At 55.4% G+C, this 230686-nt stretch carries 198 protein-coding genes, 2 tRNA genes and 1 riboswitch (2 of these 201 cut by a window edge); of the genes, 96 read left to right on the top strand and 104 right to left on the bottom strand.

Annotated elements, in window-relative coordinates:
- A protein-coding gene (locus D8M23_RS03785) for a hypothetical protein (protein ID WP_202976118.1) crosses the window boundary here: on the top strand, positions 1 to 183 show its 3' portion. The gene continues 63 nt to the left of window position 1, outside the view; 183 of the gene's 246 nt are visible here — the last part of the coding sequence; its start codon lies off the left edge, out of view; its stop codon occupies positions 181 to 183.
- Between the two features lie 3 nt (positions 184 to 186).
- Positions 187 to 513, top strand: a complete 327-nt coding sequence (locus D8M23_RS03780) for a hypothetical protein (protein ID WP_202976117.1) — start codon at positions 187 to 189, stop codon at positions 511 to 513.
- Positions 514 to 777: 264 nt separating this feature from the next.
- On the opposite strand, the gene D8M23_RS11940 is transcribed toward D8M23_RS03780, so the two are convergent.
- Positions 778 to 1017: a hypothetical protein gene (locus D8M23_RS11940; protein WP_202976116.1), complete on the bottom strand. Its 240-nt coding sequence runs from the start codon at positions 1015 to 1017 to the stop codon at positions 778 to 780.
- A 9-nt stretch (positions 1018 to 1026) separates the two neighbouring features.
- The gene (locus tag D8M23_RS12075) at positions 1027 to 1170 is read right to left on the bottom strand and encodes a hypothetical protein (RefSeq protein ID WP_238693748.1); all 144 of its coding nucleotides are present in this window, start codon (positions 1168 to 1170) and stop codon (positions 1027 to 1029) included.
- Positions 1171 to 1359: 189 nt separating this feature from the next.
- Here D8M23_RS12075 and D8M23_RS11930 point away from each other — a divergent pair, with 189 nt between their 5' ends.
- From D8M23_RS11930 to D8M23_RS03730, 11 genes are all read left to right on the top strand, one after another.
- Positions 1360 to 1884 (top strand): RHS repeat domain-containing protein, encoded by a 525-nt coding sequence (locus D8M23_RS11930; protein WP_280926100.1) that lies wholly within the window; start codon positions 1360 to 1362, stop codon positions 1882 to 1884.
- A 34-nt stretch (positions 1885 to 1918) separates the two neighbouring features.
- Positions 1919 to 2098, top strand: coding sequence for an HNH endonuclease (locus tag D8M23_RS12355; protein ID WP_126853942.1), 180 nt, complete (start codon positions 1919 to 1921; stop codon positions 2096 to 2098).
- Positions 2099 to 2149: 51 nt separating this feature from the next.
- Positions 2150 to 2581: a DUF4265 domain-containing protein gene (locus tag D8M23_RS03765; protein ID WP_126853755.1), complete on the top strand. Its 432-nt coding sequence runs from the start codon at positions 2150 to 2152 to the stop codon at positions 2579 to 2581.
- Positions 2582 to 2836: 255 nt separating this feature from the next.
- Positions 2837 to 2983: a hypothetical protein gene (locus tag D8M23_RS11925; RefSeq protein WP_238693747.1), complete on the top strand. Its 147-nt coding sequence runs from the start codon at positions 2837 to 2839 to the stop codon at positions 2981 to 2983.
- 63 nt (positions 2984 to 3046) lie between these two features.
- A complete protein-coding gene (locus tag D8M23_RS11920; protein ID WP_202976114.1) occupies positions 3047 to 3445 on the top strand; it encodes a hypothetical protein in 399 nt (132 codons plus the stop codon).
- A gap of 62 nt (positions 3446 to 3507) precedes the next feature.
- Complete coding sequence (locus D8M23_RS03755) at positions 3508 to 4035, top strand: Imm21 family immunity protein (RefSeq protein WP_126853754.1); 528 nt, start codon at positions 3508 to 3510, stop codon at positions 4033 to 4035.
- A gap of 481 nt (positions 4036 to 4516) precedes the next feature.
- Positions 4517 to 4804, top strand: a complete 288-nt coding sequence (locus D8M23_RS11915; RefSeq protein WP_202976113.1) for an RHS repeat-associated core domain-containing protein — start codon at positions 4517 to 4519, stop codon at positions 4802 to 4804.
- A 21-nt stretch (positions 4805 to 4825) separates the two neighbouring features.
- Positions 4826 to 5086, top strand: a complete 261-nt coding sequence (locus D8M23_RS03745) for a hypothetical protein (protein ID WP_126853753.1) — start codon at positions 4826 to 4828, stop codon at positions 5084 to 5086.
- A gap of 53 nt (positions 5087 to 5139) precedes the next feature.
- Positions 5140 to 5586: a WapI family immunity protein gene (locus tag D8M23_RS03740; RefSeq protein ID WP_126853752.1), complete on the top strand. Its 447-nt coding sequence runs from the start codon at positions 5140 to 5142 to the stop codon at positions 5584 to 5586.
- A 258-nt stretch (positions 5587 to 5844) separates the two neighbouring features.
- The gene (locus D8M23_RS03735; protein ID WP_238693746.1) at positions 5845 to 6027 is read left to right on the top strand and encodes a hypothetical protein; all 183 of its coding nucleotides are present in this window, start codon (positions 5845 to 5847) and stop codon (positions 6025 to 6027) included.
- 413 nt (positions 6028 to 6440) lie between these two features.
- Entirely contained in the window at positions 6441 to 6890 is a 450-nt protein-coding gene (locus tag D8M23_RS03730; RefSeq protein ID WP_126853751.1) for a hypothetical protein, read from the top strand.
- Positions 6891 to 7088: 198 nt separating this feature from the next.
- Here the strand turns inward: D8M23_RS03730 and D8M23_RS11690 are convergent, their stop codons facing one another.
- Positions 7089 to 7250 carry a hypothetical protein gene (locus tag D8M23_RS11690; RefSeq protein ID WP_153274070.1) on the bottom strand — a complete coding sequence of 54 codons (162 nt, stop codon included), beginning with the start codon at positions 7248 to 7250 and terminating at the stop codon, positions 7089 to 7091.
- A 63-nt stretch (positions 7251 to 7313) separates the two neighbouring features.
- Between D8M23_RS11690 and D8M23_RS11910 the strand changes: the two genes are divergently transcribed.
- The 8 genes from D8M23_RS11910 to D8M23_RS03685 all read left to right on the top strand — a co-directional run bounded on the left by D8M23_RS11910 (position 7314) and on the right by D8M23_RS03685 (position 12101).
- Positions 7314 to 8198 carry a DUF6531 domain-containing protein gene (locus D8M23_RS11910; protein WP_425342757.1) on the top strand — a complete coding sequence of 295 codons (885 nt, stop codon included), beginning with the start codon at positions 7314 to 7316 and terminating at the stop codon, positions 8196 to 8198.
- 19 nt (positions 8199 to 8217) lie between these two features.
- Complete coding sequence (locus D8M23_RS03715) at positions 8218 to 8451, top strand: hypothetical protein (protein ID WP_126853750.1); 234 nt, start codon at positions 8218 to 8220, stop codon at positions 8449 to 8451.
- A gap of 12 nt (positions 8452 to 8463) precedes the next feature.
- A complete protein-coding gene (locus tag D8M23_RS03710) occupies positions 8464 to 8844 on the top strand; it encodes a hypothetical protein (protein ID WP_126853749.1) in 381 nt (126 codons plus the stop codon).
- Between the two features lie 156 nt (positions 8845 to 9000).
- A complete protein-coding gene (locus tag D8M23_RS03705) occupies positions 9001 to 9615 on the top strand; it encodes a hypothetical protein (protein WP_148110467.1) in 615 nt (204 codons plus the stop codon).
- Between the two features lie 460 nt (positions 9616 to 10075).
- A complete protein-coding gene (locus D8M23_RS03700; protein ID WP_126853747.1) occupies positions 10076 to 10402 on the top strand; it encodes a hypothetical protein in 327 nt (108 codons plus the stop codon).
- Positions 10403 to 10698: 296 nt separating this feature from the next.
- Entirely contained in the window at positions 10699 to 10992 is a 294-nt protein-coding gene (locus D8M23_RS03695) for a hypothetical protein (protein ID WP_126853746.1), read from the top strand.
- A gap of 407 nt (positions 10993 to 11399) precedes the next feature.
- Positions 11400 to 11699 carry a hypothetical protein gene (locus tag D8M23_RS03690; protein WP_126853745.1) on the top strand — a complete coding sequence of 100 codons (300 nt, stop codon included), beginning with the start codon at positions 11400 to 11402 and terminating at the stop codon, positions 11697 to 11699.
- Positions 11700 to 11840: 141 nt separating this feature from the next.
- Positions 11841 to 12101 carry a hypothetical protein gene (locus tag D8M23_RS03685; RefSeq protein WP_126853744.1) on the top strand — a complete coding sequence of 87 codons (261 nt, stop codon included), beginning with the start codon at positions 11841 to 11843 and terminating at the stop codon, positions 12099 to 12101.
- Between the two features lie 7 nt (positions 12102 to 12108).
- Here D8M23_RS03685 and D8M23_RS03680 read toward each other — a convergent pair whose 3' ends face one another.
- A complete protein-coding gene (locus D8M23_RS03680) occupies positions 12109 to 12468 on the bottom strand; it encodes a hypothetical protein (RefSeq protein WP_126853743.1) in 360 nt (119 codons plus the stop codon).
- 177 nt (positions 12469 to 12645) lie between these two features.
- Between D8M23_RS03680 and adhP the strand changes: the two genes are divergently transcribed.
- Positions 12646 to 13674 (top strand): alcohol dehydrogenase AdhP, encoded by a 1029-nt coding sequence (gene adhP, locus D8M23_RS03675; protein ID WP_126853742.1) that lies wholly within the window; start codon positions 12646 to 12648, stop codon positions 13672 to 13674.
- A gap of 84 nt (positions 13675 to 13758) precedes the next feature.
- Here adhP and D8M23_RS03670 read toward each other — a convergent pair whose 3' ends face one another.
- Together D8M23_RS03670 and D8M23_RS03665 are read right to left on the bottom strand one after the other, a co-directional pair.
- Positions 13759 to 15273 (bottom strand): GH25 family lysozyme, encoded by a 1515-nt coding sequence (locus D8M23_RS03670; RefSeq protein WP_126853741.1) that lies wholly within the window; start codon positions 15271 to 15273, stop codon positions 13759 to 13761.
- 1332 nt (positions 15274 to 16605) lie between these two features.
- Positions 16606 to 17181: a flavodoxin domain-containing protein gene (locus D8M23_RS03665; RefSeq protein ID WP_037289029.1), complete on the bottom strand. Its 576-nt coding sequence runs from the start codon at positions 17179 to 17181 to the stop codon at positions 16606 to 16608.
- Between the two features lie 343 nt (positions 17182 to 17524).
- Between D8M23_RS03665 and pyk the strand changes: the two genes are divergently transcribed.
- Positions 17525 to 19006: a pyruvate kinase gene (gene pyk, locus D8M23_RS03660; RefSeq protein WP_006888005.1), complete on the top strand. Its 1482-nt coding sequence runs from the start codon at positions 17525 to 17527 to the stop codon at positions 19004 to 19006.
- A 167-nt stretch (positions 19007 to 19173) separates the two neighbouring features.
- Here the strand turns inward: pyk and D8M23_RS03655 are convergent.
- Positions 19174 to 19253: transfer RNA gene (locus tag D8M23_RS03655), tRNA-Leu, on the bottom strand.
- A 183-nt stretch (positions 19254 to 19436) separates the two neighbouring features.
- Between D8M23_RS03655 and D8M23_RS03650 the strand changes: the two genes are divergently transcribed.
- Entirely contained in the window at positions 19437 to 20051 is a 615-nt protein-coding gene (locus D8M23_RS03650) for an ANTAR domain-containing response regulator (protein ID WP_006888011.1), read from the top strand.
- A gap of 74 nt (positions 20052 to 20125) precedes the next feature.
- Here D8M23_RS03650 and D8M23_RS03645 read toward each other — a convergent pair whose 3' ends face one another.
- Both D8M23_RS03645 and D8M23_RS03640 read right to left on the bottom strand, forming a co-directional pair.
- Entirely contained in the window at positions 20126 to 20353 is a 228-nt protein-coding gene (locus tag D8M23_RS03645; protein ID WP_126853740.1) for a hypothetical protein, read from the bottom strand.
- Positions 20354 to 20378: 25 nt separating this feature from the next.
- Positions 20379 to 20849, bottom strand: a complete 471-nt coding sequence (locus D8M23_RS03640; protein ID WP_126853739.1) for a hotdog fold thioesterase — start codon at positions 20847 to 20849, stop codon at positions 20379 to 20381.
- A gap of 134 nt (positions 20850 to 20983) precedes the next feature.
- Here D8M23_RS03640 and D8M23_RS03635 point away from each other — a divergent pair, with 134 nt between their 5' ends.
- Positions 20984 to 21415, top strand: coding sequence for a nuclear transport factor 2 family protein (locus D8M23_RS03635; protein WP_023133350.1), 432 nt, complete (start codon positions 20984 to 20986; stop codon positions 21413 to 21415).
- Positions 21416 to 21505: 90 nt separating this feature from the next.
- Here the strand turns inward: D8M23_RS03635 and D8M23_RS03630 are convergent, their stop codons facing one another.
- The gene (locus D8M23_RS03630; RefSeq protein WP_238693745.1) at positions 21506 to 22828 is read right to left on the bottom strand and encodes a dicarboxylate/amino acid:cation symporter; all 1323 of its coding nucleotides are present in this window, start codon (positions 22826 to 22828) and stop codon (positions 21506 to 21508) included.
- Between the two features lie 300 nt (positions 22829 to 23128).
- Here D8M23_RS03630 and D8M23_RS03625 point away from each other — a divergent pair, with 300 nt between their 5' ends.
- The 3 genes from D8M23_RS03625 (at position 23129) to rpsA (ending at position 29289) form a co-directional block, all read left to right on the top strand.
- Positions 23129 to 24340 carry a YncE family protein gene (locus tag D8M23_RS03625; RefSeq protein WP_126853738.1) on the top strand — a complete coding sequence of 404 codons (1212 nt, stop codon included), beginning with the start codon at positions 23129 to 23131 and terminating at the stop codon, positions 24338 to 24340.
- Between the two features lie 162 nt (positions 24341 to 24502).
- Complete coding sequence (gene polA / locus D8M23_RS03620) at positions 24503 to 27481, top strand: DNA polymerase I (RefSeq protein WP_126853737.1); 2979 nt, start codon at positions 24503 to 24505, stop codon at positions 27479 to 27481.
- Positions 27482 to 27834: 353 nt separating this feature from the next.
- Positions 27835 to 29289, top strand: coding sequence for a 30S ribosomal protein S1 (gene rpsA, locus D8M23_RS03615; RefSeq protein WP_006887293.1), 1455 nt, complete (start codon positions 27835 to 27837; stop codon positions 29287 to 29289).
- Positions 29290 to 29395: 106 nt separating this feature from the next.
- Here the strand turns inward: rpsA and coaE are convergent, their stop codons facing one another.
- Positions 29396 to 30013 (bottom strand): dephospho-CoA kinase, encoded by a 618-nt coding sequence (gene coaE, locus D8M23_RS03610; protein WP_126853736.1) that lies wholly within the window; start codon positions 30011 to 30013, stop codon positions 29396 to 29398.
- 40 nt (positions 30014 to 30053) lie between these two features.
- Between coaE and D8M23_RS03605 the strand changes: the two genes are divergently transcribed.
- From D8M23_RS03605 to D8M23_RS03585, 5 genes are all read left to right on the top strand, one after another.
- Positions 30054 to 30743 carry an IMPACT family protein gene (locus tag D8M23_RS03605; RefSeq protein WP_126853940.1) on the top strand — a complete coding sequence of 230 codons (690 nt, stop codon included), beginning with the start codon at positions 30054 to 30056 and terminating at the stop codon, positions 30741 to 30743.
- Positions 30744 to 30881: 138 nt separating this feature from the next.
- Complete coding sequence (locus D8M23_RS03600; RefSeq protein WP_126853735.1) at positions 30882 to 32099, top strand: hypothetical protein; 1218 nt, start codon at positions 30882 to 30884, stop codon at positions 32097 to 32099.
- Between the two features lie 272 nt (positions 32100 to 32371).
- Positions 32372 to 34543, top strand: coding sequence for an excinuclease ABC subunit UvrB (gene uvrB, locus D8M23_RS03595; protein ID WP_126853734.1), 2172 nt, complete (start codon positions 32372 to 32374; stop codon positions 34541 to 34543).
- Positions 34544 to 34751: 208 nt separating this feature from the next.
- Positions 34752 to 35495, top strand: a complete 744-nt coding sequence (locus tag D8M23_RS03590) for a hypothetical protein (protein WP_126853733.1) — start codon at positions 34752 to 34754, stop codon at positions 35493 to 35495.
- A 76-nt stretch (positions 35496 to 35571) separates the two neighbouring features.
- Positions 35572 to 36249 carry a hypothetical protein gene (locus tag D8M23_RS03585; protein WP_126853732.1) on the top strand — a complete coding sequence of 226 codons (678 nt, stop codon included), beginning with the start codon at positions 35572 to 35574 and terminating at the stop codon, positions 36247 to 36249.
- Between the two features lie 26 nt (positions 36250 to 36275).
- Here the strand turns inward: D8M23_RS03585 and D8M23_RS03580 are convergent, their stop codons facing one another.
- On the bottom strand, positions 36276 to 36674 hold the full coding sequence (locus D8M23_RS03580; protein WP_126853731.1) for a winged helix-turn-helix transcriptional regulator: 399 nt from the start codon (positions 36672 to 36674) through the stop codon (positions 36276 to 36278).
- 205 nt (positions 36675 to 36879) lie between these two features.
- Here D8M23_RS03580 and D8M23_RS03575 point away from each other — a divergent pair, with 205 nt between their 5' ends.
- Positions 36880 to 37482 carry an NAD(P)-dependent oxidoreductase gene (locus D8M23_RS03575; RefSeq protein ID WP_126853730.1) on the top strand — a complete coding sequence of 201 codons (603 nt, stop codon included), beginning with the start codon at positions 36880 to 36882 and terminating at the stop codon, positions 37480 to 37482.
- A 142-nt stretch (positions 37483 to 37624) separates the two neighbouring features.
- Here D8M23_RS03575 and D8M23_RS03570 read toward each other — a convergent pair whose 3' ends face one another.
- The 3 genes from D8M23_RS03570 to D8M23_RS03560 form a co-directional block, all read right to left on the bottom strand.
- Entirely contained in the window at positions 37625 to 39058 is a 1434-nt protein-coding gene (locus D8M23_RS03570; protein ID WP_238693465.1) for an alpha/beta fold hydrolase, read from the bottom strand.
- Between the two features lie 160 nt (positions 39059 to 39218).
- Positions 39219 to 39731, bottom strand: coding sequence for a hypothetical protein (locus D8M23_RS03565; RefSeq protein WP_126853728.1), 513 nt, complete (start codon positions 39729 to 39731; stop codon positions 39219 to 39221).
- A gap of 923 nt (positions 39732 to 40654) precedes the next feature.
- The gene (locus tag D8M23_RS03560) at positions 40655 to 43261 is read right to left on the bottom strand and encodes a DEAD/DEAH box helicase (protein WP_023133308.1); all 2607 of its coding nucleotides are present in this window, start codon (positions 43259 to 43261) and stop codon (positions 40655 to 40657) included.
- A gap of 362 nt (positions 43262 to 43623) precedes the next feature.
- Between D8M23_RS03560 and D8M23_RS03555 the strand changes: the two genes are divergently transcribed.
- A complete protein-coding gene (locus tag D8M23_RS03555; RefSeq protein ID WP_238693743.1) occupies positions 43624 to 44208 on the top strand; it encodes a hypothetical protein in 585 nt (194 codons plus the stop codon).
- A gap of 26 nt (positions 44209 to 44234) precedes the next feature.
- Here the strand turns inward: D8M23_RS03555 and D8M23_RS03550 are convergent, their stop codons facing one another.
- Positions 44235 to 45515 carry a metallophosphoesterase gene (locus tag D8M23_RS03550; protein WP_126853726.1) on the bottom strand — a complete coding sequence of 427 codons (1281 nt, stop codon included), beginning with the start codon at positions 45513 to 45515 and terminating at the stop codon, positions 44235 to 44237.
- 158 nt (positions 45516 to 45673) lie between these two features.
- Between D8M23_RS03550 and D8M23_RS03545 the strand changes: the two genes are divergently transcribed.
- The 3 genes from D8M23_RS03545 (at position 45674) to D8M23_RS03535 (ending at position 51270) form a co-directional block, all read left to right on the top strand.
- Positions 45674 to 47530 carry an ABC transporter ATP-binding protein gene (locus D8M23_RS03545; RefSeq protein WP_126853725.1) on the top strand — a complete coding sequence of 619 codons (1857 nt, stop codon included), beginning with the start codon at positions 45674 to 45676 and terminating at the stop codon, positions 47528 to 47530.
- The gene (locus D8M23_RS03540; protein ID WP_174234602.1) at positions 47523 to 49313 is read left to right on the top strand and encodes an ABC transporter ATP-binding protein; all 1791 of its coding nucleotides are present in this window, start codon (positions 47523 to 47525) and stop codon (positions 49311 to 49313) included. The genes D8M23_RS03545 and D8M23_RS03540 overlap by 8 nt, the downstream gene beginning before the upstream one ends.
- Before the next feature lie 92 nt (positions 49314 to 49405).
- Positions 49406 to 49529, top strand: a riboswitch (TPP riboswitch).
- Between the two features lie 97 nt (positions 49530 to 49626).
- Positions 49627 to 51270 carry a bifunctional hydroxymethylpyrimidine kinase/phosphomethylpyrimidine kinase gene (locus D8M23_RS03535; RefSeq protein WP_126853724.1) on the top strand — a complete coding sequence of 548 codons (1644 nt, stop codon included), beginning with the start codon at positions 49627 to 49629 and terminating at the stop codon, positions 51268 to 51270.
- 195 nt (positions 51271 to 51465) lie between these two features.
- Here D8M23_RS03535 and D8M23_RS03530 read toward each other — a convergent pair whose 3' ends face one another.
- From D8M23_RS03530 to D8M23_RS03515, 4 genes are all read right to left on the bottom strand, one after another.
- A complete protein-coding gene (locus tag D8M23_RS03530) occupies positions 51466 to 52017 on the bottom strand; it encodes an NAD(P)H-dependent oxidoreductase (RefSeq protein ID WP_126853723.1) in 552 nt (183 codons plus the stop codon).
- A gap of 197 nt (positions 52018 to 52214) precedes the next feature.
- Positions 52215 to 53009, bottom strand: coding sequence for a slipin family protein (locus D8M23_RS03525; RefSeq protein ID WP_006887346.1), 795 nt, complete (start codon positions 53007 to 53009; stop codon positions 52215 to 52217).
- Positions 53010 to 53277: 268 nt separating this feature from the next.
- The gene (locus D8M23_RS03520) at positions 53278 to 54090 is read right to left on the bottom strand and encodes a transposase (protein ID WP_037234512.1); all 813 of its coding nucleotides are present in this window, start codon (positions 54088 to 54090) and stop codon (positions 53278 to 53280) included.
- A gap of 2 nt (positions 54091 to 54092) precedes the next feature.
- Complete coding sequence (locus D8M23_RS03515) at positions 54093 to 56504, bottom strand: nitric-oxide reductase large subunit (protein ID WP_126853722.1); 2412 nt, start codon at positions 56502 to 56504, stop codon at positions 54093 to 54095.
- Positions 56505 to 56951: 447 nt separating this feature from the next.
- On the opposite strand from D8M23_RS03515, the gene D8M23_RS03510 reads away from it, so the two are divergent.
- From D8M23_RS03510 to D8M23_RS03410, 21 genes are all read left to right on the top strand, one after another.
- Positions 56952 to 57632 (top strand): lysophospholipid acyltransferase family protein, encoded by a 681-nt coding sequence (locus D8M23_RS03510; protein WP_006887206.1) that lies wholly within the window; start codon positions 56952 to 56954, stop codon positions 57630 to 57632.
- Between the two features lie 90 nt (positions 57633 to 57722).
- Positions 57723 to 59702, top strand: coding sequence for an excinuclease ABC subunit UvrC (uvrC, locus tag D8M23_RS03505; protein ID WP_126853721.1), 1980 nt, complete (start codon positions 57723 to 57725; stop codon positions 59700 to 59702).
- A 71-nt stretch (positions 59703 to 59773) separates the two neighbouring features.
- A complete protein-coding gene (rapZ, locus tag D8M23_RS03500; protein WP_006887328.1) occupies positions 59774 to 60658 on the top strand; it encodes an RNase adapter RapZ in 885 nt (294 codons plus the stop codon).
- Positions 60658 to 61722, top strand: coding sequence for a gluconeogenesis factor YvcK family protein (locus tag D8M23_RS03495; RefSeq protein ID WP_006887264.1), 1065 nt, complete (start codon positions 60658 to 60660; stop codon positions 61720 to 61722). The genes rapZ and D8M23_RS03495 overlap by 1 nt, the downstream gene beginning before the upstream one ends.
- A 124-nt stretch (positions 61723 to 61846) precedes the next feature.
- Positions 61847 to 62863, top strand: coding sequence for a DNA-binding protein WhiA (gene whiA, locus D8M23_RS03490; RefSeq protein ID WP_126853720.1), 1017 nt, complete (start codon positions 61847 to 61849; stop codon positions 62861 to 62863).
- A gap of 398 nt (positions 62864 to 63261) precedes the next feature.
- Positions 63262 to 64266: a type I glyceraldehyde-3-phosphate dehydrogenase gene (gene gap / locus D8M23_RS03485; RefSeq protein ID WP_006887191.1), complete on the top strand. Its 1005-nt coding sequence runs from the start codon at positions 63262 to 63264 to the stop codon at positions 64264 to 64266.
- Positions 64267 to 64395: 129 nt separating this feature from the next.
- Complete coding sequence (locus D8M23_RS03480) at positions 64396 to 65619, top strand: phosphoglycerate kinase (protein WP_126853719.1); 1224 nt, start codon at positions 64396 to 64398, stop codon at positions 65617 to 65619.
- Positions 65620 to 65894: 275 nt separating this feature from the next.
- Positions 65895 to 66671, top strand: a complete 777-nt coding sequence (gene tpiA, locus D8M23_RS03475; protein WP_126853718.1) for a triose-phosphate isomerase — start codon at positions 65895 to 65897, stop codon at positions 66669 to 66671.
- 343 nt (positions 66672 to 67014) lie between these two features.
- On the top strand, positions 67015 to 68670 hold the full coding sequence (locus tag D8M23_RS03470) for a BCCT family transporter (RefSeq protein WP_126853717.1): 1656 nt from the start codon (positions 67015 to 67017) through the stop codon (positions 68668 to 68670).
- Positions 68671 to 68994: 324 nt separating this feature from the next.
- A complete protein-coding gene (locus D8M23_RS03465) occupies positions 68995 to 69420 on the top strand; it encodes a hypothetical protein (RefSeq protein ID WP_126853716.1) in 426 nt (141 codons plus the stop codon).
- A gap of 153 nt (positions 69421 to 69573) precedes the next feature.
- Entirely contained in the window at positions 69574 to 69819 is a 246-nt protein-coding gene (gene secG / locus D8M23_RS03460) for a preprotein translocase subunit SecG (protein ID WP_280926272.1), read from the top strand.
- A gap of 198 nt (positions 69820 to 70017) precedes the next feature.
- A complete protein-coding gene (locus D8M23_RS03455) occupies positions 70018 to 71397 on the top strand; it encodes an SWIM zinc finger family protein (protein WP_126853715.1) in 1380 nt (459 codons plus the stop codon).
- 65 nt (positions 71398 to 71462) lie between these two features.
- A complete protein-coding gene (locus D8M23_RS03450) occupies positions 71463 to 73979 on the top strand; it encodes a DUF6493 family protein (protein ID WP_126853714.1) in 2517 nt (838 codons plus the stop codon).
- A 44-nt stretch (positions 73980 to 74023) separates the two neighbouring features.
- The gene (locus D8M23_RS03445; protein WP_126853713.1) at positions 74024 to 76687 is read left to right on the top strand and encodes a DUF6493 family protein; all 2664 of its coding nucleotides are present in this window, start codon (positions 74024 to 74026) and stop codon (positions 76685 to 76687) included.
- Positions 76688 to 76709: 22 nt separating this feature from the next.
- Positions 76710 to 79319 carry a DUF6493 family protein gene (locus D8M23_RS03440; RefSeq protein WP_126853712.1) on the top strand — a complete coding sequence of 870 codons (2610 nt, stop codon included), beginning with the start codon at positions 76710 to 76712 and terminating at the stop codon, positions 79317 to 79319.
- A 49-nt stretch (positions 79320 to 79368) separates the two neighbouring features.
- Entirely contained in the window at positions 79369 to 81984 is a 2616-nt protein-coding gene (locus D8M23_RS03435) for a DUF6493 family protein (protein ID WP_126853711.1), read from the top strand.
- Between the two features lie 82 nt (positions 81985 to 82066).
- Positions 82067 to 84478, top strand: coding sequence for a DUF6493 family protein (locus D8M23_RS03430; RefSeq protein ID WP_126853710.1), 2412 nt, complete (start codon positions 82067 to 82069; stop codon positions 84476 to 84478).
- 77 nt (positions 84479 to 84555) lie between these two features.
- The gene (locus D8M23_RS03425) at positions 84556 to 87030 is read left to right on the top strand and encodes a DUF6493 family protein (protein WP_126853709.1); all 2475 of its coding nucleotides are present in this window, start codon (positions 84556 to 84558) and stop codon (positions 87028 to 87030) included.
- Positions 87031 to 87072: 42 nt separating this feature from the next.
- Positions 87073 to 89655, top strand: coding sequence for a DUF6493 family protein (locus tag D8M23_RS03420; protein WP_126853707.1), 2583 nt, complete (start codon positions 87073 to 87075; stop codon positions 89653 to 89655).
- A gap of 17 nt (positions 89656 to 89672) precedes the next feature.
- Positions 89673 to 92210 carry a DUF7825 domain-containing protein gene (locus tag D8M23_RS03415; protein ID WP_126853705.1) on the top strand — a complete coding sequence of 846 codons (2538 nt, stop codon included), beginning with the start codon at positions 89673 to 89675 and terminating at the stop codon, positions 92208 to 92210.
- 328 nt (positions 92211 to 92538) lie between these two features.
- The gene (locus D8M23_RS03410) at positions 92539 to 94803 is read left to right on the top strand and encodes a TerD family protein (protein WP_126853703.1); all 2265 of its coding nucleotides are present in this window, start codon (positions 92539 to 92541) and stop codon (positions 94801 to 94803) included.
- 136 nt (positions 94804 to 94939) lie between these two features.
- Here D8M23_RS03410 and D8M23_RS03405 read toward each other — a convergent pair whose 3' ends face one another.
- The 5 genes from D8M23_RS03405 to tkt all read right to left on the bottom strand — a co-directional run bounded on the left by D8M23_RS03405 (position 94940) and on the right by tkt (position 101937).
- The gene (locus tag D8M23_RS03405) at positions 94940 to 95914 is read right to left on the bottom strand and encodes a 6-phosphogluconolactonase (protein ID WP_126853701.1); all 975 of its coding nucleotides are present in this window, start codon (positions 95912 to 95914) and stop codon (positions 94940 to 94942) included.
- The gene (locus D8M23_RS03400; protein WP_023133271.1) at positions 95907 to 96893 is read right to left on the bottom strand and encodes a glucose-6-phosphate dehydrogenase assembly protein OpcA; all 987 of its coding nucleotides are present in this window, start codon (positions 96891 to 96893) and stop codon (positions 95907 to 95909) included. The genes D8M23_RS03405 and D8M23_RS03400 overlap by 8 nt, the downstream gene beginning before the upstream one ends.
- The gene (gene zwf / locus D8M23_RS03395; protein WP_126853699.1) at positions 96890 to 98443 is read right to left on the bottom strand and encodes a glucose-6-phosphate dehydrogenase; all 1554 of its coding nucleotides are present in this window, start codon (positions 98441 to 98443) and stop codon (positions 96890 to 96892) included. Before zwf ends, D8M23_RS03400 begins: the two co-directional genes overlap by 4 nt.
- A gap of 138 nt (positions 98444 to 98581) precedes the next feature.
- Positions 98582 to 99688: a transaldolase gene (gene tal / locus D8M23_RS03390; RefSeq protein ID WP_006887116.1), complete on the bottom strand. Its 1107-nt coding sequence runs from the start codon at positions 99686 to 99688 to the stop codon at positions 98582 to 98584.
- 143 nt (positions 99689 to 99831) lie between these two features.
- Complete coding sequence (gene tkt, locus D8M23_RS03385) at positions 99832 to 101937, bottom strand: transketolase (RefSeq protein WP_126853697.1); 2106 nt, start codon at positions 101935 to 101937, stop codon at positions 99832 to 99834.
- 435 nt (positions 101938 to 102372) lie between these two features.
- Here tkt and D8M23_RS03380 point away from each other — a divergent pair, with 435 nt between their 5' ends.
- Entirely contained in the window at positions 102373 to 103359 is a 987-nt protein-coding gene (locus tag D8M23_RS03380; RefSeq protein WP_423816640.1) for a heme o synthase, read from the top strand.
- Positions 103360 to 103434: 75 nt separating this feature from the next.
- Here the strand turns inward: D8M23_RS03380 and D8M23_RS03375 are convergent, their stop codons facing one another.
- The 3 genes from D8M23_RS03375 to D8M23_RS03365 all read right to left on the bottom strand — a co-directional run bounded on the left by D8M23_RS03375 (position 103435) and on the right by D8M23_RS03365 (position 106452).
- The gene (locus tag D8M23_RS03375) at positions 103435 to 104490 is read right to left on the bottom strand and encodes a COX15/CtaA family protein (RefSeq protein WP_126853695.1); all 1056 of its coding nucleotides are present in this window, start codon (positions 104488 to 104490) and stop codon (positions 103435 to 103437) included.
- 106 nt (positions 104491 to 104596) lie between these two features.
- The gene (locus D8M23_RS03370) at positions 104597 to 105418 is read right to left on the bottom strand and encodes an ABC transporter permease (RefSeq protein WP_126853693.1); all 822 of its coding nucleotides are present in this window, start codon (positions 105416 to 105418) and stop codon (positions 104597 to 104599) included.
- Positions 105415 to 106452 carry an ABC transporter ATP-binding protein gene (locus D8M23_RS03365; RefSeq protein WP_126853691.1) on the bottom strand — a complete coding sequence of 346 codons (1038 nt, stop codon included), beginning with the start codon at positions 106450 to 106452 and terminating at the stop codon, positions 105415 to 105417. Before D8M23_RS03365 ends, D8M23_RS03370 begins: the two co-directional genes overlap by 4 nt.
- Positions 106453 to 106758: 306 nt before the next feature.
- Between D8M23_RS03365 and D8M23_RS03360 the strand changes: the two genes are divergently transcribed.
- The 5 genes from D8M23_RS03360 (at position 106759) to D8M23_RS03340 (ending at position 111629) form a co-directional block, all read left to right on the top strand.
- Positions 106759 to 107619 (top strand): helix-turn-helix transcriptional regulator, encoded by an 861-nt coding sequence (locus D8M23_RS03360; RefSeq protein ID WP_006887202.1) that lies wholly within the window; start codon positions 106759 to 106761, stop codon positions 107617 to 107619.
- A 127-nt stretch (positions 107620 to 107746) separates the two neighbouring features.
- The gene (sufB, locus tag D8M23_RS03355; RefSeq protein WP_006887152.1) at positions 107747 to 109204 is read left to right on the top strand and encodes a Fe-S cluster assembly protein SufB; all 1458 of its coding nucleotides are present in this window, start codon (positions 107747 to 107749) and stop codon (positions 109202 to 109204) included.
- Positions 109204 to 110478 (top strand): Fe-S cluster assembly protein SufD, encoded by a 1275-nt coding sequence (gene sufD / locus D8M23_RS03350; RefSeq protein WP_126853690.1) that lies wholly within the window; start codon positions 109204 to 109206, stop codon positions 110476 to 110478. The genes sufB and sufD overlap by 1 nt, the downstream gene beginning before the upstream one ends.
- A gap of 23 nt (positions 110479 to 110501) precedes the next feature.
- Positions 110502 to 111260, top strand: a complete 759-nt coding sequence (gene sufC / locus D8M23_RS03345) for a Fe-S cluster assembly ATPase SufC (protein WP_006887263.1) — start codon at positions 110502 to 110504, stop codon at positions 111258 to 111260.
- Between the two features lie 39 nt (positions 111261 to 111299).
- Positions 111300 to 111629 (top strand): metal-sulfur cluster assembly factor, encoded by a 330-nt coding sequence (locus tag D8M23_RS03340; RefSeq protein ID WP_006887140.1) that lies wholly within the window; start codon positions 111300 to 111302, stop codon positions 111627 to 111629.
- Between the two features lie 134 nt (positions 111630 to 111763).
- Here the strand turns inward: D8M23_RS03340 and D8M23_RS03335 are convergent, their stop codons facing one another.
- The gene (locus tag D8M23_RS03335; protein WP_081481231.1) at positions 111764 to 112228 is read right to left on the bottom strand and encodes an HD domain-containing protein; all 465 of its coding nucleotides are present in this window, start codon (positions 112226 to 112228) and stop codon (positions 111764 to 111766) included.
- Positions 112229 to 112473: 245 nt separating this feature from the next.
- Between D8M23_RS03335 and D8M23_RS03330 the strand changes: the two genes are divergently transcribed.
- Together D8M23_RS03330 and D8M23_RS03325 are read left to right on the top strand one after the other, a co-directional pair.
- Positions 112474 to 113301, top strand: coding sequence for a DUF4253 domain-containing protein (locus tag D8M23_RS03330; RefSeq protein ID WP_126853688.1), 828 nt, complete (start codon positions 112474 to 112476; stop codon positions 113299 to 113301).
- Between the two features lie 74 nt (positions 113302 to 113375).
- Positions 113376 to 114218 carry a DUF4253 domain-containing protein gene (locus D8M23_RS03325; protein WP_126853686.1) on the top strand — a complete coding sequence of 281 codons (843 nt, stop codon included), beginning with the start codon at positions 113376 to 113378 and terminating at the stop codon, positions 114216 to 114218.
- Positions 114219 to 114341: 123 nt separating this feature from the next.
- Here the strand turns inward: D8M23_RS03325 and D8M23_RS03320 are convergent, their stop codons facing one another.
- A complete protein-coding gene (locus tag D8M23_RS03320; protein ID WP_126853684.1) occupies positions 114342 to 115343 on the bottom strand; it encodes a GNAT family N-acetyltransferase in 1002 nt (333 codons plus the stop codon).
- Positions 115344 to 115588: 245 nt separating this feature from the next.
- Between D8M23_RS03320 and D8M23_RS03315 the strand changes: the two genes are divergently transcribed.
- Complete coding sequence (locus tag D8M23_RS03315) at positions 115589 to 116419, top strand: DUF4253 domain-containing protein (protein WP_126853682.1); 831 nt, start codon at positions 115589 to 115591, stop codon at positions 116417 to 116419.
- A 34-nt stretch (positions 116420 to 116453) separates the two neighbouring features.
- Here the strand turns inward: D8M23_RS03315 and D8M23_RS03310 are convergent, their stop codons facing one another.
- The 3 genes from D8M23_RS03310 to D8M23_RS03300 are packed head-to-tail and all read right to left on the bottom strand — an operon-like array spanning position 116454 to position 118532.
- On the bottom strand, positions 116454 to 117116 hold the full coding sequence (locus D8M23_RS03310; RefSeq protein ID WP_126853681.1) for an energy-coupling factor transporter transmembrane component T family protein: 663 nt from the start codon (positions 117114 to 117116) through the stop codon (positions 116454 to 116456).
- A complete protein-coding gene (locus D8M23_RS03305) occupies positions 117109 to 117924 on the bottom strand; it encodes an energy-coupling factor ABC transporter ATP-binding protein (RefSeq protein ID WP_126853679.1) in 816 nt (271 codons plus the stop codon). The genes D8M23_RS03310 and D8M23_RS03305 overlap by 8 nt, the downstream gene beginning before the upstream one ends.
- Before the next feature lie 5 nt (positions 117925 to 117929).
- Positions 117930 to 118532, bottom strand: coding sequence for a biotin transporter BioY (locus D8M23_RS03300; protein ID WP_037234386.1), 603 nt, complete (start codon positions 118530 to 118532; stop codon positions 117930 to 117932).
- A 249-nt stretch (positions 118533 to 118781) separates the two neighbouring features.
- Here D8M23_RS03300 and D8M23_RS03295 point away from each other — a divergent pair, with 249 nt between their 5' ends.
- Positions 118782 to 120380: an ABC-F family ATP-binding cassette domain-containing protein gene (locus D8M23_RS03295; protein ID WP_006887339.1), complete on the top strand. Its 1599-nt coding sequence runs from the start codon at positions 118782 to 118784 to the stop codon at positions 120378 to 120380.
- 705 nt (positions 120381 to 121085) lie between these two features.
- Here the strand turns inward: D8M23_RS03295 and D8M23_RS03290 are convergent.
- From D8M23_RS03290 to D8M23_RS03275, 4 genes are all read right to left on the bottom strand, one after another.
- Positions 121086 to 121811, bottom strand: coding sequence for a metal-dependent hydrolase (locus D8M23_RS03290; protein ID WP_006887132.1), 726 nt, complete (start codon positions 121809 to 121811; stop codon positions 121086 to 121088).
- 333 nt (positions 121812 to 122144) lie between these two features.
- On the bottom strand, positions 122145 to 123107 hold the full coding sequence (locus tag D8M23_RS03285) for an SURF1 family cytochrome oxidase biogenesis protein (RefSeq protein WP_126853677.1): 963 nt from the start codon (positions 123105 to 123107) through the stop codon (positions 122145 to 122147).
- Between the two features lie 67 nt (positions 123108 to 123174).
- A complete protein-coding gene (locus D8M23_RS03280) occupies positions 123175 to 123402 on the bottom strand; it encodes a hypothetical protein (protein ID WP_006887165.1) in 228 nt (75 codons plus the stop codon).
- A gap of 31 nt (positions 123403 to 123433) precedes the next feature.
- The gene (locus D8M23_RS03275; RefSeq protein ID WP_006887209.1) at positions 123434 to 123877 is read right to left on the bottom strand and encodes a DUF3099 domain-containing protein; all 444 of its coding nucleotides are present in this window, start codon (positions 123875 to 123877) and stop codon (positions 123434 to 123436) included.
- Positions 123878 to 124117: 240 nt separating this feature from the next.
- On the opposite strand from D8M23_RS03275, the gene fabG reads away from it, so the two are divergent.
- The 6 genes from fabG (at position 124118) to D8M23_RS03245 (ending at position 129233) form a co-directional block, all read left to right on the top strand.
- On the top strand, positions 124118 to 124834 hold the full coding sequence (gene fabG / locus D8M23_RS03270) for a beta-ketoacyl-ACP reductase (protein ID WP_094757791.1): 717 nt from the start codon (positions 124118 to 124120) through the stop codon (positions 124832 to 124834).
- 52 nt (positions 124835 to 124886) lie between these two features.
- Positions 124887 to 125630 carry an SDR family oxidoreductase gene (locus D8M23_RS03265; protein ID WP_006887106.1) on the top strand — a complete coding sequence of 248 codons (744 nt, stop codon included), beginning with the start codon at positions 124887 to 124889 and terminating at the stop codon, positions 125628 to 125630.
- A 116-nt stretch (positions 125631 to 125746) separates the two neighbouring features.
- The gene (locus D8M23_RS03260) at positions 125747 to 126532 is read left to right on the top strand and encodes an ABC transporter ATP-binding protein (protein WP_126853673.1); all 786 of its coding nucleotides are present in this window, start codon (positions 125747 to 125749) and stop codon (positions 126530 to 126532) included.
- Positions 126533 to 126596: 64 nt separating this feature from the next.
- Positions 126597 to 127475, top strand: a complete 879-nt coding sequence (locus D8M23_RS03255) for a TrmH family RNA methyltransferase (protein WP_094757793.1) — start codon at positions 126597 to 126599, stop codon at positions 127473 to 127475.
- Positions 127476 to 127649: 174 nt separating this feature from the next.
- Entirely contained in the window at positions 127650 to 127910 is a 261-nt protein-coding gene (locus D8M23_RS03250) for a type B 50S ribosomal protein L31 (protein ID WP_006887159.1), read from the top strand.
- Between the two features lie 174 nt (positions 127911 to 128084).
- Entirely contained in the window at positions 128085 to 129233 is a 1149-nt protein-coding gene (locus tag D8M23_RS03245) for an LCP family protein (RefSeq protein ID WP_126853671.1), read from the top strand.
- Between the two features lie 118 nt (positions 129234 to 129351).
- Here D8M23_RS03245 and D8M23_RS03240 read toward each other — a convergent pair whose 3' ends face one another.
- Positions 129352 to 130611 carry a hypothetical protein gene (locus D8M23_RS03240; RefSeq protein WP_126853669.1) on the bottom strand — a complete coding sequence of 420 codons (1260 nt, stop codon included), beginning with the start codon at positions 130609 to 130611 and terminating at the stop codon, positions 129352 to 129354.
- Between the two features lie 271 nt (positions 130612 to 130882).
- The gene (gene pepN / locus D8M23_RS03235) at positions 130883 to 133546 is read right to left on the bottom strand and encodes an aminopeptidase N (RefSeq protein WP_126853667.1); all 2664 of its coding nucleotides are present in this window, start codon (positions 133544 to 133546) and stop codon (positions 130883 to 130885) included.
- 240 nt (positions 133547 to 133786) lie between these two features.
- On the opposite strand from pepN, the gene D8M23_RS03230 reads away from it, so the two are divergent.
- The 8 genes from D8M23_RS03230 (at position 133787) to D8M23_RS03195 (ending at position 140811) form a co-directional block, all read left to right on the top strand.
- Positions 133787 to 133872: transfer RNA gene (locus tag D8M23_RS03230), tRNA-Leu, on the top strand.
- A gap of 256 nt (positions 133873 to 134128) precedes the next feature.
- Positions 134129 to 134977, top strand: coding sequence for a hypothetical protein (locus D8M23_RS03225; protein WP_126853665.1), 849 nt, complete (start codon positions 134129 to 134131; stop codon positions 134975 to 134977).
- Between the two features lie 96 nt (positions 134978 to 135073).
- A complete protein-coding gene (locus D8M23_RS03220) occupies positions 135074 to 136486 on the top strand; it encodes an amidohydrolase (protein WP_126853663.1) in 1413 nt (470 codons plus the stop codon).
- Between the two features lie 270 nt (positions 136487 to 136756).
- Positions 136757 to 137716, top strand: coding sequence for an L-lactate dehydrogenase (locus D8M23_RS03215; RefSeq protein WP_037234409.1), 960 nt, complete (start codon positions 136757 to 136759; stop codon positions 137714 to 137716).
- A 104-nt stretch (positions 137717 to 137820) separates the two neighbouring features.
- Entirely contained in the window at positions 137821 to 138102 is a 282-nt protein-coding gene (locus D8M23_RS03210) for a hypothetical protein (RefSeq protein ID WP_126853661.1), read from the top strand.
- A 7-nt stretch (positions 138103 to 138109) separates the two neighbouring features.
- Positions 138110 to 138865 (top strand): DNA repair protein RecO, encoded by a 756-nt coding sequence (gene recO / locus D8M23_RS03205; protein WP_126853659.1) that lies wholly within the window; start codon positions 138110 to 138112, stop codon positions 138863 to 138865.
- A 52-nt stretch (positions 138866 to 138917) separates the two neighbouring features.
- Positions 138918 to 139703 (top strand): isoprenyl transferase, encoded by a 786-nt coding sequence (locus tag D8M23_RS03200; RefSeq protein WP_052029822.1) that lies wholly within the window; start codon positions 138918 to 138920, stop codon positions 139701 to 139703.
- A gap of 19 nt (positions 139704 to 139722) precedes the next feature.
- A complete protein-coding gene (locus tag D8M23_RS03195; protein ID WP_126853657.1) occupies positions 139723 to 140811 on the top strand; it encodes a quinone-dependent dihydroorotate dehydrogenase in 1089 nt (362 codons plus the stop codon).
- 63 nt (positions 140812 to 140874) lie between these two features.
- Here D8M23_RS03195 and D8M23_RS03190 read toward each other — a convergent pair whose 3' ends face one another.
- On the bottom strand, positions 140875 to 141516 hold the full coding sequence (locus D8M23_RS03190; RefSeq protein WP_023133086.1) for a DUF3043 domain-containing protein: 642 nt from the start codon (positions 141514 to 141516) through the stop codon (positions 140875 to 140877).
- A gap of 99 nt (positions 141517 to 141615) precedes the next feature.
- On the opposite strand from D8M23_RS03190, the gene D8M23_RS03185 reads away from it, so the two are divergent.
- The 5 genes from D8M23_RS03185 (at position 141616) to D8M23_RS03165 (ending at position 146849) form a co-directional block, all read left to right on the top strand.
- Complete coding sequence (locus D8M23_RS03185) at positions 141616 to 143022, top strand: M20/M25/M40 family metallo-hydrolase (RefSeq protein WP_126853655.1); 1407 nt, start codon at positions 141616 to 141618, stop codon at positions 143020 to 143022.
- A 212-nt stretch (positions 143023 to 143234) separates the two neighbouring features.
- Positions 143235 to 143591, top strand: coding sequence for a HesB/IscA family protein (locus D8M23_RS03180; RefSeq protein WP_006887213.1), 357 nt, complete (start codon positions 143235 to 143237; stop codon positions 143589 to 143591).
- A gap of 246 nt (positions 143592 to 143837) precedes the next feature.
- Positions 143838 to 144728: an aa3-type cytochrome oxidase subunit II gene (ctaC, locus tag D8M23_RS03175; RefSeq protein WP_037286670.1), complete on the top strand. Its 891-nt coding sequence runs from the start codon at positions 143838 to 143840 to the stop codon at positions 144726 to 144728.
- 12 nt (positions 144729 to 144740) lie between these two features.
- Positions 144741 to 146444 (top strand): aa3-type cytochrome oxidase subunit I, encoded by a 1704-nt coding sequence (ctaD, locus tag D8M23_RS03170; protein WP_126853654.1) that lies wholly within the window; start codon positions 144741 to 144743, stop codon positions 146442 to 146444.
- A gap of 3 nt (positions 146445 to 146447) precedes the next feature.
- Positions 146448 to 146849: a cytochrome c oxidase subunit 4 gene (locus D8M23_RS03165; RefSeq protein WP_126853652.1), complete on the top strand. Its 402-nt coding sequence runs from the start codon at positions 146448 to 146450 to the stop codon at positions 146847 to 146849.
- A gap of 473 nt (positions 146850 to 147322) precedes the next feature.
- On the opposite strand, the gene qcrB is transcribed toward D8M23_RS03165, so the two are convergent.
- The 4 genes from qcrB to ctaE are packed head-to-tail and all read right to left on the bottom strand — an operon-like array spanning position 147323 to position 151620.
- Positions 147323 to 148984 (bottom strand): cytochrome bc1 complex cytochrome b subunit, encoded by a 1662-nt coding sequence (qcrB, locus tag D8M23_RS03160; RefSeq protein ID WP_006887101.1) that lies wholly within the window; start codon positions 148982 to 148984, stop codon positions 147323 to 147325.
- The gene (gene qcrA, locus D8M23_RS03155; RefSeq protein ID WP_126853651.1) at positions 148984 to 150093 is read right to left on the bottom strand and encodes a cytochrome bc1 complex Rieske iron-sulfur subunit; all 1110 of its coding nucleotides are present in this window, start codon (positions 150091 to 150093) and stop codon (positions 148984 to 148986) included. The genes qcrB and qcrA overlap by 1 nt, the downstream gene beginning before the upstream one ends.
- Positions 150094 to 150137: 44 nt before the next feature.
- A complete protein-coding gene (qcrC, locus tag D8M23_RS03150) occupies positions 150138 to 150932 on the bottom strand; it encodes a cytochrome bc1 complex diheme cytochrome c subunit (RefSeq protein ID WP_006887239.1) in 795 nt (264 codons plus the stop codon).
- Positions 150933 to 150981: 49 nt separating this feature from the next.
- Positions 150982 to 151620 (bottom strand): aa3-type cytochrome oxidase subunit III, encoded by a 639-nt coding sequence (gene ctaE, locus D8M23_RS03145; RefSeq protein ID WP_006887270.1) that lies wholly within the window; start codon positions 151618 to 151620, stop codon positions 150982 to 150984.
- Positions 151621 to 151861: 241 nt separating this feature from the next.
- On the opposite strand from ctaE, the gene trpD reads away from it, so the two are divergent.
- Positions 151862 to 152938, top strand: a complete 1077-nt coding sequence (gene trpD / locus D8M23_RS03140) for an anthranilate phosphoribosyltransferase (RefSeq protein ID WP_126853649.1) — start codon at positions 151862 to 151864, stop codon at positions 152936 to 152938.
- A 106-nt stretch (positions 152939 to 153044) separates the two neighbouring features.
- Here the strand turns inward: trpD and D8M23_RS03135 are convergent, their stop codons facing one another.
- Positions 153045 to 153491: a DUF3054 domain-containing protein gene (locus tag D8M23_RS03135; protein ID WP_006887343.1), complete on the bottom strand. Its 447-nt coding sequence runs from the start codon at positions 153489 to 153491 to the stop codon at positions 153045 to 153047.
- Positions 153492 to 153913: 422 nt separating this feature from the next.
- Here D8M23_RS03135 and D8M23_RS03130 point away from each other — a divergent pair, with 422 nt between their 5' ends.
- From D8M23_RS03130 to D8M23_RS03120, 3 genes are all read left to right on the top strand, one after another.
- The gene (locus tag D8M23_RS03130) at positions 153914 to 154336 is read left to right on the top strand and encodes an NfeD family protein (protein WP_238693742.1); all 423 of its coding nucleotides are present in this window, start codon (positions 153914 to 153916) and stop codon (positions 154334 to 154336) included.
- An 89-nt stretch (positions 154337 to 154425) separates the two neighbouring features.
- Positions 154426 to 155406, top strand: a complete 981-nt coding sequence (locus tag D8M23_RS03125) for an SPFH domain-containing protein (protein WP_051121976.1) — start codon at positions 154426 to 154428, stop codon at positions 155404 to 155406.
- Positions 155407 to 155568: 162 nt separating this feature from the next.
- A complete protein-coding gene (locus tag D8M23_RS03120; protein ID WP_006887345.1) occupies positions 155569 to 155910 on the top strand; it encodes an RNA polymerase-binding protein RbpA in 342 nt (113 codons plus the stop codon).
- A 100-nt stretch (positions 155911 to 156010) separates the two neighbouring features.
- Here D8M23_RS03120 and D8M23_RS03115 read toward each other — a convergent pair whose 3' ends face one another.
- From D8M23_RS03115 to D8M23_RS03090, 6 genes are all read right to left on the bottom strand, one after another.
- The gene (locus tag D8M23_RS03115; RefSeq protein WP_126853647.1) at positions 156011 to 157603 is read right to left on the bottom strand and encodes an APC family permease; all 1593 of its coding nucleotides are present in this window, start codon (positions 157601 to 157603) and stop codon (positions 156011 to 156013) included.
- A gap of 285 nt (positions 157604 to 157888) precedes the next feature.
- A complete protein-coding gene (gene gabT / locus D8M23_RS03110) occupies positions 157889 to 159229 on the bottom strand; it encodes a 4-aminobutyrate--2-oxoglutarate transaminase (RefSeq protein ID WP_174234601.1) in 1341 nt (446 codons plus the stop codon).
- Positions 159230 to 159406: 177 nt separating this feature from the next.
- Positions 159407 to 160834 (bottom strand): gamma-aminobutyraldehyde dehydrogenase, encoded by a 1428-nt coding sequence (locus D8M23_RS03105; RefSeq protein WP_126853643.1) that lies wholly within the window; start codon positions 160832 to 160834, stop codon positions 159407 to 159409.
- A 127-nt stretch (positions 160835 to 160961) separates the two neighbouring features.
- On the bottom strand, positions 160962 to 162434 hold the full coding sequence (locus D8M23_RS03100; RefSeq protein ID WP_126853641.1) for an NAD-dependent succinate-semialdehyde dehydrogenase: 1473 nt from the start codon (positions 162432 to 162434) through the stop codon (positions 160962 to 160964).
- Between the two features lie 55 nt (positions 162435 to 162489).
- A complete protein-coding gene (locus D8M23_RS03095; protein WP_081697419.1) occupies positions 162490 to 163380 on the bottom strand; it encodes a universal stress protein in 891 nt (296 codons plus the stop codon).
- Between the two features lie 93 nt (positions 163381 to 163473).
- On the bottom strand, positions 163474 to 164916 hold the full coding sequence (locus D8M23_RS03090; protein WP_126853639.1) for a flavin monoamine oxidase family protein: 1443 nt from the start codon (positions 164914 to 164916) through the stop codon (positions 163474 to 163476).
- Between the two features lie 189 nt (positions 164917 to 165105).
- Here D8M23_RS03090 and D8M23_RS03085 point away from each other — a divergent pair, with 189 nt between their 5' ends.
- On the top strand, positions 165106 to 165798 hold the full coding sequence (locus D8M23_RS03085; RefSeq protein WP_238693741.1) for a TetR/AcrR family transcriptional regulator: 693 nt from the start codon (positions 165106 to 165108) through the stop codon (positions 165796 to 165798).
- Between the two features lie 105 nt (positions 165799 to 165903).
- Here the strand turns inward: D8M23_RS03085 and D8M23_RS03080 are convergent, their stop codons facing one another.
- The 22 genes from D8M23_RS03080 to leuS all read right to left on the bottom strand — a co-directional run bounded on the left by D8M23_RS03080 (position 165904) and on the right by leuS (position 193882).
- Positions 165904 to 166638: a polyprenol monophosphomannose synthase gene (locus D8M23_RS03080; protein WP_023133068.1), complete on the bottom strand. Its 735-nt coding sequence runs from the start codon at positions 166636 to 166638 to the stop codon at positions 165904 to 165906.
- A 176-nt stretch (positions 166639 to 166814) separates the two neighbouring features.
- On the bottom strand, positions 166815 to 167900 hold the full coding sequence (locus D8M23_RS03075; protein WP_126853636.1) for an amidohydrolase: 1086 nt from the start codon (positions 167898 to 167900) through the stop codon (positions 166815 to 166817).
- 39 nt (positions 167901 to 167939) lie between these two features.
- A complete protein-coding gene (locus D8M23_RS03070; RefSeq protein ID WP_126853634.1) occupies positions 167940 to 170837 on the bottom strand; it encodes a DEAD/DEAH box helicase in 2898 nt (965 codons plus the stop codon).
- 140 nt (positions 170838 to 170977) lie between these two features.
- Entirely contained in the window at positions 170978 to 171862 is an 885-nt protein-coding gene (gene tatC, locus D8M23_RS03065) for a twin-arginine translocase subunit TatC (RefSeq protein ID WP_126853632.1), read from the bottom strand.
- A gap of 199 nt (positions 171863 to 172061) precedes the next feature.
- The gene (gene tatA / locus D8M23_RS03060; protein ID WP_126853630.1) at positions 172062 to 172304 is read right to left on the bottom strand and encodes a Sec-independent protein translocase subunit TatA; all 243 of its coding nucleotides are present in this window, start codon (positions 172302 to 172304) and stop codon (positions 172062 to 172064) included.
- Between the two features lie 20 nt (positions 172305 to 172324).
- The gene (locus tag D8M23_RS03055; protein WP_006887286.1) at positions 172325 to 172663 is read right to left on the bottom strand and encodes a hypothetical protein; all 339 of its coding nucleotides are present in this window, start codon (positions 172661 to 172663) and stop codon (positions 172325 to 172327) included.
- Positions 172664 to 172701: 38 nt separating this feature from the next.
- Positions 172702 to 174756: a helix-turn-helix transcriptional regulator gene (locus D8M23_RS03050; RefSeq protein WP_161971645.1), complete on the bottom strand. Its 2055-nt coding sequence runs from the start codon at positions 174754 to 174756 to the stop codon at positions 172702 to 172704.
- Between the two features lie 131 nt (positions 174757 to 174887).
- Complete coding sequence (locus tag D8M23_RS03045) at positions 174888 to 175283, bottom strand: FKBP-type peptidyl-prolyl cis-trans isomerase (protein WP_006887121.1); 396 nt, start codon at positions 175281 to 175283, stop codon at positions 174888 to 174890.
- Positions 175284 to 175389: 106 nt separating this feature from the next.
- Complete coding sequence (locus D8M23_RS03040) at positions 175390 to 176559, bottom strand: FKBP-type peptidyl-prolyl cis-trans isomerase (RefSeq protein ID WP_238693740.1); 1170 nt, start codon at positions 176557 to 176559, stop codon at positions 175390 to 175392.
- Between the two features lie 146 nt (positions 176560 to 176705).
- A complete protein-coding gene (pafA, locus tag D8M23_RS03035; RefSeq protein WP_126500042.1) occupies positions 176706 to 178172 on the bottom strand; it encodes a Pup--protein ligase in 1467 nt (488 codons plus the stop codon).
- Between the two features lie 65 nt (positions 178173 to 178237).
- Positions 178238 to 178432 (bottom strand): ubiquitin-like protein Pup, encoded by a 195-nt coding sequence (locus D8M23_RS03030; RefSeq protein WP_006887166.1) that lies wholly within the window; start codon positions 178430 to 178432, stop codon positions 178238 to 178240.
- 61 nt (positions 178433 to 178493) lie between these two features.
- On the bottom strand, positions 178494 to 180200 hold the full coding sequence (gene dop, locus D8M23_RS03025; protein WP_126853626.1) for a depupylase/deamidase Dop: 1707 nt from the start codon (positions 180198 to 180200) through the stop codon (positions 178494 to 178496).
- Positions 180201 to 180207: 7 nt separating this feature from the next.
- Positions 180208 to 182079 carry a proteasome ATPase gene (gene arc / locus D8M23_RS03020; RefSeq protein WP_126853624.1) on the bottom strand — a complete coding sequence of 624 codons (1872 nt, stop codon included), beginning with the start codon at positions 182077 to 182079 and terminating at the stop codon, positions 180208 to 180210.
- Positions 182080 to 182173: 94 nt separating this feature from the next.
- Positions 182174 to 183205, bottom strand: a complete 1032-nt coding sequence (locus tag D8M23_RS03015; RefSeq protein WP_126500045.1) for a tRNA (adenine-N1)-methyltransferase — start codon at positions 183203 to 183205, stop codon at positions 182174 to 182176.
- A 54-nt stretch (positions 183206 to 183259) separates the two neighbouring features.
- Complete coding sequence (locus D8M23_RS03010) at positions 183260 to 184234, bottom strand: PAC2 family protein (RefSeq protein ID WP_126853623.1); 975 nt, start codon at positions 184232 to 184234, stop codon at positions 183260 to 183262.
- A 286-nt stretch (positions 184235 to 184520) separates the two neighbouring features.
- Positions 184521 to 184784: a 30S ribosomal protein S20 gene (gene rpsT, locus D8M23_RS03005; RefSeq protein ID WP_023133056.1), complete on the bottom strand. Its 264-nt coding sequence runs from the start codon at positions 184782 to 184784 to the stop codon at positions 184521 to 184523.
- A gap of 193 nt (positions 184785 to 184977) precedes the next feature.
- Positions 184978 to 185640, bottom strand: coding sequence for a type II toxin-antitoxin system PemK/MazF family toxin (locus D8M23_RS03000; protein WP_023133055.1), 663 nt, complete (start codon positions 185638 to 185640; stop codon positions 184978 to 184980).
- Positions 185641 to 185682: 42 nt separating this feature from the next.
- Positions 185683 to 186690 carry a DNA polymerase III subunit delta gene (gene holA / locus D8M23_RS02995; RefSeq protein WP_126853622.1) on the bottom strand — a complete coding sequence of 336 codons (1008 nt, stop codon included), beginning with the start codon at positions 186688 to 186690 and terminating at the stop codon, positions 185683 to 185685.
- A gap of 88 nt (positions 186691 to 186778) precedes the next feature.
- On the bottom strand, positions 186779 to 188710 hold the full coding sequence (locus D8M23_RS02990; RefSeq protein ID WP_161971644.1) for a ComEC/Rec2 family competence protein: 1932 nt from the start codon (positions 188708 to 188710) through the stop codon (positions 186779 to 186781).
- A gap of 14 nt (positions 188711 to 188724) precedes the next feature.
- Positions 188725 to 190098 (bottom strand): helix-hairpin-helix domain-containing protein, encoded by a 1374-nt coding sequence (locus tag D8M23_RS12060; protein ID WP_126853618.1) that lies wholly within the window; start codon positions 190096 to 190098, stop codon positions 188725 to 188727.
- A 179-nt stretch (positions 190099 to 190277) separates the two neighbouring features.
- Entirely contained in the window at positions 190278 to 191225 is a 948-nt protein-coding gene (locus D8M23_RS02980) for a DegV family protein (RefSeq protein WP_037234470.1), read from the bottom strand.
- Positions 191226 to 191380: 155 nt separating this feature from the next.
- Positions 191381 to 193882, bottom strand: coding sequence for a leucine--tRNA ligase (leuS, locus tag D8M23_RS02975; RefSeq protein ID WP_390896157.1), 2502 nt, complete (start codon positions 193880 to 193882; stop codon positions 191381 to 191383).
- Between the two features lie 257 nt (positions 193883 to 194139).
- Between leuS and D8M23_RS02970 the strand changes: the two genes are divergently transcribed.
- Positions 194140 to 195093: an alpha/beta fold hydrolase gene (locus D8M23_RS02970; protein ID WP_172425674.1), complete on the top strand. Its 954-nt coding sequence runs from the start codon at positions 194140 to 194142 to the stop codon at positions 195091 to 195093.
- Between the two features lie 49 nt (positions 195094 to 195142).
- Positions 195143 to 196288, top strand: coding sequence for a glycosyltransferase family 4 protein (locus D8M23_RS02965; protein ID WP_126853615.1), 1146 nt, complete (start codon positions 195143 to 195145; stop codon positions 196286 to 196288).
- A gap of 22 nt (positions 196289 to 196310) precedes the next feature.
- Here the strand turns inward: D8M23_RS02965 and D8M23_RS02960 are convergent, their stop codons facing one another.
- The 15 genes from D8M23_RS02960 to pyrR all read right to left on the bottom strand — a co-directional run bounded on the left by D8M23_RS02960 (position 196311) and on the right by pyrR (position 214685).
- The gene (locus D8M23_RS02960; RefSeq protein WP_126853613.1) at positions 196311 to 196871 is read right to left on the bottom strand and encodes a HEPN domain-containing protein; all 561 of its coding nucleotides are present in this window, start codon (positions 196869 to 196871) and stop codon (positions 196311 to 196313) included.
- A complete protein-coding gene (locus tag D8M23_RS02955; RefSeq protein ID WP_126853611.1) occupies positions 196864 to 198006 on the bottom strand; it encodes a DUF262 domain-containing protein in 1143 nt (380 codons plus the stop codon). Before D8M23_RS02955 ends, D8M23_RS02960 begins: the two co-directional genes overlap by 8 nt.
- Positions 198007 to 198184: 178 nt before the next feature.
- Positions 198185 to 200578, bottom strand: coding sequence for a primosomal protein N' family DNA-binding protein (locus tag D8M23_RS02950; protein WP_126853610.1), 2394 nt, complete (start codon positions 200576 to 200578; stop codon positions 198185 to 198187).
- Complete coding sequence (metK, locus tag D8M23_RS02945) at positions 200578 to 201786, bottom strand: methionine adenosyltransferase (RefSeq protein ID WP_126853608.1); 1209 nt, start codon at positions 201784 to 201786, stop codon at positions 200578 to 200580. Before metK ends, D8M23_RS02950 begins: the two co-directional genes overlap by 1 nt.
- A gap of 105 nt (positions 201787 to 201891) precedes the next feature.
- Positions 201892 to 203214, bottom strand: a complete 1323-nt coding sequence (locus tag D8M23_RS02940) for a bifunctional phosphopantothenoylcysteine decarboxylase/phosphopantothenate synthase (protein WP_126853606.1) — start codon at positions 203212 to 203214, stop codon at positions 201892 to 201894.
- Positions 203215 to 203231: 17 nt separating this feature from the next.
- Positions 203232 to 203690, bottom strand: a complete 459-nt coding sequence (gene rpoZ / locus D8M23_RS02935; RefSeq protein WP_037234483.1) for a DNA-directed RNA polymerase subunit omega — start codon at positions 203688 to 203690, stop codon at positions 203232 to 203234.
- Positions 203691 to 203875: 185 nt separating this feature from the next.
- The gene (gene gmk, locus D8M23_RS02930; RefSeq protein WP_006887171.1) at positions 203876 to 204445 is read right to left on the bottom strand and encodes a guanylate kinase; all 570 of its coding nucleotides are present in this window, start codon (positions 204443 to 204445) and stop codon (positions 203876 to 203878) included.
- Positions 204445 to 204804, bottom strand: coding sequence for an integration host factor, actinobacterial type (gene mihF / locus D8M23_RS02925; RefSeq protein WP_006887219.1), 360 nt, complete (start codon positions 204802 to 204804; stop codon positions 204445 to 204447). Before mihF ends, gmk begins: the two co-directional genes overlap by 1 nt.
- A gap of 841 nt (positions 204805 to 205645) precedes the next feature.
- Positions 205646 to 206497, bottom strand: a complete 852-nt coding sequence (pyrF, locus tag D8M23_RS02920; protein WP_126853605.1) for an orotidine-5'-phosphate decarboxylase — start codon at positions 206495 to 206497, stop codon at positions 205646 to 205648.
- On the bottom strand, positions 206494 to 209832 hold the full coding sequence (gene carB, locus D8M23_RS02915) for a carbamoyl-phosphate synthase large subunit (protein ID WP_126853603.1): 3339 nt from the start codon (positions 209830 to 209832) through the stop codon (positions 206494 to 206496). Before carB ends, pyrF begins: the two co-directional genes overlap by 4 nt.
- Positions 209833 to 211026 (bottom strand): glutamine-hydrolyzing carbamoyl-phosphate synthase small subunit, encoded by a 1194-nt coding sequence (gene carA, locus D8M23_RS02910; protein WP_126853601.1) that lies wholly within the window; start codon positions 211024 to 211026, stop codon positions 209833 to 209835.
- A gap of 110 nt (positions 211027 to 211136) precedes the next feature.
- On the bottom strand, positions 211137 to 211682 hold the full coding sequence (locus D8M23_RS02905; protein WP_126853599.1) for a PH-like domain-containing protein: 546 nt from the start codon (positions 211680 to 211682) through the stop codon (positions 211137 to 211139).
- Between the two features lie 64 nt (positions 211683 to 211746).
- A complete protein-coding gene (locus D8M23_RS02900; protein ID WP_126853597.1) occupies positions 211747 to 213048 on the bottom strand; it encodes a dihydroorotase in 1302 nt (433 codons plus the stop codon).
- A 24-nt stretch (positions 213049 to 213072) separates the two neighbouring features.
- Positions 213073 to 214074 (bottom strand): aspartate carbamoyltransferase catalytic subunit, encoded by a 1002-nt coding sequence (locus D8M23_RS02895; RefSeq protein ID WP_126853595.1) that lies wholly within the window; start codon positions 214072 to 214074, stop codon positions 213073 to 213075.
- Entirely contained in the window at positions 214071 to 214685 is a 615-nt protein-coding gene (pyrR, locus tag D8M23_RS02890) for a bifunctional pyr operon transcriptional regulator/uracil phosphoribosyltransferase PyrR (RefSeq protein WP_126853594.1), read from the bottom strand. The genes D8M23_RS02895 and pyrR overlap by 4 nt, the downstream gene beginning before the upstream one ends.
- Before the next feature lie 187 nt (positions 214686 to 214872).
- Here pyrR and D8M23_RS02885 point away from each other — a divergent pair, with 187 nt between their 5' ends.
- A complete protein-coding gene (locus D8M23_RS02885) occupies positions 214873 to 215331 on the top strand; it encodes a hypothetical protein (RefSeq protein WP_126853592.1) in 459 nt (152 codons plus the stop codon).
- A 62-nt stretch (positions 215332 to 215393) separates the two neighbouring features.
- Here the strand turns inward: D8M23_RS02885 and nusB are convergent, their stop codons facing one another.
- The 16 genes from nusB to D8M23_RS02805 all read right to left on the bottom strand — a co-directional run.
- Complete coding sequence (nusB, locus tag D8M23_RS02880) at positions 215394 to 215804, bottom strand: transcription antitermination factor NusB (protein ID WP_006887232.1); 411 nt, start codon at positions 215802 to 215804, stop codon at positions 215394 to 215396.
- The gene (gene efp, locus D8M23_RS02875) at positions 215804 to 216367 is read right to left on the bottom strand and encodes an elongation factor P (protein WP_006887304.1); all 564 of its coding nucleotides are present in this window, start codon (positions 216365 to 216367) and stop codon (positions 215804 to 215806) included. The genes nusB and efp overlap by 1 nt, the downstream gene beginning before the upstream one ends.
- 116 nt (positions 216368 to 216483) lie before the next feature.
- Positions 216484 to 217611, bottom strand: coding sequence for a 3-dehydroquinate synthase (gene aroB / locus D8M23_RS02870; RefSeq protein ID WP_037233516.1), 1128 nt, complete (start codon positions 217609 to 217611; stop codon positions 216484 to 216486).
- A complete protein-coding gene (locus tag D8M23_RS02865; RefSeq protein WP_238693739.1) occupies positions 217598 to 218713 on the bottom strand; it encodes a shikimate kinase in 1116 nt (371 codons plus the stop codon). Before D8M23_RS02865 ends, aroB begins: the two co-directional genes overlap by 14 nt.
- Positions 218701 to 219918 carry a chorismate synthase gene (gene aroC / locus D8M23_RS02860; protein ID WP_126853590.1) on the bottom strand — a complete coding sequence of 406 codons (1218 nt, stop codon included), beginning with the start codon at positions 219916 to 219918 and terminating at the stop codon, positions 218701 to 218703. Before aroC ends, D8M23_RS02865 begins: the two co-directional genes overlap by 13 nt.
- 90 nt (positions 219919 to 220008) lie before the next feature.
- Complete coding sequence (locus D8M23_RS02855) at positions 220009 to 220935, bottom strand: shikimate dehydrogenase (protein ID WP_126853588.1); 927 nt, start codon at positions 220933 to 220935, stop codon at positions 220009 to 220011.
- A 195-nt stretch (positions 220936 to 221130) separates the two neighbouring features.
- A complete protein-coding gene (gene mltG / locus D8M23_RS02850; RefSeq protein ID WP_006887294.1) occupies positions 221131 to 222351 on the bottom strand; it encodes an endolytic transglycosylase MltG in 1221 nt (406 codons plus the stop codon).
- A complete protein-coding gene (gene ruvX, locus D8M23_RS02845; RefSeq protein WP_126853584.1) occupies positions 222348 to 222908 on the bottom strand; it encodes a Holliday junction resolvase RuvX in 561 nt (186 codons plus the stop codon). Before ruvX ends, mltG begins: the two co-directional genes overlap by 4 nt.
- A 6-nt stretch (positions 222909 to 222914) precedes the next feature.
- The gene (gene alaS, locus D8M23_RS02840) at positions 222915 to 225596 is read right to left on the bottom strand and encodes an alanine--tRNA ligase (RefSeq protein ID WP_094757833.1); all 2682 of its coding nucleotides are present in this window, start codon (positions 225594 to 225596) and stop codon (positions 222915 to 222917) included.
- Between the two features lie 103 nt (positions 225597 to 225699).
- The gene (locus tag D8M23_RS02835) at positions 225700 to 226179 is read right to left on the bottom strand and encodes a hypothetical protein (RefSeq protein ID WP_006887176.1); all 480 of its coding nucleotides are present in this window, start codon (positions 226177 to 226179) and stop codon (positions 225700 to 225702) included.
- The gene (locus tag D8M23_RS02830) at positions 226179 to 226586 is read right to left on the bottom strand and encodes a DUF948 domain-containing protein (protein WP_126853582.1); all 408 of its coding nucleotides are present in this window, start codon (positions 226584 to 226586) and stop codon (positions 226179 to 226181) included. Before D8M23_RS02830 ends, D8M23_RS02835 begins: the two co-directional genes overlap by 1 nt.
- 298 nt (positions 226587 to 226884) lie before the next feature.
- Positions 226885 to 227517, bottom strand: a complete 633-nt coding sequence (rpsD, locus tag D8M23_RS02825; RefSeq protein ID WP_037233535.1) for a 30S ribosomal protein S4 — start codon at positions 227515 to 227517, stop codon at positions 226885 to 226887.
- 260 nt (positions 227518 to 227777) lie between these two features.
- Positions 227778 to 228113: a hypothetical protein gene (locus tag D8M23_RS02820; protein ID WP_126853580.1), complete on the bottom strand. Its 336-nt coding sequence runs from the start codon at positions 228111 to 228113 to the stop codon at positions 227778 to 227780.
- Positions 228114 to 228446: 333 nt separating this feature from the next.
- Positions 228447 to 229901, bottom strand: a complete 1455-nt coding sequence (locus tag D8M23_RS02815; protein WP_126853579.1) for a replication-associated recombination protein A — start codon at positions 229899 to 229901, stop codon at positions 228447 to 228449.
- Positions 229902 to 229932: 31 nt separating this feature from the next.
- Positions 229933 to 230367 carry a D-aminoacyl-tRNA deacylase gene (dtd, locus tag D8M23_RS02810; protein ID WP_126853577.1) on the bottom strand — a complete coding sequence of 145 codons (435 nt, stop codon included), beginning with the start codon at positions 230365 to 230367 and terminating at the stop codon, positions 229933 to 229935.
- Positions 230368 to 230400: 33 nt separating this feature from the next.
- Positions 230401 to 230686, bottom strand: the 3' end of a protein-coding gene (locus D8M23_RS02805) for an adenylate kinase (RefSeq protein WP_238693738.1). Its footprint extends 329 nt past the window's final position; only the last 286 of its 615 coding nucleotides appear in the window; its start codon lies beyond the right edge, outside the window; the stop codon is at positions 230401 to 230403.

Below are 230686 nucleotides of genomic sequence, written 5' to 3'. Positions count from 1 at the left end.
CATAAGCTGACCGGCTACCGTTACAACGCCAGCAACGAGCTGGTCGAGCAGCGCGAACTCGGCGATGATGCCTCCCTCGCCGCCAAACTGATGGCGCAACTAAGAAATTTTGCAGTTCGTGATCAAGAAGTTCTCATTAAAGGCGCAATTCTAGCAGAAGCAATACTTTTTTTGTATACTTAGAAGATGTTTACCATGAAAGAATTAGTAGAAAAACTTGAAAATAATAGTTTTATTGATAAGGTTAGAATGAACCTTGAATTCAACGTAAAGGACTATCAAGAATTATTAAAAATTTTGAATGAAATTAAGCATTATACTTATAATCATAATCTTATTGAAAAAAGACTAGCGTCAAATTTATATGAAATACCAAAATTAACACATATCTGGTATCTCAATTTAAAAGATGATCCAAATAAAAATGAATCTTCTATTGTTAACCAACTTGAAGATGCATGGATAGAGTTAGATTCAATAATTGGAGAAGAAATTCTTGGCCAAGGACAATAAATCCATCTTAACAAACATAGATAGTAGTTCAAACTCAACGGACAGTAGTCGTAGGTTAGGTCGAGTTCCACCAAACATCAAGGTCATCTGAAATCAATTTTCAGACGACCTTTTCCCTACGCCCTCCTCATTTGCTTCAACTACAATGAAAACAACCAAATCAGCCTCGACGACGAAGTCATCACCGACATCGAACGCGATCAGCTGCACCGTGAAATCTTCCGCACACAGGGTAAGCTCGCCAGCCGTTACGAACTCGATCCTTTAGGTCGTCTGAAAAGGCAAATCGCCACCCTCAACGACCTGACAGAGGGCGGCAAAGGCAAAAACAAAGTAGCGGCGGGTTATAGCCAAACCGCTGTCAAACGCAGCTACGGCTACGACCGCACCGGCAATCTGACCCACAGCACCGACCAACGGACGGGCACGACCCGGTTCGAGTACGACAAACTGGGCAGGATTACCAAAGCCGGTAACGAACTGTTCGTCTTCGACCCTGCGCACAATATCCTTTCAGACGGCCTCAATGCCGTCCCCGACAACCGCCTGAAAACCTACAACGGCACAAGTTACTACTACGACGAGCTCGGCAACCTGATCCACCGTGAACTGGCCGACGGCGAAGTGCAGAACTATTTCTACGACCTGTACGACCAACTGGTTAAAGCCGAAATCTTCAAAAAAGACGGCACGAAAGAGACTTGGGCGTACAGCTACGACGCCTTGGGCAGAAGGATAGGCAAAGGTCGTCTGAAAAACGAAGAATTTTCAGAAACGTCATCCCCGCATGATTTAAGCGGAAACGACCTCGAAAACTAAACCCGCTTCGTTTGGGACGGCAGCCATCTGTTACAGGAACAAAATTCAGACGGCAGATATGCCTATATCTACACCGACCAAGATTCCTACGAACCGCTCGCGCAAGTCCGCGATTGGACAACCGAAGATGGCGAAAGCCGACAACAAACCCGCTACTTCCACTGCGACCAAATCGGCATCCCAAGAGAGATGACCGATAAGGACGGCAACCTGGTTTGGCTCGGGGATTATTACGGCTGGGGCAAACTGAAGAGCGAAACCAAAGTAACGGATAGCGCTTACCAACCATTCCGCCTGCAAAACCAGTATGCCGACCGCGAGACGGGGCTGCATTATAATCTTCTTAGATTCTATGATTCGATTTCTGGAAGATTTATTAATCAAGATCCCATAAGATTATTTGGAGGAGAAAATTTCTATCATTTTGCATTTAATGCACAATCTTGGATAGATCCTCTAGGGTTAGAGCACGTTGAAAGTTATAAAAAACATTTGAAGAAAAAGGTACAAGAAAGGGAAAAGATTTTACTGCTGCAGGGAAAAAGCGGTTAGAGAGCAAAATAAAGCAGATAATGACGGAAAAACGATATGTGGTAGATGCGGTGTAGAGACTATTGAGCCTAAGCGACATGAAAAAGGTGTAAGCCCGCCGGATAATGAGGCTCATGTAGATCATATAATTGCCAAATTAAACGGTGGATCTGCTACAGTAGAGAATGGGCAAGTTTTATGTAGATTATGTAATCTTGAAAAGAGTAATAAATGAAAATTATGAAGAGTGTAGAATTTTCTATGAACTAATTTTAAGGTAATTAAAATGAAAAAGGTTTTATTTAATCTAGAAGTAATTGATGGTTATCCTCCAGTATCTATGGAAAGCACTTGGGCAGAAGTAACTGAAGAAGGCTATTTTAAAATAAACAATATTCCTTTTTATAGCAAAGAAATATCTTTGGGTGATATTGTTAGTGTAATACAAAAGGAAGAAAATTACTTATTATACGATAAAACTATAATTAATAGTAAAAATAGTACGTTGCGGATTGTTTTCTTTAATGAAAATCAAAAATTTAAAGATAATATATTAACCAAACTAATAGATCTTGGATGTGAGTCAGAAGCGTTTAATGTAAATTTCTATGCAATAAACATACCAATTCAAGTAGATATAGAAGAAATATATATTTTCTTAGATGGCTTTGTGGAAACTAACGATTTAGATTATGACACAGGGTATTTGGCACAATAATTTATGCAAGCTATAACTTGCGTAATATCGTAATATGTAGAAAATTCTAGCGTTGTTTACGTAATAGAAATTTTAAGACTATGTGACGGCAGCCATCTCCTGCAGGAAAACCTAGACGGCAGGTATACCTATATCTACCCCGATCCCGACAGCTATGAACTGCTCGCGCAGGTGCACAACCACACCAGTGCCGAAGGCGAAAGCTGTCAGGAAGTGAACTACTTCCACTGCGATCACATTGACATCCCGCGTGAGATGACCGATAAGGACGGCAACTTCTTATGGTTTGGTAACTATACCGGCTGGGGCCGTCTGAAAGAGGAAACCAAGGTAACGGATAATGCTCTTACTAACCTTTCCGCTTACAGAACCAGTACGCTGACCGTGAGACAGTCTGCATGACAACTTCTTCCGCTATTACGAGAACCGGACTGCGGTAGGTTTATCAATCAAGACCCGATTGGGTTGTGGGGTGCAGATAATCTGTACAGGTTTGCACCGAATACGCAAAGCTGGGTAGACTTTTTAGGATTATTCACATTAGAACAATTACTGACGGTAGGAATTGGCCCATTTGCAGAAGAATCTATTCCTGCTAGAGAACCTGAAAGGAATTTCACTCAAGAAGAAAGCAAAAAATTGAATAAAATTGGTGTATGCCATACTTGTGGCGCCACCGGTCCTGGAACTAAAACTGGAAATTTTGTAGGAGATCACCAACCTAATACTGGCTTGCGACAAGCTAAAGAGCTAGGTATCCATCCTAGAGATCACTACTTATGTTTATTAAAAAAGCACAAGAAGAAGCAGCAAATTCTGAACCTCCAAGTGTATGTTGATTGCTGCCTTTTAATATCAACTTAAGTTTTTCCTGAAGTAACTTTAGTTAGCTAAAATTTAAATTTTTAATACATAAAGGTTTCGTAATGAATTTTTTTAAAACACATAATATCGGTACTTATGGTGGTCCATTAGTCATGTTACCAAAATCAGATGCCAATATATGGCAAGGCTGTGTAGATTTAAAACCAGAAGAGCATTATTCTTTAGCTTGTTCTCAGTATAACTATTTATCTGTTTTATCTATGGAAAGTGTACAAACTATTATTTTAGGAGATGAACCTTTACCAACTTTTGCGGTACATAAACAAGATGCTAATGAGATATTTATATTCAGAACTTATTGGATTAATGATGAATCACACATTGACTCTCATATAAAAAATATAGTAGATGGTCATTATAAATATCAGCCATTAGAAGAAACATCAATTTTTATTAATGATGTTGAATGGATTATATTTGATAGTGCTTTCACTTTTAAAGATAAAGAAGATAGTATAGAAGTAAAATTTACTCATAAAAATTGCTTGTACAAAATCCAAACGTATTTGTACGAAGTATCTGATATTTCTTTTTTAATTCATTCATTTAAATACTATAATGAACTGTAGCCTAAAACACTCATTTTATAGATAAGGTGTAGTGCTGATTGTATGCGTTTTACCTTTTTAGCAAACTATAGCCTGTATAACATGCTGACTTAATATGTACGGTGCGTGCCAACAGTACGCACGCGTTTTATCTATTAGTATTTCAGCACAAAACCCGCTATGGCCTTCAATAAAATCGCCCGTAAAGACAGCGACTTCTATGTAATCTGTACCTTCCCTGATTTCTGCTGGGCGCCCCCTCCTGCTCCGCCTACCGTACTGCCCATCCCTTTCCCGTTCTTCGCTGACTTGGGCGGGGCCCCGTAGGATGGCCAGCCACCTCTTGCAGGAATAAAATTCAGACGGCCTCTACACCTATATCTACACCGACCAAGACTCCTACGAACCGCTGACGCAAATCCGTGATTGGACGGATGCAGAAGATAACAGCCAACAGCAAACCAACTATTTCCATTGCGACCACATCGGCATCCCGCGTGAGATGACCGATAAAAACGGTAAGCTGCTGTGGTTCGGCGAGTATGATGCTTGGGGTAAAGTAACCGAAGAAACCAACGTAACGGGGACGGCGCACCAGCCGTTCCGGCTTCAAAACCAGTATTGCGACCATGAAACGGGGGTGCATTACAATTTCTTCCGGTATTACGACCCTGATGCGGGTAGGTTTGTCAACCAAGACCCGATTGGCCTTGAGGGAGGTTATAATTTATATTGGTTTGCATTTAATATACAAGAATGGATTAGCCCTTTAGAGTTAGCGCGTTCTTGAAGATTATTAATAATTCCAGGTTTGGCAGGAAATCGTCCTTTAAGTCAACTTACGCATAATCAAATTTATAATGCATTCAAAAAAGTAGGTATTAAATTAAGGAATCACGCTATATCACGCTTAAAAGATATAAGAACTGCGAAACTTGGATTTAAGACTCCCAATGATATTATGAGAATTTTTAATCAAAAAGGAACTTTTGATGCCGGAAAAGGAGATATTGGAAAGTATTGCAATGGGTTAGAAGCTATTATAAATCCCAAAACTGGCGTGATAATCTAACTAATAGACCGGCAGCGAAAGCTAGGAAGTAGAATAAAATCAAAGGGATTGTTATGTATTTTTCTGATGAAAACACCTTAATAAAGTTAGAAATTTTAGGTTATGAATTTAACACATTTTCTTATAATGAAGATGCAGATTGGTTGAATGTAAAAATTGAAGTGAATGATAAAAAAGAAAACTTGCATTGGATTGCTTGTAACGCTTGCTTGAGAACCTTTGAATTAAAAGAAATTAAGAGTTGGTTTTTATCCATTCTTAACAAAGATAAATTCATCTTACCCAAACTGTCTTTTATGGAACCGGAAGTATCTTTTATTTACAAAGATGGTATTATAGGTTTGGAATTTAATTATGCTTTTCATCCTGAATGGGGAGTGGATTTTGATATAAACTCTGATGGATATGCATTATATTTTAAACTCAATACAAATAGTTTATTAAGTTTAATATCAGAGTTAGATAAATTAATTTGTGCATATCCATGTCGTTCAGAGTAAGCGTAGGTTGTATCAAGACCCAACAACCCCACAAGCAAGCTGCAACCTGTATGACATACTTATTTGACATGCAGGTTGCGTACCAGCAGCACGCACCCATTTTTATCTATTAACATCTCAACAAAAACCCATCATGGACATCAATAAAATCGCCCGTAAAAGCAGCAAGTTCCGCGTGATTTTTACCGTGCCTGATTTCTGCTGGGCCCCTTCTGCTCCGCCTGCAGAACCAGTATGCCGACCGTGAGGCGGGGCTGCATGACAACTTCTTCAGGTATTATGAGCCTGATGCCGGGGCGGTTTGTTAATCAGGATCCGATTGGGCTGTTGGGCGGGGAAAACCTGTATGGGTTCGTACCTAATACCCAAAATTGGATTGATATTTTAGGATTAAAGTTAAATAAAAAAGGGGATAATAGGCTCAATCACTTGTATGAATAAAACAACAGGAAGAGTTGCTCGATATTCAGAACACAATTTCAATGCCGCTAGAAAGATTGTCAAAAGAGAGCAAAACGTATTTGATTTTGTAAAAAATTGTATCAGAATTTAGCTCCTCTACCTCCACCTAGTAATGTCAAAGCACATGAGAAAGCTAAACAGCAAAAAGCCAAGTGTGCTGAGGTAGAAGCATTAACAAACCTATCTAATCAAAATAATATTTCAACGCTGGATCAACTAAAGGATTTTCTTTCTAAAATATTTGTAAATCTGAAGTGTGTGATGTTTTTCAAGACTCCGCCACTAAACAAATATCGTTTGCTGAAAATCCCAAGAATCCTTGTGACTATAATTATAATCCAGTGTTAAATAGTTCAGGAATTCATTTCTAAATTATTTCAGGAGATTACAATATGAATAATAAAGAAATTTATAGATTTACAACCATATTAGATGCTATAGAAGATTCTGATATTATGGATGATTATTATAAATTTATAAATTGCTGTATTAAATTTGCTCAAAAAAAGATTATTCCTATCAGCAATTATGCAGAATATTTAGAAAAGTTGATTCAATTTTCCATTTGTTTTCTAAATGGTAAAATCGATGCTAAAACTTTGAATCAATCCATTAATAGAGCCTACCAGGAAAAACCAATATATCATTCTGATTATGACGAAAAAATACTTAACGTTATTTTATACTTAACTAATGATGATTTTTTAAGTAATTTTACTCCAAAAGATCAACAGGATACTCACCTTAGTTATTTTTTAAATCTATTATATGAAATTCAAAATAACCTTATTTTATGCGAAGAGTTTTATTATTTTATTATCAGCACATACAATTATGATTAATTACATACAAAATGCTTAGCCACCTGTACTTTTTCATATGACTCTACCTTAACGAATGCGGAGTCCTACCATGGCCTTCAATAAAATCGCCCGTAAAGACAGCGACTTCTATGTAATCTGTACCCTTCCTGATTTCTGCGGGGCGCCTACTCCTGCTCCGGATGTCACACCGCCCATTCCTTTCCGCTCTTCGTCGACTTAGGCGGTGCAAAGACCGTCGCCAAAGATGTAGGCCTCAACCGCAAGCCCGCCTTTGTCTTTAGTAAAACCAACCGCACCACCGGGGACGAACCCGCCCTGCCCGGCCGCAAGGGCATACTTTCCCGTACCGCCATCAAACCTGCCTGGCCGGTGTTGCATTCTTCCATGGGTAAATCCGCAAGCGCCGCATCATACGCGCCGGCGATATGTTCCACATGAACAATAAGTTCAAGAAGAGACTGCCGCCCAAACCCTGTATTTCTTGCAAAGCTGCCGCTGGTCTGGAGCCGCAGCTATTATTCCGACCAAGACGGTATCGGTTGGCTCGGCAAGGGCTGGAGCGTACCCGGCTGCCAACGTATCATCCGCGATGCGGCGGGATTGGCCTATATCGACGATCAGGGCCGTCTGTTCCCGCTGCCGGAAGTCGATGAAGATGATGCGGAACCGGTATTGTTCGAAAGCGAACAGATTTGGTTCAGCAAAAATCTGGACGAGCAGTCGCCTAAAATGCGGCTGCTGTCGGTGTCGCTGCTGGAGGGTTTGCCCGTCTTCGGCGAACCGGTCCGGGTCGGCAGTCCGCTGGTTCGCTACGAATACAATAGCAGCGGCGACTTGGTCCGCGTCATCGGCCGCGACGGCAACGTCAAACTCGGCTTCGGCTATAAAAACAATCTGATGGTGTCGCACACAGATGCGGCAGGATTGGTATCGGAATACGAATACGACCATTACACCCCGACCGGCAAGGGGTTGCGCAACTGGACTTCATTGGGCGAGGAATGGCGTTTTACCTATTACGACGGTTATACCGAGGTAACCGACGTAATGGGTCGTACCGAGCAATATTATTACGATTACAACAACGAGTTGACCAAACGGGTGTTTGCCGACGGCAGCACCAATCTGATGGAACGCGACAAGCTACGCCGTGGTATCTATAAGACTCAGAGTAAATTTGTCATCCGTTACGAATTCGGCCTCTTTTGTCGTCTGAAAAGCCGCGTAGGTTTATTGGAATTCGCACAGCTGTTCAGATTTTCAGATTATAGAACCAGTATTTTGATGAAGGGCACGGCTGCATTACGAACTGATGTGGTATTATGAGGTTCAAAACAGGTTGTTTGTGAATCAGGACCCAATTGGGGTGCTGGGTGGGGAGAATCTTTATCAGATTAATCCGAAATCTTTGAAGTGGACTGATATGTGGGGTTATAATTCCTTTCCGAAGTTCAGCAAAAGTAAATTCTATATAATTTTACAAGGAGAAAAGGTGAGATTTGGAATTTTCAAAACTCGCAAATTAGAAGATTTAGCAAGAAAAGACGATGGTCAAAAACAATTAGGTAAGTATTTTTAGAGAGCGCAAGTTATGGAATACTATAAAATACTTAGTATTGTTCTAACAGATGATATTAGTTTCGAGGATATCACAAATAAAATTGCAATTGCATTTAATATCAAATTACAAACAGTGAATGATGATGGTAGATTGTTATCTGTAGGAGAAACTGAAAAATATAAAGTTATTGTTATAGATAGATATGATGATTTATCTGATTTATTGTGTGACGAGAACTACGTTTTAGATATAGATCTGCATCAAGAGATTTTTCAAGAGAAAGAAATCCTGGAAGAGGAAATAATTAGTATCCTAAAATGCAATAAAATTTCATGGGAGAGAGGAATATGGGCTCCATGGGCTCCAGGAGATATCACTAACGGTTATAGGGAAATTTTCCCAAAAAACTAAATCCAGTGAGCAAGTAGGTTGGGCCAAGACCCAACCAAATTGTAAGGTCTTTTGAAAAACTTTCAGGTAGCTGTTGTGCGTCAGTCAGCTACTTAACAACACTTGCCTAACGGATTAAAATTTAAACTCTTAATTACATAAATGATTGGAAAACCAATGGACCATATTGAACTGATTAGCTTAATTAAAAACAACTGCAAAACAGCAGCTCAAGAAAAATATATCGGCAGACTGGAAAAGAAATTTTCTATTAGGTCAAAAAGAACACTTGGAACACTGGAAGATTTGTATTCTAGCCTATTGGTAAACAAACAACACCAACTCTTGATAGACACATTACCTTATTTCCTGACAATAAAATTTGAAGGAAATTACAATCACTGGTATTGCATAGAACATATTTTAGAAGATATTTATTTTGCCATCTTGGCAATGGGTGGAAATGAAGTATTGGAAAACCAGATATTCTGCCATTATAAAACGGTGTATGATTTTATAAATAAAGACGGAAGCAGTAATAGATACGCCATTGATCTTGAATGGAATAATTCTCACCAAGCTATTAATAAATTTAACGATGAAATCCGCTCTTGTGAAGAATATAAAGGTGTTCTATATGAAACTTCTGTTAGGTCAAGTTTAGTCAGGAGAGTTGTTTCCATAATTCTTTTGTGCAAAATCAAATCTTTAGAGTTTGATGATTCGCTACTGGAATTAGCTAATGAGCAATTAGAAATATTGAACAATGCTAAATATAAAAGGTATATTTAATATATGTGCTTGTTTGTTTAGCGAGTAAGCTGGGTTGCCAAACCCAATAGTTCTTCAGGTAGCCTTACTTCCACCGTTCAGATTACCTGAAAGCATGGCACAGGTCTTGCGGGTAGGGAAGATTCTTTATGGCTTTGCGCCGAAGGTGATGAGGTAAGCTGACATGTTTTTGAGGGGGTATGTACTGTTCTAAAAACGGGTTCAGAACCAGCTATAGCAGACAAGATAGAGGCTACTGTGAACGTATTAAGTCCACGTAAAGGTACCATGACAATGTTAGCTTTGGTTAGGGGTAATTAAGGAGAAACGAAGAGAAGCAGCGCGAAAATTACTCGACAGTAGTACGCATAACCCATGCGTAAGAAACGTCAAAATGTACATGTAAAATGAAATTTTTGACATATACAATAATTTTTTGATGAAAAAGTTATGTTATTAAATTAAAAATAAAGAATTTAAAATGGAACCAATAATATTAAACAATATACCCGATGAGGTCCTTCTTGATGATATTAAAGAATTGACGCAAGAATTTCCTATTGAGTTTCCAAATTTATTTAAACAAATAAAAGACTATTTAAATGTAGATACACAAAATATTTATATTACAGATTTTGTTGAAGATGAAAATAATAGTGACTATTTCTATGGATATCTCTTTGATATTTTAAGTAGGAAGATGTACAAATATTCATTTGAGAAAGATAAATCAAAATTTGAAGAAGTTAATATAAGTTCTTTAACCTTAAAAGATACATTCAGCATTAAGGTATTACATTTATTGTAGCGGCTATTGGAAATTAGCAAAATAGTAGTCTGCGCAGGTAGTGTATGCTCTCTACGCTCAGGAGGTTTCGGCTTTCATCCGTTTCAGGCTACCGGAAATATGCACTGTTTTTCGTTAAAGACTCCAAAAAGCCACCTGAATAATATTCACACCACAAATCAGTATCCCTCCATGAGGTGGCCGATTGGAGCGGCAAATGAACAAATGTGATAATGGTGGTGGAATTTAATATTACTCCCAGCAAGGCGTAAATTGACTTAATGCCAAGTAATATAATTAATATATAGAGAAATTTTATGAAAAATTATAATATATTTAAATTGTGTGAAGAGTTGCAATCTATTCTAGATAAAGAAATAACAGCAGGGAATGTTATAACTGAGCTTCCACGCCGTACGAACTGGCCTCAGGAAGGAAGTATTTTTGTTTCATTAACAAATAGACTAACTGCAGGTAAGAAAGTTTTAACAGACGATGTTTATTATTCTATTAATAATGATATTCATTATGGGTGGATTGATGAATGTGTATGCAAAATTCACCATAATTTATTGGTTGCAGGTAAATTAATTACAAGTAAATATGAATGATTTATTTTAACCTTTATAAGGTAACTATTTTCCCGACTCATAGGTCAATGTAATACATTAGAACTCTTCAATCGGACGAACGATGTTCTTTAATCCCCGGTTTTAGAAAGAATAACAGTAGTTCTTCTCCAGTTTGTGGTGGGTCAATGACTTTCTCCGCAAGGTATGATAGACGGAAAACGGTTTACTGAGTCTTTTAGACTGTTTTCGATTATGCTAAAAAGTTTCGTATATGGACAGTTTGATAAAATTTTATTATTAATTGAGTTTAGAAGAATCCAAGATTTTATTTTCTGTAGGTATGGTTGATAAGAACCAGTTCCTCAAAATCAGTTGGCACAAACACGTTAACCGAAAATAGTGTAGAATCTTAAAATGTCGAAATTAGAGCTCTGGGAGATGTAGTAATGAATGCTGATAATACTGTTAACGTTCAAATTTATTGGAGATCTCGAGAAGAAGGCGGTAGGAAGACGATTCCCCCTATTGGTCTTTTTTATCCTGTAAGTGAATTTGAAGATGGAGTTTTTCAAGAGAATTTTCTTAGGAGTATAGTCTTAGATATTTACGAGCATTTACCAAATAAAAATATGAGTTATGCAAGAGCTCGGTTTCTTATAAGAAAAAATGACAAAATACCGCCGGGTACGAAATTTAAAATTTTTGATGGAGCGAGATGTATTGCGGATGTTATGTCAACTTTTTAAACAAACATGGGCTGGGGCTTGAAATAACAACACCATAAGTCCGTCAGCAATATAAATCCTTTTAGGAGTAGAGGAATACACCCCTAATGAATAACCCTTATCTTGCAAAAATTTTGTTACTGGAGGGGGGAAGAGGGGATAGTGGATGTAGTAGGTGACGCTGAAAAAGGTGGGGACTGCACGATCCGATTCAGCAATGATGAGCTGCTGGTTATCTTTGACTGGATCGCCCAGTCTGACCAGCACGAAAATAATGAGTTGGATTCTGCCACGCAGCTAATATTTGAAGAATTTGAATGTTTACTGGAATCTATATTGGCAGAACCTTTTGATAATGACTATAGGCTACTCGTGCGAGCGGCGAAGTCAAGAATTATCCGGGAAGCACAGCGGGGATTTTAAATAGGCTCTACTCCATCGTGTAGGGCTTGAGGTTATTATCATTTCTGTATTTTTCATCCCAGTCATAGTAGTCTTGTGGCTTATCCACTGTGTGACCCTTGTGCCAGTACCCTTCGCCGTAGGCTAGTATCATAGCCCAGTGGTATTCTTCGTCGTGGCAGAGCATGCCCGCAGAATGGTAGTTAATACCTGCGCCAGAGCATAGTGGAGCATTTTTTATCATGTCATATGCCAGTTCAGGGGCAAAGCCAAGGTAATGGGTTAGTATTCCGTATATCGTGCACAGCCAAGTTTTTCTATGAAAAATAAGTTGATCTCCGGTTTCTGGATCGGTGAGTACCATATTGTCGTGGGCGTCTTCAAACATGCTTTTTCCCTTTGGGTAAATTTCTAAATGCTATGTACAAGAATATCCTAAATATATAAAAATAATAAATATTGTCATGTGGCTAGTGGAATAGTTCACTATATTATAGAAAATTTGTTATGTGCGTTTTATGGTTAAAACTACATCTTATAGTGAGCTAAAACACTGGAGGTTCTCATGAAGGCAGTTGTTGTTCCTGAACACATTGATGGCTCAGTAGTCGTTACTGATGTTCCCGTACCCGAGGTGGGGTACGGCCAGGCACTCGTAAAGCTAGAGTATTCCGGCGTCTGTCACACCGACTTGCACGTTGCAGCTGGCGATTTTGGTAAGGTTCCGGGGCGCGTCCTAGGGCATGAGGGTATTGGTATTGTCACCGAAGTTGGTGAAGGCGTTGAATCTCTCAAGCCCGGTGACCGTGTTTCTATTGCGTGGTTCTTCCAGGGATGCGGGCACTGTGAATACTGCACCTCCGGCCGGGAGACGCTGTGCCGTACCGTCAAGAATGCGGGCTACACCGTGGATGGTGCCATGAGCGAGTATGCCCTTGTCACGGCGGACTATGCCGTGAAGGTCCCCGAAGGTTTGGATGCTGCACAGGCAAGCTCGATTACTTGCGCGGGCGTAACCACCTATAAGGCGACGAAGGAATCTCAGGTGCGGCCGGGACAGTGGTTGGTCGCCTACGGTGCTGGCGGGCTGGGCAACCTGGCGGTGCAGTACGCCAAGAAGGTTTTCGGCGCCAAGGTTATTGCCGTCGATATTAATGATGACAAGCTGAAGTTTGCTGCTGAAACCGGTGCCGACGTCACGATTAACGGTCGTGAGGTTGAGGATGTACCAGCGAAGATTCGTGAGGTGACTGGCGGGGGAGCACAAGCCGCCGTTGTAACCGCGGTATCGAAGGTCGCTTTTAACCAGGCGGTTGAAAGCGTGCGTGCCGGGGGCAGCGTAGTAGCTGTGGGGCTTCCGCCCGAGAAGATGGAACTGTCTATCGCGAAGATTGTCCTTGATGGGATTCGCGTTCTCGGTTCGCTGGTTGGTACTCGCCAGGATCTTGCTGAGGCGTTCCAGTTCGGCGCCGATGGGCTCGTTGTTCCGCTGGTTCAGCTGCGTAAGGTTGAAGATGCTCCGCAGGTATTCGAGGAGATGGGCGCGGGTAAGATTACCGGGCGTATGGTGCTCGATTTCGCAAGTATCTGGTAAATCCTCCTTACTAGAGAAAAGGGTGTTCCCCCTACCCACATGGGTAGGGGGAACACCCTTTCAGTTATCATACCTAGCAGGTGGTTAGCGCATGCGGTACAGGAATGCTGCCATGGCTCCACGGCTAACAGAATCGTACGGACGGAAAGTGCCATCACCGTAACCTGCGGTGATCTTCCGAGACTCAAGCCAGATGATTTCGCGGTAGAAGGAGTTATTGGCGCGAACATCCTTAAACCCGGAGCCGCGAACTACCGGGATAACGGGGCTACCGCCGTAACGGTACAGGAATGCTGCAGTTGCTTCACGGCTGACGGCCTCGTTCGGGCGGAAAGTACCATCACCGTAACCGGTGGTGATACCGCGCTGGTGCATCCACACGATTTCCTTGTAGAAGGGGTGGTTGGTGGGTACATCCGAGAAAGGGGATGTCTTCGGCAGGTTTACGGCAGGGGAGCCAGCCATCCGGTAGAAGTAGGCTGCCATTGCGCTGCGTTCCACGCTTTGATCCGGGCGGAAAGTACCATCACCATAACCAGTGGTGATTTTCCGTGAAGCAAGCCACTCGATTTCAGTGTAGAAAGCCGCGTGAGTAGGAACATCCCTGAAACGGGTCTTTACTGCAGGCTTAGGAGCCGGTGTGGGCGTGGCCGGGTGCCATGAGCGGTTGGTTGCCTGCGGGTTGGAGGCCAAAGCTTTCAGATCGTTGAAGGAACCAGGGAAGAAGTTGGAGTCGCCAACAAACGGGCCGTCGGCTGAGAACTGCCAAATATCGTAGGACTTCCACCCGTTGGGAGTGGGACCAGGAATATAGTTATAGTTCGCCAGGTGAAGCAGAGTCTTACCGAACTCGCCAGTTCCTACACACTGGCTCCACCAGGAGTTAGCGGTATAGACCATAGGGTAGCGTCCGGTGAGCGAGCGGTAGGTTTCATTAAAATCACGAATCCAGTTGGTCAGCTGGGCAGGGCTCAGGTTGTAGCAGGTATTGCCATACTGGGAGTAGGGGTTGAACTCAATGTCGAGTAGACCAGGAAGGGTGCGGCCGTCATTGCTCCAACCCCCACCATGGTTCACAAAGTAGCGAGCCTGGTCGGCACCTGAGGAGGTGCGGGGGTTGGCAAAGTGGTAGGCTCCACGGATCATACCAACATCAGCTGATCCAACATACTGCTGTGCGAAGTAAGGGTTGGTGTAGTAGGTGCCCTCAGTTGCTTTGGTGTACGCAAAACGTGCACCGCCGTTGTATGCTTCCTGCCAACGCACATTGCCTTGGTGAGAGGAGACATCCATACCGAGGGTGCCGCTGCTGGGCGTCCAGGTTGCTGCAGGGCCAACTCCTTTGGCACGCCCGTGCCCGCCCGGTGCCTCGGTGGCGCCTTCAGCTGGTAGGCCAAGACGTTTACGTTCACCAGCACCCATGGCGGTGTTCATGTCCTCGGTGGGTGGGGGAACATCCTCATAAGATATCGTGGCGGAGGAGTCAGTGGCGGGTTCTTCAGCCGCGGCAGCTGGGGCGAAAGAACCTGCCAGCATGGAGAGAGCACCTAGCGAGACCAGGCATTTAGATAGTTTCTGATTCCGAGAGAAGAGGCTCATAGTATAAGTAACCTGCAATCTTCAAATAGACTTGTGTTTGAGTGTGAATAAACGTGAAGTTGAGTGACATCTACGCATTAGTGCTTTCGGGATCTTTTAATGCCCCTGGATTATTTTGCATCTTTACTGAGAGCTCACAATAAAGATGCACCCTTGCACGCATCTCATTGTAGGGAAAGATTTTGTTAATTTTCAAGATAGATACTCAGTTAACGACCCCCTTCAGGTGAGGGTAGAATTTGTTGGACTAAAGCCTTAAGGAACGAATACATAAAGGTAAGAGTATTCTAGTATCTGATTGAACATAACATAAAGTGTGTGCGATGGTTGAGGCGGTTAGTTGAAGCTAAAGGTTCATAGAGCGTTGTATAAAGATTGAATTTTTATGCTAATCCGTGCACGCATATTCTTCAGCTGGAAAGTAATTTTTCTTCTAATTGGAGATGATTTGTGCCACAATCCCTTGCGTCTTGGGTTGCCTTCTTCGATTTCTGTGGCGCTGACGTTTAGGAAGGCCTTGACCTTCTCTTCAAGGAGGATGTGGATGTTCTGCGGGGAGTGAAGGCTGGGGGAGTGGTTGGTCACTGGTGCGGCTGGTGCTCGCATAGGTCAGGCGAAAATACTCGCATACCTATGCAGTTCGTTATTACAGTATGTTTCTTAGGTGATCGAGGTGGGGAGAATAAAGATGTGGTGTATATCGAAAGTTAGTGTATAGGTATGCCCTTGTCTTCTTAGGGTTATTATTACGTATAAGGTGCAGCCATTATCTGCTTTTTGCCACCCATAAAAATATCCATGAGATATGTCACATTCAATGATTGATGGTGTTCTGTGGGATCGTGGGAGCGGTCCACGGCTTACAGAGACTACCTGCTAATCTATGCACATCTGTGAAGGTGCAGACCTGCTGCCCTTGCCCCTCTTAGTTACCTTCTTTGGTAAGGGGGGGGGGGCTTGTGTCTGTGTGTGGTATGGATCTGAAGCCGCCACCTTATCCAGCGGGCTTGAGTGACACACTATGAGTGCAAGGTCTGTCTCGGTCTTTTCTCTGGCGGGGTGATCTGTAGTGTTGCTGCGAGGAATGTGGTTCTGGGGCCAGGTGGGAAGTGTGTATGTGTAGGTGAGAATAATACGTGTGTATTTTAAGAATAAAAAAGGAGGTGGGCCGCACACACAAGACCCACCTCCAGTTCTCCAAATACAGTTAACGCGGCCTCGCATCCGCTGTACTCGGAAAACCTACGGTCGGAGGAGGAGAGAAAAACCTCCGACCGTGTATCTATTGCCCTCGTTGGTATGGGGCAAGTTTGTAGGGAAGTGCTCTTTGAATTAGATAAGCTTTGCTACTTCCTGTGCAAATGGCTCAAGGGATGCGCGATTGGTGTAGTCTGCTCCCTCGGTACCATAGCAATCAAGCATCTGTTGGATGCCCTCATTTGGGTTGGGCTTAGCGGCAAGCCAGGCACGAACAGGGCCTTTGAGGGCTGCCTTATGGGTTAAGGATAGCTCTGACCATTTAATGCCGCCGCGTAAGTGGGCAACAGGCTGTCCTTCGGTGAGCTCAGCAGTGTAACTCTTAGCAACAGCTTTATTCAGAAGATCCTTGGAGTACTCACCAGTGAATGAAACGGTGAAAAACGCGGTGCGTTTGCGCTTGGGTAGTAAGAGGGGAACGATCTTTTTGCGTAATGAGGGTGCTCCGGTCAGGAATCCACCGTAGTCACTCCCACCAATTACTACAACATCAGCAGCTTCTGCCTGTTCGGGGGTCACCTTGGCGGCGGGAACCGTTTCGACCTCGGGTGCCTGAGGCAAAGCTCGTAGATCTTCAGCAAGCCATGTGGCGTACTGCTCTGTGTAGCCATAGACTGAGCCGTAGATAATAAGTGCGCGTGTGGTGGACACCGGCAACCTCCAGGGCAAATTTGCATAAAAGATACTAATTATTGATTCAAGTCTAGGGCAGGTGCCCCTAAATGTGAAATCACCTCAAGGGTGACTCTATTCACAATAGAAGACTTGTGGGTATTAACCCTCCAAAAATGGGTGACAACTATGAGACTATCACCCCGTTTCTCTCCCAATCTGCGGGTAAAAGTCCTATACTTGAAGGCAGGATATTCATAATACAGCACGTTGTGAACGTGCGGTTTTCTGTGGATACATGTGGGAGTTTCCCCGTGTGCTCCCGCACAAACAATGGGTCTTAACCCTAAGGCCCACGCCACAACTCACGAAGGTTAGGTACATGAGGCGAGCAAAAATCGTTGCAACAATCGGTCCCTCCATCTCCGCACCCGACAAAATCGCCGCGGCAATCAAAGCGGGCATGAATGTGTCCCGTTTGAACATGAGCCACGGTGACCATGATGTTCACACCAACTCTTACAACACTATTCGCGAACAGTCCGCAAAGCTTGGTAAGGAAGTTGCAATTCTTGCCGATTTGCAGGGGCCGAAGATCCGCTTGGAGCGTTTTAAGAACGAGAAAGAAATCCTTGAGCCCGGTGCCGACTTCACCATTACCTCTGAAGAGGTAGAAGGTACTCAGGAAATCTGCGGTACCACATATAAGGGGCTGCCCGGCGACGTGAAGCCTGGCGATAAACTATTGCTGGACGACGGCAAGATTCAGCTTGAAGCTGTTGAAGTTACCCCAACCCGTGTTCGTACCCGTGTTATCGTGGGTGGCCCGATCTCAAACAACAAGGGCATTAACTTGCCTGGTGCGGCTGTTTCGCTACCCGCGTTGACTGAGAAGGACGAAAATGACCTGCGTTTTGCACTGCGCTTGGGTGTAGACATTATTGCGCTTTCCTTCGTCCGGTCCGGCAAAGATGTTGAGCGTGTGCACGAGATCATGGAGGAAGAAGGGCTGCGCATCCCCGTGATCGCCAAGATCGAAAAGCCGCAGGCGGTGGAGAACCTGCAGGACATTATCGATAAGTTCGACGGCATTATGGTTGCACGCGGCGATCTGGGCGTTGAGCTACCGTTCTCTGAAGTTCCGCTGGTACAAAAGCAAGCTATTCAAATGGCTCGCCGCTGGGCTAAGCCTGTGATTGTAGCTACCCAGGTGCTTGAGTCGATGATTAGTAACCCAACCCCCACTCGCGCGGAGGTCTCTGACTGCGCCAACGCAATTCTTGATGGTGCTGATGCGGTCATGCTGTCCGGTGAGACCTCAGTGGGTAAGTACCCGATTATTACGATCTCAGCGATGGCCTCCATTATTAGTGATACCGAGAAGAAGGGCCTGTACCGTGTGCCCGAACTCGACCGTAAGCCGCGTACCCGCGGCGGCGCTATTACCCGGGCAGCAGTAAATATTGCTGAGCAGCTGGATGTTGATTACATCAGCACCTTTACCCAGTCGGGTGACTCCGCCCGCCGTTTGGCTCGTTTGCGTCCCAAGAAGCCTGTGCTTGCGTTTACCCCGAACCCGAAGGTTCGTGCCTTTATCTCGCTGCTGTGGGGTGTTGAAGCAGCCCACGCGCAGCTCACTGCTGATACTGATGGTATGACCAAGATTGTGGACGACTACCTAATGGAGCATAACTTGGCAGAGAAAGGCGACCTGATCGTCATGACTGCCGGTTCGCCTCCCGGTGTTGCTGGCTCGACCAATACGGTCAGGGTGCACCGCATCGGTGACCGTGACGAGACCGGGGCTAAGCTGCCAGAGGAACGTGAAGCAGTGCGTCCTTACGCCGACGAAGATCACGACTAATACTCGGGTAGGCCCAGATTCTCTAGGTTTTCGAGTTTATGAAAAGGTTGAGCCCCAAGGAAATTTCCTTGGGGCTCAACCTTTTCATGAAGGTAGCGGGTGATCATGTGCCCGCCAATAAAATCGGTGATTGTGATTCAGAGCTGATGAATCCCAGATGTGTGGGGTGCCCGAGGTGGGACTCGAACCCACACTCCGTAGAACCTGATTTTGAGTCAGGCGCGTCTGCCAATTCCGCCACTCGGGCGCACACGCAATGTGTACGGCATTGATTCTACATCATACGGTGCCGCAAAATCGAATTTAGGGGAAAACAACGCCCAACCGCGCTCTACCCTAAATTTCTGAATGAAACAAGTGTGTACTGTAGATGAAGAAATATGAACTGCTGTAGACTTGAGACGAGAAGAAATTGCAAAAGGAGAGAGTTTTGTCAGAGCAGACCACTCATGACCACGAGGGAGATGCAGACGCTCCGGCACGCACCGTTGTTGTTGCCGAAGATGAAGCGCTGATCCGTCTCGACATCGTGGAAATCCTACGGGAACGCGGTTACGAAGTTGTTGCTGAGACCGATAACGGGAAAACCGCCATTGAGCTCGCCCAAAAGCACCGGCCTAATCTGGTGCTCATGGACGTGAAGATGCCCATTATGGACGGCATTACCGCCGCCGAAGAGATCGGTAAGGAACAAATTGCCCCCGTAGTACTTTTAACCGCATTCAGCCAGAAGGAGCTGGTGGACCGCGCGGTTGAGGCTGGGGCCATGGCATATGTGGTAAAACCGTTCACTCCCAATGACCTGTTCCCTGCCATTGAAGTGGCTATTGCCAGGTACGAGCAAATTCGTGCCCTTGAAAAAGAAGTGGGCACTATCCGCGACCAGTTCGAAACCCGTAAACTAGTGGACCGCGCAAAGTCATTGCTCATTACCAAAATGAGCCTGACCGAACCTGAAGCATTCCGCTGGATTCAAAAAACTTCGATGGATCGTCGTCTTTCAATGCGCGAAGTTTCAGACACCATCATTAAGCAGTTGTCATAGGAACATAGAGAGCTGTAGCAGAAGGTGTGTGCCCCCATAACGTTACGTTATGGGGGCACACACCTTGAATCTTTTTAACGTTTAGAGAAGGTTGCCTCATCATCATGTTTTAGCGGGGGAGCGGTTGGCGAGCTGGCCCATAGGGCCCCGACCGTCACAACTAACAGTGCTGGCCACCATAGGCCGCTCAGGTTGTATGCAGCAATAAAACAGACAATAACAGCCCCAATAAGAATGGGCATCGCAATGCGTTTGGCCCGTTTAATCTTGGGATACCGCTGATAATAGGGAGCGCGTGCCATGAGGCTCCTTTCCATGGATGGTACTTTAGCGGGCGGTGCGGGGGATGAGCATATTAGTGATGCGCGCCGAACATACACCTCTGCCAGCCTCATCGGTTATTTCTATGGTGTGAACGCAGACGGTGCGTCCCAGCTTAACGGCGGTGCACACAGCGGTTACATATCCTGCAGTTGCTGGGCGCAGATGGGTTGCGTTAACATCCACCCCCACAGCCATGCGTTCTACACCCCCGTGCACTCCGGAGGCTAGGGAGCCAAGGGTTTCAGCAAGAACCACGGACGCCCCACCGTGCAGGAGCCCCGCAGGCTGAGTGTTTGGTGCGACGGGCATCGTGGCTACCGCACGTTCGGCGGATAACTCGCTCAGGCGAATACCCATAGCGGGGATAAGCCCGCCAAGACCATACGGGAAAAGAGGATGTAATTTCTCAGGAACACCGTGCGCGGTCAGTTCCGCGATGACGGTGGGGGAAAGCTCAAGGCTGGAATCAGTCATGCCTATAAGTGTACCCCTGCCCCACCGCCCCTTGAGAAACCCGAATAAGAATACTACCGTTGGGTGAGAGACGCCTTCGGCTAAAACTAATATGCCGGTTTCTAGTGCTACAGGGCCGGTATGGATCGGGAGACATGATGAACACCGTAGAACAGATTTTTGAGCTGTGGCACAGCTACGCCCAAGAACGGAACACAGAAGGGCTACTGAGTCTCTACGCTGAAGATGCTGTGTTTGAAAGTCCGCTGGTTCCGGCAATCCTTGATGATGCCCGCAGTGGGGTGCTACATGGTAAAAAAGAGATTGAGCGGTTCCTGAGTGAAGGCACTCAACGCCGCCCCAACGAGCTGGTGAAATGGTACCGAACCGGTGAATACCTGACGGACGGCAGGATGCTCGTATGGGAATACCCACGTGAAACCCCAGATGGTGAGCAGATCGATATTTTAGAGCTCATGATTATTGAGCAGGGCCTGATTGCCCAGCACCGTATCTATTGGGGATGGAAAGGATGCCAGCACATTAGCGGGGCCCTTGCCAGCAGTGTGGCACGCGTTCGTCCATAATATAGAGGATGCGCCCACCGCTGTGTAGCAGGCGGTGGGCGCATCCTCTATAAGAATGAATAGCCGGGGTGCGGCCGGTAGGGGTAGGTACTAAGCTGAGATAGACTCGGCTTTCTCAATATCTTCATCACGGATTTCGGAGTCGGGGTTAATGCCCATGAGCTTAGAAAACCGCTCGGTAAATGTTGCGATGGTCGCATCCCCGGTCACGTTGGTAGCGGTGCCGAAGGAATCCTGTGCCAGGTACAGTGCGATCATGAGCGCAATCATTGACTCGTTAAAGCCCAGCATTGATTCCAGCAGTCCGATAGCGGTCATCACGCCGCCGCCGGGTACGCCAGGGGCTGCCACCATCATAATGCCCAGCATCAGCACGACTGGGGTGACAGAGGCGAAACTTGGGTTCTGCCCCGTCATGTGTAGCACCGCCACAGCGCATGAGGTGATGGTAATCATCGATCCCGACAGGTGGATGGTGGCACACAAAGGGATAGCAAAATCAACCACTCGGGACGCAATACCAGCTTTTTTAGCGGAACGCACCGTAACAGGGATAGTAGCCGCCGAGGACTGGGTGCCGATTGCAGTGAAATATGCCGGGAGCATGGTTTTAAGCATCTTCGCCGGGTTGCGTTTAGAGACCGCACCGGCCGCCGTGTACTGAATACACAGGGTGAACCAGTGCAGAATAATAACCATAATGAACACCATGCCGAAAACTGACAGGATCTTCACCACCTGGCCTGCGAGGGTCATATTCGCAAACACCCCCACAATGTGCACCGGCAGCAGGGGAATAATCACATAGCCGAGCATTTTCTCGACGATCACCTGAAAATCTTCGAAAAGGTTCAGCATCGACCTGCTTTTGAGCGCTGTGATACCCAGACCGAGGATGAATGAAAGTATGAGGGCGCTCATCACACTCATAATGGGCTCAAGTTTAAACGTGACGTACCCGCTGGAAAGCGCGTTCTCGGGGTTATCGAACGATTCAAGCTGCTGACCCTTGAGGAGAATCGGGTACAGGAAAAGGGCTGCGGTAAGCGCTAAGAACCCCGCGACAATACTTGACAGGTACGACAGGCCTACCGTCACCCCCAGCATCTTCCCTGCGCCCTGGGCCAAGGAACCAATACCCGGGACGATGAAACCGATAATGATGAGCGGGATAGCGAAACTCAAAAACGCACTAAAAATAGTGGAGAACGACACAAAAATTTGCACCACAACGTCGGTGGGAATGGAAATTTTCGCAGCGGAGTTAATGCCGCTAATAAGCCCTGGTGTGAGCGAACCGATGAGCACGCCGCCAAGGATGGCGATAACAATCCACGCCAGAAGCGGGATTTTCTGAAGCACTTTCATGATGTCCTCAAAGTTGTGAATCCGTGTGTTTATTTCTGGTTCCACGGCTATCGTGTAACTATAAGGTTTTATCGTAACCTGAGTACCACCGCTTATTCCAGCAGTGCAACCACAAAACCGCGGCAATACACCATGTACAGGCTGCGGCGTGGGCGTTACGGGCGTGGAAGCTGCAAACAGTATGGGTGCAGCCTTGGAGCAGCTGCACAATAAACGTTTACCTCCATAATTTATGTGGCACGAAGCAACATTTAAAGCGCACGGAAACCCTTTTTGATAGGGTGAGAAAACTACCGCGAGAAAACCCGTCGCGCCCCAGCCAGTGCAGATGAAACGGAGAGAAACATGTCTAAAAACCCGTCCCCTAGCGCTCCCCGTACCCTTGAGATAATCGCTGAACAGAACCAGGGATTGCCAGGGCAGTTCCTCGCCGCCTATTCACCGAAAACCCAGAAAATATATATCGCAGGAACCTTCAACGCCGCCTCACACCGCGGTTCCTGCGTGGCCACTATCGCCCGCGTTGACCCGCAGACCTTGGCCATTGAGGCAACCGCGCAGCTACCCGTCATTGATGAGGCACACCCTAACCTGATCGGTGAATACCAGTTGTGCGGCGCATTCGGCTTGAGCGTTGATGATACGCGCGGCACTATCTGGGTGACTGATCCGACCACCTCCTCCGTGGCCGTATACGACCGTGATACGTTCGCCCCTATTTGGAGCAGCTACCAGCCCGACGTATCGCTAGAACAACAGCCTGTGAATCACCCGCGTGAAGTGCTGGTGCTAGAGGACATCGGTAAAGCCGTAGTGACCGGCCCCGGCGGGTACTGGTTTATTGATACCGGAACCTACGCAGTCACCGCCCACAACCCAGTACCTGGCTCTCTGCCGCACACCCTCACTATTACCCGTGACACCCTCGGCGGGAATATCTACCTCAGCGACTACAACCTAGACAAAGTGTATGAGGTAAGCCCCGCTATTGGGGAGGCAGTACGCACCATTAATGTTCCTGCCGGAGAGACCTCCGACTTCTCGCGCGTCAATACCCACGGGGTGGCAATCAATAACTCGCTCAACGAAATATATGTCTCAACTCAGGGTGAGAACGGCAAGAACTCCGGGGTTCAGGTGCTTGATAAAATCAGCGGCTCGTTCAAACAGTTCATCCCTTATGGGATAACTCCCACAGACATTATTGCGGACGAAACCCGGGACTTGGTGTACCTCACCGACTTCGGCCCCACCTCGGTGCACCCGGCAGATAGTGGCGGGGGAACGGTCGCTGTTATTGATGCGCGCACCAAAAGTGTGGTGGCTGAGGTGCACATTGCCTCAGGGAAAGCGAATCATCTCACCCTGCTGCCGGACGGCATGGTTATTGCACTTGATAAGGCCGGAACCCACAAAAACGTTGAGGTGGGGTTCCATATTGATCCGGTCACCGGTAAACACGTGAACTCCGCGATAGATGTGCACGCCAGCGGCACCACCCCCATTAATGCCGATTCCATCACCAAAATTACGGTGGCGCTAAACAACGCTGGCTAATACCGCAACTGTAGTCCGTGGGTGCGCCGAAACCGCGCGGGGTGTATTCCCTATACGTTAAGGCGCGCTCACCGTGGCGGCTCCTGAGCTGTATGACGCTGCAGAGCACTTGCGATCACCACCGCCTCAACATCCCTAGACCTCAACGGTAAACTAGAGTAGATGAGTACTTCTGATAAGACCCTCCTTCTGATTGATGGCCATTCCCTAGCCCTGCGCTCCTTCTTCGGTATCTACACGATGGCCGAGAAAACCGGGCAGCACGTCTTTGTGCGTAGCGATGGGCAGCATACCGAAGCTGTGCACGCCTTCCTCTCAACCTTGCTCAACATCATTAAGGACTACCGCCCCAGCCACATTGCGGTTGCCTTTGACCTGCCTGGTGGCACGTTCCGTACCGCAGAATACAGCGACTACAAGGGCGGTCGAACCGAGATCCCGCAGGCATTTGACGGGCAGATCGACCTGATTAAGAAGATGCTCACCGCCTTGCGTATCCCCGCGCTCACGCAGGAGAACTACGAGGCCGATGACATTGTCGCCACCCTTACCCGCCGCGGAACCAAAGAGAACTACCGAGTATTTATCCTCTCGGGCGACCGCGATATTTTTCAGCTGGTTACCGACACAGTGACCCTGTTGTACCCCGTCACCACAGGCCCCTCCAAGGGTATCCAGCTGATGGATCCTGCCGCTGTAGAGAAAAAAACTAAAGTACCCCCGCGCCTATACCCCGACCTTGCTGCGCTCACTGGTGAACAGGCCGATAACCTGCCCGGCGTTCCCGGCGTGGGGCCCGGGTTTGCTGCAAAATGGTTAACCGAATACGGCGACCTTGACGGGGTGATCGCCAACCAAGACAGCATTAAAGGCAAAAAAGGGGAGGCCCTTCGCGAAAATATTGAGAACGTGCGCCGTAACCGTCGCCTCAACCAGCTGGTGGATGACCTCAACATACCACTGGACCTGGGGGAAGACACCAGGTTCCTTCCCGACCTTGACGCACTGGATTCCTTCTTCGATGAGGTTCAATTCCGCACCATCCGCAAACGCGCCCATGACACGTTAGGCCCGGTAGTGCGTGCTGCTGGGGCTGCCACGCGCACCGCAGCGGCAACTGCTGGGGGCGAGGTTGATGAATTCGGGCAGGGGACGCTCTTTGCCGTGCCGGGGCAGCAACCCGCCGCCCCGAAAACGTTACCTTCTGGGCCTGTCTTTGAGCCTATCGCAACGGATAAACCGGTCACCGCGCAAACCGCCGCGCAGTTTCGCCATTGGTGCACCCAGGCTGCTACCGAAGGCTACGGTGAAGGCCTTGATGTGCCTGAACGTCTTAAAGGCGCCGTAACCCTCCTGCCGGTTATTGATGTGCCCGTGGCCCGTGAAGGCGCGAAAACCACAAAAACTAAAATCCGCTCGGCCGAAGAGAATCCCGTGCTTCGGGGGTTAATTCTCACCAGCAAAAGCTCTTCCCTGTGGGTGGATACCGTCACTATCGGAGAAGAGCTCAATAGCGCACTTGCGGCGTGGCTCTCCGATGGGAACGCGCACAAAATCGTGATGGACTTAAAGATTCAGCGGAAGCTTCTGCACGAAAACGGGTACGAGTTAGAAGGTGCCGTGGAGGATCCTGCTCTTTCGTCGTACATGTGCGGGCATATCCCCGCTACTACACGCCGTCTTTTCGCGGAACGTATTGAAGACTTGGCGGAGAAATACCTGTGGATTCCCACGGAGGACTACGGTGAGCTCGTATTCTTACCGGAGGACATTATGGGACCCGAAAACCTGCGTTATTTCACTCAGGTATCCCGGGTTATTCGTGAACTGGCGCGGCAGCTCCACTTTGAGATGGCAGAACAGGGGCAGCTGAAAATCTATGAGGATATTGAACTGCCGCTACTGTATGTGCTCGCCGATATGGAGCGTGCTGGCATTGCCGTCTCTGATGCCCTGCTTGAGGAGCTCAACGGAACATTCGCCTCGCGTGCGAGTGCCGCTGAGGAACAGGCGAAGGCCGTGGTGGGGTCACATATCGACGGCGAAGAGCTGAACTTGGCTTCGGTGAAACAGCTGCAGACTGTACTATTCGAGAAACTGGGGTTGCCAAAGACCCGCAAAATAAAAACCGGGTACTCGACTGATTCAGAGTCGATGACTGACTTGCTGGGTAAGATCTCTCCCGAATCTGACGGGGCTCAGTTCTTAGTATCTTTGCAGGGGTACCGCGATAATGTGAAACTCAAACAGACCGTTGAGGGGCTGCAGAAAGCGGCACGTATTGACGGCCGTGTGCACACCACCTTCCAGCAGGGGGCAGCATCCACGGGGCGTCTTTCTTCAACCGCGCCAAATCTGCAGAACATTCCGGTGCGTTCTGAGGCGGGGCGGCGCATCCGGGATGCGTTTATTGTGGCGCCTCATCCTATTGACGGTGTGGAATATGAGGGGCTGCTAACCGCCGACTACTCGCAGATTGAGATGCGTATTATGGTGCATCTTGCAAAGGACGAGAAGCTTATTGCTGCTTACCAAGAAGGTGAAGACCTGCACCGTTTCGTGGGGTCTGAAGTGTTCGGTGTGGCTCCTGAGGACGTGACCTCGCAGATGCGCTCGAAGGTGAAGGCGATGTCGTACGGACTGGCGTATGGGCTGTCTCGTTTCGGGCTGGCGAAGCAGCTGAACATTAGCTCTGATGAGGCGGGCCAGCTGCGCACGAACTACTTTAAACGGTTCGGGCGCGTGGGACGTTTCTTGCGCGGCGTGCTGAAACAGGCCCACACTGACGGCTACACGCAGACTATTTTTGGCCGCCGCCGCCAGCTCCCTGATTTAGACTCGCCCAACCGCACCCGACGTGAGGCGGCTGAACGGGCCGCGCTGAACGCCCCAATTCAGGGTACTGCAGCAGACATTATTAAAATCGCGATGATTAATATCCACCGACGCCTGCGCGACGAAAACCTGAAAACCCGTATGCTCTTGCAGGTGCACGACGAGATCATCCTTGAGGTTGCACAAGGGGAACGGGAAACTGCACAGCGTATCCTGGTGGAAGAGATGAGCGGTGCAGCGCAGCTGTCGGTTCCGTTGGATGTGCAGGTCGGCTGGGGTAAATCCTGGCAGGAGGCCGGGCATTAAGGAAGTCCTGGCTGCTGTCACGGCAGTACATTAGCGGGGGTAAAGTACGATGTGTGGCTGCTACACGCCGTTGCATTCGCCTTAGATGCGTGTTGTTCATTGACGACACGCCCGAGATTCGCATACACTAGTAATTGCGTGTATTGGCACTTCTGTGCGCCCTCACCATTGGTGGGGGCTTTACTAGACGGTTCGCCGAATAGTCTGGTTATTACGGTATGCGCGGTAAGTATCCGTCAGACTCGACGCATCCTTCCGGGGCGAGCGCTTCACAGCGCATTACCGGAGGCCGAGGCATACCTGCCATGGTGGATGCGCCGACCTATAAGTAATCCAATTGGAGCCCTAACTATATGAGCACCAACATCCCTCAGGTCGCAATCAACGACATTGGCAACGAGGAAGAATTCCTCAAGGCAGTTGACGAGACCATCAAGTACTTCAACGATGGCGATCTCGTCTCCGGTCAGGTTGTTAAGGTTGATCACGATGAGGTTCTGCTCGACATCGGTTACAAGACCGAAGGCGTCATTCCCTCCCGCGAGCTCTCCATCAAGCATGACGTTGACCCCGGCGAAGTCGTAACCGTCGGCGACGAAATTGAGGCTCTCGTCCTCACCAAGGAGGACAAGGAAGGCCGCCTAATTCTCTCCAAGAAGCGTGCACAGTACGAGCGCGCATGGGGCGACATCGAAAAGATCAAGGAAAACGACGGTGTTGTCACCGGTACCGTCATTGAGGTTGTCAAGGGCGGCCTTATCCTCGACATTGGGCTGCGCGGCTTCCTGCCCGCGTCACTGGTTGAGATGCGACGCGTCCGTGACCTCGCACCCTACATTGGTCAGCAGCTTGAAGCGAAGATCATTGAGCTTGATAAGAACCGCAACAACGTGGTGCTCTCCCGCCGTGCATGGCTTGAGCAGACCCAGTCTGAGGTTCGCTCCACCTTCCTCAACCAGCTCGAAAAGGGCCAGGTGCGCGATGGTGTGGTTTCCTCTATCGTCAACTTCGGTGCTTTCGTGGATCTGGGCGGTGTGGACGGCCTGGTGCACGTCTCCGAGCTGTCCTGGAAGCACATCGACCACCCCTCCGAGGTTGTCGAGGTTGGCCAGAAGGTCACCGTCGAGGTGCTAGAGGTAGACCTGGATCGCGAGCGTGTCTCGCTGTCTCTGAAGGCCACCCAGGAAGACCCGTGGCAGGCATTCGCCCGTACCCATGCTCTGGGCCAGATCGTTCCCGGCAAGGTCACCAAGCTTGTTCCCTTCGGTGCGTTCGTCCGCGTGGAAGACGGCATCGAGGGTCTGGTTCACATCTCCGAGCTGGCTGTGCGCCACGTGGATTTGGCAGACCAGGTTGTCTCGGTTGGCGAAGAACTGTTCGTGAAGATCATCGACATCGACATGGACCGCCGCCGCATCTCGCTGTCCCTCAAGCAGGCTAATGAGGGTATTGACCCCAATGCCACCGAGTTCGACCCCGCACTGTACGGCATGGCCGCAGAGTACGACGAGAACGGCGAGTACAAGTACCCCGAGGGCTTCGACCCCGAGAAGGGCGAATGGCTCGAAGGTTACGAGGCACAGCGCGAGGCATGGGAAGCTCAGTACGCCGAGGCCCAGGCTCGTTTCGAGGCACACAAGGTGCAGGTCGCCAAGGCCCTGGAGGCTGACGCGGAAGCCGCTGCATCCGCACCGGTTGCTGCGGAGCCCGCACCGACTTCCTACTCCTCCGACGATAAGTCTTCGGCAGGCACCTTAGCTTCTGATGAGGCGCTGGCTGAGCTCCGTAAGAAGCTGACCGGCAACTAAGCCTAGTTTCACGCTCCTGTAACTGATTGAGCGCATAGGGGAGGGGCTTCCACCACACAGGTTGGTGGGAGCCCCTCCTTTGCTGCGTTTATGACGGCCTGGATCGTTAGTGATTGGTCATGAGTGCCCAGATGCGTTCCACTTGGGTTTGTGTGTTTTCTGCGGAGCCGTCGTTGTCGATAATCCAGGTGGCAATGGCGGCGCGTTGGGCATCTGTGGCTTGGGCTGCGATACGGGCCCGCGCGTCTTCTTCAGCCATGCCCCGTGTCTCCATGAGGCGGGTGAGTCGCTTCTCCAGGCTGGTACGTACCACAATGACACCGTCGAACTCTGCGGCACGGTTTGTCTCGGCTAGAAGCGGAATGTCGTCAATAATAATGCCTGAGAACCCGGGGGCACGCCGAGCCTGCTCCACCAAAGCATCCGCACGGGCGCGTACGGCCGGGTGCACAATATTGTTCAGGCGGGTGCGGGCGTCCTCATCGGAGAACACCAAAGCCGCTAAGGCTGGACGGTTGAGCGTGCCGTCCGGGTGCAGGATATCGGGGCCGAATTCTGCAACAACGGCATTGAGCGTGTTTTCTGTAGGGCGCATGAGGTCTCGTGAGATAGCATCCGCATCAATGATGACCGCCCCCAGATGGGCGAACATTGCGGCTACTGTGCTTTTGCCGCCGCCGATACCGCCGGTGATTGCGTACCGTCGAAGTGTTTTTTCTGTCATGCGACCGCCTAAAATAGGTAGGGTGAATAGTCCCCAGGATATTGCCGTTCAGACCCGTGCTAACCGGTATACCGTTCCGCACGGTACCGGAGAGTACGAGCATCTGCTTGAGATTAAGCGTAGCGAGTTTATTGGGCATATCAAACGGGTGAGTTCTCAAGATGAGGCCCGGGATTATATTGAGTCGCTGCGCAAAACCTACCATGATGCACGGCATGTGTGTTCGGCATTTGTGGTGGGTGCTGATAGGGATGTGCAGCGTTCTTCTGATGATGGTGAACCAGCTGGTACGGCGGGTATTCCAATGCTTCAGGCTCTTTTAGCGCGGCAGAGCCGACCGGATGGCACCACTGATCTTTCGGATACGGTGGCGGTGGTGGTGCGCTATTTCGGCGGTATTAAATTGGGCGCCTCAGGGCTGGTGCGTGCCTATACAGATGCGGTGGCACAGACTCTAGATGCGGTCAGCTTCGATTCGCGGGAGCGTGTGCGGGTGGGGGTTGTCGCGGCGTCTCATGCGGATGCGGGCCGTTTGGAGAATGAGATGAGGGCGTGTGGGCTGAATATTTTGGGTACTGACTATTTAGCGGATGGGGCTCAGATTTCTATGGGCGTATTTGATTGCACCGAGGATTTGGAGCGCGCCAACGAGCAGGTTGTGACGATAACTGCCGGGGCTGGGACGGTGCTCTGGGGAGATACCCGCTGGGTTGATATACCGTTTAATTAGTTCAAGCAACCTAGTATAAAAGTTATACCTAAATATTAAATCAGGGTGAGCATAGTATCTGGTGGGTGTTTGTGGTACGTTGAATACGGCGCGGCGTTACCTGCCGCGTTAAGTCAACCGAGAGCCGAGAGTTTTCTAGTGCGCTTTCCCGATTATGAACACAGCACACAAACCAATACCCCGCCAGAGGCTGAAACCGCAACCGTTGAGCAGATTCTTGAGGCCTACAACAAAGGCAACCTGGATACACTGTTAAACGTTTTGGCGAGGCGCCCGCGTGAACTCGCTCAACAGCTGAACCGTATGTGCAGGGCTTTCCCCGCAGAGCTTGAGCGTGTCGCGGTGGTTCTTCAGCAGGTCGGGGATCAGCTGCCGGTAGAAACCTTGGTTCGTTTGCACAATCAGTATGCGAATGCCGCCCGTGGGGTGGGTGAGTGTCTATCAATGGATAACCTCCGAATGGTGCACCTGATTCAGGCGCCCGTAATAACCCGCAGCCACGCTGCGCGCCTGCTGTTGGCTATTGAAATGTGCCTGGTGGGCAGGATGGAAGGCTTCAGCGTTGAGATGTCTCCCCAAGACTATTACCGCCCTATGAAGGCTGAGCCTGCACCTACCTCATGCAACCCCGCGCTGGACGGGGCGATTAACCCGTTTACACCAGCGTTGTGGGAGCCATTCCGGCTTGGCGGCAACGATGAGGCAGTGGCATTGAGCGCTACAGGCGTGCGGGAGGTTCCTGACGGTTATGAGCTTTCGGTGCTCCTGCTGGATGACGACTATGCCCGGGTCAAAACCATTGAACGGGGCGTTGAGGATACCTGTTTTTCCTGCTTCTGGGATGAGGAAGGCGTGGACTCGGAGAACGATACACGATGCGGGCTCACGCTTGGGTACCGTATCGAAGAATATGCCGAGGTTAATGTGCACCGCGCTATGGCCTTGGGTGTGCGGTATGTAGTGGTAACCGCGCGGGTAGGGGAGCGCTTCCCACAGCTTGGTAGCGCAGACAACCTGGGGAAAGCCCCGCAGTGCTCGCCCGTGCACCCTGACACGCCACGTTTTACCTCACAGGTGGCTCCCGATATGAGGTCTTTGACGATAACCCCGGAGGCGACTATTCGCCCGGTGGATCATCGGGGTAATTTTCATGTGCTTGATACGCCTGGTCGCACCGTGTGCGCTGTACTGGATTTGTATAAGCAGCGCATTAGCACCCCTGCGGTGGGTATCCCCGAAGGGGCAGATGAGGATACCACACTCACTGCTATTATGGGTGCGCTTAACGGGTACTTGCCCATGACCGTTCGGGAATTCATGCGGTTATCGGGTGCTGCTGTGCGCAAACCCGACTAGTTAGCCCAGAACATAACAAGGTACAGTAACCTTTTGGCGGCCCACCCTTTCGGATTCCGCTGTCCCTAAGATGCACACTGGAGCGTCGCTGATAACGGCTGACCCTGTAGGGCAATTGACATTTGAGCGAGTGGAGCAGTAAGAACATGACGGAGACTATCTTCCGTCGTCAAATTTATATAATTTATGTCACTCTGCGAGAAATGGTGTGGAATGTGCGCCCGTGACGAACCAGCGCGTACTAGGGTGTGGGCGGTTATTAGAATGAATATATGAGTCTTGCGCAGGAAATTAACCGAGTCGTCGCCCCGTTTGAGGTTGTTAGCCAGTACAAACCTGCCGGGGATCAGCCTAAAGCCATCGCGGAGCTGACTGAGCGGGTGGAGAACGGTGAAAAAGATATTGTGCTCATGGGCGCCACCGGTACCGGTAAGTCTGCCACGGCGGCGTGGCTCATTGAGTCGGTGCAGCGTCCCACCCTGGTGATGGTTCAGAATAAGACTCTTGCCGCGCAGTTGGCGAATGAGCTGCGTGAACTGCTGCCGCATAATGCGGTCGAATATTTCGTTTCGTACTACGACTACTACCAGCCTGAGGCTTATGTGCCGCAGACTGATACGTTCATTGAAAAGGACTCCTCTATTAACGAGGAGGTGGAGCGTCTGCGTCACTCCGCTACAAACTCCCTGCTGACCCGCCGCGATGTTGTTGTGGTCTCAACCGTTTCGTGTATCTACGGTTTGGGTACTCCTGAGGAGTATGTGGAGCAGATGGTAACCCTCAAACGAGGGGATGAGATTGACCGGGATGACCTGCTGCGTCAGTTTGTGGCTATGCAGTACGCCCGTAATGATATGGACTTTCACCGCGGAACGTTCCGCGTTCGGGGAGACACCGTCGAGATTATTCCCATGTATGAGGAGCACGCTATTCGCATTGAATTCTTCGGGGATGAGATTGAGGCAATCTACACTCTGCACCCACTCACAGGTGAGGTTATTCGAGAAGAAACCGAGATGTATGTTTTCCCGGCAAGCCACTATGTTGCCGGTGCCGAGCGTATGGCCCGGGCCATTGCCTCCATTGAAGATGAGCTTCAGGAGCGTTTGCAGGCCCTGGAATCTCAGGGGAAACTTTTGGAGGCTCAACGGCTACGCATGCGCACCACCTATGACCTTGAGATGATGGAGCAGATGGGGTTCTGCAACGGTATCGAGAACTATTCACGCCACATTGATGGACGCGCGGCCGGTAGCGCACCGCACTGTCTGCTGGATTATTTTCCGGATGATTTTTTGCTCATTATTGATGAGTCTCACGTGACGGTTCCTCAGATTGGGTCCATGTATGAGGGCGATATGTCGCGTAAACGCACCCTAGTGGAGCACGGTTTCAGGCTGCCGTCTGCGATGGATAACCGCCCGCTGAAATGGGATGAGTTTTTGGAGCGCATTGGGCAGACCGTGTACCTGTCGGCAACTCCGGGTAAGTATGAGCTTTCGCAGGCTGACGGGTATGTGGAGCAGATTATTCGACCAACTGGCCTGGTGGATCCTGAGGTGGTGGTGAAACCCACGAAGGGTCAGATTGATGATTTGTTGGAGCAGATCCGTGAACGTACCGAACGTGATGAGCGCGTGCTGGTAACCACGTTAACGAAGCGTATGGCGGAGGACTTGACTGAGTACCTGGTGCAGCACGGGGTGAAGGTACAGTATTTGCATTCCGACGTGGATACGCTCAAACGCGTGGAGCTTCTGCGTGAGCTACGGCTGGGGACGTTCGATGTGCTGGTGGGTATTAACCTGCTCCGTGAGGGGCTGGACCTGCCGGAGGTGTCGCTGGTGGCGATCCTTGACGCAGATAAAGAGGGGTTCCTTCGCTCGACGACATCGTTGATTCAGACGATTGGTCGAGCTGCGCGTAACGTCTCGGGACAGGTACATATGTATGCGGATAAGATGACGGATTCGATGCGCACTGCCATTGATGAAACGAATCGTCGCCGTGAGATTCAGCAGGCGTATAACCGTGAGCATGGTCTGGACCCGCAGCCTTTGCGGAAGAAGATTGCCGATATTACGGATGTGCTCGCCCGTGAAGAAGAAGATACTCGCGAACTGTTGCAGCTGCGTAAGGCGGGTAAGAGTGGTGCCCGCAGTGTTGAGAGCGGTAAGAAAGCCACGAAGGGTGGTGCGGGTGCCAAGATTGCAACGAGCACTCCGGAGTCAGATGCCCTCTTGGCAAAAGCTCAGGAGCGTGTACGTGCGGACGGCCTGGCGGCTGAGCCTGCAGAGGACCTGCTGGATCTGATTGAGCAGATGAATGAGCAGATGCGCCTTGCTGCCGAGAACTTGCAGTTTGAGCTGGCGGCACGTCTGCGTGATGAGCTCTCAGACCTGAAGAAGGAGCTTCGTCAGATGCAGCAGGCGGGGCATGCCTAAAAAGGGCTTGCTTTACCAGTAAACCTATGCGGTAAAAATACCTCTGCTGATAGTTGAGAGTTTTATTTGGGGTTGGACTACGTGTAAACTTATCGAAGCGGTTGTATTTTTGCGCATATGCGTTGCCGCTTGTGGAGGGTTTAGCATTAGCCCTCTACATACTCAGCTCTCAGACACGCATTCACTCACAGACCTACGGAGGACTTATATGTCACATAGCCCCGCGCGCACTTTTAACAGGCGTACTTTCGCTAAAGGTGTTGGCTGGGCGGCGCCTGCCGTCGTGGCTTCGGCAGCGGTACCAGCCTACGCCAGTTCGGTGTGCGAGACGAAACCTCCGCTGAAGTTCGATGAAAAGAATCGGTGGGTGTTTCAAAATACCGGTTCTGCGAATCTGTACTCTCGTGACGGGTTTAGGGCCATCACGTACCAGCAACAAGAGTTTTTCACATCTTTATCAACTGTGGATTACGATAAGTCCCGTACGGATAAACCTCAGATAGCTGTAGTGCGTGGCAGCTACGAGGCCTCCAATACGGGGGACACAGCCTTTAATCCGCGGTGCGGTAAGTACAGATTTAAAGTTGATCTGATATCGATGCGGGGTGCTGCCCCCACAGAGAACACCAGGTTATACCCTACTCTGGAGATTCGGCTCATTGGCCCTGACGGTCTTACTGTTCCCGGTACCGAACAGAAATTTACTACCGATCCGAAGTCCACAGAAGCGGGCGTGAAGATTCTGCCCGCCACAGGTACAACACAGCCGAGACCTCGGTACGTGACTGCTGCAACTCCAGTCACATTTACCCCTAAAGCTGGCATGTACTATTTTGAAGCTAAGCTTACTGCACCGGTTAACTATAACCATGGAGCTGGTGTGCGTGATAGGAATATGCAGGCTGACGGGATTGGCGTCACTGCCCCAACCTTTGAATTTATTGGGCAGTAACCTTAGTGATTAATCACATAAACCAGAGCAAAATAAGCGCATAAACATACGTAATTAGTGAGCAGACAGAACCCAGTTGAGCATACAGAAGCATTCGAGAATAAACCGCCGCACCCTCACGAAAGGCGTAGCGTGGGCGGTACCGGCGGTGCTAGCATCTGCCACCGTACCTGCTTTCGCGGCGTCTCGGTGTCAAACAGCTGAAGGGCACGGGTTCGCCCGATCCAGTCGATGGGCTATCGCTAACCCCGCAACGGGGGCTTTAGCCTCACCTGCATCTAATGGGCCAGCAGTCATTAACGGTAAAGAATACTGGATATCCCAGACAACGGCTTTGGGCGATGAGAAAGCGGTCATTACCCTCACGACAAGCTACCTTGCCAGTGATGACGGTGAAGGGGAGCTGAAACCGGGGTGTAAATACACTTTTAGGTACTTTGTAGTAGCCTCAGATACGAACCACGGTGGCCGTAAAGGGGACGTGAAGCTGGATATTCAGCTGCGTAACCCCAGCGGGGTTCTGGTGCGCAATACCGGCCACTCGTACACAACAAAATCAGGTCAGAATACTAATAAAACAACGTCCGTGCCGTTTAATACCGAGGTTGCGGCCCGCGGGGTGAACTTCACTGCACGGGAGGGGCTGTACCATCTGGAGATTACGATAACGGTTGCAGCAGAGGGGAACCGGCGAGAGAAGGTGGCAGCTCGCGGCATCGGCATTACCTCACCTTATTTCGAGTTTTCTGGATAACCTGCACCAGGTGCTGGGTCAGCTCGTTAGAGGGCGTTTTCCTGGTCGTATTTTTCTCGGGCGGTGAGTACTTCAGCCATATGGTCTTGGGCCCAGCGGCGTAGCGCATTCATGGGTGCGGTAAGGGTGGTGCCCAGGGGTGTGAGTGCGTAATCAACACGTGGCGGCATAGCGGCCGTTACTTTTCGCGTCACCAGACCATCCCGCTCCATAGAGCGCAAGGTCTGGGTGAGCACCTTGGGGGAGACACCTTGAATACGGTCTTTAAGCTCACTAAACCGCGCGGTGGGTTCTTCTGAAAGGGCCGCAACAATCATTGGGGTCCAGCGGTCGGTGAGATGCCGCATCACGGTTCGTGAGGGGCATGTGCTGGCGAGGATATTAGCGGGGGAGTCAGTGTGAGGCGTCTCTGTGTTGGTGCTCATCGTTCTATGCTCTCCTTATGTGTAGAGGGTGAAGTTTTGCCCGCAGTAGGCTGCGGAAGACACTTTAAAAACTCCCCAATAGTTACCTTGAGGTACTTAGTATCTAAAGAATACTATATATTGTGTTGGCGCAACACATGAACCGCCCACAGAAAGAACACCCTCGAACCTATAGGTATTCCGGGAAACACGAAAGGACATATGAATGAATATTGCAGTCATTGGTGCAACTGGGATGGTTGGTGAACGTACCGTAACCGAAGCCATCGCACGGGGCCACCAGGTGGAGGGCTACAGCCGTTCTGGTCAGGCCGTTGCGGGAGCAGAAGGGAAGGCTGTAGATCTGAGCAATACCGGAGAACTCGTTACTATCATCAATAGCCATGATGTAACCATTATTGCTGTCTCGGCAGGGCGCGGCGTATCAGCCGAGCCGGTCATCCAAGCACACAAGGCACTTATTGCAGCAAAACCCTCTGGCCGTTTGCTCATTGTAGGTGGTGCGGGTTCTCTCAAAGACGCCAAGGGACAGCGGTTCGTCAATAGCGCCGGATTCCCCGAAGAGTACAAGGCCGAGGCACTGGCCTTCTGCCAAATCCTTGACGAATACCGTGCATCTTCAGGACTAACGTGGACCATGCTCTCACCCGCATTCAATATTGCCCCCGGCAAGCGCACCGGCGCATACAATACTGCCTTTGACAACCCCGCAGGCGAAGCGATCAGCGCAGAAGACTTTGCGGTGGCCCTCATTGACGAAGCTGAAACCCCCAAGCACATTGGACGCCGTTTTACCGTCGCCAACTAGGAGCAAATCAGCCGGTAAACCTATACCAAGGAGCAAATGAAGAAGAAGCGGCGAACCTGTCGAGGTACTCACGCCGCCACGCAGAAAACCCCTCGTTACCACCCGGAGGGTAACGAGGGGTTTTCTGCGCCCAATATGGTTCTTACTGGTTGTGAACCTCAGCTAACATATTCTTCAAATGCCCCAGAATAGTCAGCGGGTCAGAGCCAAAACCATCATGGTGATGAGTCTTCGACGTCCACACATGGGTGTTACCCACCCACCGGGCGGTCTCCATGGAATTCTCATAATCCACATAAATATCCGGAGTATAAGCCGCCGCGACCACAGGAACCTCATTCCGGTGAAGCTGCTCATGATCGTAGAGACGACCCCAATCTTTCTTCTCCGCGAGCAGCTGCGCCACTTCAGCAAGCGGCCGCAGCGCCGGATCCTCCTCGTAGTACCAGGGGAAAATATGCTCGCCCGTGAAGAAAAGCGTCTCAGCATCAGGGGCAAATTCGGGGCGCTTAGCTGCAACGCGTGCCGCCGCCCAGTTCGTAGGCGCCGGAGAAGGTGAAACAGTGAAACCAGGTATACCCGGCAGATTACCGTCAGCCGGACCATCCGCGTAAATCGTTTCGTGCATAAGAGCGTACAGCGGGTTCGCCAAGAACGACACCTCACCGCTCATGCTCGATAGGAATTGGTCTGAAAGATGGTCATCTCCTTCAGCAAACGCAGTTTCCAGGAAATAGTGCAGTCCGCGTTCACGCCAGCGCCCACCCAGGTAATGCCCCGCCATCTGGAACCGGTGATCGGTGAGGCGCTCGCCGGTGGGCAGGAACTCCTCATGGGTACGCAAATGCTCGGCGATGCGGGTAGCCAGCGCAGCATCTTCCGGGAACCAGCTGTAGTATTCCTTATTACGTTCAGCCATGCGGTCGAAGGTGTGCTCATACACGTTATCGACAGTGGTGCGGATCGGGGCCAGGCCTGCGGTAATCCGCGAATCACGTAGGGACTGTGGCGCGAACGAAAGGTAGGAAAGAGTGAGGAACCCGCCGAAGGACTGTCCAACTGTAGACCAGCGCTTATCGGTTCGGTCAGCTAGAAGAACCTCACGCACGGCCTCGGCATCTGCAATGATAGAGTCCGCACGGAACAGCTCCACATACTCTGCCTGTAGCTGCGCGTCACCAACGGCGGTGATATTACGGGCAGATAGCGGGGAAGACATGCCGGTACCGCGCTGATCCAGCAGGATGACACGGTGCGTTTTGGCTAGTTCAGCAATCCAACCACCGATCGAACCGGTCTTTGGAGAACCGAACCCGGGCCCGCCCTGCAGGTACACAATATAGGGGCGTTTCTCAACGGGAAGGGTCAGCGTATCTGAGGTATTAATAACCTCACGTGCAAAAATCTTAATGCTCTGATCCGCAAACCGTGAAGAGAGAGCAGCATCTTTGCCACGAGAAAAAATAAGACCGTGGGTTAACGGTACCTCAAACCAGTGATCAATAATCTCGTGCTGATCGACCTTGGTGGTTGCGCCCTTACGGTACTGAACCTGGGGAAGCTTAGCGACGGCCAACGTTGAACCTTCTTTCTGTAGTGAATACACTGCTTTTAGTCTACCTCTCATTATCCCCAAAAACCGTACAGTGCAGGTGAAAAATAGGGACAATCTAAAGCGCGAGGAACACGCCTTAACCTCCTATGTTGGTAGCGTATTCCTCGCGCTCATAGGCTGCCTAGTCTTGTATCTCGCAGACAGTGGCGAACGATGTGCCATTCACCCGGCTACCGGCAACACCCGGTGAGGTTCCGGTAGCTATATATCCGCTATACACCCGTTGGTTGTCAAGATACGACCCTCCCGCACCACCGGCCCCGGAGAACGCAGCTGAGCCCACGGGGGACCAGTAGTCTCCTGCCTGGTATTCGCCATTAACGTACGTGTATTCCCCAGCCCACCGCTGATCGGTAGCGTAACCAGCAGCGGTCGTTACCGAGCCTGAACCGCCGCCACCGTACCCTCCGCCGCCGCCGGTAATCGTGAAGGTTAGCGATTGGGTTTTATCGGTTGCTGTGAAGGTGTGCGTGAGTGAGCTGCCGTCGGTGGAAGTATTGGTAGGAATAGGGACAACGATACCGGGTTGGCAGTGCGATGCTGCAAGAGCAGGCACGGCAGTACTCGCGAGAACTACAGGTACAGCCCATGCTGTACCTTTGACCACTCCTCGTCTAGAGATATTTCCCTTCATGAATGTTCTTTCTCCCTGTGGTTTAAATAATCTTCAAATGTGTTCGATATAAGCCGCTGTGCGGTATTCAGTAGTGTGATGACGACACGCTGAAGTCTCAGCTCGTAAGTGAATAAATTTTCTGCAAGTAGAATAATACAACACTCTGTGTGAAAGGTAGGGGCGCTCAGAAGGTCTTGTTTTACTAAACGTGTGGTCTAAATATAGATGAATCTATACCGCGGGAGTGTATATACTTTCACTCAGGGGTGGGGTGGAAACTGTTGGTATGCAGTTGGCTTTAGGTGTTAAAAGAACAACCCCGCCGCGGGGTGACGACGGGGTTGGTGGCATTCAGGAAAGCTCGGATAAAATATCCGGTGTTCGCGTGCTTTCCTTGTGCTGATACCTAGTGTGCATCACAAAAAGATAATTTCCAACTCTCGTAAATCCCCTGAAAGATCTGTCAATTATGAATGTTTATCTTGAAGTATTCACGGGATTTTCTGGAAAAACAGGCATATTTTGTTTAACTGTTGAGTAAATATAAAGATATTTATATGACCCGCATAACACAAAAAGGTATAATAATCGAAGAATATAGCACTATTTATGTGTTGCATATCACTAAAATTGAGGTGGTGAATGACTGTACAACAGTCATAAAACCGTTGGGAAAGCCCCGGCTATTCAACAAAAACCCAAGCATATGCCGAGTATATCCTCCTGCTACAGCTCAACCTGCACCAAGTTCATTACCGGAAAAACAGGAAAGGGAGCATAAGAACCAAACCGCCACCCAATGAGTCATAAGAAACACAAAAAGAACACGCCAGGAAGGTGCGAGAGCGGGTACATCCTTCCCTTTCATCACATGTTTAAAATTTCATTTACCTATAGTAAGACATGCAACAAATGCCTATTTAGGTACATTATTGCTAAATCTAGAATTCACCCACGCTCAAAATCTTCAAAACTGGGTAACCAGCATCATCGGAAGCAGCAAGATCCACCTCCGCCCGAATACCCCAGTCGAAGTTGTCCTCAGGATCAGCAAAGGTCTGCTGTACTTTCCATACACCAGGATGCTCCCGCACATTATCGTCAATCTGAACGAGCTTAGGGGAGCGGGCCTCAGCATCCGTATAAATATCGTCGTAAGCGTCAAAATAGTCGTCCATCGCATCCGCCCATGCGTCAGCATCCCACCCTGAAACCTCATCTAGCTCCCCAAGTATGCGATCTCGCTCATCAGCGAAAAGCTCCACACGGCGGAAGAGAGCATTGCGCACCATCACCCGGAACGCGCGTACATTCTTCGTGACGGCTGGGGGAGTATCATCCTCAAGCTCGGCGGCGGCACGATCAGCTGCCAAGGATGCAGCATCTTCGCCAGCGGCAAGTTTCTCCCACTCGTCCACCAGCGATGAGTCGGTTTGGCGCACTAGTTCACCCAGCCACTCAATAATCTCTGCAAGATCATCGTTGACGGCCGACTCGGGTACCGTTTGCCGCAACGCCTTATACGCATCCGAAAGGTAACGCAGCAACACACCCTCGCCACGTTCTAACGCATAGTACTGTACAAAGTCGTTGAAACCCATAGCGCGCTCGTACATATCACGCACCACAGATTTCGGGTGAGGTTCAAAGCGCGCCACCCAGGGCGCCGACTGCTGATACGTACTGTACGCCTGCTCGATTAACTCTGCGAGAGGCTGAGGGTAGGTTACCTGATCGAGCTCATACATACGCTCGTTATACTCCACACCGTCTGCCTTCAGCTGCGCTGAAAGCTCATTCTTAGCCTTACGCTCCTGCGCGTATAACACCAGGTGCGGTGGCTCCAAAGTTGCCTCAATCAGTGAAAGAACATCCAACGCATAGCTGGAGGAATCGGGATCCAAAAGTTCAATAGCTGCCACTGCGAATGCCGAAAGCGGCTGATTCAACGCAAAGTTATCCTGCAAATCCTCGGTCAGCCGCAGGTATGAGCCATGCTCATCCGGGGTATCTGTACGCTCAATAACCCCGCCAGTCAGCAGCTCCTTATAAATACCAACAGCTTTACGCAAAAGTTCCCGACGACGCTGCGGCGGCTCATGATTCTCCTGAAGAATGCGGTAGGCTGCAACCACCGGATTCTGCGGGCGCTGCATCAGGTTCAAAAGCATTGAGTGGGTCATATCGAACGAAGAGGTCAGCGGCTCAGGCTCTGCTGCGACCAGCTGATCGAAGGTCTTCTCCGACCACCCCACAAAACCTTCCGGTGCCTTCTTGCGCTTAGACGACAGTGACTGATTAATCTTCTTCGTATCGTCACCGAACTTCGCCTGCGCTTTAGCCAACAGACGCGCATTTTCTATATCGTGTTCGGGTGCCTGCACCACTACGGTACCGGCGGTATCAAAACCAGCTCGACCGGCACGTCCCGCGATTTGGTGAAATTCACGTGCGCGCAGGCGGCGATTCTTCGACCCATCAAACTTTGACAAGGCCGTAATAAGTACAGTGCGAATAGGCACGTTAATGCCCACGCCCAAAGTATCGGTACCGCAAATCACCTTTAACAACCCAGCCTGTGCAAGCTGCTCCACGAGGCGACGATATTTAGGGAGCATTCCCGCGTGGTGAATACCAATACCAGCCCGCACCAGTTTATTCAGCGCCTTGCCGAAGCCCGGGCCGAACCTGAACTTCGCAATAAGCTGCGCGATCCGTTCTTTCTCCTCCTTCGAAGCAATAGCTACCGGCAACAGCGCGTTTGCCTGCTCCAAGGCGGCCTTCTGGGAGAAATGAACAATGTAGACGGGGGTTTGCTTAGTCTGCACAAGCTCCTGAACCGCCTCCTGAATGGGGTCGGTCGAGTAGTAGAAATGAAGCGGAATTGGGCGCTCGCTACTGGCAACCAGCACGCTTTCACGACCGGTGAGTGCCGTCATCTCTTCCTGGAAGCGTGTGGTGTCGCCCAGGGTTGCGCTCATGAGTAAGAATTGAGCCTGCGGAAGCTCCAAAAGCGGCAGTTGCCATGCCCAGCCGCGTTGCGGGTCAGAATAGAAATGGAACTCATCCATAATAACCTGGCAGACATCTGCGGCCTTGCCCTCGCGCAGAGTAATATTCGCCAGGATCTCGGCGGTACAGCAGATAATGGGGGCATCCGCATTAATAGCCGAATCCCCGGTAATCATACCGACATTTTCGGCACCAAAAATCTCGATAAGATCAAAGAACTTCTCGGAAACAAGCGCTTTAATGGGTGCGGTGTAGTAGGAACGCTGACCAGTCGCCAAACCGGTAAAATGCGCCGCCACCGCCACCGTAGATTTACCTGACCCGGTGGGGGTTGCCAGCACCACGTTATGTCCCGCCGCAATTTCCAAGACAGCTTCATCTTGGGCTGGGTAAAGCGTCATGCCTCGGCTGGAGCTCCACTCGGTGAACGCCTCATAGATTTCATCCGGGGTGAGCGGATTGCCGGTGTAGTCGCGCCGGTTGTAATCTCCGGGATTCTCCGCGAGTTTGGGGGAAAGGTATTCAAGAATGCTCATGGTGCTTCAATTTTACCGAGTCTAGGGGCAGAGAATTGGCAGAATCCGTCAAAATCAGCGATGCGCACAATATTGGCGGCTGTCGCAGCATACAAAGTAGATAGGCCACAGAAAACTTGGGCGTATGGTCAATCTACGCTAGCCGAAATCCGCCGACTGTTAGACTTGCGTATAGCGACGTGGGGTTATTTTCTTTTCTGACAAGGAGTACGCAATATAGCATGAGAATATCCTTAAAGGATACAAAAATAGCAGGATACTGGGCGACCGCAAGGGAAAATACTCTTGATGATTGCGTGTCAGAACTTCACCATTTTATGACCTTGCTTGAATCACTGTCCCCGGGTGGACACTGGCGTATCATGCGCGAAGCTCCTCAGCGGCTAGGGGCCAATGTTGAAAATTCTACCCCCGGACTGACCGATCTGCTATTGGGTCAGCTAGAGGGCGCAAAAACTCCAGATGCAGACGCCTCATTTGGGTACTACTTTAACCTGGAATATCTGGGGCCGCTCCCAATAATTGTCCAAGGATGCGTAGGAATACAAACCGACAATAAGAATTATAAAAACTTTGTCCTGATCAAATTTTGGCGAGACCCCGAAGTACCAGAATCTTCACAGGGAGAACTCACTCTTGAATCCGGTCACCAGCTGCTTGAAACAATTATTCGTTGCTGGTCACCGCACTTAGCGACATGGACAACAACTGCCTGGTTACGTGCTGTACCGAAGAGAGAGGCGTACACACCCTCTCTAGGGTGGAAGACCTATTTCAGTGAACCAGCGGTATGCGAACTAATCAGCGACTTAGGCAAACCCCTGCATCAGGGAATACTCCTTGAAACCGCAACGGATATTCACGACGTAACCCCGGAAAAAATTGCGGCGCTAGCGCAAGAACTCGCTGGCCGGGGAGTAGAGGATACGCTGTACCGTGGTGCATAGCAGGATACTGACCCTGGCAGAAGATGCTAGCGGAACGGCTTGACCGTAGAAGTAGAGGGCACACGGATGAGTGTTTCGACTGCGCCATTATTGCTTAGCATAACTGCCGTGAGAAACCCTCCGCGATGCTCCACACCGGACTCCAGCGGGCGGATTGCCTCAAAATCTAAGGGCGACATACCCTCCATGCGTTTCTCATGCCGGTGACCGAACCACTGCACAATACCGCGGCGAGCGCAGGCCGTATCCAGTTCGTCTGCGAACACCCGGTAATTCGTTTTGCCGTACAGTGCCCGCTCCGTATTATTCGTACCACGGCACAACACCTCGTCGGCGAGCAGCCCCGTCACATACCGGCCAGGTGCCGCCGTCACCGCATCCAGCACAGCGGGAATAACACCACCGTGGCTCACCCAATGCTCCCGGGCGCCCACGGTAAATGCGAAGAACGGCACCGAACGGTTAATAAGCTCTTCACGCACTGCTCGTTTGGTAATGCCAGCTTCTTCAAGCTGCCGCAGAGTCTCGATCGTGTCATCTGGTTTATCGTAATTAAAAGTACCTAATGAGGCACGCCGCACCGCGATCTCGTGGTTACCCTGTACAATCACCACATTCTTGCGTTCAGGCAGCAGAGTGTTATACACCGTCACCGGGGTGGTGCCCCGGTCGAACAGATCACCCACAAATATCCAGAAATTGTGAGGGCTATCTAACCCTCCCGGAACTTTGGCAATAAGCTCTTGAAGCTCATCACCTGCACCTTGAATATCGCCTACAAGGACAATGCGTTCATACTCTGAAAGGTCGTGCGGCGTTACGGTGAGTATCTGAGCAATGTCGTGCATATTCACCCAGCCACGCATAATCTTACGGTCTGGTTTTTGTTCCCATACACCATCAAAGGCACTATTAGTATCCGTGGGGTTTGGGGAATTTTTATGGTGCGCATCTACTAGATGAACGGTGTAGTCGTAGGCCCTAGCCAGTCTGATGACACCTTTAACGTCTTTAGTGGTGAGTGTATCGGGGGAGTCGATAGTTGAGAGCCCCGTCAAATCTCCGCGCAGAAAAATTGTTTCACCCATCGTCATTTTTGATTCAATAGCACCGTAAATAGCCGTCATGGCGAGTTTGCGGGCACGATCGGTCAGCGTGGTTAGCCTGCCCTCGAAAGAAAAACCAACACTTCCATAGAGGGAACGGAAATCTCCCATGTCAATGATGTAAGAGCGCCAATCTAGTGTGGGGCTGGGAAAAATACTGTCTATAGCCTGGTGGCCGAAGATAACAAAAAGTCTGCGCATGTTCTAATCCTTTCATGCTGTTGGTAAGTGCAGTATCTGCTGTAAAGCGTAGAAACCCCGCACACTGTAGTGTAATATACAACACATATAGAATAAATATGTTACCATCTGTATTTACTGAATGTATACGGAGGGGACGGCAGATAGCGAATACGATAATGACAGAAACAGCGGAATCAGCAGAACAAAACACCACAGAAAAAACAGCACACACCCACACAGACGCAGAAAACACACCCCAGCATCCCGTAAAAGCCCCCGCCGCAGACGAGCTGAAAAACAGGGTGTCATTACGGGTAACCCCGCCAGGGTACCGCTACCCCTGGCACCGCTGGGTGATTCCCATGGTAGGCGAAACCACGGCGGGTGTGGGCGCTATCCTTATACCCGTTAATGTGGGCGTTTTCATTAACCAGCAGATCGTTGGCAACACCGCAGTTGCATGGCCGCTTTTCTGGGTGGTTGTAGCATCTATCATGGTGATTGCAGCCAATGAGTACTTCGGGTGGGGCGCTTCCCTCAGATTTGGATCGGAACTCGACCGGGACTGGCGCACCTATGTGAATGGTCTGCTGGGGCGTTCCCTCGCGAAAGCAGACCCCGGTGAAATGGTCACCGTTATGACGAAAGACATCCGGCGCGTCACTAACCTCTTTTTCTCCGTGCCGCTCTTCGCCAACGCTATTATTGTTGCCGCAATGGGTGCGGTAATGCTGTGGCTCATTAGTCCGCTCACTGCCATTATTACCTTCGTCGGAACTTTCATCGTGGTTGGTGTGCTCATCCAGTACTCTAAATTCCTGGAGAACAGGGTGGGTGTATACCGCACTAAAGATGGAGAGAACTCATCCCGTGCCTCAGACATCGCCACCGGGTTACGCACTATCACCGGGTTAGGGGCCGAACAACAAATGCGGGCACGCTACCGTGAAGGTGCTAACGCAGTGTTCGACTCCCTTATGGCTTATGAACGTATCCGCCGCTGGATGTTTTTCGTACGCGTACTCCTCACCGGCATAGTCACCCTGCTTGGTGTGGGGTTCGCACTTACCGGCCATGTTGAAGAAGGACGCTGGGTGCCTGACGTGCACGCCGCATCCCTGGTGACTGTTGCCTCCATTATCTCCATGATGGGCGGCCCCATCTGGATCTCCCAAAACTTCATCACAGAATGGCGGTACGCAAAAATTGGTCTGGCAAAAATAGCTCGGCTTGAAGGGTATGCGGGTGTTCGAAAAGGTGTGCTGAAAAAACCGCGCACAGATGCCGAAATGGAGGAACTACAGGCAGAGGCCAACGCCCACGAAAGCACCACCCGTGTGCGGGTGCGAGAAGTATCAGCGCAAGCAGCCAACCAGCACATCATCTACATTAACCCGCGTGCGCACAATATGACCGCCCAAGACTATGCGCAGGCGCTCACCGCAGCACTACGAACCGGCAATAGCGTTGAGACACCCACCCCGCACAACACTCAAACGGAAGAGCGTGTGCTTCTGAGTGAATCAAACCCCATGATCTTCGCCGGAACCCTGCAAGAGCACCTACGACTAGGGACCGTGCCGCCCGACACCGCAGAAGCCGCCCGTGCAAAAGACGAATTTTTGCTCAAGATCACCGATTCCCGGGAAATTGCGCACCGGTTAGGCGGGCTCGACCCCGACGACTACTATGCTGCCCGCATCACCAGTGAAGGGGCTAACCTCTCGGGCGGGCAGCGCCAACGTTTAGCACTAGCCCGCGCTCTCGCCCAAGACGCCCAGATTCTCGTACTCACCGAACCCCTCAACTCAGTTGATGAGCCCAGCCAACGCTACATCTACGACCATTTAGAGCAGCACGTGGGCCAACCGGGGCTGCTCGAAAAAATAGCAAAAATATACATCGTCTCAACCACCGCCGAAGTGGTGCGCCGTATTGAACGCGACGGGTACGTGGTTGTAGAAGACGATGGCACCATCAAACCTTCAAGCACCACCGACAAACCCAAGAAACAGGAGGTGAACCGTGGCTAAACTACCCACCGAACCGCCCGAAGTAGTAGCCCGCATGATGGGCGCATATATTATCCACCACAAGGGCAGGGCAGCTTTCACCTTCTGCATATACCTATTCGCCAGTGTGATGGGCGCGGTCGTGCCCCTGCAGATCGGGGCTGTAGTCGATGAGGTGGTCGCTGGGAAATACACGGAATACCCGTGGAAGCCGCTAATGATTATTTTCGCGGCAACCTTTGCGGAGGCAATACTAATCTGCATCGCCATGTACAGTGCATCCCGGCTAGGTGCGCTCGTCACCCGAGAAGCCAGCATCGACACTATTGACGCCGCCCTTGACCTTGACGCGCGCACCGTCGAAGAATCCGGCAGTGGCGATCTGCTCACCCGCGTAACCGACGATCTCTCCTCGGCCTCCAACGCGGTCAGCTTCGATCTACTCGAAATCCTGTTCGTGGTGCTCTACTTTGTTGTTTCAATGGCCTCACTCGCAACACTGAGCATACCCATGAGCCTTATTTTCCTTCCCATGATTGTGGGGCTCGCGGTGCTCATGCGCCACTACCTGCCGCGTATGGCGCAGAAAAACCAGGTCGTGCAAGAAAACACGAGTGAACTCAATAGTGTGCTCACCGAAAACGTGCGCGGTGCCGCCACCATCCGTGAACTCGGGGTGCACTCAAGCCGTGAGAAAGTCTTCGATGACGGGAACAGGCACCGGTTCGAGGCGACCCTCCAAATGCAGCGCCTACGCCAAAGGTTCTACGTACTTGATGCCCTCAACGCCTGGTTTCCCACCATTGTGTGCCTGCTGTGGGGCAGCTTCTGCGTCATGCAAGGCTGGGCCAGTTGGGGTGCGGTGGCCACCGCCTCCATTATGGTGTTTAGCCTGCGCGTTATGGCAGATATTCTGGGGCATCACACTAACAATATTCGTCTGATGCTGGTGAACATGGGGCGCGTCTTCGGCGTGGTCAACCTGGCGAAAGCACAACGCGAAAAACGCACCGCAGAACGCAAAGCAGCCCGCGAGAAGCTGCGCTCCAACCCGAATGAGGCGCCCGTCGATACGCATCTTATCGAACGAGCCGAAGCCGCCGGGCACTTCTCGCACGCCATCGAATGCCGTGGGGTGTCGTACGGGTACTCCTCCCAGGCGCTTGTGCTGGAAAACATTAACGTCACCATCTCACGCGGGGAGTGCCTGGCCTTGGTGGGCCGCTCCGGGTCAGGAAAAACCACCCTGGCACGGCTGATCGGCGGCTCGCTCACCGCACTAGAGGGCACCATCAGGGTGCTCGGCAAGCCCGTAGGGAACGGTGATTTCCCCACTGATGCGCATGTGGATGGCCGTCCCCGTCTGCTTGTATGCACCCAAGAGGCCCACATCTTTTTCGGCACGGTCGCCGATAATTTCACCGCCGTAGCCCCAGAAGCCACCGAGCAGCAGATCGGCCACACCCTAGATGCGGTGGGTGCCCGCTGGTGGCGCACCCTCCCTATGGGGTTGAACACGCAGATCAGCGGCGGCGATTTTGAGCTGACCCGTGACCAGGTGCAGCAGCTGGCACTGGCACGCATCGTGCTGGCAAACCCGCACGCGGTGATCCTTGATGAATCGACCACGCAGCTTGAGCTGGTGGACGCGACCGAATCTTTACGCGCGGTCTTAGCTGACCGTGCCGTACTGATTATTTCCCATGATGCGCGTATCGCCTCCCTCGCTGACCGTGCTGTGCTGCTGGAGGATGGGAAAATCACTGCCGAAGGTACCCCAACCGAGATTTTTGAGCTGACCTAGCGGCGCGACCAAACAATAAGGCGCACATATACCCTGCGTCCATATATTACGTTGCACCTGCGGCACCCCAAGTAGCGGGTGTGTTAGAGTGAAGAAGCGATATGGGGTGCCCCGAACCCACCGGTATACACGATATGATGCCGTGGCGCGGGCTGAGAAATACCCATTGAACCTGCTCTAGTTAGAACTAGCGAAGGGATATCGAACCATGGCAGAGCAGCCTTAAATCTTATTTCTCAAACACCGAATAACCATTCTTTTATACTGTGGTGCGCCAGCAGCGATGCCGTGCCGCCCCAAGGAGACTATAGCTATGACGCTACTAGACACATCGACACCTCGTGTGCTTTCCATTGCCGGAACCGACCCCACAGGCGGTGCCGGAATCCAGGCTGATCTCAAATCTATTGCGGCAAGCGGCGGTTACGGTATGTGCGCCACAACCGCACTTGTCGCACAGAACACACAGGGGGTTCGCAGCATTTTTGCTCCACCTACCAAATTTTTAGAGGAACAGCTCGCGGCAGTTTTCGACGATGTGACTGTGGATGCCGTTAAAATCGGTATGCTCGGCGATGTCGAAACCATCACCACCGTCAAGACCTGGCTTGCAGAACATCCGGTACCGGTGGTGGTACTTGACCCGGTGATGGTTGCCTCCAGTGGTGACCGCCTGATTAGTCAAGACGCCGAGCAGGCACTGCGTGAATTGGTGGCGCAGGCAGATGTTATCACCCCGAATATCGCCGAACTCGCGGTGCTCTGTGAGAGCAACCCTGCCCAGACTTTGGAGGAGGCTCACAACCAGGCGGCCCAGCTTGCCGGGAGCACTGGCACGATCGTGATTGTTAAGGGCGGCCATTTGACGGGGGAGGACGCCGGAAACTCGGCTGTTTTCCCTGATGGAACTCATACACATGTGGCTGTTGCCCGCATTCAGACGAAGAACACCCACGGCACAGGGTGCTCGCTCTCATCAAGTCTTGCTACCCGCCTTGGACTTGCCCTTGTGAACGGCAATAATGAACTGAACGCGCGAGTACTCACGAATGCGCTGGCATGGAGCACCCGGTGGCTCAACGAAGCTATTATCGCGGGTGAGGCACTGCACGTGGGCAACGGGCAGGGCCACGGGCCGGTTGATCATCAGGCACGCGCTCGCCGTTTGGAGCGTGCAGCCGATACGAAACCGTGGGAACACTTGTATGCTGCTGAAGAGCTTACAGGTGAGAACCCCAAAAACTTGGTGAAACCCGCGCAGCAGAAATCCCCAGAGCCGAAGGTAACTCCGGCGGGCCCGTGGACGGCCGCCCTGTGGGAAGCTACCGGTGATATTTGGCGAGACATTCTCGATTTGCCGTTTATTCGCGGGCTGGGTGACGGCACGCTTGACGAGGATTTGTTCGGCTTTTACCTTGACCAGGATGCGCAGTATCTTGCCCAGTATTCTCGCGCCCTAGCTACTCTTTCGGCACGTGCCAGCTCATCGCAGGGTCAGGTGCATTGGGCGGCGGGCGCTCAGGCGGCGATTGTTGAGGAATCGCTTCTGCACGATGAATGGTTGGCGGCGCATCCTGCTATTCCTGCGGAGCAGGGCGGTATTCGGCGCGGTGCACCTTCGGCAGTGACAATGGGGTACACGAACTTTTTACGTGCTACTGCCGCTGGCGAGGATTATGTGGTGGGCGCAGCTGCGGCGCTTCCATGCTACTGGCTGTACCTTGAGATCGGTTACCGGCTCTTGGAGAAAACCCACGAGGAACACCCGTATAATGCCTGGATTTCCGTGTATGGCGGCGAAGAGTTCGCTGCGGACGTGCGCCGCTGCGTGGCGGTTGTTGAGGAAGCATTCGAGCAGGCTTCCCCCAGTCAGCGTGTTGCTGCTGCCCAAGCGTATATGAGCGCATGCTTGTATGAGCGTGACTTCTTCGACCAAGCACACCGGGCGTTACGGTAATAGCTGAACCCCTACAATACACCCGAAGAACATAAACATATTGCCCACCCAGCCATATGTTTATTCGCGCCGGATTGTTATTTGAGGCAAACGAAAGAAGCCCCTTCGCCCGAATCAAACAGCGGAACGTGTGTACCGTTTGGATTCGGGGGAAGAGGCTTCTTTCCCCTCAATACCACAGGGGAGAGGCTGCTGCTAACCCTGCTGCAGGGTCTCCAGCACAGCTACCAGCTTCTTACCGTGCTCAACACCAATAGCATGAACAGCCTCAGTGTTACCCGGGTCGCTCGTGGTGCCGTAGCTAAACAGCGGCTCAAGCAGCTGCATACCAGTGAACGCCGCAGTGTTCGCGTAGTCGGCAAAGGCCGGGGGCAGCTCGCTCGGCAGCATGTTCTGGTAAATATCTTCAGCGGCGCCAGCAGTTGCCGAGAGCAGGAACTTCTTACCCTGCAAAGCGGTACCATCAGTGCCGTATGCAAAACCGTACTCGAACACGTCATCAATCCACTGCTTCAACAGTGAAGGCACCGAATACCAGAACACCGGGAACTGCAGCACCAGAACATCATGCTCCACTAGAGCCTTCTGCTCAGCTGCAATATCAAACTTGCCGTTCACACGAGTTTTATCCAACTCACGCACAGTCACAGCATCACCAAAACGCGCTTTAACTGCTTCAAGGGCTGTTTTGTTCGCGGTGGACTCCGGCAGGTTAGGGTGGCCCGAGACGATGAGGATCTTAGACATGTTCATTCCAATCTAGAGAGAAGTAAACAGAAGTAAAAAACTTCTGACGTTAAGCATAACCCGCAATAGTTACTTTTATATTGCTGCATCTACGCTCACAGTGGAACCGCGCATAAAGCCCGAGGCGATTCGGTCCACCCTATCAAGAAACAGGGCAGAAAACCACTTCGGGCTTCAACGGAATAACTGCAGAAAAGCTACTTCTTATCCGTAGAATTCTCGCCTGTGGCACCCTTTAAGGCGCCCATAAGCGGCCCCACAATATCCAGCGGAAGCGGGAACACCACTGTCGAGTTCTGGTCGGCGCCCAGCTCCAGCAGGGTCTGCAAATACCGTAGCTGTAAGGAGGCAGGCGAGGCGCTCAGAATATCGGATGCCTCCTTCAGCTGTGAGGATGCCTCAAGCTCACCGCGAGCCGAAATGATCTTTGCGCGGCGTTCACGCTCAGCCTCAGCCTCACGAGCCATTGCGCGCTGCATGGCCTCAGGAATCTCAATATCTTTGATCTCAACCAGCTCGACTTTAATGCCCCACGGGCGGGTGCGTGAATCAATAATGCTCTGCAAATCCGCGTTCAAATCATCGCGGTGCGCCAGCAGCGTATCAAGGTCCACGCGGCCCAGCAGCGAACGCAGCGTAGTCTGAGCAATCTGCGAGGTGGCAATCGGGTAGTTCTCCACCTTCAGCACAGCATCTTTCGCGTCGACCACACGGAACAGCACCACAGCATTCACACGGGCCGGAACGTTATCTTTAGTGATAACCTCCTGCGGGGGAATAGTAAGAGTAATCACACGCATATCTACACGCTGCAACGAGTCAATCAGCGGGATCACCATATTAATACCGGGCTTCAGCTCAGAACGCAGATGGCCGAAACGGAACGAAATGCCGCGCTGATATTCAGGAATTACCCGAAGCGTGCGAATAATCAAAAACGCAAGAATCAGGATAATCGGGATAACGATCGAAAGAATAGTGAGAGAATCCATGGTGTCCTCTAAAAATTGTGTCTAACAAGGCCGCAGGAATGGCCCGCATAGGTGCTTTAGACAATGTGTTGAGTTGTTAATAATCGCAGGGTACAACCACCGGTGGGTGCACCCCAAACCTGTTTTAACCATACCGGCCACAGCCACAGAATGTAAGGGCGCCCACTCCCATATGTTCAAGCTTTAGCCCGGAAATAAGAGGATGCGCTTCCCAGCCTGCGCGTCGCATGCAACAGCACGCACAGGCCGGGGTGCACATCCAGCCAACCTAACTATTTGCTTCTTCGAGGTTTTGCTCCTGAATAACCTCAGCCGTGGTCTTATGCAGACGCGGGGTAGAAGTTCCCTCGCCGCTCCAAGCTGGCCGATCAGGATCAATAGTTGATGACGGACGCACCGGCAGCTGGGCCGAAGCGATCATCTGTTTACGGGCGTCATCGGTGCGGCGTTTGCGCTCATTGCCCACGCCGCCCCACTTCGCAGCGAACCGGTCAATCTTTGTAGCAACCGATTCGTCCGCGCTTGAACCCGGAATATGCTTCGGGTCGGCTGCGAAATTCTCGGGTGAGCGGATGAGCTTAATCGCCAGCGGGTACGTCAACGACAGACAGACTACCACCGCAGCCAGCTCAATGAGCAGCTCAATGGGGGAGTGCCATCCGAAAGCAGCCGCAACCATAATGACCGGGCCGAATAATGCCACCGCAACCGCCAGACCACGGTGGAATTTCCCCGACTCCGAATACGGCCACTCATCAACCTCACGGGTGAGTTCACGCCCGTTCGATGAGACAGTGCAGGTGTCCTTAATGGGGCAGGTGTTGCATACGCTGGGCTTAGCCCGGTAGCGCATCACACGGTTATCCGTGTCAAACGCTACCGGCCACAGCCACTGGTCTTCCGGGCACAGCCAGGCGTCATTACTTTCGTGGTAGGTGAACCCGAACGTTCGGGACGCCACAAAACGCTGACTGGTGCGTTTCGCGAGGATATCGAAACCCCAGCCGACGGCGACCAGACCCAGCGCGTACACGCAGGCCAGCCACACCATCATCGAAACCCCGGCAAACTGTTCAGGCATCATCAGCCTCGGCGATCACTGCGGTAGGGGCTGGTCTGCTCGGGCAGCTCGTCAGCAGCTTTAGCGCCAGCGAACTCGGCGATACGAGCGTCATCAACCATCTCGTACAGCGGCGGCTCAGGCAGCTCAAGCACAGTCTCCTTATTCTTCGGTGCGAAGTAGGAGGTGATGCCCAGCCACGCCAGCTTAATCAGCGGCAGAATACCGGCCAGGAAAATCACATCGCCCGGCAAGCGCAGCCAGTCCATGATCAGGTTGGCATCGGACTGAATGTACGCCAGCGAACGAGCCTCATAGTAGCCCTGACCAACCGAGTGGTACAGCTGAGCCACGCCCAGCGGCAGCAGCGAAATGAACACCATCCAGATCAGGCCGATATTCAATGCCCAGAATGAGAACTTCACACCCTTCTCAGGCCACTTGTTCTCGGGAATCAAGTACCGCAGCGCAAACACGGCAAAGGCCAGCGCCAGCATGCCGTACACGCCCATCATGGAGCCGTGTGCGTGGTTTGCGGTCAGCGCCGTACCAATCTCGAAGTACGAAACGATCGGCAGGTTGATCAGGAAGCCAAACACACCAGCACCCAGGAAGTTCCAGAAGCCCACGGCGATCAGGAACATCACAGCCCAACGGTGCGGGAACGGTTTGGTGCGGTTGGAGTACTGGCGAGCACCCAGCTGCATGAAGCCCCACGCCTCAACGGTCAGGAAGGTCAGCGGAATAACCTCTGCTGCTGAGAAGAACGCACCGAATGCCATCTGCTCAGACGGGGTACCCGCAAAGTAGGTGTGGTGCATGGTGCCGACCACACCACCGGCGGAGTAAAGCACGGCGTCCATCATGATGATGGAGATTGCGATACGCTCACGCACCACGCCCAACAGTACGAAGATGTAGGCGACCATCACAGTGGTGAAGAGCTCAAGGAAGTCCTCAACCCACAGGTGCACCACCCAGAAACGCCAGAACTCGGCGACCGAGAAATGGGTGCGCTGACCAGCGAGCATACCCACAGCGTAGAACATGGGGATTGCCAGACCAGAGAAGAGGAACAGCCACGGCATGGAGGTCTTCTTCCCGGTCTTCAAACGCGAGCTGAGGGTACGCCACACGATCACAATCCAGATGAACATGCCTGCGGTGAGCAGAATCTGGAAGAAGCGCGGCAAATCAAGGTATTCCCACTGCTGCGAGAAGATCGAATTCTCAGGTACCCAGCCCTTTTGCGAAAGCCACTCGTTCAGCAGCGAGCCGAGCACCACGAACACCACTGCCACGAACAGGATAACGGTCAGCAGCCCCTGTTTCTTCGGCTCTTTGCGGGTAATGAGCGGGGCGATGAAGATACCGCCTGCCAAGAACGCCGCAGCAGTCCAGAAGAGGGAGAGCTGCACGTGCCATGTTCGGGAGACGGTGTAGGGGATAAGCTGCCCCATATCAATCCCGAAGAAGCCTGTGAGCTCCACACGGTAGTGCTCGGTAAGAGCACCCACAAGAGCCTGCAGCAGGAACAGCACCAAAATAGTGATGAAGAACAGCCCGGCCGCCTTCTGTGAGGGGGTCAGGCGCACCTCGTCGGGCTGGCGGAAGTCCAGCACGGGTGCCTCCTCGCCATGCCAGCCGATGGTGCGGGACCAGCGGCCATAGATGGCGAACATTAGACCGGTACCGCCCAGCAGTGCGATCAGCGACAGCGCCGACCAGACCATCAGGTCTGCGGTGGGTTTGTTGTCTACATTGGCTTCTGCGGGCCAGTTATTGGTGTAAGTGTAATCCTGGTTGGGACGCTCAGCGGCTGAAGCCCACGCAGTCCAGCCAAAGAACGCTACAAGGTCGTGCAGTTCTTCTTCGCTCTTAATGGCGTTGGGGAACAAGCCCTGAGAAGTATTATCCTTGGTGAGCGTATCCCTATAGTGGTTGACCATCTGGTCAAACCCCTTGGTCTGCCCCGCCGTCCAGTTCAGAGTCTTGCTGGACTCGTCGTACTTATTTTCCTTGCGCCACTCGTTCTTAACGAGTTCACGGGGCTCTTGCTTACCCTCTTCCCTGTATTGTTTGACGGCAGCGTCCGTAGTCAGGCGCAGGTATTCCGCCGTGAAGTCCGGGCCGATGTATGCACCGTGGCCGAGAACCGATCCGTACTGCTGCAGGCCGCGGCTCTGGTAGAGCTCCTGACCGTGCTGAATCTGTTCCGCGGTGGCGATTACCTTGCCGTCGTTGCCGATGATTTTATCGGGCAACGGCATGGAGAGCGCATAGGTGCGCATCGCCAGGATTGCCATAATGGTAAAGCCCAGGAGCATCACAAATGCAACGGCCTGTACCCAGCCTTTACCGGCGTAGGCACCGACCGCGTCCGTGCGGCGGGTGACCTTGGCGATCTCCTCGCGCGTTACGGGTTTCTTAGCCATATTGTATGTCTCCAGTGTGCGTATATTTTTTGTGATTCGAGTGGGCTCGTTTGGAGAGGCTCGACAGGCGAGCACAACTAGTCCACCCGTTTTTATTCTTGCATTACAAATACTTATTTAGAAAATTTTAGTGACACTATGTCGAGAATGTGAAGTTAATTGCATAGTAACCTTTAGGGTTGTTTTGGGCTAAATTATTACGCTCATTAGGCAGCGTTGGACGCCCCTTGAAGTACACAGCCTGCAGGGCCCAGCCAACAGCTGACAAAGTCCTGTAGGGAGCCCCCAATATAGCCCTATTTTTCAATATAAACGTATCCGGCACAGGACCTCCGTCGAAAACATGTCACTAAATGTCATAATAACCCCATGAACGTACTGAAAAGCTGCGGCACTGTGGAATAATGAGAAGGCAGGTAGGAGGCATCCCCTAGGAGTCACGCATTTATGGTTTTCTACAAACTCAGCCAAAAAACCGTTACCGGGCTATTACGCTCGGTTTTTCGTGCACGAGTCACAGGCCTTGACCACTTCCCCAAAACCGGCCCCGTGATTGTTGCCTCCAACCACCTATCGTTCCTAGACTCCATCATTATTTCCGCAATGATGCCCCGCCGCGTGGCTTTCCTCGCCAAAGCCGAGTACGTTAACACTCCCGGTATTCGTGGTAAAGCCATGAAAGCATTCTTTGAGACTGTCGATATTATCCCGGTGAACCGGTCAGACCGTTCAGAATCCCTCAAAGCACTTGATATTGCGCTAGAGAAACTGAACGAAGGCAAAGTTTTTGGCATCTACCCTGAAGGCACACGCTCCCGTGACGGCTACCTTTACAGAGGGAAAATTGGTGTGGCCTGGCTGGCCCATATGACGGGTGCGCCCGTAGTCCCGGTAGGGCTGATCGGCACCGACCGGCTTCAGAAACCTGGGTCAAACATGGTGTACCCGCACCGGTTCACGATCCGCGTGGGTGAACCCATGTGGTTCGAAAAAACAGGGGAGCAGATGACCGGTAAACAACGCCGCCAAACCACCAACCAGATTATGGACGAAATCGCCCAACTTTCGGGGCAAGCCCGAAAGGACGAATACAATGTTTCGCCCTCTGCTGAGCGTGACGCCGGGTAAGGTGCCCTGCGCCAAAGGCGAGTAAACTTAACCGCGCATCCGCAAAACCCGGCGGATGCGCGGCTTAACTTTTAAGCAACAGGAGGCTATGTGGCAGACCCGCGTTCGTACCGCCCCGCATCGGGTGATATCCCCACCGAGCCGGGAGTGTACCGTTTTCGGGACGAACACGGCCGTGTAGTGTACGTGGGGAAAGCAAAAAATCTGCGTAACCGCCTCAATAGTTATTTCGCTGCCCCTGAACGCTTAGCCCCTAAAACCTACGCCATGGTGCACACCGCCACCAGCGTAGAGTGGACGGTAGTCGGCAGCGAACTGGAATCGCTGCAGCTTGAATACACCTGGATTAAGGAATATAAGCCACGTTTTAATATCGCCTTCCGTGACGATAAATCCTACCCCTACCTTGCGGTCACTATGCGCGATAAGTTCCCGCGTGCACAAGTAATGCGTGGCGACCGTAAAAAAGGCGTGCGGTACTTCGGACCCTACTCACAGGTGTGGGCAATCCGTGAGACGCTGGATGCGTTACTGCGGGTGTTCCCGGTGCGTACCTGCTCACCGGGAGTATTTAAACGTGCCGAAGCATCAGGGCGCCCCTGCCTGCTGGGATATATCGATAAATGCTCCGCACCCTGCGTAGGGCGCATTAGTCCCGAAGAGCACCGCAACCTAGCGGACGGGTTGTGCCGTTTCATGGCCGGTGGAGCCGAAAAATTTATTGCGGAGCTCACCACAGACATGAAAGATGCTGCAGCCAATATGGACTTTGAACGTGCAGCCGTACTGCGTGATGACATCGTGGCACTTACCAAAGCTTTTGAACGTAACGCGGTGGTTCTGAGCGACTCAACAGACGCTGACCTGTTCGCCTTCGTACAAGACGAACTGGAAGCGGCGGTGCAGGTGTTCTTCGTGCGTGGCGGGCGTATCCGCGGTCAACGCGGCTGGATCGTTGAAAAAGTAAACGACGGCAGCGAAGGTGAACTCATTGAACAGCTTCTCGTCCGGTTATATGGTGAAGCCGCCGCACATGTGGCGAGCGCATCCAGCACCCTGGCTGAAGAGACAGACGCGAACCGCCACGAGATTCCCCGCCAAATCCTGGTGCCGGTACTGCCGGATAATGCCGAGCAGCTGCGTGAGTGGCTTTCTGGTGTGCGCGGGGCGAAGGTAAGTATTGCGGTGCCGCAACGCGGCGATAAAGCCGAGCTGATGAAAACTGTTGCCGAGAACGCCCGCCACTCATTGGCTCTGCATAAGAGCCGCCGGGCTGGGGATATTACCACCCGTTCCGCTTCGCTCGTTGAGCTGCAGGAGGCTCTGGAACTTCCCGAACCGCTGATGCGCATTGAGTGCTACGACATTTCGCACGTGCAAGGAACGAACGTGGTGGCCTCTATGGTGGTGTTTGAGGATGGCCTGCCCGCTAAAAGTGCTTACCGTAAATTCTCGGTTAGTGGGGATGCCGCACGGGATGATACCGCCAGCATGTATGACGTAATAACTCGCCGTTTTAAGAGGTATCTCACCGAGCAGCAGCAGCGTGCGCAAGCAGGCCCGCAGCGTTCGGGGGAGGTAGCTTCAGATGCGCATGTGCAGGAGCCGGCGAAGTTCGCGTACCCCCCGAACCTGGTGTTGGTTGATGGCGGCCCGCCGCAGGTGGCGGCCGCCCAGGCTGCGCTGAGCGATTTAGGTGTGGTGGATGTGCACGTTGCCGGTATCGCTAAACGCTTGGAGGAACTGTGGCTGCCGGATGATGATTTTCCGGTGATTCTGCCGCGTAATTCTCAGGCGCTGTTTTTGGTGCAGCGTATCCGGGATGAGGCGCATCGGTTTGCGATTACGTTCCATCGTTCCAAACGCGGTAAGGCGATGGTTGCCTCCGCGTTGGATGCTGTGCCGGGGCTGGGCCCTGCTAAGCGTGAGGCGCTTATTAAACACTTTGGGTCGTTAAAGAAGCTGAAGGCGGCCAGCGCCGATGAGCTGACGCAGGTGCAGGGGGTTGGGTCGTCGTTGGCTTCGAAGATTAGGGAGCATTTTGACGCGGAGGCTGCTGCCTCAGGATGATGCGGTGACCGTGTGATGCCTGTCTAGTATTATTGGATTACCAACTTACTCGCATCAAAGGGGAACGTAATATGAGCGTTGAGTTACAAGAGCAGAAACCGCAGATTTTGGTGATTACAGGTATATCTGGGGCGGGGCGCAGCACCGTAGCTAACGTACTTGAGGACGAGGGCTGGTATGTGATTGATAATATTCCGCCGCAGATGCTTGAATCGCTGGCGGAGCTGGTAACTCGTGACGGTGCTCGTGTGCCGAGGGTGGCTTTGGGTATTGATGTTCGCGCCCGTGCACTGTTTGATGATCTCCCGGCTGCTATCGACACACTTCGAAAATCCGATGTAGATTTTTCGATGCTTTTTTTGGATGCTAAAGACGAGACGATTGTGGCCCGGTATGAGGCGCAGCGTCGCCCGCACCCGTTGCAGGGGGAGGGGCGCGTCCTTGATGGTATTCGCGCGGAGCGCACCCTGTTTGAGGTGTTGCGAACAGCATCCGATCATACGATTGATACAACCGGGATGAACGTTCACGAGCTGGCTCGTACAGTACGTGAAATGTTTGCTGAAGGCGCTGACAAAAAGCTGAATCTGAGCGTGATGAGTTTCGGGTTCAAATACGGCGCACCCGCAGATGCGAACTATATGGCGGATATGCGGTTCATCCCGAACCCGCACTGGATTCCTGAGCTTCGCCCGCTCACCGGCCTAGACGCACCGGTACGTGACTATGTGCTGCAGAACACCGGTACGGAGGAGTTTATTAGCAGCTATCTTGCGGCTTTGCGCCCGGTGCTGGAGGGGTACCGCCGTGAAGGGAAATACTATGCGACTCTTGCGATTGGGTGCACAGGAGGTAAGCATCGGTCGGTTGCCGTGACTGAAGAGATAGCTCGAAGGCTCGGGGAACTGCCCGACGTAAACGTTAACGTACAGCATCGTGATAAGGGCCGCGAATAATGTCTGAAGGAACGAATACGCCCAGCCACTCTTCGGGTAGCAGCAAGAACGTTCCGAAACTACCGCCGCTTCCCACCCAGGCGTTGCGTCTGCTGAAGACTACCCGCCGGGTGCCTAAAGTGACGGCGCTTGGTGGTGGGCACGGATTGTACGGGTCGCTTTCTGCACTGCGGCACGTTACAACGGATGTGACAGCTATTGTAACGGTCGCTGATGACGGCGGGTCATCGGGTCGGCTGCGGAATGAGATGGGTGTACTCCCGCCTGGGGATTTGCGTATGGCTCTTTCGGCACTGTGCGATGACACCGATTGGGGGCGTACATGGAGCGATGTGCTTCAGCACCGGTTCAGCGCCCCGGAGGGGCACACCGGTGAGTTCCCGTTAGACTATCACGCCCTCGGTAACCTGCTGATTGTTACGCTCTGGGAGTTGCTGGGCGACCCTGTGGCTGGCCTGGACTGGGTGGGCGCACTCCTGAACGCGCGCGGCAGGGTGCTTCCGATGGCCTTGGAGCCGCTGGTGATTCAAGGTATTGTGCTTCGTGAGCACGGCGGAGCTTTTGAGCGTGTGCAGGTGCGCGGGCAGGTGAACCTGGCCCATGAGCCGCAGGTGCACAATATCGAGCTGGTTCCTGCCCAGGCGCGTGCCTGCCCTGAGGCGTTGGCCTCAATTGAGGAGGCAGACTGGGTGGTTCTTGGCCCCGGCTCGTGGCGTACTTCCGTGTTACCGCACCTGCTGCTGCGCGAACAGCGTGAGGCGTTAAGCACAACAAACGCTAAACGGTGCGTGGTCATGAACCTGGCGTTGGACGATAAAGAATCCAATGGCCTGGACGCATCCGCTCACCTGAAGCTACTGCAGCAGTATGCCCCCAATCTGCGCCTTGACGTGGTGATCGCTGACCCGAGCAATATGGGTGTGCAAAGCGAATTTGAGGACGCGGCCAGAGAGCTGGGCGCGAAGGTGCTGTGGGCGTCCGTGCGTTCAACCACAAACCCGAATGTGCACGACCCGCTCAAGCTGGCTTCAGCGTACAATGATATGTTTGCTATGCGTTTATAAAACTTTAAGGACGCAGTTAAGACACACACGAGACACACATGCACACGAACGCGGCTATTTGCCGTGTCCCCCGCTTCGAGCGGGTTAGGGCATTGCCCTAATTCTGTTTTGTAAGGAGAGAACAATGGCTCTGACCGCCCTGGTGAAAGAAGAACTTGCCCAATACGAGGCGAGCAAGGCGTCGGTGCGTAAGGCCGAGGTTTCCACTATTTTGCGGTTCACCGGTGCCCTGCATATTGTGGCAGGCCGCATCGTTATTGAATCTGAGGTGGATACCGAGCAGACCGCGCAGCGTATGCAGCAGACTATTGCCGAGATTTACGGACATGAGTCGGAGCTGACGAGTGTTACCGGTGGGGGATTGCGCCGTGGCGGACGCTATATTGTTCGTGTTGACTCCGGGGGAGAGGCGCTGGCTCGGCAGACCGGGCTGCTGGATTTGCGGGGCAGGCCGGTGCGTGGTTTACCCCCCGCTGTGGTGAACGGTTCACTGCAGGATGCTGAGGCCGTTATGCGCGGCGCATTCTTGGCGCATGGGTCGTTAACGGAGCCTGGCCGTTCATCCGCGATTGAGTTCACCTGCCCCGGCCCGGAGGCGGCGCTCGCGTTGGTGGGCGCGGCCCGGCGTCTTGATGTGATGGCGAAGGCCCGCGAGGTGCGTGGCGTGGATCGGGTGGTGGTGCGTGATGGCGAGACTATCGCCCGTCTGCTGGAACGGATGGGTGCCTCGCAGTCGCTGCGTACGTGGCGTGAGCAGCGCACCCGCAAGGAGGTGCGAGCCACGGCGAACCGGCTGGCAAATTTTGATGATGCAAACCTGCGCCGTTCCGCGCAGGCTGCTGTGGCTGCGGGCGCACGGGTGGAACGGGCTCTGCATATTTTGGGTGATGATGTTCCTGAACATCTGAGGTACGCCGGGCAGCTTCGGGTGGCTAATAAGCAGGCGTCGTTGGATGAGCTGGGCCGGTTAGCGGATCCGCCGTTGACGAAAGATGCTATTGCCGGGCGTATTCGCCGTTTGCTGGTGATGGCTGATAAACGTGCACAGGAACTGGGTATCCCCGGTACGGAGCTAAAAGAAGACATTCAGGGAGCAGAGGCCGCTAGGGGCGTCTCTTCTGCCGCCCCCACCGGAGCATAAAACACATGTGCGCACACCGTGGTGCGCGTTTGTTTCCTGCTGCAATGGTGTTTTACGTGTGGGATTGTGCCCTGATAACCCTAATGGTGATGAGGCTGTGCAGACCTCTCACACCCTCATTGTGTTTGTGTTGGAATGCAATTATCCCAACGTGTAGGGCAGGTATAATCCATATAAAACAACAGAAAACAATGGAAAAACAGTCTAAAAGTGACTTGATTCACTAAAAAATCCTACATGAACACACCCAAACACACACGAACTAAGGTATGATTATTACCAACATCAGGCGGTACGCAACCGCGCACCACAGAGCACGGTATGCTTTTGCCATAACCGACCACAAGTCCCGGTGAATGCTGCGGCCGCCGCCCAACGCACTGACAAGGAGAACTTCAGTGACTGTACGTGTAGCAATCAACGGCTTTGGTCGCATCGGCCGCACCTTCTTCCGCGCAGCACGCGAGGAAGGCGTAGGGTTCGAAATCGTCGCCATTAACGACCTTACCAACGTTGATACCCTAGCTCACCTGCTCAAGTACGATTCGATCATGGGTCGTCTGGACGCAGAGGTGGAGGTCAAGGAAAATGCGCTGGTAGTAGATGGCAAGGAAATCAAAATCCTGGCTGAGCGCAACCCTGCTGACCTTCCCTGGAAGGATCTCGGCGTTGACGTAGTGCTCGAATCCACCGGTTTCTTCACCGAGGGCTCCAAAGCGCAGGCGCATATTGACGCTGGTGCAAAGAAAGTTATTATTTCCGCCCCCGGTAAGAACATTGACGGCACCTTCGTGATGGGCGTGAATGACGACCAGTACGACCCCGCAACCCAGCATATTGTTTCGAACGCATCCTGCACCACCAACTGCTTGGCTCCGCTGGCGAAAGTCCTCAACGACTCCTTCGGCATTGAGCGTGGCCTGATGACCACCATCCACGCATACACCGCCGACCAGCGCCTGCAGGATGCTCCTCACTCCGACCTGCGCCGCGCCCGCGCAGCAGCCGTGAACATGGTTCCCACCTCCACCGGTGCGGCAGCCGCTGTTGGCATTGTGCTGCCTGAGCTCAAGGGTAAGCTGGACGGTTTCGCGGTGCGTGTTCCCACCATTACCGGTTCCATTACCGACCTGACCTTCACCACTAACCGCGAGGTCACCAAGGAAGAGGTTAATGCGGCTCTGAAGGCAGCAGCCGAGGGTCCGATGAAGGGCATCATTAAGTACAGCGAAGATCCGATCGTCTCGAAGGATATTGAGGGCGAAGGCATCTCCACCATTTTTGATGCACCGCTGACCAAGGTTATCGGCAACCAGGTGAAGGTTATCGCTTGGTACGACAACGAGTACGGCTACGTAGCACGCCTAGTGATGTTCACCAATAAGGTTGTGGCATCACTCTAATACGTCCGCGTGTAAACGTATAGAGAGAACCCCGGATTCACCGCGTGATTGAGGCGGAGAACCGGGGTTTTCCCATAACAGCCGCTATTATTAAAAGTATCTAAAACCCATTATTAGGAGGATTATCCTATGGCTAAGGCACTGGCAGAACTGCTCGAAGAAGGCGTCGCAGGCCGCCACGTTCTCGTTCGCTCCGACTTGAACGTTCCCCTTAAAGATGGCGTGGTGACCGACGACGGTCGCGTGCGTGCTTCCCTGCCCGTTATTGAAAAGCTTGCTAAGGGCGGCGCTCGCGTGATCGTAACCGCACACCTCGGACGCCCCAAGGGCCAGGTGGACCCGCAGTATTCCATCGCTCCTGCCGCTGCACGTCTAGCCGAGCTGGCTTCCGTACCCGTACAGGTGGCTACCGATCTGGTGGGTGAAGATGCAAAGGCTAAATCAGCAGCCCTGAAAGACGGCGAAGTGCTGGTACTGGAAAATGTGCGTTATGACGCCCGCGAAACCTCGAAGGATGATGCAGAACGCGGCGCATTTGCCGATGAGCTAGTGGCACTGACCGGGCAGAACGGCGCATATGTTGATGATGCGTTCGGGGCGGTACACCGCAAGCACGCCTCCGTGTACGACGTAGCCAAGCGTCTGCCCGCATACTTGGGCGATCTGGTGAAGAAAGAAGTGGACGTTCTGGCGAAAACTTTGAACAACCCCGAGCGTCCCTTCGTGGTCGTTATGGGTGGTGCGAAGGTATCCGATAAGCTTGCTGTTATCGACAACCTTATCGGCAAGGCAGACGCTATTCTCATTGGCGGCGGCATGGGCTACACCTTCGCTTACGCGCAGGGATACAAGGTTGGTAAGTCGCTGCTGGAGAAAGACCAGGTAGAGACCGTGCAGCGCTACCTTGAGACCGCCCCTGCACAGGGTACTGAGATCGTAACTGCCGTAGACGTGGTGTGGGCCGATGATTTCTCAGCAGACGCTAAGACCGAGATCCGCCCCATTGAAGACCTGGAAGGTGGCGAGCTGGGCGCCGAGGGTGAGGGCCTGGATATTGGCCCCAAGAGCCGTGAACTGTTCGCGGAGAAGATTAAGGCAGCTAAAACCGTCTTCTGGAACGGCCCTGTGGGCGTATTCGAGATTGCCCCCTTCGCGGGGGGTACTGAGGCTGTTGCGAAGGCTCTTGCTGAATCGGATGCTTTCTCCATTATTGGTGGCGGGGACTCGGCATCGGCGATCCGCAACCTAGGGTTCGCTGACGAGCAGTTCGGGCACATTTCCACCGGCGGTGGAGCATCCCTCGAATACATTGAGGGTAAGACCCTGCCCGGTCTGGACGCACTGGGTGCCTAACCCTCTGCCCCTTGTCTAATATGCCCCGGCTTATTCGCGCGATAGCGAATGGGCCGGGGTTATCTATAGGACTTAAACTTTCAGCGGTTCACGGCGTGTATCTGGTAATAGGACAGTCCAGTAATGACCGCTAAGTGATGGGTGGGAAGAAACACCGCAGTGGTATATTCGGCGGTGAAAATTCGCGATAAACCGTGTATTTGCACGCCAGAAGCACTAAAATAGAGAGTGAACTTTTCCGTAGCTATGCCCTCTTTGGGGATTGGAGCGAATATATGTCGCGTAAGCCGCTTATTGCTGGTAACTGGAAGATGAACCTAAACCATGTCGAGGCCGTGACCCTAGTTCAGAAACTAGCCTGGACCCTTGACGACGCGAACTTTGACTTTGATAAGACTGAGGTGGCGGTTTTCCCGCCGTTCACCGACATTCGCTCCGTACAGTCTCTCATTGAGGGCGACAAGTTTAGGATCGAGTATGGTGGGCAGGATATTTCGGCTCACGACTCGGGTGCATACACCGGTGAAATCTCCGGGTCGTTCCTCGCCAAGCTCAACGCCGCATACGTGCTAGTGGGCCACTCTGAGCGCCGCACCTACCATGGTGAAACCGACGAGGTATGCGCTGCCAAAGTGCAGGCTGCGTACCGGCACGAAATCACCCCCGTACTGTGCGTGGGAGAGGGACTTGATATCCGCGAAGCCGGTAACCATGTGACCTACACCCTGGAACAGCTGCGTGGCTCAATTTCTGGTCTGACCGCCGAGCAGGCGAAGAGCCTTGTTATTGCCTATGAGCCGGTGTGGGCTATCGGCACCGGTAAGGTTGCCACCGCAGAAGATGCACAGGAAATGGCCGCCGCTATCCGCGCGGAGCTGACCAAGCTCTACTCGGCCGATGTTGCCAACCAGGTACGTGTGCTTTACGGTGGGTCGGTCAAGTCTTCCTCAGCTCCTTCGATTATGGAGCAGGCTGACGTTGATGGTGTGCTTGTTGGCGGGGCGTCGCTACAGGCCGATGAGTTTGCGGCTATTGCGCGGTTCGACGCGTAACATCTGAGACATTATCGCCGGTTATCCTCCGCATTCTGCGCGGCGGGGTAACCGGCGATTTTTTATGCCGCACCGGGCAGTGTGGTATAGAAAACACGGGGAAGACCCCGATGATGTCGCGGAAACCTTAAAACGTGGGGTAGAATTCAAATATAAAGATTTCATAAAGAAAAGACTCATACATTCCTTCTTCTCGAAAAATTTAATATCTAAAATCCCTTTAAAATATTATTTCGTATATTTTGAGGTATTTTCGTGTGCTTTGATTATCTACAATAATTTGGGTTTACAGATGGTTTAGCATTTGTTATACTTTTTCCGGAATGTTTTGAGAAGGTGAGATATGAAGTCGCGCAAATATACGTCTGTTTTTATTGGTTCGTTAATTGTTTCATTAATATTGGTGGCTCTGGGTTTTGTCCCAGGTTACGGAGAAGTTTCTAAAAACTGGAGGGCACTGATCGGAACTGACTTCGGTTGGTTTTACCTCCTGCTTGTAACCCTTATCGTATTGGTCTGCGGGTTTTTTGTTTTAAGCCCCATGGGGCAAATTAAACTTGGAGAGCCTGACTCAAAACCTGAGTATTCCACCGGTTCATGGATTGCCATGCTTTTCTCGGCTGGTATGGGTATCGGTCTAGTTTTCTATGGTGCTGCCGAGCCGCTTTCACACTTTGCTAACAAAACTCCGCATGCTACGCCGGGATCACAGCAAGCAATGGCGGATTCCTTTCAGTTTACGTTCTTCCACTGGGGTATTCACGCCTGGGCTGTGTACGGTATTGTGGCTATGGCTCTGGCATATTTCGGCTTCCGTAAAGAAGAGAAATATCTTCTTTCTGTCACCCTTAAGCCACTCTTTGGTAAAAAAACCGATGGCTGGCTGGGATATATTATAGATATTGTTACTGTTGTGGCAACCGTTATTGGTGTGGCAACCACGCTTGGCTTCGGTGCTATTCAGATTAATGGTGGGCTGAGCTACCTCACTGATAATGCCATTCCCAATAGCATGGAGGTACGCACTGTTATTATCGTAGTAACCACCGGCCTCTTTGTGCTCTCAGCTCTTTCGGGGCTGGGTAAAGGTATTAAAATCCTTTCAAATCTTAATATGATTCTGGCTATCGCACTTCTTGCGATTGCTATTGCGGTTGGCCCCACCGTCAAAATCTTCGACAATATGACGGAATCTATCGGCCTGTACATGCAGAACTTTTTCGAGATGAGCTTCCGAACCGCCGCATTTAACGGTGACGAACGCGCTTGGATTGATAGTTGGACCGTGTTCTACTGGGCATGGTGGATCTCTTGGTCGCCCTTCGTAGGCATCTTTATCGCCCGTATTTCTAAGGGGCGTTCCATCCGCGAATTCTTGACCGTGGTGCTCTTGATTCCAACTGTCCTGAGCTTTATCTGGTTCTCCGCTTTCGGCACGATGGCTAATACGGTACAGCAGAACGGTCTGGAGAATCTGACGAAACTAGAGGATGAGCAGCTGCTGTTCGGCACGTTCAAACACTACCCGCTGGGCATGTTAATGTCGATCATCGCAATCATCCTGATCTTCACCTTCTTCATTACCTCGGCAGACTCAGCAACCTATGTGCTCTCAATGCTTTCCGAAGATGGGCGTCTTATCCCCACTAACGGAAAGAAAGTCGTGTGGGGCGTTATCGTCGCGGGTATTGCAACCGTGCTGCTGTACGCTGGCGGGTTAGACGCTCTGCGGCATACGCTGATTATTATTGCGTTACCGTTCGCCGTTGTGATTGCGTTAATCGTGGTGGCGCTAATAGTTGAGGTGTACCACGAGAAGGTACAGATGGGCTTGTCGATCTCGCCTGACCGTTACCCCGAAAAGGGACAGCCGTTCAAGTCGTACGAATCGTACGAAAGCGAAGACGAAGCTGAGAAGTCTATTGAGGATGAGGCGGATACATCTGCTCAGCAGGTAAAACAGGGGAAGAAAACCTCTGAGCCTGCGAAGCAGGAATAACCTGCCTTCGGCTGAGACGTAAAAACATAAAGAGCCCCTGCTCGCTCTGTACTTGATGGGATGTTGCGAAACGTCCCAATGGTACAGATATCGAGCAGGGGCTCTTAGCGCAGTAGGTGGGTTCTTGAAATGATCCGGTAATCGTGATTACCTCCACGAGAACAGCTCCACGGTCAAACCAAATACCATAAGCCTAGATAAGGTAGTGCTGATTCTCCTGCACCCGCTGTTGCGCATCCATCCTATGAGGGAAAGCTGCTCGCGGGTAGCCAAAAACGGGCGCTGCCCTGAATAACGAGCCGAACACTGGGTAGACTTAAAACCATGGATTCCCTTCTCGCGCCCATCATGATCGCCCTCCTGTGCGTCATAGTGTTCATGATTATTCGCAACCGCAAAGTCCCCGCTCCCACCATGCCCGGAGAACCCGGTGCGAGCTACAACCCAACCACACACTATTACGACAGTAAACGTGACGATTTTCTTAACTGGCTTCACGCCCGCACCAGCTCCCCAGAAATCCCGGTGCAGGTGAAACTGAGGGACTGGGTAGACCAGGGATTCTACGCCGAAGACAGCGGCAACTACTGGGGTATCGCCCAGCAGTTCACCTATTACCTGCTAGAAGGCGGGTATGTGCGCGCCTACGACACCGAAGGGAAAGAACTGACCGCCCAGCGTGTGCTGATCGACCGGCCGGACACGCTGCAGCTGACCCCCAGCGAATACCAGCGCCGCACCACCCGTTAAACTTTTCACCCCCGGTACTGTTCAGCTATGCGCAGCATTAGGGGTGACCAATCCGCTAAGGTGGCGTATAGTTAATACGGTATGCCAAACGGCAGATACGAAAATTACTAGTAACCGCCAATCCCAACAGGAAGGCCCACTGTGGAGACCCTCATGACTGTACTCATGGTAATCATCGCGATTACCAGCGTTATTGCCGTGCTTTTGGTGCTCTTAAACCGCGGCCAGGGCGGCGGCCTCTCAGATATGTTCGGCGGCGGCATGACCAGCTCCCTCAACTCCTCAGGTATGGCATCGAAGAACCTGATCCGTCTGACCGTCACTGTCTCCATCATCTGGGTAGTGGCAATTGTGCTCTATGGATTGGCACTACGCTTTAACGGTCAAATCGTGTTCTAACGTTCTAAAGGTTTTTATCCTTAAGCCCCGGCAGGTGAACCAACCCCGCCGGGGCTTCTCCTATGCCCAACCGCTGCCTGTGCCTACAAACGGATAACGCCGATTATAGTAAGAATGACGAAACCCTGCTTAAAATGTCAGGGCGTTCAGGCATAGTAGTATCGTAAAGCTTCTGCACTACCCCTCGAAGGAACCCTCATGGCATACGAACTGGACTACAACTATCTAGGAGCCTCTACGCTACTGGAACGTGACGGACACCCCGAACTGGCCCTAGCAACCAGCGGCGGCAGCACACCAGAAGGCGCAGCAGCACACCCTTACTTCTTCTCAGGATTCATGGAACGCCCCGATGTGATCGCAGCATCGTTGCTGGTGGTCGCGCGTGTGGCCCGCACCCACTACTACACCCCGCCCGGCATGGTCGCCGCCATTTTGCGGGCCGCAGACCCGGTAGTGACTAGCACCCGTGAAGGCCTACGGTTTGAATCCTTTAGCGCCTGCTGCGGTGTCTATGCCCGACTTGACGTAGACTCCTCCGCCCTAGACGCCAGCCACAGCGCCGTGGGCGTGACCAATGTGGACGTGAATCCGCCGCTTCGCACCGCCTTAGCTTCCCTCCGGGCTGGCGAACCCCTCCACATGGATGTTGGTGATGAGGGGCTGCTGACCACCACCTTAGACGGTGAAGTAATGGAAGATAAAGTGCCCCTGCCGGTGCGCTGGCTCAAAGGGTTCGCCGAAACACAGATGCTCTCATCCCTGATGAAACCCACCCATTCTCTGGACGCGGCAGCAGCCCGCACCTTCATCCAGGGGCTGCCGCGCCAATCCGCCACGAAAAGCGTCATGTGGGCAACCCGGGCAGTGCGTTCGCTGAGGCTGGCCACCCGAGCCACCGCCGGGTCGGTGTGCGTGGCCGGGCCGGAGCGGCTGCGGGTGCTTGAACCGCTCATCCGCTTCATGACCCGCCTGGAAGCATACAGCGAACCGGTCACCTCAGGTAACGCCCCGGTGGCGAGCGTGTGGGTGGCCCACTTGCCGGGTGCGCGCCTGAGCATCGGGTTAAGCCCCGAAAAATCACGCGGATTCTCGGGGGAAGGCTCTGTGCTGCAGGCGCTCTCAGGCCCGTCAGTTGCTGAAAACGCGGATATGCTCAGCGTGCTTCTCTCCTTTGAGCCGCGTATTGAAGTGCCCGTCATGTCTGCACGCAGCGGGCTGAACGAAACGCAAGTACGCGACGCCCTCGCGTTACTGGCATCCTCCGGGCAGGTCGGTTTTGATGTGCAGGCGGGGGAGTACTTCCACCGGCCGCTGCCCGTGCAGGCAGATGCTCTGCAGGCTATGCATCCGCGGCTGGTGGGTGCGCAGAAACTGGTGGACTCCGGCGCAGTGCGGGATGACGAAAGCGGAACGTACCGTGTGCAGTCGCGGGACACGTTCTACACGGTAACCCCCGCCGAGAAAATCGAAGAATACCGGTGCACCTGCCCGTGGTGGGTGAAATACCGGGGCACCCGAGGCCCCTGCAAACATGTACTGGCGGTAAGCATTAAACGTCGTGGCGGGCTGAATTAGCCCGACACCGAACCGTATCCGCAAAAGTCGTGTTTTCCTTGCACACCCGAATACACAAAGAGGCAATGATGGATGAGAAGAACTATCCGCAGCGCATGAGCCTTGAAGAACGACGTGCCCACCTTCAGGAACTCATGAAACGTGACGACGCCACCGTTGAGGAGTATCACGCTATCATAGGCGGGGCTACCGAAGAAGAGCGTGTGTCTCTGGCGAAAACCCTTAAACCCGCACAGGTGGTGGACGTCAAAAACTACACCCCGCTCGCTGCTTATGTAGCGGGTGCTCTCATCCGCAAACCTGACGGGTTTACAGGGGCAGAACGACCTACCCAAAACGCCTCCGCCGCATTCCACCAACTCCTGTGGAATAACCGTAAGGGTGGACAACATCAGGATATTGGGAAATATTTTGTGCTGGGAGCATCCAAACGAAGCGAGGACTGGATTCTAGCGTTTGTGGAATCTATCGCCGAAAGCTGGGCTTACGGGGAGGAAAGCTGGCCTGTATCTCACCAACTGCTGCGGGAACGAAATATCATCTGCGAATCTCCGCAGTATCTTGGGCAGTTCATCAGGAATATTCCACCGGTACCTGAGGATTCAACCTACAATCGTGCGGCTGCTCTTAACTTCTTCGAAGACGACCCGCTGCTGCTGGAGCAAGAATTCTGGGCACTTTTTCGTGTTGAAGGAACAATGCGCGACCACTACTGGACGCTGCTCGGGCCTACCGGCAGTATGCTTACCCTCATGCGTCACATGCAGGACTTCTACGAGGGGTTCCGGGAAAGGGTGCTGGATGAATCGCTACAGTCGCTGACCCGTGATTTCTCGGCCGCAAACGGTAGGGTTTTTCACCAGATCTACCGGGGTATGGAACCCACCGAAGCAGAGAACCTGGAACGAGCCCACACTCTTATGGCACTGTTGGGGTCTGCGCCCTCAACTACTGTGGGCTTGGCGCAAGAAACACTGACGCCTCTGGTAGCTTTGCTAAGTCGTGAACAGGCAGCCCAGCTGGTGGAGGCATCACATCCGGTGCTGTTCCGGACCGAGAAGAAAGTGCTCCGCACCCACCTGAAACTGCTGAAGCTACTGGTCAAACACCATCCCGAACTGGCCGGGAAGGTGAGTTTAACAGTCAGTGAGGCGGTCGAAACCATGCCTGTCGATGTGCAGGATACCGCCCGCAAACTTATACTCGCACACCATAGAAACAATAGTGAGGAGGTGAAGCACAAGCCGGGTCGAAGCATTAGTATCCCGGATATTACCCCGCACGATGGTGAACCAAGCGAATACTTTGCCACTTGCAAACCCCTCACAAGCGATACGGAATTCTTGGAAATCCTTATTGAGCATCTGGAAGGCACTACAGACGGGTTTGACTACCCGCCTCTGCTGTCGTACCTGCAGAAGAACCACACTATTGAGTTGGATAAGGCACAACGGCAGTACGTATACACCAAATACAAGACCCTCCTTGCTAACTCTGCGCTACGGTGCCTAACATATCTTGTTCTCAAGCCATATCAGCAGGAAGACAGTTTAGACCTGCAGCGCACGTACTTTCGGGGATACTACACATCTTCCTTTTACCAGAGGACTGTAACGGGGGAACTGGTTCGAACAGTTCGCACGGCACATAATTACCGTGGGCCAAAGGCTCTCCTTGCAGAGCAAATCGCCAGCCTAGACCCCGATGAAGAAAACCGCACACCATTGGTTGTGGTTCCTCTTCCCGCCAGGAAGGACATATCGTGGGTGCGATCCGAACAGAGGGTCTGCTGGGAGGAAAAAGACGCAACTCCTAAAACCCCCGAAACCCCGTTCGAGCAGGCGGCGCTTAACACCCACGGAACCGTTGAAGAGTACCTGGACCGCAGCGGAGACGGGGAATACTGGAACATCTGGAATGACGAGGTGGTGCGGTGGTACGCGTGGCTGACCCAGAACAACCCGGATGTGCTGGCGGTACAGTTTCTCCCGCTTGCCTTCGGCGCCGTCCATCAGGCACAGCAGATAGGGCTGCCGAGTCTGCTGCAGGCTCTGGGGCATTCCCACCGAGTACTAAGGGCACCCTCGTACACGGTGATCGGGCAGGCTATGGGGGCTCAGCGTCGCGAGTACCGCACTATTGCTGCCGAAGCCATAGCGCTTCTAGCCGAACGAGGCATGCTGGATACTGCCGCGTTCTCAGCAGAACTGTCGTGGCTTCTTACGCAGAAGCACCTGATGACGAATCGTGCAGTTGAAACACTCACAGATGCGGCATCCATTAGCCCATTAACGGGGTGGCGCGTCCTGCAAATCCTTGCGGAGATACTGCCTGTGGCAGGTGAGGTTAATCGCGGTGGCTCCCTCGTGCAGCTAGCGGGTCAGCTAGCGGAGGAATACGGTGTAACCATTGAGATACCCGAGGTATTGCGGCCCAAAATGAAAGGTTCGACCGTGCTGGCGAAAAGTCTGCGTGTGCTTGATACATTGCAGCCGCATCCGACGGAGCTTGCGGAGCAGGCCCGAAACCAAGCGCGAGAGATTGTGACGAAGAACGGTGCGGGGCACGCCGAAAAACTTTAGACTGGGAAGAAAACCAGTAATCTATATCACCGATAGGGGTTTTAATGACCGCACAGCATCACACACAACCAGCTTTACCGGCACAGCCAACCTTACAGGAGCGTCGTGCCCACCTTCGGGAACTCATGAAACGTGACGACGCAACCGTTGAGGATTATCACGCGGTGATTAGCGGGGCGACAGAGGAAGAACGCGCGTCGTTGGCCAGGACGTTATCGCCCACGAAACTTGCGAAAGCCCGAGGGGAGAAAGCAGCTTTGGCCGCATATGCAGTAGGAGCTTTAACCTCGTCGGTTCCGCGTGCGGTGAGGCTTATAAGTGAACTTTTTTGTCCTCTTCGAGATGAGGATTTTAATATTATTCCTGAGCCGCCTATGCCTGCTACTGGGCAGCTCTGGGAATTCTTAACTCAAGGGGCGGTAGAACGATCCGATGAGTGGGTCCTGCACTTTGTTGAAGAATGTTCAGACGATTGGTACATAGATTCCTGGACACGCCTCAATAAACTTATGCGCGAACATTCGCTGACGAGCTTATCGCCAGGGTATCTTTGCATGATGATGAATGCCGTCCCACACGTGAGGGAAAAGTCTGCCAGAGAGTATCGGAATATAGAACAGTTCTTCCGCAACGATCCTGTGCTGCTGGAACGAGAGTTTTGGGATGCTTTCACAGTTGAAGGGGTACTAGCACAGTCTAAGTGGGATCCCGCCTTACAGCCTGAATATCGAAGCCCATCGTTTTCGGCCCTCGCTCAGGTGATGTGCGAAACTTTTCCGGAGATTCGCCCCAGGTTCCTGGATGAAACACTCAAAGGTCTTCTGCGCGACTACTCAGCCCACCACGTGCGGCATTTCTATAGGGCCCATGCTGCTCTGCAGCCAACGCCTCAAGAAATTACGGAGCGTTTTGCGCTCTACCTTTCGGTGCTGGGAACGGCGTATAGCCCTGCTATCGCCATGGCGCAAGATCTGCTGGAGCAGGCAGTCTACGAGCTTCCCGACGCACAAGCACGTGAGCTCATTGAGGTTTCAGCAACAGTGCTGACGCGCACCGAAAAGAAAGTTTTGCGCGCCCAGATACGGCTTCTTTCTTTACTGCTTGAAGTCCACCCCGAATGTACTGAACAAGTAAGCCAGACAGTACAGGATGCTTTCAAGTCTATGCCCCTGGACCTTCAAGACAAGGCCCAGAAGCTCATCAACGATTCGGTGCAGGAGCCACCCATACCTCAGAACGCAGCGGGGAGCATCACGGTACCGGATATCACCCCGAAGGATCGTGAACCGCAGGGGTGCTTGACGCCTCGACCGCCTATTACTACGGATCGGGAACTCATGGAATGCCTGGCAGCAACCTTCCAAGGAGGCGATGGCACCGATATTCCGCGTATCCTGGAGTACTTGGAACATGCCGAGAGTCTGGACATAAACGATGCAGAGCGGCAGCTTCTTGAAGAGACCCGTGACCTTCTCATAGAAAAATCGTTCGGTATTTATACCCTCTCCAGTCCCAATATCCCATACCTTGCCATTGCGGCACTTTTCAAAAGCGGGCAGATACAACACGCTGATATTGCTAAGATACCGATCATCCCCACCTGGTATACAGAACGTCTCTACCTCAGCGATGAGCACGGGGACCCGGTGACAGTAGATGAACAGGCGGTTAAGGAGCATCAGTCTCGTCCCATTAATGTAAAAGCTACTGGGACAGAAATTCGTCTCAATGAGCGCGGGCCTCATATGCTGCTGATGGAGCAGCTGTTCTCCCTGATTTTTGCGGATCAAGACGCAGAAACCAACATAGTGACCGCGCCTTTTGCGTCCCAGTGTGTACCCCTTGAACGCACTACGGGTACAGTTCTCACCCAGTATTGGGAATCGCTATATATTGTTCGGATGCACAGCTTCCCTCTGCAATTCCCGCTGTGGGTTGGAGCAGATACGCCCGATGCTGCCGCGCTCTCCGTTGAATCTGCCGCGTTTAACACCAACAGCACGCAAATCGAGTACGTGCACCGTATGCTGGAATCAAAATACTATCCTTCGTACCGCACGGTCATGGGGTGGTACGGATGGCTCATGCAGAACAACCCAGATATTTTCAGCGCACAGACCATGCCTATTCTTGTGGCAGCTATCCATGCTCATAATGCTTATGGTGCCGATGTCATCATGCGGATCCTAGGCGATACGCACCGAGTACTGGGTGCCGCCTCCTACAGTGCACTCGGGCTTGGGGCCAGCGCTAAAACTACCGAAGTGCGCGTCAACGCTGCGGAGGCGCTCGCCTCCCTGGCGGATCGGGGTATGGCCGATACCGCTTTATTCGCCAAAGAACTGTGTTGGCTGTTGGGCCAGCACCACGTGAAGGCTCAACGAATTGAGCAAACATTTAGGGATGCTGCGTCGATTAGCCCCTTGGCGGGCTGGCGGATTATGCAGGTATTAGAGGGCATACTGCCTGTCGTAGGCGAGGTATATCGTGGTGGCGCGCTGGTGCAGCTCTTGGTGCAGCTGGCGGGGGAGTACGGTGTGAGTATTGAGGTTCCTGAGGCGCTGCGATCCAAAATGAGGGGGCAGACTGTGCTGGCGAAAAGTCTGCGGGCGCTTGAAAAGCTGCAGCCGTATCCGACTGAGCTTGCGGAGCAGGCCCGAGACCAAGCCCAAGAACTGCTGGACCAACACCGCTGCGCACAACCATAAGCGCAGAAACTGAGAGACTGCTATGACCCCGAAAATACCGCAACCTAGTCTTACGGAACGTCGCGCACGTCTGCGGGAGCTGCTGAAACGTGACGATGCCACCTTCTGGCAGTACCATGAAGTTCTCACCGGTGCCACCGAGGATGAGCGCAAGGGCCTTGCACGCACACTCTCCATTAAAAAGCTCATAGACCGCTACAGCTGTGAAGGAACGGCCGAGCAGCGGCTTGTGTGCGTCTACACGGCGGCTGCACTGGGCGGAACCTTCAAACACGTGGGTGTTGAGCTCTTAAACCTTATCGACAGGGGATTACCCGGTGAGGCGAACTGGAAGTTTTCAACCGCTGAATCGGAACAATACCTTAGCCAACGCACAGAAGCCATGATGCTTGGACTCAGCGAGCGTGATAACACCTGGATAACCGGGTTCGTTAACGAGCGCGGCTATGGCAGGTTTGGTTACGACTCACCCACACTCTGGGTGCAGATACATCAGCTTCTTCACGAACGCGGACTCACCAATACCACGCGCTCCTACCTCTGGGGGTTCGTGACGGCCGTTCCTGACATGCACATTGGCTCATCCGAGAACCGGGAAGAGGTTATCTCCTTCTTCAAAAACAACCCCCAGACGCTAGAACACGAAATGTGGGCGTGTTTCACAGATGAAGGGCTTCTGCGGAAAGACTGGTCAGGGCGCGAAAACGCAGACATCCTGGCTCTCTTCCACACGCTACAGGAGAATTTTGACGGATTCCGTGACCGCCTGCTTACTGAATGTCTGAAGGCGATGCTCCGCGACTTTTCCGTCAAGAACACCAGTATCTTCCACCATATCTATCGGGGGATGAACCCCACCCCAGACGAGAACCTTGATAACACCAATCTGCTCACCTCAGTGCTCACCACCGTTCCCTCAACCTCCGTGGGATTGGCTCAAGAAATGTTGATGTCATGCGTCGAAAAGCTGACCGAATCCCAGATCCATGACTTACTTAATGCCTCTCACACCGTGATGCTTCGCACCGAGAAGAAAATACTCCGGGCGCAGATCGCACTCCTTGGCGCTATTGTTAAAACGCACCCAGAGCATAGTCAAAATGTGGGCGATTTGATGAGGGAAACCGCAGATTCTCTCCCGCCTGATCTGCAGCCCGCTGCGCAAACACTCATGTCTCCTGCTGAAGCCGCGACGGATAAAACTAGCGCACCGTCTCACGCGGAGCAAGTAGTGGGCGGTGTCATGATTCCTGAGACCCGTCCGCAGCTTCTAGAGCAGCACGTTTCAACCCCACAGGTGCATATTTATACGAGTGATGCTGAGTTTATGGATGGTCTTATTCCCTGTCTCCAAGGCACAGGTGACGGTTCGCAGCTCCCGCAGCTCATTGATTATTTAGCGCATAATCCTATTACTCTTGATGCAGCCCAGCAGGACTTTCTGGCTGAACGATGCGTGAATTCCGGTATTCGCTCGGGTACTCATGCGTTAGGCAACTATCTGATGTACCGGGTGATTGCCCCGCACCGAAAACTTTTTAAAAAACTGCCGCAAGGTTTTACCGGGTACCGGCATGAATTCCATACTGACCCCCAGACTGGCGAAACCATCCAGCCCTACCAGGTTGAACACACTGGGTCTCTGGGGCGTCAAAAACCTCGTATAGAGAAAACGACCACAAATTATCGTGGACCGGCGGGGCTCTGCCAAGAGCAGATTGACTGTTTAGAACATCCAGAAAACCTTGTATTTGAGCCTATACCTCACGCAGAAGAGAGCACTTGGACACGCCGCGTTGAGCCTCTCACATACCGCCCGCGTCCTCACAATATGTACGACCAAGCCTACGCGGAGGCTCCCAACGGCAGCCTAATGATGTGGCTTATTGAAGATCACGAACTGCCGACCGCACAGATGCCTTTCGCGCAGGCGGCTCTGAACACGGCAGGTATTCCCGAAGAGTTTATGCACCGTGCTGTTCAGGCAATCGACGATTTTCACCGTACCCTCATGCAATGGTATGCGTGGCTTCTGCAGAATAACCCCAATACATTGGCGGCGCAGAGCATGCCGTTCGTCACTACAACAGGGTTCCAGAAACACATCAAAGGGCTTGACGCCGTACTGGATACCATCACCCACACACATCAGGTTCTGCAAGAACCCGCCTATTCCGTGTTGGGCTGGCTAACTGGTGCAGCAGCAGCTGAGCACAGGGCTCTCACCGCCGAATCTATTGCCGCTCTTGCGGGTCGTGGAATGCTCGATGTTTCTTTACTTGCGTATGAACTGGCCTACCTGCTCCGAGGGGGATGGGTTAAACCGGCCCGGGCAGCCAGCTGTTTACAGGACGCTGCATCCATTAGCCCGTTGGCAGGGTGGCGTATTGTGCAGGTGCTAGAGAACATGCTGCCTATGGTAGGTGAGATAAATCGGGGCGGTGCCCTGGTGCAGCTCTTGGTGCAATTAGCGGGGGAGTACGGCGTGAGCGTCGAGATTCCTGAAGCGCTGCAGCTGAAGATGAAAGGCTCGACCGTGCTTGCGAAGAATCTGCGTGCGCTCGAAGAATTGCGACCGCATCCGACCGAGCTTGCGGAAAAGGCGCGGCAGCATGCTATGGAGCTACTATAAGTACACCCAACTTTTTTGGACAGCAATCACTAAAAAGGAATAGCCACCTATGACAGCCGCCGCTTCCACACTTGCGCAACGCCGCGCCACCCTCAAAAAGCTCATGGCAGACCCCGAGGCCACTTTCGACCAGTACCGGAGGATTATTAACGGGGCCACCGAGAAAGAACGGGCATCCCTGGCACGAACCCTGAACGCTGAAAAAGCCGCCGCATCAGATCTTCCAAAGAGCATAAAAGCCTACCTGGCGGCCGCTCTCACCGCAAAACCAGCACGTGCCGCACAACAACTGCATCAACTTACACGCCTCACCGAGGCGGGACGCATTGGTCGGCGGCGTGAAATACGTGACCACTTCATGTGGGGAACTGAAGAAAGAAGAAACGACTGGGTACTCGAATTTGCTGATCAATATGCATCTACCGGGGCGTCACTCCACGGGCAGTGGGAACTTAGCAACACAATCCTAAGAAACCGCGGCCTCAGCTGCTCCACTCCGCAGTACCTGGCAATGTTCCTCGCTAATATCCCACCGGTATATGACGACTCACCTAAGAACCACGCTGAAACCACCCAATTTTTCCGTACCAACCCAGACTGTCTTGAACAGCAGTTCTGGGACGTTTTCACCGTCGAAGGGGCTCTGAGACAGCACCCATCCACATGGGCGCCCCGCACCCGCCGCGGTGAGCCTTCCTTCGGTGCCCTCACCCGTCTGCTAAGCGAAGAATTCGAGGGTGTCCGCCCCCGGTGCCTTACCGAAACCCTCCAGGCTCTACTGCGAGACTTCGGCCCCGCCGACTCACGGTATTTTTATACAGCACACGAGGGGCTAACCCCCACAGACACCGAAATTATAGAACGACTACCCCTGTACACCGCCGTGCTTGCCAGCCCTTATTCACCCGCAGTTGGGATGGCACAAACTATGCTGCGGCAGGTAGTGACAGCTCTCACCAGTGAGCAAGCAACCCAACTGGTGGATGCTTCTTCACCGGTACTTTTCCGTACCGAGAAAAAAGTGCTCCGCGCCCACCTGAGACTGCTGGCTCAGACCCTCACAACACACCCCGAGCTTGCGGAACGGGTAAGCCAAAAAGTGGCCGAGGTGGTACAGAACATGCCCGCAGACATTCAGGCGCAGGCACAGCAGCTAGTAGTCCTTCCCAGTCCACGCATGGTTCCACCGGCAGAACCCGCCGAACCGGCCCAGCTTGTGCGCATCCCCACCATAGTGCCGCAAAACTGCGCACCACAAGGGAACCTCACGCCCGGCCCCGTGTGCGATGACGAAGACTTCACGCAACGACTCATCCCTCTACTGGGCGGTGAAGGCCACGGCGCCAACATACCGCCCCTGCTGGAATACCTGGGTAAACACCCGCGAGTGCAGCTGAACGAAACACACCTGAAAATAGTGCGGGAACACAACTCCCAGTGGGTCATACCTCCCTGGGTGCAAAACATCTACCTCACCCACCTGATTCTGCGCGCCCACGACTCAGAAAGCTTCTCCAAACGCTTTGACGGGTACGTGAACTATTTGCTCCACAACCCCGAAACGGGGCAGCCCATGCTTCCCCACCGCGACTACGCGCCCTCCTGGGCAGAAACCTACGAACTGTACTGGGAGCTTACCCGCCACGACGAGCACCACGACAACTGCGGCGGCACCGCCACCCTCATAAACTACCGTGGCCCCGCCGCGCTTTTCCAAGAACAGCTTAACCGTGTGGGCGAACCCCACGAAGCGCACTGGGCGCCCCTAGCAACCGAACCAATACCCGCTAAAACCTTCGACTGGTACCGGCACGTGGAAGCCCTTGAGGCACGCGCTCGCCCCAGCAACGAATCAGGGATCTATAAACATGCACCGCAGGACTCACTCATGATGTGGCTTGCCGCCGGGCAAGAGCTCAACCCGGAGGGAGAGACATTCGAAAACGCCGCAGTAAACGTTATGGGCCTGCTGGAAGAATTCACGCACCGCACCAACGATGCGGAAAACTACCCATTTACCGGTGCGATCATGCAGTGGTATACATGGTTAATGCAGCACAACCCGGATGTTCTGGCAGCCCAAGCGATGCCGCTGGCGCTGGCCGCATCCTACCAGAAAACCGTGTACGGGCTACCGGAAACACTCACATCTTTAGCAGATACACACCGGGTACTGGGAGCCCCATCCTACTCGGTACTGGGGTGGGCGCTCGGGGCGAAAACCCGCGAATACCGGGCGCAGGCAGCCGAAACCGTCGCCCAGCTTGCCGAGCGCGGCATGCTGGACACTCAACTTCTAGGTGAGGAACTGGCATACCTCCTCAAAAACCAGTGGGTGGCAACAAACCGTGTGGTGCAGGCATTGAAAGATACCGCCTCCATTAGCCCGCTGGCGGGGTGGCGTACCCTGCAGGTACTTGAAGAGATCCTGCCAGCCACCCAACAGATACCCCGAGGCGGTGCACTCGTGCAGCTGCTGGCGGAGCTGGCGGGGGAGTACGGGGTAAGCGTCGCGCTGCCCGAAAGTTTACAGCCAGCACTGAAGGGTACAGCCCTGCTGGCGAAAAACCTGCGGGCGCTTAGCGCACTTAATACACACCCCAGCGGGCTCGCTGAGCAGGCTAACCAGCAGGCGCTCGCGCTCATGACCGAAGGCGGAGCATAAAACAGCAGCCGCACCCTACACTAGTACTACTGCCATCGGCGGCTGCCGTTGAGGTGCCGCCTCCTCACCGATGAAAGAACCCATGCAAGATTCGCAACAGAATACGTTCACCTCCGCTCAGCGCCTCACCCAGCTGGCGGTGCTGGTGGACTGTGACGCCCCAATGGAGGAGCTGCAGAAGACCGTGGGCGGGGCTGATGAAGAAGAACGGGCCGTATTGGCGAAAGTTCTGGAACGTACTGAACTTCTGGATACCCAAGGCGCGCCTCGGCCCGGTGCGTTCTATGTCTTGGGTGCGCTGGGTACTGCGGAGCAGGCCGCTTATATACTGCGCCGCACACTGTGGCATCTTGAGCATGAAAAGTTCTCAACAGCCCTTAGCTCCTTCACCGCCGGGGCGCGGGAACGCCCCGATGAGTGGGTGCTGGGGTTTAGCAATAATCCGCTGACTGTAAACTGCTGGGACGCCATACGCCCTATCTTGCGGGAGCGTGGGCTCAAAAATACTTCCGTCTCTGCCCTGCTGGGTTTCCGAGAATCCATCCCCGTAGTTACCGGCGAATCCTCGCGGGGGCAGAAAGATGTTTTAGAGTTTTTCGCCCGGAACCCTGAGCTGCTGGAGCAGGATTTCTGGGAGCTTTTCTGGGTGGACGGGCTGCTCTATGAGACATACGGGCAGGGCCGAGGCGACACTGTGACCCTGGTACGCCTGCTGACGAGCCACTATGCGGGGTTCCGTGACCGTGTTCTTGATGAGTGCCTGGCCGCTATGCGCCGTGATTTTCGCGAAACCCGTATTTTTTGGGTGCTCTACCGTGGGCTGGAGCCTACCACTGCCGAGAACCTGCGGCGCCTGCCGCAGTTATTGGCCGTATTGGAGGCACCGCAGGCGGTTCTTATCAGTTTTGCCTTGGATACGTTGGCGGGAACAGTGCCAGCAATGAATACCGAGCAAGCCGCCTCATTGGTGGGTGCGTCCTATGCGGTGCTGTACCGTACCGAGAAGAAGGTTCTTCGCGCCCAACTGCGTGTTTTGCGGAAAGTCGTAAAAATACACCCGGAATTTACGCAACAGGTGAGTGGGATAATGGCCGAGACCGTAGAGACCCTGCCCCTGGATCTGCAGGATACGGCGCGTAAACTTATGACCCCCGATGATACGGTGCCCCCTGAACCCACTGGCCGTACCGTGAGTATCCCAGATATTATTCCGCAGGATCGTGCCCCCGGTGAAAACCTCACACCACTGCCCCCAATAGACGATGAGGCTGAGTTTCTAGATGTTCTCTTCGGCCAGCTGGAAGGGGAAGAACACGGCAAGAACCTGCAGCGGATGCTCGTTTACCTCCATAAGCACCCGCGTGTTGAGCTGGATACGGCAACCCGCAAACGTATCCACACGCACAACAGGACACGGACCCCTGATACCCCTTCGGCCCAGGCGCTGTATCTGAGTTACCTGGTTCTGAAGCATCACCTCAACCAAAACGTGCTGCAGCCCGGCACCTTCCCCGGCTATCGGGAGAATACTTATGCAAGTCCCTACGGGGTACTCCACCGACAGCTGGTAGCCCTTGACACCGGCGCTGAGGTGCCTCTGCCGCCGGTTCCGCTTCCCGCCGTTGAACGCATCTGGGAGAGGAACGTGGGCAAAAGCTACGGAACACCACAAGGCTGGTATGAGCTTTGCTATGAGGGCCTCGGCAAAGAGTTCATTACCTGGAACGCGGTTGGAGAAACCGAAGAAGACGCTGATTTGCCGCTTGAGCAGGCGGCTCTTCTGACACCCGCTAATATACGTCTTGCGGTTTCAGACCGTGCCCAGGATGCGTTGAGTAATCCGCAGCACCGTGCGGTAGTGCAATGGTACGCGTGGCTTATGCAGAATAACCCCGATATTTTAGCGGCCCACTACATGCCTTTAGCTATTGCCGCCTCACTGTATAAGAAGTCGTATGGGTTAGATACTGTGCTCGGTGCCCTTGCAGAAAGCTGGCGGGTGCTGACAGAACCATCCCACTCGCTGCTGGCCATTGCCTGTAATGCGGCCGGTCCCGATAACCATGCGGCAGCAGCCGAGACCCTAGCGTACCTTGCCGACCGGGGAATGCTGGACACCAATGCGTACGCAGCCGAGCTGCGCAGGTTACTGGAACGGAACAACCTCAAAGCGCCTCGCATAGCCCAAACCCTAGCAGATGCTGCCTCCATTAGCCCGCTGGCGGGGTGGCGTACCCTGCAGATACTCGTAGAGGTTCTGCCGGTGGTAGGAAACGTGAACCGCGGTGGTGTGCTCGTGCAGCTATTGGTGCAGCTAGCCAAAGAATACGGGGTGAGCGTTACTATTCCGGATGAACTGCTTCCCAAGATGAAAGGCTCAACGGTGCTGGCAAAAAACCTGCGAGTGTTGCATAAACTTACCGAGCACCCGAGTGATTTAGCAGCCCAAGCCGCCGAACAGGCCCAACAAGTAGCGGCCGATAACGCCTGCTAATACCTAAGAGGCATAGCAGAATGCCGTTAGCGGCCTATACAGCACGAACACCCCGCCATATATGAGAAAGAAATACTATGACCACCTCAGAACATAAGACTCTCACACTCACCGAGCGCCGCACCCGCCTGAAGCAGCTGGTCGCTGAGCACAAGCCGGTTGAGGAATACCAGAAAGTGCTTTCTGGGGCTACCGAGGAGGAACGCGCCTCACTAGTGCGTACCCTCTCGCCCACTAAACTGAAAGAACCCAAGAACCGGTTTACCCCGTTGGGGACGTATGCGGTTACTGCTCTCACTAAAAAACCTGCCCGAGCCGCGCAGCTTATTCTGCAACTGTGCTGGGATAACTATAAACACCGGGACGCCATCGCCCGGTACGCGGCCGCAGGCGCCTCCGAGCGCCCTAACGACTGGGTGCTGGAATACGTGGCGGAAACCTGTTTCATGGATGAACTATGGCCTCTCAGTCAGACATTACTGCGGGAACGCGGGCTCATTTGTGAAGACGAAGAGTACCTGAAAGGATTCCAGGCCCGTATTCCCGCAGTGAACACTGCCTCGACCCACAACCACCAGGAAGCCCTGGAATTTTTTGCAGAAGATCCTGCCCGCTTTGAGGAGTTCTGGGCACTTTTCCGGGTGGAGGGCGCCATGCTGGAGGAATACACCTACGGATTTTTCCACCCCAACGGCAGTATGCTAGCCCTCACTAAGCTGCTGAGCGACAATTACAGCGGGTTCCGTGACCGGGTTCTTACCGAATGTCTGCAGGCGATGCTCCGTGATTTCTCCCCGGCTAACACGCGGATATTCCACGCGCTTTACCGCGGGATGCACCCCACCGAAGCTGAGAACCTCAGCCGCTTCGGTACCCTTGTGTCCGTACTGGGCGCGTCCCCCTCAACCTCCGTGGGCCTAGCCCAAGATATGCTCACCCCACTTATCCCGCAGCTGGACCAGGAGCAGGCGGTGGAGCTCATGGACGCCTCTGCCACTGTGCTTTTGCGCACCGAGAAGAAGGTGCTGCGTGCCCAACTGCGGTTACTGACGAAACTGGTGAAAACCCGCCCCGAATGTGCAGCCCAAGTCAGCACCCTCGTGGCGGACGCCGTCAACACCCTGCCGTTAGATGTGCAAAGTACCGCCCGTAAACTCATAATTGATGAGCCTGTCACTGCACCGAACACCCCCGACGCTGAGGGCGGGACGGGAAGCATTATTATTCCCGAGGCGGCCCCGCGTGACCGTGAACCGGGGCGGGAGGCGGAACCGCTTACCCCTATCGCGGATGACGCTGAATGCGTAGAGGTTCTTCTGAAAGTTTTGGAAGAAGAGACGCAAGAGATACAGCTGCCGCGCCTGCTCGCCTATATGGTGCAGAGCCGGAAAGCCAACCGAAGCATTGAGATGGATAAGGCCACTCAAGAACGCATATATAGCCACAATAAGAATTTGCGTTACTGGGATGCGGTGAAGGACGAGCTGCGGGCCAGCCTCAGCTACCTGGCTCTCAAATCCTACCGGTTAAAGCTCACCCACTGTGATTTTATGCAGAAGTATCGGGAAAACTATCTGTTCTCGCGCGCGAAGTCACGCGGGCCGCAGGTACTGTTGCAGGAGCAGTTCGCGTATGCCGATAAACCCTATAAAAAGGAACTGGAGCCTGTGGTCACAACCCCGCTCCCGGCCGCGCAGTGCGTGTGGGAACGCGTTGCGGTGGACTGGTCAAAGCGGCGGAACGTGTATGTTGCGGGCAGGATCGTAGAGGGCTTCCCCGGGTATGTTGGGTGGCGCAAACTGGGTGTTACCCGGCAGCCAAAAGACGCCTCGTTTGCTGAGGCAGCGCTCACGGCTGTTGTGATTTCTGCCGACTACAGCGAGAATATGGAGAAAGCTAGTACCTGCCGTTGGTACCGGCTGGTGGTGCAGTGGTGCGCATGGCTTCTATACAATAACCCGGATATTTTTGCGGCCCATATGATGCCTCTGATGACGGCGGCCTTATATGAGAAGAAAGTGTACGGGCTAGAAATTGTGCTCACCGCCCTTGCACAGAGCTGGCGTTCTCTCGGCGCACCCGCATACTGTGCCCTGGGGTTCGCTACTGCCGCTAAAGACACCGGCTACCGCGCCCTCGCGGCGGAAACACTCGCCACTCTTGCAGACCGCGACATGTTTGATACCTACGCGTTTTCTGCCGAATTGATGCAGCTTTTAAAAGATAAATATGTGCCAGCAAACCGTGTTGTTGAGACTCTGCAGGATGCTGCTTCTATTAGCCCGTTGGCGGGGTGGCGTGTCTGTCAGGTTTTGCAGGGGCTGCTGCCGGTGGTGGGGGAACTGAACCGGGGTGGTGCGCTCGTGCAGTTACTTGCTCAGTTGGCGGGGGAGTATGGTGTGAGTGTTGAGATTCCTGAGGTTTTGCGTCCGAAGATGAAGGGTTCGGCTGTGTTGGCGAAGAATTTGCGGGCGTTGAGCGCGTTGGGGCCGTGTTCGACGGGGCTTGCCCGTCAAGCACTAGAACAGGCTAACAACACCAACCCTGCGTAGCCGCAAGTGTCAGCACCGACACCATACCCCAGGAGATACCCCATGCCCCAGCCAATCACGCTCACTGAGCGCCGTGCCCGCCTCAAAACCATGCTTAAAAGCACCGGCCCCATTAATATGGAGGCCTACCGGGAGGCTATCCGCGGAGCCACCGAAGAGGAACGCGCCTCGTTGGCACGCACCGTACAACCCGCAAAAATACTTGGAAGTGAACGGGAAGCAGCCCAAGCCCCCGAAACCCTTACCAGTTTAGGGTTCTACCTGCTGGGTGCTCTGACGAGCAGCCCCGCCACCGCGATCCGTACCTGGTGTACGGTGGGGTACATTTCGCGTACACGGTGCAGCGCCGATACCCATAGTGAACACCTGGGATGGTTTATAGCGGGCCTGACTGAGCGGAGCGACGAATGGGTTCTGCAGTTTGCCGCAGTGGAGCACGACCCGTGGACGGAAGCCCAAGACGCATGGGAACCGGTTCATACAGTGCTTCGGAACCACCGCCTCGTGAGTGAATCCCCAGCCTACCTGGAGCTTTTGACCCACATGATTCCGCCGATGCGCGCCAACGAGGAAGCATTCAAACGGTACAACCCCCACGAGCTAACAATTGAAGAGTTCTTCCGCTCAGACCCGCTTCTGCTGGAGCACGACTTTTGGGCACTTTTTAGAAGTGAAGGGTTGCTGCGCGGCCGGCTGGGTCAACGTGATGCTGCAATAGTTTTCATGCGGTATATGTGTGAGCGTTTTGAGGGCGTGCGTGAGCGTGCGCTGGAGGAAACTCTGCGGGCGCTACTGCGTGATTTTTCGGCTGCGAACAGCGCTATTTTCGGCCACCTTCACCGTGCTCTGCAGCCAAGCAGAGAAGAAATTTTGGGGCTTTTCCAACTGTACGTATCGGTGCTGGGTGCGGCCCCCTCACCCAGCGTTTCACTGGCGCAAGACATGCTGAATACCGCAGTTGATGAGGCTTCCGGTGAGCAGGCGCTAGCTGTGATAGACGCATCGGCAGCCGTGCTATTTCGCACCGAGAAGAAGGTGCTGCGCGCCCAGCTGCGGTTACTGACGAAACTGGTGAAGGCCCACCCTGAGTGTGCTGCCCAGGTCAGCACCCTCGTGGCGGATGCCGTGGAGTCTATGCCGCTGGATGTGCAGCCGGGTGCCCGCAAACTTATCGCCCCCGCAACAGTATCTACAAGCACTGTCGAGGGGGTAGTTAAGGGCATAACGGATGCGGGTAAAACCACCGTGAGCATACATATTCCCGATATAACACCGCAGAAACAAGAACCCGTCGGGTTCTTCGCCCCGCGTGCGCCCATCACAGATGATCACGAGTTTCGGCGCCTATTCTGTGACGGGTACGATGGTGCGGACATTCCCCGGATGCTCGCCTACCTCATGCAGCACCCGGTGGTCGAACTAGGCCCTGAAGCCCTCGCGCCGCATCAACTCATGCAGGGGTTTAACACCGGACCACGTGATGCCGACCCGGGCGCATACATGAGGTACCTCACCATGTGGCCTCACCTCAAAGATGCGGACAACTATAAGGCCCCAGCGCTTAAGTTTCAGAAGTACGACAAAACTAAACATCATCCTCTCTCATCTCGTCCAGCGGATGTGCTGGTGCAGCAGTTCAAGTGGGTGCACGCACACCAGACGGAGCAGCAGCCGGTTGTTGAAGGCTCTCAAGAGCTGTGGCCATACCGTACGGAGCTCATAGCGCTTATTACCGAGCCACTACCGGCTGAAAACTATGAATGGGCACGCAGCTGGGCGGTATTTCAGCATATATCAGCCTGGATCTGGTTGGACGCGAAGAAAGTCCCCGGCGGCCGCCTGCCGCAGTGGCGGCAAGTCTTCTACCCGCACGCGGCACCTGAAAAGTCCCCGTTTGCGTGGCGGGTGCTGAACGTGCACCGGGTAGCTGGCGAGTACCAGCGTCGCATAGAGGAAGCACAGTACAGCACCGGCATGGAACTGGTCGTTCAATGGTATGCGTGGCTAACCCAGAACACCCCGGATGTGCTGGCCGCCCAGTTCGCGCCCGCATGTTTCGCGGCGGTGTATGAGACGCAATCGGCAGGTGCCGAGGTGCAGGTGCTGCGGGCTCTTGCGGATACGCACAGTGTGCTGGGAGCCCCATCCTACTGTGCAATAGCGGCGTGTGCCAGTGCGCGGCAGGAACAGGTTCGTGCCCATGCGGCCGAGTGCATCGCTGCCCTAGCGGGGCGCGGCATGCTGGATCCTGATGCGTTCTCAGCGGAGCTTTCGTGGCTGCTGAGTCACCAATATGTGCAGGTGCAGAGGTTAGTGCGTACCCTTACCGATGCCGCTTCCATTAGCCCGTTGGCGGGGTGGCGTGTCTGTCAGGTGCTGCAGGGGCTGCTGCCGGTGGTGGGGGAGATTAACCGGGGTGGTGCGCTCGTGCAGTTACTTGCTCAGTTGGCGGGGGAGTATGGTGTGAGTGTTGAAATTCCTGAGGTTTTGCGTCCGAAGATGAAGGGTTCGACTGTGTTGGCGAAGAATCTGCGGGCGTTGAGCGCGCTGGGTCCGTGTTCGACGGAGCTTGCCCACCAAGCACAAGAACAAACGCTCACAATACTAAAAACCAACCCGTCATAAGAACGCACGGAGAAACTATGCCCAGCAACAATATGCCGCCTTCTTTCGCTGAACGGCGCGCGCTCGTGAAAAAACTATTGGACAATAATGCACCCGTGGCAGAGTTCCGCCGCGCTTTAGCGGGAGCCAACGAAAAGGAACGCGCAGCCCTATACCGTGTTCTTTCGCCCACCCGGCTTATGGGCAAGGACTACACCTACCACCCGGTTGCACTCTACGCTATTGGGGCGCTCACCGAAAAGCCCAGCCGGGCTGCCTCGCTGCTGCGGCAATTTAACCGGCATACCGGGTGGCAAGACAATATTGCGCAGCAGGCGGGGCGTTATTTTGAAATGGGGCTCAATGAGCGCCCTGATGCATGGGGGCTAGAATTTATTGACCAGTATGTGCATCTTGCAGAAGGTAAAATATATTTCGAGATTGCGCACCGTTTTCTGCGTAGCCGCCAGCTGCGCTGCGTCAGCGTCGGGTACCTGTATGCGTATAAGAATTACGTTATACGGGATAACTCTGTATCATCCCGAGGATTTGCCCCGCTTCTTGACATATTTAATAATGATCCGCTGCTTTTAACACAGGAGTTTTGGGATCTTTTCAGCAACAGAGTGGGAGATGAATTTTATGTTGCTCCGGGGCGCCACCTCAAAACCATTGAGTTGCTGCTTTTTCTGCAGGAGCATTATGAGGGGTTCCGTCAGCGCGTGTTTGCAGAGTCTCTTAAAGGGCTGCTGGCCGCAGATACTAACCCCGACGCCACAACATACCGCTCCTTCTACTTGGGTATGCAGTCAAACGAGCAAGAAATCACAGGGCATGCCGCCGAGCTTATCGCGCTGTTGTGCTCTCAACCCTCAACCGTAGTGGGGCTTGCCCAAAAGCAGCTGCTACCTATACTGGGGGAGCTGACCGATCACCAAGTGCATACACTGGTGGATGCCTCGCAGGCTGTTCTCATGCGTACCGAAAAGAAAATCCTGAAGAGCCAGCTGCGCATACTCGCTGAACTAGCGAAAGCCCGCCCACACCTGTGCGAACAGATCACCCGCATCGTTGGGCAGGCAGCCAGTACCCTCCCTGTAGAGTTGAAGGACCAAGCCCGTCATATTACCGGGAAGCTCCTCAGCCATGCCGCGGATAACACGGATACGGACGCTCCCGAAGCTCAGCTCGGCAGTATTCCCGATGCGGTACCCCAGCACCGGGAACCAGATAATTTCTTTACCTCCCGGCCACCGATCGATAGCGCTGCACAGGCGCAAGAAATACTTTTCGAGCTCCTCGAAAATACCGGTGACGGGGCTGATATTCCGCGGCTATTAGCTTACATTGCAGAGCACCGCGATATTGGCTTGGATAAAGCGCAGCAGGAATATCTGAAAAAATATCTCGAAAATAGTGATGGAAATACCTATAATAACCTCGAATACCTTGCGGGAACAATTCTTAAATTATGTGCTAAAGAGTATAGTATTGCCCCGCAAAAATTCCCGGGATACGAATACGACCGTCGTATCAGTAGTATGACTGGGGAATATTTAGAGGACGGACAATACTATTCCGACGAAGAATATTGGGATGCTGAATGTACGGTAGAGATAAGGAATAGCCGCGGCCCGGTTGCCCTGCTGAGCGAACAAATATCGCGCATACTCACCCCCGACACCTGCGGCAGCGGCATTGTGTGTGAGCCACTGCCGGCGGTACAACGCACATGGCGGCGTATTACCGTGCCTCGGGAACCACTCAACGCCGACTTTGAGCGGATCTACGGAAACTACTATGTTGCCTGGGCCGTTCACGAAGAAGAACAGCCTGTTACCGCCGAAACCCCGTTTGAGCAGGCCGCCCTGCTGGTTGATAGCGTCAGGGCGGAATATGAGAGCCGGGACAGTGAGCAACGCGAGCTGCCAGCGATGCGTGCCGTCATCCAGTGGTACGCGTGGCTAACTCAGAACAACCCCGATATATTCGCAGCCCATATGATGCCCGCTGTTAAAGGAGCCAAATTTGCGAAAGTCATACACGGTATGGAGCCTGCACTTGAGGCCTTTGAACACGCCCACCGGGTGCTGGGCGAGCCTTCATACTCGTTCCTAGCCTACGCCGCCTCCGCGGCCGAGCGGCAGTACCGTTCCGCCACGGCGCAGGCGCTTGCGGCCCTCGTGGATCGCAATATGCTTGACACCGGCATGTTTGCCGCAGAGCTGGGGTGGATGCTGCAGGGGGAGTACGTGATGGCTGGGAGGGTTATCGAGACTCTGCAGGATGCTGCTTCTATTAGCCCGTTGGCGGGGTGGCGTGTCTGTCAGGTGCTGCAGGGGCTGCTGCCGGTGGTGGGGGAGATTAACCGGGGTGGTGCGCTCGTGCAGTTACTTGCTCAGTTGGCGGGGGAGTATGGTGTGAGTGTTGAAATTCCTGAGGTTTTGCGTCCGAAGATGAAGGGTTCGACTGTGTTGGCGAAGAATCTGCGGGCGTTGAGCGCACTGAGTCCACACTCGACGGAGCTTGCCCATCAAGCACTAGAACAAGCACTAGCTATATCTGACGAAGAATAGCCACTGAAAATTGACAATACTGCATATTGCGCATATATTGGAACCTGAAAACCACAGAGTGGACGATTCGTCTTCATCAACAGTGGCTGCTATGGCAGCACCGCTGTAGGGGATGTAGCGGGTTCGAATCCCGCAGAAGGCTCAATCGCGGATCATGCATTCTCTTACTTTCTCTTGCCTGGTTACGCAATTTCAGAGAATGCGCTTACCGCGAGCACTTTATTGATGACGGGTGGATATAATCCACCCGTCATTTTGTACCCCAACCACACACCGTCGGCAGGATCTCGGCTGGCATCTAACGGGAATTATTAGAAAAGAGAAAAACGTGGCAACGCTGCACCAAGTCATTCTCCGCCGCACCGGGGTCTATATTCTGCCCGGTGAACCCGCCAACCGTTGGATCATAGAAACACCCACCATCACTGAAGGGCTGCGCCACCGTGTGCGGAGAATTCTGGGTCCGCGCATTGAAGAACTGACGGAGCTCGGGGTGGCCATTGCCCAAGATTCCCGTGCCGTACTGGCCACCATGAGCTACACAGAATTTGATGAGTTCACCGCCGACTGGAAACACCTGCGCGGCGCCCGGGGAGGGCGGGCTTTCCGCCGAGACTTTGATATGCGCCAACCTCACCTCAGCGACAGGCAACGCTACACGGAACAGATTCTGCACTATATCACCCGTTCCATCACCACAGGTGACTTGTTGGATGCATTCGCCCCGCGTGAGGACCGAGAGTTCTACGCCCCCATCTACGGGCATCTCAAGCATCCGCTACTTCCATACGACACTCAAGACCCCCGCCCCCGCATCACCTATAGACGCGGAGAACGCGACCAGAACCAGGTGATACTGCTGCGCGGGAACACGCCATGCACAGCCTTAGCGCAGGAACTTTTTACCGCTATCGTCGTGCAGAACCAGGTGTACAGTGAGACCGACCGCGCCGATCTGCTCACCCTCGCCGATTACCTGCGTGCGTACCATAAGCTGCCCGCACTAGAACACGCGAGTGCATACCGCGAGAACCTGGCGTTTCTTACAGTGCATATTGATCGTTGTTATGTTCAGCAGATGAGAACCCTCAACGAGGTGCTGCGTCTAGCTGTTGCCTTCAGCGGGGCAAACGGGAACGACGCCGACCTCAGCCTGAGCACGCCCACCCGGCTACGCTTGCGCCGCAGCGAACGCACCCTCATTGTGCGCCTCATCAATAGACTGTGCGAACGTGACTATGTGGCTGCCTGCTACGACACCGCCAGCCGCTCCGAACAGTTCAAACGGCTGGCACGCACCATACACCCCGGTGACTACCCCTCACTTACGCATTTACAGCGGTGGGCCGATGACCTGTACCGGGGGCGGATGCAAAGCTTCGAATCGGAGGTGGACGCCGCCTACCGCAGCAAAAACGCGGAACAGGTGGTGCGTCTGCTGAGCAGCAGGCCCGGGGTCTTTGCCCGGCAGCTCAGCCGGGCATTCCGGGCGTTCCCGGATGAGGAACAGGTCATAGCGGACGGGTTCGCCCGTATAGCGCCCCGTGTTGCGCTGCCTGTGCTGGTACAGCTGTACAACCTGTACACCAATCTGAAGCGGGGCAGCACACAGCACCGCCTGGTGATTGATAAGGCCGGCATGGGGACGGTAACCGACGCGAGCAGGTATACACGCACACAGGTGCAGCTCGGGTTGCAGGCTATTGAGAATGGTTTCGCAGCACGCCTTGAAAACACTAAAATATACACCCCCGACGGTATGGATATTTATACCCCCACCGGGGTGGGGAAACTCATCATGCCGCTAGGGAACCGGAACAGCAGCCAGTCCCTTGACGGGTTGTGCCGGTTCAGCCGTGTTCCGCTTCATGAGGGGGCACACAAGATTATTAGGCTATTCGTATACTGGGATTCGCCAGCGGACATAGACCTCTCACTGATGCTGTACGACGCGAAAGGCGAGCCGCTTGGTGGCGTCTGGTACGGGGACCAGCAGGTGGACGACTACGCCTACCACAGTGGAGACGTCACCGATGGAACCGGCGGCGCCTGGGAGTTCATCGACCTTAATATTGCTGAAGCTCTCGCCCAGAAGGTACGCTACGCTATCCCCACCGTGCACCTCTACGCCGGGTACGGAGGCACCCATGTACACGGGCCGCAGGAGTGTCCCTGCCAAAAACTATACCGGCAGGAGCGCACACTGGCGGATGTCAACGACCTATTCGTGGGGTTTACGATGGTGCCGCGAGCAGGAGCTGGCAAGGACGTGCACGAGGTCAGCCAGGTACGCACTAAATTTATGCTCACCAGTGCAGGCCGCGGGTCGCTGCCGCTCATCTTTGACCTGCGCGAACGCGCTGTAACCGTCACCGATGCAGGGCTGCGCGGCTACATTAATATTGTGGAGTCAGCCCGGACTGTGCAGGCGATGCTCGAAACTTTCAGGCACCACAGGCCCATGACCGTTGCCGACTACCTGGCGCTCACCTGGGCCACCGTAGTGGAAACCCCCAATGAGGCAGATATCCGTCTAGAGTCGACAGTTGCTTCGCTGAGCCAACTGTACCTGCAGAACACCAGCCCGCAGTGACCTCACACGTTTTCCGCCCCGGCGGCGGCAGATAGAAAAGCCCCTCCGCCCAGCATCTGTGCAGCACAACTGCCGACTGCACAATATGCTGGAGCGGAGGGGAACTCCACTTTTTGAGGCACCGGCAAAGCCGCAGCTAAGCCAGCGACTCCTCAGTAGCAAAAATCAGGGTTTGTTTCTGCCCGCGGGCACCCACAGCGGGAGTTGCCAGTAACAGGTCGGCGGTTAGCTGCTCCGCAGGAAGCTGCGCACCCTGCACAAGGCGAGTCGTCGCATCCTGTTTATCGCCACCGGTGATGAGGAAGAAAATATGGCGTGAACTATTAATCACCGGAAGGGTCACCGAAACCCGCTCGCTGGGGGGCTTGGGGGAGTCCTTCACCATCACCGTCACTGCTTTCGCACCATCCACCGGGTCTTCGGGCAGCCCCGTACCCAGCAGAACCTGCTGACGCCCCGGAAAGAGAGAAGCAATATGCCCATCCGGGCCCATCCCCAGCAGGGTCACATCAAACACCGGCACCGGCCAACTATCCGACCCAGACCCGCCGCCGCAACCGCAGCCCCCGCAGCCGCAGCCTCCGCCGGAAGGCTCAGAATCGGCAGCCCCACCGTGGCCGCCCACTAGCGGAAGCTCGGAGGCGCCCTCGGGCATCTCAACCCGCACCGGATCGGCTGAACCAGCGAATTTACGCATCTCATAGGCGTAATGTTCGGCGGCAGCCTCCACATCAATCATCACGTCTGAAGGGCCTATCCGGTGTGCGTTCTCCACCGGGAAGCCGTAATCAGTGAGGTCAGCGAGCAGCGCCTCAATCGCCTGCCCATCGTTACGCTCGGCATCCCGCTCAGGTACAAACCGCTCATCCGAGAACCAGAAATGCACACGCGACCAGTCGATATCTTTCACGCGAGCAGAGGCCGCCCACGCCCGGAGCGTCGCAATACCCATGGTGCCGCCAGTGAGCGAAACATGCGCCACCGTACGTTCCGTGAGCACATGCTCCAGAATGTCAAAAATACGTCCCACGGCGTCAGCCGCCAACGCCTCACGGGTAGGATGAGCCACCAGAGTCGGGGTGCTCTCACCAATATTGTTAATCTTAGGCATCAAAAACCTCCGGGTATTCCCGCTCGTCAAGAAGCGGCTCAGACTCACAGCGGGTGGGGTGCATCTCGATCGTGGGGAACGCCGACTTCAGCACTTCCCCGTATGTGTCATCAGGGTCAAGGCGACGCAGTTCCTCAGAAATGCACTCCGCCAGGGTGCGCACCGGCAGCGCAATCTGCTGCTGCGGGGCGTGCGGGGTTTCCAAGATCGCAATGCTCTTGCCCGGGCGGAACATCACAGTCTGCCCGTCCTCACGCTCAATGGCCACACGGTACAGGCCGCGCTCCGCCGCGCCAATAGTGGCCAAACTAACCTCGGCCTGCAGCTTCCAGCCCAGCCAGGCACCCAGCAGAACCACCGACGGGGACTTCTCAGAACCCCACACCACCACCCGTTTGACCGGGGAGTACGGCATCTGCTCCATGAGCGCCGCCAGCTGGGTGCGCCACAGCGTCAGGCGGGTCCACGCCAGGTCAGTATCCCCGGCCTGGTATACCTGCGACAGGTGGGTTAACACAGCCATCGGGTCATATGCGCGCGCGGAATCGGTAATGCGGCGCTGCGCAATCTTCCCAAGTGAATCCTCGGCCGGGTTATCGGGCACATAATGGGGCCACCACACCACAATCGGCGCGTCCGGCAGAAGCAGCCCGGAGATCAGCGCCTCCGTCGGCTTGGAGGCACTGCCCCAGCCGCGCAGAATAATGAGTTCTGAGGCGCCAGCCTCACCACCCACATGGATCTCGGCGTCCAGCTGGTCGGGGTCGGTCTCACTGTGCGCGATGTGCACAATAATGCGGCTGGGGTGCTCATGGGAGGCACGAATCGCGGCATTCAGGGCCTCACGGGAATGTCCCTTCTCAGCCAGTACCACCAGAGTCAGTACACGGCCGCTGCTGAGGCTGCCGTTAGCCGCCAGCTGTTGGGAAAGTTCCTTGGAAATAGCAGAAACATTCGTGTGGTGCAGATGCGAAATCACGGGCGCCTCCAGGCACGGTTATCGCGTTCAAGCATCCGATGCGCCGAACGCGGGCCCCACGAACCGGACTCGTAAGGCTCAGGTTTAATCTTGCGCTCTTCCCAGTACTCCTCAAACGGGTCAAGGATCTTCCACGAAAGCTCAACCTCCTCATGGCGGGGGAACAGCGGCGGCTCACCCAAGAGCACATCCAGAATCAGGCGCTCATACGCCTCCGGCGACTCCTCAGTGAAAGAATGCCCGTACCCAAAGTCCATGTTCACGTCACGGATCTCCATCTGAGTGCCGGGAACCTTCGCCGCAAAACGTATGGTCATGCCCTCATTGGGCTGCACCCGGATCACGATTGCATTCTGGCCCGCAGGAACTTCCGTTTCCTTACCGAATAAACGATCCGCTGACTTCTTAAACAGCACCGCAATCTCAGTCACGCGGCGCCCCAAGCGCTTACCGGCGCGCAGGTAGAACGGGGTGCCCGCCCAGCGGCGGTTATCAATACTGACCTTCAACGCCGCGAACGTCTCGGTACGGGAATCAGCCGGGATGTCCTTCTCATCAAAGAACCCGTTCACATGCTCACCACCCTGATACCCGGGAGCGTACTGGCCCAGCGCGTACGAATTCTCAAGGTCATCAACACGCACCGCCTCAAGCACCTTCGCCTTCTCAGCCCGCAGGTGCTTAGAGTCCAGACTCAGGGGCTCCTCCATGGCGGTCAGCGCAAGCAGCTGCAGCAGGTGATTCTGAATCACGTCGCGGGCTGCACCTACCCCGTCATAGTATCCCGCGCGGGAGCCGATACCAATATCTTCAGCCATCGTGATCTGCACATGATCCACGTAGTTAGCATTCCATACCGGCTCAAACATCTGGTTCGAAAACCGCATCGCCAAAATATTCTGCACCGTCTCTTTACCCAAATAATGGTCGATGCGGAACACTGAATCCGGCGGGAACACCCGCTCAACGATAGCGTTCAGCTCACGGGCCGACTCAAGGTCATGCCCGAACGGCTTCTCCACCACCACACGCCGCCACCCAGTGCCAGCATGCGTTGTGCGCGCATCTTCCTCACGGCTGGCCAGCCCATGCTCGGCAAGCTTCGACAGCACCTGCTCGAAAGCCTTCGGGGGGATCGACAGGTAGAACGCGTGATTACCCTGGGCACCGCGCTCATCCAGCTCCGCCAGAGTGCTTTTGAGACGCTCATAAGCGGCATCATCATCGAACGCACCCTGCACAAAACGCATACCCTTCTGGAACTGGTTCCACACGTCTTCACGGAACGAAGTGCGCGCATGCGCCTGCACCGACTCCCGCACATAGGCACGGAAATCGTCGTCGCTCCACTCACGGCGGCCATACCCAACCAGCCCAAAACTGGGCGGAAGCAGGCCCCTGTTCATCAGATCGTAGACAGCAGGAAGCAGCTTCTTACGGGCGAGATCACCCGTGACGCCGAAGAAAACCAGGGCAGAAGGGCCCGCAATACGCGCCAAACGCCGGTCGCGTGAATCCCGCAGCGGGTTCGACTCGTGGCCGATAGTCACAATAAAAATCCTTTGGTTGCCTCTATGCTGGCGCAATACAACCCGCCTCAGAAATCATGGCGGGGTGCACGCACCATCAAGGTTTATGCCTTGCCAATTGTACCGTTCGGGAAAGCCCGCCGGCACCCCACACTGCCGCTATTTCGCGTTCTGAAGAGCACCGCGGACAGTGTCTAGTAGTTCCTCCCAAGAGGCATCAAACTTCGAAAGTCCCTCGGCCTCAAGCTTCTCAACCACCTCACGGTACGAAACACCGGCACGCTCAATAGCATCCAGCACCTCGTTAGACTCCGCATACGAGGCACGCACCGTATCCCCAACAACCTCACCGTGATCCGCCACAGCGTTCAAGGTCGCCTCAGGCATAGTGTTCACAGTGTGCGGGGCCACCAACCCAGTCACATACAGGGTGTCAGGCAGCGCAGGGTCCTTCACACCGGTCGAAGCCCACAGCGGACGCTGCACATTCGCACCCTTCCGCTCCAGACGCTTCCACCGTTCGGAGGAGAACATCTCCTCAAACACCTCATACGCCAGGCGAGCATTCGCCACCCCAGCCTTACCCTTGAGCGCCAGCGCCTCATCGGTGCCAATCGCGCTTAGCTGAGCATCCACCTCGGTATCAACCCGGGAGACAAAGAACGAAGCCACCGAGTGGATCTTCGACAGGTCCTTGCCGTTCTCCAAGGCTTCCTCAAGGCCGAGCATATAGGCGTTAATAACCTCACGGTACCGGGTCAGTGAGAAAATCAGGGTCACGTTCACGCTAATACCCGCCGCCAAGGTTTTCGCAATCGGCTCTAGACCCTCAACGGTTGCGGGGATCTTAATCATGACGTTTTCACGGCTCACCCGCTCGTACAGCTCCCGAGCCATTTTCTTCGTACCCTCGGCATCGCGCGCCAAACGGGGGTCCACCTCAATCGATACACGGCCGTCAAAGCCCTGTGAGGCCTCAAAAATCGGTTTGAACACGTCGCATGCGGCGCGCACATCATCGGTCGTGGCTGCGAACACGGCTTCTTCAACATCCGCACCGGATGCCGCCAAGTCGCTCATCTGCCCGGCGTACGCGGCCCCTTTTGAGAGCGCACCGGCGAAAATAGTGGGGTTAGTGGTCACACCCACCACGTTTTTGCTCTTTATCAGCTCAACAAGGTTGCCGCTGGTCAGTCGCTCACGGGAGAGATCATCAAGCCAGATCGAAACGCCTGCGTCTGAGAGTTTCTGGGTGGATTCGCTCATTACAAATAACCTTCTATCTACAGTCTAAAAATCAGATAAGAAAATATGGGGTGCGGTTGTGGAGACACTACAACACGCACGCTGCTGAGGCGGCGGGGTATCTAGCTATTGCACGCCCCACCGCCGCAGCTCTAGGCATAGGGTTACTGGGCCGCCTTGATCGACTCCTGTGCCGCAGCCACGACGGCCTGGGGGGTAATACCAAACTCGCGGTACAGGGTCTTCGCATCAGCTGAAGCCCCAAAATGCTCGATTGATACAGCACGCCCGGCCGACCCCAGAAGGTCGTGCCAGCTCATTGCAACACCGGCCTCAACCGATACGCGCGCCGCCACAGAAGAGGGCAGCACCGATTCGCGGTACTGTTCGCTCTGCTCATCAAACCATTCACGGCACGGCATCGACACCACCCGGGCGAAGACGCCCTGCTGGGCCAGCTGCTGGCGGGCCTCAATAGCAACCTCAACTTCTGAGCCGGTGGCAATAATAATAACGTCTGGGGTGCCCTCCGTATCTGCCATTACGTACCCGCCGCGTGCTGCACCTTCAGCGGAGGCGTACTTCTCTCCCTCACCGGGTACATCCTCACGCGTCCACACGGGCAGGTTCTGGCGGGAAAGCACCAGGCCGGCCGGGCGCTCTTGGCGCTCTAAGACAGTGCGCCATGCAACAGCGGTCTCGTTTGCGTCCGCCGGGCGAACAACATCAAACCCGGGGATGGCGCGAAGTGAGCTCAGGTGCTCAATGGGCTGGTGGGTGGGTCCGTCCTCGCCCACACCAATCGAGTCGTGGGTCCATACATACAGCGCCGGGATGCCCATCAGGGCGGACAGGCGAACCGCCGGGCGCTGGTAGTCGGAGAAAACGAAGAACGTGCCTGAGAACGCGCGGGTGGGGGAGGAAAGCACAATACCGTTCACGATCGCTGCCGCTGCCTGCTCGCGAATACCGAAATGCAGCACACGCCCGTATGGGTTACCCGTCCAGTCGTCGGTGGTACGTGCTACCGGGTTAAAGGAATCTGCGCCGGTAATAGTAGTCAGGTTCGACCCCGCCAGATCCGCCGACCCGCCCCACAGCTCGGGGAAGGTTCCTGCAATGGCGTTAATGACTTTGCCGGATGCAGCACGGGTCGCGAGCGATGATCCTGCCTCGAAAACGGGGAAAGCTTCCCGGTAGTCTGCAGGAAGCTGGCCAGCGATCAGACGGTCGTACAGTTTCGCGGCCTCGGGGTTAGCCGCACGCCACGCGGTCATCTTCTGATCCCACGCCTCATGCGCTTTAGCGCCACGCTCACGCAGGGTGCGGGTGTGATCCAGCACCTGCTGGTCAATGAAGAAGCTCTTGGCGGGGTCGAACCCTAAAAGCTCCTTCGTGGCGGCGACCTCTTCAGCCCCCAGCTTGGCGCCGTGAACCGCGCCGGTGTTCTGCTTATTCGGGGCCGGGTAACCAATAATAGTGCGCAGCTCAATGAACGAGGGCTTATCGGTTACGGCTTTTGCGCGCTCAATAGCGGCGTACAGCTCTGCGACGTCTTCAACATAGTTGCCGGTGCGCGTCCAATCTACACTCTGAACATCCCAGCCGTATGAGGCGAACCGGGCGGGAACATCTTCGGTGAAGGCGACATCAGTGTCTTCTTCGATGGAGATGTGGTTGCGATCCCACACCACAATCAGGCTGCCCAACTGCTGATGCCCGGCGAGCGCACACGCTTCGGCGGTGACGCCTTCCTGCACATCCCCTTCGGAGGCAATGCAGAACACGTGATGGTCAAAGGGTGACTGCCCGGCTGGGGCCTTGGGGTCAAAAAGCCCACGCATGTAACGCTGAGCGTAGGCGAAACCAACGGCGGATGCCAGCCCCTGGCCGAGCGGGCCGGTGGTGATCTCCACGCCCTTAGTGTGCTTGTATTCGGGGTGCCCGGGGGTTAATGCCCCCCAGGTACGCAGCGATTCGAGGTCGCCCATCTCAAGGCCGTACCCGCCGAGAAAGAGCTGGGTATAGAGGGTGAGGGAGGTGTGCCCGGGGGAGAGGATGAAACGGTCACGTCCCTGCCAGCGGTCGTCGCCTGGGTCTTGGTTCATAACTTTCTGGAAGAGTAGGTAGGCGACCGGTGCTAGGCTCATGGCGGTACCGGGATGCCCTGAGCCTACCTTTTCAACAGCGTCGGCGGCGAGTATGCGGGCGGTATCGACCGCACGCTGATCAACGTCGGTCCACTCCAGCTTCTCGTTTAGGTTTGGCACGTGATTTTCCCTTCATTATCTGTACGATGCGCGCCCGCGCAGTGTGCCGTGCGCGCCTCTGAACGGTATAACCCAATGACGCATGCGTTATTCCCGACCCCCATTGGTTGGGCTGCTGCCTGTGTGGTGGGCGGACCGGGAACGGGTGATGACGCGAGGCTACCAGCTTCATCTATAAGGATAGTCCACGATGAAGTCTCTCCAAGGTTATTGAAGCGATGAATGGGAGAGAAACTGGGGCTGGAACGCTATCCGCTTAAAGTCATCCACGTTGTAAGCGGCTGCACACGGGCCTACAATATAGGTAGCCATGCCTGTAACTCCACCGTGTATGGGCGCCTCGGTTGGCGGTTTGTCCGCTGCTGGTTGCGCCTTGGGAAAGTCCCTAGCCACGCGGAATACGGGTGCACACACGCACACACCAAGGAGCCCACAGTGAAGGGTCATACTATTCAACAGGCGCGCGCCTGCGCGCCTGCTGCCCCTGCCGGGGATACACTTGAGGGGCCCGTTGGCCTCAGGCGCAAAATAAAGGCGTATATTCACCTGACGAAACCTCAGGTGATTGAGCTGTTGTTGGTCACCACGGCACCAACAATGATGTTTGCTGCACACGGTATGCCCAGTTTCTGGCTCATGATGAACACCCTTATTGGTGGTGCTATGGCGGCAGGGGCGTCGGGGGCGTTTAACTGTTATATTGACCGCGATATTGACCGTAAGATGAAGCGCACCGAGAAGCGGCCTCTGGTGACTGGGGAGCTGAGCGACCGGGAAGCTATCGTGTTTGCCTGGGTGTTAGCAGTGGTTTCGGTGGCATACCTGTGGTTTATGGTGAACCCGCTCTCGGGCGTGCTGGGTGTGGTCGCTATCCTGCTGTACGTGGTTTTCTACTCACTGTATTTGAAGAAGCGCACTACCCAGAATATTGTGTGGGGCGGTATCGCCGGGTGCATGCCGGTGTTTATTGCGTGGGCGGCCGTGAGGGAAACCATTGAGTGGCCAGCCCTGGTGTTGTTCACGGTGATTTTCTTGTGGACGCCGCCGCACTATTGGCCGTTATCCATGAAATATGCCGAGGACTATAAGGCGGCAGGGGTGCCGATGCTTGGGGCGATTGCCCCAGCGCATTCGGTCTCAGTCCAGGTGGTGCTGTACGGGTGGGCTATGGTGATCTGCTCGCTGCTGCTGGTCCCTGTAGGAGGCGCGGGCTGGGTGTATGGTCTTAGTGCCGCGGCGGTGGGTGCCTGGTTCCTGTACCAGTGCCATAAACTGCACCTGCTGGCTTTGGCGCAGAAGGCTACGAGCCGAACCGCGATGGTGGTGTTTCACGGATCCATCACATATCTGACAATCCTGTTTATTGCGTTGGCGATCGACCCATTTGTGGGCGGCCCTATTATGGAGTCGTTTATTTTCTAGGTGCCCACATGCGCGTCTTATAGAGTTCGGGGGCGTCCCTCACCGGGGTAATAGGTGAGGGACGCCCCTTACGTTTTACTGTGGTGAGGTGCGCTGCACCCTGCGGCTTAGCGCCAGTTCACGCGCTGTGCGTGAGGTGAGCGTCAGCTGCCGTTCAATGAGGGATATGGCGGCCCACGTAAACAGTCCGGAGCCGAGCATGTGGGCTTCCACTAAGAGGGCAGGCAGGCCGGTGTTGTACTGGATGTACCCGATGGTTCCCTGGCAGGCAATAACACCTGTCAGCACCGCAAGGGAGAACTTATACGCCTTAGGCAGAGCATATGCGCGTACTATCAGGTACAGGGTGATGAGGGATACCAAGTATACCCACACCGCCCAGGCGTGCAAACGGGCTATAACTATTGGATTGAAATCGTGGCGGTGGGTGCGTGGGTCTCCCGCATGCGGCCCTGTCCCGGTTACTACCGTACCCATAAACACAAGAAACACGACCAGCACCAAGCCGAACCACCCGAGCACCTGGACAGAAACACGGCCTTTTTCACTGAACGCGCTGTCAAGGTTTTCGGCTGCAGCCGTGGCGGGCTTAAAGTAGCGGCGCACCCTATTAATCAGCACGGCGGCCAGACCAATCATGACGGCAGAGGCCATATAGTGGGCGGTCACCATCCACGGGTTTAGCCGCTGCCACACGGTAATACCGCCGATAACCGCCTGCAGGGGGATGCCCCAGAGCAGCAATAGCGTCAGGTTAAACAGGTCACTGTACCGCGAATTTTGGGTGCGCAGACCGGTAAAAAGCTTGGGAAGTACGGAACGTACTGTAGCCTGCGGCAGGGCTAACCGTAGTACCGCAAAGAACGCGAGCACCGTAATGACCATGAGCACAAATGTGAGCATCCGGTTACCAAATTCGACGAAGCCGTGGATCCCCTGAGCCGGGGTGGTGGTCCATTGTTCATCGGTACAGCGCGGCCACGTGTCGCACCCCAACCCCGAACCAGTAAGGCGTACCACGGCACCGGTGACGATCAGTAACAGGTTAGCCAGTGCGGTGCCCACCGCCGTGTACAGCACCCAGGAGGTGTATTCGGTGGGGGAGAGCTTATCTTTAAGCGTGGTAATCATGATGACCTTTTCCGACGGTGTGTGAGCGTCTCATGCTGCAAGGGCACGGCCTGCTGAGAGCGGCAGGATACCTGCGGCGGGGTTGCGTAGTCCAGAATATCAGTGGCTAATCGGACCACTTAAATTTGCGGGAGGCAATGAACCCCACAATGAGTGCCCACCCCAGCAGCACTAGATGCGGCAGCGGCAGGAACACATCTTTCAGGTAGTCGCCACGCATGGCTTCACCAAGCGCCCCCGAAGGCAGCAGTGAAACAATAACGCGGTACACTTCGGGGAAACTATCAATGGGGATCAGTACACCTCCGGCACCGGCAAGGATAACCCACGCAATGTTAACAATGGCGAGGGTCGCCTCCGCCCGCACGGTGCCAGCAATAAACAGACCCAGGGCGGTAAACGCCGCAGCACCAAGCAGCAGCGTGCTTAACGAGCGGTACATCTGAAAAATATCGGGCCTCCAGCCGAGCCCAAAACCCACGATGCTCACAAGCACAAACTGGACGGCAAGCACCGTCAGAACCGCAATCACTTTGCCAATAATCAGGCCGTTGCGCCCCAGAGGGGTGGTGGAAAGAAACCTCAGCACACCGTACCGCCGGTCGAAACCGGTGGCGATACCCTGCCCCGAGAGCGCAGTCGAAATCACGCACAGCGCGAGCACCCCGGGAACAGCCACGTTCATACGGGTCGTGCCCATACCCTCGGCGTAAGAATCAAGGAAGCTCGTGTAACGCAACGCAAAGAGCGCCATGACGGGGAAGGCAATATTAAGCATGAGCTGCTCGCCGTTTTTAAGCATGGCCAGCGTCTCATAACCGCCCTGAGCAAGCACACGCTGCACCCCGGATGCCGCGCGCGGTTCGGTGAACGTATCAGCCTCGGCGGGCGACTCGGAGGCGGGGCCGGTTGGTGCGGTCTGAGTCATCGAATATCACGTCCCGAAATGTCGAGGAATACGTCTTCTAGGGTTTTAGGTTCCATCTTCAAGCTGATGGGCATTATATAGTGCGCAGTGAGCGCAGCTGTGAATGCTGAAAGGTGCTCCGGGGTGAGCGGCCCGCGTAACTCGTACTCACCCGGTGTTCCTGGCGTGTAGGGGGTGTGCTCAATAAGTTCCACGCCGCCGCGCAAACCTACCGGCAGCAGCTCTTCCCGGGTGGGGGTGTGCGCGTTGAGGGTGTAATGTAACCGTGCGGTGCCGTCCCCGGCGACCAGTTCGGGGACGGTACCCTCAAGAACGGTTTTACCTTTTTCAATAATGTACACATAATCGGCAAGTTTCTGCGCGTCATCAATCAGGTGGGTGGTGAGAATAATTGCCACTCCGGCTTTTCGCTGCTCCCGGATAATATCAAACACTACGTTGCGGGACTGCGGGTCAAGCCCGGCCGAGGGCTCGTCCAGGAACAGTACGCTGGGGCGCCCAATAAGTGCGGCAGCTAATGAGACCCGTTGCTTCTGCCCGCCGGAGAGACGGCGAATAGTGGTGCCGTTAAAAGATGCAATGCCGAGCCTTTCTACCAGCTCATCAACGGAGGCAGGATGAGTGTACATTTTCGCCACATGGTGCAGCAGCGGGATGGGCCGCATAGCGTTGGGGAGCCCACCATCTTGCAGCATAATACCAACGGCGGCACGTAACTCCGGCGAGGCGTGAAGCGGGTTCTCGCCAAGAAGTTTCACAGTTCCGCAGTCGGGGGCCAGAAGCCCCTGAGCACAGGCTAGGGTGGTGGTTTTCCCTGCCCCATTTGCCCCTAAGAGCACCGTCACCTCTTCGGGGTACACCTGCAGGCTCACCCCGTCTACGGCGCGGTGCATGCCACGCTCAGTGAGACGCTCGGGGTTTTTCTCACGGAAAGAACGCGAAGGTTTGAACTCTTTAACGAGGTCGGCGATTTCCAGCGCTGCCCCACCGCCATTACCGCGTGCAGTCTTGCCGGATACATCTTCTTTAGCCACCCCTCTATCTTAAGCCCTGAGAGAGACTATCTTAAGTCGAGCGCGTGCGTGTCGATTCTGCGGCGAGGACACCCCGTCTCGGCGGCGTGCGAATCCCTGACGCGGGCGCATTCTGGGGGTATATGAGCGTTGTCCAAGGCTGCATAGCGGTGGGGCAAGGGTGCACAGGTGGACGGCGGGATTCTTTCCCCAAAAACACTGGTGTGTGTCATATATGCTTACCTTTCTACCCATTTAATGCACTAATTTATGCGAGAAGGAGCACCTTACTAGCCAGCCGGGAAGTAATTAGGACATACTTTAGTTGTGTATTCCGTGAACAAGACATCTGCGAAGGGGACAAGCTCCCCACATTCGAAGAAGTCGAGCTCCGGCGCACGCAAGGCAGAGGCTGAAGAACGTACCCGCGACCGAGTCCTCCGCGGGGTTCTCAACCACGGTCCCGTTTCTGCGGCTAATCTGGGTGAGCTTCTGAGTCTCACCCCAGCCGCTGTGCGTCGCCATCTCGACGCACTTGAGCAGGCCAACATGATCGAAGTTGCCCCGCTCAAACAGTATGGTGCGGGCGCAGGGCGCCCCGCCCGGCGCTACGTCATCGCCCCTCAAGGGCACGAGCGCCTAGGAAACGACTATCTACTCATTGCGCGAAACGCCCTCGAAATGCTGCGCGACACCGTCGGTGAAAGCGCACTTGAAGCATTCGCATCCGCCCGAGCCGCCGAAATGGAAGCCCGCTACCGCCCCGTGGTGGAAGCAGCTGGTGATGATGTTGCCGCCCGGGCTAAAGCGCTCGCCGAGGCTATGAGCCGTGACGGTTTCGTGGCGACCGCGCAGTTCACCGAACCGCCCGCCGGGCGGAAGGTGCCAGAACACTTCCTCGCCAGCATACAGCTGTGCCAGGGGCACTGCCCCGTACGTGATCTCGCCGAAGACTTTCAGGTCTTTTGCGAGCAAGAGACCTGGATTATTTCCGATCTTTTGGGCGTTGACGTACGGAGGCTTTCGACCATGGCAGGGGGAGCACACGTGTGCACCACACACGTTCCGCTTAACCGGGTTCCCGAGACGGCTGAGCCGGAGACATCCGCCGCGCCGCATCCCGAGGCCACGGAAAGCACACCCGATGCAGCGACTGCCGCATCCGACCCCGTGAAACGCTCCCGCTAAGGAGTCCAGTATCGGGGTGTGAGGATGCGCCTAGCGCGCTGAGCGAGAACCTCACACGAACACCGCGCCCACATGAATCACGGGTGGCGGGACAGAAATTTTATTCACCCATCGAAGAAAGGCCGTAATGACCGAGAAAGTTGAGCGCGAAGCCAACGACACCGTCATTTCAGAGATCCTGGAGATGAACCCCGAACTCGAAGGTATTGGTAACTACGAGTACGGCTGGGCAGACTCTGACGTGGCGGGTCAGGCGGCAAAGCGCGGCCTCGACGAGGCCGTTGTGCGCGATATTTCCATGAAAAAGAACGAACCCGAGTGGATGCTGAACATGCGTTTGAAGGCGCTGAAGTTCTTCGAACGCAAGCCCATGCCCACTTGGGGTGCTGACCTCTCAGAGATTGACTTCGACAATATTAAGTACTTTGTGCGCTCAACTGAAGGGCAGGCGGAGTCGTGGGAGGAGCTTCCCGAGGATATCCGCATTACCTATGAGCGTCTGGGCATTCCCGAGGCGGAACGTAATTCGCTGGTCGCTGGTGTGGCCGCACAGTACGAGTCTGAGGTTGTGTACCACCAGATCCGTGAAGATCTGGAAGCGCAGGGCGTGATCTTCGTCGATACCGACACCGGTTTGCGGGACTACCCGGAGCTTTTCAAAGAGTACTTCGGCTCAATCATCCCCATCGGCGATAATAAGTTCTCTGCTTTGAACACCGCAGTGTGGTCCGGCGGGTCGTTCGTATACGTCCCCCCGGGGGTGCATGTGGAAATCCCGCTGCAGGCGTATTTCCGTATTAACACTGAGAACATGGGCCAGTTTGAGCGCACCCTCATTATCGCGGATGAGGGGTCCTATGTGCATTACATTGAGGGCTGTACCGCCCCCATCTACAAGTCTGACTCGCTGCACTCGGCGGTCGTTGAGATTGTGGTGAAGAAGAATGCACGCGTTCGCTACACCACCATCCAGAACTGGTCGAATAACGTGTACAACCTGGTGACTAAGCGCGCTGTCGCCCACGAGGGCGCCACCATGGAATGGGTGGATGGGAACATCGGCTCGAAGGTTACCCAGAAGTACCCCGCAGTGTACATGGTGGGGGAGCACGCTAAGGGCGAGACCCTGTCGATTGCCTTCGCGGGTGAGGGACAGCATCAGGACACCGGCTCTAAGATGGTGCATATTGCCCCGAATACCTCTTCAACGATTGTGTCGAAGTCGGTGGCACGTAACGGTGGGCGCAGCGCATACCGCGGTCTGGTGCAGGTACGTGAAGGCGCTAAACACTCCAAATCCTCGGTGGTCTGTGATGCCTTGCTGGTGGACACCGTCTCCCGTTCGGACACCTACCCCTATGTGGATGTGCGCGAGGACGATGTGACGATGGGCCACGAGGCGACCGTCTCCCGCGTCTCTGAGGAGCAGATGTTCTACCTCATGCAGCGCGGCCTAGCTGAGGACGAGGCAATGGCGATGATCGTGCGCGGCTTCGTTGAGCCGATCGCCCGTGAGCTGCCGATGGAGTACGCGCTCGAACTTAACCGCCTCATCGAACTTCAGATGGAAGGATCTGTGGGCTAATGCCGAACACCGAAGAAACCCTGGGCTATCACGCCCCGATCATCCCCGGCATGGACCAGGAAGGTGAGAAGCTCGCCAGCGAGCTTGTGCATGATGACACCATCCTGCGCGCCACCGAGGAGCACCACCAGGGGTCGAACCCCAATAACGTGCAGAAAACCCTTGATGCTTCCCGTGCTGAGCGCATGACCTCGTACAAGGTGGAGGATTTTAGCCCCCTCACCGGCCGTGAAGAGGACTGGCGTTTCACCCCGCTTAAGCGTTTAGGCGGGCTGCACACCGATTCCCTGGAACACTCCGCACCCGCGCCGAAAATTACCGCTCCCTCTGCGGTAGTGGTTGAGGAGGTGCAGCGTGAGGATGAGCGTATCGGTATGGCAGGTGTACCTGAGGACCGTGTTGCTGCAAACGCCTGGAGCCACTTCAAAACCGCAACCGTGGTGACTATCCCTGCAGAGGCTGAGCTGAACGAGCGGGTTGAGATCGCTATTGCTGGCACCCACCGGGATCCTGCCGCGCAGCACCTGGTGGTTGAGGCTAAACCGTTCTCGAAATCGGTTGTGGTGATTCGTCACACCGGTTCAGCGACCCTGGCTCAGAATATTGAGTTCTTGGTGGGCGACTCCGCGCAGCTGAGCGTCATCTGCGTGCAGCAGTGGGACGATGACGCTGTGCACGCTTCCGCACAGTACGCGAAGCTGGGCCGCGATTCACGGTTCAAACATGTGTGCATTTCCCTCGGCGGCGACCTGGTGCGCGTCACCCCCTCCACCAAGTTCACGCAGCCCGGGGCGGAAACCGAAATGTACGGCCTCTACTTTGTGGACGCTGGTCAGCATATCGAATCCCGCCTGTTCGTGGATCACTCCGTACCGAACTGTAAATCGCGCGTGACCTATAAGGGCGCGCTGCAGGGTAAGGGTGCACACTCCGTATGGGTGGGTGATGTCCTGATCGGTAAGGATGCGGAAGGCACCGACACTTACGAGCTGAACCGTAACCTGCTTCTTGAGGTCGGCCCCCGTGCAGACTCGGTGCCGAACCTTGAGATCGAGACCGGACGTATTGAGGGCGCGGGCCACGCGTCGACTACCGGTCAGTTGGATGATGAGCACCTGTGGTACCTGCAGGCGCGCGGTATTCCTGAGGCTGAGGCGCGCCGTCTGGTGGTGCGCGGCTTCCTCAACGAAGTGATCCAGCAGATCCGTGTGCCCGAACTTGAAGAGCAGCTCACCGATGCGCTCGAAGAAGAGCTCGCCCTCAGCAACAACTAAGCATCCCCCCACTAGGAGAAATAATGTCTACCCTTGAAATCAAGGACCTGCACGTCTCGGTCATCCTGGACGACGAAAACACTAAGCCCATCCTCAAGGGCGTGAACCTGACCATTAAATCCGGTGAGATTCACGCCATTATGGGTCCCAACGGCTCGGGCAAATCTACACTGGCCTCCACCATCGCGGGGCACCCGAAGTATCAGATTGACTCCGGCCAGATTCTGCTTGATGGTGAAGACATCACCGAGATGAGCGTGGATGAGCGTGCCCGCGCCGGCCTGTTCCTGGCGATGCAGTACCCGGTGGAAATTCCCGGTGTCACCATGTCCAACTTCCTGCGTTCGGCCAAGACTGCGGTGGACGGGAAAGCCCCGAACCTGCGCACCTGGACTAAGGACGTGAAAGCGGCCATGGAGCAGCTGAAGATTGACCCAACGTTCGTGTCCCGCAACGTGAACGAGGGCTTCTCCGGCGGTGAGAAGAAACGCCACGAAATTCTGCAGCTTGAACTACTCAAGCCCAAGTTCGGCATCCTGGATGAGACCGACTCCGGCTTGGACGTGGACGCGTTGAAAGTTGTTTCTGAGGGCGTGAACCGTGCCCACGAGTCGAACGACATGGGCGTTATGCTCATCACCCACTACACCCGTATCCTGCGGTACATTAAGCCGCAGTTCGTGCATGTTTTTGTGGATGGGAAGATGGCCGACCAGGGCGGCCCCGAGCTGGCTGACCGTCTGGAAGAAGAAGGCTACGTAGCCTACACTGGCAAGAAGTAGTTTTTACCACTACCTCTCTCTTTCGAAAGAAGGTGCATCATGACTGAAACGGTGCAGGCACGCCCCTCCCAGGAGGACATCGAAGAGGCGCTCAAAGAAGTTATTGACCCGGAGCTCGGCGTGAACATCGTCGACCTTGGGCTGCTGTACGGTATGCGCTGGGACGATAACGGCACCCTCATCCTTGATTTGACGCTCACTACGGCTGCATGTCCGCTGCAGGACGTCATTGAGGAGCAGGTGCAGGCGAACCTCGATAACGTGGTCGCCGAGTGGCGCGTGAACTGGGTGTGGATGCCCCCGTGGGGTCCCGAACGGATTACTGAAGACGGGCGCGATATGATGCGCGCGCTCGGGTTCAATATCTAAAAGCCCACGTACAATCTGTGCACCAGATAACGTGAGCTTCTCCTTAAAACTAACGGCATCGCCCGATACTCTCACAGTAGAAGGCGATGCCGTTAGCTTATTAAACTATGGGATAGTTTGAGAGTGCTGCCTCATTATTCTCCGAGGCTGAGCAGGGTGAGGCTTTTCGCGTATTTTTTCGCTAGGCGCTCCCGGGTTTCCTCATCTAAGAGGGCGGTACGTTCCGGGTCAGTGTTATCGGCAATATCGGCGTGCTTCACCAGTCGGGCAAGCTCATTTGCCCGTACCCGCGCTATGGACTGTTCTAAGGTCTCGCCCTTGCGTTTGGTGAGGGCATCCACCGCATCCACAATACTGACTGAGAAGTAGCGTGCTAAATAATCGAGTGTCACACCTGTGTCTTCAACTGTGTCGTGCAGAAGTGCCACAATCTGCGCCTCAACCCGCATATTCTCGGGGGCCAGCTTACGTACCGCAAACGCCACACGGCGCGGGTGAGTAATATAAGGGCGCCCAATCTTATCAGTCTGCCCTGAGTGTGCCTGATCCGCGATGCTGTCGGCCAGGCGAATCATTTCCTTGAAGTAGTTATTCGTCATCATTGAACTCCTTCAATAGCGTTTTTTCTACTCTACGCCGCTTTGGGCAAATGCGCATCTTAAAACACCCATCCCGCAGCGCAGCGCGACCCCGTGATACGTCGTAAACTTGGGTACAGCACACCCAAAACTATGGGCGAGTATACTGGGGCGGCGGCCTGCAATAATAAAGCAACGCTGCGACTGTTACGAGTAAAACTTCGGTAGGGTAGTGTCATTCCCGCACAACTGACGAAAGGCTCACCATGGCGGCAGGCATATACAAGAAGTTCGTTGAGCTTTTACCCTACCCGCTGCATCTCATGGAGAACCCTACCCGAACGCAGGATGTAATGGGCCCCTACCGCGAACTTCTCAGTGAAGGAGCCCGTGAAGGGTTCACACCCGTGATCCTAACCCTCACCGAGGCACTGCTAGAAGCAATAAGGATGAACCTCGCAGACTGGGCGGGCTGCTCCCAAGAACAGACAGACGCCCGCACCCTTACCGCCTACACACAGCAGCTGGTTGAGAAGCACCGTTCGGCGCTGCGGGGCACCACCACGACGGATATAGCGCAGCAAGCTTTCGCCAGCACTCACCCCGCCGCAGCTGCCGCGCTTTTTCAGGGGGCCGGTGGGGGACTAGCTGATTTCTACGATCACCCCGATTTCACACTCCATAATGACGCCTCAGATAGTGAACCGGTTTTCCTCGCAGCCCACCAGGTTGAAGACGGCATGGCGCAGCCAGGTTCCTTGATCGTCATAGCAAAAATACCCGCCCAGCATCCCGCCGATATACCCGCCTACCTGCCTACCGGCGGCTGGAATAACTGCCCCAGCACCGATACCCAATTGGCTATCGCCCACTACTGGTACGAGAAATACGGGGCGTACATAGCAGCGGTAGGAGGCGATAAAGAGCTGGAATTCAACGTCACCCGACCCAGTACCAACCCCGAAGCCACAAAACGGTTAGCGGCAGAACAGTATATTTTCTGCCCCGAACTAGTTGGGCCTATCTGCAGCAGTTTTGAGGAACTGGCACAGGGGATATACCGCAACCGTCAATGGTACTTTTGGTGGGAATAACCAGACGTGTAGCACAGGGCTGCAACATTCTGTAGGGTTTTAGTAGCAATAATCGTTATTGGAAGGAAAGAACAGTGCCTGAACAAACTCCCACTGAGGTATACGAACAATATACCCGCATCTTCCCCTACCCGCACGAGCGTATCACCGAAGGTACTTCGGCCGAGCAGATCATGGGCCGCTACTACACGCTGCTGGCTCAAGGGAAAGAACAGGGGTATGTGCCCGTATTTGTTCGCATCACCGACACCTTGCTTGAAGACATTCTTTTCAAGCTTGCAGATGAGCATAACCTGCCGGACGAGCTGGATCTCATAACCCCAGATCACGCCCGAGCATACACCCACAATATGCTTGAGAAATACCGTGCCTCCCTCAAGGATTTATCTGTTGAAGAGCGTGGGAAGAAGGAAATTGCGGAAAACCTTGACCTGTTTCTTGAGGACGAAGAAGCCTTTTTCCGAAACATGGTGGAAACTTTCAAAGAACCCTCGTTCCTGCCTGACGGTATAGAGTACACTGAACAGCCGGTATTCGTTACCATCAACTCGTTTGAAGGCGGCGATAACATAACTGAAGGTGAACTTCTGCTGGTTCAGGTTCCAGCCGATAACCCTGCGGATATTCCCGCTTACCTGCCCTTTGGCGGGTGGAATGACTGCCCCGACACCGAAAGTCAGCTGGCATTCACTCATTACTGGTACCAAAAATACGGTGCGATACCCGGACTGCTGGACGGGCACGACACGCTGGAATTCTATGTTGAACGCCCCGTGACCGACCCTAATGAGGCAAAACAGCTGGCGGTTGAACAATTTGCGTTCTGCAGCGACGCCCCGACGCAGGTTTTTGACAGTTTTGAGACGCTAGCGACCGCTATCCACCACAGCAAACAGTGGTACTTCTGGTGGGACTAAGACCCCACCCAACGGTAGCTGCCATGAAAGCAGTTTCGGCGGGGCGGCCAGTACGAAAATATCGTATTTCGTGCCGATAGCCGCCCCGCACGGGGGCTTTGGCGGCTGAATGGAAGAGGACGGCTAGAAAGCGCGTTCACCCACCCACACGTAGGAACCTACAATAGTGCGCCCCACCCCTAACGCGTTACGGAGTGAGGGCGCATTGTGCGGGTGGATCGTCCCCCAAAGTGCGCTGCCTTGGTTTATGGCAGTGCTGTGACTGATGCTGTTCATGCCGTGCCACAGTACCGCATTCGCCAGTTTCTGCCCCAGAAACGGTGCATCCAGGCAGATCTCCTCAACACTGTACCCGTGCACACCCTGTTCGCCGCGTGCCGCGAACGCCAGCACACCCGCCTGTGTCTCATCCACCAGCACCTGCCGTAAGAGGCCATCGGAGGCCGCATCGGCTAAAGACTGGGCGTCCTGCGGGGTGGCCCATTCCGGTAAGTCTGGTTTAATCTCGGCAATATCCGCGTAAATACGTGTGCATAAGGCGGCGGCTTCCCCTGAGCTGATTGGGGCCAACTGTACCCGCGCCACATTTTTCGGTGCGGGGCGCTCAAGCAGCGTCTTCAGCGCACCAGAGACAAGGTGCATATCAAAAGCTGAGCCTTGCGCACCGGTCGTTTTCCGCAGTTCAGACAGCAGATGATCCGTGCTGCCCGGAACGAAAAACCGCGCACATACAGGCCTGAATTGTGCATATTCGCTCAGCACTAGGCGTGTAAGGCGGGTGATACTGTGCGCATCGCACGGGATATTGGTGGCCACCACATCCACGAAAGGCCGTTCCAGATTTTGCCCCCGGTACCGGATACCCGTTAAGGCCCGGTACTCGTTTACCCCGGTATCGGTGGGGAGCTCAATGACTCGGTTAGCCCACGCTTGCGGGTCCTTAGGGGCCTCATACTCTAGGTTCGGGGCGACTGCGTCCCGGTACTGCTCACCGAACGTTAGGGAGGTACGCTCGTGAACCTCGGCGGCAAAATGCTCAGACCGCCTTGAACGTAGAAGGTCTGGTTCGGAGGTGGCGATGCTCCAAGCGCCCGGGATTAGCTCATCTATGGTAGTTTCTGACACCTTCCCAGCATACCCGTAGGCACACCGCAGAACAGAACCGGGCGAATAACCAGTTACTTAGCCAGTAGCGTACTAGAATTATGCGCCAAATAACTCCCAAAAATTAGGTTATTTAGAGAGGTTTGGGGTGGGACAAGGAGCGTATAAAGCCGCCCAAAAATACCCCAAATAGGCAGGACCTTGAAAACAGCGCCGAAACCCTAAAAACCGGGGTAGACTAGGGAGAACCAATCATCGGAGAAACCATGCCTGAGCCCTACGATCGTTTCATAGCTTTATATCCTTACCCCCACGAACGTATCCGACGCGGCGAACCGCACGAAGAGCTCAACCGGCGTTATCTTAACCGTTGCGAGAAAGGCCGTGAGGAGGGGTTCACCCCCGTTGTGGTGGCCCTCGACCAGACCCTACTTGGCACCATGCTCAACAACATTTCCGTGCGTACCGGAGTCCCCTCAGAATCTGTAACCGCTGAGCAGGTGCGGCAGCACACGCACACCATTATTGAGGAGTACCACAGTGCGCTAGCTGGTGCTTCGGTTGAATCTCTCGCCCACGCAGCTTTTGAACGGCTCAGCCCCGACACGTTTAAGGGCAGCTACCATGAGCTGATTGAGGGGGAAGCGCTTATTATACCCGGCGAGTACGGTACGGAGGCTACCGCCGTGCAGCCCAAACCGCTGACCCTCATGAGCGCCTACATTAATGAGGAAGCAGACACCCAAAATAGTGACGCGGCGGGGGAGCTCATACTTCTTGATATGCCGGTCACTGAACCAGCTGAGGCCTTAGCATACCTGCCCTTCGGGGGGTGGGTTGGGTGCCCTGATGCTGCTGACTTTATGGCGATCGCCCACTACTGGCAGGAGCGGGACGAAGCGGTACCGGCTGTAGTTGCCGCCCAATACACAGAGTTCTACACACCTGAACCCGTTAACACCACACTAGACGCCGCTATTTTGGCAGCAGAACAGTGCATGCTCAGCCCCGCCATGCTCACCGACGTATACCGTGGGTTCAGTAAGCTCTCTGAAAGCCTGTACGGCAGCCACAACTGGTACATTTGGTGGCGCTAAACACCTGGGACGTGCACGCCTCCTAGCAGCAGGGTTACTCATCTAACCCGCGTGCGGCAAGAGCATCACCGGTTTTTTGCGCATAATCAACGGTCTGCACGACGAGGGGAGTAATCAGCCGCCACGTGGATTTAGCCGGTAACCCGCGTGCGGCAGCGGCTTTTAGCAACGTTCCCCAACGGTCCATAATCGCCGGAATTGACCGTATCATAAGCCCGATTGCTAGACCCAGTCGTTCGGGCCGTACCCCCACAAACCGCAGGGGTGCGCAGAACGTTACAACCCCATCAATAAGTACTGGCAGCGGGGTACTGGTGAGGATAATCCGTGAAGCAAGTGTGGCCGCTAGGAGCGTGGCAAGCACATCCGCGCCAAGGGCCCACCCGCCCCACAGGGCATAGTAGAACGCCAGGAGTATGAGAAGCCACCGCATGGCGTACAGCATCCGCAGCAGCTCCATTGTTTTTATACCCGCACTGTAGGCCAGTATGAGGCACACCGCGCATACCCCGAAGGCTACCTGCCACCCGGTGAGCGCAAGCAGGAGCATAAAAGCTGCGAAAAGGCACGCCTTGAGCCACAGCGGTACCCGGTGCACCGGTGTTGCTAAAGGACGGTATGAACCGATGAGCGCGGCACCCGGGGAGAATTTAGCCTGAAAACTACCGCCGCGTTTGGGGCGTGTGCGTTTACTCATCGTCGCTTCCTAATGTATCAGCGGCACCTCCGCGGGTGTGCTCATGGGGGAAGCCGTGGGAGCACCAGTTACGGTATGTGCGCACGGTGTCTGCGGCGGCACCGTGCGCCATGAGCCGTCCTTCGTGAAGGATAATCGCCTCATCGCAGGCGGCAGCCAAGTTAAGGTCGTGGGTGCTAATCACCAGCATCTGGTTCAGCGTATTAAAGTGGCGCATGAGGTTCAGTCGATTCCGCAGGTCTAAAAGTGTTGTCGGCTCGTCAAGGAGCAGCACCCGCGGGTCGGTGGCCAATACGCTGGTGAGCGCTACCAGCTGTTTTTCCCCGCCGGAGAGCGAGAACACGCTCTGATCCTGCTTGTCCTCTATTCCGCGCTGCGCCAAAAGCTCGTGGGCTTTATGCAGTCGCTGCTTGCGGGTCAGGGTGGGGTTCCGGCGCAGGCTCAGCTCAATATCTTCACGCACGGTGGGCATAATAAGCTGCGCGGCGGGGTCCGAGAAGATCATACCCACCTGTTGCCGTGCTTTGTGCGGGTGGACGAGCGCATCCACCCCATTGACCTCTACCGTTCCTTCTGCGGGGTGCACCAGCCCATTAAAGAGGCCCAGAAATGTTGATTTTCCGCTCCCGTTAAGCCCTAATACCGCGGTGCGGGGTGCCTCAAGGCGCACTGTCACCGAGTCGAGGATGCGCTGGTTCCCACCGTCGGGGAGGTCAACGGTAACGGTTACCTGGTGAGTGCGAAGATAGCAGGGGGTATCTGCGGCTTCCTGCGAAGTCTCTGTTACGCGTCGTCGTGAGAAGAACACCGGTGTTACCTAGCTGTTTTGGCGGATGCGCGCCCAGCCAGTGCGGGGAACGCTCGGTGAACCGCCGCCGCCGCGAGAGCCGCTACGATCGCTTTGGCGGAATCAGGCAGCGCGAAAGATATGACGATACCAGCTGCTTTTTCGAAGGGCATGCGCCCGTTGAATATGAGACCGATGAGGCCACCGGTTGAAAGCGTCACGAACCCGATCATCGCTGCTGCCGCAAGTAGTATCACGGTAAGTGCCGGGTTGAGGCGGCGGCGCACTACCAGGTAGGCCACCACCCCGGCAGCGAGTGCCCCAAAAGGGTAGCCGATGAGGTATCCGCCGGTGGGGCCAGCTAGTGAGCCGAAGCCTGAACCACCCTGCGCAAAAATAGGCAGGCCCAGGCACCCCATAAGAACGTAGAGGCTGGTCGCTGCGAAGGCACGGATCCCGCCTAGAACGAGGGCGGTCACGTAGATCGCTAGCGGGCCTAACGATAGTGGTACGGGTACGCCTGCGATCGGTATGGAAAGCGGCCCAAGTACCGCTATGAAAGCTGCGAAAACGGCTACTAGGGCAAGGTTACGGGCTGAGGATGGGCGGTACGGGGTGGCTGCAGACATGCGTTGGGGTCCTTAACACTTGGTGGATAGAAATTTATTTGAACACTGTTCAAATTATAGAGGTAGTACTAGAGCCTTCGTGTATAGGCCTGTAAAAACATGTCATATAACGGTGCCTAGTTCGTACTGAGCACCGTCGTACCGCCATGCGAGTCTGAAATAGCCCGCATGGTGCGCCATCGCGTAAACTTGAGAAGTTGCCGCCATAGTTGGCATCTGTCGCGTACCCCACCCGAAAGATCCTGCATCGTGATTTCCGTACAGAACCTTGAACTTCGTGCTGGCGCCCGCCTGCTCATGGAAGAGGTCACTTTCCGTATTGATAAAGGCGATAAGATTGGGCTTGTAGGCCGCAACGGAGCCGGTAAAACCACCATGACTAAGGTGTTGGCCGGGCTTAATCTACCGGCGGATGGCACCATTACCCGTTCCGGTTCAATCGGCTACCTGCCGCAGGACCCCAAAGTGGATGATATGAGCCAGCTCGCCAAGGATCGTATTCTTTCGGCCCGGGCATTGGACGGTGTAGCGCGGAAGATGCGCCAGGCTCAAGATGATATGGCCAGCGAAGACCCGACGGTGCGTGCTAAAGGTATGCGCCGCTACGATAGGTTAGAAGCCGAATTTATTGCTGGCGGCGGTTACGCGGCGGAGTCTGAGGCTGCGGTCATTACATCCAACCTTGACCTTCCCGAACGGGTACTTTCCCAACCCTTGTCGACCCTCTCGGGCGGGCAGCGCCGCCGCGTGGAGTTGGCGCGCATCCTCTTCTCAAACGCAGACACGATGTTACTTGATGAGCCCACCAACCACCTGGATGCTGATTCTATCCTGTGGCTGCGAGATTTTTTGAAGAACTTTTCGGGTGCTCTGCTGGTGATTAGCCACGACGTGGAGCTCATGGAACTGGTGGTAAACCGGGTGTTTTATCTTGACGCAAACCGGTGCGTGATTGACCAGTACAACATGGGGTGGAAAAACTATCTGATGCAGCGTGAGCAGGATGAACACCGCCGTAAACGCGAGCGCGCCAACGCCCAGAAGAAGGCGAACGCGCTTTTAGAACAGGCCAATAAGATGCGTGCGAAGGCCACGAAAGCGGTGGCTGCTCAGCAGATGATTAAGCGCGCAGAGCGTCTTATGCGTGGGGTTCAGGAAGAGCGTCAGGTCGATAAGGTTGCGGCGATTCGTTTCCCTGACCCCGCTCCCTGCGGTAAAACCCCGCTTTCTGCTCGGGGGCTGTCGAAATCCTATGGTTCGCTTGAGATTTTTACAGACGTTGATTTGGCTATTGACCGGGGTTCACGGGTGGTGGTGCTGGGACTCAACGGTGCGGGTAAGACTACCCTGTTGCGTATGCTGGCGGGTGCGACTCAGCCGGATACAGGTGAGGTGGTGTATGGTCACGGGGCGAAGCTGGGGTATTTCGCGCAGGAGCATGAAATTCTTGAGGGTGAGCGCACTGTTTTTGAGAATATGAAATCTGCTGCGCCGGATCTGGATGATACGCGGGTGCGCACTATCCTTGGTTCGTTTCTTTTCTCAGGTGATGATGTTGATAAACCGGCCGGGGTGCTTTCGGGTGGGGAGAAGACCCGCCTGTCACTGGCTACACTGGTAGCTTCTAGCGCGAATGTGCTGCTGCTTGATGAGCCGACGAATAACCTTGACCCGGCTTCTCGGGAGGAGATCCTGAATGCTTTGAAAGCGTACACTGGTGCCATTGTGATGGTCTCGCATGATGAGGGGGCCGTTGAGGCGCTGAACCCCGAGCGGGTTTTGCTGCTGCCGGACGCGGTGGAAGATCTCTGGTCGAAGGACTATCAGGATTTAATTTCGTTGGCGTAGCACGCCGAAAACGGAGCCACATTATACCCGCCCGCCCTGGTTTTCCACTGGGGCGGGCGGCATCTGTATATCGTGTGTGTCTCTGAAATACGGGGTGCACCACGGGGCGGGTATTTGGTGCAGTTGAGCTGCGAAGAGGGGTTGCGTTTCTACGATTTAGTGTTGCTTTGGGCCCGTATCACCGTATTTTTGAGAGTTTTGCTATGGGGTTTGCCGGAGAGAGTATTGGTTTTGAGATATTGGCTGCGGTAGTGATGGCAAAAACCGCTTGCGATTGTGGGTTTTCCGTATAAAAATCCGTTGTATTGTCGTTATATTGCGGACAGTAATGTGGGTTTCTGGAAATATCGGTGTGTGTCTGCCTACATTTTGGGTTTTTGGCTGGAAAACCAATACTGCACGGGTCTACACTGGATGTGTTCCCGCTGATGCGAGGACGCAAAAGCAAAAGAAGGGGCTTGTCCTTGTAGGTCAAGCAAGCATATTGGGACAGGATTCCTTGTGCTGACAAAAGGAGAACATATGCACAACACTGAGTACGAGAAGTACCCCACCTCCGGTGAAGAGAACGTCGAGGTCGACGTCCACTGGCCCATCCAGGACGCATAAGCCGGAGAAGCTATAAAGGATTCGACGCCCTGCCCATCGTTTTGATGAGGCGGGGCGCTCCTGTGTCTTCTTGTGTCTGTGCAACGTTCCCAAAGGTTATTGATGTATGCCCAGCCCGGCTGTCTGTAGGGGGTAGGGGATGAGGCCACCAAGTGCGGCCGCATACCAGCCGATATAGAGGGTCAGTAACAGCACCAATCCTTTTTCGCGGGCGCTGCCAGCATCACCCAGAAGCGGTAAGGCCATGTAGCCACTTTTCTTCCAAAGTGCCGAAGCAACCGGAGGTTTAAGGATGATGGGGTATAACGGCAGAATTCCTCTGGTGGTCAGGGCATCTCCTATGAGGTGTATGGTTGCCCCTACTGAAATAGCCCAGGGGAGTAGGCTGAGCGAGCCGGTGGTGTAAGCGGCGTACCCCAGGATAATGGCCCCAATCCAGCCGCCTGGTGCACCGAGAACACGCAGAGCTAACCCACCAGAGAACCCCGCAAGTATGAGCGAAACCCAGGGGACACCCTGGTAGGTGAGCTGAATACTGAAGTATGCGATAGCCCAGAAAGCGATGAGTCCTATCAGTGAATGGGTGCCTTTTCGGTGCCCACCGCTTATAGCGCCCACCACGCGTGCAAGCCAGCGTGAAAGTGGTGGTATGGAGTTGGCAATACTGCCGTTGTGGTGATCAATATCGGGTAGCATACCCGCGCCAGCGCAGGCAAGAGTGGTAACGATCAGGGTGGGTGTATCGGGCACCTGCACCACACCGGTTTCAGCAAGTATGAGCCACCCGGCGGCCGCGCTCACGGTGTGCGAGTAACCCATCATAGGCGAAACCTCTTCGAAAATACTTTGCAAAAATCTTTTCTAAACAGGACTAACTATAGCAGGTTTTCGAAGTAAAATTCGATACAAATATATGCATGATTATCCGCGGTAGGAACGGTTAGAAAATACGTTTTACTAGGACAGTCAGCGCCGGGAATAAACGGAAAGAACATATAGCAGGGGAACGCTGCAGGGTGGCTGAGTATCTTCAGGCGGCATTGACGCAGACACCTCATACCCTACCTTGTTCGTCAATGAAAGAAATGGTGTTTACGCCTTTCTGCGGACCCTCGCAACACGCCGCCGGGTGTTGACCGGTTGGGCTTGCAGTTCTTACGAGAGCCCATCCAAAAACGCGTCTTCCTCTTCTTCATCGGTGGGCCGGGAACGTTTCCTTGCGGGCCTGGGGCGTACGATCGACTTCATATGCGAGGGCATATCATCAATCATCTCCATTTTGCGAAGCACCACAGCCTCGTCTTCCTCACCCACGTAGGTGCCGTCCTCGTTGTAGAACTGCCCGTAGTAACGTTCCAGCTCCGCCGCCACCTGCGCATCCAGCTCATCGTTGCGCACTTTCTGCCGTGCACTCCAGAAATACACCACATAGATCAGTACCGCGAAAGCATACCACTGTAACGAGTAGGAAAGGTTCGGCCCATTATCTAACTCGGGCTGCGCTTTCTGCTGCGGGCGGCGGGCAGCGGCTGGGTTCTCAACGTCAAGCAGCCCGTAGGCGCCAGCGCTAACTGGCAGTGAGGTGCGTTCGGAGATTTCCTTCAGGTCAATAGAGGCCACCTGCCCCTGTGGTGCTTCTTTCCCCGTGGCAGATTCCCCATTATGCACGCGCGCGACGATACTCACCTGCCCCTGCGGCGGGGCGGGCACTTCCTCGCGCGGGGCCGCGGCATCCGATGAGCTGGCGGGTAACCAGCCGCGGTTTATCACAATCACCTGCCCGTCATCGGTGCGGAAAGGAACCAGCACCTCAAAACCGTTTTGCCCCTCATAGGGCCGGTTGCGGGCCAATAGGGTCTTCTCGGGAAGATACTGCCCACGCATCTGAACCGGATGCCATTGAGTATTAGGGTCGTAGTCTGTAAAGATCCGGGGCTTATCCTCCAGCCGGTAGGGGTCAGCATGGTAGTTCTGCACGATCAGAGAATTACGCCAGTCAAGAGCCTCCTTACGGCTCATCTGCCACCCCGCCAGGTACACGCACAGCACAGAAAACAGCACACACAGGATGAGAGCTAATATCCATTTGCTGGTGAGCAGAAAACGGTATGTGCGCATGAATCCTTCCGGGCGGTGATAGAACAGAAACAGAGTTAACAGTACAGTGCCGCTGAGCGGGTGTCAGCTACTGTGGAAACGGCAGGGTCTGCTTCCAGAACTGGCGTTCTTTAAGATAATTCTCTAACCATGCCGTATGCTCGTCGCAGGCAAGCCAGATTTTACGCCGCTGTGGGGTATGGATTTTTGGATTATTCCACAGGATCTGGTGGGTAGCCTCGGTAGTGCACCCTTTACGGGAACAGATATCCCCAGTGGGTGCTGCATCGCCTGAGAGCGAACCTAATAAGTCCACTGCTAGCCCCTCCTCACACTTTACTCTGCGACTAGGCCCGGTCAGGTCCAGCCGGGTGTGCCTGTAAATCAATGACCTCGGAGGTATTGTACGACGGCTTCCCAGAATCTTGTTCCTGCATGCTGGCGGTTAATGCCGGCTGGGGGACATTATGCTTGTAGGGAACGAAACCACTATTGCGGTTTTTAGCTTCCCCATTGGCGATTACAACAGCCGCCCACGGCAGCACCGCTGAACCGGCTACAAACGCCCACCGCATCCACCCGTCCACCAGTACCGCGCAGACAATACACACCACTCGCAGCGACATTTTAAAAATGTACTCGCGGGAGCGTTTATTAACCCGCTGCGAAAGCGGCTCATCCGCACCGGTAATACAGTATGCGTCATCTTGCTCCGCCTGATCTTCAGGGGTCTGTTCTAGTCGGTACCCGTGGTCGGCAAGGTCTTCAGCCGTCCAGTATTTTTCGGACACAGAATCCCTCCCCTTTAGCGCGTCGTGTGTGCTGTATCCATCTGTTGGTTGGGTGCGCCACACCCCGCTGCAACAGTTCGGTGCGGCCCTCAAAAGCCGCCATGTCTTCCAGTGTAGACCCCGTGGAACACTTTCAGCGTAGACCTGCAGAATATGAAGCGTTAAGAGTCCCGCCCGGCAGGCTGGGCATAAACGGCGTAAAATATTAGAAGACCAATAAGCCTACCTGTAGGGAAAATAATGAGCGAAACCACCCCCAAAACTGTTCTCGTGACCGGCGGTAACCGTGGCATCGGCTACGAAATCGCTAAAGAATTCAAAGCGGCGGGGCACAACGTATGCGTAACCTACCGTAGCGGGGACGCCCCCGAAGAGTTTTTCGCCGTCAAAGCCGACGTGCGTGACAGTTCAAGCATCACCGAGGCGTTTAAAACCATTGAGGAGCAGTTCGGCCCGGTAGAGGTTCTTATCGCCAACGCGGGTATCACCCGTGACACCCTGTTACTGCGCATGAAGGAAGAAGACTTTACCGACGTCATCGACACGAACCTCACCGGCTCCTTCCGGGTAGTTCAGCGCGCCATCAAGGGGATGCTTAAACTCAAGCGGGGGCGTATCATCCTGGTGTCTTCCGTGGTGGGCCTGTACGGTTCACCGGGGCAGGTGAACTACTCCTCCTCGAAGGCCGCACTGGTAGGAATGGCACGTTCCATCACCCGCGAGTTGGGCGGGCGTAATATCACTGCGAACGTGGTCGCCCCCGGATTTATTAACACCGCAATGACCGAGGTGCTGCCAGAAGAGACCAAACAGAACTACCTCGATACCATCCCCGCCAAGCGCTTCGCCGAACCGGAAGAAGTTGCGCGCGTGATTCGCTGGCTCGCATCCGATGAGGCAAACTACATCTCCGGTGCGGTCATCCCCGTGGATGGCGGCCTGGGAATGGGCCACTAGCACACCACACATCATTAACCACCGTTTTCGTTCAGCAAAGGACTCATAAGCTATGGCACAACTGACCGGCAAAACCGTTATCGTCACCGGCTCCTCCCGCGGGGTGGGTGCAGACACCGCACAGATTCTCGCAGCCGAAGGGGCGAACGTGGTGGTGAATTACCGCTCCAAAGCACCACGCGCCGCGAAGATCGTCACCTCCATTGAGGAAGCAGGCGGTAAAGCAATCGCCGTGCAGGCTGACGTCACCAATACCGCCGACTTGCAGAACCTGGTGCAGACGGCGGTAGACACCTACGGTTCCCTTGACTACCTGGTGCTTAACGCATCCGGCGGCATGGAGAGCGGCATGGGCGAAGACTACGCGATGCGCCTGAACCGTGACGCGCAGCTTGAACTGGCGCGCCTAGCAGCCCAGAAAATGCCTGCGGGCGGGCGTATCGTGTTTGTTACCAGCCACCAGGCACACTTCATCCGGGAAGTTCAGACCATGGCAGAATACCAGCCGGTCGCCGAGTCAAAACGGGCGGGGGAGGACGCCCTCGTCGCAGAAATCCCGGCACTTGCGCAGAAAGGCATCTCCCTCGTTATTGTCTCTGCCGACATGATTGAGGGCACCGTTACAGCGACCTTACTCAACCGTCTGCACCCCGGGGCCATCGAGGCCCGCCGCGAAACTGCTGGGAAGCTCTACACGGTTAACGAGTTCGCCCACGAGGTCGCCAAAATGGTCACCGCAGAGGTTGAGAGCGGCCACGTGGAACTCGTCGGCGGCGCACGCGGGTTCATCGACTAGCCCGTACCACGCACCCGCCCAGTACCGTGTACGGGTGGAAGATACACCGGCCGGTTCGTGGCGGGGCCACCTGAGAGCATCCACACTATCTAGAAATTCACAGCAGAGAAGAAAACATGAGCACCGTACTTAATCTTCACAACGTTAACGTAGTACGCGGCGGGCGCAACATTCTTCGGGATGTTAGCTGGTCCGTGAACGAAGGCGAACGCTGGGTTGTCCTAGGCCCTAACGGGGCCGGTAAGTCCACCCTCTTATCGATTGCTGCAGCCCGGCTGCATCCCAGCGGCGGGGAGGTTGAGATCCTGGACGAGACCCTCGGGGCGGTAGACGTCTTCGAATTACGCCCCCGTATCGGCATCTCCTCAGCAGCATCTGCCACACAGATCCCCGGACACGAGAAAGTGTCCGACGTGGTGGTGACCGCCGCCTATGCTGTTTCGGGCCGGTGGAAAGAAGAATACGAGGCGATGGATGATGCCCGCGCTACCGAGCTGCTGGCTGATTGGGGTGTTGAGGCCCTCGCTGAGCGCACTTTTGGTTCTCTCTCCGATGGTGAACGTAAACGTACCCTCATCGCCCGTGCCCTCATGACCGACCCGGAGTTGCTGCTGCTGGATGAGCCCGGGGCGGGTATGGACATTTCCGGCCGTGAGGACCTCGTGGAACGTCTGAGTGCGCTAGCTGCCGATCCTTACGCCCCGGCAACTGTGCTGATTACACACCACCTCGAAGAAATCCCCGCAGGGTTCACCCACGCTTTGCTGCTGCGTGAGGGGCAGCTGGTGGCTGCCGGGCCGATCGCGCAGACTATTACTGAGGAGAACCTGGCGCGCACCTACGGTATGGACCTGGCCTTAACCACTACCGCCACCGGGCGTTACAGCGCCTTTAAACGCTAAATAGCAGCCCTGTCGCTGGGTGTTCCCGTCATACGACGGGAACACCCAGCGACAGGTGCAGCATATGAAAAGCATGAGAAAGAAACAACTATCCGCAGCCGATATTGCCGCCCGAACAGAGCGGGTGCACGCTATTTCTTCCGTGGTTCCGTTGGAGCAGGCCCCCGAACAGGCTCTGCAGTACTACACCCACCTGACCGATGTGAAATTACGTTCGGTACTGGAACCCCAGTGGGGTATTTATATTGCTGAGTCTTCCAAGGTAGTGCGTCGGGCGCTCGACGCAGGACACCAGCCGCTCTCATTCCTAATGAGTGAAAAATGGGCCGATGATCTTGCGGACGTGCTGCGGGCACACCCCGAAGTTCCTGCCTATGTAGGTCCGGAACAGGCGTTAGAGGGTGTCACTGGGTTTCATCTGCACCGCGGGGCGCTGGCGGTGATGGCCCGCCCCGCCCCGGTTCCTTTAGAACAGCTGGTGGCTGAGGCCTTTCGGGTGGCTATCCTTGAGGACATTGTGGATCACACCAATGTCGGGGCTATTTTCCGTTCCGCTGCCGCCCTTAACGTGGACGCGGTACTCGTAAGCCCCCGCTGCGCTGACCCGCTGTACCGTCGTTCCATTCGTGTTTCAATGGGAACCGTTTTTCAGGTTCCCTGGGGGCGCTTAACCAGCTGGCCGGATGACCTTGAGCTACTGCACAGCATGGGGTACGAGACCGCCGCCCTAGCATTACACCATGATTCTCTCACCCTTGAGGAACTATCAAGCAGGCGCTACCCGAAACTGGCGCTTATTATGGGCACTGAAGGGCATGGGCTGTCGGCGCGGACTCTTGCTGCCGCGAAACACACGGTCATGATCCCCATGTCTCACGGGGTAGATTCGCTCAATGTGGCTGCCGCCTCGGCTGTAGCGTTCTGGGAGACCCGCCCGCGTTAGTGAGTGAAGCGATAAAAACCTGGGTGTGCGCACCCGTCTGAAAAGTGATACTCTTGATGCTGGTTGTGTGCGCATCAGCGCCCGAGAACAACCGTTTGATGCGCTCAAGCACATCATACCTACCCCATCCATATAAGGGCTGCTGGCAAAATCCAGTGGCAGAAGAAGGTAAAAATGAAGGCAGATATTCACCCGGAATACGGCCCGGTGTTGTTCCGAGACCTCGCATCTGGCAAGGTTTTCCTCACCCGTTCCACCATGACCTCCGCTAAGACTGAGAAGTGGGAAGACGGCAATGAGTACCCCATTGTAGAGGTCGAGATTTCCTCCGAATCTCACCCGTTCTACACCGGTAAGCAGCGCATCATGGACTCCGCAGGCCGCGTCGAGCGCTTCAACGCACGCTTCGCGAACTTCGGCAAGAAGTCCTCCTAAATTTTTCGTTGCACTAAATAATTTCTCATGCACCCCGTAGCCGCAGACGTCGCGGGTACGGGGTGTCTTTTCACATACACATCCCCACACTATGGGGCAGGCACATCAGCTATGCGCCGGAGCCGATGGAGGCACCTGCAGGCGCCACAAAATTTCAGCACATAAAGGAATATCATGAGCGGAACACTCACTCAGGCTCTTCGCACCACACCCAGGAAAAAATGGGTTAAACGCTCCCTTATAGCTTTGCTTATTATTATTCTGGCCCTACTCTTGGGGGTCGGGTTTTATATCTGGAGCATCGGGCACACCTGGGATAGCCAGACTCAGAAGTTTGACTCGATCACTGACTCTCAGGACGGTCTTGATAACCTCAAGAAATCCCTTGGTGACCCCCCAGCAGCCCCCACCTTCACCGGGCCCGAAGGTAAGGACCCCAAATCTCTCGCCAGTGAGAAAGATCAGAATGGTGACGGCATCCTTGACACTGTTGAAGGCGGCAAAACCCGGGATATCGTTGATAGCCCCGGCACAGATATCCTGCTTCTAGGGAGCGATTCTCGTGCTGGCTCAGCCGATGCCGCTAAAGTCAGCGGACAGCGTGCCGATACTATTATGCTCATGCATATCCCCAAAGACGGTTCGGGGGTGTACCTGATCTCCATTATGCGTGATAGCTGGGTGAATATCCCCGGGTACGGCAGCGCAAAGGTGAACGCCGCCCTGAACTACGGTGGTATTGGGCTGCAGGTAGCTACCATTGAGCAGCTGCTGGGGATCAAAATCGACCATGTGGCTGAGATCGACTTCACCGGATTCAAAGACCTGACCAACGCCGTCGGCGGGGTAGACGTTCAAGTACCCGTCGCCTTTAAAACCGGGGTGTGGTCGTACACCCCCGGCACTATGCACATGGACGGCAGTACGGCGCTGGCGTTCGTGCGTGAACGCTACTCTTTCGCTGCCGGTGACTACCAGCGTGTACGCAACCAGCGCGCCTACCTGCGGGGCCTGTACAACACCCTTAAAGCTCAGGGGGCGCTGAGCAGCATCGGGAAGTTTAAGACGGTTGTAGATTCCCTCAGCGGCTACCTGACTGTTGATAAGGGCCTGGACTCCTCACAGGTCGCTAACCTGGCGGCCCCGGTGATTACGAACGGATCCACCGCAATGCACATGATGAGCCTACCCAATGCAGGGCCCGGGTGGTCTATGGATGGGCAGTCTATTGTTCTGGTGGATCAGAAAGTGAACGCCGATCTTACCCGTGCGCTGCAGAACGATAAGATCACCGATTTCACCTCCGTATACGGTGAAGACTAGTCGCGCAGCGGAAGGCTAACGCTCGGCTGGTGTCTAGCTATGGCATACATGAAGGCCCCCATCCCCGGTAATATAACCTGGGGTGGGGGCCTTCACTCGCGTAGAACCGCAACGGGCTTTAGCGGCGCGCCGTATTAAGCGGCTTCTCCGGTTTCTCCTGCTGTTGTTGGGCCTCTTTCTGAGCCTCATAATCGGTGTATCGGATGACTGATGGGCTTACCGCCATCTGACGCCCAACATACAGGGTGGCTAAGACCAGTACCGCCCCCAGTGCCATAATAATGAAGCCCACCACCAGGTACGAGAATGCCACGATCAAGCCGATTAACAGCGCAGCCAAACCGGTGACGCTCATAAGAGTCAGCAGGCGGCGGCGCTCGCCCCGTACGACGGCTTCGGTGCTGTCCTCCTGCAGCCCCTCAGCCCTGAGAGTCTCAGGAGCAGCGGTCTCAGCGGGGGCACCTCCACCGGTGAGCGCGCTCATGAATCCGCGTCGCTTCTTCGTTGTTGATTCCTCAATAGCGGAGCGGTTATTCTCACCTTCAGTGGCAACATATGCGTCAGGAACCTCATAGGCCACCCCTTCGGGGAGCAGCTCAGGAACATTATTCGGCAGGGTACGGTACCATTCCGCCGGGATCTCGCTGGCTCGCAGTGCTTGAACCGTCAGTGAAAGCTCCAAGCTATTGCCACGGATAGTACCCCAGGCGCTTGTGAGGCGGTTACGGTCATAGGCATACTTCACCACGGGAGCTAGCTGCGCGGACATTTGTGTGCTTAGCCGGCCCACCAACTTACGGTCGTGGAGCACCTCAACTGTGTCGATAAGACGCCCATCTGAGAGCTTCATCTGGTTCGCCTCAAGGGTCAGAATCACACGCCCTTCACCATTGGGGGGCAGGATACTGTGCAGGTACTCTGAATGGTCTTTCTCATCAAGAACTTTCATTGACTGCCCCTGCGGCAGCAGGGCCGCTCGTGCGGGGGCCTGGTTAATGGGGAAGAGCGAACCTGGTGCTGAAAGCGACAACACACCGTAGCTTTCGATGCGGGTGCCCTCACCGACACGGCGCGCAATGGCTGAGAGCTGCAGGTGAACTACCGGAACGTAACCTGAAGCAACTACTCGCGTTATTGGCTCCCAGTATGCGGCTGAATCCTTAACACTCATTCGGCCAACTTTGAGCTCGTCAATGTACACGGCGATACTCTTAGGCTCATAAGGATTATCTGGTTCTGGTACGAGGTGGGCCTCTCCGAACCAGATGCGCTCGCGGTCAATGTGGAGTTCTTCAAAGACTTGAAGGGTTTCGGCCTCGTAGTAGCCATCGGTAACAATCTCGACGCTTCCGCGGTCACCGAGGATGTAGTCGACCAAAGTAAACTCCTTATATTTATGTGGATACATTTATCGGGTGACAGATAATGCTTCTATTCTCTCATGTTTTTGAGACTGAGCCGAACAGAGGTGCAGCAAAAACTGGCGATTCTCTGACCCAAAACTTTTTGCGATTTTAACACCTGTGACGAGTCGTGGACGCGGTACCTGGTATGCCGCGTAAACACCGGCAGTACGCAGATGCCCGGCCCTCGCCCCGGTGGGGTGCGCCGGGCACCTGCGTCCATAAGGTGAGTGAATACACAGGTGTTTAGTGTGTCGCGTTGAACTTCTGCGCGTTCAGGTTACGCCGGGTAAGGTCTTGGGCCTCAAGGATGAGGCGACGTAACGCTGAGGGGGCTTCGGGGTGCTCCCGCAGCCAGCGTTCGGCGAGGGCTACCGGGGCGGTGTTATCCACGTCTAATCCTGCGGCTGATCCGTGGCCGTAGGAGATGCGCGGGTAGAGCCCACGTACGATACGGGTAGCCATCCCAATGGACCGGGACTCCCAAATATCGCTCAGCGCCGCGAAGTAGCTCTCGAAGTATGGTTCACGCAACTCATCGGGGCCGAGGCGGAATCCGTTGGCGGTTGAGGAGAGGGCGTCGTTTGAGAGGGTGCTGTCTTCCATAACTGTACGGTATGCCTCTGCCTTGTGCTCGGCCTGCGGTAATGCCGCGAGCGCGTAAGCGTAACCATTGGCTGAGATGGAGGAGGGGTTGTAACCGGCAGCCTGCTCCAGCTCAGCGACGTTCACAAGGTTCCGTTCGGCGAGGGCACCAAGGGCAGCCCAGCCGAGGTTCTGGTCGTAGGGTATGCCTGTGGCCACTGCAATGTCTCCGGTGGTGTCTTCAAAGGCCCCGCGGGCGATGTCGCGGCACGTTTCTTCGCCTTGGGTGGCGACGCCGCTAACCGTGATGAGGGCGCGGAGCAGGATGAGCTGCGCATCCGAGCCGGGGGAGGCGGCTGCAAGGGCGGTGCTGAAGGCATCATGGAGTGCGTTGTAGAGGTTTTCCCGTTCTGTTTGGGAGGCATAGTTCGCTACCGCCGTTTGGGCGTGGGAGACCATGCTGCCAAGCAGGGAGGCGCTGGGCTCGAGGGACACGTTGCGCACTACTGCATCTACGAAGGTGCTGACTGGCAGGCGGGCATCACGCACATTCTCCCAGAGTGCGCCCCAGATCAGCCCGCGAGATAGCGTGGATTCGAGGGTGGATACACCAGCGATTGCAGACTGCAGCCCATCATCGTTAGTGAGCGCCACTTTTGCATAGGTGTGGTCTTGGGCGTTGAGCATGAGCAGGTCGGCTTCACCCACCTGCTTTTTGTGCTCATCGGCGAGCTCAACCCGGTGTTCTGTGATGGGCTCACTGGGGTATTCCAGGGAGAGTACCCCTGTTGAGACCAGCCGGTTCTCATGCTGGCGGAAGGTCTCTAGTTTGACCACATGCGGGCGCCCCACCCCTGCGGGTATACCTTCGGGGAGCTGCTGGGTGAGGTACAGGTCGGTGAGTTGCCCGTCGGTTCCGTAGACGCGGCGGGTTCCCAAAGTTGAGAGACCTGAGGTTTGCAGCCAGGCCCGTGACCACGCCTGCATATCCCTGCCGGATACTTCGTTGAGTACGGACAGGAAATCGTTGAGGGTGGTGTTCGCCCATTCGTGGCGTTTGAAGTACACGCGGGCTGCTTCGATGAAGGTGTCGAAGCCCACGTAGGCGACCAGCTGTTTGAGGGTGGAGGCCCCTTTAGCGTAGGTGATGCCGTCAAAGTTTTGGCTTGCCGCCTCAAGGTGCGCAATGTCGGCCACAATCGGGTGGGTGGTGGGCAACTGGTCCTGCTGGTACGCCCATGCTTTGCGCTGGTTGGCGAAGGTGACCCAGGCGTCTTTGAACCCGTTGGCTTCGATAGCGCCGAGAGTGCCCATGAAATCGGCGAATGATTCTTTGAGCCAGAGATCGTCCCACCATTTCATGGTGACTAGATCGCCGAACCACATGTGCGCCATCTCGTGGCAGATGGTGTTGGTGCGCCCTTCCAAGTCATCCTCGGTGGCACCAGAAACAAAAATGTAGTCTTCGGTGAAGGTCACCATACCCGGGTTTTCCATGGCGCCAATATTGTATTCGGGCACGAATGCTTGCTCATACTTGGGGTATGGGTAGGGGTAGTCGAAGAGGTCTTGGAAAAAGTCCAGCCCGTTTTTGGTGACCCGGAAAATATTGTCGTAGTCGAAATGCGGTTTGAGGGAGTATCGGCAGTAGGCAACCAGCGGCACGTCTCCACTGTTGACGGTGCTCTTGGGGCGGTAGGTGTCGGTTGAGGTGAAGTATTCTCCGGCAAGAATCGTGGTGATGTAGGTGGAGATACGTTCAGTGGGGGCAAAAACGCGTTTGGTGATACCCGAATCGGTGGGGTCGGGCACTTCCTTTTCAAGCACCCCGTTAGAGCTGACCACCCATTCTTTGGGGGCGGTGACCCGGAAATTGAAGACAGCTTTCAGGTCGGGCTGCTCAAAGTTCGGGAAGACTCGGCGGCAGTCGGCGGGCTCGTACTGGGTGTAGAGGTATACGCGCTGATCGGAGGGGTCGATGTAGCGGTGTAGGCCCTCCCCGGAGCGCGAGTAGTAGGAGCGCCCATGAATGGTGAGTTCGTTGTGTTCGGCGAGGTTCGGCAGTTTAATACGGGATCCGTCAATGACTTCGGCGAGGTTCAGGTGGGTGCCGTTGAGCCTGACTGAGTCAATGGAGTGGTGAATGTAATCGATGAATGTTTCGGCTCCAGCTTTGGCGTCAAACCGTACGGTGGTAACAGTGGGGTAGGATTCTCGGGTCTCGTCCTTGGCGTGGGTGAGATCCAAATGCACGTGGTATGACTCTACGGTGAGTAGCTCTGAGCGGTGCGCGGCTTCTTCGCGGGTAAGGTTCTCATTCTTCATAGTCTCTATTCTAAGCTTCTGTGCGGTGAGGAAATGAGCGTGTTGAGACGGCGTGGCGCGGTACGGGTTAGAGTACGCCATAAACGGTGCGGGAAATTCGGGGCGGTCATGAAACCGCCCACAACACCCCGCAAACAGTGGTGTATAACACGTCTATTTGATTTGCGTGGGTGCGGTAAAGCCCGTAAAGTATTACATGTTGCTGTGGGCGGCCACTCTGTGAAGGCCCACAAGTCACCTGCGCGGGTGGCGGAATAGGCAGACGCGCTAGCTTGAGGTGCTAGTCCTCGTATTAGAGGGTGGGGGTTCAAGTCCCCCCTCGCGCACTAAGACCTTGAATAGTTAAGGCAGAAAAGGGCCCCAGTAGTTACACTGGGGCCCTTTCTTATAGACCATGTTTTCATACCTGCTCACCTTGTGCTCCTCACCCCAATACATAACCCTAAGGCTAAACTGCATAGTTTGCGGCGGGAATCGTTGTCATGGATGCTTAAAAGTAGTTCTGACGAGAATCCAAAATTTCAGGCATATATCAGTTGCTAACCTGACAAAGAGAAACCACTAAAGATAGGGGTATTCCCGGTGAAAGCTTACGATATTACGTTTGATATTACGCCCCAGAACCCCACACGAACCTGGTCCTACAACCCCCAGAACAAAACACTAGTTGCCGAGCAGGCGGCAGTGACCGAAGCAGGCTGGTTAGGCTCTCGCGGCCCAGGCATTAGTGACGAACAGTGGCCGCGAAGCCCCCACACAGGGCTCCCCATGCAACACATCTTCACTCTGCACCTACCGGAACCATACCGCAGGCGCGGCCCCGAATACGTGGCGGTATCTTTCTTCGCGGGAGATTCGTGGGAAATCATCCAAGAAAAACCCCCATTATCGTTGACAGAAAACAGCGACACCCCGCTCACAACGCAGCTGCGACAGTACCAGCCGCACCCAATGTTCCAAGAACTACACGACTCCTTAGACGGTGTTTTTGGGCTCCTTTACCTAACCCGCGAAGAGTTCTCGGCCCGCAGCAACGGCCCCACCAACCCGTACCGGGAAGGTGAACAATTCATTATTCTTCCACCGCACCAGCGCACCCGGCTCTTCACCCAGTGGGGCGCCGCCCACCCCACCCAAGCGCTCGGACTGGTATACCGCCCCGACCCGAATGCGGGAGTCCCGCCCGCCGATGACGGAATTAACGGGTACGAAGACCCCTGGGACGAAGAAACCGGTGATTTTCGAAACTGGGCCGACCCGCTCTTCTCCAAATGCCACCTAGGCGGCACCGCCTTACCCGGACAGTCCCTACCGCCAAGGCTCAGCGCCTACTACCTGGAGATCACCGAGATGGGTGTTCTTGAATTCGGAGACTGCGGCAGTGCCCAAATCGATCTTGATAACAATGTTTTTGGCTGGGCCTGCGGCTAGAAGAACACCCCAAAAGCCTCCAATCTTCTGAAATCACACATCCCCGTACCTCCACCCGCCCAACCTGCTGGAGGAAGCATCCGGTAGCGTAGAACTATGAACAGCAACCCACACCCTAATCTGGGCACACAATCCGCCGCACAAAAAACACCCGAAAAAACAGCACACCCCGGAAGTGAATTCCTCACCGCACTCACCGCCGAAACGGAACACCGTAAAGCAACAGCGCATCACAGCATCACCTCACGTCCCATTGACGAAGACTGCGGGTATGCGCACCTCAAACACGACATCGCCAAAGCTATTGCCGGGCGCAAAGAACAGCTCATACAACTGCTGCACGCCATCCACCAGAACCCCGAAACCGCCTACCAAGAACGGTACGCCTGCGCAGAGCTCACCCGAGCAGTACACGATGCTGGAATCGATGTGGAAACCCCCGTCTGCGGGCTGGACACCGCATTTGCCGCCACACTCCAATCCGCCAACTATGACCCCCGCAAACACCGCACCATCGCCATCCTCTCCGAATACGACGCCTTACCCGGTATCGGCCACGGCTGCGGACACAACGTGATCGCAGCTGCGGGCCTTGGCGCCTTTCTTGCGCTCGCCGACACCCTACAGAAAACCCCGGAGGCGTTCAGCGGACGCATTATCTACCTGGGAACCCCCGCCGAGGAATCCGACGCCGGCAAGGAAAACATGGCACGTGCCGGAGCATTCGACACGGTGGATGCAGCCATTATGGTGCACCCGTATTTCATCGATGTAGCGGATCAGGCATGGCTAGGGCGACGTGAATGCCGCGTCACCTACTGCGGAATCAGCGCCCACGCTTCCTCCCACCCTTTTATGGGCCGCAACGCCCTAGACGCCGCAGCACTGGCCTACCAGGGGCTGGGTCTGTTACGCCAACAGCTGCCGGTCAGCGACCGTATCCACGCCATTATCGACAGCGGGGGACAGACCCCCAACCTCATCCCACAGACAGCAAGCCTGCACATTAATATCCGCTCCCGATACGCCCCCACCCTACGGGCACTCTCACACCGGATAGAAGACGTACTTCACGGCGCAGCACTCATGGCGGGCGTACAGGCCGATATCCACTGGGATTCCTCACCTATGACCATGCCAGTACGCTCCAACCAAACACTAGGGCAACGATGGGTACTGGCTCAACGCGAGATAGGGCGCAACCCATACCCGGCTGGAACCATCAGCGACACCCTAGCAGCATCCACCGACTTTGGGAACATTAGCCTGCGCCTACCAGGAATCCACCCGCTTATCCAGATAGCACCCGAAGGGACCGGCCTACACACCGCAGAATTCGCCGCAGCCGCACAATCACCCCGCGCCGAAGAAGCAGCACTTGACGGCGCCTACGGCCTAGCGGTGGTAGCACTTGATTTCCTCACAGATGATGCGCTCGCCGCCGACGTGCAGGCAGAATTTGAAAAGGCCGGGGGAGCGGTGCAGGTGCAAACATACTTCGACAGCTAAGAACCGTCACAAAACTGCCCTCACCTAACTCCACCCCACACAGGCGATCACCACAACACGCCAGCAGATTGTCGCGTCTGTGACCTGCATGAAAAAGTCAATCCGCCCTTATATGGTTTTATGAGAGAAAAATCGGTTGTAGCACCATAAAGCCGCTACAAATCTCTAAAAAATCAAAAATAAAACCACACAAACCCTCAAAAATAGGGCATAATAGAACACAGGGAAACCCCCGCACTAACCCCCTCACATCAACCGAGAGGAAAACCCATGAACGGCGAAACTCGACCCACCAAACTCGGCATCATCGGCGCAGGCGGCGTCGGTAGCGCAACCGCATACGCAGCCACCCTCCGCGGCTCAGCCAGCGAAATCGTGCTCTACGACATCGACGGCAAACGCGCCCACGCAGAAGCCCTCGACATCGCCCACGGCTCCATGTTCGCCCACGAAGCAAACATCATCGGCGGAAGCGAACTCGAAACCCTCAAAGACGCCGACATGATCATCATCACCGCCGGCGCACGCCAAGAACCCAACCAGCCCCGCATGGAACTCGCCGGAGCCAACGTCCGCATCCTCGAAAAACTCCTCCCAGACCTCATGAGCGTCGCCCCCGGCGCCATCTACATGCTCGTCACCAACCCCTGCGACGTCCTCACCGTCGTCACCCAAAAAATCACCGGCCTACCCGCCAACCGAGTACTCTCCTCCGGCACCGTCCTCGACTCCTCCCGCCTACGCTGGCTCATCGCCGCCAAAGCAGGAGTATCCATTAAAAGCGTCCACGCCAACATCGTCGGCGAACACGGCGACTCCGAATTCCCCGTCTGGTCCGCCGCAAACATCGGCATGGTCCCCCTCACCGAATGGGAACACAACGGCCAGAAGCTCTTCACCCAAGACGTACGCGACTCCCTCGCCCACGACGCAATGCGCGCCGCCTACAACGTCATCGCAGGCAAAGGCTCCACCAACTACGCCATCGGCGTCTCAGCCTCCCGCATCGCCGAAGCCTTCCTCCAAGGCCAAAACGCAGTACTACCCGTCTCCACCACCATGGCAGGAAAAATGTACGGCTTCAACAACGTCGCACTCTCCCTACCCTCCATCGTCAGCCGCGACGGCGTACAACGCGTCCTAGAAGTCCCCATGGACGACAACGAACACGCAAAACTACGCGCCTCCGCAGAAGCAATCCGAGCATCCCTCGACACCCTCGGATACTAACCACCCCATAACACCCCACCAGGCGCGCACCCACACCACAACGGGTGCGCGCCTGAACACACCACCCACACCACAACCCAAGACCAGTGGGATACAATAACACCATGAACAACAACCCCCACACCGAACTTGACCGTCTCATCACCGCACTCAAAAACCACCTCACCGCCGTCACCAACCGCAACGGCGAACACGACCCCGCCATCGACGAAGCCTACGTAGAAATCGCCAACGCCTTCGAAACCTACGAAAACGTTCTCTTCGAAGAACACAACGAAGTCACCCCCCTCGCCGTCTACGGAGATGACGACGACGAAGACCTCGAAGAACTCCTCACCAACGATGACAACACCTTCACCCCCGAAGACGACATCGACTACGAATAAACCCACAGTGAGCACCCCCAAAACCTACACCGACCACGCACTCATCCTCCGCACCCAAAACCTCGGCGAAGCAGACCGCATCATCATCATGCTCACCCGCAACAACGGCATCACCCACGCCGTTGCAAAATCAATCCGCAAACCCAACTCAAAATTCGGCGCCCGCCTCGAACCCTACATGCACGTAGCCCTCTCCCTCACCCAAGGGCGCGGCACACTCCGCACCATCACCCAAACCACCACACTCCACGCCTACACCGCCCCCATCATGGGCGACTACACCGCCTACACCACCGCAGCAGTCATCGCCGAAACCTGCGAAACCCTCACCACCAACACGCCCCCCGAAGAAACCCCACCCCACTACACCCTCACCCACGGCGCGCTCGCAGCCCTCGCCCACAAAAAACACCACCCGCACCACATCCTCGCACGCTACCTCACCCAAGCCATGCAACTAGCCGGATGGCCCCTCACCACCAACACCTGCATCCACTGCGGAACCCCAACCCCCACCAGCTACCACACCCCCCACGGCACACTCTGCCCCACCTGCGCCCACACCACCACAACACCCCTAACCCCACTCAACACCCAAGAAACCACCTACCTCAACGCCCTCACCAGCGGACACTGGGACACCATCGACAAAACCCCCACCCACACCACCCAAAAAATCCTCAACCTCATCCTCAACACCACCCAATACCACCTCGAAACCCCCCTCAAAACCCTCACCCACCTCGAAACCAAAACACCATAACCCCACACGGTACAATAACCCCAAGAAACCACCCCCAACCTGAAAGACCCCAATGCCCATCAAACCCCCACCACACCCCACCGGAACAACCCCACCACCCATCCCCAAAAAATTCATCCCCCAACACGTCGCCATCGTCATGGACGGCAACGGACGCTGGGCCAACGAACGCGGACTCCCACGCAACGAAGGACACCGCGCAGGCGAAACCGCCCTACTCGACGTCGTCGCCGGAGCCATAGAAATGGGCATCCCCTACATCAGCGCCTACGCCTTCTCCACCGAAAACTGGAAACGCTCACCCAGCGAAGTCGCCTTCATCATGCGATTCTCCACCGAAGTCCTCAACCGCCAACTCGAAACCCTCAAATCCTGGGGAGTACGCATCCGCTGGGCAGGCCGCCGCCCCAAACTCTGGAAAAACGTCATCGAACAACTCGAACAATGCGAGCGCGAAACCCGTAACAACACCATCTGCACCCTCACCATGTGCGTCAACTACGGCGGACGCGCCGAAATCGCAGACGCCGCCGCAGCCATCGCCCGCGACGTACAAGCAGGCACCCTCAAACCCAACGCCATCACCGAAAAAACCTTCCAAAAATACCTCGACGAACCAGACCTACCCGATGTAGACCTCTTCCTCCGCTCCTCCGGAGAACAACGCATCTCCAACTTCCTCCTCTGGCAAAGCGCCTACGCCGAAATGGTCTTCATGAACGTACTCTGGCCAGACGTAGACCGCCGCACCCTCTACAAAGCCGTCGAAGAATACGCCCACCGCGACCGCCGATACGGAGGCGCCACCGACAAAATACCCGCACAAACCACCAACTAAGCACCCCAAGGAGCACACCATGCGACTCTACCCAACCTTCTTCAAACTCTTCTTTGCAAGCATGGACCCAGAAAAAGCCCACCACATCGGCCTCTGGGGCATCCAAACCCTCAAAAACACCGGCATCACCCGAGCCCTCAAACACTACCTCCAACCCCACCCCGACCTGCAAACCACCGCCATGGGACTCACCTTCCCCTCACCCTTCGGTATCGCCGCAGGCTTCGATAAAGGCGGCAAAGTTATCCCTGCGCTCGCTGCCCTCGGATTCGGTCACATTGAAATCGGAACCATCACTGCACAAGCCCAACCTGGGAACCCTCAGCCCCGCCTCTTCCGCCTCATCGAAGATAAAGCTGTCATTAACCGCATGGGATTTAACAACGATGGCGCCGCAGCAGTAGGGCCCCGCGTCGCAGCTGCCCGTGCCGACCTCGAAACCGAATACCCCGCCCAAACCCGGCCCCTCATCGGTGTCAATATCGGCAAAACCAAAACCGTAGAACTCGATAACGCTATCGACGACTACCTCATCTCTACCCGTACCCTCGCGCCCCAAGCCGACTACCTTGCCGTCAACGTCAGCTCACCCAACACCCCAGGACTGCGTTCCCTCCAGTCTATTGAGGCACTCCGTCCGCTCCTACAATCCGTACGGGAAGAAGCTGACCGTGTCTCACCCCACCGCCACATACCGCTCACCGTCAAAATCGCGCCCGACCTGGCAGACGAAGACATTATCGCAGTCGCCCAACTTGCTGAAGAACTACAACTTGACGGCATTATCGCTACCAACACCACCATCGCCCGCGATGGACTTGGCCTACGCAGCCCCAAAACCAAAATCACCACTATTGGTGCAGGCGGACTTTCTGGTGAACCGCTTAAAACCCGTTCCCTCGAAGTACTACGCCTGCTCAAACAGGAGCTTGGTGACACCATCACCATTATCTCTGTTGGCGGAGTCACCACCGCCCGCGACGTCCAAGAACGCCTCAATGCTGGCGCGAACCTCGTCCAAGGCTACACTGCTTTCCTCTACGAAGGCCCCCTCTGGGCAGCCCACATTAATCGCGGACTTCTCAAACTCCGCCGCAAAAACTCCTAAACTAATACACAAAAGGCTCCCGCCATCACCGGCGGGAGCCTCACATATCATCCAATAAAAACTCTAAAACTTCGGGTATTCACCATACTTGACCCGAGGCGCGGGCTGACGCAGACGACGGATCATGCTAACCCGCCCAAAAATATACGACACACTACCGCGCTGGGCCTCACCAAACTTACCTACCAAAATACCTTTCAGCTTGCGCCACAAAAACCACAGGTCCAACGCAAAAAGAAAAAGATAGCCATACATGATATACACTGTGGCCGTGTACACCTGCGGTGCGAAACTCAACTGTGTCCCCGCAAAAATAAGCCCAATCAGCAGGCACCCGCCCAGCACATATAACATGTAGTCACCAACATTACGCCGAGCATCTACATAATCCCGTACAAATCGCCGCTGCCTGCCCTGATGCTGCGCCGGCAAATATTTCTCGTACTTCTCATCACCAGTACGCAACGCATGAGCGTGCAACTTACGATCCTGCGCCCTCTGCTCCCGCTGCGCCTCCTTAGCGGCCTGACGATCACCACCAACAATAGGTTTACGGCGAGCAGTCTCGCGCTCCTTACGCGACGGCGTAGGACGCCCCTTCGGAGCGGTGTATCCAGAATTCTTTGAAACCTGAGGTTCTACCTCTTCAACCGGTTCAACAGCCTCAATAGGAGACTTCTCAACTTTACTTTTACGACCAAACACCCTACCAGAATATCGAAAATTCGGGCCCCTGCCGAATACTCCATAACCCGGCCTCCAAAAAATCAACAACACAAGCCCCACAGGCGTATGGTTAGAAACATGAACACTACAACCCATACCTTCCCCCACCGGGCAGCCCTCGAAACCGCGATCACCACACGATTCAACGAAACCCTCAACGAGCTCGCCAGCCTCGTTGCCATACCCTCCATCGCCTGGGAAGCATACGATTTATCCCAAGTACACCGCAGCGCCGAAGCCGTGCGTAAACTGGCGCTTGCCGCTGGGTTCGACGAAGCGCACGTTCTGAGCGCCACATATGACGACGAGACCGGTACACAACGTGAGGGGATGCCCGCAGTCATCGCTTCGAAACCAGCAGCGCCCGGATACCCAACGATTCTGTTATACGCTCACCATGATGTACAACCCACTGGGGAGCGTAAGCTGTGGCAGACAGATCCTTTCGCGGCAACCCGTAAAGGGGAGAGGCTATACGGACGCGGGGCTGCTGACGACAAAGCCGGGGTGCTGTTGCACCTAGCTGCTTTCCGCGCCGTTCGTGAAGTTTTAGGAGAGCATTTTAAAGCAGGGGTGAAACTCTTCATTGAAGGGGAGGAAGAAGCAGGGTCCCCTTCTTTCACGTCTTTTATCAGCACCTATCGTGAGCAGCTCGCTGCAGACTATATTATCGTTGCCGATTCCGCGAACTGGCGTGCTGGAATCCCGGCGCTGACCACATCACTGCGGGGTGTCGCCAGCGGCGATATTGAAGTGCGCACGGGGAACCATGCAGTACACTCCGGTATCTTCGGTGGCCCCTACCTTGACGCTCACACCGTTCTGGCCCGTCTTATCGCCACGCTGCACACCGATGACGGTACAGTGGCGGTGAATGGGCTAGTGCGCCTTAACGACTCTGCTTTAGAATACGCTGAAGAAGACTTCCGGGCCGATTCTGGGATTCTGGACAGTGTTTCTCTGGCTGGGCACGGGCCTATAACGTCGCGGCTGTGGCATCAGCCCGCTATCTCTGTAATCGGTATGGACATACCGTCTATCGCCGAATCCTCAAACACTCTCGCAGCACTCTCCCGGGCCCGGATCAGCACACGCCTCGCACCGGGGGATACTCCCGAACATGCGCATCAGATGCTGGCGGAGCATCTGGCGGCACATGCCCCCTTTGGTGCTGAAGTGAGCTACACTCCGGTGGATTCCGGATTACCATTTGCTGCAGACGCCCAACAGGAAGGGGCACAACTGGCTTTGGCGGCTATGCGCAGCGCTTGGGAAGAGGAGCCTGTACAGACTGGTATGGGCGGCTCTATCCCGTTTATCTCAGACCTAAAATCGGTATTCCCAGAGTCTCAGATTCTTATTACAGGAGTTGAAGGCCCCGATACACGGGCACACAGCGCTAATGAGTCGCTGTATATACCTGATTTCAAGTGCGGTATCCTTGCGGAAGCACTCATGATAAGCGAGTTATGCTCCGCTAAATAAGCCCGCAGATCGCTGTGAGCCTGGGGGAGCGGGGAGCATTCTGTTGTTTTCCTCACCCTCCTCGGCGTTGGTGTTGACAATATTGGTATCCTGAGAGCATATGCAATCTCACGCCCCCGGCGAACTTGGGATGCCCTATGTTGTCGGACGAAGGCAGCGGGCGTAACGTTATCCCTAAATATGCCTTATCTGGGCAGAGGAAAGGACAGGAAATGACTGAAGCTGTAGCAACTGAGCTTCCCACCCACGGCGTGAACCTCACCGAAGTCGCACAGAACAAGGTGCGTACGCTCCTAGAACAGGAAGGCCGCACTGACTTGCGTCTGCGCATAGCTGTTCAGCCTGGTGGCTGCTCAGGCCTTATCTACCAGCTGTACTTTGACGAGCGTGTGCTTGACGGCGATGCCGTACGCGACTATGAGGGCGTGCAGGTCATTGTTGATAAAATGAGTGCCCCTTACCTGGACGGCTCAACCATTGATTTTGAAGATACGATTGAGAAGCAAGGTTTTTCCATCGACAACCCGAACGCGGCTGGTTCATGTGCCTGTGGCGATTCGTTCCACTAGGCTTCTGCTCGTATCGCGCATAATTTTATAAGGTCATAATAGGTTCCCGTACCGAGTGTACGGGGACCTATTTATCGTTAAAATTCTGTAATTTTTCGGGAAACTCACAAATTCACTGACAGAGTGTCAACGTATTGGGGAAAATCGCGGTAAGCTCTAAGAGACAAGTTTTTATGAAAACTGCCGAAATCTGCCACCTGGTGGGCTTCGGCTTAGCACACACCGTAAGAACAGGAAGGGCCGTCTGTGAGTTCGCAGCATCGAACCGGCAGTCGCACACCAAAAAGTTTTAGCCTTTTCGGGCTTGGGACTTCAGTGGTGTTGCTTGTGACTGGTTGTTCAATGGATAGGGCATCCGTCGGTTGGCTGCCGGTAAAACCTGGCCGTCCGGCAACCGATAATGCCGAGAACCTTATGCATCTTTGGGTTGGGACCTGGGCAGCTGCTCTTGTCGTTGGCCTTATAACTTGGGGCTTGATGCTATGGTGTATCATCGCCTACCGCCGCCGGAAGAATGAAACCGGCTATCCGCGTCAGCTTAGTTATCATCTGCCGTTGGAGGTTTTCTACACCTTCGTCCCGGTTGTTCTGATCGTGAGTATGTTTACTTTCTCAGACCGGGTGGAGCGCCAGGTGACCGCACCCAAATCCGGTTCGGACCGCCAGGTAAGTGTTGAAGTCTACGGTAAACAGTGGGCGTGGGATTTCAACTATACCGATGCGAATGTGCATGTTACCGGTGTACAGGCACACCTGGACGGTAGTGAAGGCAAAGAGGCTGCTTTGCCCACCCTGTATTTGCCTGCTAATTCCAACGTTGATATCACTCTTAAATCCCGTGATGTTATTCACTCATTCTGGGTGCCTGCATTCCTTGAGAAGCGAGACACTATTCCTGGGATGACGAACCACATCTACATCACGACTAAGGAGCCTGGCGACTACAAGGGTAAGTGTGCTGAGCTTTGTGGTGAGTACCACTCTGAGATGCTTTTTAACGTGAAGGTTGTTTCCCGGGAGGACTATGATAAGTACATTGAGTCCTTGAAACAAAACCCAGAAAACCAGGGTGTTGTTGGTGACGAATACAACCGTAACCCCAACCAGAACGCGACCCCGCGTCCCGCAGACAAGTAAATGAGGTGAACCGTGACTACCCTCGAGTATTCAACTGAGAGTGCGACTACCGTTGCGCCGCGTGTGGTTCCGAAGTCCAAGGGGCGCATCTTCGTCAATTGGATTACCTCCACCGATCACAAGACCATCGGGTACATGTACCTGATTGCCGCCTTTATTTTCTTCTGCATGGGCGGCACTATGGCTCTGCTAATGCGCATTGAGCTTTTCGAACCCGGTATGCAGATTCTGCAGACCAAAGAACAATTCAACCAGCTTTTCACGATGCACGGCACGCTGATGCTGCTCATGTTCGGCACCCCACTTTTTACTGGGTTGGCTAATGTGCTTATCCCACTACAAATTGGCGCTCCGGATGTTGCGTTTCCGCGACTAAATGCCTTGGCCTTCTGGTTCTTCCTGTTTGGCTCATTGGTTGCTATCGCGGGCTTTATCACCCCGCAGGGTGCAGCGTCCTTCGGCTGGTTCGCGTATGTTCCGTTGAACAGTACCACTTACAGCCCATCTGTAGGCGGTGACCTATGGGTCTTTGGCCTGGCACTGCAAGGCTTTGGCACCATTATGGGTGCGGTGAACTTCATTACCACTATCGTGGCAATGCGCGCACCCGGCATGACCATGTGGCGTATGTCTGTGTTTACGTGGGCGACGTTGATTACCTCCATCCTGATCATTATGATCTTCCCGCCGCTGGCCTCAGCGTTGTTCGCACTCGGCATGGATCGCCGTTTTGGTGGTCATATCTTCGATCCCGAGAACGGGGGAGCGGTTCTTTGGCAGCACCTCTTCTGGTTCTTCGGGCACCCAGAAGTGTATGTGCTTGCCCTGCCGTTCTTTGGCGTGACCTCAGAGATTATTCCGGTGTTCTCCCGTAAACCAATCTTTGGGTACAAGGGCCTAGTCACAGCAACAATCGCCATTGCGGGCCTGTCTGTGACCGTGTGGGCCCACCACATGTATGTGACTGGTGCGATTATGCTCCCGTTCTTCTCATTCATGACCATGATGATCGGTGTTCCAACCGGTGTGAAGTTCTTCAACTGGATCGGTACCATGTGGCAGGGATCTATTACCTTCGAAACTCCGCTGCTGTGGATTTTCGGATTCTTGGTCACCTTCCTGTACGGCGGTCTCACCGGTATTATTCTTGCCACCCCGCCGTTGGATTTCCACATCTCCGACACTTACTTCGTGGTTGCGCACTTCCACTACGTGATTTTCGGTACTATCGTGTTTGGCATGTTTGGGGCCTTCTACTTCTGGTGGCCTAAATTCACCGGAAAGATGCTGAACGAGCGTATCGGAAAAATCCACTTCTGGCTGGTATTCTTGGGCTTCCACGCCACCTTCCTGATCCAGCACTGGGTTGGTGTTGACGGCATGCCTCGACGCTACGCAGATTATTTACCCGAGGATAATTTCACGTGGATGAACCAGTTCTCGACAATAGGGTCAATGATTCTGGCCGTCTCAATGATCCCGTGGTTCTGGAACGTGTACGTTACCGCACGTTATGGTAAGAAAGTTGAAGTTGACGACCCGTGGGGCTTCGGCGGTTCGCTGGAGTGGGCAACTTCCTGCCCGCCTCCGCGCCACAACTTTACCGCTCTGCCGCGTATCCGCTCGGAACGCCCGGCCCTGGACCTGCATCACCCGGAGCTCTCTACTAACCACGATGTTGCCGCTGCGGCTTTGGCATCGCAGAAAGGGGAATAGCTCGTGAAAATTCTCGGAATGATCTTCCTCTATGTGGGTCTGTTTATGATCCTGGTGGGAGTTGTCTACGGTTTCATGACTGGTTTTGACGAGTGGGCTGGTTTTCCTGCGCTCCTTGTGACGGGTCTCATGTGTCTTTTCTTGGCGTACTTCCTGATTTTTACGGCGCGAAAGATACCCGAACAGCCTATGGATAATTATGAAGGCGAAATCGCTGAAGGAGCGGGCGAGTACGGTTTCTACTCACCGTGGTCGTGGTGGCCCTTCGCCATTGGTGTTGCCTGTATGTTTGTTGTGCTGGGCGCCGCCATTGCCTGGTGGGTTGTACTCATTGCCATCCCGTTTGCTGCAGCAGCAGTAATCGGCTGGGTCTACGAGTATAGCCGTGGTGACCACGCACACTAAATAATAACCGCGCGCCTTTTATACCGAAGGACTGCCGCAGCTTAGAACCCCCGGAAACGCTCAGAAAGCTCTGAGCCTACCCGGGGGTTTACCTGTTAACAACGATGGATACGCCTATTCTTTAAGAACCAATGCGGGCACACTAAAGGATGTGGGGCTACGGGATCATGTAGAACCTCTGCAGAAGCCCACAGCAGGTCAGCAGTAGAACGGGCAAGGAGATTCCCTTCCATCTCCTGAGAATGGCTTCAGAGAGTACCATCCTGGGTGTGTATTAGAAACTGGTTTCTAGGTCTTTTACGGAGACAATACGGCCCGCTGAGATATTCTTGTATAAGGCTTTACAATAAACCCGCTGAGCCTTAATCCCACCCCTGCTATAAAAGGGGAGAGGATAAGCAAACATAGGGGTATACAAACGTGGGGTTCCTGCCCTTACAGCAGGAACCCCACGTTCGGTATGTGAACCGTACTTATTGGTTCAGTTCAGACTTAGGCGAGCTACCCTCCACCTCGCGTTCATTATGCTCATGGTGAGCACTTTCTAGCTCTTGCGGGGTAACCGGCAGAACTCGGTCGGTGAAGAAGAACTTAGAAAGACCACCACGTAGTTTCTCAACAGGGGTAACCTTACCCTTGGCATTCGGCTGAGCCGGTAGGACAGCGGGGGACTCGAAGCTCACCAGCTTGTACCGGCGGTACTCGTCCAGAGGCTTATGAACCTCAATAAACTCACCGTGAGGAAGCTGAACTACCTGGCCCGTCTCAATACCGTGCAGAACAAGTTCACGGTCCTTACGCTGCAGCGAGAGGCAGATACGGCGAGTAATCTCAAATCCAAGCACCGGTCCCACAAAGAATAGGGCACGCAGAACGTACGCCACGTCATTGAGAGAAACATGGAAGTGAGTTGCGATCAGATCCGAGGAAGCCGCGATCATAAGCACCGAATAATAGATGATACCCGCAACACCAGCTGCGGTGCGGAATGGCGCGTTACGTGGGCGATCCAGGATATTGTGGACGCGGTCATCCTTCGTCACCCAACGCTCAATCCAAGGCCAAGTGAACAGGAAACCCATCAGCAGGCCCGCCAACGCAAACGGTAGAAGCACGTTCAGTACCCAGGTTCCTCCTGCCTGGATTTCCCACGGGAACGGCCACACACCGGGCCATAAACGTAATGCACCATCACCGAAACCAACATACCAGTCAGGCTGAGTACCCGCCTGCACCGGTGAGGGGTCATACGGTCCGTAGTTCCAGATAGCGTTAATGGTGAATGTTGAGGCCAAGAACGCAATAATGCCAAACACAATAAAGAAGAAACCACCGGCTTTAGCAGCGTAAACTGGGCCAACCGGGAAGCCAACAACATTATCATTAGTGCGGCCCGGACCCGGGTACTGGGTGTGCTTGTGGAGCACAACCATGAACATATGAATGCCCACGCACAACAGAAGGGTGGCGGGGATAATCATAATGTGCAGGGTGTAGAGGCGCCCAATAATATGCTCACCGGGGAACTCGCCACCGAAGAAGAAGAGCGATGCATAGGTGCCAATAAGCGGAATTGACTTCATAATACCGTCAATAATGCGCAAACCGTTGCCAGAGAGCACATCATCCGGCAGGGAATAGCCGGTGAAACCAGCCAAGATACCCACCACAAAAAGCACGCATCCCACAACCCAGTTCAGCTCGCGGGGGCGACGGAAAGCACCTGTGAAGAAAACACGGAGCATATGGATGCAGATGGCCAGCATGAACATGAGCGCTGCCCAGTGGTGGATCTGCCGTAGCAGTAGTCCGCCTCGCACATCAAAGGAAATGTCGAGGGTGGAGGCAAACGCCACCGACATTTCTGTACCCTTCATCGGAACATAGGAGCCATCATAGGTGACAGCAGCCGTGGAAGGATTAAACCAGAAAGTAAGAAAAGTGCCGGAGATAAGCAGAATGACGAGGCTGTACAGGGCAACCTCACCAAACATAAATGACCAGTGGTCGGGGAAGATTTTTCGACCAAATTCTTTCACAACGCCTGAGAGACCAACACGGGTATCTACGAAGTTAGCGATGCGCCCGGTACCGGTTTTAGCTTTATATTCGTAGCCGGTCTGAGTAGCAGACATTACTTCTGTCCCTCCTTCTCACGTTCGGTGCGCATCTGCTCAATTTGTGCGCCACGTTCCCAGTACGCGGGACCAACCGGCTCGTGGAAGTCGCTTTGGGCGACAAGGTAGCCGTTGCTGTCAACAGTAATGGGAAGCTGAGGAAGCGCATGCCCTGCAGGGCCGAAAACGACCTTGCATTCATCCGCAGCATCAAAAGTTGACTGGTGGCACGGGCACAACAGGTGGTGAGTGCGCTGCTCGTACAGGGCGATAGGGCAACCCACATGGGTGCACACCTTGGAGTAGGCGACGATACCATCCACATGCCAGTTTTTACGTTCCTCAGAGATTTTCATCTCCTGCGGGTCAAGACGCATGAGCAGAACCACTGCTTTTGCTTTCTCCTCCAGGTAGCCGTTTTCGTGGCTAAGCGAGGACAAAGTCTCGGGGAGCACATGGTACGCGGAACCGATGGTCACATCCGCTGCCTTAATGGGGGTTCCGGATGGGTCTCGAACCAACCGCACGCCCTTATCCCACATGGTGCGTTTGAGTACCGAAGGATCCGCAGGCCCCAGGTCACGGAAGAACGTCACGAAAGTTAACGGTGCCAGAATAACCGAACCAATGAGTGTGTTACGCAGAAGCGGGCGGCGTTTAATGCCAGATTCGTCTACGATCGTTTCAACAATTTCGGTGGCCTCAGCCCGATCCTCTTCAGGGCGCAGATCGTGACGTTCTTCGACAAGCTCATGGTCAGGCATGAGGGTACGTGCCCAATGGACCACACCAATACCAATACCAAACATTGCAAAGGCAATACCAAGACCTAGCAGCAGGTTCTGCAACTGCAATTTGCTGGTGGGTTCGGTGTTGTTAACATCGTAAAAATTACCTTCGGCTGAGATGCCGAAGTATGCGACCCAAAAGAGCGAAGAGCCAAGCATCGATAGTACGAAGAGAAGGATGACTTGACGTTCTGCGCCTTTAGCACGCTTAGGGTCTACGTCTGTTAGACGTGGACGGTGAGGAGGCAGCCCCGGGTTGCGAAACTGCTCCTCTGATTCCTCTGAAGAGGTAACTACGGCTGAGCCTTGGGCTTTTGTGCCGTCACTATGGTTTCCCATTGTGTTGCCTCAAATCTTTTTCTGTACGAATAGTGTGTGCGTACCTACGCTGAACGGGAAGTCAGCCAGATGACGAAGACGATTACAATACCTAAGCCGACGGTCCAAATGAGCAGACCCTCAGAAACAGGGCCCAACGACCCAAGTTTCATGCCGCCGGGGGAGACGTTCTTCTCCTGGGCTTTTAGGTAGGTAATAACGTCTCGTTTTTCTTCCGGGGTAAGGTTTGCATCGTTGAAGACGGGCATGTTTTGCGGGCCGGTCTCCATGGCTTCATAGATGTGCTGTTCCTTCACACCCATCAGGGTGGGGGCGAACTTACCGCGGGTTAGTGCCCCACCAGCGCCTGCTGCGTTGTGGCACATTGCGCAGTTGGCAAGAAAGACACGTGCCCCATTGGCAGCATCACCTTGGGTGGTATCAAGGTACGCTGTCTCGGGGATAGTTGGCCCAGCCCCAAGTGAAGCAACATATGCAGAGAGCTGCCTGGTCTGCTCCTCGTTGAACTGGCCTGGTTTAATCTGTGCCTGTGTGCCCTGCATCTGCATGGGCATACGACCGGTACCGACCTGGAAGTCAACAGCGGCCGCACCGACACCAATCAGCGAAGGACCATCGGCGGTACCTTCGGCGTTTGTGCCGTGGCAGGTTGCGCAGTTTGCCTGAAACAGTTTCTGTCCTGCTTCTACATCCTGTTGGGTGTATGCATGGTTTGACTCAGCCTTAGCCTGATTGGTGGCAGTGGCAACTGTATATAGACCACCAGTGAGGATGAGGGCTAAAGCCAGCAACACGACGGCTGCAAGCGGGTGACGCCGCTTTTGGGAAAGTGCCTTCACGTCGTTTTCCTTGTGTGTGCTAGATGGGGTAAGGACGGGGCGCTTGTCGCTACTTCACGAAGTAGACAACAAAGAAAAGAGCGATCCACACAACATCGACAAAGTGCCAGTAGTACGAGACCACAATGGCACTGGTCGCTTCGTAATGGCCGAAGCGTTTAGCGACGTAGGCGCGACCAATAATCAGGAGGAAAGCCACCAGACCGGCGGTCACGTGGAGAGCGTGGAAACCTGTGGTGATGTAGAAGGCAGAACCATATGCGCTGGATGCAATAGTGACGCCTTCGGATACCAAGGTTGCATATTCGTAAGCCTGCCCGGCCACGAAGATAGCGCCCATAATGAAGGTCAACACGAACCACTCGGCCATGCCCCATGCCTTGACATTTAACAAGGAACCAGTGCGGCGGGGCTTGAGCTGCTCTGCAGCAAAAACGCCCATTTGGCAGGCGACGGAGCTAAGCACAAGAATGATGGTGTTGATCAGTGCGAAAGTCACGTTCAGCTTGTGCACGTTATCTTCCCAAATATCTGGGCGTGACGCGCGGAGCGTGAAGTACATGGCAAAAAGACCAGCGAAGAACATCAGCTCAGAGGCGAGCCACACCACGGTGCCAATAGCCACCGTGTTGGGCCTGTTCAGAGCCGGATGTGCTGGTTTCTTGGGGTTAACGGTTACAGTTGTCACATAGACATTATGTCGCTAAAACCGGCTTGGAACCAAAGACATATGCCTTAAAACCCTAAATACGTTAAAAATTACCTAGAAAAACCCCAAGAATTCGCGGATTTTGGCTTCCGCGATGACTCTGCAGTTTTTGTAATGTTCCGGTTAGTTGCCAGGCGCCGGTGAATCTTTGGGCTGTGTAGAGCGGTAGGGGAGATGCACAAAACCTGTTGTTTTGTATGTAGGGCTTAGAATCGAGAGTATGAACGCTACTGTATCTGAGCCTTTGAGCTGGAAGCAGATCCTCAACCAGCTGATAAAAAACATTGACCTCACCGTGGACCAGATTGACTGGGCCATGAATCAGATAATGACCGGAGCAACCCCCGAATCGGTGTTAGCCTCTTTTCTGACGGCGCTGCATATGAAAGGGGAGACCCCTGCCGAATTAGGGGCTTTGGCGCGCGGTATGCTTGCCAAAGCCGAAAAGGTGAATATTGGCCCGGACGCTGTCGATATTGTTGGCACCGGGGGAGACCAGCAGAATACCGTAAACATCTCAACAATGGCAGCTCTCGTTATTGCTGGCACTGGAGCCACCGTGGTTAAGCATGGAAACCGTGCATCCACTTCTAAATCTGGTTCTGCTGATGTTTTGGAGGCCTTGGGAATCCGCCTTGATATGCCCATCGAGTCTGTTGCGGAATGCGCTCAGAAGACGGGTATTACGTTCCTTTTCGCTATGACTTTTCATCCGGCAATGCGTTTTGTGGGGCCAACCCGCCGTGCGCTGGGTATTCCTACTGCGTTTAACTACCTGGGGCCCATGACAAACCCGGCTCGGGTGCGGTCCTCTGCTATTGGGGCTGCGCACCAGGAAATGGCCCCTAAGATAGCCCAGGTTTTTGCTGACCGGGGGGATCACGCCATAATTTTCCGTGGTAATGATGGGTTGGATGAGTTAAGCATCGCCACATCCTCACAGTTGTGGGAAGCCTCTGCAGGTGAACTTAAAGAATATACGTTCACCCCAAGCGACTATGGAGTGCGCCATGCCCCACTGGAGGCTTTACGGGGCGGGGACGCCCAATATAACGCCACAATTTTTCGGGCCATTCTTGCTGGAGAAGGTGGAAACGGGGGAGAGCTGGGTCCTATCCGTGATGCGGTACTGATTAATGCGGCGGCTGGTTTAACAGCCTACCGGGACTCCGATGAAGGCGCTTTCGACGAGCGCTATACTCAGGCACTTGCAGACGTACGGGAATCCATTGACTCTGGTGCAGCTGACAGTGTCTTGAATCGATGGATCGATTTTAGTCGTGCAGCAGCGGAATAGAATAAGTAGCATATTCGTCAGCTAAATATCGTGAAGGTGCGAAAGACTTGCCGGTTTTTCACACCTTCACGTTAAGGTTGAATGTTTATGTTCAGGGGGAGTAGGGTTATTTCTTTTTTCGGGTATTTAGTTTAAGCACCAGAGCTGCGACCGCCCGCCAGGTGAAAAATAACACGCCCAAGGCGCAGATAGAGACAATGATAAAGCTAATCTGCGCAATCTCACCGGTAGCCACTGCCCGTAGGATATGGCCGACGGCAAGAGTTCCACACCAAGCACACAAGCCCTGAACCCACAGGTTTTTAGGACGCTTACCGGTCTTGAAAACAGACATAAAAATAAAGACAAACCATACACAGGCCACACCAATCAGAAAGGGTCGAGCGGCTTCAAAAACATGATCAAGGGAGTACCCATGATTCTTCACACCGATGAAGGCAAAGAGAATCACCACGACAAAATCTATGAGTGCAGAGACCGCAATAGGAACGCCCCGAGACGCCGTGGCATTCTTGAGAGTATCGCGGCTTAACTGAGGATCACGGGAGCGCATAAGGAACATCTTTCTAGGGAAGAAACTGGAAAATCCTGATGCATCGATTGTATCGGTTATGTTCTCGTGCAGGTGCTGAATTCGCAGTCATGTAAAGGCCAACATCTATAGAAGCGGAACCAGGATTTAATGGCGTTGGGTGAGTACGGTGTGTTCCACAGGCGCTAGGCAGGACGCACCGAGAAGGTCAAGAAGGCGTAGATATCAGCTTGATGGGGTAGTGAATTTTAGCTTTACTTTACATAATGTATATTATCGGTTTTATAGGAACCTTGGTATCAGCTGTAAATCATTGATTGGTGATATTGCTCATGGGATAATGCTTCCAGTGGGCTCCTAACCCAAAGCCCATCATTGAACCTGCAATGAGGAGGAAATCAATGCTTGACTGGTTCATAGCTACACCATGGGCTTTGTGGCTTGTGATAGCCATTTTGCTGGCGCTGATTGAAGTTCTCTCACTGGACTTAGTGTTCCTGATGTTCTCTGTTGCGGCATTGGTCACAAGCGCATCAACTCCCATTAACCAGACATTCATCGGCCAATGCATAGTTTTCTGCGTTGTTGGCGTGCTCTTAGTTTTTATACTCCGACCCCGTTTGCTGGCACGGTTGAATAAAAATACTCCTGAAAACACTACTAATGTTGCTGCACTGTTAGGCCAGGAAGTTGAAGTTGTACAGGCTGTCACCGCTGATGGCGGATTGGTGCGCCTTGAAGGCGATATATGGAGTGCCCGTTCAACTCTAGGGACTATACCCGCCGGAGGCAAAGCGCGTGTTGTAGAGATTGACGGAGCTACCGCCATCGTTGGAACTATTCAGGAGCAGCCTCTACTCCCCTAGCTAACCCTATTTAATCACCGCTCCAAAATTCGATAATATATTCGAAAATTTGGATTTTGCTCTAAGGAGGAATATCTAGAGTGTTTAACATTCTAACCATTATTGGTATAGCACTGGTGATCTTCGTGGTCATCGCTTTAATACGAACTATCAGGGTGATCCCTCAGGCTCGTGCGGGTATCGTTGAGCGCTTGGGTAGGTACCACACTACTTTCCATCCTGGTTTACATATTGTGATCCCTTTCTTGGATCGGCTGCTGCCGCTAATCGATTTGCGTGAACAGGTTGTTTCATTCCCCGCACAGTCTGTGATTACCGAAGATAACCTCGTGGTTGGCATCGACACCGTGGTCTACTTCCAGGTGACCGATCCTAAAGCCGCGACCTACGAGATTACTAACTACATTCGTGCGGTAGATGAACTAACGAGCGCAACCCTGCGTAACGTGGTGGGTGGGCTAAACCTCGAACAGGCTCTCACCTCCCGCGATCAGATTAACACCGAGCTGCGTGGCGTTCTCGATTCAACCACTGGTCGCTGGGGCCTGCGTATCTCCCGCGTCGATATTAAAGAGATCCAGCCGCCGCACTCCATCCAAGACTCGATGGAGAAGCAGATGCGTGCAGAACGTGACCGTCGTGCCGCTATTCTTACTGCAGAAGGTAAGAAACAGTCCGATATCCTCACGGCAGAGGGTGAATCCCGTGCCGCAATTCTGCGTGCAGAAGGTGAAAAACAAGCGCAGATTCTTCGTGCAGAAGGTGACGCACAGTCGACTGTGCTCAGGGCAGATGGTGAAGCTGACGCTGTGCGCAAGGTGTTCGAGGCTATTCACCAGTCGAACCCCAGCCAGCAGCTGCTGACATACCAGTACCTGCAGACGCTGCCTAAGCTGGCTGACGGGCAGGCCAATAAGCTCTGGTTTATTCCGACCGAGCTTGGTGATGCACTGCGCGGATTGGGTAATGCTTTCGGGACCCTGCCGGTATCTGATCTTAAGGACGCACCCGTAAATATCACCAAACCTAAGCATGCCGGTGATGATCTCAATGGTGGTTCCGGTTTCTAAAAAATAGCCGTTTAAAACGCCTATAGTGAACTGCAGGCGGGTGGAGACAAGATTTCCCGATATAATGGATGTTTCAAACGTTCGAGGGAAACTCTCTCCCCCGCCTGACGTTATGCACGGATGCCTATAAGCATCAAACCACACCGGCTATTGGAGGAATAAGTGAGCGATCGTAGCCTGCGCGGTATGCGCCTTGGCTCCCAGTCCATGGAAACCGAATCGAACGTACAGCCTGCACCTCGCCAGCGTGTTGAATACCGTACCGCCGACGGCGACCGGGTATTTGTGACCTTCGCGGCCGAAGCTGAAATCCCCCAGACTTGGACTGCTAAATCTGGTAAAGAAGCGTTCCTTGTAAATGGCGACAGCGGTTCCTCCGCAGAGGACGAGAAACCAGTTCGTACCCACTGGGATATGCTCATGGAACGCCGTAGCATTGAAGAGCTGGAGAAAACCCTAGAAGACCGGCTGCAGTACTATCGGTCTCACTTCGCAATCTCGTAATAGATTTTATGGGAAATAGCTAAGGCGGTAACCCGCGTGTATGCGGGTTACCGCCTTAGCTATTTAAGCTTGAAAGGACAGTTTCAAACTGCCTGTAATCCTATTCGATCATGTGCTCAACTTCCATAGGGATCTTTCCTTTAAAGAACGCTGGGCGAACACACCGCTGATATGTCATAACACACAGCCCCAGAATAAGTATTGCTACGCTCAAGCAGAAAACAAGCCCGACTCCCCCAATCTCGGAACCTGACCCGTATCCGGGATCCATCGAATCGTAGCTGGTTCGTGCAAAGAACACTAGAAGCATAATGCCGCCCAGCAGCGGGAAAAGGAACTTATTCAAGAATTCCTTAACCCCTGAAGAAAACGAAATTTTACGGAAATACCATACGCATGCGAACGCTGTAATCCCGTAGTACAGGCATACCATGAGGCTCAGCGCAGAGATTGTATCCCACAGGACAGATGTAGAGATAAAACGCATAAGAACGTAAAACAGTGTAGCGATTAAACAGGAAGCAAGCGTTGCGTAGCTTGGGGACTGGAATTTAGGGCTAATATTCGCGAACTTGGGCCCCAGAGCCTTGTAATAGCCCATTGCCAGCAGCGTGCGGGCTGGCGACACAGCGGTTGATTGCAAAGAGGCAAGGGCAGAAATCAGCACTGCAAACGACATCATAATGCCAAGAGCCCCCAAGACAGGGCCGGAGAGAGCAGCAAAAATATTCTCCTGGTTGTCAGGGTTGCCCAGTCCCAGCTCTTCCGATGAGGTGCCTGCGAAAGCTAGGGTGCCAACTGAGATAAGCAGATAGAGAAGAACCACAGTTAAAATGGTTCCCACCGCGGCCTGCCCGCTGGTGGTGTGCTCCCCTTCTGTCTCCTCATTCATGGTGAGCACCGCGTCCCAGCCCCAGTAAATAAAGAACACAAGAGAAATACCGGATGAAAAGGCTGAGAAAGATTCAACTCCAAACGGGTTAAACCATTCAAAGGTTGGGGATAAATTAGCGAAACCCCCTCCAGTGATGGCCTTATAGAGAGCAACGATAGCAAAGATAGCGAGAACTACAAGCTGGAAAATAATAAATACAGTTTGGATTTTCTGGGTGGCATCTAGGCCGCGGTAGGTGATATAGCATCCGAAAGCCATAAATACTAAGAAAGTTCCAATATTAATGAGGTTATTGCTGGATAGAGTAGCCAGATCAGGGTTTGAGAAAACCTGTGAAAGGGCTAGGTAGAAGAAATCAACAGCGATCCCTGCCAAGTTCGAGAGAACCAAGATAGTAGCAGCAAGAAGCGCCCAGCCCCCAATCCATCCGACCCACGGGCCAAATGCTTTGGTGGTCCATGTGAAGGTGGTTCCTGCATCGGGCATAGCAGCATTGAGCTCTCGGTACCCGATGGCCACTAAAAGCATGGGGATGAAACCGATCAGGAAGATAGCAGGCATATGCTCACCTGCAACAGCCCCTACAGGCCCTAGTGCCCCGGACAAAGAATATGCTGGGGCAACCACAGAAATACCAATAATAATAGACCCAAAGAGAGAAACGGATCCGGAAGAAAGCCCCTTCTTATTGGCGGCGCTGGTATCTATAGCGCCATGAGGGTGCGCTGGTGCAGCGTCCTGAATATGGACCTGCCCGTGAGGATTAGACTGTTTATGAGACTGACTATTCTGAGTCAAGGTGCCTCTCCTTTCGGAGCTATCTCATCGCTAGATGGGTGTGTGCTCATAGCGACCTGCTCAATATGTGATTCATCTTATGGAGTTAAGATTATACTAGAAATTTTAAACTGTAAGTGACATCACTAGTGATTGTTTTATTTTATACATAAAATATGTGAGGCAAGATATCGCGGTAAATGATATGTAATCTGCAAACTAAATATTGGTATATGTGATGCAAAATAAATTAGGTATGGTAAAGCCCCGGCCGCGAGAAATACCGGGGCTTTACCAATAAACGTACTAGGCTACATCACGAATTCCTGCCACAAGGATATCCATAGCCTGTTCTAATAGCTCATCAGGCATCGCCAAAGGCGGTAGGAGTCGCACCACATTACCGTACGTGCCGCAGGTAAGAATCAGTACGCCATGATCCCGGCAATAAGCTGCCACATCCTTAGCCGCCGTAGGGTGCGGAGCTTTAGAAATGGAATCAGCCACAAACTCTAAGGCCAGCATGGCACCACGGCCACGGAAATCACCTACGATATCTAACTCCTCAACCAAAGGAGTCAGCTTTGCCGTCACAATCTCCTCAATACGTAGCGCGCGGGCATTCAAATCCCACTCCTGCATAGTTTCAATAGCGGCAAGAGCCGCAGCACATGACACCGGGTTTCCGCCGTAGGTGCCGCCCAAACCGCCCGGCTGAACCTTTTCAAAAAGCTCCGCACGGCCAGTTACTGCTGAAAGCGGCATACCACCAGCAATCCCTTTGGCGGTTGTTACCAGATCAGGTTCAACCCCCTCATACTCGCTGGCAAACCATTTGCCAGTACGACAGAAACCGGACTGAACCTCATCCGCGATGAACACGATGCCCTTCTCATGAGCCCACGAAACCAGGGCAGGCATGAACCCCTCCGCAGGCACAATGAAACCGCCTTCACCCTGAATCGGTTCTAGCACAATGGCGGCAACATACTCTGAACCAATCTGCTTTTCGATCACATCAATCGTGCGCTGTGCCGCTTCTTTACCGTCCATTGTCGGCTCGTCACGGTACGGGTAGCTCATTGGGGCGCGGTAGATCTCCGGAGCGAACGGGCCAAACCCCTTCTTATAGGGGGCAGCTTTAGCGGTCAGCGCCATTGTCAGGTTGGTGCGCCCGTGGTATGCGTGGTCAAAAACCACCACAGCGTTACGGCCGGTGGCCGCACGGGCAATCTTGACAGCGTTCTCCACGGCCTCGGCGCCGGAATTAAAAAGTACAGAGCGCTTCTCAAAATTGCCAGGGGTTAACTCATTCAGCTTCTCAGCAACAGCTACATACCCCTCATACGGGGTCACCATAAAACAGGTGTGCGTGAAATGGGCAACCGCCTCCTGAACAGCCTGAACAACCTTCGGGGCTGAAGCGCCGACGCTTGTAACGGCAATACCGGAGCCCAGATCGGCCCAAGAATTACCATCTGCGTCAACGATAACGCCGCCATCCGCATCCACCGCATACACCGGCATACCAGAAGCCACCGAGGCTGGAACCGCCGCAGAACGGCGCTGTCCCAAGGCACGTGAAACAGGCCCGGGAAATTCACCTGTAAGTTTAATATCTTGCGGAAGACGATACATCTCTACCATGAGAACACCTTTCATAGGTGGCGCGCAGAACATATTGCGCGCACTAATATTTATGGATGCAGCCAACCCTGCGGCGCAGGCGCTAATACGCCCGCACCGCTTCGGATTAACACGCTGAAGGGATAGAAGGCACCAGCACCCCGCCCGAAGGTGCAAGAGGCTGGCAAAAGGGTGGGATTATGCGCTCAAATCGCTCATGACGTGCTTCACACGGGTGTACTCCTCCACCGAATACAGCGAAAGATCCTTGCCATAGCCGGAGAACTTAAACCCACCATGAGGCATTTCAGCGGTCAGCAACACGTGCGTGTTAATCCATACGGCTCCGAAATCCAGGTCCCGGGACACACGCATTGCCGTACCATGGTTCGAAGTCCACACCGAAGAAGCCAGCGCATACTCCACATCATTCGCCAGATTGATAGCCTCCTGCTCAGTCGTAAACGGCTGAAGAGTGAGCACCGGGCCGAAAGTTTCCTCCTGCACGATGGCATCGTCCTGGTGTACACCGCTCAATACAGTGGGCTCAATAAAGAACCCGCGGGTGCCGCACTGCTTACCGCCCGTCTCGACCGTCACATGCCCAGGCAGGCCCTTGAGCTTACCCATCACAGTATTGAAATGGTTCACGTTATTTAACGGCCCATAGAAATTCTTCGAATCGTCCTCGTTGCCAGTGACTGTATCCCGAGCGGCAGCGACCAGAAGATCGCGGAACTGCTCATAAACGCTATCCTGAACCAGCACACGAGTGACAGCAGTACAATCCTGGCCAGCGTTAAAATACCCGAAATCAGCCAGCATACGGGCGGTGCGCGGCAAATCTGCATCCGCAAAAACAACCGCCGGGGCCTTACCACCCAGCTCAAGATGCGAACGCTTCAACCCAGCAGCCGCACCGGTAGCCACCGCCCGGCCTGCCCGCACCGACCCGGTGATAGACACCATCGCGGGGGCTGGATGATTAACCATCGCAGCGCCCGTAGCGCCAGTACCGAGCACAACATTAAAAACCCCAGCTGGGAAAATATCGGCGATAAGCTTCGCCAGCTCTAACGTAGACTCTGGGGTGGTATCCGAAGGCTTCAGCACCACCGTATTACCAGCGGCTAAGGCGGGGCCGATTTTCCACAGTGCCATCATCAACGGATAGTTCCAAGGGGTGACTTGGGCTACAACACCCACGGGTTCCCTCCGCACATACGACGTATGCCCCTCCATATACTCGGCAGCAGCCTTACCCTCTAAGGTGCGGGCTGCGCCAGCGAAGAAACGAACCTGGTTTGCCCCGGCCAGCACCTCCTCGTCCCGAATCATCTCACGCGGCTGGCCGGTATTACGATGCTGCGCTTCAACCAGAGCATCCGCGTTCTTTTCCAACGCGTCTGCAAGCTTCAGAAGCATTAGCTGACGATCGGCTGGAGTGGTATGTTTCCATGTCTTAAACGCCTCCTGCGCCGCCCGCATGGCTGCATCCACTTCATCCGCAGTAGAAACCGGGGCAAGAGCCACCGTCTCACCGGTGACCGGATAAACAACCTCCAGCTCCTCAGCCGAGGCCGAATCAACGAACTCGCCATTTATAAAATTCTTCAAGCGCTTCATAACGTCTCTCCTTCGGGTTGTTAGAGCAACCGCGCCTTAACGCGATAGCTTTTTGTGTGTGCCCGCCACACCAACCAGAGTGCGGCGAACCCTAAAAGAAATATGAGGTACTTGTGCCGATACGAAACTATCCCACGTACGGGTCCCTCACCCCAATGTACTGGGTGTAGGTGTACTCAGCGATACCTTCGGCGGCACCTTCACGACCCAAACCGGAATGCTTCACCCCACCGAACGGGGCCGCAGCATTCGACATCACCCCCACGTTCAGCCCCATCATGCCGAACTCTAGACAGTCAGCCATCCGCAGGGCACGGGACGTATCACTTGTGAACACATAGGAAGCCAAACCATACTCGGTGCTATTCGCCAACTGCACCGCCTCCCGTTCGGTCGTAAACGTCAGCACAGGAGCTACCGGGCCAAAAATTTCCTCACGGATCACACGGGCATCACGGGGAACATCCACCAGTACTGTAGGTGCATAGAAGTATCCCGAACCGTTTATAGTGTGTCCCCCCACCATCGCACGTGCGCCGCGTTCCAGCGCATCCTGCACAAGTTCAGATACAGAATCCACCGCTTTCTGCTCAATGAGCGGCCCGCACGTGGTGTCCGAATCAAGACCGTTTCCTACCTTAAGAGCCCCAATTTTAGCGGCTAACCGGGCGGAGAATTCCTCAGCTACCGACTCATGCACCAAGAACCGGTTGGCGGCAGTGCACGCCTCCCCCATATTGCGCATCTTGGCGCCCATAGCACCCTCAACGGCTTCAGCAATATTCGCGTCCTCAAAGACAATAAACGGTGCATTACCGCCCAGCTCCATCGAAGTACGCAAAACATTCTGAGCTGCCGCAGCCAAAAGCGCCTTACCAACAGGGGTGGACCCGGTAAACGAGAGCTTACGCAGCCGCTGATCAGCCAACAAAGGCTCCGAAATAGCTGAAGCTGAGGCTGAAGGCACCACATTAAGCACCCCCGCGGGTAAACCGGCATCCAGCATAGTCTGTGCGAAATACTGGGACGTTAGCGGAGTAAGACGTGCAGGCTTAAGAACTATGGTGCACCCGGCAGCAATCGCTGCACCCGCCTTACGAGTAGCCATTGCCAACGGAAAATTCCACGGAGTGATCAGCAGGCACGGACCAACAGGTTTGCGGGCTACCAGGACGCGGTTCTTACCCTCTGGAGTGGGGTGGTATCGGCCATAATCACGTACAGCTTCCTCCGAGAACCAGCGCAAAAACTCGGCACCGTAGACAACCTCCCCGTGAGATTCCGCCAGAGGCTTACCCATCTCAAGGGTCATTAAGGTAGCGAAATCGTCGGCGCGTGCAATGACTAGCTCATATACGCGGCGCAGAATCTCGGCGCGTTCACGTGGCGATGTAGCAGCCCACTGCTGCTGTACCGCACACGCGGCATCCAGAGCCGCAACCGCATCCTCACTCGTGGCCGACGATACAGCGGCAAGTTTCTCTTCCGTTGCCGGGTTAATAACATCGAATACTTCATCCGATGAGCTGGGCCGCCACGAGCTGCCAATCAGCAAACCTGTAGGCACCTTCGCCACCAGTGCCTCAACATTTACGCTCATATATTCTCTCCTTTTAGCAATAAATGCGCTACCGAAATATAACAATGCCCTGCGGCTACTCAATGACCGGTATGGAACCCGTCCACGGCTGCTGCTGCGACCCTTTACGCCCTGGATGGTAATCGCGTGGGACAACCACCAGCGGGATAGGCAGCTTAGTCATAATCTTCGCGGTTGTAGAACTCAGGAACAACTCGCCGCGCTGAGCCAGTTTGGAAGAGCCCGCCATTAAAATAGCGTTCTCATCCCAGTGCACAGAATCCACTGCCTCCACGATCGTGGTCCCAGCACCCACTGCGATACTTAGCTGCTGCGGGTTTTGCGGTGCAACGTTTGACTGTTCCACCAAATCTTCAATACTCGCCCGGTACAACTCGTCATCCGCTGCCCCGTTTTGCTCATACAACGAAACTAAACGCACCGGTAAACCCGTTCGATTCTGGGTGGCGATAGCCTCTTCCACGAGGTTAATCGAATCAATATCAGGAGAAATTGCACAATCAATCTGATTAATGACGTGATCCGCGCTGTAATCACGCGGCGCTAAGGCAACAGGCACACGGGAACGGTGTAAAAGCGCGTTTCCCACTGCCCCCAAAGAGTGCCATAACCAATTGCCGCTATTGCCGCCGCCCACAATAATCAGTCCTGCGTCAATAGCTCCGGCTAACTCCATAAGACCCGCAACCGCAGAATCAGCGCGACGCAAATGAAAACGCGCTTTCACATCGGTGGGCACCAAATATTGCGCCTCTTCCAGCCAACCCACCGCCTGCTCCTGAAGTAGGTCACCAAAGTTTGATTTGGGAGCTGCAAGGCGAGGGTTCTGCGGCTTAATAACGTACACAACGTTTAACTCGGCCCCCAAAGAGCGGGCTAAGACCGTGCCTAAATTCAACGCGGCACGACCACGCGCATCAGGAGAATACCCTACAACGTACTTCATATTTCCCATCCGTAAATTCAGTAGCTCTACTGGGCGCACCCTAGTATTCAGATGCACCCAGTAAAGCTACCCGTGTGTGCTCTTACGAGGTGACTATTTGAGCTTCGCATCCAGCGTGGCTGCGGTCTTCTCCCCCATTCGTACCGCACCATCTACATGCTGGTAGCCATCAGAAGCAATATCAGAGCATGACCAGTAAATCGGCCCAACCGGGGTGAGCTGATCAGCACCATACCGGTGCAAACCACCCAAATCGTAGCTAGCAGCATATGCCCCGCGGGTCCACTCCTCGGCGCCCCAGTCAGATTCGTAGTACACGATGGGGTTTTTCGTTTCCTCCCCCAGCATCTGAGCCATAGAATCAAGAATCCGAGCCTTACGCTCCTCAGCACTGATAGTGAACATTTTGTCGGCTGCCTCATCTGAGACGAAACCTACCAGCGTGCCGCGTGACTCTTCCTGGTCGGTCTGCGGGTCATAGTTGGTGTTATCGTAAATCTCCTGCACCAGGTTATTAGCGGCGAAACAGGTACCTGAAAGACCCTTATCACGCCAGAAAGGAGTGGGGTACACGGCGTGCACCTTAATAACAAGCCCCAGCGACTGGTGCTGATGCATCTGATGCTGACGGCGATCCAACGCGGGTACGAAATGAACACGGGAATACAGGTTCGGCGGAACCGCCACCACCACATATTTAGCGCGCACAATAACGTTATCGGCAGGGGAAGCCACGCCGTCTTCCGAGAATGCCTCAGCCTCAACACGCACCGGGTACTCCCCCGGCTCCTGCCACCGCAGAACACGTGCCGGATGACCCAAGATAATATTCTCAGCCCCTACCTTCTGCGCAAGAGCCAAAGAGACGGATTGCATACCGCCCACCACACGCTTATCCAGAATAAAATCTTCATCAACAAGATTTGAGAACGACCCAGCCGAAGCTGCCATTAGTACCGCCTGCAGCGCCGAGAATGCGTGAGCCGGTTTGGTGAGCATGCCTCCGGCAATAAAAAGCCCAATATTATTGCAGGCTTCTTCGTCATCCGACTGCGTGCGGAGCCAATGGTGAAAACTGATGGTGTCAAGCTCACGGGCCTTGGGGTGGGCCCACGGCTGCTGCGCCCCAATCTCAGCGGCGAGCGCATCTAGTTTTTCAATGAGGCGCACCATTTCCTGTTGGGTTTTTTCATTGGCGGGGAACATGTCTCCCGTGTAGCGGTGCATGGTGCCGTTGGGGTCGCGGTAGAGGTTTTCGCCATCACGGTAGCGGGAGAAGGTTTTGAGGCCTAGTTCGCTAATGAGGGAGATTAGGGCGGTCTGGTCGGGTGAGACCCATTGGCCGCCGATTTCTAGGAATGCGCCGTTGATGTGGTTGCTCCAGGTGCGGCCGCCTACACGTTCGCGTGCTTCGATGACGGCTACGGTGTGGCCTGCTTGTTGCAGGCGGTATGCGGCGGTTAGTCCGGAGGGGCCCGCGCCGATGATTGCAACGTCGCGGGTTAGTTCGGTCGTGGTTGCATCTTTGGGTATCACGGTTCTTACACCTTTCGCTTGGCGAATTCTAAAAACGAATTCTGTTCGTTTTAGTGTATCCCAGAACACAAATAAATTGAAGTTGGTGATTTCTTGGGGCGTAAAATCTGTGGGTTTTACCTGTGTGTTTCGGTTATTGGGAGGGTTTTTGAGATTAAAATTTATAGCGAAAGATATGTGGGGTGTAGTGTGAGTTTTTCTTCTTCGCGGCGTGTGGGGCGTCCGTCTTCTACGGTGTTGAGTGCTTCAAAGATCGCTCGTCAAGCTCGTCGGCTTCTTGCGCGGGATGGGAATTTTACGATGGGTGCGTTGGCGCGGGAGTTGAGAGTGGCGCCGTCGTCTCTTTATAACCATTTCCAGTCTCGTGATGAGGTTTTGGGGGCTGTTAGTGATGCGGTGGTTAGTGAAATTCGGGTGGATTCTTTGCGGGAGGCTGTTGTGGTTATTGCTGAGCGGGAGCTTACGGTGGAGGCGAAGACTGAGTTGTGGGTTTCTGCTTTTGGTGCCTGGGGTGTTTCTTATCGGGATGCTTTTAGTGAGAGCGCGGAGTTGGTGGCGGCTTTGGCGTTGACTCCGGTGGGGTGGGCTCCGCAGACTTTGCGGATGTATGAGCTGGTGTTGGAGGCGCTGGCGGCGTTTGGGTGTCCGCAGGAGCGGGCGCTGAGTGTGGTTGAGGCGTTGGAGGCGTTTCTTTTGGGGGCCGCTTTGGATGCGAATGCGCCTGATCACGTTTTTGATCCTGCTGTTGCTGGGGGCGATTATCCGCGTTTGCAGGAGGCGTATCGGATGTTGCGGGGTGGGGCTGTTGCCCCGGCGGAGGATGCTTTTGCGGTGGGTTTGGAGGCGATGCTGTATGGGTTGGCTCGGCGGGTGCTTTTGTGAGGGTGTGGTGGTTCTTCTCCCCTGCTGGATGGCGTGTGTGGGTTGGGGACACGCATAGGGTGCCCGGCCTGTGTGGTTTCGGGCACCCTATTGAGGTGTGGGGCTTTATTTGCCGAATTTTTTCTTGAGTGTGTTTACTCGGTTTGTGAGGCCCCAGCTGGTGACTTTGCGCATTGAGTCGAAGATGATGTTGCCGGTCATTTTTGAGGCTCCGATTTCGCGTTCGACGAAGGTGATGGGTACTTCGACGATTTTGAGTCCGGCTTGTTCTGAACGCCAGGCGAGGTCAACTTGGAAGACGTAGCCTTTGGAGTCGATGCCGTCGAGGTTGAGCCGCTGGAGTGCGTCGCGGCGGTAGGCGCGGAAGCCTGCGGTGATGTCTTTGACTTTGGTGCCGAGGATCGTGCGAGTGTAGAGGTTCGCGCCGCGGGAGAGGATCTGGCGGTGGATGGGCCAGTTTTTGGTTTTGCCGCCGGGCACGTACCGGGATCCGATGGCTAGATCTGCACCGGCTTCTACGGCGCGCACGAGTGAGGGCAGCTGCTCGGGCTGGTGGGAGCAGTCTGCGTCCATTTCGATGAGTATTTCGTAGCCTTCGGCGAGGCCCCAGTCGAATCCTGCGAGGTATGCGCCGCCGAGGCCGTCTTTGACGGTGCGGTGCAGTACGTGGATTTGGGGGTCTTTGGCTGCCATGTCGTCGGCGATTTGTCCGGTGCCGTCGGGACTGTTGTCGTCGACAACGAGGATATCGACTTCGGGGGCTGCCTTGCGCAGGCGCTCCACTACGACCGGAAGGTTTTCTTTTTCATTGTATGTGGGAATAACGGTAAGTACGCGCATAAATCTCCCTGAGTTCTTAAATGCGAGTGGGATTGTAAAAACTTTCTCCTAGGGGTCAAGTATACCGGTTGTGGTGTGGGGCGCTGCTATTGGGTGTTTGATGCGGGGGTGTTTTAGGTAAATTTTCAGTTTGTTCACATGTATTTCGGGGTGTTGGTGGGGCTGGGGGCGGGTTTTTATTGTTCCTGGGTGTAGAGGCGCTCTAGCGTGGGTAACGGTACGTCGAGGGCTGGCAGCAGCGGGATGCGGGCGCGGGGGTCGGTGCTCCATGAGGCTACGCGTGAGTCGGGGGCTTGTACCATGAGTTCGGTGACATTCCAGATGGCGAGGTTGGCGGGGGTGTCGGGGGCGAGCTGACCGGCGAAGGGGTTAGCGTCGGCGAGCGCACGGTGGGGGCTGCGGGTGAGTGCGGCGAAGGCGGAGCGTGCGGAGATTCCGTGGGGGGCGGTGGCGAATATTTTGACTGCTTGCCAGCCTAGTGGCGCGTCGAGTGTGGGGTCTGAGCCGATGCTGATGGGGGTCCCGATGGTGTTTGCGCGGCGGGCGAGGTCTGCGTTCTCTGCGGTGGTTTGTAGGCCGAGGCTGATACGTGAGTTAGCGAGCGCCTGAAGTTCTTGGTCGTTGAGGGTTTCTTCGGGTGTGGTTTTTATGGTGTCGAGGCGTAGGGTGAGGTGCGGGTGGGTGCGACGGATGGTTTGTGCGGCGGCGGCTGCTTGGGTGAGGTGCGGGTGTGCGTTGATGCAGAGCGTTAGCTGCGTTTGGGCTGCGGTGTCAGCGAGGTGTTGGGCTTCTGTTGGGGTGTTGGCGTGTAGGCCGGCGAGGGTTAGTGGGGTGCCGTTGAGGGTTTCGTGGGTGTGGGTGATGGTTTCTATGAGGGCGTGCGGCGGGGTGTTGGTGAGGAGGATCCGCAGGTCGGCGGTGGTGTGGGTGCTGGCGAATTGTTGGGCTGCTTCGATGAGCGGCTGTAGGGTGTTGGGGTCGGTGGTGAGGGTGTGGGTGTGGTATCCGGCGTGGTGTGCGGTGGTGAGGTAGGTGAGGATTTCGGCGGTGGTTTTTCCCGTGACGGGTGCGAGGGCGCGGGTGAAGGTGGGGGTGACGAGTCGGCCGTTGAGGTCGATGGTTTCCATGGTGTTGTCGGTGATGGAGCGTGCCCCGGCGTCGGAGCCTGCCCAGCGGACGGTTCCGTGTTCGGTGAGTATGGCGGTGGCGTAGGGGTCTGCTGGGGTGTAGATGCTGCCGTTGAGGAGTACACGTATGGTCATGGTGTTTGTCCTTAGGGTTCGCTGGTGGGGTGGTTTAGGTTAGATGTCGAGGGCGATGACGCCGCGGCGGATGAGGATGATGGCTTTTTCGCAGCGGGCGCGTAAATCGGCGTTGATGCCGTTGATGTGGGTGATCTGGTCGAGGGAGTCGATGACTTGTTTTGCCCAGCGGACGAAGTCGCCTGCGGTGAGGTCAGTGTTTTCGAGGGCTTTGGCGAGGTGTGCGCCGCGTGCCCAGGCGTAGATGGGTTCTACGAGCCCGAAGTCGCAGGCGGGTGTTTGGGGGAGTTTGTGTTCTTCTTCTGAGGCGTTTAGCCGTGCAAGTTCACGGTTTATGGTGGTGATGCTTTCGCGTAGGGAGGGGTGGGGGTAGCGGGGCAGGTGTTCGATGGTGTCGCGTTTTCCTTGGTAGGTGAGGGCGGCGATGGTTGCGGCGATGGCGGCGGGATCGAGGGTGTTGAGAAATCCTGCTTCGAGGCAGAGGCAGGTGAGGAGGTCTTTGTCGCCGTAGATGCGCCGTAGGCTTTGGCCGGTGCTGGTGAGGGTGAGCTCGCCGTCGGTGGCGCGGTTGACGTACCCGTAGCTGGTCAGTAGTTGTGCGATGCGGTTGAAGACGTGGGCGATGGTGTTGGTGCGGCGGGCTATTTGGCGGCGGAGCCCGTCGGTATCAGAGTTGAGCTTGTACCAGCGTTCGGCCCAGCGTGCGTGGGTTTCCCTCTCGGAACACCCGTGGCAGGGGTGGTTACGCATTTTGGTGCGTAGGGTTTCTAACTGTTCTTGTAGCCCGTTGGGGCGTTCGGTGATGGTGCGGTGTTTGGTCTCGCGTGGGGGTTTGTGGTCGATGAGGGCTTGGCGCATGCGCGAGGCGGTGTCGCGGCGTTCTTTGGGGGTTTTGAGGGTGAGCCGTTTGGGGAGTTTGATGCGTGAGACGGGGTCGATAATACCTTCGAAGTCGCGGGGGGTTGCGGTGCGGGTGTGGGCGTCTTCGGTGAGTATTCCGATGCGGGGGTCGGTGTTGGATTCGGCGCGGGTGGTGACCACGGCGTATCCGCGCAGGCGCCCGGTGGGGATGTGGATGATGTCTCCGGGCAGTAGTTCTTGGATACTCTGGTGCGCTTGGGTGCGGGCGTGGCGCTGGTTTGTTTTTTCTGCTTTCTTTTCGAGGGCGCTGATGTCTCGGCGTAATGCGAAGTATTCGGCGAAGTCGCCGAGGTGGCAGCGCATGGATTCGTGGTATCCGGCGAGGGCGTTTTCGTTTTTGCGTACGCGGGCTGCGACGCCGACGACGGATTTGTCGGCCTGGAATTGGGCGAAGGAAGATTCGAGGATTTTCCGGGTGCGTTCTGCCCCGTAGGTTGCGATGAGGTTTGCCGCCATGTTGTAGGTGGGCCGGAATGAGGAGTTCAGCGGGTAGGTGCGGGTGGAGGCGAGGGATGCGACGTGCGCTGCGGTGGTGTTGGGACGCCAGGCGATAACGGCGTGGCCTTCAATGTCGATGCCGCGCCGGCCTGCACGTCCGGTGAGCTGGGTGTATTCGCCGGGGGTGATATCTACGTGGGTTTCACCATTGTATTTGGTGAGTTTTTCGAGGATGACGGTGCGGGCGGGCATGTTAATGCCAAGGGCGAGGGTTTCGGTAGCGAAGACAAGTTTAATGAGGCCGGTGGTAAAAAGCGTTTCGACGGTTTCTTTGAAGAGCGGCAGCATCCCGGCGTGGTGTGCGGCGATGCCGCGAAGGAGCCCTTCTCGCCATTCATAGTAGCCGAGGGTGTTGAGGTCTCGGGTGTCAAGGTGCGCGGTGGCTTCGGCGATGTATGCGCGGATGGTTCGCTGCTGCTCGTCGGTGGTGAGCATCAGATCGGCGTCGATGCACTGGGTGACGGCACCGTCGCACCCGGCGCGGGAGAAGATGAAGCAGATGGCCGGAAGGAGCCCTGCTTTATCGAGAGTGCGTACCATCTCCGGGCGGGAAATACGGTGCGGGCGCAGGGGGTTGTCCTGTGCGGCGTGGGGTGTGCGGCGGCTGTCCTTGAACGTTTGGGCGGTGCTGTGGTGTTTGCGGGTGCGGCGGAACCGTTCACGTTTGCCGCCGCGGCCACGGTAACCCCGGTCAGCCCCGTAACCGGGCCGGAGCTGTTTGAGCTGCGGGTTCAGACGCATCCCGGCGGGTGCGGTGTGCTCGTCGGCGTCTTTTCGGGGGCGTTTCGTAGCGCGGCGGGCACCCGATGCCCTCTCCTCCGGGTCGGGGGTGAAAAGATCCACGATTTGGTTGCCGACCAGCATGTGCTGCCATAGAGGCACAGGCCGGTGCTCCGAGACAATGACGTCGGTGCCGCCGCGCACCGTATCGAGCCAAGCCCCGAACTCTTCGACGTTAGAGACGGTCGCGGAGAGGGAGATAACAGTGACGTGTTCGGGAAGGTGGATAATCGCCTCTTCCCAGACGGCGCCGCGGAACCGGTCGGCAAGGTAGTGCACCTCGTCCAGGATGACGTACCCGAGCCCCTCAAGGGTGGGCGAATCGGCGTAGAGCATATTGCGCAGCACCTCGGTGGTCATCACAAGGACAGGGGCCTCGGCGTTAATGCTCGTATCCCCGGTAAGTAACCCCACGGTCTCTTCACCGTACTCTCGCACAAAATCGTGGTACTTCTGGTTGCTGAGCGCCTTGATGGGGGTGGTGTAGAAAGCTTTGAGACGTTTGCGCAGCGCCAGGTAGATACCGAACTCCCCCACCACGGTTTTGCCGGCACCGGTGGGGGCAGCCACAAGCACCGCCCGACCGGACTCTACACTGCGGCATGCGCTTTGCTGAAAATCATCCAGCGGGAACCCCAGGTTTTTCTCGAAGGCCGCTAGGGCGGTTTTTGCGTGGGCGGCGCGTTGTTGAGCCGCCTGGTACTGTGCGGCGTAGCTGGTGTTCTCGTTATTCGGCATGGTTCTATTCTACCGGTGCGCCAACCCCCAAAAACCGGGTATCCGCCGGGGCGTATGTAAAGCCAGGGGTGGTAAAACCGGTGCAGTAAAGCCCCGGAAAACGTGCAGGTTATCCGGGGCTGTGTGCGCAATGGAGCGGGCTAGCTCTTCGCCTCATCCTTTTCGAAATGGCCCATCGCGGCGAGGTCTTCGGCACTGGTTGCGGTCTTGATCGATTCTTCGGTCATACCCTTGGCAAGTTTCGCCTCACGACGGTCGCGGCGCTTGTCATTAATGAGGCAGATGCCGATGGCGATGAAGAAGAACGCCAGCAGCGGTGCCATGAGGTAGAACATCATCATAATGTCGGTGCCTGGGGCGGTCATGGCGGCGATAACAGCCACGAGCACCACCACCCACCGCCAGGACTTCAGCACGGTTTTACCGCGGATCAGCCCAAGCATATTAATACCCACCAGGATCACGGGGATCACGAACGCTAAGGAGAAGAAGAACATGAACTTAACCACGAACGCGATGTAGTCGTTGGCGGCAATAATGTTTTCGGCCCGGCTGGGGGTGAACATGGTCAGCGCTCGCACAACCCCTGGCAGCGTCCACCAGGAGATCGCCACACCGCAGGCGAAAGCGAACAGTGAACCGGAAAGGAACCCGAACAGGTACTTTTTCTCTTTCGCGTGCAGCGCTGGCAGTAGGTACCGCAACCCCTGGTACAGCCACACCGGGGAAGCCAGCACCAAACCAATGTACATGCCCACGCGCATGAGCTGATCGAACGGGGACGCGATGGTCGAGTAATTCAGGGTGGCGTGGCGGCCTTGCTGCTCGTTGATTTCGATCAGCGGCTGGGAGATGGCGTTAATGAACGGCTGGTAAAGGAAAATAACCGATAATATTGCCGCGATAAGGGTGGCGATAGCTGCTTTAATGAGACGGTCCCGGAACTCACGCAGATGCTCCTTAAGTTCCATGCGCGCCTCGGGATTGCTTTTGCGGCTGCGCACATCCTGATCAGGCTTTGCCATCGTGTCCTCGCTACTTCAGATTTTCTGGCCTCTGTACGGGCACTACCGGTGCCCTGCACGTACAGCGTTGAGCATGTTCTACCTCATGCGGGGTGGCCGGTAACCCGGTGCGCCCCGAAACTACTTTAGATTACCACTAACCCGCACCCGTTAAACAGGGGTTTAACAAGTGCGGGCCGAACGGTTCTAAAGTTTTCAGCTACTTGGCGTCGAACTTACCGTTATCCACAACCTCGGCGGTGACGGTTTCATCTTTCTTGCCTTCACCATCTTTTTTGGCTTCTTTACCGTCACTCTTCATACCCTCAACTTCAGACTTGAAGATACGCATCGACTGGCCTAGGCTACGCGCCATACCGGGCAACTTCGGGGCGCCAAAAAGCAGGACAATGAGGAGGATAACAACGATAATGGTCGCCGGATGGCTAAAAATCTGACCCATAAGGTGTGAACCTTTCTATGTTAGAGCAGGTCTCCGATATTTTGAGGTTGGCCGAGTCGATCTCGTCGGGAGACCCGTCGCTTGATCCGCTCAGACCTGCGTGTCTGTTTACCTTGTTCATAGTTATTGTATGCCGCAGATACCGGGGTGAAAATCCCCAAGGTTTGCTCGGCGGGTATTTTGCGGCGCACATTCGCCTCGGCGTCGTCAAAACTTTGTTCAATTGATTCAGCCCACGTGGTCACATCATCAAGGAGAGTAAACCCCCTCACGAGCGCCCTATACCCAAGAAACGCCAAAAACAGCAGGGCGGTAATACTCAGCGCACCCCACAGCAGAACCCAGAACCACCACGGCATGCTTAATATTATACAAGCTCGCGTGCAGAAAGAACGCCCTACGACTCAGCGTCCGGCGAACCTTCCTCAACCATCAGCACATCAATGCGCTCCAATAATTCGGCCCGTAACTGCTGGGGGCCCAGCAGCTCCAGGGCCCCGCCGCCGTCAATGACCGTATCAAGAATACGCCTCATACCCTGCCGCCGCTCCCCCGGAAAATAATGCACCCGATGAAATACTTTAGGGCTGTTCGGTTTAGCCGCATCAAGCGCAACAGCGTGCGAACTGACCCTCAACAGGCGGCGGCAGGCCTCCTTCACCGCAGAAGAACCGGGGCTGCCCAGCGCCTCCACCCGCACCCGCAAAAGAGCAAACGGGTTATCTTCGTCGAACTGCTGGGCCCGACTCCACTGCTCCGGGGTGTGCGCGTGAGCAGGCGGGGTTCGCGGGTGCGCCGGGCCAGCATCCTCAAGATACGTGATACTGCTGAGCCTAAAATTACGCCACGCATCCCGCTGCCCCACACGCCCGGCAGAAGTTCGGCAGAACGCATACAGGTAGAACTGGTTATACATGAACACCAGCCCATACGGGTCGATCACCCGCTCAAAATCCTGATCCCCGTACCGGATCCGTAACGCCCGGGACGATGCGAGCGCCTCCAGGATCTCGGTACGCCACGGTGCGTCCGGGCGGAAACTTAAAGCGCGGGAAAGCTCACCGGCGCGGTCACCATAACTGTTGGCGATAGTATCCCGTAACCTGCTCAGCTGTTCGCCGTGGCCCAGAATATGCTGTGCCGCATCCAGGCTGAACACTAACAGGGCAAGTTCCACGTCCGAGAAAGCAACCCCCGCATACAGCTGGTGCCCCGCCTCCAACGGCAGGTACTCCACCAGGTGCGCGCCCTTGTGATTGGTCTGCGGGTCGTCAAAACCCCGCTCAAACGGTAAAGAATCCTCCGGTACGTGACGGTCGTAGTGCGCCTCAACCGCCCGGAACGCATCAAGAAGTTTCTTCGGTTTGCCAGTATCTACCGCCAAGGCGGCACCAATAGTTTTCAGGCTCTGCTCACCGGTGGCCTGCACACAGTGCAACGCCAAAAGCGCGTCAATCAGCTTATCTACCGCATCAGGCCTATCGCGGGTTGTGTTTTTCTTCCACCCGCTTGGGGTCTTAGCAGGGTGCTCATGCGCCTGCTGTAGCTCACGCAGGATACGCTGCTGCACCTGCCGAACCGTGCGCTGGTGCTCATTATCCTCCGCATGCGGTATACGCCAGCCGTTGCTGATGGCGTCGGTGGCGGTCTCAACTGTCCCGTAAGAAGGCACCGTAAACTGCTGCCCGGTGCGGGCGTCCTCAACGGTGAGGGTGCTGTTCTGCCACCGGCCCAGCCGGTCAAGAGAATCAGCCATGCTGAACTGCACAGGCGCCGCCGTGAACGCCTTCGGCCCGGTCTTAAGAACCGTTAAAGACCCCATGCGGGAGAGCCGGTATGTGAAACCCTGCTGCTGGGCTCGCGGCTGTGCCTTCGAGGAGTCAAAACCCACGAAATACCAGTTGCCGTAACGGTGCCCCACACCCCACACCGAGAGGGTGCTCTGACGCCGGGCACCACTGTAATTCTGGTAGGAGACTGAGACGTTTTTATGTTCGGCCAGTGCCGAAAAAATCTCCTCCAGGTACGGGTCATCCTGAAAACGGATGCGGGTCAGCGGCTCAACGTGGGAGTGCAGCTTTTTAACATGCTGCAGGTTCGGCACGCTCGCGGCCACCTTCCGCAGGATGCGGCGGGCGCTGTCTTCCAGGTCCGTACCGTACCAGCCTTTGCACAGAGTATCGAGCACCCGGTAATCCTCAACGGTCATATCCCACCCGGTGAGCGGGTTCGGCCCCACCTGTAACCGGTACCCGCCGGTTTCTGTATTCACCAGCGGAATACCCGCATCACGCAGCGCCTTCTTCGCGCGCTCAAACTCCTGCTCCTGTGATGGGCTGAGCGCATCATCACGCCCCACCCTAATACCGAGCGCACCCAAAAATTCGGTGCGTGAAATACCGTAACGGGGGCTGCACGCCAGCAGATGGTACACCCTGAAGAGTTCTTCCATACCCACCATTCTACGGTTTCCGCCCGAAAGGGCAGGGGCGGGCGCCTATAAAACGGCCGCGTCCCGCCGAAGCCGGTTGGCTCAGGCAGGACGCAGCAGCGAAAGCACCTTTACTTTTAGAAGGACTGTGGTTAACGAACCTCTAATAGGTCAACCACGAAAATCAGGGACTCTCCCGGGGCGATAGCACTGCCGGCACCGCGATCACCATAGGCCATATCAGCCGGGATTTCGAGGCGGCGGCGGCCACCGGCCTTCATCCCGATCAGGCCCTCATCCCAGCCGCGGATCACCTGGCCCACACCCACCTGGAACGGCAGCGGCTCATTCCGGTTCCACGAGGCGTCAAACTCCTCACCGGTTGAGAACGCCACCCCCACATAGTGGGCGAGTACGCGGGAGCCGGGCACAACCTGCGCGCCGTGCCCCTCAATTAAATCCTTCACCACAAGCTCGGTGGGGGCCCCATTTTCGGGGAACTCGATTTCGGGCTTCTGCCGGTCGAGGTTACGCTGACCAAATGACATGTGTCTCCTTAGAATACTAATTTCAGTGATGTGAATGAGTGCGCGGGCCGCACACCTGAGATAGCGCGCCTTCACAGCGCGGGTACCGCACAAAACTGCGGGCTACCTACTTGGTGGATGCGCTCTCACTAGGTTTCTGCTCGGTCGCAGCCGGGCTGGCAGAAGCGGAAGCTGAACCATCACTGGAGGGCGCCGGGGTCTGCGAAGGAGCCGCACCACCAGAAGGATTAGCGGAGGCGGAAGCCGCCTTCTCAGCTGCTTGCTTCTTCAAAGCGTCCGTCTGTTCCTTAGCTTTGACCGCCGAATGGTTAGTCTTAGCATCGATAATATCGATCACGAACACCAAGGCGCCCTTCGTATTTTCTGGTGCTTGCTCACCGTATGCAAGGTTGGCAGGGATGATAAGCTCCACACGGGAACCGACAGTCTTACCTACCAGTCCCTTCTGCCACCCCTGGATCACCTGCTGCAGAGGGAACCCGACCACCGGCTGTGCGGAATCAGCATTGTAGTGGTTTTCAAATTCCTTACCGTCCGACCAGCGCACACCCATGTACCTGGCGTATACGTTATCGGTCTCCTTAACCTTTTCGCCCGAGCCGACAATCAGATCCTTAGAGACTAGCTCCTTCGGCTCCTCACCCTTATCTTCCGGCAGCTTAATTTCAGCCTTACCGCTCTTCTCATCCAGAGTAAACTTGGGAAGCTTCGGGTCTTCCGCCTCAGCCTTACCCGAGACAAGGTTGTTAATCTTCTGCTTCACGGTAATGACCTGAACATTGGTGGGAGTGCCCGGTGAGACAGTCTTAGCCGGAGCCCCCGGTGAAGGCTGAACGCGAGGATCCCGGTTAGAACTCATCATGAACGAGCCGCCGACCTTCAGCTTCTTAACCGTCTCATATGCCTCGGGGTCTTCTTCTTTCAACTGCTCATTAACCGTGATGTTGAAAGGGGCGGATGCGTAGGTGGTCTGTTCCCTGCCCTGTGCATCCTTTGAACTTCCATCAGTCCCATTGAACTGAGTGATTTCGACGAGAATATTATCGCCATCCTGGATAGCTTCACCGCTGCCTTCTTCGATGACACGTGACACGTTACGATCCACCGAAAAAGGCGTTGAAAAAGAGGCTGAAGGGGCTGCCGTGGCCCCATTCATATCGACCTGTACCTTATCAAGGGGGTTATCGGCGTTATTAGTATTATTGCCACAGGCGCTCAGCAGTAAGCTCAGACACAACACAGACGCGGCCGCTGCTTTTTTATGATGCTTCAGCACGAAGGCTTCCTTTCGGTTGGTTGGTGATTTGAATCGACACTCAAAAACCCATGCTACCGCCACAAGGGGCGGAAGGTCACACGCAGTACGCTGTGAGTGATGAAACCACCGTCTAAGGGGGCTGCACCCGGGCTCAAGAGCAAAAACTAGATTAACGGCGGTGCGGGCGGTTCGGGGTGTTTATGCCCCAGCATAGTGACCACCTCATCCACCTGTTCACTGTGTGTTTGGAACGGATCTTTACACACCACAGTATGCTGCGGGTAGGCGTTTAACCGCATGTGCACCCAGTCCACCGTGAACTGCTCCCCTGCTGCCTTTGCCGCCTTAACGAACTGCGAACGCAACCGGGCGCGAGTCGCTGGAGGCTCATCAATTGCATGTTCGGCGGCTCCGGCAGGTAACACAGTTTTTACCGCCTGACGGCGCACCAGCGCATGGTACACCCCACGATCCGGGTCAATATCATGGTACGCCAAATCCAGCTGTCGTATGCGTGCGCTCGCGTAACTGGTCTCTTGCCCCGCAGCCTGCGCCCGGGAAATATAGGCGTCTAACAGTTTCTTCTTAATAGCCCAGTCAATCTCGGTATCAATACTGCTGTAGTCGCCGCTGTGCACCGCATCCAGGGTACGCTGCCACAAATCGAGGGCGTAACCCACGTGCTGATGATGCTCCCCATGCCAGTCCACGTACTTGCGGGCGGCATCCAGGTAGTGGCGCTGCACACTCAAGGCCGTATACCGCTGCCCGTCAGCAGTCTCAAATGCGGCGGACCCGCTCATATCGTGGCTAATAGCACGCAACGCCTGAGGCACTGAAACAATATTCAGGCTGGTCAGCGGGAAACGATCTTCCAGCATGCGCAGCACCAGATCCGTACTCACAATCTTGAGCAGCACGGTCGGCTCAGCCATATTTGAGTCCCCATTAATCACGTGCATCCGCCGGTATTTTGAGGCATCCGCGTGCGGCTCATCACGAGTATTAATCAGTGGACGCACCCGCGAGGTGGAGGTGCTGGCCGCCTCCCAAATATGGTCCGCCCGCTGAGAGAACGAAAACGAGGGCACACCGGTCGCTGAAGCCGGGTCAGTCGAACCAGACACCGGTCCGCCTTTCGGATGGGTTTTACCGGCGCCCACCAGAATCTGACGCGTAACTAAAAACGGCACCAGCTGCTCAATAAGCGTGGGGAACGCCAGTTTACGGCTAATCAGGTAGTTCTCGTGACTGCCGTAGGAATTACCCGCAGAGTCCACATTATTTTTCAACAGGTAGAACGACCCTTCAAGCGGCGTCCCGTGTGCCCCTTCGGTGCGCAGACGCTGCTGGGCCTGCCGCGCTAAACGCGCCAACAGCAGCTCACCGGCCCGCTCCTGCGCTAACAGCTCCTCAATACTGGCGCACTCGGCGCTGGCGTACTCGGGGTGCGAGCCCACATCCAGGTACAGGCGACCACCATTTGGCAGGAATACGTTTGTGGAGCGCCACTCATCCAGCACCGGCTTAAACAAAGCCGCTGCCGCCTCCTCATTACTAAGCCTGCCAAGGCCCTTGGGCACGTAGCTAAGACCAAACTCGGTTTCAATACCAACGATGCGTTGCTGCACTACTCTTCTTCCTCACCGGCACTACTACGGTGCGGGGCGCTTCAGCTATTACCGCGCCCCGCGTCCTACTGGCCGCCCTTTTGCACAAAACCGGTCACAAAATCTTCGGCGTTTTCAGCCAGCAGCCCATCAATCTCGTCCAGCAGGTCATCGACCTCGCTCACATCCTGCACCGCCGAATGGGAAGCCAGCGTCAGCTCCTGCTCCTGGGCCTGCTCCTGCCCCAGCGGCTCCGAGGCACTCATACGTTCACGTGACATAATCAACTCTCTCCTTCACCTAAAAGCGGCGTCCTTGCTGAACCGCCGCCAACGAACGGGTTTATGAGGCGGCATTACCGCGCGCCAATAACTGTAACAGCTCATCCGAATGCCGCGCCCGCTCCAGCAGCGGCTCAACCTCCGAACGGTTATAGCGGGTCGGCTCAGGCATCACCAGCCGGGTCAGCTCCCGCGAGTACTTACCCCGGCACGCAACCGTATCCCAGTTCATACTGATCACCTCATCCGGCCAGCGGCTCATGAGAGTGCCGCGTAAATAGGCGCGGGTCTGCTCCGGCGGGGTACGCCCCGCCCGCGCAATACGCTCCGGAGTGAACAGGGTGCGCATACGCCCGCGCGCAACCAGCCGATGGTACAGCCCGCGCTGAGGGTCAATATCAGCGTACTGCAAATCGAGCGCCTTCAGCTTGGGGTCGCTGTAGGCAACACCTTTAGCCACATAGCCGCGCACCAGCGCATACTTCGCCACCCAATCCAGGCGGTCGGCAAGCTCCATCGGGTCCCGTCCCAGCGCATCCAGCACCTGCCCCCACAGGGTAAGGATCTGCCGGGTCGGCTCATCCACACCGTCGGGGTTGCTCTCTTCATGAGCCAGCGCAGCCTTCAGGTAAGTGCGCTGCACCTCCAAGGCTGTGGCGGTTGCAGCACCACCGGGATACTGCGCCACAGGAAGCTGCGCGCTGAGGGTCGTATCGTGGCTGACCGTGTGCATCGCCGCCACCGGGTCGGTGAGCTGGATGCACGGTACCCGCCCCGACTCGATCAGGTTTAACACCAGCGCCACAGTACCGAACTTCAGCAGGTTCGAGTAGTGAGAAAGGTTAGCATCAGCCGGGATAACATGCAGACGCCGGTACCTCTCAGAATCGGCGTGCGGCTCGTCACGGGTATTAATAATAGGCCGCCGGATAGTGGTCTCAAGCCCCACGGTGCGTTCAAAAAAGTCGGCGCGGGAACTAATCTGAAAACCCGGTTTCTCACCATTGACGCCAATACCCACACGCCCGGCACCCGTGAAAATTATGCGGGTTGCAAAAAACGGCAGAAGCCCCTGAGCCACCTCATCAAAAGGCACCGTACGATCCACCAGGTAATTCTCGTGGGCACCGTACGACTGGCCCTTAGAATCAGTGTTATTTTTATACAGCTTCACGGCGGGCAAACGGTCCTCGGCGTGGCGGGCGATCTCAGCAAGAGCCTCATACGCGATAGCATCACCTGCCGCGTCGTAGAGCACCGCCTGGGCAGGTGTGAGCGTCTCCGGGGACGAATACTCGGGGTGCGCATGATCCACATAAAGACGTGCCCCATTGGGCAGGATCGTGTTCATCGTAACCCGGTCCCAATCCAGCCGCTCCGGGTAGCCGCCACGGCCGTGAATCATCTGCTGATCCCCATCAATACCGGCCTCACGCAGCGCCTCTAAAGCAATATCTTCGCTGGTGAGCTCACGGCGGGTATGGGTCAGCTGCGACACATGTGCCTGCGCCTCACTCATCGTTCCCCCCAGCGCATCGGTGAGCGGGGACTCAGACTCCGCAGACCATAGGGCCCGCTGCGCTTGAGCCGCACGGGACTCAACCTCTCCCCGCAGCGCAGCCTCCCGGGCAGCCACCAGCTTAGAGTAGGTGTTTACCACCATTGCCGACAGGATGGTGGGGTTCGTCCCGGGCGCGGCGGGGGCAATCACCCCATACTCGGTTTCCGCACCCATCACGCGGGACACCCCATACCGTGGTGTACGCATCTGACTGCTACTCCTTCAACTCGTCAGGGACAGCACGGGCAGCGGTGTGGGCCGGCTCCACCGAAACAATCCGCCCGCGCACCCCGGCCATGGCGAGCGCATCCTCAATATCCGGCAGCGGAGGCAACTCCACCTGATCTTCGAACTCGGCGCGTACCGCCTCCAGCAGGTGACGGGTGCCGATACCTCCAGTGATTTCTCCCGCCGCAGGGGGCACACCGGGGGCTGTGATGAGGGTGTCCAGCTGCTCTTTAATGGCCTGTTTTTTGGCGCGGTCCACAATATTGCGGATGACAGCACCCGACGCGAAATCCCCGCGGTACAGCGTGTGCCCCGTCAACGCTGCCCCCGATTTGGCGTGTGCTGAGTCTACGCGGGCTATGGCGTAGGCGTTGGCGGGGGTACGCGAGTACAGCTGCTGCACGGCCGCCGAAATCATCGCCTGAACCGCGGCGTCCACCGAGCCGTGGCGGTCCACTTCGGCGGTATCAAACGGCAGGTCGTCGGTGAGGTACAGCGCAAAAATTTCGGCTGCCCCAGCGGCGTCCGGGCGGTTAATACGGATTTTTAGGTCTAGGCGGCCCGGGCGCATCACGGCCGCGTCAATGAGGTCTTCACGGTTGGTTGCACCAATAACAATTACGTTTTTGAGTGATTCCACACCATCAATTTCGGCAAGCAGCTGCGGCACGATTGTGGTCTCAATATCGGAGGAGCGGCCGGTGCCGCGCGTACGGAAGAGGGACTCCATCTCGTCGAAGAACACCACCACGGGGTGCCCTGCCTGCGCTTTTTCGCGGGCCGCAGTAAAAATATCCCGGATCTGCCGTTCGGTTTCGCCCACGAACTTATCGAGAAGTTCAGGGCCTTTAATATTGAGGAAGTACCCGCGAGTATTAGCCCCGGGGTGTAGCGCGGCGGCGCGTTCGGCCAGCGCGTGTGCCACAGCTTTGGCGATCATGGTTTTACCGTTGCCGGGCGGGCCGTACAGCAGGATACCTTTGGGCGGCGCCAGGTGGTAGCGTTCAAAAATTTCGGGGTGCAAATAGGGCAGCTCAACCGCATCACGGATCTGCTCCAGCTGGGTGGTGAGGCCACCAATCTGCGCGTACGAGATGTCCGGAATTTCTTCAAGTACCAGCTCTTGGGAGCGTGATGCCGGTACTTTCGCGGTGATCATGCGGGTGCGGGTATCGAGTGTCACAGCATCCCCGGTTCGCAGCGTTTCAGAGGCTAGGGCGCCGCCGATGCGCGCCACCTGCTGCGCCCCGGAGGCGGTATCAATGAGCACCTTAGCGTCGGTGAGCACCTCACGCACCGTCACCACATCACCGTAGCCCTCATAACCGAGTGAGAGTACCGCCTCGGACTGCTCATTCAGCAGCACGGTCATGCCCGGGGCCAGGTCGCTGCGTTCAAGCAGCGGTGATATGGGGACACGCACCAGCCGACCCCCAGCCTGCACATCCAGGTAGTCTTCGGTCTCTGCCGGGGTTTTACCGTCCGCCAGCTGCGTGTAGGTGGTGCGGCCGGTACCTACCGCAAGAATAAGCGCCGAATTCAGCGGCGGCATCACCTGCTGGGCAAGGGAAACCCGCAGCCGCTCAATTTCGGCTTTGGCGCGGGTGAGCGCCTCCACCAGTTTGCGGTTTTTCTCCCCGGCGCTGCGGATGTTCCTCTCCATATTGGTGCGAGTGCTTTCGGCGGCGCTGAGCCGCCTGAGCAGCGCATCATACTCTTGGGGGTTGACAGCCCGCGCTGAGGGCATGGGCCCGGGTGCAGCACCGGGGGTTTGAGCATAGGACGCGGAATAGTGCGGCGCCGGGCTGGGCTGCTGGCCTTGCGTTTCCGTGTGCTGTGCAGGTTCTGAACCGCTCATCAATCCTCGCTCCCCGTAAGAAAACCAGTAAAAACCACTACACCACACGTGCTGCGTGGTGGGGTACCCGCCGTGCAGGGCGTGTGCTGACTGTTTATTCGTCTCCGCCTTGGCGGCTTTCCTCAACCGCGATCTGGTGCGCGGCGGCCGCATTCTGCGCCAGGTTTTTTGCGTCCCGTACGGCGCGGCGAACCTTCTTATCGGTCACCTCACGCTCCCCCACGTTCATGGGAATCCACGCGTCCATGTCTGCATCCGAAAAATCGCTCTTTGAGGCACGGCGTTTCGGTGCCAGCCGGGCCGACCCATCCGCTAGGCGGCGGGCAACCACCAAAAACGCGGTGTGCGCCACCATCCGGTGATCCGGGCGGACCGCCAGCCCTTCCACATGCCAGCCGCGCACCATCGTCTCATCGCATTCCGGCTCGGTAAACCGCCCATCTAGGCGCAGCCCCTCCACCAGGCGGGACATCTGGGTAACAGTTGCCACGTAGCAGACCAGCACCCCGCCGGGGGCAAGCGCCTGAGCAACCGCATCCAGGCACTCCCAGGGGGCGAGCATATCAAGCACCACCCGGTCCACACTACCGGGCTGCTCAGCTTCAGGCAGCGTATCCTGCAGGTCCCCGATGCTGAGCGCCCAGGCCGGGTGCGGCCCGCCGAACATGGTCTCAATATTCGCCTGGGCAACCTCAGCAAATTCTGCGCGGCGCTCAAAAGAGTGCACGCGGCCGTCATCTCCTACAGCCCGCAGCAGCGCAATGGACAGCGCCCCCGAACCTACCCCGGCCTCGACCACGCGGGCGCCTGGGAAAATATCGCCCTTGACAATAATCTGTGCCGCGTCCTTCGGGTACACCACGGCGGCACCGCGCGGCATGGACAGCACAAAATCCTTGTACAGCGGCCGCAGCGCCTGGTACTGCACCCCGTGCGTGTTGGTGACGACCGTGCCTTCGGGGGCGCCAATCAAATCGTCATGTTTCAAAAAGCCACGGTGCGAATGGTACTCGCCGCCCTCGGCGAGGGTGATGGTGGTGATGCGGCCGCGCTCATCAGTGATTTGAACGCGCTCGCCGGGGCGGAACGGGCCACGTCGGTTAACGGCGCCGGTGGGGGTGCTCATGGGGTGTGTGTCTCCTGGTGACGATGTAAATACCAGCACCTATTCTACCGGGAGCTACTGTGAGTGACCATCAGCGCCGCCGGAGGTGTCTTCGGTGAGGGTGCCCAGGAACTCCTCAATATCGTTGGCCAGCTCTTCCCCGGAGACCGACTGTAGGGATTCGTCCACGCGCTGTTCGTATTCGCGCACAATCTCAACTTTCTCGAAGTCATCAGCCATCTCATCTGCGAGTTCCTGCTCCCACGAGTCTGCTTTGGCTTGCAGCTCGGTGTACTCTTCCGAATCGACGGTAATGCCCAGAATCTTCTCCAGGGCCTTAATCATATCGACGACGGCGCGCGGGTTCTGCGCCTCGGCTGAGAGGTACCCGGGGATGCCCACCCGCAGGGTGAGGGAACGCCCCAGCCCCGCCTGCTGGGCCTGGTTCGCCAGTATAGTCGTTGGGGATACCGGGCCGGTGTGCATCTCAACACCGATGCCGGGTACCGCGGTCAGCTGCTCGTCGTAGCTGGTGAGGGCCAGCGGGTAGCGGCGGGTATGCGGAACCTGCGCCTCGTTGGTCTCAACGAAAACGGCGTGCTGAATGCCTTGCTTGAGCACGTACCGGAAGAACTCGTCCGTAAATTTTTTCAGGTGCAGCGTGGGTGAGGGGCCGGTGACAATCAGCAGGCGTAGTTTCTGCTCGGGTACTTCGATGCTGTTAAAAAATAGTTTTGGGAATACCAGCTGGCTGGCAGATTCCCCATCCGAGTATAGGTGCGCGGGCGCAAGGGTATAGTCGAAGAACGGGTCCATATCGATACCTGGCAGTTCCTCGCACGGGTCGAAGGCGCGGTGGATAATGTCAAGGGCGTCTTCGCCGTTACCTGCCGGGTCGATTCGTGAACGCATGCCCACCAGCATGATGGTGGTGTAGTCGCCACTGGTGGAGACAGCATTAAAGAAACTGCGAATACCTCGCGGGCGCTCAGTATTTTCTTTTGTGAATGTCTCAAAGACTCGGGCGGGCGGGAAGTTGTGATGACCCATAGATTGCTCTTTTCGGTATCGGTGAATACGGTAGTACCGCTCATTGTATACCGGCCATCCACCGTGGCATGGACCCGGCGGTCATCCGAGCTAAATTATGAAGATGAGCCGGTGCCAGCCCTGACGAAACAAGGCACCTGCGGGGAGCCTAGATAGTCTGATGCGGGTGCTGAGCCTGCACCGGGTAGCATTCGGCTGGTAGGGTGCAGAAAATCCCCCGCCGGTAAGGAACCGACGGGGGATTAACTCACTTCACAAAAGACACGCCCAATACGGGCGGTTTTGCTTAGAAAGCCTTGTTTACCAGCTTGGCAAGACCGGACTTCTTGTTAGCAGCGTTCTTCTTGTGCAGAACGCCCTTCGAAGCAGCCTTGTCCAGCTTACGGCTCACAAAGCGCAGGGCCTCTTCAGCGGCTTCTTTGTTCTGTGCCTCAACCGCTTCCTTAACCTTGCGGGTTGCGGTCTTCAGCTCAGACTTAATGGCGTTATTACGCAGGCGAGCCTTCTCGTTGGTGAGGATACGCTTCTTCTGGGACTTAATATTAGCCACGGTTAAACTTTCTGTTTGTCTTATTGGTCGGTGAGGGCGACGCTGACCGATCATTGACTGAGCGGCGTGGGGATGCCTATGGCAATCGGCCAGCAGTGTCCGATGACCATCGGACACTCAACCACATATCATAGCAGATAAACTGCGCTTCCGGCGGTGCGGGTTGGGCACCTGCACCCCTCTGCGCCGGAGCCTAACCGTTACGGCGGGTGTACGCATCCTGAATCTGCTTGAACGTGCCCTGAGGCATGATCGCACCTTCACGGCGCATCTGCTCCGGGCGCACCCGAATCACCCGGTTCAGCTTCACCTCGGAGGGGCGGCCCTGCGCATCCCAGGGGCCCGTACCAATATCAAGATAGTCACGGTCGGCGTGCTCACGGTTATTGTGGTCCTTGCTGGTCATCATGAGCGCCAGCAGGTACTGCCCGTCACGGCCCACCAAAACCACCGGGCGGTCTTTACCCTGGGAGTGGTCCTCTTCGAAAGGAACCCAGGTCCACACAATTTCTCCGGGATCGGCGTCCCCATCCAGTGAGGGCGTGTACTCAAAATCGATGGCGCCACGGTAATCACCGGGGTAATCCGACCCAGAAGAAGCGGAACCCCCAGCTGGTTCGGGGCGTGCGGGCGAGCCCTGCTTCTGCGCCGTATCTTTGGCGGGGCGTTTCTTCGCAACGGTGGCCGGGCTTGGCGCCTGCGAACGCCCGGCGTCGTCACTGGTGGTGTGGTTGGAGGCGGGCTGATCGGCAGCGGACTGCTGCTTATTCCCGGAAGCATTCTCAAAGGCATCGGTTGCGGCCTTCCGCAAAAACGGTAGGGCGGCATAAAACATTTTCTTCAAAGTTTCGCGCATCCAACCATTATGCCGCACCCGCCCGGGTGCCTTCACCCGGCCCTACCTGCCGCCGGGCATAGCGATACTCAGAACGGCACGCTCTATCGCGTACACCGGGTCCTGCCCTTCACCTTTGAGCTGCGCATCTGCTTCAGCGAGCATCCGCACAATATGCGCCAGCTGGGCGGGGCTGAACCGCCGGGCATCACGGATCGCCTGCTCAGCCTGCCAGGGGGCCATTCCCAGCTGCTGCGCCAGCTCAGTGGAGCTTGCCCGCGCCCCGTGCGCGCGCGAAATATTACGCACCCGCATCGCTAAGGCGCCCAACATGGGGATAGGTTCGGTGCCGGTAGAGAGCGAATGACGCAGCAGGCGCATCGCCTCGGGAGCGTTACCCGCGATCGCCGCATCCGCCACCCTGAACGCGGTCACCTCGGTGCGCCCGCTATAGTAGCGGTTCACCGCGTCTTCGGTAATATCCCCGGGGATATCGGCAATCAGCTGGGCGCATGCGGAGGCCAGTTCGGCGGTATCGGCTGCGGCAGCGGCGAGCAGGGTAACCGCCGCCGGTGCGATGCGCCGCTTTGCCGAGGAAAACTCGCTGTGAATGAACTCTGTTTTCTCCCGGTCGGTTTTTAGCGGTTTGCAGTTCACCAGCGTGAAATGAGTGCGCACCGTATCGATCAGCTTCTTACCGCGGTTCCCCCCCGAGTGGTGCATAACCAGCATAATCCCGGGTTCGGGGGCGCTAAGGTAAGCGAGTGCGTCGGTGAGAAAATCGTCGTTCATGGCCCCTAATGCCTCAACCTCAATGAGCTTGGTGGAGCCAAACAGTGAGGGGCTTGCCTGAATCGTCAGGTCCCCGCGCGTGTAGGAGGAGGCGTTCATCCGCACTATTTCAAGATCGGGGTGGGCGCTGCCGTACAAACCCCGCAGGCGCTGCCTGGCGCGGGACGCAAAGTATTCTTCGGCCCCGTACAGGAGCACAGCGGGTGCCGGTTCAACGGTGCGCCACGCGTTATCGAGTGCGCCGCCTCGGCCGCGCCGCCCATTTGCCCGCTGTGCCATAGTGTCCTTTCCGTGGTGCGCGGTGGGCGCACGGTAGTGTCTGAATCTGGCGGTTATCCCACACGGTGCGGCGGGATAAAACCGTGCTTTACCCATCATACCGGGGCGGGGTTCGGCGGGCGATGCGGGTGGGGCTTTTCAGCCCCGGTGGAAGGGTCCGAGGTGGCGCGGGTTGGGCAGAAGCCTCCGGGTGAGCGTGTGCCCGTATCAGTCGGGCGCTGTTTTGCGGGGTGCGTCCCCTATTCTGTACCGAGCGTTCGTTCGGTATTCTGGTATTTTCTCTCGCCCACTGCCCGTGGTGGCTCCGGCGGTACTGCCACGCATCACCCGCCCAGAACAGCACACTCACCCCAAGAACCGCCGCAGACGCCACCGCTACGGCTGCGGCGGAGGCCTCAACCTGCCACGGGTTCCCCGGGGCTTTGGCAAAGAACGTACTGACCCGTTCAATCAGCCCCGCCGGTAGGGCCGCCACCGTTAGGGACGCATCCGCAAGCGGGGTGAACCCCGCCGCCCACGCCCCAAATGCCGCCAAACCGGCGAACATGGTCAGCGGCACCAACGGTGCAGCTAATAGGTTCGCAGCCACCCCGTACAGGGGCACATTGCCGCTCATTCCCACAATAAGCGGGGCGCACCACAGGGAGGCGCTGGTAGCCGCAGCCATCAGCTCCGCCAAAGTATGCGGCAGCACAGCCGATAGCAGCCGCGTGAGGGAAGGGGCCACAAGAACCAGGGATGCGGTGGCCACCGCCGACAGCGCAAACCCCATATCAAGCGCAAGCGAAGGCGAGAACACCAGACACAGAAGCAGCGCCGTCGTTAAGGCGCTCAGCGTATTACGCCCCGTGCCGCGAATGAGCGCCAGCGCACCAAGCGCACCCATCGTCAGTGACCGCACCACCGACCCCTCAAACCCCAGCAGCATAGTGTACGCCGCGACCGCCCCGGCGCCCGCAAACACAAGGGAACGACGCGGCAACCTCAGCAGCAGCCCCACGCGGTAACCGAGCAGAAACATAATGGCAATATTCGCCCCCGACACCGCCGTAAGATGGCTAAGCCCGCTAAGTTTATAGTTCTCCCGCGTGGTTTTAGGCATTGCCGAATCATCGCCGTAGGCCATCCCCAGGGTGAGTGCGGCGGGCTCAGCACCAATACGGGCCACAGCGTGCTCCCGCAATGTGGTGCGCAGAATCGCGGTGTTTGAGGGGTTCACCACCTCCCCCGGAGCATACACATACGCCTCTTTAAGGTAGGCGGCAGCTCCCCTGTTTTCGACCGTTCCAATTACCGTTGCTCGTGTCCCCGGGGTGGGGGTGACCTTCCCAGATCCGGCGGCAGAACGGGTATTTTTCCGTGCCGCAGCCTGATACACGCGCACTGTCTCCCCTAAGGGCACCACCTCGTGACCCAGCTGCGCGGTCTCTGCCTTGAGCAGGATGAGGGAAGTACGGGCATCAGCCGCCCGCACCTCAGAAACCATGCCGGTAATACGCACAGAAGCCCCCTGAACCTGACGCAACGTAGAACGGTCCGTATCAATCCCGCGTGCTGTCAGCAGAACCGACTGCGCCACCAGCACCAACGCGATAAGGCACAGATGCGCTACCGCCTGCGGAGCTGCACCCCGCACCCACACACCCATAAACACAACGTAAGGCCGGGCCGAATGCCACACCCGCCGCATCCCCGTCGGTTGCACCCCAGCATAAGCTGGGCCTTCTGCCACACTAGTGCCGACACCTTCGGGAAGATAAAGCGCCCCAACCGCAACCGCCAAAGCCACAATACACAGCACTGCGGCCACCTTAACCGCCTCAAAAGTGCCGCCCAATAAAGCAAAAGCCGTAAACACCCACAGGGCGGCCACCGCCGGGATAAGACGCGCATCCAACCGAATCAGCGCACTCACCGACCGGTCGTGGCGCCGACGGTGCCCGGTACGGTAGCTCTCCCACCCCCGGCGGGCTCTCCCCCTCAGCCGCCCCACCGCAGAAGGCCCAACACTATTCCTCACGCCCCGGTGCGCCATTACACCGTCACCAGCGGACGAAGCGAAGTCATCATCGCCGGACCAATACCGGGAACAGCGTCCAGTTCGTCCACGCTCTTGAACCCGCCGTGCTCATCACGCCACGCAATAATCCGGGCAGCCAAAGCCGGGCCAATACGCGGAAGAGTCTGCAGCTGCTCGGCGGTGGCCGTATTCAGGTTCACCTGCCCGCCCGAGGCCGCACTTGCCGAACCCTTAGCCCCAGCGGAGGCACTCGCAGACGCCCCACCAGCAGCCGGTTTGGGCGCGCCCTGACTAGCCCCAGCCGTACCGGAGCCACCGGCACCCCCGTTTGCGGGCGCCTGCGGAATTTCCTCGCCCTCCTTCGGAATATACAGCTGCACCCCGTCGGAGAGGGAACCCGCCAGGTTCACCCGGTTTAAATCTGCCTCACCGGTGGCCCCGCCGGCGGCGGTGAGCGCATCAACAGCCCGCGCATCCGAAGGGAGCGTATGCACCCCCGGAGCCTTCACTGCACCGGCCACATGCACCCGGATCGTACCTTTACTCGGCTCAGGGTTCGGTGCCGCACTCCCCTGCGCCGTATGGGAGGGTTCAGTCGAAGCGGATGCACTGCGCTGCGGGGCGGGCTGGGACTGCTCCACCCCACCGTGCGGAGCCGTCGGCTCAGAGGCCTCTGACGCCCTCGGCGCGGCCCCCATCTGAAAAATAGCCCACACTGTGATCACGCACGCCACCACCCCCAACGCAATAAGAGCTTTGGGACTAACATAGCTGCGGATCGACCGGTTACCCCTTGGGGCGTACTCTTCCCACTCGTCCGGGAAATAGTCACGGCGCGTAATCAGCCCGGAGGGGTCTTGATCCCTATAGGGCTCTTCCGGTTCTTCTTGCGCAGAAACCCGGCGGGGGCGTGAGTACTCCTCCAAATAATCCGGGTACTCATCAAGACTCCTGGCGTAGGTGGTGCGGTAGCCGCCGGGTTCTTCACGAGCTAGCTCGTCACCTTCATCCTCAGGTGGCGTTGTGGCGTGGGGATCGGGGTCGTCGTGCAGCGCCTTGTAGTGCGCTGTTTCAGCCGGTGGGGTGCTGCGCTCGCGGATGCGGTCAAGGTAGTGGGCGGCCGCGTCCCGCTGCTTGTCTTCTGGCTCAGGCTCTGGGGACAGCTCTTGCGGCTCTTCCGTTTCGGGGCCCGCAGCGCGTGGGATGAGCTGTTCCCGGTTGAGGGCGAGGGTTGGATCGTCGTCCTGTTCCGTTGGGGTGCCGTCACCGGGTGCAGCCGCATTGGGGCGGGGTGTTTTCTGCTCACGGTACGCTGTGCCCGGGGCGGTTTCGGGCGGGATGTTCGTCTCACCGTTAGGGTGTGCTGTGGTGTGGTTAGGCTCGTTCATGTGCCCAGGTTACTGCTTTATAAGGTATTAAAATTAGGCAAATAGTAAATATGTGGATAAAAACCTGATTTTAGTTACCAAAAATAGTTATTCACATCTGAAAGCTGCACTTATACACAGCCAAGAACCGCGCACACCCTGAATATGACGGTTTATGACCCTACGAACCGGTAATGGGCTTAGTACACGATTGCCGCTAGAGCACCTGGGCCTGAATGCGCGGCCAACACGGGCGGCAGGGGGCTAAGAGCGGCATCCAAAGCGTATGCACCCAAGGATTCTTGCAGGGTTTTAGCTTCTGCAAGGTTGCCCATATGGTGCAGTGCCACCACGTGACCGGTTGGCCGCACGCCGTGTTTCGCTGCCGCATCCGCAGGCGGTTTTTTCACTGAGCGGTGTTTTGCGCAGGCTTCACGAATAATCTGCGTGAGGCGTTCTTTCGCACGTGTTGCGGTGCGGGGCCGCTCAACATAGGTCAGCTTTCCATCTGCAACCGTGCCAATGGGCTTAATCTGGAACATCTGCCCGACCATCGCTAAGGCGGGCGAGACACGGCCCCCGCGGCGGAGCGCATCAAGAGTGGGAATGTAGAAATAAATATCGGTTGCGGCGCATATGCTGGTGACTATTTCGGCGAGCTCCTCAGGGGTGTCGCAGGTATCGGCCACCTTGTGGGCGTGCAGTGCCGCGTGCCCGTAGGCCCCAGCAATAGTGCGGGAGTCGAGCACGGTCACTCGCGCTTTAGAAAGCTGCGCACCTACCCGAGCGGCTTCAACGGTTCCAGAGAGCTCTCCTGAAAGGTGTATCGACAGAATATGCTCGTACCCTTCGTCAACGAGAGCGTCGTAGGTATCGGCAAAAACACCAGGTGCGGGGCCGGAGGTATTGACCGTGTTCCCCAGAACATGCGCCATGAGGATGGCTTCGTCCATCTCTTCGGGGCCCAGGCCAGTCACATCGCGGGTGTTTGTCTCGGTTCGGGGCCCCCGGATTCCTGCGCGCACGGTTGCTTCTTGGATGGCTACCGGCATGGGTACCACGGCAAAGCCGCCGCGTTTTTGCCGCTCCTTTAGTTCTTCAGGGGTAATGGCGGCGGCTGAGTCTGTCACAATGGCGATGCGTCCCATAGAGCACCCTCCTGAATCTTGAAAATGCGGTGTTTTCTGCGCTGACCGACTTTCTCATCATAGCTAAAAAGACACGGCTAAAAAGAACGGTGCCGCCGGAAGAAAACACTTTTCGGGTTTTCTTCCGGCGGCACCGCATTAACGTTCTGAAAACGCTAGATGACGATATTCACCAGCTTAGGGGCTCGCACAATCACCTTACGGATTTCGGAGCCTTCCACCAGCTTCGCGATGGTCTCATCCTCCAGGGCTTGTTGTTCGAGCTCAGCCTCAGAAATATCCTTGGATACCTCAAGGCGTGCCTTCACTTTACCCTTGATCTGCACGATTGCGGTGACGGTATCATCCACCAGCAGGGATTCATCCACCTGCGGGAAACCTGCGGTCAGTACCGGGTTATCGTGCCCCAGGGCGTGCCACATGTCCTCGGCGGTGTACGGCGCGTAGAGCGACAACAAGATTGCGATGGTCTCGGCGGCTTCGCGCACGGCGGGGTCTGCTCCCCCGGCGCCCGAATCGATAGCTTTACGGGTAGCGTTCACCAGCTCCATAGTCTTGGCGACCACCACGTTGAACTTGCCCGCATCAAGAAGCTGCTTCACGTCGTGTACGGTACGCGCCACCAGCTTGTGCAGGTTCGCATCGCCGGATGCCGCATCCACGCCAGGTTCGGAGGTAACGTCTTGAGCAACACGCCACGCGCGCGCCAAGAACTTCTGCGAACCAGCGGGCGAAACGTCCGCCCAGTCCACATCATCTTCGGGCGGGGATGCAAAGATCATGGTGGTGCGCACCGCATCCACACCGAACTGATCAAGCTGCTCACCCAGGTTTACACCGTTGCCGAGCGATTTCGACATGGCCTTACCGCCGTTGAGAACCTGCCCCTGATTCATGAGGGCTTTGAACGGCTCGCCGTGCTCAATCAGCCCCAGATCGCGAATAACCTTGGTGAAGAAACGTGCGTACAGCAGGTGCAGAATGGCGTGTTCCACACCGCCCACGTACATATCGACTGCGCCCCACTCCCTGATCGCTTGCGGGTCGAAGGGGCCGTCAGCGTAGCGGGGTGAAACATAGCGCAGGAAGTACCAGGAGGAATCCACGAAGGTATCCATCGTGTCGGAATCGCGGCGGGCGCTCTTACCGCACTTCGGGCAGGGAACCACAGCCCAATCGTCGGCGGCAGCAAGGGGCGACTGTCCTTTGGGTGCCAGCTGTTCACCGCGCAGATTATCCGGCAGCAGAACCGGCAGCTGTTCCTCAGGAACCAGTACCTCGCCGCAGTCTTCACAGTGAATCACGGGAATAGGCGTACCCCAGAAACGCTGGCGCGAGAGCAACCAGTCACGCAGGCGGTAAATAACTTTACCTTCGCCGGTTCCAGCGGCCTCAACCAGCTCGGTGGCCTTCGCAATAGCCTCTGCCTTAGGAAGGCCGGTCAGCTCACCAGAATTAATGAGCACCCCATCGCCCGCAGTGGCGATACCCGACTCGGCAGGGTCTTCCGCACCCTCAACATCGAGCACCGTCACGATCGGCAGGTCAAATTTCTTGGCAAAATCAAGGTCACGCTGATCGTGCGCGGGCACCGCCATAATAGCGCCGGTACCGTAATCGGCAAGTACGTAATCGGAGGCCCACACCGGCAGTTTCGCACCGTTTAGCGGGTTGATTGCGTATCGCCCGGTGAACATGCCGGTCTTCTCACGCTCAGATGACTGGCGGTCAATATCGCTGAGGGCCTTAATCTGCTCACGGTAGTCTTCTAGCGCCTGTGCCTGCTCGGGGGCCACAATCTGCTTGGCGAAGGCAGAGTCTGCGGCAACAACAATAAAGGTTGAACCGTAGAGGGTGTCCGGGCGGGTGGTGAAGACCGTGAAGGATTCGGCAGGCTGCGCCTCGGTAGCCTCAATTTCGAAACGAACCTCGGCACCTTCGGAACGTCCGATCCAGTTGCGCTGCATCAGCAGCACACGCTCGGGCCATTTACCCTCAAGCTGCTCCATATCGTCCAGGAGCTGCTGGGCGTAATCGGTGATCTTGAAGTACCACTGATTCAGCGACTTCTTAGTAACCGTGGTGCCGCATCGTTCGCAGGCACCGTTAACCACCTGCTCGTTTGCGAGCACGGTCTGGTCTTTGGGGCACCAGTTCACCATTGAGTCTTTGCGGTACGCCAGGCCTTTCTTATAGAACTGCTCGAAAAGCCACTGGGTCCACTTGTAGTATTCGGGGTCTGAGGTGTGCAGGCGGCGGTCCCAGTCCACGGCGATAGCGTAGCGTTTGAAGGATTCTGCCTGCGTGTCAATATTCTTGTAGGTCCACTCTTTCGGGTGGGTGCCGTTCTTAATGGCAGCGTTTTCTGCGGGCAGGCCGAAGGAGTCCCAGCCGATGGGGTGCAGAACGTCGTAGCCGCATTGTTTGTAGTAGCGGGCGTTCATGTCTCCAATGGCGAATGCCTCTGCGTGGCCCATGTGCAGGTCGCCTGAGGGGTACGGGAACATGTCTAGCACGTAGCGGCGGCCTTTGGGGGCGTTGCCGGTGGGCTTGTACACGCCTGTTTTCTCCCAGTAGGGGCGCCATTTTGCTTCCTGCGCCCGGAAGTCGTACGCGTTTTCGGTGCGTTCGGTCTCTACCTCAGCAGACACTGCGATTCCTTCGTGTGTTGGTTCCGTACTGTGCTGGCGCTCTGCACTCGGCGGGTTCGCGGGGGATCGTCCGGGCTGGCACCAACCTAACCTGTCTATTTTAGCGTGAACCGAGAAACGTTTCTTTATATGTGCCGCTCCGTCTCGGTTTTCAGAAGATGGGCGCGGGCGGTGGCGGGGTTTTCGTGTTATTCAGCACATACACAGCTACATCCCGTAGGATGAAGGGTATTCCTGTTTTCTTTCGGCCGGAAGGTTTTTCTGTGACTACTCCCGCGACTGTGCTTGAAGGTGTGCCTGGCCCCCTGATTCCTGGCACCTGCCATGAGGCTGTTTTGGCGGGGGTCCGCACCCGCTACTGGCAGTACGGGCTGGGTATGAATACGGGTGTTTTTTATTCGAAGGATTTTCCGAAGGTTCTGATGGTGCACGGGTTCCGTGGGGATCATCATGGGCTTGAGATTATTGCGAACCGGTTGTTGGCGCTCATGCCTGGGGCGGATGTTATTAGCCCGGATTTGCCGGGGTTTGGCCGCTCTGATGAGCTGAGCGGGCAGGTGAGTATTGAGAGCTATGTGCAGTGGCTTCACGCTTTGATTGAGCGGGTTGCCTCTGGGCAGAAGGTTCTTCTGGTGGGCCACTCGTTCGGGTCGATTGTGGCTGCCGCCTATGCGGCTGCGCACCCTGAGACGCTGGACAGGCTGTGCCTGATTAACCCTATTAGTGAACCAGCCCTTGAGGGGAAGCATCAGGCTGGCCCCGCGTTGGCGTCGTTCTATTACTGGGTGGGTGCGTCTTTGCCGGAGCGGATGGGCTATGCACTGCTGCGGTCGCAGCTGATTACGCGCGCTACCAGTGAGGTGATGATGCGTTCGAAAGACCCGCTGATGCGCCGGTTCATTAATGGGCAGCATGCGGCGTATTTTGGGTCTTTCGCGTCCCGGAGAGGTGTGCTTGAGGCGTACCGGGTGTCGATTTCGAAAACTGCGGCGCAGTATGCCCCGCAGATTAGGGTGCCGGTGCAGATGCTGGTGGCTGAGGATGATGACCTTGGCACAGTGGAGACGGCGGACGCCATGTTTGAGGCTCTTGAGGGGCGCCCGCAGTCCCCGGGTCAGCGTTTTGATTTGATCCCTGAGGTTGGGCACCTGATTCATTATGAGACTCCCACCCTGGCGGCACGGCTGATCGCCGATTTTGTGCGTGAAGAGTTTTAGCCGCCAACTACACTGCCCCCGTTATTGACTGCCTGAAGGAGGCTCCTCTGTGAAGCTTATGGTTGACGCCCGGTATACGCGCATTGGTTTTCATGATGGTATTAGCCGGTACACTGCCTCACTACTGGGGGCATTGAAGGACCTGATGGATTCCGGTGCCCCTGAGGTTGCTGATCTGCAGCTGGTGATGGTGATTAGTGATGAACGGCAGCTGCAGATGCTGCCTGATCTGCCGCATGTGAAGATTTGTTCGCCGACCGGCCCCCTGGAGCCGACTGCGGCGCTTCAGTTGAATAAGTATAAGCCGGATGTGGTGTTTTCACCCATGCAGACGATCGGGTCTGTGGGGCGTAAGTTCAAGCTGGTGCTGACCCTGCATGACCTGATTTATTACGACCACCCGACCCCTCCGGGATTTTTGCCTGCGCCGGTGCGGGCGGGGTGGCGGCTGTTCCATAAGAGCTACACACCGCAGCGTATGCTGCTGAACCGGGCCGATGCCGTGGTGACGGTTTCGGAGTCTACGGCACGGCTGATTCGTGAGCACCGACTGACGGAGAAGCCGCTGCACGTGGTGCCGAACGCCCCGCAGCCGGGGTCGGTGGTGAGTGAGGACGAGGCTCTGCGCCGTGCAAAGTCACGGGCTGAGGGCGCGAGCAGGCACCTGGTGTATATGGGCTCGTTCATGCCCTATAAGAATGTGGAGACTCTGCTGTACGCCATGCGTGAGCTGCCGGGGTACACGCTGCATTTGCTGTCAAAAATGCCGGATGCGCGCCGCGCCGAGCTTGAAGAGCAGGGGCTGCTCTCTCCCCTGGCGGCAGGCTCGAACGTGGTGGTGCACAACGGGGTCTCTGATGAAGAGTATGCGGAGCTGCTGGAGTCTGCGCACGCACTGGTGACGGCTTCACGAGCTGAGGGGTACGGCCTGCCCGTGGTGGAAGCACAGGCGGCCGGCTGCCCCGCCGTGATTAGCGATATCGATATTTTCCGCGAGATCGCCCCGCACGCCGTTCTCGCTTCCGTCACCGAAGACCCGCAGGCAGATGCACCCGCCTGGGTTGAGGCGATCCGCTCCCTCGAAAACGACACGGTACGTAACCGCGCCATCCTCAAAGGCTTGCAGGATGCCTCGCACTACTCGTGGCGCGACTCGGCGTTGAAGCTGGTTAGGGTTGTGGAACATCTACCATAAGAGAAACTAAATATAATTATATTTAGTTTCTCTTAATTTTACACAATTCTTTCTTAAGTTGCCGCTCAATCTCCTTTCCTACTTTTAGAGCACATTCAGCGAGCCTAATAGCTGTATCAGGCGTACTTTGTTCACTAGTTCCGTGGGCGATTTTATTTCGATATGTAATCATCGACTTTATTTCTGTACTGTTATCATCAATAATATTCTTAAAATTTTCGTCAAGATCATTATTAGATAAGTAACTTACAATTTTCAATATTCTGTCCGAATCCGCTTTTGTTGACTTCCATTTTGTTTCAAGATGAGATATATAATCGCGAATTCCAGGAGATGCTTGATGATATGCAAAAACTCTACTAGCTTCAAGCAAGGTTTTCTCTAAATACCCACATGATCTAATTATAAGAAATTTAGATAAATCACTTCTAATATCATCCATCATTTCCAAGAAAACGTCATTCTCACTCTTGCGGTTTCGCCTTTGCCAATCCAGTGCGGCATCAAGAGAATCCATAACCTTCTTAACCGAGTTGCGGCTGTATTGGACATCTACTGATGGAAAGGTATTATCATTAATCATTTTCATCACTTTTTGAGGCAAAGCATTTCAGTGCATAATCCATTCGCATATCAACCTTTGGTCGATCTGAGGTGGCCCCACGGAAGCAATTTACGTAAAATGATTGCTCGATATTGCTATAATTTTTGTAATCATTTTCGAAATCTACAATGGAATACTGAGGGTCATCTTTTATGCGATTCATAATGCCAACAAACATCGCATCAGACCATGCATTATTAATGGATTTTCCGGTGGGACGTAAAGCATCTCGCCCGATCTTACTTTGTTTTATGATTTTGCAGGCCTTCTTGAAAATTTCTCCTGCTTCTAGCGTATTTTGCAAAACTTCTTCCTTATTCTTTTGATAAAAATCACTAATAAACTTTTTGAGAGGTTTATCGTAACTTTTATAATCAAGGTAAAAAGAAATAATCTTGGAGATAAGTTCATGATCCCTAAGACGTTTGTTGGTATTCTCAGAATATAGAGCCCTCCACTCTTCTAAGTCATTTAACTCCGAAATGTATTCAACTATAGGCCCTGAGAATAAGGCAATACGAATTTCGTGGGCACTTAGTTGGGTCCCTCCTGCATTTATTCTTTCGTATATTTGATATATAGAAGATATATCCCCTAATGGGTACGTTTGAATAGTAGTTGTTTGAATAGTGTAGTCTTCAAATGAACGTTGGTATTCTTCAGGTAGCTCATCAAAGGTTTTTCCCTGGAAAGATGGATTTATATTTCCATATCCAAGACGATGCCCTTCTTTTAGAAAAATTCGGAGCGATTCGAGACGTTGTTGACCATCAAGAACAAGATTTTTATTATTTTTTTGCTTTACTAGAAATATCCCTGGAATTGGAAATTCCATGAGAACTGATTCTATAAAACGGTCGATCTGACTCTTCTTCCAGACAAATCCGCGCTGAAATTTTTCGGAATCAATATCCTCGTTCCTTTTCATATTAAAACGAGGAACTATGATAGAATTATTATTGAGTCGCCTCACGAGTCCATAAACGTCGAAATCATTACTTGTATGTGATATGCTTTTTAAGAAGTCCTCGTCATATTCTAAGTCTTCCTTCTCTTCAGAAGTTAGTGTTTCTATTTCTTCCTCGTAAATATCGTTGTTTGGTTCAAGTATCAACTTTTCCTCCAGGTGACAGTATCTTTTACTAATTTTTTACTGTATGACTACACAAAAACTTAACAGCGAAATTTTAACAAAAAGGTTGGGGGAACATCAAGAAAGACCTCATATATACATGAAATATTTCTATAACTTTTAGAGTAAAGTAAATATTATCTCGGGTAGAACTTACTGGTTACACCACATCCAGCCCATCACAACGAACCTGCACCGCCCCGACACGCTTGAGTGCCGAGAGCGCCGCACGCACGGAACGCAGTTCATGGGTAACCTGCGGCGCCTGCGCATAGGTGAAGAAGAGAATAGCGCGCCAGTCCCCAGGTACTGCATCCTCGGCCCCTGAGGGTGAAGGCTCAGATATATCGCCCTCTCCCCCGCCCTCGACACCGGCAGGTGCGGAATGCTGGTGCGCGAAGAAAACTTCATCCAGCGGCACAGGCCCGGTCACGCGTACACCTTCTGGCAGGTTCAGCTCCGCCAGGAACGCTTGAACATCATCCTCAGCGCCCGTAATAGCCGCCGTGCGTACCGCCGGGGGCAGCCCAATCTGTGACCGCTCATCCAGCTCAAACCGGGCGAACCCGGCTGGGTCCCACCGCACCAGCGCCTGCTCCACCGGCGAGGGTGACGCTGTTGTCACCACAACCCCGCCCTGCGCCGCAGAACGCACCAGCGCCGCAGCATTAAACCAGCGCCGCAACGCGGCCTCTGGGGCACGCAAAGAATCAAAACGCAGCATCGCATCCGCATCCAGCAGCAGCGCCGCAGCATAGCCGCCCTCGGCAACCGGCTCAGCCCCGGGGGTGGCCACTACTAGCGCAGGCTCAGCCCCCACAGAGGCACGCACATGATCCCCCGCCGAAGAAACCACCGGAACGTTCGGGAACGCCCGCCCCAGCTCCTCCGCTGTGCGCAGCGCACCCACAGCACCAGAACGCCACCGTTCACAACCGCACTCCGTGCACCGCCACTGCTGCGCCAGATGCCCGCACCAGGCGCACCCCGGCACCGCCGAACCATGCGAAAGCGCCAGCGGGCCACGGCACACCGTGCACCTGGCAGGCATACGGCACCACTGGCACGAAAACGACGGCACATACCCAGCGCGTGCAACCTGCACCAGCACCGGGCCACGCTGCAACGCCTTACGAGCCTCAATAAACGCCAACTGCGGAATACGCGCCACCGCCGCCAACGGGTCACGCGCCAGCTGGTACTCATCCCCCGTCGAATGCACCCGCGGCGAAAACTCACGCACCACTTGCCGCGGCGCCACCAGGTGAGACGCCCAGCGGGTACGCACCAGCCGCGCCGCCTCGCTACTGACGGCATACCCCGCGAACAGGGCCGCCGCCCCCGCAGCCTGCGCCCGCAGCAGCAGCACATCACGCGCATGGCAGTACGGGGCGCGGCGCTCCACCAGTGAGGAATCCCCATCATCCCAACACACCACCAGCCCCAGGTGAGCCACTGGCGCATACGCAGCCGCACGTGTACCAATCACAATAGGAACCAGCCCCAGCCGTGCCTTCACATAGGCGTGATACCTGCTGTGCGGCCCCTCCCCAGAGCTCAACCGTGCAAACAAACCCGCCGGCGCGCGCGCACTCAGCGCCGCCTCAAGACGGTCAAGGCTTTTCTGATCGGGCACCACCGCAATAGCGCCACGGCCACCCGCCGCGCACGCCACCAGTGCAACCGCCAACAGATCAGCCCAATCATTCTCAGGATGCGCCGGCAGCACACTCAACACCGCGCGTGCTGGCTCCCCATCCGCCAGATCGGCCATAAACTCCGGGCCGTTCTCGTAGTCGTCAAAAGCCGACGTATCACACAGCCCGGGCGGATCCGCAGTAAACGGGGCGAACCCGCCCAGCAGAAACGCACGCACCGCCTCAATCTGGGCAGCATCGGCGTTACCCGTCGTCGCCTCGGGCGGGTCGGGTGCTTCTTCAGCACCATCTGCATAATTATTCGTATCCGGGGCGTTCTCCCCCGCAGGGTCACTATTATCCAAACCGGCCAGCTCAGAGAACCCCGGCAGGTGCCCCTCATAACGTTTATCCAGTGCGGCAATACGCGGCGCCACCGCCAACCGAAGCACATTCGCCACCGTTGAAGCGTACCGGTCAGCCAGCGCCTCAGCCAGCTCAAAAACCTCGGGCGCAACCACCGGAACCCGCGAAAGCACCGCTAGTAGGGGCAACAGGCGCTGTGGATAATCTGTAGATTCGGCACGTTCCACAATAAAGCCGTTCACCCGCTGCCCATTAAAATGCACGCGCACCCGCGCACCCGGCACCGCATCCTCACTCACCTTCTCAGGCACCCGGTAATCAAACACCCTATCAAGATGCGGCAACGTACTATCAACCCGCACCCGCGCCACCGGGAACGGCACGCCACTAGCCGCAAGAGCCTCATGAGGGTCCTGCGGCGGCTTGGGGGCAGAAGCATACAGGGCATCAGCAATGGCAGGAAATCCCTGCAACAGATCAGGCTGCTGCAGGGATTGCTGCTCACGCGCACCAGAAGTGGCGTTTAACCGCTCGTCAGCGGGGTACGGCATTACGAGGCTGACACCGCCGAACGTAGAGCCTCAACACGGTCAAGACGCTCCCACGTGAACTCCGGTTCGGTGCGCCCAAAATGGCCGTGCGCGGCGGTCTTCTTATAGATGGGGCGGCGCAGATCAAGGTCATTAATAATAGCCAGCGGCCGCAAATCAAAGACCTCACGAATAGCTTTCTCAATCTTCGCCGGATCAACCTTCTCAGTACCGAACGTCTCAACGTACAGGCCCACCGGGGATGCCTGGCCAATAGCGTACGCTACCTGAACCTCAGCCCGATCCGCTAGCCCGGCCGCGACCACGTTCTTCGCCACCCAGCGCATGGCGTACGCTGCCGAGCGGTCCACCTTTGACGGGTCCTTCCCCGAGAAGGCACCGCCGCCGTGCCGCGCCGAGCCGCCGTAGGTATCAACAATAATCTTACGGCCGGTCAAGCCTGCGTCCCCCACGGGGCCGCCCTGCACAAAACGGCCCGCCGGGTTAATAATGAACTTCGTGTTCGAGGTATCAAGGTCCAGCCCGGAGAGCACCGGCAAAATCACTTGGTTCTTCACATCAGCCGCCAAATCGGCAAGATCATAGTCAGCTGTGTGCTGTGTAGAGACCACAATCGTATCCACCGAAACCGGGGTGTTATTATCGTCATACCCCAGCGTTACCTGGGTTTTACCGTCGGGTCGCAGATTCACCAGGGTGCCGTTCTTACGCACCTTTGTCAGCTTCTCAGAGAGCCGATGCGCCAGCCACACCGGGGCGGGCATGAACACGTTCGTCTCGTTCGAAGCATACCCAAACATGATGCCCTGATCTCCCGCGCCCTGCCGGTCATAGTCATCAACGGCTACACCGGTACGGGCCTCAAGCGACTCATACACGCCCGCATTAATATCGGGTGACTGCTCGCCAATCGATACCGAGACACCGCAGAACTCACCATCAAAACCACGGGTTGAAGAGTCATAACCAATACCCAAGATTGTTTCACGCACAATCGCTGGAATCTCAACGTAACTAGAAGTGGTTACCTCACCGGCAACATGAACCTGACCGGTTGTCACCATTGTTTCAACGGCAACGTTCGCCACCGGGTCCTGGGCAATAATGCCGTCAAGAATAGCATCTGAAATCTGGTCACAAATCTTATCTGGGTGGCCCTCAGTCACCGACTCACTGGTGAACAGGCGCAAATGGGAATTAGTGCTCATGGTCTTTACTCTACTCTGTTTCTCAGGCACGAGGAGTGCACGGGGCCGTTATGAAGTCTTGTCACAAATATTACGGACTGTGACGCTACAACTGCGCACAGAAGCTCATAAATATGCGGCAAGGGTGGTGAGGATACCCCGTGATACCTCCCCTTTAGACCCCGAAAAAACGGGGGCTTCATCAGTGAGGGAAGAAATCAGCGTCACAGTGTTCTCATCAGTTCCGAACCCCTGACTGATACCCACCGTGTTCACCGCCAAAAAGTCGCAGCCTTTACGGGTAAGCTTCTCACGCCCCAGCTCAAGCGGGGTTTTATCTGGTGAACCGGTCTCGGCGGCAAACCCAACAATCAGGCGCGGCCCGCCCCCCAGCTGCTGGCGGCGCTGAACCACCTCACGCAGAATATCCGGGTTACGCGCCAGGCGAATTACCGGGTTATCGTCGGGGTCAGCAGTTTTCTTAATCTTGTACTCAGCGTAATCCGCCGGGCGAAAATCGGCCACCGCCGCGGACATCACCAACGCATCCGCCCCGGAGATAGACTTCAGCACCGCCCGCTGCAGGTCGGCGGCACTCACCACACGGGTCAGCTCAACACCGTCGGGGGCGGGCACCTCAAGGTTCGCACCAATCAGGTGCACCGAAGCGCCCATATCGCGGGCAGCCTGCGCCAACGCTACGCCCTGTTTACCGGTTGAACGGTTCCCCAAAAAACGTACCGGATCCAGCGCCTCCCGAGTGCCCCCGGCGGTAATAACGATGCGTTTACCCGCCAGAATCCCAGGCTCAGGTTCTATGCTTGGCGCAGATAAACTGTCAGAGTCTTCCGTTGAACCAGCGTGCACCGGGTGCGTTGGCGCGTACCCCGGAGTTTGCGAAGGATGCTCCTTCCCTTTCGGGAACTCTGCAATTACACGCTGTGCCGCCTCAAAGATATCTTCAGGCTCCGGCAGGCGCCCCACACCAGAATCTGGCCCCGTTAAACGGCCCACGGCAGGCTCAATCAGGTGATACCCGTACCCACGCAGAATACGCACATTCTCCCGGGTGGCCGGATGCTCCCACATCTGCGTGTGCATTGCCGGGGCAAGAATCACCGGGGCATGCGTGGTCAGCACCGTAGCAGACAGCAAATCATCAGCCCGCCCAGAAGCTAACCGCGCCAATAAATCGGCGGTCGCCGGGGCAATAACCACCGCGTCCGCAAGCTCGGCCTGGCGCACATGATTCACCTGCGGAATCTGCTCAAGCACGCTCGTATGCACAGGGTTGCCGCTGAGCGCCTCAAGGGTTGGTTTACCCACAAACTCAAGGGCGGTATTGGTGGGCATAGCAATTACTTCGTGCCCGGCTTTACCGAAAAGACGAAGGAGCATCGCCGCCTTATACGCGGCGATGCCCCCTCCAATACCAACGATAATGCGCATGGTATTAAATAAAATCCTTACTCAGCGGAGTCGTCGAGAACAACCTCTTCAATCGCAATGACTTCTTCGGTGCCCGCAGGAATGTACTCTTCCTCAACGGCGGCGCTCATGAAGTCAGCCTCATCAATACCGAGCATAGCTGCCGAGAAGTCCTCGTGTACCAGCTGGCCGTTCTCATCAAAACGACCGTCGGGGATGTGCTCAGCAACAATCTGATCGCTCATAATCTCACGCATGGCAACCGACAGGGCCTTATCATTCGGTTCGGAATCAACCAGCGGACCAACATGCTCACCGGTGTTCTCCTGCAGGTTTGCGTAGTATGCATTAATCTGGCGGGCACGGCGGGCACCGAAAATCACCAGGCCGTACTTAGACTCCGCCTTCTCAATCAGCGCATCGGCGCTGGGGTTCACAATGCCCTCAGGCGCGGTGCCATCGACGAAGTTGTAGTCCTCTTTGGTTTCGTTTGCCACAGAAACTCCAATATATGTTGTGTTCTTCTTCAGTGCCGACACCCGTGTGATGCGGGTTCAGCCAAAACTAAAGAACTATTCTACCCTGTCACAACCCAAAAATCACGTACAGGCTGTACCTGGCGCGGTTAGCTTGAGCACGCCACGGCAACAGGTACACCCACTCTATCAGGGCAGCAGATGGGCTACTGTGCGGGCTCGGCCCCAATGAGCTGGGCAATTTCATGTGCCGCCCGCTCAACCGTATCGTTTACCACGGTCACATCAAACTCGCTCTCGGCGGCAAGCTCAACTTTTGCGGTCTCAAGACGGCGCTGCTGCTCCTGCTCTGACTCGGTGCCACGCCCCGTCAAGCGGGACACCAGCTCCTCCCAGCTTGGCGGCGCTAAGAAAACCAGCTGCGCCTGCGGCATAGACTTACGAATCTGACGTGCACCCTGCAGGTCAATCTCAAGAATCACCGGGCGGCCAGCATCCAACGCCTGCTGCACTTTAGCGCGGGGGGTGCCGTATTTATTTTTACCGTGCACCACCGCGTACTCCAGCATTTGCCCCTCATCAATCATGCGGTCAAACTCATCCATAGAGACGAAGTAGTAGTGCACGCCCTCCTCTTCACCCGGCCGCGGTTCCCGTGTGGTTGCCGATACAGAGAACCACACCTGCGGGTAGTGTTCACGAATGTACTGGCATACGGTGCCTTTACCCACAGCGGTGGGTCCGGCCAAGACGGTAAGAGTAGGCTTAGCGGTCATTAGTTATCCTTTTTGACCCGTCGAGCGCGGTCAAAGTAGCGTGTGTGACGATTAAAATACTCAACCATTTTACGCCGCTGGTGCACGCCTAAACCACCTAGGCGGCGTGTTGGTGCAATCTCTAGTTCAGAAATAATCTTTGTAGCCCGCACGGCCCCAATACCGGGTAGCGCACGAAGCATCTGCCCCACCGGCATTTTAGCCAGGGCAGGGTCAGTGTCGATCATGTCAAGAACCTGACGTACGGTAAGTTCACGATTAGTAAGTGCTTGCTTAATTTCTTGACGGTGTGTACGAGCTAAGAGTGCTTTCTCACGCGCGTCTGCGCGCGCCTGCTCGGTTAACGGAGATAGCGGCACGAAGGGCTCCCATCTGCGGAAGAAGTAATATCTATGCCTATAAGTTAGCACGCCGGAACGACTCATTTTTACCAAAACGTTATTTTAGGGATTACGGTTTATAAAGATTTGGTGTAGTTTTGGCGGAAATACGCGGAAAAATCAGTGCAGAAAAAATATTTATAAATCTTTGAAATAGTTGGTCACAGAAACTCCACGCCAGAAAAACGGCCTGTTTGGGCCTTTCGAGTGTGCCATAGTTCACATACTTTAGTAGGTGGAGGGCCTCACACTGCACAACTACTCACTCCATCCACTAATCACACTAACAAACGCCTGCGAGCGCGGGGCAGCGCCACGCCGCACCAGCGACAGGTTCAGGTACCTCAACCTCCACAAAAACCCGACGAGAGTACCGTTCCGCGATGTTCCAAAGATTAAAACCCTGGTACGGATAGAACCAATCAAGAAGCTTCAAGTTAACCGCGCAGATAGCGCGAGTATAAATAAAAACATACTGTGGAATCGAAGCTGCCGAAGGGCGCTTCACGATAGCTTAAAGACTATAAAAGTGGCGGTTTCCACTATCTCTATACCGGAAGGCTTCATCGATTGAAACTATAGAGAATGTATTACTTTTGTTGAATATGCCAAAGGTTCTTATTGTACGGGTGAATAAACAGAGTGAAATATTGAATATTTATGAGGTTTTGAGCTGAGGATTAAGATTGTTTCCCCATATCAGAGTGTTATAGTTTCTTGAACACTATCTGAATAATTTTTCAAAATAAAAGCGCCCCAATACAGTTGGTGCCCGGTGGTTTTAGAACACCGGGCACCAACCGTATATGAGGGCAGCTGTCTATCCGCGCGCTGCCACAAGATCCGCACGAGCCATTTGCGCCGCCTGTGCCAGATCGGCAACCTGTGGGCCTGATGAGAGGACCCCACGACTGGAATTCACCAATACCTGGGATTCAACACCCGCAAACACCCGGTACAGGTCTTTAGCACTCGCGCCCTGGGCACCGTACCCCGGCGAAAGAATAGGGCCGTTAAAGGCGCTCAAATCTATCGCCAAATCGTGGAGGGCCTCCCCCACGGTAGCGCCCACCACCAGGCCGCACGAGCCCATACGCTCCCATGTCTGCGCGGTATTTTCAGCCGTGGCTGCGGCAATAATCTGCTTCGCTACAGCACCGGTATCTTCCGTCTTACCCACATGCTGCACGCTCTTACCCTCAGGGTTCGAGGTCAGCGCCAGCACAAAAGTTCCGCGCTGGTTCGCGGCTGCTGCATCCAGTGCGGGGCGAAGCGACTCAAACCCCAAGTACGGGCTTAAAGTGACCGAATCCGTACCCAACGGTGAGCAGGTGCCAAGCCAGGCATCCGCGTAGGCTTTCATGGTCGAGCCAATATCGCCGCGTTTTGCATCCGCCACGATCAGAACCCGGTCTCCGGCGGCGCGAGCAAAAAGCTCTTCCAACACAGCCAAGCCCGCAGAGCCGTGACGCTCAAACAAGGCAACCTGGGGTTTAAGCGCTGCGGCGTAGGGGGCGCATCCCTCATAGACAGCCGTGGTGAAGGTACGCAGAGACTCTGCAGAATCTTCCAAACCCCACGCCTGCAGCAGGTTCGGGTGCGGGTCAATGCCCACACACAGCGGGCCGCACTCATCCATCGCAGCGGCAAGACGATCACCGAATGGGATCATGAGAGCTCCCCCTCACGCACCTGGTTGCTGTCTTCTTGCTCGCCAGAGCTAGCGGTGCGCAGGTACTCGTTATGCTCCTGCAAACTAATAATTCCCCAACTGTGCTCACGCAGCGCGGTAATGGCCTGAACAGCAGCCGCGAACTCCGAAATCGTGGTCATCACGGGGCATCCTACACTGACCGCTGCCGCACGGATCTCGTAGCCGTCACTGCGAGCCGCACCACCGGCGGGCGTATTCAAAATCAGATCGATTTCACCACTGCGCACCATATCAACAATTGAATGCTGACCGTTTGCCTCCGCAAATTTGGAAGCAACCGTAGAGTTCACACCATTGCGGCGAAGCACATCCGCGGTACCGCCGGTCGAGACAATCTCAAAGCCCAGCTGTTCCAGCATCTTGGCGTAAATAATCACATTGCGCTTATCGTGGTTAGCCACCGACACGAAAACCTTACCCTCGGTCGGCAACGGCGAGCCCGCACCCGCCTGGGCCTTCGCAAAGGCGGTATCGTAATGGGTATCAAGACCCATAACCTCGCCAGTCGAGCGCATTTCGGGGCTGAGCAGAGAATCAACCACCACACCCTCAGGGGTGCGGAAGCGGCTAAACGGCAGAACCGCAGCCTTAACCGCGATCGCGGTGTTCTGCGGCAAAGACGCGCCATCCATGCTATTCGGCAGATGTCCCTCCGCTTTCAGCTCGGCAATGCTCTTCCCCAAACCGATCATCACGGCCGCCTTCGCCAACTGCACGCCGGTCGCCTTCGAAACAAACGGAACGGTGCGGGAAGCACGCGGGTTCGCCTCAATCACGAATAGATTCTCAGAGACGTAGGCAAACTGAATATTAATCAGGCCCCGCACACCGGTGCCGCGCGCAATAGCCTCGGTTGCTTCCTTAACATTGGCAATCACATCGGGACCCAAGGTAATTGGAGGCAAAGTGCAGGAAGAATCGCCGGAGTGAATGCCAGCCTCCTCAATATGCTCCATCACACCGCCCAGGTAGAGCTCGGTGCCGTCAAAGAGCGCATCCACATCAATCTCGATAGCGTCTTCCAGGAACTTATCGATGAGCGCGGGCTGAGAGGGAGAAACCTCGGTCGCGTTTTCAAGGTAGCGTGCAAGGTTCGCTTCATCATAGACGATCTCCATGCCGCGCCCGCCCAGCACATAGGAGGGACGAACCAGCACCGGGTACCCAATCTCGTCGGCAACACGTTTGGCGCCCTCAAAGGTGTATGCGGTGCCGTTCTTTGGCGAAATCAGGCCGCCTTCCTCCAGCACGCGCGCGAACTCACCGCGGTCCTCAGCCAGGTCAATAGCCTCGGGAGTAGTGCCCAAAATGGGGACCCCGGCATCTTTGAGGGCCTTCGCAAGCTTCAGCGGAGTCTGTCCGCCCAGCTGCACAAAAACACCCAACAAACCGCCCGTGCGGCGCTCTGATTCAACAATTTCGAGCACATCCTCCAACGTCAGCGGCTCAAAATACAGGCGAGTGGAAACATCGTAGTCAGTCGAAACGGTCTCCGGGTTACAGTTCACCATCACCGTCTCGTACCCCAGCGAACGCAGCACCAGTGAAGCGTGCACGCAGGAATAATCGAACTCAATACCCTGGCCGATACGGTTCGGCCCCGACCCCAGAATCATAATAGAGGGGGTCTCGTGGTCTGCGACCTCATCCTCAGCATCATAGCTGGAGTAATGATACGGGGTGAACGCCTCAAACTCGGCGGCACAAGTATCAACAGTTTTGAACACAGGGCGAATACCCAAAGCGTGGCGCACACCGCGCACAACATCCTCAGAAGAACCAATGATCTCCGCAATCTGAGCATCACAGAAGCCGTGGCGCTTTGCCAACTGCAGGATTTCAGGGTCAAGGTGGTCACGGTGCTCGCGCACCAGCTGAGCCACCTCATTCAGCAGAACCAGCTGATCCAAGAACCACGGGTCAATCTTCGTTGCCTCAAACAGCTGCTCAACCGTGGCACCGGCCAAAAGCGCCTGCTGCACCTGGTAGATGCGCTCGGTGGTGGGTACCTTCGTCTTCTCGATCAGCTCGGCAAGCTCCTCTTCGGTCCTCTCCACCGCAGTGAACGAGAAAGAGGACCCCTTCTGCTCCAGCGAGCGCATGGCCTTCTGAAGTGCTTCGGTGAAGTTACGGCCCAGCGCCATTGCCTCACCCACAGATTTCATGGTGGTGGTGAGGGTTGGATCAGCGGCGGGGAACTTCTCGAACGCGAAACGCGGCACCTTAACGACCACATAGTCGAGGGTCGGCTCGAAAGATGCGGGCGTCTTCTGGGTAATATCGTTCGGAATCTCATCCAGGGTGTAGCCCAGCGAGAGTTTAGTTGCGATCTTAGCGATCGGGAACCCGGTTGCTTTAGAGGCGAGCGCTGAGGAGCGTGAAACACGCGGGTTCATTTCGATCACGATAATGCGCCCGGTCTTAGGGTCTACGGCGAACTGGATATTGCAGCCGCCGGTATCAACCCCGACTTCGCGGATCACGTTAATGGCGATGTCACGCAGTTTCTGGTATTCGCGGTCGGTGAGGGTGAGGGCGGGTGCTACGGTGATGGAGTCGCCGGTGTGCACGCCGACCGGGTCGAAGTTTTCGATGGAACACACGACCACGACGTTGTCGTTCTTATCGCGCATCATTTCAAGTTCGTATTCTTTCCACCCGAGAATGGATTCTTCGAGCAGCACCTCGGAGGTAGGTGAATACTGGATGCCCGCGCCAGCGATGCGGTGCAGGTCTTCTTCGTTGTAGGCCATACCGGAGCCGAGCCCGCCCATGGTGAAGGAGGGGCGCACAACCATGGGGTAGCCCAGCTCTTGAGCTGCTTCTAGCGCTTCTTCCATGGAGTGCACAATAATGGAGCGGGCCGATTCGCCGCCTGCGCGTTCAACGACGCCTTTGAATGCTTCGCGGTCTTCGCCAAGGTTAATGGCGGCAATATTCGCGCCGATAAGTTCTACCCCGTATTTTTTGAGGATGCCCCGCTCATCCAGGGAGATGGCTGCGTTGAGTGCGGTCTGTCCGCCCAGGGTGGGCAGGATCGCGTCGGGGCGTTCTTTATCGATAATTTTTTCGATGACCTCGGGGGTGATCGGCTCGATGTAGGTGGCGTCGGCGAACTCGGGGTCGGTCATGATGGTGGCGGGGTTGGAGTTCACGAGGATGACGCGCACCCCTTCTTCCTGAAGCACCCGCAGAGCTTGGGTGCCGGAGTAGTCGAACTCTGCCGCCTGGCCGATGACGATCGGGCCGGAGCCGATGACGAGAACGCTGTTAAGGTCGGTACGACGTGGCATTTAGGCTTCCTTTGCGGTCTGGTGTTCGGTGGCGGTCATGAGCTCAATGAAGCGGTCAAAAAGGTAGGCGGCATCGTGCGGGCCTGCTGCCGCTTCCGGGTGGTATTGGACGGAGAACGCGGGGATGTCGAGGCAGCGGATGCCTTCTACTACGTTGTCGTTGAGGCCAACATGGGATACTTCTACGCGCCCAAATTCTTCAACGGGGGCTTGGACCGGCCCGTCAAGGGGCGCATCGACGGCGAACCCGTGGTTTTGGGCGGTGATTTCAACTTTCCCGGTGGTTTTGTCCATGACGGGCTGGTTAATGCCGCGGTGCCCGAAGGGCAGCTTGTAGGTGCCGAATCCGAGGGCGCGCCCCAGAAGCTGGTTGCCGAAGCAGATGCCAAAGAACGGGGTGCCTTTACGCAGAACCTCCCTGAGCAGTTCTACTTGTTCGTCGGCGGTTGCGGGGTCGCCGGGGCCGTTGGAGAAGAATACGCCTTGAGGGTTGTGGGCGTAAATGTCGTTCAGGGTGGCGTTGGCGGGCAGCACGTGCACACGCACACCGCGTTCTGCGAAACGCTGGGGTGTCATGGCTTTAATGCCTAAATCGAGGGCGACAATTGAGGCGATGGGCGGTGCGAACCATCCGTGCTCGTGCGGTTCGATTGTGTAGGCTTTGTCGATGGTGACCGAGTCGGCTAGTTTACGGCCAGCCATGGGCTCGGATGCGCGTACTTCGCTGAGGAGTTCTTCGTCGGGTCGGTTGGCTTGGCGTCCTGAGAAGACTCCGGCGCGCATTGACCCGTGTGAGCGGAGTCGGCGGGTGAGGGCGCGGGTGTCGATCCCCTGGATGCCAACGATACCCTGTTCGATGAGTTCTTCTTCGAGGGTGCGTTCGGAGCGCCAGTTGGAGGCAACACGTGCGGCGTCGCGCACCACGTACCCGGCGACCCAGATTTTGCGGGATTCGGCGTCGGTGGTGTTCACTCCGGTGTTGCCGATGTGCGGGGCGGTTTGTGCCACGATTTGGCCCGCGTAGGAGGGGTCGGTGAGGGTTTCTTGGTAGCCGGTCATGCCGGTGGAGAATACTGCCTCGCCGAGAGATGCGCCGGTTGCCCCGTACCCGTACCCTCGGTAGATGGTGCCGTCTTCCAGGACGAGCAGGGCGCGGTCTGTGCGTAACGCGCCGGAGCGTGTCGATACTGTCATGCTCTTCTTCCTCTTATTCTCGTGGACTCCCCCGCTGGTTCTGCACTGGCGCCACAGGGGAATATTTATTCTTTTGACTGTATATGCGTGTGGTGGGTGAACGCGGGCCCTTACAAAACACTATCCTTAGCGGCTGACCAGCCCGCCAACGTATCAACGGCTTCCGGGGCGATCCCGCGCAGCCGTGCAAGCGCCTCTGTCTTCTGGCTGGCGTAGCGGGTGCGGAACCCGGTTTGCACGCGGTGCCCATCAAGCGTCCACCCAATCAGCAGCAGCCCGTCACGCTCAACCACTTTGCCCGCAATACCCTGGCCAGTAGTAATCACCGCAAGTTTCTTCGCGGGAATCCACAGGTCTTTAGCACCATTGCGGGTGAAAATAATGCCGTCCGAGTAGATCAGGAGCGTGGATTTTGTTTTGAACCCCAGATGGTCAAATCCCACACGGTTCAGTGCGTCACCGAACATCGTAGTGCTCACATACTCCCCCTCGAACGCCGCATCGGCTTCAAGCCCGTCGTAGCGTTCGGGGACGTCTTTGAGCGAACCGAACATTGTGGACTGCCGCTTGAGCCGGGATTTCCAGCCGCGCCAAATACCGAAGAAACACAGCGCCACCACGGCAACGCAGATAAGGGTGGGAATCAGTTTTTCCACGGTTCTTCTTTCTTCTCGGTGTACTGTGGTGGTTTTGCCCCGAATATAGTGCGAACGTTCAAACCTACCGGCGCGGGCTTGCAAGCTCACCGTTCAAAACGGTCGGATGCCCCGCATAGAAGGTTGCGCGCACAGCACCGGGAACCTCCATCCCGCGATAGGGGTTGTTCTTGCCCTTTGTAGCCTGCTCCTCAGGCTTAATCACACGGGTAGCCTTCGGATCAACCAACACGATATTTGCTGGTTCACCTTCGGCAAGCGGACGGCCCTGCTCAGTATCCAGGCTGCCAATTTTCGCCGGAGTTTCGCTCATAATCCGTGCGACATCGGCCCAGGTAATATGCCCCGGCTTCACAAGGGTCATCTGAATAATCGAGAGAGCCTGCTCAAGACCGGTCATACCATTTGCGGCACACGCCCACTCGCATTCTTTGCTTTCTGCCGGATGCGGTGCGTGGTCGGTACCAATAACATCAATAATGCCGTCGGCAACAGCCTGACGCAGCGCAAGCACATCCTCTTCGGTGCGTAACGGCGGGTTCACCTTAAAAATCGGGTCGTAGGTGCGCGCCTTTTCATCGGTCAGAATCAGGTGGTGCGGGGTAACCTCGGCGGTCACCTGCACGCCGCGAGATTTAGCCCAGCGCACAACCTCGACCGAGCCTTTAGTCGAGAGGTGGCAAATATGCAGACGCGAGTTCAAATGCTCAGCCAGCAGAACATCGCGGGCGATAATAGCTTCTTCCGCCACAGCAGGCCAGCCGGTAAGCCCCAGATCGGCGGAAACCTTACCCTCGTTCATCTGAGCGCCCTCAGTGAGGCGGGGCTCCTGCGCATGCTGGGCGATCACACCGTCAAAAGTCTTTACATATTCAAGGGCACGGCGCATAATCGCCGGATCGTAAACGCACATGCCATCATCCGAGAACACACGAACCTTCGCCTCAGAGGTCGCCATAGAACCAATGTCCGAGAGGAATTCGCCTTTCAGCCCAACGGTCACCGAGCCGATGGGCTGCACACGGCACCAACCGGACTCTTTACCCAGACGGTCAACCTGCTCAACTACGGCTGCGGTATCTGCAACAGGAAGCGAGTTCGCCATCGCAAAAACAGCCGTGTAGCCGCCTAAAGCCGCCGCGCGAGTACCGGTCTCAACGGTTTCAGAAGCCTCATATCCGGGCTGGCGCAGGTGAGTATGAATATCGACTAGACCCGGAAGTGCAATCTGACCGGAGGCATCAACGACCTGGGCGTCTGCGGCCTCTAAATCCTGGCTGATACGCGCAATTTTGCCGTCCTCAATCAGGATATCGGCAACGCGCTCACCCAGCAGGGAGGCGCCTTTAATAAGGTACGTGCTCATGTATATTCCTTCTTTCGGATAGCGTTAGGATTCGTCGCCGGAGTATAATTTCTCGCTTGACCCGTCGGTCAAGAGCAGGTACAGCACCGCCATGCGAACCGCCACGCCGTTACTGACCTGGCGCAGCACCCAAGCGTTCTGAGAATCAGCGGCTTCGGCGCACAGCTCCAGCCCTCGGTTCATGGGACCGGGATGCAGAATTGCGACTTCCTGAGGCTGCGCCAGCAGATTCTCGAAACGTTCTTTGGTGAGTCCCCACAGGGCGGTATATTCCTCTGCTGAGGGAAAATAGGCGGCGTTCATACGCTCTTTTTGGATGCGCAGCATCATCACCGCGTCAGGTTTTGTAGCGATTGCGTCATCGAAATCGTGGAAAACCTCAAGTCCCCAATCCTGCTTCCACCGCTCGGTATGCACCGGCAGCAGCGTGGGTGGAGCCACAAAAGCGACATCGGCTCCCAGATTTTTCAGCAACCACAGATTCGACCGCGCCACCCGAGAATGCAGAATATCCCCCACAATCAGCACACGCATACCGCTTAAATCGGTTCCTCGCGGCGAGTCCAGGCCATTACGCTGGGCCTTGAACTGGCGCAGCGAAACCGCATCCAAAAGAGCCTGCGTTGGATGCGCATGCGTGCCGTCCCCCGCGTTCAGCACGGGAATATCGGTCCACCCGGCCTCGGCAAGACGCTGCGGAGCACCCGAAGCCGAATGACGAATCACGAAGGCATCCGCACTAATCGCTTTGAGAGTCTGAGCAGTGTCTTTGAGAGATTCTCCCTTAGAAACCGATGAACCACGCGCAGCAAAATTAGTAATATCGGCACCCAGACGTTTCTCAGCGGATTCGAAGGACAGTCTGGTACGTGTTGAATCTTCAAAGAAAAGATTGACTACAGTCTTACCGGCAAGCACATTGAGCTTCCGGTTTTCTGCCTTAACCTGTGCCATATAGTCAGCAACATCGAGAATTTCGATGGCCTGAGTTCGTGTGAGATCGCGGGTGTCAAGCAGGTGTTTCATGAAATCTGTCCTTCCAGCTGAATAATATCAACGCGGTCTGTGGCGTGATCCGTTTCTTCAAGCACCACGCGAACCTTCTCAGCGGCACTGGTTGGAAGGTTCTTCCCCACGTGGTCGGCGCGAATTGGGAGTTGCCGGTGCCCGCGATCCACCAACACGGCAAGACGCACCAGGGCCGGACGCCCGTATTCGTTAAGAGCATCCAAAGCGGCTCGGACGGTGCGACCAGAGTACAAAACATCATCAACAAGAACCACATGTTTACCGTCAAGACCACCCGCCGGGATCAGGGACTCCCCCGCGCTGCGGTTTTCGTATTCCTCATCGGTGAGGTCATCACGGTACGGGGTAATATCAAGGGCGCCCAAGCCATCTTCGAGATCAAAATTTGAGTCATTGGCCTGGATACGCTGCGCCAGGCGCCGTGCCAAGGGGTAGCCGCGAGAGCGAATACCTATAAGCACCAGGTGATCGGTACCTTTATTGGACTCAAGAATTTCAAAAGCAATACGTGTCAGAGCGCGACGGATCTCATCGTCGTTAAGGATAGTACGCCCAACATTGGACGCATTATGCGCGCTACTGCCAGCGGGTACACCTGTCCCGTTCATAGCCGACTCCTTCCCCGCCTCACAGGACGGACTTAAAGGTTTCTTGCCTCAGTACAGCCTACCACACTCCCACCGCCCGATTAGGTTCTTCTGCCGGGCACACCGCAGCTAACCAATACCGGCTCTGCATAGACAACCTCAGGGTATTTAGTAAGCTGTAAATGCATTCCTTGACGAAAGGCACCCCGTGGATAGTCTCCTAGAACCGCTGTTTGCTGCTATCTTTAAAGCTTTCGCGACCTATTCCGAGCTTGGTGACGGCATAAAAACCACCCTCTACGCAGCAATAGACTCATACGTTTTCACCTACGACGGTTTTGCGAGCACCCTAAAAATTACCACCATTAATGATGAAACATTCTGCCTCAATCCCGCGGTACAAGACTGCCGGTATCTGTGCTCCATGCTGGCGGTGCGCGTCCAGACCGGTCGCTGGGTGAACCCCACCGCAGAACGTGACGCAGCAACGGTGCTGCACATGATGCGGTCCAATGACTGGCTAGAATTCATGCTCCGGGTGGAACAGGCGAAAAACCTGGCACGCACCAACCTGGAGGTCATGCACCGCACCCAGAACATGAGCCGTGAAGAAGCAGCTGCCGAAGCTGAAACAGCAAAGGCGACCCTTGGGTTCACGGGTAAATAAATGAGGTTCTGATGGCTGAAAACTTAGAGTTTTCAGCCATCAGAACCTCAGCGAGTCAAAAGTTACGCCAGTAAGGTTGGTTTGACCCTGCGCAGCTTATCAAGCAGGCCGTTCACAAACTTCGGCGAATCATTTGTTGAGAGCACACGCGCCAAACCGGTCGCCTCAGAAATAGCCACCGCATCGGGAATATCATCATTAAACAGCAGCTCCCAGGCGCCAATCAGAAGCACCACCCGGTCAGTTGCGGGCATACGCTCCAGCGACCAGTCCCGAGCATACGTGTTCAGATACTCGTTCAGCTCTTCACGCCTATCACGCACCCCGCGCACAATCTGCTCAGAGTACGACGAAATCTGCGCTGCGGTGTGCAGGCGGCGGCGTTGCAGAACCTCCACCGGGTCCTCCCCACGCTGATCCGCCTCAAACAGAGATTCGACGGCGCGCAGTCGGGCTTTCGTACGGGAATTCATTAGTCGTTCACGCGGCCAAGATAGTCGCCGGTGCGCGTATCAACCTTGATCTTGGTGCCGGTCTCAAGGAACAGAGGAACCTGGATTTCGTAGCCGGTCTCAACCGTGGCAGGCTTCGTGCCACCGGTGGAACGGTCACCCTGCAAACCCGGCTCCGTGTAGGTAATCTCAAGCACCACCGAAGCGGGAAGCTCAATGTACAGCGGGTTTCCCTCGTTCATGGCGATAGTAGCGGTCTGAGACTCCAACATGTAGTTCGCGGCATCCCCCACCACTGTGGCAGGCACATTAATCTGGTCGTACGTCTTCATGTCCATGAACACGTAGTCCTCACCATCCTGGTACAGGTACTGGTAGTCGGAACGGTCCACGGTAGCGGTCTCAATCTTAGCGCCAGCGTTAAAGGTGCGGTCAACGACCTTGCCGGAGGTAATATTACGGAGCTTAGTGCGAACGAACGCACCGCCCTTACCGGGCTTCACATGCTGGAACTCAACAACGGACCACAGGTTACCGTCGATCTTTAGGACTGCGCCGTTCTTAATGTCAGTGGTAGTAGCCAAAAGGGGCTCTCCTTCATGTCGTCGACACCCACACGAGAGTTCCCGCCCGGGCGCTAAATTATCAATGAGCAAAATATACCGCCATCCAGTCTACACCAGATATGCCCACTGCGGCGTTATTCGGCGATCTCCTGGTACGTCATGTACAGAATCGACTCGTCAGGAACCTCATACACTCGCGGCCTTGCCAGCCCCTCCAACACAATAAACCGCAGGATCGCCCCACGCGACTTCTTATCACGCCGCATCGTATCCAACAGATCCTTCCACCGGTCCCCACGGTACGAAACCGGCAAATCCAGTGACGTGAGAATACTGCGGGTACGGTCCACGAGGGCCTCATCCGCATACCCGGCCGCAAGCGACAGCTCCGCCGCGAATACCATACCCACCGCAACCGCTGCGCCGTGACGCCACTGGTACCGTTCTGCATGCTCAACCGCGTGTCCCAGCGTATGCCCATAGTTGAGTATTTCTCGCCGACCAGATTCACGCAGGTCCTCAGAAACAACCTCGGCTTTCACCCGGATTGCGCGTTCTATCAGTTCCCGCACTACCGCAGACTGTGAATCACGGATCTTCTCAGGGTTACCCTCAATGATGTCGAGAATCTGCGGGTCAGCGATAAAACCGCATTTCACCACCTCAGCCATGCCTGTGAGCAGCTCATGCTCAGGTAGGGTCCGTAATGTCCCAATCTCACACAGCACAGCGGCCGGCGGCCAAAAAGCACCCACCAGGTTCTTACCTTCGGCAGTGTTAATGCCTGTTTTCCCGCCCACGGCCGCATCCACCATGCCCAGCAGCGTGGTCGGAATATGAATCACCCGCACACCCCGCAGCCAGGTTGCCGCCACGAACCCGGCAACATCGGTAATAGCCCCGCCGCCCACCGAAATAATCGCATCGGTACGCGTAAAATCGTTCTGCCCTAAAACTTGCCAGCAGAACGCCGCCACCTGGTGGTGTTTTGCCTCCTCCGCATCCGGAATTTCGGCGCTAAACGACTGGTACCCGACCTTCCGCAGATCCTCCATCACAAGCTCCCCGGTGGAACGCAGCGCCCGGGGGTGAATCACCAGGATTTTCTTCGCCTGATTTCCCAGAATCTCCGGGATTTTGCTCAGCAGATTGTGCCCCACCAGCACGTCGTAGTTCTCGCGGGGTGCGCTGCCGGTCACCGAAATGTAGGTGATATCTTGCCCACCTGAAGCTCCGAAAGCAGCAGTGTTAGCCTCGGTCATGTTTAAGGTTTTCCTTTCGAGATGCAAGAACAAAACTCTGGATTTCTGCCGCCATCGCCCCAATAGGCCGCGCGCCGCGCGCATCAAGCGTGTACGTCGCCAACGACTCATAGCGTTCCCGGCGGTGCTCAAAAATCTCACTCCACCGCTGCACGGGGTTAGGCTGCAGCAGCGGGCGGGTTTTTGACCCGGTAATGCGCGGCTCAACGGTTGGGGCGTCCACCAGAATATACACCACGTTCTGCCCGCGCAGCAGCTGCGCCACGGCGTCGGTCATGGGTGCCCCGCCGCCTAAAGAAAATACGGTATTACGGTATGCCGGGGAGGTGAGAACCTCCTCAATAACCTTCACCTCTAGCTCACGAAAATGCGCCTCACCGAAAATTTCGAAAATCTCGGAGACCTCCCCGTAACGCTCCACAATCAGCTGGTCGGCATCTAAAAATTCGTATCCGTAAAACCGCGCCAGGTGCGTGCCAATATAGGTTTTCCCGGCAGCCATAGGCCCAATGAGCACAATCGGCCTGGTCATTTCAGCGAAACTTTCCTGCATTTCGCGCACCTGCTGAGGGTGGATCATCCCGTCAGCATCTTTATGCTCCGCACTGGGATTTTCGTGTACCTGTTCCTCGGCAAGAGCCGGTTGTGCGCTGTTCACGGCTGGTTCCGGTTTCTGCCGAGAAGCCGCAGCAACACGCGCCGCAATAGCCGCGAACGAAGGAGCGGTCTTGGGTGTCTGCGCAACAGCGGGGGGTGTCTTAGCGGATGCCACCCCAGTTTCCTGGGCGGGGGTGTTCTCAGCTGAGATTTTTTCCTCACCGCCAGCGGGTGAAGAGTCTGCCGGGTTCTCTGCGGCCTGAGAGATGCCACGGTTTAGCCAGGAACCCGGCCGGGGCACGGCGGATGGGGCTTCTTCCTGCACCTGCTGAACCTGGTGGTGCGGCTCAGGAGGCTGCGGCTGCTTCTGTGTTGCCGCCGCAATACGCGCTAACGGGCTGGAAGGAATCACCCGCGCCGTGGCAGAAGATGCGGCAGAGCCCCCCGCGAAGCCACTCTTCGCGTGGGTGTTCTGCTCGCGCCCAGACACGGCTATGCGTCCCATCCGGCCACATTAGACTCCCACGCCAACGACTCGGGAATGGCAGCCAAATAAGCGTCCATATTGCGGCGGGTTTCGCCCATGGAATCGCCGCCGAACTTCTCAAGTGCCGCCTGTGCCAGCACAAGTGCAACCATTGCCTCAGCAACCACCCCCGCAGCGGGCACGGCACACACATCTGAACGCTGATGATGCGCTGTCGCGGGCTCGCCCGTGGAGGTGTCGATAGTCTTGAGGGCCTTCGGTACGGTTGCGATCGGTTTCATGGCCGCACGAACCCGCAGCAGATCGCCAATGCTCATACCGCCCTCAATGCCGCCAGCCCGGTTCGTATCCCGCTTCACCCCGTGCTCCCCCACCGAGATCTCATCGTGGGCAGCAGTACCGGGGCGGTCGGCGGTTGCAAAACCATCGCCCACCTCAACACCTTTAATCGCCTGAATACCCATGAGAGCAGCAGCAAGACGCGCATCCAAACGACGATCCCAGTGCACATACGACCCTAACCCGGGAGGCATACCGTACGCGAGTACCTCAACCACACCGCCGAGAGTCTCACCATCCTTATGCGCCTCATCAACACGCGCCACCATGGCCTGCGATGTTGCGGCGTCAAAACAACGAAGCGGGTCAGCATCAAGACTCTGCACATTGTTTGGGGTGGGAACAGGCGCCCCGTCGGGAGCGTGCACGCCGCCAACAGCGACAGTATGTGAGACCAGCTCAACCCCCAACGCTTTAAGCACCTGCGCCGCCACAACCCCCAACGCCACGCGGGCTGCGGTCTCCCGTGCTGAGGCGCGCTCAAGCACCGGGCGGGCCTCCGCGAAGTTATATTTCTGCATGCCCGTAAAATCTGCGTGCCCAGGGCGGGGGCGGGTGAGCGCTGCGTTACGTGCCCGCCCCTCGATGAGGGCCGGATCCACCGGGTCTGAGCTCATCACATCAACCCACTTAGGCCACTCGGTGTTGGCGATTTCAAGGGCGACCGGGCCGCCCTGAGTCACCCCGTGGCGCACCCCACCGAGGATACGCACCTTATCTTCCTCAAATTTCATGCGGGCGCCACGCCCGTAACCAAGGCGGCGGCGAGCTAACGCGTCACGCACCATCTCGCTCGTCAGTTCAACACCGGCAGGAACGCCCTCAATAATGCCGACGAGCGCCTCACCATGAGATTCTCCGGCGGTGAGCCAGCGCAGAGCCATAAGGTTTACCTCTTTTCAATCACCCGCACCGGTGTGTTGAGGTGCGCGGCATAACTATTAGTGCTTTAAGTGTATAAAGTCGAACGGGTATTAGACGAATGTCTGCGGCAGATGTTCACGCGGGGCAAGCCCCACGGCGGCGCACATGGCGTTCAGCATCCCAAGTTTCTCCGTATCGTTTGGGGTGCGCCGCGTGAAAATAAGAACCTGCTCCACAGCCTGGTAGAGAAGCATCTCCAAACCGGAAACCACCGTGCCACCGCGTTTTTCCCACTCGCTGGCAAGCAGTGAAGGCCACGGGTCGTAGGCAACATCAAGCAGGAGGGAACCCGCAGTAAGCTCTCCCATATCCTGCGCCCACGCATCTGCCGCGTGTGCGGGTAAAGTCGAGATGACGGGGCTATAAGCCGATGCTGCAGCCGGGAACTGCGCCAAAGGCTGAGGGGCCACCTGAACCCCCAAGCGGTCGGCCACCGCGTGCACATCGGCGAGCTTATGCAAAGAACGCGTATACAGATCCACACCACCGTACCCCAGCCGGTGCAGGGCTGTCAGCGCCGAAATCGCCGTCGCTCCCCCACCCACAACAGCGGGCCGCTCACGTTGTGGCGCGGGGTCAAGCCCAGCCTGAAGCAGAGCGTTCACAATACCAGCCACATCAGTGTTATGCCCAATGACTTTCAACCCGTTGACGTACACCGTATTCACCGCCCCGGTGATACGCGCCAGCTCCGTCAGCTCGTCACAGTACTCAATTACGGCAGTTTTGAGCGGCATTGTCACCGACAGCCCAGCAATGTAAGGATCCTCGGGCGTGCCAGTGGGGTGATTGACCTCAGTAAAAATCCCGGGAAGATCCTCACGGACGGTGTCCCGGCGCTGATACTCAAGGTCATCATCGCCCACATAGCGGTAAGCCGCACGGTGCAGGGCGGGTGAGAGAGAATGCCCAATAGGGTGCCCCAACACGTAGGCTCGACGCGCGTAAGGGGCTTCCCGGTACGATTCTTGTTTCACGTAAACTGCGCCTCTCCACGTTCTCCCGCCTGAACACCCCTGATGGACTGCGCGGGGTGCACCTCCATTTTAGTGGAAGATAAGCCCGTTTCTATAGCTGGGACACAACAACCACAGGGCAGCAAAAAGCGGGTGCCGCCTCCACCACAGTGGAAACAGCACCCGCCGCAGGCCCAAACGCGGGGCCTTCAGAACCTAGCTACAGCGGCCCTTATGGTTCGAGCACCACTGGTCGTACTCTTCAACGTACCGCTGGTGTTCCTCATAGGTCTTCGAGTACTTCGTCTCACCCGAGTCAAGGTCCACCGTCACCCAGTAGTAGTACGGGTTCTTCTCGGGGCTTGCGGTTGCCCGAATAGACGCCAAAGTCGGCGAATCAATCGGACCGGCAGGAAGACCCTGATGCGCGTACGTGTTGTACTTATTGCCCTTATCGGCCTTCTGCTCCTCCGTCAGGTGGTATGAGCGGATACCCAGCCCGTAGGTGACCGTCGCATCCGACTGGATCAGCCCGCTCGTCTCCCCATCCGTGTGGCTCAGACGGTTCTCGATAATACCAGCAACCGCGTTGTAGTCCTTCGGCTGAGCCTCCAGCTCCACGATGGAAGCCTTCGTCAGAACCTCAAAGGCACGCTTATCGGTGGTTACACCCACAGATTTCAAGTCTTCCTTAGTCTTATCGACCATGGCCTGAATCATCTTCTTAGTGTCCGTTCCCTTCGGGAAGCGGTACTCACCCGGGTGCAGCCAGCCTTCAATTGAGGGGAAATTACTGGGCACGCCGTACTGCTCGTAGTTCTTTACAGCTTCTTCAAGCTCACTACGATTCAGCTCACCCTGTTTAGCAATGATGTCCAGGGTCTCCCCCACACGCTTACCCTGCGGCACAGCAAAGTAGATAACATTGCTGGTGGCGCCAATCAGCGTGGACACAACAGCCGAACTGCTCATCTCTTTCTGCAGGTCGTACCGGCCCGGCACCAGGAACTTACCCTTGCTTTCAGACTGGTACACTTCCACAAACTTATCAGCGTCAGCGATAATGCCCTGCTGCTGAAGAGACTCGGCAATCTGCTGCGGGGTTTCGCCCTGTTCAATAACGAACGTGACAGCGGTGCCGTTTCCGTCACCGGCGAAGTCACGTTTTTTAAACGGATCCAAACGGGCGATAAGCAGCGACGACAGAACAATTACCGTCACCAAGAAAATGATCGTTGCGACCCCCATGATGGCGGTGCGGCGGCGCTTACGAGCCTTCAGCTCCTCAACGCTCACCACTTCCTGCTCCAAGGTGATGCCCCGAATACCGGCGCGTGCCTCCTCGTAGCTTGGGGACAGCAGATCTCTTAAGCCCGTTTTGCGGGGCTGTTTATTCTTAGGTGTGCGGTTTACCCGCTTTTTCGAATCTTCGGTCACTGAAGGGTCTCCGTTTCGTTGACGGGCTTGCCGTCTAAGGGGCATTCCTCAGAGTGGGCTTCTTCGTAGGCTAGACTGCTCAGTTTATACCCGGCTATAGCATACCCTGACTTCAGAGTGTCTAAGCAATACTGCAAAATGTTGACCGCAGCAGCCTGATCCACTATAGCCTTGAAATCACGGGACGAAACGCCTGCCTCATGCAATGAGCGCTGTGCGCTCACCGTGGTTAGCCTCTCATCAACCAGCCATATATTTATATGCTCCTTGCCCTCTGCATCAAGTTCAGACCGCAAATTTTCTGCATATTCTTTCGCCATAACAGTTGATGCGGACTCGCCACCGCGCATGGTTTTGGGCAGTCCAACAAAAATCTCAACTACATCATTAACCTCCGCGAGTTTACGCAATACGCGACGATCAGAATTCTTTTTATGATCTCGGCGGAGCGTCTTGAGCGGGGTGGCAAGAATACCATCCGGGTCGCTCAGGGCGGTGCCGACACGGGCATTGCCCACATCGACACCCATCCGCACTCCTGGCTGAAAACCGCTCATCTGAATCTATGCCTGCGCAATCGTGGTACGGATCGTATCCAACGCCTCGTTTACCTTCGTAGCATCCTGACCACCGCCCTGGGCAATATCGTCTTTACCGCCGCCGCCGCCGCCAAGAACACCGGCAGCAACACGCACCAGCGCACCAGCTTTCACCCCGGCCTCACGGGCACCCTCATTGGTGGCAACAATAACTACCGGGCGGTTATTCGCAACACCGGTCACCGCAACCACGGCAGGCTCAGAACCGAAGCGGGAACGCAGATCCAGCGCCAGTGAACGCACCCCGTTAGCATCCAGCTCCCCGGCGTGGTGCGCAAGCACACGCACCTGACCGATAGTCTGAGCGGTCTCAATAAGCTTCGCAGCCTCAGCCTGAAGCTTTTCGCGCCGCAGCTTCTCAAGCTCCTTCTCGGCGGACTTCAGCTTGGTGAGGGTCTGATTAATTTTTTCGGGCAGCTCAGCGGAGGACTGCACCTTAAGCAGGCTGGTCAGCTGGTTCACGAGGGTGCGTTCAGCAGCCAAATGGTTAAAGGAATCCAACCCGACAAGCGCCTCAACACGACGGTTCCCCGAACCAACGGACTGCTCGGTGAGCAGGGACAGCGAACCCACCTCTGCTGAAGAGCCCACATGGGTGCCTCCGCAGAGCTCGCGGGAGAACTCGCCGCCGATCTCGACCACGCGCACAGTATCGCCGTATTTTTCGCCGAAGAGGCTCATCGCCCCCATAGCCTTAGCCTCAGCCAGAGGCATTTCACGGGTGATCACCTCAAAGTTATCGCGGATCGCACGGTTCGATACTTCCTCAACCTCACGCTTGGCGGATTCGCTCAGCCCCTCACCCCAGGCGAAGTCAAAACGCAGGTAGCCTTCCTTATTGAACGACCCACGCTGGGTGGCTTCTTTACCCAGCACCTGGTGCAGTGCGGCGTGAATAATGTGGGTACCGGAGTGCGCTTTCTCGCCGTCTTTACGGCGCTGCACATCCACCTGAGCCACCACCGGGACACCGGGGTGGGCCTCACCCTCACGAATTACCGCCCGGTGCACGCTCAGCCCCTTCACCGGCTGCTGCACGTCCTGAACATCAATGACGAAACCGTCACCGGTAATGGTTCCGGTGTCGGCAGCCTGCCCGCCGGCTTCAGCATAGAACGGGGTCTCGTCAAGAACAACCTCAACTTTATCCCCAGCCTTGGCTGCGGGCACGGAAACACCGTCCACCAGGATTGCGCGCAGCTGCGTCTCGGTGCGCAGCTCAGTGTAACCAGTGAAGATGGAGCCGCGCTCATCCAGCAGCCTGCGCAGTTCAGACAGGTCAGCGAATGCGCCTTTCTTGGCCTTAGCGTCGGCCTGGGCACGCTCCCGCTGCTGGGTCATGAGCTCACGGAACGCCTTCTCGTCCACCTTCACTCCTGCCTCAGCAGCCATTTCAAGGGTGAGGTCGATGGGGAAGCCGTAGGTGTCGTGGAGCGTGAACGCCTCAGCCCCGGAGACGGAGTTAGAGCCGTTCTTCTTGGCGCTGGCCACTGCTTCTTCCAGCCGCTCAGTCCCTGTTTCGATGGTGTGCAGGAACGCTTTCTCTTCGGCGTAGGCAATGCGTGAAATACGCTCAAAATCATCTGCGACGTACGGGAATGCACCGGCCATTGCGTCGCGGGAGGCAGGGAACAGAACCGGCAGGCACGGTTCAGATACACCCAGTAGGCGCATCGCACGGATTGCACGGCGCATGAGTCGGCGCAGAATATAGCCGCGTCCTTCGTTTGAAGGAGTCACCCCGTCAGCGATGAGCATGAGTGAAGAGCGGATATGGTCGGCGACCACACGCATCCGCACATCGTCAACATACCCTTCATCCTGGGGTGATTCAGACCCATGATATTTTTTACCGGATAGTTTCGATGCCGCATCAAGTACCGGGCGTACCTGGTCGGTCTCATAGAAGTTCTCGACCCCCTGCAGCAGCATCGCAAGACGCTCAACGCCCAGGCCGGTATCAATATTTTTCTGAGGGAGTTCACCCAGGATCTCGAAGTCGTCCTTGCCGGTGCCTTCGCCACGCTGGTACTGCATGAACACCAGGTTCCAGATCTCAATGTAGCGGTCGTCGTCAACAGCCGGGCCGCCTTCCTTGCCGTAGGCCGGGCCGCGGTCATAGAAAATCTCGGAGTCCGGACCTGCTGGCCCGGGCTGGCCGGTTGACCAGTAGTTCTCTTTCATCCCCATGCGCTGGATACGCTCTTCGGGGAAGCCAACGATCTTGGTCCACACGTCAAACGCCTGATCGTCGCCTTCGTAAATGGTCACCCACAGCCGCTCAGGATCTAGGCCGTAGCCGCCTTCGTCCTGGCTGGTGGTGAGTAGTTCATAGGCGAACGGTATTGCCTGCTCTTTGAAGTAGTCGCCGAATGAGAAGTTTCCGGCCATCTGGAAGAACGTGCCGTGTCGGGCGGTTTTGCCTACCTCATCAATATCAAGGGTTCGGATGCACTTCTGGACGCTGGTTGCGCGGCTAAACGGCGGTGTTTCACGTCCCAAAAAATACGGGATAAACGGAACCATGCCCGCAATTGTGAACATAGCGCCGGGTTCATTTGAGATAAGCGATGTTGAGGGGACCACGGTGTGCCCGCGTTTAGCAAAAAAATCAACCCAGCGCTTTGAAATTTCTTGTGAGAGCATTTTTTCCTCTGAAGTGAATACGTGTGTTTAGTAGGTCTTGTATACAATAAATCTTTGGTTAGCGCGTTAACTACATCATACGACATGAAATAGTATTACGCTTTTAGTTGAAGAAATCTTCACCAAGTTCCCGGTCACGGCGCAGGCGAGCTTGGCGCGCTTCCTCAAGGTGGGCTATTTCGCTTTCAACCTCAATGAGCTCACGCTCGGCAACGGCTCGACGCAGCTCGGACGCTTCATTCGGGCTCATATCCCGGTCCCACAGATCGAGAGAGCCGGGGCGGGCGTCCTGTTTTTGCCGCTCAACTTTGGCGTGCAGTTCGGCTTCTTTCTCCTGCATGCCTTGGCGTACTCGTGCGGCAAACTCAACCGCCCGCAGGGCGTAAGGCTGCAGCGGCTTACCCAGGGATGAATCAAAAAACTTTCCCATCTGAGACTCCGGGTTTAACTCCAGCGCACCGGACTGGTATTTAATGAGGGAGGCGCTGGACGGGTTTGCTTTGACGTAGGCGGCACGCCTGGAGGCGAGGTAGCCGACAGCTGCGCCGGCACCTAGAAGTAGAGCTGAGCGTAAAATACCCATTAGTTTTCACCACCCTGTTGAGGCTTCTCGGGGCCGTGGGTTTTCGGGTTCTGGGCGTTGGTTGAGCCGCCGCGGAATGCTTGACGCACACCGTACGAGAACGAGGCAACTTTAATGAGCGGCTGACCCACAGTTGAGGTCACCAGAGAAGACAGCGCCGAAACGTTCGCTGAAGCGTCTGAAACGTTTGAGGTGATGTCGTCCATCTTTTCCAGCTGCTCGTTGGTGCTTACCACCGTTTTGGTGACTTCTTCAATGAGCGGACTGGTGCTCTGGTTGAGGGAACGGATGGTAACAATGAGCTCATCGAAAACCTTGGTGAGACGAAGAATTGGTACGGCTAACAGGGCCACCAGGATTGCAAAAACCCCTGCGGCGATGAGACCCGCGATATCTCCACCGGTCATAGATACCTCGTTTCTTCTTGGTTGGGTGCTCCCTTAGCGGTCAAGGCGGCCGCAGGTGCGCGGTAAAGGAACCGAACGTGCGGCCACTTCCCTATTCTAAATGAAATTAGGCGCCTCGTCCGCCTGCGCCCTGTTCGCAGGTAGATTTTTCGGGCTGCCCAAGGCGGCCTTAACGCGCTCTATCTGGATCGATACCTATAAGTCGCGCCCTAAAATTTATTGCCCGGTTCGCTTAAAACGGGACGACCCGCCCGTGGTATAAACCACGGCGCGGGCCGACTCTCGAAAAATATCGAGATTATGCCAGGCGTGAGTAGTACTCAACGACCAGCTGCTCGTCGCAGACCACGGGAATCTCCTCGCGCTTGGGGGCGCGTTCAAGTTTCGCGTGCAGCTTCTCAATTTCGACGTTCAGGTATGCCGGAACCTCGGGCAGAACAGCCTGGTTCTCGCCCGCAGCAGCCACCTGGAAGGGGGTGGTCTTCTCGGACTTGGGGTGAACGTGGATCAGCTGGCCGGGCTTAACGCGGAACGACGGGCGGTCCACGCGAACACCATCAACCATAATGTGGCGGTGTACAACCATCTGACGAGCCTGCGCAATGGTGCGAGCAAAGCCCGAACGCAGAACCAGGGCATCGAGACGGGTTTCGAGGTGCTCAACCAGGTTCTTACCGGTCTGACCCTCAACACGCTTTGCCTCAAGGTATGCGCGGCGCATCTGTGCCTCGCGGATGTTGTACTGAGCGCGCAGACGCTGCTTTTCCTTCAGCTGGGTTGCGTAGTTGGAGTCAGCCTTCTTGCGGGCGCGGCCGTGCTGGCCGGGGCCGTAAGGACGGCGCTCAAGATACTTTTCTGCCTTCGGGGTCAGCGCGATGCCCAAAGCACGGGACTGACGCACGGTACGGCGGGTGCGGTTGTGTTTAGCCACAATCTACCTTTCATAGTGCGGGGCGCAACTGTTTTAAGAGCTGGCCCCTTTAATCGTTTGGTTCTGGCCTCCTCGGTTTACCCGCACCAGGTGGTGGGGCGGAGAGCTCGGGGCAGAGTACCCCGGCGCTACATTTCTGGCGCACACCTGCACCTGATATAGCTGCAGGTGGATGCGGTCACAGAAATTGCCAGACCCATCAAGTGTACCGGTATTACCATGTTTAATCTAGCGTGCGGTTCCGGTCTCAACGGCAAAAGCTACACCGTAAAGGTGCAGCCGTTTAATGCGGCGGCCGTACCTGGGCTCGGGTGAAGAAGTTCAGTGGTTACCTCTTCTGAGGTTAGCGGGGCAGAACCATCATCCTGACCAACATCGAACACGAATAGTGCTATTTCATCTAAGGGAACGCTGAACATCTCTATAACGGTCGGCAAGCTGCGGAAAACCCCAACCATATTATCTGTCACATCCACATGGAGTATCCTGTGGGCGAGTAGCTCCTGATCGACCATCTCACCCCAGACAGTCCACCCGTCGGGGGCTGTGGGGTGAAGTGATGAATACGGGGGTAAAAACATGAGTGTGCGGGCCAAAAACCACCTTTAATGCGGATACCTGACCGGTGGCCGTATACCTTAGCGGGCTGCTATTAATATGCCACCCCACATATTCCTGGTGCATAAGATACACGGTCGCCTCATATGTTCCGTCGCTTACCGTTATGAGAAATCCAGCTTCCGGGAGTATCTCTGGTTTGGCCCTAAAGTAGAGTGCTGGCCGGTGAGCCAGACAGTAGACTTTCCGCCCGGCATAAGTATTTTGATATTCATCCCATATGCTGGCCCTACCAGAGTTATTAATGAGCTCGTAGGCGGTAACAGGAGGTAGCGGCATCGACAGTTTCATGCATTTATTGTAAGCGTATCTTATGCGCCTGCACCGTTCGCCCGGTCAAGGATTTCACGGATACGTTCACGCCGTTCAGTCAGGGTTCGCTCAAACCCGTGCGGCGTGGGCTCATAGTAGACCTTACCCCGCAAAGTATCCGGCATATACTGTTGGGCTGCCACATGCCCCGGTTCATCGTGCGCATAAATATATCCGTCACCGTGTCCCAAGTCGGCGGCGGCCGCATAGTGGGCGTCCCTCAGATGAACCGGAACCTGCCCCGAAAGCCCAGCGCGCACATCCGCTATTGCCTTATTAATAGCCACATATGCCGCATTCGATTTGGGCGCTAAAGCACAGTAGATCACCGCCTGCGACAGAATAATACGCGCCTCCGGCATACCAACCAACGCCACCGACTGGGCGGCGGCGGTCGCTACTTGAAGCGCCTGCGGATCGGCAAGACCGATATCTTCACTCGCCGCAATCATAATGCGCCGCGCCACAAAGCGTGGGTCTTCGCCGCCTTCGAGCATGCGCGCTAGATAGTGGACGGCGGCATCAGCATCGGAACCGCGTATAGATTTAATGAAGGCGCTAATCACGTCGTAGTGCTGATCGCCACCTTTATCGTAGCGAACGGCAGCACGGTCAACGGCTTCCTGGGCATGTGCCAGAGTAATGCGCACAGGCTTGCTAAGGTTTACCTCTCCCCCAGATTCCGCGTTCTCGTCCAAGGATTCGACCTGTTCATGCTCACTGAAGGCTATGGCAGCGGCGGCTTCTAAAGAAGTTAGCGAGCGACGTGCATCGCCACCGGATACTGCGGCAAGGTGGGCACGGGCATCTTCATCAATCACAGCGGCACCGTTGAACCCGCGGGGGTCTTCGAGTGCTCGGTTAATTAAAGACTCAATGTCGGCTGGCTCCAAAGAATGCACTCGAAGCAAAAGCGAACGTGACAGAAGAGGCGAAATCACGCTAAACGAGGGGTTTTCCGTCGTCGCCGCCACAAGAATAACCCAGCGGTTTTCAACTCCGGGCAGCAGCGCATCTTGCTGGGCCTTCGTAAACCGGTGAATCTCGTCAAGAAAAAGCACCGTTGTGGTTCCGTACATGTCACGGTCTAACAGCGCCTGGTCCATAACAGCGCGAACGTCTTTAACTCCGGCGGTAATAGCGGAAAGTTCGACGAATTTACGCCCCGGCGCACGGGCAATCACATGCGCCAGCGTAGTTTTCCCAGTGCCGGGAGGGCCGTACAGAATAACGGATGCGGGCCCGGCTGGCCCGGCATGATCTGCTCCGGCGAGTACCCGCAGAGGCGACCCCGGGTTCAGCAGATGCGCCTGCCCAAGCACCTCATCCACGTTCTGCGGACGCATCCGCACCGCCAGCGGGGCGCTGGAACGCGCACTGGCGGGGGTGGGTGCTATAAACTTGACGCGGTCCTCGTCATCGGGAAGGCCAAGGTCAAAAAGCGAATCTGCCATGCTTCAACTCTACCGTGCCTACACGCGGTATCTAGAGGGTTTCGCTATCGAGAATGAGGGTTACCGGTCCGTCATTAACGAGTTCAACCTGCATATCGGCACCGAAAACTCCTGTTTCAACACGGAGCCCTGTATCACGGAGCTTCTGGGCAAAAGCCTCAAAAAGCGGCTCGCTGACAGCGCCCGGAGCCGCTTTCGACCACGACGGGCGCCTGCCTTTTTTCGCATCTCCGTAGAGCGTGAATTGACTAATGGCAAGAATGGGCGCATTAATCTCAAGCGCGGATTTTTCGCCCTCAAAAAGGCGCAGGTTAGCGGTCTTATCCGCCATTTTAGCCAGTTGGGCCTCGCCGTCCTCATGGGTAATACCGACGAGTGCAAGATACCCGGTTTCTTCAATCGCCCCAACGATTTTATTCTCTACACGCACGGATGCGCGGCTTACACGCTGCAAAATAACTCGCATGGGTTGCTCTGCCTTTCGGTATTTCTAAAATATTCAGATATTTCCGCGAATCCGTACCGCCTGCAGAAATTTCTCTGCCTCACGAGGTGCTTGGAATTCTATATATCGTTTGTCAGGGTGATTCCTGCGTGCTTCGGCCATCAGAGGCTCATATTTAGGGTAACTAATCCAGGTGTAGCGAATCATATTTTCGGGGTCGGTAAAAACGCTCCACAGGGGCGGCTCAGTATTTCCCGCCCAGAGTTTTTTACGGGTCACTGCCCGGTGCAGGGTTCTTCGAATAACTCGCTGCTCAACAAACCATCTCGGATAATGCAGG

It is taken from the genome of Rothia sp. HSID18067, assembly GCF_003989445.1.
In the GTDB taxonomy this organism is placed as follows: domain Bacteria; phylum Actinomycetota; class Actinomycetes; order Actinomycetales; family Micrococcaceae; genus Rothia; species Rothia aeria.
Note: the sequence above shows the minus strand (reverse complement) of the source record. Positions and strands in the feature narration are given on the sequence as shown.

Excerpts from the sequence above, each read along its gene's own strand:
- D8M23_RS03780 (WP_202976117.1), top strand. The coding sequence starts at position 187 with ATGTTTACCATGAAAGAATTAGTAGAAAAACTTGAAAATAATAGTTTT.
- D8M23_RS03765 (WP_126853755.1), top strand. The coding sequence starts at position 2,150 with ATGAAAAAGGTTTTATTTAATCTAGAAGTAATTGATGGTTATCCTCCA.
- D8M23_RS11925 (WP_238693747.1), top strand. The coding sequence starts at position 2,837 with ATGACCGATAAGGACGGCAACTTCTTATGGTTTGGTAACTATACCGGC.
- D8M23_RS03755 (WP_126853754.1), top strand. The coding sequence starts at position 3,508 with ATGAATTTTTTTAAAACACATAATATCGGTACTTATGGTGGTCCATTA.
- D8M23_RS11915 (WP_202976113.1), top strand. The coding sequence starts at position 4,517 with ATGACCGATAAAAACGGTAAGCTGCTGTGGTTCGGCGAGTATGATGCT.
- D8M23_RS03740 (WP_126853752.1), top strand. The coding sequence starts at position 5,140 with ATGTATTTTTCTGATGAAAACACCTTAATAAAGTTAGAAATTTTAGGT.
- D8M23_RS03735 (WP_238693746.1), top strand. The coding sequence starts at position 5,845 with ATGACAACTTCTTCAGGTATTATGAGCCTGATGCCGGGGCGGTTTGTT.
- D8M23_RS03730 (WP_126853751.1), top strand. The coding sequence starts at position 6,441 with ATGAATAATAAAGAAATTTATAGATTTACAACCATATTAGATGCTATA.
- D8M23_RS11690 (WP_153274070.1), bottom strand. The coding sequence starts at position 7,250 with ATGCAACACCGGCCAGGCAGGTTTGATGGCGGTACGGGAAAGTATGCC.
- D8M23_RS03710 (WP_126853749.1), top strand. The coding sequence starts at position 8,464 with ATGGAATACTATAAAATACTTAGTATTGTTCTAACAGATGATATTAGT.
- D8M23_RS03705 (WP_148110467.1), top strand. The coding sequence starts at position 9,001 with ATGGACCATATTGAACTGATTAGCTTAATTAAAAACAACTGCAAAACA.
- D8M23_RS03700 (WP_126853747.1), top strand. The coding sequence starts at position 10,076 with ATGGAACCAATAATATTAAACAATATACCCGATGAGGTCCTTCTTGAT.
- D8M23_RS03695 (WP_126853746.1), top strand. The coding sequence starts at position 10,699 with ATGAAAAATTATAATATATTTAAATTGTGTGAAGAGTTGCAATCTATT.
- D8M23_RS03690 (WP_126853745.1), top strand. The coding sequence starts at position 11,400 with ATGAATGCTGATAATACTGTTAACGTTCAAATTTATTGGAGATCTCGA.
- D8M23_RS03680 (WP_126853743.1), bottom strand. The coding sequence starts at position 12,468 with ATGTTTGAAGACGCCCACGACAATATGGTACTCACCGATCCAGAAACC.
- adhP (WP_126853742.1), top strand. The coding sequence starts at position 12,646 with ATGAAGGCAGTTGTTGTTCCTGAACACATTGATGGCTCAGTAGTCGTT.
- D8M23_RS03670 (WP_126853741.1), bottom strand. The coding sequence starts at position 15,273 with ATGAGCCTCTTCTCTCGGAATCAGAAACTATCTAAATGCCTGGTCTCG.
- pyk (WP_006888005.1), top strand. The coding sequence starts at position 17,525 with ATGAGGCGAGCAAAAATCGTTGCAACAATCGGTCCCTCCATCTCCGCA.
- D8M23_RS03645 (WP_126853740.1), bottom strand. The coding sequence starts at position 20,353 with ATGGCACGCGCTCCCTATTATCAGCGGTATCCCAAGATTAAACGGGCC.
- D8M23_RS03640 (WP_126853739.1), bottom strand. The coding sequence starts at position 20,849 with ATGACTGATTCCAGCCTTGAGCTTTCCCCCACCGTCATCGCGGAACTG.
- D8M23_RS03635 (WP_023133350.1), top strand. The coding sequence starts at position 20,984 with ATGATGAACACCGTAGAACAGATTTTTGAGCTGTGGCACAGCTACGCC.
- D8M23_RS03625 (WP_126853738.1), top strand. The coding sequence starts at position 23,129 with ATGTCTAAAAACCCGTCCCCTAGCGCTCCCCGTACCCTTGAGATAATC.
- polA (WP_126853737.1), top strand. The coding sequence starts at position 24,503 with ATGAGTACTTCTGATAAGACCCTCCTTCTGATTGATGGCCATTCCCTA.
- rpsA (WP_006887293.1), top strand. The coding sequence starts at position 27,835 with ATGAGCACCAACATCCCTCAGGTCGCAATCAACGACATTGGCAACGAG.
- coaE (WP_126853736.1), bottom strand. The coding sequence starts at position 30,013 with ATGACAGAAAAAACACTTCGACGGTACGCAATCACCGGCGGTATCGGC.
- uvrB (WP_126853734.1), top strand. The coding sequence starts at position 32,372 with ATGAGTCTTGCGCAGGAAATTAACCGAGTCGTCGCCCCGTTTGAGGTT.
- D8M23_RS03590 (WP_126853733.1), top strand. The coding sequence starts at position 34,752 with ATGTCACATAGCCCCGCGCGCACTTTTAACAGGCGTACTTTCGCTAAA.
- D8M23_RS03580 (WP_126853731.1), bottom strand. The coding sequence starts at position 36,674 with ATGAGCACCAACACAGAGACGCCTCACACTGACTCCCCCGCTAATATC.
- D8M23_RS03575 (WP_126853730.1), top strand. The coding sequence starts at position 36,880 with ATGAATATTGCAGTCATTGGTGCAACTGGGATGGTTGGTGAACGTACC.
- D8M23_RS03565 (WP_126853728.1), bottom strand. The coding sequence starts at position 39,731 with ATGAAGGGAAATATCTCTAGACGAGGAGTGGTCAAAGGTACAGCATGG.
- D8M23_RS03560 (WP_023133308.1), bottom strand. The coding sequence starts at position 43,261 with ATGAGCATTCTTGAATACCTTTCCCCCAAACTCGCGGAGAATCCCGGA.
- D8M23_RS03555 (WP_238693743.1), top strand. The coding sequence starts at position 43,624 with ATGCGCGAAGCTCCTCAGCGGCTAGGGGCCAATGTTGAAAATTCTACC.
- D8M23_RS03550 (WP_126853726.1), bottom strand. The coding sequence starts at position 45,515 with ATGCGCAGACTTTTTGTTATCTTCGGCCACCAGGCTATAGACAGTATT.
- D8M23_RS03545 (WP_126853725.1), top strand. The coding sequence starts at position 45,674 with ATGACAGAAACAGCGGAATCAGCAGAACAAAACACCACAGAAAAAACA.
- D8M23_RS03535 (WP_126853724.1), top strand. The coding sequence starts at position 49,627 with ATGACGCTACTAGACACATCGACACCTCGTGTGCTTTCCATTGCCGGA.
- D8M23_RS03530 (WP_126853723.1), bottom strand. The coding sequence starts at position 52,017 with ATGTCTAAGATCCTCATCGTCTCGGGCCACCCTAACCTGCCGGAGTCC.
- D8M23_RS03525 (WP_006887346.1), bottom strand. The coding sequence starts at position 53,009 with ATGGATTCTCTCACTATTCTTTCGATCGTTATCCCGATTATCCTGATT.
- D8M23_RS03520 (WP_037234512.1), bottom strand. The coding sequence starts at position 54,090 with ATGCCTGAACAGTTTGCCGGGGTTTCGATGATGGTGTGGCTGGCCTGC.
- D8M23_RS03515 (WP_126853722.1), bottom strand. The coding sequence starts at position 56,504 with ATGGCTAAGAAACCCGTAACGCGCGAGGAGATCGCCAAGGTCACCCGC.
- D8M23_RS03510 (WP_006887206.1), top strand. The coding sequence starts at position 56,952 with ATGGTTTTCTACAAACTCAGCCAAAAAACCGTTACCGGGCTATTACGC.
- rapZ (WP_006887328.1), top strand. The coding sequence starts at position 59,774 with ATGAGCGTTGAGTTACAAGAGCAGAAACCGCAGATTTTGGTGATTACA.
- D8M23_RS03495 (WP_006887264.1), top strand. The coding sequence starts at position 60,658 with ATGTCTGAAGGAACGAATACGCCCAGCCACTCTTCGGGTAGCAGCAAG.
- whiA (WP_126853720.1), top strand. The coding sequence starts at position 61,847 with ATGGCTCTGACCGCCCTGGTGAAAGAAGAACTTGCCCAATACGAGGCG.
- D8M23_RS03480 (WP_126853719.1), top strand. The coding sequence starts at position 64,396 with ATGGCTAAGGCACTGGCAGAACTGCTCGAAGAAGGCGTCGCAGGCCGC.
- tpiA (WP_126853718.1), top strand. The coding sequence starts at position 65,895 with ATGTCGCGTAAGCCGCTTATTGCTGGTAACTGGAAGATGAACCTAAAC.
- D8M23_RS03470 (WP_126853717.1), top strand. The coding sequence starts at position 67,015 with ATGAAGTCGCGCAAATATACGTCTGTTTTTATTGGTTCGTTAATTGTT.
- D8M23_RS03465 (WP_126853716.1), top strand. The coding sequence starts at position 68,995 with ATGGATTCCCTTCTCGCGCCCATCATGATCGCCCTCCTGTGCGTCATA.
- secG (WP_280926272.1), top strand. The coding sequence starts at position 69,574 with ATGACTGTACTCATGGTAATCATCGCGATTACCAGCGTTATTGCCGTG.
- D8M23_RS03455 (WP_126853715.1), top strand. The coding sequence starts at position 70,018 with ATGGCATACGAACTGGACTACAACTATCTAGGAGCCTCTACGCTACTG.
- D8M23_RS03450 (WP_126853714.1), top strand. The coding sequence starts at position 71,463 with ATGATGGATGAGAAGAACTATCCGCAGCGCATGAGCCTTGAAGAACGA.
- D8M23_RS03445 (WP_126853713.1), top strand. The coding sequence starts at position 74,024 with ATGACCGCACAGCATCACACACAACCAGCTTTACCGGCACAGCCAACC.
- D8M23_RS03440 (WP_126853712.1), top strand. The coding sequence starts at position 76,710 with ATGACCCCGAAAATACCGCAACCTAGTCTTACGGAACGTCGCGCACGT.
- D8M23_RS03435 (WP_126853711.1), top strand. The coding sequence starts at position 79,369 with ATGACAGCCGCCGCTTCCACACTTGCGCAACGCCGCGCCACCCTCAAA.
- D8M23_RS03430 (WP_126853710.1), top strand. The coding sequence starts at position 82,067 with ATGCAAGATTCGCAACAGAATACGTTCACCTCCGCTCAGCGCCTCACC.
- D8M23_RS03425 (WP_126853709.1), top strand. The coding sequence starts at position 84,556 with ATGACCACCTCAGAACATAAGACTCTCACACTCACCGAGCGCCGCACC.
- D8M23_RS03420 (WP_126853707.1), top strand. The coding sequence starts at position 87,073 with ATGCCCCAGCCAATCACGCTCACTGAGCGCCGTGCCCGCCTCAAAACC.
- D8M23_RS03415 (WP_126853705.1), top strand. The coding sequence starts at position 89,673 with ATGCCCAGCAACAATATGCCGCCTTCTTTCGCTGAACGGCGCGCGCTC.
- D8M23_RS03405 (WP_126853701.1), bottom strand. The coding sequence starts at position 95,914 with ATGCCTAAGATTAACAATATTGGTGAGAGCACCCCGACTCTGGTGGCT.
- tal (WP_006887116.1), bottom strand. The coding sequence starts at position 99,688 with ATGAGCGAATCCACCCAGAAACTCTCAGACGCAGGCGTTTCGATCTGG.
- D8M23_RS03375 (WP_126853695.1), bottom strand. The coding sequence starts at position 104,490 with ATGATTACCACGCTTAAAGATAAGCTCTCCCCCACCGAATACACCTCC.
- D8M23_RS03370 (WP_126853693.1), bottom strand. The coding sequence starts at position 105,418 with ATGACTCAGACCGCACCAACCGGCCCCGCCTCCGAGTCGCCCGCCGAG.
- sufB (WP_006887152.1), top strand. The coding sequence starts at position 107,747 with ATGACCGAGAAAGTTGAGCGCGAAGCCAACGACACCGTCATTTCAGAG.
- sufD (WP_126853690.1), top strand. The coding sequence starts at position 109,204 with ATGCCGAACACCGAAGAAACCCTGGGCTATCACGCCCCGATCATCCCC.
- sufC (WP_006887263.1), top strand. The coding sequence starts at position 110,502 with ATGTCTACCCTTGAAATCAAGGACCTGCACGTCTCGGTCATCCTGGAC.
- D8M23_RS03340 (WP_006887140.1), top strand. The coding sequence starts at position 111,300 with ATGACTGAAACGGTGCAGGCACGCCCCTCCCAGGAGGACATCGAAGAG.
- D8M23_RS03335 (WP_081481231.1), bottom strand. The coding sequence starts at position 112,228 with ATGACGAATAACTACTTCAAGGAAATGATTCGCCTGGCCGACAGCATC.
- D8M23_RS03330 (WP_126853688.1), top strand. The coding sequence starts at position 112,474 with ATGGCGGCAGGCATATACAAGAAGTTCGTTGAGCTTTTACCCTACCCG.
- D8M23_RS03315 (WP_126853682.1), top strand. The coding sequence starts at position 115,589 with ATGCCTGAGCCCTACGATCGTTTCATAGCTTTATATCCTTACCCCCAC.
- D8M23_RS03310 (WP_126853681.1), bottom strand. The coding sequence starts at position 117,116 with ATGAGTAAACGCACACGCCCCAAACGCGGCGGTAGTTTTCAGGCTAAA.
- D8M23_RS03300 (WP_037234386.1), bottom strand. The coding sequence starts at position 118,532 with ATGTCTGCAGCCACCCCGTACCGCCCATCCTCAGCCCGTAACCTTGCC.
- D8M23_RS03290 (WP_006887132.1), bottom strand. The coding sequence starts at position 121,811 with ATGATGGGTTACTCGCACACCGTGAGCGCGGCCGCCGGGTGGCTCATA.
- D8M23_RS03285 (WP_126853677.1), bottom strand. The coding sequence starts at position 123,107 with ATGCGCACATACCGTTTTCTGCTCACCAGCAAATGGATATTAGCTCTC.
- fabG (WP_094757791.1), top strand. The coding sequence starts at position 124,118 with ATGAGCGAAACCACCCCCAAAACTGTTCTCGTGACCGGCGGTAACCGT.
- D8M23_RS03265 (WP_006887106.1), top strand. The coding sequence starts at position 124,887 with ATGGCACAACTGACCGGCAAAACCGTTATCGTCACCGGCTCCTCCCGC.
- D8M23_RS03260 (WP_126853673.1), top strand. The coding sequence starts at position 125,747 with ATGAGCACCGTACTTAATCTTCACAACGTTAACGTAGTACGCGGCGGG.
- D8M23_RS03255 (WP_094757793.1), top strand. The coding sequence starts at position 126,597 with ATGAAAAGCATGAGAAAGAAACAACTATCCGCAGCCGATATTGCCGCC.
- D8M23_RS03250 (WP_006887159.1), top strand. The coding sequence starts at position 127,650 with ATGAAGGCAGATATTCACCCGGAATACGGCCCGGTGTTGTTCCGAGAC.
- D8M23_RS03245 (WP_126853671.1), top strand. The coding sequence starts at position 128,085 with ATGAGCGGAACACTCACTCAGGCTCTTCGCACCACACCCAGGAAAAAA.
- pepN (WP_126853667.1), bottom strand. The coding sequence starts at position 133,546 with ATGAAGAATGAGAACCTTACCCGCGAAGAAGCCGCGCACCGCTCAGAG.
- D8M23_RS03220 (WP_126853663.1), top strand. The coding sequence starts at position 135,074 with ATGAACAGCAACCCACACCCTAATCTGGGCACACAATCCGCCGCACAA.
- D8M23_RS03215 (WP_037234409.1), top strand. The coding sequence starts at position 136,757 with ATGAACGGCGAAACTCGACCCACCAAACTCGGCATCATCGGCGCAGGC.
- D8M23_RS03210 (WP_126853661.1), top strand. The coding sequence starts at position 137,821 with ATGAACAACAACCCCCACACCGAACTTGACCGTCTCATCACCGCACTC.
- D8M23_RS03200 (WP_052029822.1), top strand. The coding sequence starts at position 138,918 with ATGCCCATCAAACCCCCACCACACCCCACCGGAACAACCCCACCACCC.
- D8M23_RS03195 (WP_126853657.1), top strand. The coding sequence starts at position 139,723 with ATGCGACTCTACCCAACCTTCTTCAAACTCTTCTTTGCAAGCATGGAC.
- D8M23_RS03185 (WP_126853655.1), top strand. The coding sequence starts at position 141,616 with ATGAACACTACAACCCATACCTTCCCCCACCGGGCAGCCCTCGAAACC.
- D8M23_RS03180 (WP_006887213.1), top strand. The coding sequence starts at position 143,235 with ATGACTGAAGCTGTAGCAACTGAGCTTCCCACCCACGGCGTGAACCTC.
- qcrB (WP_006887101.1), bottom strand. The coding sequence starts at position 148,984 with ATGTCTGCTACTCAGACCGGCTACGAATATAAAGCTAAAACCGGTACC.
- qcrA (WP_126853651.1), bottom strand. The coding sequence starts at position 150,093 with ATGGGAAACCATAGTGACGGCACAAAAGCCCAAGGCTCAGCCGTAGTT.
- trpD (WP_126853649.1), top strand. The coding sequence starts at position 151,862 with ATGAACGCTACTGTATCTGAGCCTTTGAGCTGGAAGCAGATCCTCAAC.
- D8M23_RS03135 (WP_006887343.1), bottom strand. The coding sequence starts at position 153,491 with ATGCGCTCCCGTGATCCTCAGTTAAGCCGCGATACTCTCAAGAATGCC.
- gabT (WP_174234601.1), bottom strand. The coding sequence starts at position 159,229 with ATGGTAGAGATGTATCGTCTTCCGCAAGATATTAAACTTACAGGTGAA.
- D8M23_RS03105 (WP_126853643.1), bottom strand. The coding sequence starts at position 160,834 with ATGAAGCGCTTGAAGAATTTTATAAATGGCGAGTTCGTTGATTCGGCC.
- D8M23_RS03100 (WP_126853641.1), bottom strand. The coding sequence starts at position 162,434 with ATGAGCGTAAATGTTGAGGCACTGGTGGCGAAGGTGCCTACAGGTTTG.
- D8M23_RS03095 (WP_081697419.1), bottom strand. The coding sequence starts at position 163,380 with ATGAAGTACGTTGTAGGGTATTCTCCTGATGCGCGTGGTCGTGCCGCG.
- D8M23_RS03080 (WP_023133068.1), bottom strand. The coding sequence starts at position 166,638 with ATGCGCGTACTTACCGTTATTCCCACATACAATGAAAAAGAAAACCTT.
- D8M23_RS03075 (WP_126853636.1), bottom strand. The coding sequence starts at position 167,900 with ATGACCATACGTGTACTCCTCAACGGCAGCATCTACACCCCAGCAGAC.
- D8M23_RS03070 (WP_126853634.1), bottom strand. The coding sequence starts at position 170,837 with ATGCCGAATAACGAGAACACCAGCTACGCCGCACAGTACCAGGCGGCT.
- tatC (WP_126853632.1), bottom strand. The coding sequence starts at position 171,862 with ATGGCAAAGCCTGATCAGGATGTGCGCAGCCGCAAAAGCAATCCCGAG.
- tatA (WP_126853630.1), bottom strand. The coding sequence starts at position 172,304 with ATGGGTCAGATTTTTAGCCATCCGGCGACCATTATCGTTGTTATCCTC.
- D8M23_RS03055 (WP_006887286.1), bottom strand. The coding sequence starts at position 172,663 with ATGCCGTGGTGGTTCTGGGTTCTGCTGTGGGGTGCGCTGAGTATTACC.
- D8M23_RS03050 (WP_161971645.1), bottom strand. The coding sequence starts at position 174,756 with ATGGAAGAACTCTTCAGGGTGTACCATCTGCTGGCGTGCAGCCCCCGT.
- D8M23_RS03045 (WP_006887121.1), bottom strand. The coding sequence starts at position 175,283 with ATGTCATTTGGTCAGCGTAACCTCGACCGGCAGAAGCCCGAAATCGAG.
- D8M23_RS03030 (WP_006887166.1), bottom strand. The coding sequence starts at position 178,432 with ATGTCACGTGAACGTATGAGTGCCTCGGAGCCGCTGGGGCAGGAGCAG.
- dop (WP_126853626.1), bottom strand. The coding sequence starts at position 180,200 with ATGCGTACACCACGGTATGGGGTGTCCCGCGTGATGGGTGCGGAAACC.
- arc (WP_126853624.1), bottom strand. The coding sequence starts at position 182,079 with ATGAGCGGTTCAGAACCTGCACAGCACACGGAAACGCAAGGCCAGCAG.
- D8M23_RS03015 (WP_126500045.1), bottom strand. The coding sequence starts at position 183,205 with ATGAGCACCCCCACCGGCGCCGTTAACCGACGTGGCCCGTTCCGCCCC.
- D8M23_RS03010 (WP_126853623.1), bottom strand. The coding sequence starts at position 184,234 with ATGGGTCATCACAACTTCCCGCCCGCCCGAGTCTTTGAGACATTCACA.
- D8M23_RS03000 (WP_023133055.1), bottom strand. The coding sequence starts at position 185,640 with ATGCGCGAAACTTTGAAGAAAATGTTTTATGCCGCCCTACCGTTTTTG.
- holA (WP_126853622.1), bottom strand. The coding sequence starts at position 186,690 with ATGGCACAGCGGGCAAATGGGCGGCGCGGCCGAGGCGGCGCACTCGAT.
- D8M23_RS12060 (WP_126853618.1), bottom strand. The coding sequence starts at position 190,098 with ATGAACGAGCCTAACCACACCACAGCACACCCTAACGGTGAGACGAAC.
- D8M23_RS02980 (WP_037234470.1), bottom strand. The coding sequence starts at position 191,225 with ATGGGACGCATCGCCATTGTGACAGACTCAGCCGCCGCCATTACCCCT.
- D8M23_RS02960 (WP_126853613.1), bottom strand. The coding sequence starts at position 196,871 with ATGATTAATGATAATACCTTTCCATCAGTAGATGTCCAATACAGCCGC.
- D8M23_RS02950 (WP_126853610.1), bottom strand. The coding sequence starts at position 200,578 with ATGCCGTACCCCGCTGACGAGCGGTTAAACGCCACTTCTGGTGCGCGT.
- metK (WP_126853608.1), bottom strand. The coding sequence starts at position 201,786 with ATGAGCACTAATTCCCATTTGCGCCTGTTCACCAGTGAGTCGGTGACT.
- D8M23_RS02940 (WP_126853606.1), bottom strand. The coding sequence starts at position 203,214 with ATGCGCATTATCGTTGGTATTGGAGGGGGCATCGCCGCGTATAAGGCG.
- gmk (WP_006887171.1), bottom strand. The coding sequence starts at position 204,445 with ATGACCGCTAAGCCTACTCTTACCGTCTTGGCCGGACCCACCGCTGTG.
- pyrF (WP_126853605.1), bottom strand. The coding sequence starts at position 206,497 with ATGATCCCATTCGGTGATCGTCTTGCCGCTGCGATGGATGAGTGCGGC.
- carB (WP_126853603.1), bottom strand. The coding sequence starts at position 209,832 with ATGCCACGTCGTACCGACCTTAACAGCGTTCTCGTCATCGGCTCCGGC.
- carA (WP_126853601.1), bottom strand. The coding sequence starts at position 211,026 with ATGACAGTATCGACACGCTCCGGCGCGTTACGCACAGACCGCGCCCTG.
- D8M23_RS02900 (WP_126853597.1), bottom strand. The coding sequence starts at position 213,048 with ATGAGCACGTACCTTATTAAAGGCGCCTCCCTGCTGGGTGAGCGCGTT.
- D8M23_RS02895 (WP_126853595.1), bottom strand. The coding sequence starts at position 214,074 with ATGAAACACCTGCTTGACACCCGCGATCTCACACGAACTCAGGCCATC.
- pyrR (WP_126853594.1), bottom strand. The coding sequence starts at position 214,685 with ATGAACGGGACAGGTGTACCCGCTGGCAGTAGCGCGCATAATGCGTCC.
- nusB (WP_006887232.1), bottom strand. The coding sequence starts at position 215,804 with ATGAATTCCCGTACGAAAGCCCGACTGCGCGCCGTCGAATCTCTGTTT.
- aroB (WP_037233516.1), bottom strand. The coding sequence starts at position 217,611 with ATGACCGAGGCTAACACTGCTGCTTTCGGAGCTTCAGGTGGGCAAGAT.
- D8M23_RS02865 (WP_238693739.1), bottom strand. The coding sequence starts at position 218,713 with ATGGGACGCATAGCCGTGTCTGGGCGCGAGCAGAACACCCACGCGAAG.
- aroC (WP_126853590.1), bottom strand. The coding sequence starts at position 219,918 with ATGGCTCTGCGCTGGCTCACCGCCGGAGAATCTCATGGTGAGGCGCTC.
- ruvX (WP_126853584.1), bottom strand. The coding sequence starts at position 222,908 with ATGAGCGGTTTTCAGCCAGGAGTGCGGATGGGTGTCGATGTGGGCAAT.
- alaS (WP_094757833.1), bottom strand. The coding sequence starts at position 225,596 with ATGCTCTCACAAGAAATTTCAAAGCGCTGGGTTGATTTTTTTGCTAAA.
- D8M23_RS02835 (WP_006887176.1), bottom strand. The coding sequence starts at position 226,179 with ATGGGTATTTTACGCTCAGCTCTACTTCTAGGTGCCGGCGCAGCTGTC.
- D8M23_RS02830 (WP_126853582.1), bottom strand. The coding sequence starts at position 226,586 with ATGACCGGTGGAGATATCGCGGGTCTCATCGCCGCAGGGGTTTTTGCA.
- D8M23_RS02815 (WP_126853579.1), bottom strand. The coding sequence starts at position 229,901 with ATGGCAGATTCGCTTTTTGACCTTGGCCTTCCCGATGACGAGGACCGC.
- dtd (WP_126853577.1), bottom strand. The coding sequence starts at position 230,367 with ATGCGAGTTATTTTGCAGCGTGTAAGCCGCGCATCCGTGCGTGTAGAG.